The 225,174-nt window shown below is 64.7% G+C and carries 212 protein-coding genes, 5 tRNA genes and 2 pseudogenes (1 of these 219 only partly in view); 136 read left to right on the plus strand and 83 right to left on the minus strand.

Annotated elements, in window-relative coordinates:
* The 3 genes and pseudogenes from I6F28_RS20095 to I6F28_RS20105 all read left to right on the plus strand — a co-directional run.
* A pseudogene (locus I6F28_RS20095) lies at positions 1-352 on the plus strand (hypothetical protein); the annotation flags it as partial.
* A 211-nt stretch (positions 353-563) separates the two neighbouring features.
* Positions 564-1,781, plus strand: coding sequence for an FAD-dependent oxidoreductase (locus tag I6F28_RS20100; RefSeq protein WP_225140661.1), 1,218 nt, complete (start codon positions 564-566; stop codon positions 1,779-1,781).
* 179 nt (positions 1,782-1,960) lie between these two features.
* Positions 1,961-2,728 (plus strand): outer membrane protein, encoded by a 768-nt coding sequence (locus I6F28_RS20105; RefSeq protein ID WP_036022935.1) that lies wholly within the window; start codon positions 1,961-1,963, stop codon positions 2,726-2,728.
* Positions 2,729-2,839: 111 nt separating this feature from the next.
* Here the strand turns inward: I6F28_RS20105 and I6F28_RS20110 are convergent, their stop codons facing one another.
* From I6F28_RS20110 to parE, 4 genes are all read right to left on the minus strand, one after another.
* Positions 2,840-3,610, minus strand: coding sequence for an SDR family NAD(P)-dependent oxidoreductase (locus tag I6F28_RS20110; RefSeq protein WP_035999947.1), 771 nt, complete (start codon positions 3,608-3,610; stop codon positions 2,840-2,842).
* Positions 3,611-3,631: 21 nt separating this feature from the next.
* Entirely contained in the window at positions 3,632-3,817 is a 186-nt protein-coding gene (locus I6F28_RS20115; RefSeq protein ID WP_036000069.1) for a hypothetical protein, read from the minus strand.
* A gap of 193 nt (positions 3,818-4,010) precedes the next feature.
* The gene (locus I6F28_RS20120; protein ID WP_057029089.1) at positions 4,011-4,793 is read right to left on the minus strand and encodes an outer membrane protein; all 783 of its coding nucleotides are present in this window, start codon (positions 4,791-4,793) and stop codon (positions 4,011-4,013) included.
* Between the two features lie 441 nt (positions 4,794-5,234).
* The gene (parE, locus tag I6F28_RS20125; protein ID WP_225140663.1) at positions 5,235-7,277 is read right to left on the minus strand and encodes a DNA topoisomerase IV subunit B; all 2,043 of its coding nucleotides are present in this window, start codon (positions 7,275-7,277) and stop codon (positions 5,235-5,237) included.
* Positions 7,278-7,551: 274 nt separating this feature from the next.
* On the opposite strand from parE, the gene I6F28_RS20130 reads away from it, so the two are divergent.
* Positions 7,552-8,082: a DedA family protein gene (locus tag I6F28_RS20130; protein ID WP_035999932.1), complete on the plus strand. Its 531-nt coding sequence runs from the start codon at positions 7,552-7,554 to the stop codon at positions 8,080-8,082.
* A 53-nt stretch (positions 8,083-8,135) separates the two neighbouring features.
* Here I6F28_RS20130 and I6F28_RS20135 read toward each other — a convergent pair whose 3' ends face one another.
* Complete coding sequence (locus I6F28_RS20135) at positions 8,136-9,137, minus strand: MBL fold metallo-hydrolase (protein ID WP_157285877.1); 1,002 nt, start codon at positions 9,135-9,137, stop codon at positions 8,136-8,138.
* Between the two features lie 391 nt (positions 9,138-9,528).
* Here I6F28_RS20135 and I6F28_RS20140 point away from each other — a divergent pair, with 391 nt between their 5' ends.
* Positions 9,529-10,194 (plus strand): FMN-binding negative transcriptional regulator, encoded by a 666-nt coding sequence (locus tag I6F28_RS20140; RefSeq protein WP_225140665.1) that lies wholly within the window; start codon positions 9,529-9,531, stop codon positions 10,192-10,194.
* Positions 10,191-11,174 carry an N-acetyl-gamma-glutamyl-phosphate reductase gene (gene argC, locus I6F28_RS20145; protein WP_225140667.1) on the plus strand — a complete coding sequence of 328 codons (984 nt, stop codon included), beginning with the start codon at positions 10,191-10,193 and terminating at the stop codon, positions 11,172-11,174. The genes I6F28_RS20140 and argC overlap by 4 nt, the downstream gene beginning before the upstream one ends.
* A 116-nt stretch (positions 11,175-11,290) precedes the next feature.
* Here the strand turns inward: argC and I6F28_RS20150 are convergent, their stop codons facing one another.
* Both I6F28_RS20150 and I6F28_RS20155 read right to left on the minus strand, forming a co-directional pair.
* Positions 11,291-11,689: an MAPEG family protein gene (locus tag I6F28_RS20150; protein WP_035999918.1), complete on the minus strand. Its 399-nt coding sequence runs from the start codon at positions 11,687-11,689 to the stop codon at positions 11,291-11,293.
* 122 nt (positions 11,690-11,811) lie between these two features.
* Complete coding sequence (locus I6F28_RS20155) at positions 11,812-13,620, minus strand: PHA/PHB synthase family protein (RefSeq protein WP_225140669.1); 1,809 nt, start codon at positions 13,618-13,620, stop codon at positions 11,812-11,814.
* Positions 13,621-13,873: 253 nt separating this feature from the next.
* Here I6F28_RS20155 and I6F28_RS20160 point away from each other — a divergent pair, with 253 nt between their 5' ends.
* From I6F28_RS20160 to glpX, 4 genes are all read left to right on the plus strand, one after another.
* Entirely contained in the window at positions 13,874-14,149 is a 276-nt protein-coding gene (locus I6F28_RS20160; protein WP_036033514.1) for a hypothetical protein, read from the plus strand.
* A gap of 228 nt (positions 14,150-14,377) precedes the next feature.
* A complete protein-coding gene (locus I6F28_RS20165; RefSeq protein ID WP_225140671.1) occupies positions 14,378-15,598 on the plus strand; it encodes an LL-diaminopimelate aminotransferase in 1,221 nt (406 codons plus the stop codon).
* Between the two features lie 28 nt (positions 15,599-15,626).
* On the plus strand, positions 15,627-16,943 hold the full coding sequence (locus I6F28_RS20170; RefSeq protein WP_036022941.1) for a homoserine dehydrogenase: 1,317 nt from the start codon (positions 15,627-15,629) through the stop codon (positions 16,941-16,943).
* A 144-nt stretch (positions 16,944-17,087) separates the two neighbouring features.
* The gene (gene glpX / locus I6F28_RS20175) at positions 17,088-18,089 is read left to right on the plus strand and encodes a class II fructose-bisphosphatase (RefSeq protein WP_036022942.1); all 1,002 of its coding nucleotides are present in this window, start codon (positions 17,088-17,090) and stop codon (positions 18,087-18,089) included.
* Between the two features lie 64 nt (positions 18,090-18,153).
* Here glpX and I6F28_RS20180 read toward each other — a convergent pair whose 3' ends face one another.
* Positions 18,154-19,176, minus strand: coding sequence for a hypothetical protein (locus tag I6F28_RS20180; RefSeq protein ID WP_225113557.1), 1,023 nt, complete (start codon positions 19,174-19,176; stop codon positions 18,154-18,156).
* Between the two features lie 338 nt (positions 19,177-19,514).
* Between I6F28_RS20180 and I6F28_RS20185 the strand changes: the two genes are divergently transcribed.
* The 3 genes from I6F28_RS20185 to I6F28_RS20195 are packed head-to-tail and all read left to right on the plus strand — an operon-like array spanning position 19,515 to position 21,162.
* The gene (locus I6F28_RS20185; protein WP_225140673.1) at positions 19,515-20,243 is read left to right on the plus strand and encodes a haloacid dehalogenase type II; all 729 of its coding nucleotides are present in this window, start codon (positions 19,515-19,517) and stop codon (positions 20,241-20,243) included.
* On the plus strand, positions 20,244-20,657 hold the full coding sequence (locus I6F28_RS20190; RefSeq protein ID WP_225125523.1) for an ASCH domain-containing protein: 414 nt from the start codon (positions 20,244-20,246) through the stop codon (positions 20,655-20,657). It abuts the gene before it with no gap.
* Positions 20,638-21,162, plus strand: a complete 525-nt coding sequence (locus I6F28_RS20195; protein ID WP_225125521.1) for a DUF4269 domain-containing protein — start codon at positions 20,638-20,640, stop codon at positions 21,160-21,162. Before I6F28_RS20190 ends, I6F28_RS20195 begins: the two co-directional genes overlap by 20 nt.
* A 62-nt stretch (positions 21,163-21,224) precedes the next feature.
* On the opposite strand, the gene I6F28_RS20200 is transcribed toward I6F28_RS20195, so the two are convergent.
* Together I6F28_RS20200 and I6F28_RS20205 are read right to left on the minus strand one after the other, a co-directional pair.
* Complete coding sequence (locus I6F28_RS20200) at positions 21,225-22,196, minus strand: MBL fold metallo-hydrolase (protein WP_225140675.1); 972 nt, start codon at positions 22,194-22,196, stop codon at positions 21,225-21,227.
* Between the two features lie 218 nt (positions 22,197-22,414).
* Entirely contained in the window at positions 22,415-23,080 is a 666-nt protein-coding gene (locus I6F28_RS20205) for a GntR family transcriptional regulator (RefSeq protein WP_036022947.1), read from the minus strand.
* 117 nt (positions 23,081-23,197) lie between these two features.
* Here I6F28_RS20205 and I6F28_RS20210 point away from each other — a divergent pair, with 117 nt between their 5' ends.
* The 8 genes from I6F28_RS20210 to I6F28_RS20245 all read left to right on the plus strand — a co-directional run bounded on the left by I6F28_RS20210 (position 23,198) and on the right by I6F28_RS20245 (position 31,062).
* Complete coding sequence (locus I6F28_RS20210; RefSeq protein WP_225140677.1) at positions 23,198-23,992, plus strand: enoyl-CoA hydratase/isomerase family protein; 795 nt, start codon at positions 23,198-23,200, stop codon at positions 23,990-23,992.
* 9 nt (positions 23,993-24,001) lie between these two features.
* Positions 24,002-25,261, plus strand: a complete 1,260-nt coding sequence (locus I6F28_RS20215; RefSeq protein WP_225140679.1) for a CaiB/BaiF CoA transferase family protein — start codon at positions 24,002-24,004, stop codon at positions 25,259-25,261.
* A 51-nt stretch (positions 25,262-25,312) separates the two neighbouring features.
* The gene (locus tag I6F28_RS20220; RefSeq protein ID WP_225140681.1) at positions 25,313-26,305 is read left to right on the plus strand and encodes a Bug family tripartite tricarboxylate transporter substrate binding protein; all 993 of its coding nucleotides are present in this window, start codon (positions 25,313-25,315) and stop codon (positions 26,303-26,305) included.
* Positions 26,306-26,482: 177 nt separating this feature from the next.
* Positions 26,483-26,965, plus strand: a complete 483-nt coding sequence (locus I6F28_RS20225) for a tripartite tricarboxylate transporter TctB family protein (protein WP_225125514.1) — start codon at positions 26,483-26,485, stop codon at positions 26,963-26,965.
* A 12-nt stretch (positions 26,966-26,977) separates the two neighbouring features.
* A complete protein-coding gene (locus I6F28_RS20230) occupies positions 26,978-28,516 on the plus strand; it encodes a tripartite tricarboxylate transporter permease (protein WP_057029102.1) in 1,539 nt (512 codons plus the stop codon).
* Positions 28,513-29,517, plus strand: coding sequence for a 4-hydroxythreonine-4-phosphate dehydrogenase PdxA (locus I6F28_RS20235; protein WP_225140683.1), 1,005 nt, complete (start codon positions 28,513-28,515; stop codon positions 29,515-29,517). The genes I6F28_RS20230 and I6F28_RS20235 overlap by 4 nt, the downstream gene beginning before the upstream one ends.
* Before the next feature lie 136 nt (positions 29,518-29,653).
* The gene (locus tag I6F28_RS20240; RefSeq protein ID WP_074447910.1) at positions 29,654-29,869 is read left to right on the plus strand and encodes a hypothetical protein; all 216 of its coding nucleotides are present in this window, start codon (positions 29,654-29,656) and stop codon (positions 29,867-29,869) included.
* A gap of 131 nt (positions 29,870-30,000) precedes the next feature.
* On the plus strand, positions 30,001-31,062 hold the full coding sequence (locus tag I6F28_RS20245; protein WP_225140685.1) for a glycosyltransferase family 4 protein: 1,062 nt from the start codon (positions 30,001-30,003) through the stop codon (positions 31,060-31,062).
* Positions 31,063-31,250: 188 nt separating this feature from the next.
* Here I6F28_RS20245 and I6F28_RS20250 read toward each other — a convergent pair whose 3' ends face one another.
* Positions 31,251-32,327 (minus strand): methyl-accepting chemotaxis protein, encoded by a 1,077-nt coding sequence (locus I6F28_RS20250; protein WP_225113566.1) that lies wholly within the window; start codon positions 32,325-32,327, stop codon positions 31,251-31,253.
* Positions 32,328-32,613: 286 nt separating this feature from the next.
* Here I6F28_RS20250 and recJ point away from each other — a divergent pair, with 286 nt between their 5' ends.
* From recJ to I6F28_RS20265, 3 genes are all read left to right on the plus strand, one after another.
* A complete protein-coding gene (gene recJ / locus I6F28_RS20255; protein ID WP_225140687.1) occupies positions 32,614-34,455 on the plus strand; it encodes a single-stranded-DNA-specific exonuclease RecJ in 1,842 nt (613 codons plus the stop codon).
* An 82-nt stretch (positions 34,456-34,537) separates the two neighbouring features.
* Complete coding sequence (locus tag I6F28_RS20260; protein ID WP_035999850.1) at positions 34,538-35,347, plus strand: SDR family NAD(P)-dependent oxidoreductase; 810 nt, start codon at positions 34,538-34,540, stop codon at positions 35,345-35,347.
* Between the two features lie 97 nt (positions 35,348-35,444).
* Positions 35,445-36,242, plus strand: coding sequence for an aldolase (locus tag I6F28_RS20265; RefSeq protein WP_225113568.1), 798 nt, complete (start codon positions 35,445-35,447; stop codon positions 36,240-36,242).
* A 37-nt stretch (positions 36,243-36,279) separates the two neighbouring features.
* Here the strand turns inward: I6F28_RS20265 and I6F28_RS20270 are convergent, their stop codons facing one another.
* Positions 36,280-37,164 (minus strand): LysR substrate-binding domain-containing protein, encoded by an 885-nt coding sequence (locus I6F28_RS20270; protein WP_225140689.1) that lies wholly within the window; start codon positions 37,162-37,164, stop codon positions 36,280-36,282.
* Between the two features lie 106 nt (positions 37,165-37,270).
* On the opposite strand from I6F28_RS20270, the gene I6F28_RS20275 reads away from it, so the two are divergent.
* Positions 37,271-37,960, plus strand: a complete 690-nt coding sequence (locus I6F28_RS20275) for an FMN-dependent NADH-azoreductase (protein WP_225125503.1) — start codon at positions 37,271-37,273, stop codon at positions 37,958-37,960.
* Positions 37,961-38,010: 50 nt separating this feature from the next.
* Here I6F28_RS20275 and I6F28_RS20280 read toward each other — a convergent pair whose 3' ends face one another.
* Positions 38,011-39,240 carry a lytic murein transglycosylase gene (locus I6F28_RS20280; RefSeq protein WP_225140691.1) on the minus strand — a complete coding sequence of 410 codons (1,230 nt, stop codon included), beginning with the start codon at positions 39,238-39,240 and terminating at the stop codon, positions 38,011-38,013.
* 192 nt (positions 39,241-39,432) lie between these two features.
* Here I6F28_RS20280 and I6F28_RS20285 point away from each other — a divergent pair, with 192 nt between their 5' ends.
* Positions 39,433-39,684: a hypothetical protein gene (locus I6F28_RS20285; RefSeq protein WP_035999836.1), complete on the plus strand. Its 252-nt coding sequence runs from the start codon at positions 39,433-39,435 to the stop codon at positions 39,682-39,684.
* Positions 39,685-39,719: 35 nt separating this feature from the next.
* Here I6F28_RS20285 and I6F28_RS20290 read toward each other — a convergent pair whose 3' ends face one another.
* A complete protein-coding gene (locus I6F28_RS20290; RefSeq protein ID WP_036022956.1) occupies positions 39,720-40,238 on the minus strand; it encodes a MarR family winged helix-turn-helix transcriptional regulator in 519 nt (172 codons plus the stop codon).
* A gap of 54 nt (positions 40,239-40,292) precedes the next feature.
* Between I6F28_RS20290 and I6F28_RS20295 the strand changes: the two genes are divergently transcribed.
* Together I6F28_RS20295 and I6F28_RS20300 are read left to right on the plus strand one after the other, a co-directional pair.
* Positions 40,293-40,772 (plus strand): carboxymuconolactone decarboxylase family protein, encoded by a 480-nt coding sequence (locus I6F28_RS20295; RefSeq protein WP_225140693.1) that lies wholly within the window; start codon positions 40,293-40,295, stop codon positions 40,770-40,772.
* Between the two features lie 21 nt (positions 40,773-40,793).
* Positions 40,794-41,297 (plus strand): cupin domain-containing protein, encoded by a 504-nt coding sequence (locus I6F28_RS20300; RefSeq protein ID WP_225140695.1) that lies wholly within the window; start codon positions 40,794-40,796, stop codon positions 41,295-41,297.
* Between the two features lie 29 nt (positions 41,298-41,326).
* On the opposite strand, the gene I6F28_RS20305 is transcribed toward I6F28_RS20300, so the two are convergent.
* The 3 genes from I6F28_RS20305 to efp form a co-directional block, all read right to left on the minus strand.
* Positions 41,327-42,313 (minus strand): DUF808 domain-containing protein, encoded by a 987-nt coding sequence (locus tag I6F28_RS20305; protein ID WP_035999800.1) that lies wholly within the window; start codon positions 42,311-42,313, stop codon positions 41,327-41,329.
* 80 nt (positions 42,314-42,393) lie between these two features.
* Positions 42,394-43,995, minus strand: coding sequence for a M23 family peptidase (locus tag I6F28_RS20310; protein ID WP_225140703.1), 1,602 nt, complete (start codon positions 43,993-43,995; stop codon positions 42,394-42,396).
* Positions 43,996-44,040: 45 nt separating this feature from the next.
* The gene (gene efp, locus I6F28_RS20315; protein WP_028136595.1) at positions 44,041-44,607 is read right to left on the minus strand and encodes an elongation factor P; all 567 of its coding nucleotides are present in this window, start codon (positions 44,605-44,607) and stop codon (positions 44,041-44,043) included.
* A gap of 162 nt (positions 44,608-44,769) precedes the next feature.
* Here efp and epmA point away from each other — a divergent pair, with 162 nt between their 5' ends.
* The 3 genes from epmA to I6F28_RS20330 all read left to right on the plus strand — a co-directional run bounded on the left by epmA (position 44,770) and on the right by I6F28_RS20330 (position 47,236).
* Positions 44,770-45,822, plus strand: a complete 1,053-nt coding sequence (epmA, locus tag I6F28_RS20320) for an EF-P lysine aminoacylase EpmA (RefSeq protein WP_225140715.1) — start codon at positions 44,770-44,772, stop codon at positions 45,820-45,822.
* A complete protein-coding gene (locus I6F28_RS20325; RefSeq protein WP_035999791.1) occupies positions 45,819-46,913 on the plus strand; it encodes a lysine-2,3-aminomutase-like protein in 1,095 nt (364 codons plus the stop codon). Before epmA ends, I6F28_RS20325 begins: the two co-directional genes overlap by 4 nt.
* A 68-nt stretch (positions 46,914-46,981) precedes the next feature.
* Positions 46,982-47,236, plus strand: a complete 255-nt coding sequence (locus I6F28_RS20330) for a hypothetical protein (protein WP_035999808.1) — start codon at positions 46,982-46,984, stop codon at positions 47,234-47,236.
* Positions 47,237-47,298: 62 nt separating this feature from the next.
* Here the strand turns inward: I6F28_RS20330 and I6F28_RS20335 are convergent, their stop codons facing one another.
* The 6 genes from I6F28_RS20335 to I6F28_RS20360 all read right to left on the minus strand — a co-directional run bounded on the left by I6F28_RS20335 (position 47,299) and on the right by I6F28_RS20360 (position 52,376).
* On the minus strand, positions 47,299-48,384 hold the full coding sequence (locus I6F28_RS20335; RefSeq protein ID WP_225140718.1) for a 3-deoxy-7-phosphoheptulonate synthase: 1,086 nt from the start codon (positions 48,382-48,384) through the stop codon (positions 47,299-47,301).
* A 235-nt stretch (positions 48,385-48,619) separates the two neighbouring features.
* The gene (locus I6F28_RS20340) at positions 48,620-49,198 is read right to left on the minus strand and encodes an HdeD family acid-resistance protein (protein ID WP_225140720.1); all 579 of its coding nucleotides are present in this window, start codon (positions 49,196-49,198) and stop codon (positions 48,620-48,622) included.
* Between the two features lie 70 nt (positions 49,199-49,268).
* Positions 49,269-50,309 (minus strand): PrsW family glutamic-type intramembrane protease, encoded by a 1,041-nt coding sequence (locus I6F28_RS20345; protein ID WP_036022963.1) that lies wholly within the window; start codon positions 50,307-50,309, stop codon positions 49,269-49,271.
* A gap of 294 nt (positions 50,310-50,603) precedes the next feature.
* Positions 50,604-50,846, minus strand: a complete 243-nt coding sequence (locus I6F28_RS20350) for a hypothetical protein (RefSeq protein WP_225140722.1) — start codon at positions 50,844-50,846, stop codon at positions 50,604-50,606.
* A 97-nt stretch (positions 50,847-50,943) separates the two neighbouring features.
* Complete coding sequence (locus I6F28_RS20355; protein ID WP_035999764.1) at positions 50,944-51,570, minus strand: pilus assembly protein PilZ; 627 nt, start codon at positions 51,568-51,570, stop codon at positions 50,944-50,946.
* A gap of 149 nt (positions 51,571-51,719) precedes the next feature.
* A complete protein-coding gene (locus tag I6F28_RS20360) occupies positions 51,720-52,376 on the minus strand; it encodes a hypothetical protein (protein ID WP_036022966.1) in 657 nt (218 codons plus the stop codon).
* A gap of 376 nt (positions 52,377-52,752) precedes the next feature.
* Here I6F28_RS20360 and I6F28_RS20365 point away from each other — a divergent pair, with 376 nt between their 5' ends.
* The gene (locus I6F28_RS20365) at positions 52,753-52,998 is read left to right on the plus strand and encodes a hypothetical protein (RefSeq protein WP_225140723.1); all 246 of its coding nucleotides are present in this window, start codon (positions 52,753-52,755) and stop codon (positions 52,996-52,998) included.
* Between the two features lie 606 nt (positions 52,999-53,604).
* Here I6F28_RS20365 and I6F28_RS20370 read toward each other — a convergent pair.
* Positions 53,605-53,679, minus strand: a tRNA-Glu gene (locus I6F28_RS20370).
* Between the two features lie 225 nt (positions 53,680-53,904).
* Here I6F28_RS20370 and I6F28_RS20375 point away from each other — a divergent pair.
* From I6F28_RS20375 to I6F28_RS20385, 3 genes are read left to right on the plus strand one after another with little or no spacing between them, the layout of a single operon-like run.
* Positions 53,905-54,159 carry a PilZ domain-containing protein gene (locus I6F28_RS20375; protein WP_225140724.1) on the plus strand — a complete coding sequence of 85 codons (255 nt, stop codon included), beginning with the start codon at positions 53,905-53,907 and terminating at the stop codon, positions 54,157-54,159.
* Between the two features lie 14 nt (positions 54,160-54,173).
* The gene (locus I6F28_RS20380; RefSeq protein WP_524536110.1) at positions 54,174-54,458 is read left to right on the plus strand and encodes a hypothetical protein; all 285 of its coding nucleotides are present in this window, start codon (positions 54,174-54,176) and stop codon (positions 54,456-54,458) included.
* A 6-nt stretch (positions 54,459-54,464) separates the two neighbouring features.
* Positions 54,465-54,632, plus strand: a complete 168-nt coding sequence (locus I6F28_RS20385; RefSeq protein WP_042336342.1) for a hypothetical protein — start codon at positions 54,465-54,467, stop codon at positions 54,630-54,632.
* A gap of 128 nt (positions 54,633-54,760) precedes the next feature.
* On the opposite strand, the gene I6F28_RS20390 is transcribed toward I6F28_RS20385, so the two are convergent.
* From I6F28_RS20390 to I6F28_RS20415, 6 genes and pseudogenes are all read right to left on the minus strand, one after another.
* A complete protein-coding gene (locus I6F28_RS20390; protein WP_225140725.1) occupies positions 54,761-55,399 on the minus strand; it encodes a glutathione S-transferase family protein in 639 nt (212 codons plus the stop codon).
* Positions 55,400-55,776: 377 nt separating this feature from the next.
* The gene (locus I6F28_RS20395; protein WP_035703627.1) at positions 55,777-56,229 is read right to left on the minus strand and encodes a VOC family protein; all 453 of its coding nucleotides are present in this window, start codon (positions 56,227-56,229) and stop codon (positions 55,777-55,779) included.
* Positions 56,230-56,349: 120 nt separating this feature from the next.
* Positions 56,350-56,979, minus strand: coding sequence for a hypothetical protein (locus I6F28_RS20400; RefSeq protein WP_225140726.1), 630 nt, complete (start codon positions 56,977-56,979; stop codon positions 56,350-56,352).
* Positions 56,980-57,154: 175 nt separating this feature from the next.
* A complete protein-coding gene (locus I6F28_RS20405; protein ID WP_225140727.1) occupies positions 57,155-57,814 on the minus strand; it encodes an NAD-dependent epimerase/dehydratase family protein in 660 nt (219 codons plus the stop codon).
* Between the two features lie 202 nt (positions 57,815-58,016).
* Positions 58,017-58,303, minus strand: a pseudogene (locus I6F28_RS20410) (type II toxin-antitoxin system RelE/ParE family toxin).
* The gene (locus I6F28_RS20415) at positions 58,300-58,608 is read right to left on the minus strand and encodes a type II toxin-antitoxin system RelB/DinJ family antitoxin (RefSeq protein WP_225113584.1); all 309 of its coding nucleotides are present in this window, start codon (positions 58,606-58,608) and stop codon (positions 58,300-58,302) included. Before I6F28_RS20415 ends, I6F28_RS20410 begins: the two are co-directional and overlap by 4 nt.
* 178 nt (positions 58,609-58,786) lie before the next feature.
* Between I6F28_RS20415 and I6F28_RS20420 the strand changes: the two genes are divergently transcribed.
* Positions 58,787-58,987, plus strand: coding sequence for a hypothetical protein (locus I6F28_RS20420; RefSeq protein WP_036033381.1), 201 nt, complete (start codon positions 58,787-58,789; stop codon positions 58,985-58,987).
* The gene (locus tag I6F28_RS20425; protein ID WP_036033380.1) at positions 58,987-59,250 is read left to right on the plus strand and encodes a hypothetical protein; all 264 of its coding nucleotides are present in this window, start codon (positions 58,987-58,989) and stop codon (positions 59,248-59,250) included. Before I6F28_RS20420 ends, I6F28_RS20425 begins: the two co-directional genes overlap by 1 nt.
* A 4-nt stretch (positions 59,251-59,254) precedes the next feature.
* Here I6F28_RS20425 and I6F28_RS20430 read toward each other — a convergent pair whose 3' ends face one another.
* Both I6F28_RS20430 and I6F28_RS20435 read right to left on the minus strand, forming a co-directional pair.
* Positions 59,255-59,407, minus strand: coding sequence for a hypothetical protein (locus I6F28_RS20430; protein ID WP_156447126.1), 153 nt, complete (start codon positions 59,405-59,407; stop codon positions 59,255-59,257).
* Positions 59,408-59,465: 58 nt separating this feature from the next.
* A complete protein-coding gene (locus tag I6F28_RS20435; RefSeq protein ID WP_035999694.1) occupies positions 59,466-59,657 on the minus strand; it encodes a DUF3072 domain-containing protein in 192 nt (63 codons plus the stop codon).
* Positions 59,658-59,755: 98 nt separating this feature from the next.
* On the opposite strand from I6F28_RS20435, the gene I6F28_RS20440 reads away from it, so the two are divergent.
* The 3 genes from I6F28_RS20440 to I6F28_RS20450 all read left to right on the plus strand — a co-directional run bounded on the left by I6F28_RS20440 (position 59,756) and on the right by I6F28_RS20450 (position 61,124).
* Positions 59,756-59,989, plus strand: coding sequence for a hypothetical protein (locus tag I6F28_RS20440; RefSeq protein WP_036022975.1), 234 nt, complete (start codon positions 59,756-59,758; stop codon positions 59,987-59,989).
* Positions 59,986-60,210, plus strand: a complete 225-nt coding sequence (locus I6F28_RS20445; RefSeq protein WP_085974320.1) for a hypothetical protein — start codon at positions 59,986-59,988, stop codon at positions 60,208-60,210. The genes I6F28_RS20440 and I6F28_RS20445 overlap by 4 nt, the downstream gene beginning before the upstream one ends.
* Positions 60,211-60,917: 707 nt before the next feature.
* Positions 60,918-61,124 (plus strand): hypothetical protein, encoded by a 207-nt coding sequence (locus tag I6F28_RS20450; RefSeq protein WP_036022978.1) that lies wholly within the window; start codon positions 60,918-60,920, stop codon positions 61,122-61,124.
* A gap of 70 nt (positions 61,125-61,194) precedes the next feature.
* Here the strand turns inward: I6F28_RS20450 and I6F28_RS20455 are convergent, their stop codons facing one another.
* Together I6F28_RS20455 and I6F28_RS20460 are read right to left on the minus strand one after the other, a co-directional pair.
* Positions 61,195-61,497, minus strand: coding sequence for a hypothetical protein (locus tag I6F28_RS20455; protein WP_035999680.1), 303 nt, complete (start codon positions 61,495-61,497; stop codon positions 61,195-61,197).
* Positions 61,498-61,620: 123 nt separating this feature from the next.
* Positions 61,621-62,112 carry a hypothetical protein gene (locus I6F28_RS20460; RefSeq protein WP_225140728.1) on the minus strand — a complete coding sequence of 164 codons (492 nt, stop codon included), beginning with the start codon at positions 62,110-62,112 and terminating at the stop codon, positions 61,621-61,623.
* A 282-nt stretch (positions 62,113-62,394) separates the two neighbouring features.
* On the opposite strand from I6F28_RS20460, the gene I6F28_RS20465 reads away from it, so the two are divergent.
* The 3 genes from I6F28_RS20465 (at position 62,395) to I6F28_RS20470 (ending at position 63,954) form a co-directional block, all read left to right on the plus strand.
* Entirely contained in the window at positions 62,395-62,691 is a 297-nt protein-coding gene (locus I6F28_RS20465; protein WP_008558895.1) for an HU family DNA-binding protein, read from the plus strand.
* Positions 62,692-63,184: 493 nt separating this feature from the next.
* Complete coding sequence (locus I6F28_RS37515; RefSeq protein WP_260347228.1) at positions 63,185-63,319, plus strand: hypothetical protein; 135 nt, start codon at positions 63,185-63,187, stop codon at positions 63,317-63,319.
* A 437-nt stretch (positions 63,320-63,756) separates the two neighbouring features.
* Positions 63,757-63,954: a hypothetical protein gene (locus I6F28_RS20470; protein ID WP_036045621.1), complete on the plus strand. Its 198-nt coding sequence runs from the start codon at positions 63,757-63,759 to the stop codon at positions 63,952-63,954.
* A 13-nt stretch (positions 63,955-63,967) separates the two neighbouring features.
* On the opposite strand, the gene I6F28_RS37520 is transcribed toward I6F28_RS20470, so the two are convergent.
* Entirely contained in the window at positions 63,968-64,093 is a 126-nt protein-coding gene (locus tag I6F28_RS37520; RefSeq protein WP_035999737.1) for a hypothetical protein, read from the minus strand.
* A 77-nt stretch (positions 64,094-64,170) separates the two neighbouring features.
* Entirely contained in the window at positions 64,171-64,413 is a 243-nt protein-coding gene (locus I6F28_RS20475) for a hypothetical protein (protein ID WP_225128697.1), read from the minus strand.
* A 270-nt stretch (positions 64,414-64,683) separates the two neighbouring features.
* Between I6F28_RS20475 and I6F28_RS20480 the strand changes: the two genes are divergently transcribed.
* Positions 64,684-64,968 carry a hypothetical protein gene (locus tag I6F28_RS20480; protein ID WP_225140730.1) on the plus strand — a complete coding sequence of 95 codons (285 nt, stop codon included), beginning with the start codon at positions 64,684-64,686 and terminating at the stop codon, positions 64,966-64,968.
* A 98-nt stretch (positions 64,969-65,066) separates the two neighbouring features.
* On the opposite strand, the gene I6F28_RS20485 is transcribed toward I6F28_RS20480, so the two are convergent.
* Entirely contained in the window at positions 65,067-65,231 is a 165-nt protein-coding gene (locus I6F28_RS20485) for a hypothetical protein (protein ID WP_225140731.1), read from the minus strand.
* A gap of 252 nt (positions 65,232-65,483) precedes the next feature.
* On the opposite strand from I6F28_RS20485, the gene I6F28_RS20490 reads away from it, so the two are divergent.
* The 5 genes from I6F28_RS20490 to I6F28_RS20510 all read left to right on the plus strand — a co-directional run bounded on the left by I6F28_RS20490 (position 65,484) and on the right by I6F28_RS20510 (position 68,786).
* Complete coding sequence (locus I6F28_RS20490; protein ID WP_225113587.1) at positions 65,484-66,245, plus strand: SIR2 family NAD-dependent protein deacylase; 762 nt, start codon at positions 65,484-65,486, stop codon at positions 66,243-66,245.
* Between the two features lie 198 nt (positions 66,246-66,443).
* Positions 66,444-67,106, plus strand: a complete 663-nt coding sequence (locus I6F28_RS20495; RefSeq protein WP_225125480.1) for a cold-shock protein — start codon at positions 66,444-66,446, stop codon at positions 67,104-67,106.
* Positions 67,107-67,221: 115 nt separating this feature from the next.
* Entirely contained in the window at positions 67,222-67,707 is a 486-nt protein-coding gene (locus I6F28_RS20500; protein WP_035999663.1) for a DUF192 domain-containing protein, read from the plus strand.
* 92 nt (positions 67,708-67,799) lie between these two features.
* Positions 67,800-67,876: transfer RNA gene (locus tag I6F28_RS20505), tRNA-Pro, on the plus strand.
* 715 nt (positions 67,877-68,591) lie between these two features.
* Positions 68,592-68,786 carry a hypothetical protein gene (locus I6F28_RS20510; protein WP_036027955.1) on the plus strand — a complete coding sequence of 65 codons (195 nt, stop codon included), beginning with the start codon at positions 68,592-68,594 and terminating at the stop codon, positions 68,784-68,786.
* 12 nt (positions 68,787-68,798) lie between these two features.
* Here I6F28_RS20510 and I6F28_RS20515 read toward each other — a convergent pair whose 3' ends face one another.
* The gene (locus I6F28_RS20515) at positions 68,799-69,971 is read right to left on the minus strand and encodes an OpgC domain-containing protein (protein ID WP_036027956.1); all 1,173 of its coding nucleotides are present in this window, start codon (positions 69,969-69,971) and stop codon (positions 68,799-68,801) included.
* 253 nt (positions 69,972-70,224) lie between these two features.
* On the opposite strand from I6F28_RS20515, the gene I6F28_RS20520 reads away from it, so the two are divergent.
* Positions 70,225-70,530 (plus strand): ETC complex I subunit, encoded by a 306-nt coding sequence (locus I6F28_RS20520; RefSeq protein WP_024337795.1) that lies wholly within the window; start codon positions 70,225-70,227, stop codon positions 70,528-70,530.
* 213 nt (positions 70,531-70,743) lie between these two features.
* Complete coding sequence (locus I6F28_RS20525) at positions 70,744-71,238, plus strand: Lrp/AsnC family transcriptional regulator (RefSeq protein ID WP_225140733.1); 495 nt, start codon at positions 70,744-70,746, stop codon at positions 71,236-71,238.
* 45 nt (positions 71,239-71,283) lie between these two features.
* Here I6F28_RS20525 and I6F28_RS20530 read toward each other — a convergent pair whose 3' ends face one another.
* Positions 71,284-72,312, minus strand: a complete 1,029-nt coding sequence (locus I6F28_RS20530; RefSeq protein WP_225125478.1) for an AraC family transcriptional regulator — start codon at positions 72,310-72,312, stop codon at positions 71,284-71,286.
* A gap of 111 nt (positions 72,313-72,423) precedes the next feature.
* On the opposite strand from I6F28_RS20530, the gene I6F28_RS20535 reads away from it, so the two are divergent.
* The 4 genes from I6F28_RS20535 to I6F28_RS20550 are packed head-to-tail and all read left to right on the plus strand — an operon-like array spanning position 72,424 to position 78,146.
* Positions 72,424-73,596, plus strand: coding sequence for an isovaleryl-CoA dehydrogenase (locus I6F28_RS20535; protein WP_035999647.1), 1,173 nt, complete (start codon positions 72,424-72,426; stop codon positions 73,594-73,596).
* A gap of 24 nt (positions 73,597-73,620) precedes the next feature.
* Positions 73,621-75,225 (plus strand): carboxyl transferase domain-containing protein, encoded by a 1,605-nt coding sequence (locus I6F28_RS20540; RefSeq protein ID WP_225140735.1) that lies wholly within the window; start codon positions 73,621-73,623, stop codon positions 75,223-75,225.
* A 4-nt stretch (positions 75,226-75,229) separates the two neighbouring features.
* Positions 75,230-77,233 (plus strand): acetyl/propionyl/methylcrotonyl-CoA carboxylase subunit alpha, encoded by a 2,004-nt coding sequence (locus I6F28_RS20545; RefSeq protein WP_225140737.1) that lies wholly within the window; start codon positions 75,230-75,232, stop codon positions 77,231-77,233.
* A gap of 1 nt (position 77,234) precedes the next feature.
* Positions 77,235-78,146: a hydroxymethylglutaryl-CoA lyase gene (locus tag I6F28_RS20550; protein WP_225140739.1), complete on the plus strand. Its 912-nt coding sequence runs from the start codon at positions 77,235-77,237 to the stop codon at positions 78,144-78,146.
* 105 nt (positions 78,147-78,251) lie between these two features.
* Here I6F28_RS20550 and I6F28_RS20555 read toward each other — a convergent pair whose 3' ends face one another.
* The 4 genes from I6F28_RS20555 to I6F28_RS20570 all read right to left on the minus strand — a co-directional run bounded on the left by I6F28_RS20555 (position 78,252) and on the right by I6F28_RS20570 (position 82,131).
* Positions 78,252-79,178, minus strand: a complete 927-nt coding sequence (locus tag I6F28_RS20555) for a dihydrodipicolinate synthase family protein (protein WP_225140741.1) — start codon at positions 79,176-79,178, stop codon at positions 78,252-78,254.
* A gap of 73 nt (positions 79,179-79,251) precedes the next feature.
* Positions 79,252-80,235, minus strand: coding sequence for a TRAP transporter substrate-binding protein (locus I6F28_RS20560; protein ID WP_225140743.1), 984 nt, complete (start codon positions 80,233-80,235; stop codon positions 79,252-79,254).
* A gap of 22 nt (positions 80,236-80,257) precedes the next feature.
* Positions 80,258-81,523: a TRAP transporter large permease gene (locus I6F28_RS20565; protein WP_225140745.1), complete on the minus strand. Its 1,266-nt coding sequence runs from the start codon at positions 81,521-81,523 to the stop codon at positions 80,258-80,260.
* Complete coding sequence (locus I6F28_RS20570) at positions 81,523-82,131, minus strand: TRAP transporter small permease (RefSeq protein ID WP_225140909.1); 609 nt, start codon at positions 82,129-82,131, stop codon at positions 81,523-81,525. Before I6F28_RS20570 ends, I6F28_RS20565 begins: the two co-directional genes overlap by 1 nt.
* Before the next feature lie 227 nt (positions 82,132-82,358).
* Here I6F28_RS20570 and I6F28_RS20575 point away from each other — a divergent pair, with 227 nt between their 5' ends.
* Positions 82,359-83,042, plus strand: coding sequence for a GntR family transcriptional regulator (locus tag I6F28_RS20575; protein ID WP_225140747.1), 684 nt, complete (start codon positions 82,359-82,361; stop codon positions 83,040-83,042).
* A gap of 103 nt (positions 83,043-83,145) precedes the next feature.
* Here I6F28_RS20575 and I6F28_RS20580 read toward each other — a convergent pair whose 3' ends face one another.
* Genes I6F28_RS20580 through I6F28_RS20590 form a run of 3 tightly spaced genes read right to left on the minus strand, consistent with a single transcriptional unit; the run spans position 83,146 to position 86,074 of the window.
* Positions 83,146-84,504, minus strand: coding sequence for a TRAP transporter large permease (locus I6F28_RS20580; RefSeq protein WP_225140749.1), 1,359 nt, complete (start codon positions 84,502-84,504; stop codon positions 83,146-83,148).
* A complete protein-coding gene (locus I6F28_RS20585) occupies positions 84,501-85,055 on the minus strand; it encodes a TRAP transporter small permease (protein ID WP_057029145.1) in 555 nt (184 codons plus the stop codon). The genes I6F28_RS20580 and I6F28_RS20585 overlap by 4 nt, the downstream gene beginning before the upstream one ends.
* Positions 85,052-86,074 carry a TRAP transporter substrate-binding protein gene (locus I6F28_RS20590; RefSeq protein WP_225140751.1) on the minus strand — a complete coding sequence of 341 codons (1,023 nt, stop codon included), beginning with the start codon at positions 86,072-86,074 and terminating at the stop codon, positions 85,052-85,054. Before I6F28_RS20590 ends, I6F28_RS20585 begins: the two co-directional genes overlap by 4 nt.
* 327 nt (positions 86,075-86,401) lie before the next feature.
* On the opposite strand from I6F28_RS20590, the gene I6F28_RS20595 reads away from it, so the two are divergent.
* Positions 86,402-86,647, plus strand: a complete 246-nt coding sequence (locus I6F28_RS20595; RefSeq protein ID WP_035999609.1) for a pentapeptide MXKDX repeat protein — start codon at positions 86,402-86,404, stop codon at positions 86,645-86,647.
* A gap of 120 nt (positions 86,648-86,767) precedes the next feature.
* On the opposite strand, the gene I6F28_RS20600 is transcribed toward I6F28_RS20595, so the two are convergent.
* A complete protein-coding gene (locus tag I6F28_RS20600; protein ID WP_036027966.1) occupies positions 86,768-87,115 on the minus strand; it encodes a DUF6481 family protein in 348 nt (115 codons plus the stop codon).
* A 264-nt stretch (positions 87,116-87,379) separates the two neighbouring features.
* On the opposite strand from I6F28_RS20600, the gene I6F28_RS20605 reads away from it, so the two are divergent.
* The 3 genes from I6F28_RS20605 (at position 87,380) to I6F28_RS20615 (ending at position 88,863) form a co-directional block, all read left to right on the plus strand.
* A complete protein-coding gene (locus tag I6F28_RS20605; protein WP_225140754.1) occupies positions 87,380-87,616 on the plus strand; it encodes a hypothetical protein in 237 nt (78 codons plus the stop codon).
* Between the two features lie 76 nt (positions 87,617-87,692).
* Complete coding sequence (locus I6F28_RS20610) at positions 87,693-87,929, plus strand: hypothetical protein (protein WP_225112820.1); 237 nt, start codon at positions 87,693-87,695, stop codon at positions 87,927-87,929.
* Between the two features lie 172 nt (positions 87,930-88,101).
* Positions 88,102-88,863, plus strand: coding sequence for a hypothetical protein (locus I6F28_RS20615; RefSeq protein ID WP_225140756.1), 762 nt, complete (start codon positions 88,102-88,104; stop codon positions 88,861-88,863).
* A gap of 284 nt (positions 88,864-89,147) precedes the next feature.
* On the opposite strand, the gene I6F28_RS20620 is transcribed toward I6F28_RS20615, so the two are convergent.
* Complete coding sequence (locus tag I6F28_RS20620) at positions 89,148-89,309, minus strand: hypothetical protein (protein WP_035999590.1); 162 nt, start codon at positions 89,307-89,309, stop codon at positions 89,148-89,150.
* Positions 89,310-89,472: 163 nt separating this feature from the next.
* Here I6F28_RS20620 and I6F28_RS20625 point away from each other — a divergent pair, with 163 nt between their 5' ends.
* Positions 89,473-89,664, plus strand: a complete 192-nt coding sequence (locus tag I6F28_RS20625; protein ID WP_074447952.1) for a hypothetical protein — start codon at positions 89,473-89,475, stop codon at positions 89,662-89,664.
* 282 nt (positions 89,665-89,946) lie between these two features.
* Here I6F28_RS20625 and I6F28_RS20630 read toward each other — a convergent pair whose 3' ends face one another.
* Entirely contained in the window at positions 89,947-90,174 is a 228-nt protein-coding gene (locus tag I6F28_RS20630; RefSeq protein ID WP_025036201.1) for a DUF2171 domain-containing protein, read from the minus strand.
* 114 nt (positions 90,175-90,288) lie between these two features.
* Here I6F28_RS20630 and I6F28_RS20635 point away from each other — a divergent pair, with 114 nt between their 5' ends.
* Positions 90,289-91,572 carry a hypothetical protein gene (locus I6F28_RS20635; RefSeq protein ID WP_225140758.1) on the plus strand — a complete coding sequence of 428 codons (1,284 nt, stop codon included), beginning with the start codon at positions 90,289-90,291 and terminating at the stop codon, positions 91,570-91,572.
* A gap of 124 nt (positions 91,573-91,696) precedes the next feature.
* A complete protein-coding gene (locus I6F28_RS20640; protein WP_225136774.1) occupies positions 91,697-91,873 on the plus strand; it encodes a hypothetical protein in 177 nt (58 codons plus the stop codon).
* 79 nt (positions 91,874-91,952) lie between these two features.
* Here the strand turns inward: I6F28_RS20640 and I6F28_RS20645 are convergent.
* Positions 91,953-92,029 (minus strand) — tRNA-Arg (locus I6F28_RS20645).
* 416 nt (positions 92,030-92,445) lie between these two features.
* On the opposite strand from I6F28_RS20645, the gene I6F28_RS20650 reads away from it, so the two are divergent.
* From I6F28_RS20650 to I6F28_RS20675, 6 genes are all read left to right on the plus strand, one after another.
* Positions 92,446-97,641: an alpha-2-macroglobulin family protein gene (locus tag I6F28_RS20650; RefSeq protein ID WP_225140769.1), complete on the plus strand. Its 5,196-nt coding sequence runs from the start codon at positions 92,446-92,448 to the stop codon at positions 97,639-97,641.
* A 65-nt stretch (positions 97,642-97,706) separates the two neighbouring features.
* On the plus strand, positions 97,707-99,818 hold the full coding sequence (gene pbpC, locus I6F28_RS20655; protein WP_524536111.1) for a penicillin-binding protein 1C: 2,112 nt from the start codon (positions 97,707-97,709) through the stop codon (positions 99,816-99,818).
* A gap of 50 nt (positions 99,819-99,868) precedes the next feature.
* Entirely contained in the window at positions 99,869-101,611 is a 1,743-nt protein-coding gene (locus I6F28_RS20660) for an ArnT family glycosyltransferase (protein WP_225140773.1), read from the plus strand.
* A 1-nt stretch (position 101,612) separates the two neighbouring features.
* Positions 101,613-102,458, plus strand: a complete 846-nt coding sequence (locus tag I6F28_RS20665) for a phosphatase PAP2 family protein (protein WP_036027970.1) — start codon at positions 101,613-101,615, stop codon at positions 102,456-102,458.
* Between the two features lie 77 nt (positions 102,459-102,535).
* A complete protein-coding gene (locus tag I6F28_RS20670) occupies positions 102,536-103,273 on the plus strand; it encodes a glycosyltransferase family 2 protein (RefSeq protein WP_036027971.1) in 738 nt (245 codons plus the stop codon).
* On the plus strand, positions 103,270-103,608 hold the full coding sequence (locus I6F28_RS20675; protein ID WP_025036223.1) for a lipid-A-disaccharide synthase N-terminal domain-containing protein: 339 nt from the start codon (positions 103,270-103,272) through the stop codon (positions 103,606-103,608). Before I6F28_RS20670 ends, I6F28_RS20675 begins: the two co-directional genes overlap by 4 nt.
* Positions 103,609-103,673: 65 nt before the next feature.
* Here I6F28_RS20675 and metC read toward each other — a convergent pair whose 3' ends face one another.
* Positions 103,674-104,858, minus strand: coding sequence for a cystathionine beta-lyase (gene metC / locus I6F28_RS20680; RefSeq protein WP_036039383.1), 1,185 nt, complete (start codon positions 104,856-104,858; stop codon positions 103,674-103,676).
* A 397-nt stretch (positions 104,859-105,255) separates the two neighbouring features.
* Between metC and I6F28_RS20685 the strand changes: the two genes are divergently transcribed.
* From I6F28_RS20685 to I6F28_RS20715, 7 genes are all read left to right on the plus strand, one after another.
* A complete protein-coding gene (locus I6F28_RS20685; RefSeq protein WP_035999559.1) occupies positions 105,256-106,272 on the plus strand; it encodes an amino acid ABC transporter substrate-binding protein in 1,017 nt (338 codons plus the stop codon).
* A gap of 25 nt (positions 106,273-106,297) precedes the next feature.
* A complete protein-coding gene (locus tag I6F28_RS20690) occupies positions 106,298-107,503 on the plus strand; it encodes an amino acid ABC transporter permease (protein ID WP_036027974.1) in 1,206 nt (401 codons plus the stop codon).
* Positions 107,500-109,020, plus strand: a complete 1,521-nt coding sequence (locus I6F28_RS20695; protein ID WP_225140774.1) for an amino acid ABC transporter permease — start codon at positions 107,500-107,502, stop codon at positions 109,018-109,020. Before I6F28_RS20690 ends, I6F28_RS20695 begins: the two co-directional genes overlap by 4 nt.
* Before the next feature lie 11 nt (positions 109,021-109,031).
* On the plus strand, positions 109,032-109,769 hold the full coding sequence (locus I6F28_RS20700) for an amino acid ABC transporter ATP-binding protein (RefSeq protein WP_035999552.1): 738 nt from the start codon (positions 109,032-109,034) through the stop codon (positions 109,767-109,769).
* Positions 109,770-109,862: 93 nt separating this feature from the next.
* Complete coding sequence (locus I6F28_RS20705; protein ID WP_225140777.1) at positions 109,863-112,094, plus strand: O-linked N-acetylglucosamine transferase family protein; 2,232 nt, start codon at positions 109,863-109,865, stop codon at positions 112,092-112,094.
* A gap of 112 nt (positions 112,095-112,206) precedes the next feature.
* Complete coding sequence (locus I6F28_RS20710) at positions 112,207-114,477, plus strand: O-linked N-acetylglucosamine transferase, SPINDLY family protein (protein WP_225140788.1); 2,271 nt, start codon at positions 112,207-112,209, stop codon at positions 114,475-114,477.
* Positions 114,478-114,595: 118 nt separating this feature from the next.
* Positions 114,596-116,833, plus strand: a complete 2,238-nt coding sequence (locus tag I6F28_RS20715) for a tetratricopeptide repeat protein (RefSeq protein WP_225140790.1) — start codon at positions 114,596-114,598, stop codon at positions 116,831-116,833.
* Between the two features lie 61 nt (positions 116,834-116,894).
* On the opposite strand, the gene I6F28_RS20720 is transcribed toward I6F28_RS20715, so the two are convergent.
* Positions 116,895-117,929 carry a cysteine synthase A gene (locus I6F28_RS20720; protein ID WP_035999544.1) on the minus strand — a complete coding sequence of 345 codons (1,035 nt, stop codon included), beginning with the start codon at positions 117,927-117,929 and terminating at the stop codon, positions 116,895-116,897.
* Positions 117,930-118,568: 639 nt separating this feature from the next.
* Here I6F28_RS20720 and I6F28_RS20725 point away from each other — a divergent pair.
* From I6F28_RS20725 to I6F28_RS20755, 7 genes are all read left to right on the plus strand, one after another.
* A complete protein-coding gene (locus I6F28_RS20725) occupies positions 118,569-120,053 on the plus strand; it encodes an efflux transporter outer membrane subunit (RefSeq protein WP_225140792.1) in 1,485 nt (494 codons plus the stop codon).
* On the plus strand, positions 120,043-121,446 hold the full coding sequence (locus tag I6F28_RS20730; protein ID WP_035999538.1) for an efflux RND transporter periplasmic adaptor subunit: 1,404 nt from the start codon (positions 120,043-120,045) through the stop codon (positions 121,444-121,446). The genes I6F28_RS20725 and I6F28_RS20730 overlap by 11 nt, the downstream gene beginning before the upstream one ends.
* 37 nt (positions 121,447-121,483) lie before the next feature.
* Entirely contained in the window at positions 121,484-124,633 is a 3,150-nt protein-coding gene (locus I6F28_RS20735) for an efflux RND transporter permease subunit (protein WP_109143813.1), read from the plus strand.
* Positions 124,633-127,734, plus strand: a complete 3,102-nt coding sequence (locus I6F28_RS20740; RefSeq protein WP_036027981.1) for an efflux RND transporter permease subunit — start codon at positions 124,633-124,635, stop codon at positions 127,732-127,734. Before I6F28_RS20735 ends, I6F28_RS20740 begins: the two co-directional genes overlap by 1 nt.
* A gap of 36 nt (positions 127,735-127,770) precedes the next feature.
* Positions 127,771-128,511 (plus strand): tRNA-uridine aminocarboxypropyltransferase, encoded by a 741-nt coding sequence (locus I6F28_RS20745; RefSeq protein ID WP_225140794.1) that lies wholly within the window; start codon positions 127,771-127,773, stop codon positions 128,509-128,511.
* An 84-nt stretch (positions 128,512-128,595) separates the two neighbouring features.
* A tRNA-Cys gene (locus I6F28_RS20750) sits at positions 128,596-128,669 on the plus strand.
* Between the two features lie 175 nt (positions 128,670-128,844).
* Positions 128,845-128,991 carry a hypothetical protein gene (locus I6F28_RS20755; protein WP_167361661.1) on the plus strand — a complete coding sequence of 49 codons (147 nt, stop codon included), beginning with the start codon at positions 128,845-128,847 and terminating at the stop codon, positions 128,989-128,991.
* Between the two features lie 79 nt (positions 128,992-129,070).
* Here I6F28_RS20755 and I6F28_RS20760 read toward each other — a convergent pair whose 3' ends face one another.
* Positions 129,071-129,280 (minus strand): hypothetical protein, encoded by a 210-nt coding sequence (locus I6F28_RS20760; protein ID WP_036027983.1) that lies wholly within the window; start codon positions 129,278-129,280, stop codon positions 129,071-129,073.
* Positions 129,281-129,544: 264 nt separating this feature from the next.
* Between I6F28_RS20760 and I6F28_RS20765 the strand changes: the two genes are divergently transcribed.
* The 8 genes from I6F28_RS20765 (at position 129,545) to I6F28_RS20800 (ending at position 136,857) form a co-directional block, all read left to right on the plus strand.
* Positions 129,545-129,805: a hypothetical protein gene (locus I6F28_RS20765; RefSeq protein ID WP_025036239.1), complete on the plus strand. Its 261-nt coding sequence runs from the start codon at positions 129,545-129,547 to the stop codon at positions 129,803-129,805.
* Between the two features lie 437 nt (positions 129,806-130,242).
* On the plus strand, positions 130,243-131,406 hold the full coding sequence (locus I6F28_RS20770; protein WP_109143810.1) for a PspA/IM30 family protein: 1,164 nt from the start codon (positions 130,243-130,245) through the stop codon (positions 131,404-131,406).
* A 10-nt stretch (positions 131,407-131,416) separates the two neighbouring features.
* On the plus strand, positions 131,417-132,076 hold the full coding sequence (locus tag I6F28_RS20775) for an OB-fold-containig protein (RefSeq protein ID WP_225140796.1): 660 nt from the start codon (positions 131,417-131,419) through the stop codon (positions 132,074-132,076).
* Positions 132,077-132,099: 23 nt separating this feature from the next.
* Positions 132,100-133,794, plus strand: coding sequence for a flotillin family protein (locus I6F28_RS20780; RefSeq protein ID WP_225140798.1), 1,695 nt, complete (start codon positions 132,100-132,102; stop codon positions 133,792-133,794).
* Between the two features lie 207 nt (positions 133,795-134,001).
* Positions 134,002-134,370, plus strand: coding sequence for a hypothetical protein (locus I6F28_RS20785; RefSeq protein ID WP_036027987.1), 369 nt, complete (start codon positions 134,002-134,004; stop codon positions 134,368-134,370).
* A gap of 137 nt (positions 134,371-134,507) precedes the next feature.
* Positions 134,508-134,582, plus strand: a tRNA-Asn gene (locus tag I6F28_RS20790).
* Positions 134,583-135,298: 716 nt separating this feature from the next.
* Positions 135,299-136,375, plus strand: coding sequence for an AI-2E family transporter (locus I6F28_RS20795; protein ID WP_225140800.1), 1,077 nt, complete (start codon positions 135,299-135,301; stop codon positions 136,373-136,375).
* A gap of 26 nt (positions 136,376-136,401) precedes the next feature.
* On the plus strand, positions 136,402-136,857 hold the full coding sequence (locus tag I6F28_RS20800) for a potassium channel family protein (RefSeq protein WP_225140802.1): 456 nt from the start codon (positions 136,402-136,404) through the stop codon (positions 136,855-136,857).
* Positions 136,858-136,906: 49 nt separating this feature from the next.
* Here I6F28_RS20800 and I6F28_RS20805 read toward each other — a convergent pair whose 3' ends face one another.
* Positions 136,907-137,590, minus strand: coding sequence for a helix-turn-helix domain-containing protein (locus I6F28_RS20805; protein WP_035999457.1), 684 nt, complete (start codon positions 137,588-137,590; stop codon positions 136,907-136,909).
* A 304-nt stretch (positions 137,591-137,894) separates the two neighbouring features.
* Here I6F28_RS20805 and I6F28_RS20810 point away from each other — a divergent pair, with 304 nt between their 5' ends.
* Both I6F28_RS20810 and I6F28_RS20815 read left to right on the plus strand, forming a co-directional pair.
* Positions 137,895-138,518 carry a response regulator transcription factor gene (locus tag I6F28_RS20810; RefSeq protein ID WP_057029165.1) on the plus strand — a complete coding sequence of 208 codons (624 nt, stop codon included), beginning with the start codon at positions 137,895-137,897 and terminating at the stop codon, positions 138,516-138,518.
* Between the two features lie 169 nt (positions 138,519-138,687).
* Complete coding sequence (locus I6F28_RS20815) at positions 138,688-139,056, plus strand: response regulator transcription factor (RefSeq protein ID WP_225140804.1); 369 nt, start codon at positions 138,688-138,690, stop codon at positions 139,054-139,056.
* Positions 139,057-139,070: 14 nt separating this feature from the next.
* Here I6F28_RS20815 and I6F28_RS20820 read toward each other — a convergent pair whose 3' ends face one another.
* Genes I6F28_RS20820 through I6F28_RS20830 form a run of 3 tightly spaced genes read right to left on the minus strand, consistent with a single transcriptional unit; the run spans position 139,071 to position 142,263 of the window.
* Positions 139,071-139,655, minus strand: a complete 585-nt coding sequence (locus tag I6F28_RS20820) for an invasion associated locus B family protein (RefSeq protein ID WP_225140806.1) — start codon at positions 139,653-139,655, stop codon at positions 139,071-139,073.
* Between the two features lie 23 nt (positions 139,656-139,678).
* Positions 139,679-140,563, minus strand: a complete 885-nt coding sequence (locus I6F28_RS20825; protein WP_035999446.1) for an alpha/beta hydrolase family protein — start codon at positions 140,561-140,563, stop codon at positions 139,679-139,681.
* An 11-nt stretch (positions 140,564-140,574) separates the two neighbouring features.
* Complete coding sequence (locus I6F28_RS20830; RefSeq protein WP_035999483.1) at positions 140,575-142,263, minus strand: aspartate:alanine exchanger family transporter; 1,689 nt, start codon at positions 142,261-142,263, stop codon at positions 140,575-140,577.
* Between the two features lie 132 nt (positions 142,264-142,395).
* On the opposite strand from I6F28_RS20830, the gene I6F28_RS20835 reads away from it, so the two are divergent.
* From I6F28_RS20835 to I6F28_RS20850, 4 genes are all read left to right on the plus strand, one after another.
* Positions 142,396-143,076: a YoaK family protein gene (locus I6F28_RS20835; RefSeq protein ID WP_035999481.1), complete on the plus strand. Its 681-nt coding sequence runs from the start codon at positions 142,396-142,398 to the stop codon at positions 143,074-143,076.
* A gap of 173 nt (positions 143,077-143,249) precedes the next feature.
* Positions 143,250-146,003, plus strand: coding sequence for a decarboxylase (locus I6F28_RS20840; protein ID WP_225140808.1), 2,754 nt, complete (start codon positions 143,250-143,252; stop codon positions 146,001-146,003).
* Positions 146,004-146,020: 17 nt separating this feature from the next.
* Positions 146,021-147,721, plus strand: a complete 1,701-nt coding sequence (locus I6F28_RS20845; protein WP_225140810.1) for an aspartate:alanine exchanger family transporter — start codon at positions 146,021-146,023, stop codon at positions 147,719-147,721.
* A 15-nt stretch (positions 147,722-147,736) separates the two neighbouring features.
* Positions 147,737-148,177 (plus strand): hypothetical protein, encoded by a 441-nt coding sequence (locus I6F28_RS20850; RefSeq protein ID WP_035999439.1) that lies wholly within the window; start codon positions 147,737-147,739, stop codon positions 148,175-148,177.
* Positions 148,178-148,340: 163 nt separating this feature from the next.
* Here I6F28_RS20850 and ppk2 read toward each other — a convergent pair whose 3' ends face one another.
* Positions 148,341-149,141 carry a polyphosphate kinase 2 gene (gene ppk2, locus I6F28_RS20855; protein WP_109143802.1) on the minus strand — a complete coding sequence of 267 codons (801 nt, stop codon included), beginning with the start codon at positions 149,139-149,141 and terminating at the stop codon, positions 148,341-148,343.
* Between the two features lie 17 nt (positions 149,142-149,158).
* On the minus strand, positions 149,159-149,611 hold the full coding sequence (locus I6F28_RS20860) for a hypothetical protein (protein ID WP_035999435.1): 453 nt from the start codon (positions 149,609-149,611) through the stop codon (positions 149,159-149,161).
* Between the two features lie 164 nt (positions 149,612-149,775).
* Between I6F28_RS20860 and I6F28_RS20865 the strand changes: the two genes are divergently transcribed.
* The 7 genes from I6F28_RS20865 (at position 149,776) to I6F28_RS20895 (ending at position 157,766) form a co-directional block, all read left to right on the plus strand.
* Positions 149,776-150,201 (plus strand): hypothetical protein, encoded by a 426-nt coding sequence (locus tag I6F28_RS20865; RefSeq protein ID WP_035999432.1) that lies wholly within the window; start codon positions 149,776-149,778, stop codon positions 150,199-150,201.
* Positions 150,194-151,429, plus strand: coding sequence for an HlyD family secretion protein (locus I6F28_RS20870; protein ID WP_036027994.1), 1,236 nt, complete (start codon positions 150,194-150,196; stop codon positions 151,427-151,429). The genes I6F28_RS20865 and I6F28_RS20870 overlap by 8 nt, the downstream gene beginning before the upstream one ends.
* 218 nt (positions 151,430-151,647) lie before the next feature.
* On the plus strand, positions 151,648-153,540 hold the full coding sequence (locus I6F28_RS20875) for an ATP-binding protein (protein ID WP_225140812.1): 1,893 nt from the start codon (positions 151,648-151,650) through the stop codon (positions 153,538-153,540).
* A 92-nt stretch (positions 153,541-153,632) separates the two neighbouring features.
* Positions 153,633-154,613: an ABC transporter substrate-binding protein gene (locus tag I6F28_RS20880; protein ID WP_225140814.1), complete on the plus strand. Its 981-nt coding sequence runs from the start codon at positions 153,633-153,635 to the stop codon at positions 154,611-154,613.
* Positions 154,614-154,724: 111 nt separating this feature from the next.
* A complete protein-coding gene (locus tag I6F28_RS20885) occupies positions 154,725-156,410 on the plus strand; it encodes a DUF3300 domain-containing protein (RefSeq protein ID WP_225140816.1) in 1,686 nt (561 codons plus the stop codon).
* Positions 156,407-157,324, plus strand: coding sequence for a DUF2950 domain-containing protein (locus I6F28_RS20890; protein ID WP_225125430.1), 918 nt, complete (start codon positions 156,407-156,409; stop codon positions 157,322-157,324). Before I6F28_RS20885 ends, I6F28_RS20890 begins: the two co-directional genes overlap by 4 nt.
* A 7-nt stretch (positions 157,325-157,331) precedes the next feature.
* A complete protein-coding gene (locus I6F28_RS20895; protein WP_306469113.1) occupies positions 157,332-157,766 on the plus strand; it encodes a hypothetical protein in 435 nt (144 codons plus the stop codon).
* A gap of 21 nt (positions 157,767-157,787) precedes the next feature.
* On the opposite strand, the gene I6F28_RS20900 is transcribed toward I6F28_RS20895, so the two are convergent.
* Positions 157,788-158,306 (minus strand): GNAT family N-acetyltransferase, encoded by a 519-nt coding sequence (locus tag I6F28_RS20900; protein WP_225140818.1) that lies wholly within the window; start codon positions 158,304-158,306, stop codon positions 157,788-157,790.
* A 153-nt stretch (positions 158,307-158,459) separates the two neighbouring features.
* Between I6F28_RS20900 and I6F28_RS20905 the strand changes: the two genes are divergently transcribed.
* Genes I6F28_RS20905 through fabI form a run of 4 tightly spaced genes read left to right on the plus strand, consistent with a single transcriptional unit; the run spans position 158,460 to position 163,685 of the window.
* On the plus strand, positions 158,460-160,688 hold the full coding sequence (locus I6F28_RS20905; protein ID WP_225140820.1) for a DUF3141 domain-containing protein: 2,229 nt from the start codon (positions 158,460-158,462) through the stop codon (positions 160,686-160,688).
* A 29-nt stretch (positions 160,689-160,717) separates the two neighbouring features.
* A complete protein-coding gene (locus I6F28_RS20910) occupies positions 160,718-161,680 on the plus strand; it encodes a phosphate acetyltransferase (RefSeq protein ID WP_225140822.1) in 963 nt (320 codons plus the stop codon).
* Positions 161,681-161,685: 5 nt separating this feature from the next.
* Complete coding sequence (locus tag I6F28_RS20915) at positions 161,686-162,900, plus strand: acetate/propionate family kinase (RefSeq protein WP_035999405.1); 1,215 nt, start codon at positions 161,686-161,688, stop codon at positions 162,898-162,900.
* Positions 162,897-163,685 (plus strand): enoyl-ACP reductase FabI, encoded by a 789-nt coding sequence (gene fabI / locus I6F28_RS20920; protein WP_025035483.1) that lies wholly within the window; start codon positions 162,897-162,899, stop codon positions 163,683-163,685. Before I6F28_RS20915 ends, fabI begins: the two co-directional genes overlap by 4 nt.
* An 18-nt stretch (positions 163,686-163,703) precedes the next feature.
* On the opposite strand, the gene I6F28_RS20925 is transcribed toward fabI, so the two are convergent.
* The gene (locus tag I6F28_RS20925) at positions 163,704-164,303 is read right to left on the minus strand and encodes a hypothetical protein (RefSeq protein ID WP_225140824.1); all 600 of its coding nucleotides are present in this window, start codon (positions 164,301-164,303) and stop codon (positions 163,704-163,706) included.
* The gene (locus I6F28_RS20930) at positions 164,300-165,226 is read right to left on the minus strand and encodes an alpha/beta fold hydrolase (protein WP_225140826.1); all 927 of its coding nucleotides are present in this window, start codon (positions 165,224-165,226) and stop codon (positions 164,300-164,302) included. Before I6F28_RS20930 ends, I6F28_RS20925 begins: the two co-directional genes overlap by 4 nt.
* Before the next feature lie 132 nt (positions 165,227-165,358).
* On the opposite strand from I6F28_RS20930, the gene I6F28_RS20935 reads away from it, so the two are divergent.
* Both I6F28_RS20935 and I6F28_RS20940 read left to right on the plus strand, forming a co-directional pair.
* Positions 165,359-167,866, plus strand: coding sequence for an alpha/beta hydrolase (locus tag I6F28_RS20935; RefSeq protein ID WP_225140828.1), 2,508 nt, complete (start codon positions 165,359-165,361; stop codon positions 167,864-167,866).
* A gap of 9 nt (positions 167,867-167,875) precedes the next feature.
* Complete coding sequence (locus I6F28_RS20940) at positions 167,876-168,760, plus strand: alpha/beta fold hydrolase (RefSeq protein ID WP_225112860.1); 885 nt, start codon at positions 167,876-167,878, stop codon at positions 168,758-168,760.
* A 198-nt stretch (positions 168,761-168,958) separates the two neighbouring features.
* Here the strand turns inward: I6F28_RS20940 and I6F28_RS20945 are convergent, their stop codons facing one another.
* Genes I6F28_RS20945 through I6F28_RS20955 form a run of 3 tightly spaced genes read right to left on the minus strand, consistent with a single transcriptional unit; the run spans position 168,959 to position 170,732 of the window.
* Positions 168,959-169,417 (minus strand): MaoC family dehydratase, encoded by a 459-nt coding sequence (locus I6F28_RS20945; protein ID WP_036039469.1) that lies wholly within the window; start codon positions 169,415-169,417, stop codon positions 168,959-168,961.
* Between the two features lie 12 nt (positions 169,418-169,429).
* Positions 169,430-170,080 (minus strand): 3-oxoacid CoA-transferase subunit B, encoded by a 651-nt coding sequence (locus tag I6F28_RS20950; protein ID WP_036028009.1) that lies wholly within the window; start codon positions 170,078-170,080, stop codon positions 169,430-169,432.
* Positions 170,081-170,084: 4 nt separating this feature from the next.
* Positions 170,085-170,732 (minus strand): CoA transferase subunit A, encoded by a 648-nt coding sequence (locus I6F28_RS20955; RefSeq protein WP_035999395.1) that lies wholly within the window; start codon positions 170,730-170,732, stop codon positions 170,085-170,087.
* A 458-nt stretch (positions 170,733-171,190) separates the two neighbouring features.
* On the opposite strand from I6F28_RS20955, the gene I6F28_RS20960 reads away from it, so the two are divergent.
* The 5 genes from I6F28_RS20960 to I6F28_RS20980 all read left to right on the plus strand — a co-directional run bounded on the left by I6F28_RS20960 (position 171,191) and on the right by I6F28_RS20980 (position 177,854).
* Positions 171,191-171,370, plus strand: a complete 180-nt coding sequence (locus I6F28_RS20960) for a hypothetical protein (RefSeq protein WP_035999393.1) — start codon at positions 171,191-171,193, stop codon at positions 171,368-171,370.
* A 141-nt stretch (positions 171,371-171,511) separates the two neighbouring features.
* The gene (locus tag I6F28_RS20965; protein WP_036028010.1) at positions 171,512-172,174 is read left to right on the plus strand and encodes a protein-L-isoaspartate O-methyltransferase family protein; all 663 of its coding nucleotides are present in this window, start codon (positions 171,512-171,514) and stop codon (positions 172,172-172,174) included.
* 204 nt (positions 172,175-172,378) lie between these two features.
* On the plus strand, positions 172,379-173,764 hold the full coding sequence (locus tag I6F28_RS20970; RefSeq protein ID WP_035999388.1) for a TolC family outer membrane protein: 1,386 nt from the start codon (positions 172,379-172,381) through the stop codon (positions 173,762-173,764).
* A gap of 303 nt (positions 173,765-174,067) precedes the next feature.
* Positions 174,068-174,826: a PopZ family protein gene (locus I6F28_RS20975; RefSeq protein WP_074447953.1), complete on the plus strand. Its 759-nt coding sequence runs from the start codon at positions 174,068-174,070 to the stop codon at positions 174,824-174,826.
* Between the two features lie 151 nt (positions 174,827-174,977).
* Positions 174,978-177,854 carry a valine--tRNA ligase gene (locus tag I6F28_RS20980; RefSeq protein ID WP_225140839.1) on the plus strand — a complete coding sequence of 959 codons (2,877 nt, stop codon included), beginning with the start codon at positions 174,978-174,980 and terminating at the stop codon, positions 177,852-177,854.
* 92 nt (positions 177,855-177,946) lie between these two features.
* Here I6F28_RS20980 and I6F28_RS20985 read toward each other — a convergent pair whose 3' ends face one another.
* Positions 177,947-178,549 (minus strand): DNA-3-methyladenine glycosylase, encoded by a 603-nt coding sequence (locus I6F28_RS20985; RefSeq protein ID WP_036028025.1) that lies wholly within the window; start codon positions 178,547-178,549, stop codon positions 177,947-177,949.
* A gap of 130 nt (positions 178,550-178,679) precedes the next feature.
* Here I6F28_RS20985 and lipA point away from each other — a divergent pair, with 130 nt between their 5' ends.
* The 3 genes from lipA to I6F28_RS21000 all read left to right on the plus strand — a co-directional run bounded on the left by lipA (position 178,680) and on the right by I6F28_RS21000 (position 181,118).
* Complete coding sequence (lipA, locus tag I6F28_RS20990; RefSeq protein WP_225140842.1) at positions 178,680-179,636, plus strand: lipoyl synthase; 957 nt, start codon at positions 178,680-178,682, stop codon at positions 179,634-179,636.
* A 6-nt stretch (positions 179,637-179,642) separates the two neighbouring features.
* Positions 179,643-180,113 carry a type II toxin-antitoxin system RatA family toxin gene (locus tag I6F28_RS20995; RefSeq protein ID WP_027542754.1) on the plus strand — a complete coding sequence of 157 codons (471 nt, stop codon included), beginning with the start codon at positions 179,643-179,645 and terminating at the stop codon, positions 180,111-180,113.
* A gap of 222 nt (positions 180,114-180,335) precedes the next feature.
* Complete coding sequence (locus tag I6F28_RS21000) at positions 180,336-181,118, plus strand: mechanosensitive ion channel family protein (protein WP_050996038.1); 783 nt, start codon at positions 180,336-180,338, stop codon at positions 181,116-181,118.
* Positions 181,119-181,124: 6 nt separating this feature from the next.
* Here I6F28_RS21000 and I6F28_RS21005 read toward each other — a convergent pair whose 3' ends face one another.
* Positions 181,125-181,733, minus strand: a complete 609-nt coding sequence (locus I6F28_RS21005) for a CinA family protein (RefSeq protein WP_035999375.1) — start codon at positions 181,731-181,733, stop codon at positions 181,125-181,127.
* Positions 181,734-181,736: 3 nt separating this feature from the next.
* Complete coding sequence (locus tag I6F28_RS21010; protein WP_225140844.1) at positions 181,737-182,918, minus strand: bifunctional 2-C-methyl-D-erythritol 4-phosphate cytidylyltransferase/2-C-methyl-D-erythritol 2,4-cyclodiphosphate synthase; 1,182 nt, start codon at positions 182,916-182,918, stop codon at positions 181,737-181,739.
* 276 nt (positions 182,919-183,194) lie between these two features.
* Here I6F28_RS21010 and dusB point away from each other — a divergent pair, with 276 nt between their 5' ends.
* The 3 genes from dusB to ntrC are packed head-to-tail and all read left to right on the plus strand — an operon-like array spanning position 183,195 to position 186,820.
* Entirely contained in the window at positions 183,195-184,196 is a 1,002-nt protein-coding gene (gene dusB, locus I6F28_RS21015; protein ID WP_225140846.1) for a tRNA dihydrouridine synthase DusB, read from the plus strand.
* The gene (locus tag I6F28_RS21020; RefSeq protein WP_035999469.1) at positions 184,193-185,368 is read left to right on the plus strand and encodes a two-component system sensor histidine kinase NtrB; all 1,176 of its coding nucleotides are present in this window, start codon (positions 184,193-184,195) and stop codon (positions 185,366-185,368) included. The genes dusB and I6F28_RS21020 overlap by 4 nt, the downstream gene beginning before the upstream one ends.
* Before the next feature lie 9 nt (positions 185,369-185,377).
* Positions 185,378-186,820, plus strand: a complete 1,443-nt coding sequence (gene ntrC, locus I6F28_RS21025) for a nitrogen regulation protein NR(I) (protein WP_035999368.1) — start codon at positions 185,378-185,380, stop codon at positions 186,818-186,820.
* 189 nt (positions 186,821-187,009) lie between these two features.
* Here the strand turns inward: ntrC and I6F28_RS21030 are convergent, their stop codons facing one another.
* Complete coding sequence (locus I6F28_RS21030; protein WP_167361662.1) at positions 187,010-187,156, minus strand: hypothetical protein; 147 nt, start codon at positions 187,154-187,156, stop codon at positions 187,010-187,012.
* A 173-nt stretch (positions 187,157-187,329) separates the two neighbouring features.
* Here I6F28_RS21030 and I6F28_RS21035 point away from each other — a divergent pair, with 173 nt between their 5' ends.
* The 4 genes from I6F28_RS21035 (at position 187,330) to hflX (ending at position 193,018) form a co-directional block, all read left to right on the plus strand.
* Entirely contained in the window at positions 187,330-189,738 is a 2,409-nt protein-coding gene (locus tag I6F28_RS21035; RefSeq protein WP_225140848.1) for a sensor histidine kinase, read from the plus strand.
* Between the two features lie 17 nt (positions 189,739-189,755).
* The gene (gene ntrX / locus I6F28_RS21040) at positions 189,756-191,126 is read left to right on the plus strand and encodes a nitrogen assimilation response regulator NtrX (RefSeq protein ID WP_035999365.1); all 1,371 of its coding nucleotides are present in this window, start codon (positions 189,756-189,758) and stop codon (positions 191,124-191,126) included.
* A gap of 249 nt (positions 191,127-191,375) precedes the next feature.
* On the plus strand, positions 191,376-191,624 hold the full coding sequence (gene hfq, locus I6F28_RS21045) for an RNA chaperone Hfq (RefSeq protein ID WP_007591126.1): 249 nt from the start codon (positions 191,376-191,378) through the stop codon (positions 191,622-191,624).
* Positions 191,625-191,635: 11 nt separating this feature from the next.
* On the plus strand, positions 191,636-193,018 hold the full coding sequence (gene hflX / locus I6F28_RS21050) for a GTPase HflX (RefSeq protein ID WP_225140850.1): 1,383 nt from the start codon (positions 191,636-191,638) through the stop codon (positions 193,016-193,018).
* 18 nt (positions 193,019-193,036) lie between these two features.
* Here hflX and mazG read toward each other — a convergent pair whose 3' ends face one another.
* Positions 193,037-193,882, minus strand: coding sequence for a nucleoside triphosphate pyrophosphohydrolase (gene mazG, locus I6F28_RS21055; protein WP_225125412.1), 846 nt, complete (start codon positions 193,880-193,882; stop codon positions 193,037-193,039).
* A gap of 127 nt (positions 193,883-194,009) precedes the next feature.
* On the opposite strand from mazG, the gene queC reads away from it, so the two are divergent.
* Positions 194,010-194,723, plus strand: a complete 714-nt coding sequence (queC, locus tag I6F28_RS21060; protein WP_225140852.1) for a 7-cyano-7-deazaguanine synthase QueC — start codon at positions 194,010-194,012, stop codon at positions 194,721-194,723.
* 109 nt (positions 194,724-194,832) lie between these two features.
* Here the strand turns inward: queC and I6F28_RS21065 are convergent, their stop codons facing one another.
* The 3 genes from I6F28_RS21065 to nthA are packed head-to-tail and all read right to left on the minus strand — an operon-like array spanning position 194,833 to position 196,498.
* Entirely contained in the window at positions 194,833-195,210 is a 378-nt protein-coding gene (locus tag I6F28_RS21065) for a nitrile hydratase accessory protein (protein WP_036028031.1), read from the minus strand.
* Positions 195,210-195,869 carry a nitrile hydratase subunit beta gene (gene nthB / locus I6F28_RS21070; RefSeq protein ID WP_057029182.1) on the minus strand — a complete coding sequence of 220 codons (660 nt, stop codon included), beginning with the start codon at positions 195,867-195,869 and terminating at the stop codon, positions 195,210-195,212. Before nthB ends, I6F28_RS21065 begins: the two co-directional genes overlap by 1 nt.
* Entirely contained in the window at positions 195,866-196,498 is a 633-nt protein-coding gene (nthA, locus tag I6F28_RS21075; RefSeq protein ID WP_225140854.1) for a nitrile hydratase subunit alpha, read from the minus strand. The genes nthB and nthA overlap by 4 nt, the downstream gene beginning before the upstream one ends.
* 118 nt (positions 196,499-196,616) lie before the next feature.
* On the opposite strand from nthA, the gene I6F28_RS21080 reads away from it, so the two are divergent.
* From I6F28_RS21080 to I6F28_RS21090, 3 genes are all read left to right on the plus strand, one after another.
* Positions 196,617-197,423, plus strand: coding sequence for an enoyl-CoA hydratase/isomerase family protein (locus tag I6F28_RS21080; RefSeq protein WP_225140911.1), 807 nt, complete (start codon positions 196,617-196,619; stop codon positions 197,421-197,423).
* Between the two features lie 226 nt (positions 197,424-197,649).
* Entirely contained in the window at positions 197,650-198,789 is a 1,140-nt protein-coding gene (locus tag I6F28_RS21085) for a methionine ABC transporter ATP-binding protein (RefSeq protein ID WP_225140856.1), read from the plus strand.
* Positions 198,779-199,444: a methionine ABC transporter permease gene (locus I6F28_RS21090; protein ID WP_057029183.1), complete on the plus strand. Its 666-nt coding sequence runs from the start codon at positions 198,779-198,781 to the stop codon at positions 199,442-199,444. Before I6F28_RS21085 ends, I6F28_RS21090 begins: the two co-directional genes overlap by 11 nt.
* 6 nt (positions 199,445-199,450) lie before the next feature.
* Here I6F28_RS21090 and I6F28_RS21095 read toward each other — a convergent pair whose 3' ends face one another.
* Positions 199,451-200,440 carry a helix-turn-helix domain-containing protein gene (locus I6F28_RS21095; RefSeq protein WP_225140858.1) on the minus strand — a complete coding sequence of 330 codons (990 nt, stop codon included), beginning with the start codon at positions 200,438-200,440 and terminating at the stop codon, positions 199,451-199,453.
* Positions 200,441-200,623: 183 nt separating this feature from the next.
* Here I6F28_RS21095 and I6F28_RS21100 point away from each other — a divergent pair, with 183 nt between their 5' ends.
* From I6F28_RS21100 to I6F28_RS21110, 3 genes are all read left to right on the plus strand, one after another.
* On the plus strand, positions 200,624-201,814 hold the full coding sequence (locus tag I6F28_RS21100) for a serine hydrolase domain-containing protein (RefSeq protein ID WP_225140860.1): 1,191 nt from the start codon (positions 200,624-200,626) through the stop codon (positions 201,812-201,814).
* Between the two features lie 15 nt (positions 201,815-201,829).
* The gene (locus tag I6F28_RS21105) at positions 201,830-203,818 is read left to right on the plus strand and encodes a primary-amine oxidase (RefSeq protein WP_225140861.1); all 1,989 of its coding nucleotides are present in this window, start codon (positions 201,830-201,832) and stop codon (positions 203,816-203,818) included.
* 326 nt (positions 203,819-204,144) lie between these two features.
* Positions 204,145-206,385: a TonB-dependent siderophore receptor gene (locus I6F28_RS21110; RefSeq protein ID WP_225140862.1), complete on the plus strand. Its 2,241-nt coding sequence runs from the start codon at positions 204,145-204,147 to the stop codon at positions 206,383-206,385.
* A gap of 52 nt (positions 206,386-206,437) precedes the next feature.
* On the opposite strand, the gene I6F28_RS21115 is transcribed toward I6F28_RS21110, so the two are convergent.
* From I6F28_RS21115 to I6F28_RS21135, 5 genes are read right to left on the minus strand one after another with little or no spacing between them, the layout of a single operon-like run.
* Positions 206,438-207,889: an aldehyde dehydrogenase gene (locus I6F28_RS21115; RefSeq protein WP_225140863.1), complete on the minus strand. Its 1,452-nt coding sequence runs from the start codon at positions 207,887-207,889 to the stop codon at positions 206,438-206,440.
* 35 nt (positions 207,890-207,924) lie between these two features.
* Positions 207,925-208,656 carry an ABC transporter ATP-binding protein gene (locus tag I6F28_RS21120; protein ID WP_225140864.1) on the minus strand — a complete coding sequence of 244 codons (732 nt, stop codon included), beginning with the start codon at positions 208,654-208,656 and terminating at the stop codon, positions 207,925-207,927.
* Positions 208,649-210,319, minus strand: a complete 1,671-nt coding sequence (locus I6F28_RS21125) for a branched-chain amino acid ABC transporter ATP-binding protein/permease (RefSeq protein ID WP_225140865.1) — start codon at positions 210,317-210,319, stop codon at positions 208,649-208,651. Before I6F28_RS21125 ends, I6F28_RS21120 begins: the two co-directional genes overlap by 8 nt.
* Positions 210,316-211,191, minus strand: a complete 876-nt coding sequence (locus I6F28_RS21130) for a branched-chain amino acid ABC transporter permease (protein WP_225140866.1) — start codon at positions 211,189-211,191, stop codon at positions 210,316-210,318. The genes I6F28_RS21125 and I6F28_RS21130 overlap by 4 nt, the downstream gene beginning before the upstream one ends.
* A gap of 60 nt (positions 211,192-211,251) precedes the next feature.
* Positions 211,252-212,472, minus strand: a complete 1,221-nt coding sequence (locus I6F28_RS21135; protein ID WP_225140867.1) for an amino acid ABC transporter substrate-binding protein — start codon at positions 212,470-212,472, stop codon at positions 211,252-211,254.
* Between the two features lie 255 nt (positions 212,473-212,727).
* Here I6F28_RS21135 and I6F28_RS21140 point away from each other — a divergent pair, with 255 nt between their 5' ends.
* The 4 genes from I6F28_RS21140 (at position 212,728) to I6F28_RS21155 (ending at position 219,414) form a co-directional block, all read left to right on the plus strand.
* Positions 212,728-213,603 (plus strand): helix-turn-helix domain-containing protein, encoded by an 876-nt coding sequence (locus tag I6F28_RS21140; RefSeq protein ID WP_225140868.1) that lies wholly within the window; start codon positions 212,728-212,730, stop codon positions 213,601-213,603.
* Positions 213,604-213,815: 212 nt separating this feature from the next.
* Positions 213,816-215,108, plus strand: a complete 1,293-nt coding sequence (fsrB, locus tag I6F28_RS21145; protein WP_225140869.1) for a siderophore utilization protein FsrB — start codon at positions 213,816-213,818, stop codon at positions 215,106-215,108.
* Positions 215,109-215,194: 86 nt separating this feature from the next.
* Entirely contained in the window at positions 215,195-216,022 is an 828-nt protein-coding gene (locus tag I6F28_RS21150; RefSeq protein ID WP_225140870.1) for a hypothetical protein, read from the plus strand.
* Positions 216,023-216,324: 302 nt separating this feature from the next.
* Positions 216,325-219,414: an ATP-binding protein gene (locus tag I6F28_RS21155; protein WP_225140913.1), complete on the plus strand. Its 3,090-nt coding sequence runs from the start codon at positions 216,325-216,327 to the stop codon at positions 219,412-219,414.
* 27 nt (positions 219,415-219,441) lie between these two features.
* Here I6F28_RS21155 and I6F28_RS21160 read toward each other — a convergent pair whose 3' ends face one another.
* From I6F28_RS21160 to I6F28_RS21175, 4 genes are all read right to left on the minus strand, one after another.
* A complete protein-coding gene (locus I6F28_RS21160; protein ID WP_225140871.1) occupies positions 219,442-223,260 on the minus strand; it encodes a Dyp-type peroxidase in 3,819 nt (1,272 codons plus the stop codon).
* 291 nt (positions 223,261-223,551) lie between these two features.
* Positions 223,552-224,547 carry an FAD:protein FMN transferase gene (locus I6F28_RS21165; RefSeq protein WP_225140873.1) on the minus strand — a complete coding sequence of 332 codons (996 nt, stop codon included), beginning with the start codon at positions 224,545-224,547 and terminating at the stop codon, positions 223,552-223,554.
* Positions 224,544-225,113, minus strand: a complete 570-nt coding sequence (locus tag I6F28_RS21170; protein WP_225140874.1) for a nitrous oxide reductase accessory protein NosL — start codon at positions 225,111-225,113, stop codon at positions 224,544-224,546. The genes I6F28_RS21165 and I6F28_RS21170 overlap by 4 nt, the downstream gene beginning before the upstream one ends.
* On the minus strand, positions 225,110-225,174 hold the final stretch of the coding sequence (locus I6F28_RS21175; protein WP_225140876.1) for an ABC transporter permease subunit. The gene runs 763 nt beyond the window's last position; only the last 65 of its 828 coding nucleotides appear in the window; its start codon lies beyond the right edge, outside the window; it ends in the stop codon at positions 225,110-225,112. The genes I6F28_RS21170 and I6F28_RS21175 overlap by 4 nt, the downstream gene beginning before the upstream one ends.

Here is a 225,174-nt window from a genome sequence, read left to right on the forward strand (position 1 = left end):
TGGTGGTGGCGCAGGCGGCGGTGGCGCAGGTGCGGGTGCCGCGGCAGGCACGGGGACCGGCGGAACCAGCGGCGGATCTGCGGCCTCATCGGGCGCGGGAATTGGAACGTCACCCAGCAGTGCCAATTCCGGGCCGTCGGCTCCCTCCGGCATGGGAACGCAGGGCACCACCACAGGCGCCAACATCAACACCAATAACAGCCCGACCAATCCCAATGTTCAAGCGCCGACTGCCGCCGGCAAGTCGCCAACGGCAGCTCAGGCCGAGCGAAACATGGGTGCCGGGCGTGCTCCGAATGGGGTGCCGATCGGCAGTCCGGGGTCCGGGACCAGCAGCGAGGATCAGAAATAGTCGAACGCGACCGTCACGGAAGGCCCGCACGAAGCGGGCCTTTCATTTGGCGCCGGTCTGCTGCTCCCAACCGGCATTGATCCAACTGCACCCTGCATAATTAGGACTCTCTTTGACCTGAATCGCGCTAGTATCGGCGGACATCTCTTCATCGATACTCACCTCGCGGTTCGCGTCTGCAGTGACACCCAACCCACAATCTGACAGGACCATGAAAGTCCGCTGCTGCGTCGTCGGCGGCGGACCTGCCGGCATGATGCTCGGCTACCTCCTGGGACGCGCCGGCATCGACGTCGTGGTGCTGGAGAAGCATGCGGATTTCTTCCGCGATTTCCGCGGCGATACCGTGCATCCGTCGACGCTTGAAGTGATGGATGAGCTCGGCCTGATCGACGGCTTCCTGAAGCTGCCGCACCAGCGCCTGCAGAAGATGGACGGCCTGTTCGGCGGCACGCCGGTGCGCATTGCCGATCTCAGCCGGCTCCACACCAAATACCCCTTCATCGCCTTCATGCCGCAATGGGACTTCTTGAATTTTCTGCGCGAGGCGGGCAGGCGCTTTGGCTCGCTCGAGGTGATGATGAGCACGGAGGCGATCGATCTGATCCGCCGCGGCGAGACGATCGCCGGCGTGCGGGCGAAGACGCCTGAGGGCATCATCGACATCGAGGCCGATCTCACCATCGCCTGCGACGGCCGGCATTCGACGGTTCGCGAGCGCGCGGGCCTTAGCGTCGAGGAGATCGGCGCGCCGATGGACGTGCTGTGGTTTCGCGCCGGCCGCAAACCCGACGAAACCGAGAACGTGTTCGCGCGGGTCGAACCCGGCAAGATGATGATCACCTTCGACCGCGGCGAATATTGGCAGTGCGCCTATGTCATCGCCAAGGGACAGTACGATGCGGTGAAGGCGAGGGGACTTTCGGCGCTGCTCGACGACGTCGTGCGCATGGCGCCGATCCTCCGCTCCGGCATCGCCGAGGTGAAGAGCTTCGACGACGTCAAGCTGCTCACCGTCGCGATCAACCGTCTGACGCGCTGGACGCAGCCAGGCCTGTTGTGCATCGGCGATGCCGCACATGCGATGTCGCCAATCGGCGGCGTCGGCGTCAATCTCGCCGTGCAGGATGCGGTTGCGACCGCGAACCTCCTGGCGGACAAGCTGCAGCATGGCTGCCCGTCCGAGCACGAGCTCGATGCCATCAGGCGCCGTCGCGCGTTCCCGGTGAAGATGACGCAAGCTATGCAGGTGGTCGTGCAGAACAACATCATCAGTGGCGCCTTGCAGGGCGGCGACCGGCCGCTGAAGGTGCCGCTGGTCGTGCGCCTCATCACCGCGCTGCCATGGCTGCAGGGCATTCCGGCGCGCCTGCTTGCGCTCGGCGTGCGGCCCGAGCACGTGCATTCGCGCGCCGCGCCGCAATCCTAGCGGAGGACTTCGGTAGGGATAACGCGGCGTGAATTCGCGCGCGATGCGTTGCACGCTTGCAACATCGCCATCGGATTCACGGCGCGATGCGGGCCCAACCGCCACGTTAACCGTGTTGATTTCAATTTTAGTAAGAGCCTGTCTGTGACCGTGCGTCCATCAAGGACACGGGGTGTACCATGCGTAATAAGTTGATTGCCGCCTTTGCCTGCACGACGGCTCTGGTTTCGACCGGTGCGGCCTCCGCCGCCGATCTCGGTGCGCGCTACACGAAGGCGCCCGCCTATGTCGAGCCGCTGTTCAACTGGACCGGCTTCTATGTCGGCGGCCACATCGGTGGCGCATGGACCAACCAGCAGTTCATCAACAACGGCACCGGCGCGGCGTTCGGCGATCTGCTGCCGGGAGAGGGCTATCGCCAGCGCAACGCGGGCGTCATGGGCGGCGCGCAGATCGGCTACAATTGGCAGGCCAACAATTACGTGTTCGGCGTGGAAGGCACGATTTCGGGTCTCGACAACAAGGGCTCGTTCACGAACACCGTGTTTGGCGCCGCGGATGACGTGTTCTCCTGGCGTACCAACGTGCTCGCGACCGTGGTCGGGCGCGCCGGCTTCGCCGTGCAGAACAACCTCTTCTACATCAAGGGCGGCTATGCCGGCGCGAACAACCGCCTCTCGGTCACCGACACCGTCGGTGTGGCGACGGGCTCGGGCGGACAAACCCATTGGGCTAACGGCTGGACCGTCGGCGCCGGCTGGGAATACGGCGTCACCCGCAACTGGATCGTCGGCCTCGAATACAATTACGCGGCCTTCACCAGCCAGACCTATCAGCTCGGCGGCACCTCCGGAAACTACACCTTCGATGCCAAGCCGCGCGACATCCAATGGGCCGTGGTGCGCGCGAGCTACAAGTTCGACGCACCCACCATCGCCCGCTACTGAGCACGTCGACGCAACGCGACCAACGATCAAGAAAAGCACTGTCTCAATTCAAAAGCCCCGGCGTCGTCCGGGGCTTCTTTTTTGCGTCGTTGGATGGCGCGCAGACCGACCTCAGGCCATCACCGAGAATCCGCCGTCGACCGGGATCGCCGTACCCGTGACGAAATTCGACGCGGGCGATGCCAGGAACACGGCGATGCCGGCGAAGTCGTCGATGTCGCCCCAGCGCCCCGCAGGCGTGCGCGCCAGCACGCGCTCGTGCAGCCCCGAGACCTGCTGTCGCGCGCCGCGGGTGAGATCGGTGTCGATCCAGCCCGGCAGGATGGCGTTGACCTGGATGTTGTCGGGCGCCCAGGCATTGGCGCAGGCGCGGGTGTACTGCACGATGCCGCCCTTGCTGGCCGCATAGGCGGTCGCGAAGCTTGCGCCGAAGATCGACATCATCGAGCCGATGTTGATCACCTTGCCGTTGCCGGACGCCTTCAGCGCCGGATAGGCCAGCTTCGAGCACACGAAGGCGCTGGTGAGGTTGGTGTCGATCACCTTGTTCCACTCGTCGAGCTCGAGCTCGTGCGGGGGCTTGCGGATGCTCATGCCGGCATTGTTGACGAGGATGTCGATGCGGCCGAGCTCCTTGACGACACGGTCGATCATGGCTGCGACCGCCGCCTTGTCGGTCACGTCGGTGGCGACGGCGATCGCCTTCACGCCGCGCTGCCTGAGATCGGCCACGGCGGCGGCGGACTTGCTCTCGTTGCGTCCGACCACGGCGATGTCGGCGCCGGCATCGGCGAGGCCGCGCGCCATGCCGAGCCCGATGCCGCCATTGCCTCCCGTGACGATCGCGACCTTGCCGCGGAGATCGAACCGGCTGGATGTCATGCTTGAATTCCCTGGTTTCTTCTATTGGTTGCTCTGCCAGATCAGCACCAGCCCGAACCCGGCCATGGCTGCGCCATAGCCGGCCCAGTGCAGCTGGTTGACCATGAAGCTCGATCGCGGCCACGGAACCGTGCCCGTGCCCTGTCCAATCCAGAGCAGCCCGAGAGCGGTTGCAAACAGGCCTGCCACCAGCAGAAATCTGCGCATGCCTTCCTCCCATCGGTCCGCTTCTGTCGCGCTCCACGGCATCAACGACTGCCGCAGCCACGAAAACTTGCCGACAGACTAGCCGTAGCTCTGGTACGGACACAATGGGCCGTGGCCGCAAGGACGCTAGCTAGGCCCAAAACGAAAAAGCCCCGGCGATGCCGGGGCTTTGACGCTTGATCGTGAGATCAGATCAGTACTTCGCGACGACCGGACCGGTCCAGTTGAAGCGGTAGACCAGCGAGGTCGAGATCGTCTGGTTCCAGCTGTTGGCACGGACGCTGTTGATGGTCGGGAGGTCGCCGATGTCGGTGCGGATAGCCTCAGTCTTGGCATTGTAGAAGGCCGAACGGTACTCGGTCTTCATGAACCAGCCGGGCGAGGTGATGCCGAAGATGTTCAGGCTGTTCTCGACGCCGCCGCCGATGAACCAGCCGTGACGATCGTAGCCATTGAGGTGAACACCGGCCGGGGTACCGCCGAGCGTCGTGAAGTTGGTGCGGCCGAAGTGAGCGCCGGAGTAACCGCCGTTGACGTAGGAGAGAACGTTCGGAGCGACCAGCCAGCCGAGGCGCACGCCCGCGGCCCAAGAGGTCTCCAGCTTCTGGTTACCAGTGATGTCGAAGATCGGATCCTGGATGGTGGAGCGGATGCTGCCGAACTGAGCGTCGCCAAACACACCGGCGACCCAGGTGCCGCTGAACTGCCAGTCGTAACCAGCGCCGACCGTACCAAACCAACCGGAACCGCCCTGACGCTGCGTGATGGTCAGCGGGGTACCCGTGGCGGTGTCGACAATCTGCTGGTCAGCATTGGAGAGGCCGCCGCCGCCGCCGCCGAAGACGTAGAAGCCGGTCCAGTTGGCGACGGGCGCCGGCATCGGGGCCTTCGCGTAGGGACGGGCGCCCAAGTCGGCAGCCGAGGCCGTGCCGGTCATCGCCGCAACCGCGGTCAGAGCGAGCAATGTCTTCTTCATTTTAAATCCCCAAACCTTGTCGGCGCGAGCGCACTGAAGTCCGTGTCATCTGATGAGCGGACTATAGACGGTTCTTGCCGAAATGCTGTTGCCGGACAGGCACAGTCGCCGGAAAACGCCGGTGTGGGGGTATTTTGCGGCGGCCTCGCCCAGATCTAGAAAAAGTGTTATGTTTCAAGGTCTTGACCGAATTCTGGCGACTCGATTTTGAGTAAGGTTTCGTTAGCAAATTCGGTTTTGTCCGAGACGGAGGCAATCCTGCTCCCGGCCGCAGCATCCGCTGAGTCGCTGGCCGAGTCGCCGCGAGACGAATCCGGAAAGCAACGAAGATCCCGGCAGCACACAAGGCAAACTGGTCCGAAACGGCGGCCGCTGCCCCAAAGACACAGCCCCGGCTTTGGGCCGGGGCTGTGTTGGCGTGCAGCCGGTTTGGTTGCCGCCTCAAACGTCCAGCAACTCGTCGCTGGCAAACTCGGCCTTGTCCGAGATGAAGGCAAAGCGCGCCTCGGCCTTGGTGCCCATCAGCCGCTCGACCGAATCCGCCGTGGTGTCGCGGTCGTCGGCCAGCAGCACCACCTTGAGCAGCGTCCGCCTGGCCGGGTCCATGGTGGTCTCCTTGAGCTGCGCCGGCATCATCTCGCCGAGCCCTTTGAAGCGGTTCACCTCGACCTTGGCGTTGGCGTTGAACGCGCTCTTGAGCAGCGCCTCCTTGTGCGCGTCGTCGCGGGCGTAGACCGACTTGGAGCCGTGGGTCAGCTTGTAGAGCGGCGGCACCGCGAGGAAGAGATGGCCTTCGTCGATCAGCCGCGGCATCTGGCGATAGAAGAAGGTGATCAGGAGCGAGGCGATGTGGGCGCCGTCGACGTCGGCGTCGGTCATGATGATGATGCGCTGATAGCGCAGATCCTCCTCGCGATATTGCGCGAGCGTGCCGCAGCCGATCGCCTGCACGAGGTCGGAGAGCTGCGCATTCGCCGTCAGCTTGTCCTTGCCGGCGGAGGCGACGTTGAGGATCTTGCCGCGCAGCGGCAGCACGGCCTGGGTCTTGCGGTCGCGCGCCTGCTTGGCGCTGCCGCCAGCCGAGTCGCCCTCGACGATGAACAGCTCCGAGCCCTCGGTGCCGGCATCGGTGCAGTCGGCGAGCTTGCCGGGCAGGCGCAGCTTCTTGCCGGCCGTCTTGCGTGCGGTCTCCTTCTCCTGCCGCCGCCGCAGCCGCTCCTCGGCGCGGTCGATGACGAAGTCGAGCAGCCGGTTGGCCATGTTCGGATTGCCCGACAGCCAATGGTCGAACGGGTCCTTCATCGCCTGCTCGACGATGCGTTGCGCTTCGGGGGTGGCGAGGCGATCCTTGGTCTGGCCCTGGAATTCGGGCTCGCGCACGAACACCGAAAGCATCACGGCGGCGCCCACCATCACGTCTTCCGAGGTGACGGAGGCGGCGCGCTTGCCCTGGCCGACGCGCTCGGCGTGATCCTTCAGCCCGCGCAGCAGCGCGCTGCGCAGGCCGGATTCGTGGGTGCCGCCGTCGGGCGTCGGCACGGTGTTGGTGTAGGAGGAAAGGAAGCCGTCGGCATCCGCGGTCCAGGCCACCGCCCATTCGCAGGCGCCGTGCGCGCCGTTGCGTCCCGACTTGCCGGAGAAGATGTCCGGATGCACCAGCGTGTCGGCGTGGATCGCGGCAGCGAGATAGTCCTTGAGGCCGCCCGGGAAGTGGAACGTCGCTTCCGCCGGCACGTCCTCTACGCCTTTGAGCAGCTCGGGCGCGCAGTTCCAGCGGATCTCGACGCCGCCGAACAGGTAGGCCTTCGAGCGCGTCATCTTGAACAGGCGCTGCGGCTTGAACGCGGCCTTCTGCCCGAAGATGTCGGTGTCGGGCTTGAAGCGCACGCGCGTGCCGCGGCGGTTGTTGACCTTGCCGAGGTCCTCGAGCTTGCCCTTGGGATGGCCGCGCTCGAAGGTCATGCGGTAGAGCTTCTGGCTGCGCGCAACCTCGACCTCGAGACGCGAGGAGAGGGCGTTCACCACGGAGATGCCGACGCCGTGCAGACCGCCCGAGGTCTCGTAGACCTTGCTGTCGAACTTGCCGCCCGAATGCAGCGTGCACATGATGACTTCGAGCGCCGACTTCTTCGGGAATTTCGGATGCGGATCGATCGGGATGCCGCGGCCGTTGTCGGTGACGGTCAGGAAACCGTCCGCACTCAGCTCGACTCCGATGAAGGTCGCATGCCCGGCCAACGCCTCGTCCATCGAGTTGTCGATGACTTCGGCGAACAGATGATGCAGCGCCTTCTCGTCGGTGCCGCCGATATACATGCCGGGCCGGCGCCGCACCGGTTCCAGCCCCTCGAGCACCTCGATGTCGGCTGCCGTGTAATCGGCTTCCCCGCCACTGCGCGGCGCCGCCTTGACGGCTGTGCGGGGCTTCGGCTCGTCACCGCCGAAGAAATCGTCTTTTGCTTTTGGCTTCAACTGCTTGGACATATATCTTGATGGGTTTTGAGGGCCGCAGAAGCGGCGAATCGGTTAAGCCGACTATGCCACTTCTGACTTGGAAAGGTTACCGTAGGGCGGACTGGGCGCTGTGGGTTGGGAGCGAATCCGGGCGATTTTACGCCGCAGCCTCGCCATTTCCCGGCAATTTGACGTGCCGGCTTGGTGATGTCTGGGTTTTGTGACTTGATGTCACACAAGTCCTTGGCTTACCAGTCCTTTTCATCGAGCAGCACCTTGAGACGGGGCGGGAAGGCTATTTTGGATGGAGCAGTTTGCGCACGCCCTCACTGACTTCGTGCGCGTTCACCAGGCTTGGGCAGCGCCAATCGTGTTCGTGCTGGCCTTCGGAGAGTCGCTCGCCTTCATCTCGCTGCTGGTCCCGGCCTGGGGCGCGCTGGTGGCAATCGGTGCGCTGATCGGGGTCAGCGGCATCAACTTTTTTCCGGTCTGGATTGCCGGCGCCCTCGGCGCGGCGCTGGGTGACTGGGTCTCCTACTGGTTCGGCTATCGCTACAAGGAGAAGGTCGCCGAGATGTGGCCGCTCTCGCGCTATCCGGGACTGCTCCCCAGAGGCGAGGCTTTCGTGCGCAGCTGGGGCGTCCCCAGCATCTTCATCGGGCGCTTCTTCGGACCCCTGCGCGCCTCGGTGCCGCTCGCGGCCGGCATCTTCGAGATGCCCTATTGGACCTTCCAGGCTGCAAACTTCGTCTCGGCCCTGATCTGGTCGGCCGTGCTCCTGCTGTTCGGCGACGTGCTCGCCAAGATCATGGAGTGGATCTGGCGGGTGATCTGACCGGGCAACGGGGCCGCCCGGTCAGGGCGTCAGGCCAAGCCTTCTAAGCAAGCCTACAGCGATGCGTTCCAGATCGCGGGGATCCAGCGATAACCGGAGCCGTCCTTTTCCTTCTCGACCCGGACGAGACCGGGGAAGGCGGCGTGGAAGGCCTGGATCGGCATCTTCTCGGCAATCGCCATGTCGTAGAGCTTGCGGCGCGTCTGCTGGGCCAGCGGTTTGTCGACGTCGGATGCGATGTTCCATTCGGGATGCTTCACGAACAGGAACGCTGCGCCCGCGGTGATATCCACCTGCACCAGCACCTTCTCGGCGCCCGAGGCGACGATGAAGGAATTGTGGCCTGGCGTGTGGCCGGGGCTCGCTACCGAGGTGATACCGGGCGCGACCTCCTTGCCGGCCTCATATTGTGTGACCTTGCGGCCCAAGGCATCGAACACACGGCGAATGTTCTTGAAATTGTTCTCGAGGATCGGATTGCCCATCCCCTTGCTCATCTCGCCGTCATCCATCCAGAACTTCCATTCCACCGCCGGAACCATGATCTCGGCATTGGGGAAGGCGGGCTTGTTCTCGGCCGCCAGCAGGCCGTTGATGTGGTCGCCATGGAAATGGGAGATGATGACGGTATCGACCGCCGCGCGGTCGATGCCGGCGGCGGCGAGATTGTTTTGGAATTGGCCGACCTTGCCCTTCGACTGCGTGAACTGGTCGGGACCGAGCCCGGTATCGATGACGACGAGCTTCGGTCCGGTGTTGACCACCACCGGGTTGAAGGTGTGGGTGACCTTGTCGGCCGGCAGGTGGTGCTCGGCGAACACTTTGTTGATGTCATCCTTGCTGGCGCCGGCGGCGTAATTGTCGGTCAGATTGACGGTCGCAACGCCATCGCAGACCACCGTGACCTGGTGGGTGCCGACATTGTAGCGATAGAAGCTCGCATTCTGCTTCTCGGCCAGCGGCGCGGCGGCGCCCGCGGGCGAAATCTTCACGAAAGGCAGGAGCGCCGATGCGGCGGCGCCGGCTAGCGTTGCGCGACGAGTAATCTCGGTCATGGTGATGTCCTGAGGCTGGGTGCGAACGGCTCGGGGCCGGCGAAGAGGTTGTGTCCCGCCGGTCGTTCTCGAAAACCCCTACTTCTAGTGGAAATTCCACGGCGGGCCGATGACATCTGTGCGCGTCCTGCCGTCGCGCGTGCGGCATCCTGCCGTCCCACTGAACCGATTTGCTCTTGACCATGGAACCAGCGGGCATTATAGCCGCGCGCCATGATCAACGCCGCGACCATTCTGTTCGCCCGTCGCCGCCGCCGCAGCTTAGCGGTTTGGGCGGTCGATCGCGTTTGAGATCATCGTCTTTGCCGCTGGACCCGATCCGCGGCATCCTCTCTCCTGTCAGCGCGATCTGATCCGGCGGTCCCCCGAGGAGGCCCAGCAGGAGACCACGATGTACACGCCACCCTTTTTCAAGCAGGACCGCGCCGCGAGCCTGAAATTCGCCGAGGATCGCGGCTTCGGCACGATGTGCGCCTTCGATGGCAAGCGGCCGATCGCCTCGCCGTTGCCGTTCTATTTGACCTATGCCGCAGATGGCACGCCGCAGGCTGCCTTTCATCTCGCCCGTCACAATCCGCTGCTAAAGCTGGCGGGCGGCGAGGCGTCGTGGCTGCTCGCGGTCAACGGCCCGGATGCCTATGTATCGCCGGACTGGTACGTCTCGCCGGATCAGGTTCCGACCTGGCTCTACCAGTCGGTGCATTTGAGCGGGCCGGTTCGGCTGTTGTCGGATGACGAGCTGGCGGTGCAGCTCGAGGTGCTCAGCGCCAAGTTCGAGAGCTGGCTGCTGCCGAAAAAGCCGTGGACGTCGGCCAAGATGACGGCGGGTCGGCTGGCGACGATGAAGAAAGGGATCGTTGGGCTGGTCATGACCGTTGAGGAGGTCGAAGGCAGCTTCAAGCTGAACCAGCACAAGTCGGATGCCGATTATGCGGCGATCGCGAATGCGCTTGACGGCGGCGATGCCGATGCCAAGCGGATCTCACAATTGATGCGGCAGGCAAGGCCGCAGGTTTTCGCAGACGACACGAACATGCTCGAAGGGAGCGCATCATGAGCCTCGCTGACACCACCAAAGCTCCGGCCACCAGCGCGGCAAAGAAGCCGGCCACCGTCTTCGTCGATGGCGGTTCCGGTACCACCGGCCTCGGCATCAATGAGCGGCTGAAGCTCCAAAGCGACGTCGCGGTGAAGACCATTGCCGACGACAAGCGCAAGGATCCCGCGGCCAAGAAGGCGCTGATGGAGGAGGTGGATCTCGTCATCCTCTGCCTTCCCGACGATGCCGCCAAGGAAACCGTTGCCCTGGTCGACGGCATGGGGGCTCACGCGCCCAAGGTGCTGGATGCCTCGACCGCCTACCGGGTCGCGCCGGACTGGGCTTACGGCTTTGCGGAGCTCACGCCTGACCAGGCCGGCAAGATCAAGGCGGCGAAGAAGGTCTCCAATCCCGGCTGCTATCCGACCGGCGCGATCGCGCTGCTGCGGCCGATCGTCGATGCTGGCCTGCTGCCGCCTGATTATCCCGTCACCGTCAACGCGGTGAGCGGCTATTCCGGCGGTGGCAAGTTGATGATCGCAAGCTTCGAGGATGGCAGCGCCCCGTCCTTCGAGCTCTACGGCCTCGGCTTCGAGCACAAGCATCTGCCGGAGATGCAGCTCTATTCGAACCTGACGCGGCGGCCGATCTTCATTCCCTCGGTCGGCAACTACCGGCAGGGCATGCTGGTCTCGGTGCCGCTCCAGCTCGACACGCTGCCGGGCAAGCCCGGCGGCGCCGACCTGCAGGCGGCGATGGCAAAACGTTACGCCGGCTCGAAATACGTCAAGGTGATGCCGCTGCAAAACGAGGCGAGCAAGGGCGGCCGGCTCGAGCCGGAGGCGCTCAACGAGACCAACATGCTCGAGCTCTACGTCTTCGCCAGCGACAAATATCACCAGGCGCTATTGGTCGCCCGGCTCGACAATCTCGGCAAGGGGGCATCCGGCGCAGCCGTGCAGAACATGCGGCTGATGCTCGGCCTGCCGGAGGAGTGAGGCAGGCCTCTATCCTCCGTCATTGCGAGCGAAGCGAAGCAATCCAGAGCTTCCACCGCGGAAATAGTCTGGATTGCTTCGTCGCGAGGGCTCCTCGCAATGACGTGGAAAGTGCTTCAAACCACCCTGAAGATCGCCAGCACCAGCACGGCCTGGGCGAAGAAGCCGACGGTGAAGGCGAGGGTGCGGAACACCGGAATTCCGAGCGCATAGACGATGATGTGCGCGATGCGCGACCAGAAATAGACGGCGCAGGCGAGCACCGTCCATTTCGTGGAATAGTCGATCGCGTTCAGGATCAGCACCAGCGGGGCGAAGATGACGAGGTTCTCGACCGCGTTGTCATGGGCGAACATCAGCCGGTTGGCCCACTCCGCCTGCGGCTTGTCGCCGCGCGAGGGGTTGGCCATGGCACCGCTCAAACCGCGAACCTGGCAGCGGTTGATGATGTAGGGAACCCACAGAACGCCCGTCAGGATCACCGTCAGTGTCAGCCAGAACAATTCGCGTGTCATAGTGCCGGTCCCCTGTGTCGTCGCTGGATTGAGGCTAGAGCATGATCCGGAAAAGTGAGTAGCGGTTTTCCGAAAAGATCATGCTCAAACAATTAGTCTATACGAAAGCGCGCCGGATTCCGCTACGCGCGAACTCTGACATAGCTGCCGGGCGCGTCCTCGATCGGCGGAAATGCGTCGCTGCCGACCACGCGCGCCGGGACTTCCTCGGGGTCGAGCTCGCCCAGCCACTCCCGCCAGTCCGGCCACCATGAGCCCTTGTGCTCGGTGGCGCCCTTCATCCACTGCGCGACGCTGACGTTCTTGATGTTGTCGTTGGTCCAATACTGGTACTTGTTCGCGGCAGGCGGATTGACCACGCCCGCGATGTGGCCCGAGCCGGACAGCACGTATTTCACCGGGCCGCCGAAGAATTGCGAGCCGTAGAGCACCGATTCCGCGGGCGCGATGTGATCCTCGCGGGTGGCGAGATTGTAGACCGGCACCTTCACCTTGGAGAGATCGAGCAGGGTGTTGTCGAGCGCCATCGTGCCGGTGGAGAGCCGGTTCTCCAGGTAGCAATTGCGCAGGTAATAGGAATGGTTGGCCTGGGTCATCCGTGTCGCATCGGAGTTCCAATGCAACAGGTCGAACGCGCTCGGCTGCTGGCCTTTCAGATAGTTGCTGACCACGTAGGACCAGATCAGGTCGTTGGAGCGCAGCATGTTGAAGGCCATGGCCATCTTCGAGCCTTCGAGCACGCCGGCAGTCTTCATGTCCTGCTCGATCGCGGCGATCTGCTCCTCGTCGACGAACACGAGCAGATCGCCGGCATGGGTGAAGTCGACCTGGGCCGCGAAGAACGTCGCGGACGACACGCGCTGGCGGCGCTTCTCGGCGAGCCAGGCCAGCGTGGTCGCGAGCATCGTGCCGCCGACGCAATAGCCGGCGGTGTGCACCTTCATCTCGCCGGTGATCTTCTCGATCACGTCCATCGCCGTGAGCGGGCCTTCCTTCATGTAGTCTTCCCAGCCCTTGTTGCCGAGCCGCTTGTCGGGATTGACCCATGAGATCACGAAGACGGTGATGCCCTGGTCGACGCACCACTTGATGTAGGATTTCTCCGGCTTCAGATCGAGGATGTAGAACTTGTTGATCCAGGGCGGCACGATCAGGAGCGGGGTGCGCAGCACCTTCTCCGTCGTCGGCGAATACTGGATCAGCTGCATCATCTCGTTCTGGTAGACCACCTTGCCCGGCGTCGTCGCCATGTTGACGCCGACGACGAGATTGTCCGGATTGGACTGGCGGATCTTCAGCATGCCCTTGCCGGCGGCGATGTCCTCGGCCAGCATCTTCAGGCCGCGCGCGAGGTTCTCGCCGCTGGACGCCACCGTCTCGCGCAGCACTTCGGGGTTGGTCAGCACGAAGTTCGACGGCGAGAGCGCGTTGGTGACCTGCTGGACGTAGAACTCGGCCTTGCGGCGCGTGTGCGGATCGAGCCCTTCGGCGTCGCGCACCAGCTCCTGCGCCCATTTGGTCGTGAGCAGATAGAGCTGCATGACGAAGTCGAAGAACTGGTTCGACTTCCATTCCGGATCGGCAAAGCGCTTGTCGCGGGGCGAGGGGGCGATCGCGGGCTCGGCGTCCTGACCGGCCATGCGACGCACCGCCGAGCCCCACAGGTCGAGATAGTCCTTGGCAAGCTTGGTCTGGAGATCGGACGAGCGGGACGTGTCCGACAGCCAATATTCGGCGACCGACGTGAACGTCTTGACGACCTCGGCAAGCTCGGCCGGCGGGCGGTCCTGCACCTCGCCGCTCTCGCGCGGCTTGAGATAGGCGGCGAGCGCCTTGCCGCCGCTCTCCATCGCCCGCGCGACGTTCATCGCAAAGGCTTCGGCGTCGAACTTCGTCTCGGGTTTCGGCGTATCGGTCGTGGCCATACTCATGCGCAGAACAGTAACGATTCATTCCGTATTCGTCACCGCGAAGCTCGCAGGTTTGACGTTAAACGCTCTCGAAGATGTGTTGCACTGCGACAAATCTTCTTGGTTCCGTCACAATCGGGCCGCACGGCTCGGTTTGTTGGGCATCGGCTGTTTTCTTGCTCTAACCATTTTGGGCAGCAATGGTTTGAGCTTGGGCACGGTCTTGGGTAAGCTTGCCCGGGCCGTGCTTTGGGACGAGTAGGGGATTTCCCAAGTGTTGGCGTTATGGGACCTGCAAAAGACGCTGCCGATCTGCGGCGCGGTGCTGATGGCGGCGCTCGCCCTGGGCGGGTGTTCGAGTCAACTCGCGGATCTGGCGCCCGCGGATGCGCCGCCGCGCGCCAGGGAGCCCGGGTCCTATCTGCCGGTGCATGATCTGCCGCCGGATCGCGATCAGGCGATCATCCCGCTGGAGCAGCGCGCCAAGATCGAGGCCGAGCTCGCCGCCGCGCGCGATCGCCAGGCCGCTGCCGCCAAGGACGCCAAATAGGCCCGTGGCCGCGAGACTGCCAACGTAATCGCTGGCGCCTCCGCTTTGCCGTGCTAAAAGACCTCGGTTCAGCCTGGAGTCAGGGCGAACGACTTCAATCTTCGTTGCCGACGATTGCTCTAAGTATTTGATTCTGAGTAATTTTCGCGATGGAGCCTGAGTGCTTTCGTGCCGGCCCTCGCGGCCTGTCGATTCTGTCCTGACCGGTTGCCCGGAGCCCAGAGAGCCATGGAAGAATTTTACCGCATTCGCCGCCTTCCGCCTTACGTGTTCGAGCAGGTCAACCGGGCCAAGGCGGCTGCGCGCAATGCCGGCGCCGACATCATTGACCTCGGCATGGGCAATCCGGACCTGCCGGCGCCGGCGCATGTGCTGGACAAGCTGAAGGAGACGCTCGGCAAGCCGCGCACCGACCGCTACTCGGCCTCGCGCGGCATCCCCGGGCTGCGCCGGGCCCAGGCCGCCTATTACGCCCGCCGCTTCGACGTGAAGCTGAACCCCGACACCCAGGTCGTGGCGACGCTGGGCTCGAAGGAAGGTTTCGCCAATGTGGCGCAGGCGATCACCGCGCCGGGCGACGTCATCCTCTGTCCGAACCCGAGCTACCCGATTCACGCCTTCGGTTTCTTGATGGCGGGCGGCGTCATCCGCTCGGTGCCGTCGGAGCCGACGCCGCAGTTCTTCGAGGCGGCGGAGCGGGCGATCGTGCATTCGATCCCCAAGCCGCTCGCGCTCGTCGTCTGCTATCCCTCGAACCCGACCGCCTATGTCGCGAGCCTCGACTTCTACAAGGACCTCGTCGCCTTCGCGAAGAAGCACGAGATCCTGATCCTGTCCGATCTCGCTTATGCCGAGGTCTATTTCGACGAGAGCAACCCGCCGCCCTCGGTGCTGGAGGTGCCGGGCGCGATGGACTGCACCGTCGAGTTCACCTCGATGTCGAAGACCTATTCGATGGCCGGCTGGCGCATGGGCTTTGCAGTCGGCAATGAGCGCGTGATCGCCGCGCTCGCCCGTGTCAAATCCTATCTCGATTACGGCGCCTTCACGCCGGTGCAGGTCGCGGCGACCGCGGCGCTGAACGGTCCGGACGATTGCATCAAGGAGATGCGCGACACCTACCGCAAGCGCCGCGACGCGCTGGTGGAATCGTTCGGCCGGGCGGGGTGGGAAATCCCGGCGCCGGAGGCCTCGATGTTCGCCTGGGTGCCGCTGCCGGAAGCCTTCCGCAGCGTCGGCAGCATGCAGTTCGCGACCCTGTTGGTGGAGAAATCCGGCGTCGCGGTCTCGCCCGGCGTCGGCTTCGGCGAGCATGGTGAAGGATATGTCCGCATCGCCATGGTGGAAAACGAGCAACGGATCAGGCAGGCCGCGCGCGGCGTCCGCCGCTTCCTTGAAAGCGGCATCGAAACGTTGCACAACGTGGTTCCTCTCGCCAATCGGCGGTAATTCTCTTCTGCAGGTTTTCTGAAGTATCATGGTCGCACCGCTGAAAGTGGGCATAGCGGGGCTCGGCACCGTGGGTGCCGAGGTTATCCGTTTGATCGAAACACAGGCGCGCGTGCTCGCAGGGCGCAGCGGCCGGGGCATCCGCGTGGTTGCGGTCACCGCGCGTTCGAAGGCGAAGAAGCGCGGCATCGACCTGCGCGGCTTCGATTGGGCGAAGGACCCGATCGCGCTCGCCACGCATCCGGAGGTCGATTGCTTCGTCGAGCTGATGGGCGGCGCCGGCGATCCCGCGCTGTCGGCGGTGGACGCTGCGCTCGGTGCCGGCAAGTCGGTCGTCACAGCAAACAAGGCGCTGCTCGCCAAGCACGGCCTCAAGCTGGCCAAGGCGGCTGAAAAGCACGGCGGTGCGCTGAATTTCGAGGCAGCGGTCGGCGCCGCGATCCCCGTCATCAAGACGTTGCGCGAAGGGCTTGCCGGAACCGGCGTCAACCGCGTCTACGGCATCCTCAACGGCACCTGCAATTACATCCTGACCCGGATGGAGCAGGAGGGCCTGTCCTTCGCCGAATGCCTCAAGGATGCCCAGCGGCTCGGCTATGCCGAGGCCAATCCGTCCTTCGACGTCGACGGCCACGACACCGCGCAGAAGCTCGCCATTCTCGCCAGCCTCGCTTTCGGCACGAAAGTTGCTCAAAGTGCGGTGTATGTCGAAGGCATCTCATCCATCGCGCCGGAAGATCTTCGCGCCGCCGACGATCTCGGTTATCGGCTCAAACTGCTCGGCGTTGCCGTTCGCACCGCCAAGGGCATCGAGCAGCGCGTGCATCCGACCATGGTGCCGAAATCCTCCTCGATCGCGCAGGTGATGGGTGTCACCAATGCGGTCACGATCGATGGCGAAGGCATTCCGCCGATCACGCTGGTCGGCCCCGGCGCGGGCGGTGCCGCGACCGCATCCGCCGTCGTCGCCGACATCGCCGACGTCGCGCGCGGCATCCGCGCCAATCCGTTCGGCCGGCCGATCGGGCAGCTGCGCGACACCAAGAAGGCGCCGATGGAGCGCCACGAGGGCGGCTATTACATTCGCCTGCTCGCCCGCGATTTCCCCGGCACTGCGGCCGCGATCGCGACGCGGCTTGCCGAGCAGAAGATTTCGATCGAGTCGATCGTGCAGCGTCATCCCAATGGCGGCGCTGCGCCCACTGACGGCAAGGCTGTCCCGGTGCCCGTCATCCTGATCACCTATGCCACGCACGAGGATGCCGTGCGCCGTGCGCTCGCCGCCGTGCAGAAGGACAAGGTGATCAGCGGACGGCCGCAGGTGATCCGGATCGAGAAGAACTAGAGCATGACCTCGGAAAAGTCTGAGCGGTTTTCCGGAAAGGTCATGCTCAAGCCATAAGGCGGTCGTTCGTTCGAACGAACACCGGGCGTTGTGAGTTGATGTGGACGGAGATTTCCGTCCCAAACGTTTCGAAGGAGTAAGCCGATGTCGACCCATATTGAAGTCCCCCCGCACGCCTTGCTCGAGCGCATTCTCACGCTGGAGATCGTGCGGGTGACGGAGCGGGCGGCGGTGTCGTCGGCGCGGTTGCGCGGCCACGGCAACGAGAAGGCGGCCGACCAGGCCGCCGTCGACGCCATGAGGCGCGAGCTCAACAAGCTGCCGATCCAGGGCACCATCGTGATCGGCGAGGGCGAACGCGACGAGGCGCCGATGCTCTATATCGGCGAGCAGGTCGGCCTCAAGGCAGGTCCCGAGGTCGATATCGCGGTCGACCCGCTCGAAGGCACCACGCTGTGCGCCAAGAACATGCCGGGCTCGATCGCCACCATGGCGATGGCTGACGGCGGCACGCTGCTGCACGCCCCCGACGTCTACATGCAGAAGCTCGCGATCGGCCCCGGCTACGACAAGGGCGTCGTCGATCTCGATGCCTCGCCGGCCGACAATGTCCGCCGCCTCGCCAAGGCCAAGGGCGTGAAGCCCGAGGGCATCACCGTTCTCGTGCTCGACCGTCCGCGCCATGCCGACATCATTTCGAGCGTGCGCTCGACCGGTGCGGCCGTACGCCTGATCACCGACGGCGACGTTGCCGGCGTCATCCATTGCGCCGACCCCGACAACACCGGCGTCGACATGTATCTCGGCACCGGCGGTGCACCGGAAGGCGTGCTCGCCGCCGTGGCGCTGCGCTGCATCGGCGGCCAGATGCAGTGCCGCCTCATCCTCGATTCCGAGGAGAAGCGCGAGCGCGCCGCCAAGATGGGCGTCAACGATCCCAAGATGATCTACGGCATCGAGGACATGGCACGCGGCGACTGCCTGTTCGCCGCCACCGGCGTCACCACGGGCTCGCTGCTCTCAGGCGTCAAGTTCCGCAAGGACGGTGTGATCGAGACCGAGACGGTGGTGATGCGCTCCGTCACCGGCACCGTGCGCTACATCAAGGCCGAGCATCGCGAGCTGGCAAAGTTCCATCTGGATTGAGGCCGCGGTCATCCGCGCGCGATTGCTCGGCGCTTTGGTCGCAGACGGATCCGTCGTCTGTCTGCTATGGGCTGCGATGCGGTGCCGGGGCGAACATGTGCAGGTCGCGCAACATCAGAGCCAGCATGACGGCCCCCTGGAGCTGCCCAACCTCATCGGCCCAGGGCTGAAGAATGGACTTCGCGGTCGCCATGTCTCCGCGCGCGAGCGCGCTGCGCGCGTTTATGTCGGCCTCGGCATAGGTGTCAGTTGCAATCATACGGGACAGCGCCTGCGCGAGGCCTTCATCGAAGCTCTCCAGGCGTACTTCGGAGACGTAGTGATCAGGCTTGAGACCGATTTTGTTTCTTGGATGCGCCGGATCGAAATGCCCAACCTTTGCCAGCATGATCAGCAGAGGATGATTTCCGGCGATGGAAGGAGGAATGATCGGATAGGTCCTGATTCTCCCCGATCGATCATCAAGAGATGAGAAGGAGATGACCGGCCCAAGGTTGAAGCGCGACTTGCGATGGAGCACAGCAACGCGATGGTCGATCTCGGAGTCCGGTTTGAACACCTCACCGTTCTTGAAGCTCGCGTCGGGGTCGGCAGCGATGAGAAATGCCGAGAGCTGGGCAACCCGGCCGGTGACGGTGCGTTCGTCAAGCCCGTCCACCTCAAACTCGATCTCTCGTCCAGCGAACGCGGACAATCCGAGCGTATAAGCTCCCAGGGTCTTGCCGGAACGGAAGGGGACGATGTCCATCCACAATCCGAACGGCTGATCTGGATACGCCTCGAACGCGCGGCTTGACTGCTCCAGCCACATCTCGGGGGAACGGCCGATTTTTCCGTCCCAGATGACGGCGACAACATTAGGCAGTGCCGCAACCACGGCACCCACAAAGGCGGTCGTGAGGTACGTATTCTCGGCAAAATCCAGCGCTTTCGTTTCCGTATTGCCTTCGGCAGAGCCCATCGGCGCGACCACGAGGTGCGCACGATGGCGTCGAGCGGCGTGGAAAGCTTCCGGCCACAGCCAGGAAGCCCGCTCCCACAATTGCTGATCGAAAGGTATCGGCGCAGGCATCAGGAGGATCGTCATGAGATGATCTCCTGCGCGGATGAACAGGGGACCGTCAGCACCGTCGCTCGGTGCGAAGGTGCTACGGTTCCAGCGTATGTCGGCATGACGAACGCGTAAGAACTGGATCAAAGCCTCCTCGTCCGGGAGGCGGGCATCCTCGAGCAATATGTATGCGACAGAGACGGTTGTCATGGCCGGTGCGCTTCACCCCGACGAGTTGAGGTAGGCGACCAAACTCGTCCCTCACGTGCTTGATGCGCCGAACTAGCGCTATTGTTGCATGGAACGGATCATGCTTTAAAGCCCTCGATCTCGGCCGGCTAGCCGGGCCAAAACAAATATCAGCGGAGCGAAGCATGACCACACCATCCAATCTCTCCGTCGTCAAAGCCCTCGTCTTCGACGTATTCGGCACGGTCGTGGACTGGCGCACCAGCCTGATCACCGACTTCATGTGGTGGGGAAAGCAGCGCGGCATCAGCGCGGATTGGACCGCGCTGGTCGACGGCTGGCGCGGCATGTACATGGCCTCGATGGACGACGTGCGCCAACATCCCGAGCGCGGCTACGTCATGCTCGATGACCTGCACCGCCGCTCGCTGGAGCAGCTGGTCGATCAATTCGCGATCAGGGGCCTCACCGAGGCCGATCTCGATTACCTCACCAAAGGCTGGCACCGCCTGCATCCCTGGCCCGACAGCGTCACCGGCTTGACGCGGCTGAAATCAAAGTTCGTGATCTCGCCGCTCTCGAACGGCAACGTCGCGCTGCTCACCAACATGGCGAAGTTCGCCGGCCTGCCGTGGGACCTCATTATGTCGGCCGAGCTGTTCGAGCACTACAAGCCCGATCCCGAAACCTATCTCGGCGCAGCAAAGCTGCTCTGCCTCAAGCCGGAAGAGGTGATGATGGTCGCGGCCCACAATGGCGATCTCGCTGCCGCCCAGAAGAACGGATTGAAGACCGCCTTCGTGGCGCGGCCGACCGAATACGGCCCGCTTCAGAAGGTCGATTTCGAAGCAACCGGCAAGTGGGACATCGTCGCGAAGGATTTTGGCGGCATCGCGGATAGGCTCGGCTGTTAGGTGGGCAAGGGGATTCCCGAGCCGTATCAGCATCTGCGAACCTTCGCGTTCGGCGACAGTCCCGCGCTGGCCGACGAACTAGTCGAGCTCGTCGTCAAGGGCATCAAGACCGCGACGTGCAGCACCGAGGACGAGCCGAACACCTCTACGCCCGGTGAGCGCTGGGTCGTGCTCGACGGGCGAGGAGAGCCGCGCTGCGTCATCGAAACCATCGAGGTGACATACCGGCGCTTCAACGAGGTCGATGCAGCCTTTGCACATGACGAGGGAGAAGGCGACCGGAGCCTGGCTCATTGGCGCCGTGCCCATCAATCCTATTTCGGCAGGCTCGGGCGCTATAGCGACGACATGATGCTGATGTGCGAGCGTTTTCGCCTGGTCGAGGTCTTCGGCGATGCCGAGACCGATCGATAGCTACGAAGCCGCAATCGGCAGTTCGGGATTGCTCGACGAGCTGCGGGAGTTCGATCCACGCGTGGTCGGGACGCTGCCCTTGGGGCTCGCGACGACGACGAGCGACATCGATGTCGTCTGCCATGTTCTCGACGCGGCAGCTTTCGCCGAAGTGGTCTGGCGACGATACCGCTCCTGTGACGGGTTTGCGCTCTACCAATGGTGCTCCCGCCGACGGCCGGTGGTCGCCCGCTTCGAGTGGGACGGCTGGCCGTTCGAGCTATTCGGCGATCCCAGGCCGGTCGATCAGCAGGAAGGCTGGCTGCACTTCGAAATCGAGCGGAGATTGCTCGCGCTCGACGACGGGCGTCTGCGCAAAGCCGTGGCCGACCATAGGGCGCGCGGGATGAAGACCGAGCCCGCGTTTGCCGCCGCGCTCGGCATTGCCGGGGACCCGTATTCCGCATTGCTTGCAGTGGGCCGTGAGAGCGACGCCCAGCTGCGGGCCCGCCTGGAGTGCCTGTAAGGTTCGCCGCGTGGGACCGCACAGATCCGGGCGGCTCGCGCCGCCCGGATCTGAACTGACGGCTACAACGTCATCTGCATCGGTTGCGGATAGTAGCGGAAACCATCTCCGGCTTTGGCGACATGGCCATAGCCTGGCCAGGCGAAGTGATAGGACATCACCGGGATCTTGTTGGCGGCCAGCATCGTCAGCAGCTTGACGCGCGACTCCGCCGCCTGCTTCGGGTCGGAATCGTAGGAGAACTCCATCCGTGGCTTCTCCAGCAGCAGCACCGAATGGTGCGAGAGATCGCCGAGGAAGGCGAACGACTTGCCGGCCGACGTCACCATGAAGATGGTGTGGCCGACGGTGTGGCCGGGGGCCGCGATCGCCTGCACGCCGGGCAGGAATTCCTCTCCATCCTTGAAGAATTTGATCCGATCCCGGACCGGCAGCAGGTTCTTGCGGGCGTGGATGACGAAATCCTTGGCCGCGCTGCCGAGCTTGCCTTCGTCGGTCCAGAAGTCGAAATCGCTCTGGGCAATGTAGACTTGCGCGTTGGGGAACAGCGGCTTGCCGCCGTCGTCGACGATGCCGCCGATATGATCGATATGGGCATGCGAGCATACGACGGCATCGATGTCGCCCGGCTTGATGCCGGCCTCCGTCATGCTCTTCTGCTGCCGTCCGGTGCTGGCGCCGAACATCTTCGATGAGCCCATGCCCGTGTCGAACAGGATGAGCTTGTCACCGGTGTTCACGATCGGAGAGTTCTGTTCGAGCACGACATTGTCCGGCGACAGGAAATTGTCGGTCAGCATCTTCTTGACCTCTTCCTTGGGAACGCCGGTGAAGGTCCCGGAGGGATCGCCGAGCGGAAGCGGTCCGTCGGATACGACGGTCACCTCGGCATCGCCGAGAATGAAGCGGTGCCAGTAGGGCGTCTGAGTGCCGAGCTTGGGCGCCCGCGCCATCGCGCTGCTGCCGAGCATGGCGCTGGCGCCGAGACCGGCCCCAAGTGCGAGTAGGGACCGACGCGAGACATCGAGTGTCATTCTTTTCCTCCGCTTTCGTCTTTTGTTTTGCGCAATCGTTGGCGCGGTAAGCGGCCGCCCGATCGGCCACGTGGCCGGAGGGCGGCGGAAAGCATGCTGCGCCGGTTGCGACAAGCTAGCAAGTGGAATTACCCGGTACGGCACGCTGAACGAGAACGATAGCCGGAGCGCGAAAGCGACGTGCAAAGACAGGCTGCGCCAAGACGCGGAATTGCGCTTTACGCAATTCTCAACGTGACGTCATTGCCTTCCGTCTCGGCAAAGCCCGCCTGCAGCACCTCTTCGCGCTTGTGACGCAGATGCGCACGCAGGATGTGGGCGAGCCCGACACCGTCGCGGCGCTGAAGCGCGTTCAGGATTGCCTCGTGCTCCTTCACGGCGAGCGCCCAGCGCTGCGCCGTCATCGGCGTGACATAGCGCGCGCGCCGGATGCGCGCGGTCACCGAGGCGTAAAGCCCGGCGAGCACAGGATTTCCCGCTGCGGTCACGATGGCTTCGTGAATCGCACGGTTGCCGCGGTAGTACTGGATCAGGTCGCGCTCGCGATAGTGCTGCACCATGTCCGCGTGCGCGGCGGCGATCGCATCGATCTCGGCGTCGCTGATGCGCTCGCAGGCGAGTTCGCCCGCGAGAGCCTCCAAGCCTTGGCAGACCTCGAACAGGTCGCGCATGTCCTTGTCGGTCAGCTTTGCTGCCCGCGAGCCGCGATGCGGCAGCAGCTGCACGAGCCCTTCCGCCGCCAGCACCTTGAGCGCCTCGCGCAGCGGCGTCCGCGAGATCTCGAGCCGCTCGCACAGCTCGCGCTCGGGAATCCGCGCGCCCGGCGGGATTTCGCCGTCGAGGAGGATGGCGCGGATGCGGTTGACGACCTCGTCGTGAAGCATGGCTCTGAGCTCAGTTTTGAATGCAAAAATGAACTTATACGCCCATATGGCCAAGTTCCAGCTTGAAAATCCAAAGTTTTGCATTCAAAAATGTAAAAAACAGAAAGGTATGAGGAAATGGATCTGCAAGTGGAGGCAGAAGACCTCGTGTTCGAGCGCGACGGCGGCATCGGGCGGATCACCTTCAACCGCCCGCAGGCCCGCAACGCCTTCACCTTCGCCATGTACGAGCGGCTCGCCGCGATCTGCGAGGAGGCCAATCGCGACCATGACATCAAGGTGCTGGTGCTGCGGGGGGCCGGCGACAAGGCCTTCGCCTCGGGCACCGACATCAATCAGTTTCGCGAATTCAGGACGCCGCAGGACGCCGTCGACTACGAGAACCGCATCGACCGCGTGCTGACCACACTCGAGCAATGCCGGGTCGCCACGATCGCGGCGATCAACGGGTTCTGTACCGGCGGCGGGGCCGGCATTGCCGCGGCCTGCGACCTCCGCATCGGCACAAAAGCTGCGAAGATCGGATTCCCCATCGCCAGGACGCTCGGCAATTGCCTGTCGATGTCCAATGTCAGCCGTCTCACCGCACTGATCGGCGCCGCGCGCGTCAAGGATCTCATCTTCACCGCACGCCTCGTCGATGCCGGGGAGGCCGCAAGCGTCGGGCTGCTCGGCGAGGTCGTCGACGATCTTGCCGCCCTTGAACGACGTGCAGACGAGGTGGCCCGGCTCGTCGCGAGCCATGCGCCGTTGACGCTGAATGCGACCAAGCAGGCTGTCAGCCGTCTGCAGCGCCGGTTGACGCAGGACGAGGGCGAAGACCTCATCCTGATGTGCTACACGAGCCAGGATTTTCGCGAAGGGCTCGATGCTTTCCTCAACAAGCGCGCGCCGCAATGGCGCGGCCAATAGGACGAGCCGATGCAAAGCGATCCATCGCAATCCACCTCCCGCCGTTCCGGACCGCTAGCCGGCCTCAAGGTCATTGATCTCACTCACGTCATGGCGGGACCGACCTGCACCTTGATGCTCGCCGACATGGGCGCCGACGTGATCAAGATCGAGAAATGGCCGAACGGCGACGACACCCGTCATTCGGTGCCGCCGAAGATCGGGGACGAGGCGGCCTCCTTCCTGATGATGAACCGCAACAAGCGCGGCATCGTGCTGGACCTGAAGACCGACGGCGGCAAAGAGGTGCTGCGCCGGCTGATCGCCGATGCCGACGTGCTGGTCGAGAACTTTGCGCCGGGCGCGATGGAGCGCCTCGGCTTCGGCTATGAGGCGCTGCACGCGGAATTCCCGGCGCTGATCTATTGCTCGCTGTCGGGCTTCGGCCGCACCGGCCCCTACAAGCATCGCAGGGGGTTCGATCTCGTCGCGCAAGCCATGAGCGGCATCATGAGTTTTACCGGCGAGCGGCCCGACGGTCCGCCCGTCAAGTGCGGCCCGCCGCTGTCGGACATCACCGCCGGCCTGCTCGCGAGCATGGGCATCCTGGCCGCCTACACCCATCGCCTCAAGACCGGTGAAGGCCAATGGGTCGAGACCTCGCTTTATGAAGCCGCCTTGGTGCAGACCTATTGGCAGTCGACCATCGCGCTCGCCGCGGGCACCGCGCCGCGCGCGATGGGCTCGGCGCATCCGCTCAACGCGCCGTACCAGGCGTTTGAAGCCTCGGACGGCTGGCTCGTGGTCGGCGGCGCCAACAAGAAGCATTGGCTGTTGATGCTGGAAGCGCTCGGCGCGAGCGAGCTCGCCGACGATCCGCGCTTCGTCACCGGTGCCGATCGCATGGCCAACCTGAAGGAGCTCGAAGCCGTCCTCAGCGAACGCTTCCGCAAGCAATCGCGGGCGCATTGGCTCGCGGCGCTGGACGAGAAGGGCGTGCCGTGCGGCCCCGTGCACGACATGCTGGAGGCGCTGAGCGATCCGCAGACGCTGGCGCGCGAGATGGTCGTCGAGGTCGAGCACTCCACGCTCGGGTCCGTCAAGACGATCGGGCTTCCCATCAAGTTTTCGGAGACCCCGGGCAAAGTGCGATCAGGCGCACCGGTCTATGGAGAGCACACGAAAGAGGTTCTGGCCGAGCATGGGTTCGACCAGTCACGAATCGAAGCGCTCGAAAAAGAAGGCGCAATCGTCTCGGCCCGGGAACGACGCGAGGAACGCGTCGCCTGACCGGACGTCGATACGACAAAAACAAAAGATAAAGATCAGCTGGAGGAAATCATGGGTCGGACGTCAACATTTCTGCTCTCCGCAGCCGCAGCCGTGCTCGCCGGCACCATGCCGGCGCTCAGCGCCTGGCAACCGCAAAAGCCGATCGAGTTCGTGGCCACCGCCGGCCCCGGCGGCGGCACCGACAATCTCGCGCGCGCGGTGCAGAACATCATCACCAAGCACAAGCTGATCGAGCAACCGATCGTCGTCGTCAACAAGGGGGGCGGCAGTGGCGCTGAAGGCTATGTCTACGGCAAGGCCTCCGCCGGTGATCCCTACAAGGTGATCTTCGGCACCTCGAATGCCTGGCAGCAGCCGCTCGTCTCCAAGGTCGCCTTCAACTACACCGATCTCACGCCGATCGCGGCGATGGCGCAGGACGAGTTCCTGCTCTGGGTCAAGCAGGACGCGCCGTACAAGACTGCGAGCGATTATCTGAAGGCGGCCGCATCGGGCGAATTCAAGATGGGCGGCGCGCAGTCCAAGGACACCGACGAGGTGCTGACGCGCATGATCGAGAAGGTCGGCAAGGTCAAGCTGACCTATATCCCGTTCAAGAGCGGCGCTGAGACCGCTGTGCAGCTCGCCGGCGGACATCTCGACTCCCACGTCAACAACCCCAGCGAAAGCCTCGGGCAATGGCGCGGCAGCACGCAGCGCCCGCTCTGCGTGTTCAGCCCGAAGCGGCTGCCGCAGGGGCCGAAGGTCACCGCAACGGAAGGCTGGGGCGACGTTCCAACCTGCGTCGAGCAGGGCCTCGACATCAAGCAATATGAGCAGCCGCGTACCGTGTGGCTGCCCGGCAAGGTCTCGCCGGAGCAGGCCGCGTTCTATGTCGACCTCATGAAGAAGGTGCAGGCGACGCCGGAGTGGAAGGACTACATCGAGAAGACCTCCCAGGTCGACACGTTCCTCACCGGTGCCGAGCTCGAAAAATTCATCAAGGAGGACCTCGAGCGCATCAAGCAGGTCGCGGGCGAGCAGGGCTGGCTGGTGAGGTGAGGCCGAGGATGGGTTTCGATCGCGCCGCCAACTGTAGCCCTGGTCCTCATCCTGAGGGCCCGCCGGAGGCGGGCGTCTCGAAGGATGGCCGCGGATGCGATGTCTCCTGGAGCCGTCCTTCGACACGCGCGAAAAAGCGCGCTCCTCAGGACGAGGACTGTTTCGCCGGAGCTGCCCATGATCTCCCGTCGCGCGCTTGAACTTGCGACCGCCGTGCTCACCGGCAGCTTCGGCGTGGCCGTCGTCGTCTCCAGCCTCGACAACGGCATCGGCTGGTCCAGCGCAGGCGTGGACGCCGGCACATTCCCGTTCCTGACCGGGATCATCGTCGTGCTCGGCAGCCTCTACAATCTGGTGCGAGGCGTGGTGCCGGCCGCGACGCTCGCAAACGTTCCCATCGCGATCACGTCGATCGAGCTGCGCCGGCTCGTCGGCCTGTTCGTGCCGGCTGCCATCTTCGTCGCTGCGATCCCGCTCGCCGGGATGTACGTCGCCTCCGCTCTCTATGTCTTCGCGGTGCTGGCGATTCCCCGACACCAATCCGTGCCGCGCGCGCTGGCTATGGCAGGAGCTACGGCGCTCGCGCTCTACCTCGTGTTCGAGCGCATGTTCCAGGTCAGTCTGCCGCGCGGCGCACTGGCTTCCGCGCTCGGGTTCTGAGGGAGCAGCGGGATGGACAATCTCCAGGAGCTCCTGCACGGCTTCACCATCGCGGTCACGGTGCCGCATCTGGTCCTGATGGTGGTCGGCGTGCTGCTCGGCATTCTCGTCGGCGTGCTGCCGGGTCTGGGCGCGCCGAACGGCGTGTCGCTGCTCCTGCCGCTCACCTTCGGCATGCAGCCGGTCTCGGCCATCATCCTGCTCTCCAGCATGTATTGGGGCGCGCTATTCGGGGGATCGGTGACCTCCATCCTGTTCAATATCCCGGGGGAGCCGTCGTCGGTGGCGACCACCTTCGACGGCTATCCGATGGCGCGCGACGGCAGGCCGACCACCGCGCTCGCGACCGCCTTCGGTTCGGCGGCGTTCGGCGCGCTGGTCGGCGTCATCCTGATCACCTTCCTCGCCTCCTGGGTGGCGCAGGCTGCGCTCGCGTTCGGGCCGGCCGAGTATTTTGCCGTCTATTTTCTCGCCTTTGCCAGCTTCGTCGGCATGGGCGGTGCGGCGCCGATCAAGACCGTCGTGGCGCTGGCGCTCGGCTTTGCCATCGCCGCCATCGGCATCGACACAGTCTCCGGCAGCGTGCGCCTCACCATGGGCGTGGACGAACTCGTCAAGGGCGTCAGCTTCGTCGTGGCGGTGATGGGCCTGTTCGGCATTGGCGAACTGCTTGTCGCCGTCGAGGAGGAATTTCACGCGCGCGCCGTCTCGTCCAAGATCGATTGGCGCGAGGTGTTTCGCGCCGTCGGCCGCCTGCCGCGGCACGGCGTCGCCCTGCTGCGCAGCGCCGCGATCGGCTGCTGGATGGGCATCACGCCGGGCGGCCCGACCGCGGCCTCCTTCATGAGCTACGGCATCGCGCGCCGCTTTTCACGGCGCGGCCGACATTTCGGCACGGGCGAGGTCGAAGGCATCGTCTCGCCGGAGACGGCCGATCATGCCGCCGGCACCAGCGCGCTGCTGCCGATGCTCTCGCTCGGCATTCCGGGCTCGGCAACCGCGGCCGTGATGATGGGCGGGTTGATGATCTGGGGCCTCAATCCCGGGCCCATGCTGTTCGTGGACCAAAAGGATTTTGTCTGGGGCCTGATCGCCTCGATGTATGTCGGCAACATTGTCGCCGTCGCCCTGGTGCTGCTGACGGTCCCGGTGTTCGCCGCCCTGATGCGGATTCCCTTCGTGGTGATCGCGCCGCTGATCGTGATCATCTGCGTCGTCGGCGCCTATTCGGTGTCGAACTCCTATCTCGACGTCGTCATGATGCTCGGCTTCGGGGTCGTCGGCTATCTCTTCAAGAAGCTGTTCTATCCGCTGGCGCCGCTCGTGCTCGCGATCGTCATCGGCGACAAGGCCGAGGACGCCTTCCGGCAGTCGATGCTGATCTCCAAGGGATCTCTCGGCATTTTCTTTGCGAACAAGCTGGTGACGTGCCTGATCGTGGGCGGCATCGCGCTGCTGCTGCTTCCGCTTCTGTTGCAGCTGCCGCGGCTCTGGCGCAAACCTGCGTCGCCCGCGACCGATGCGCCAGTCCAGGAAAGGGCAATCATATGACCGCAAAGCCGCTGATTGTGCTGGCCATGGGAGATCCAGCCGGCATCAGCCCGGAGCTGACGGCCAAGCTCGTGGCGCAGGACGACATCCGCGCGCGCTGCCGGCTCGTCGTCATCGGCGACCGCCGCATTTTCGACGAGGGCGCGCGCATTGCCGGCGTCAAGCCGGAGCTGAAGATGCTAGAGCAGGGCGCCGATCTTCGCGCAGCGCAGGAAGATGCGCTGTTCGTCGATCTCCGCCACCTCGACCCCAGAGAGGTCGAGCCGAAGAAAGCGACCCTTGCCGGCGGAAAATTTGCGCTGGCCAATTACAGGCATGCGCTCGAGCTCGGCCGCGACGGCCATGTCGACGCGGTCTGCTTCACCCCCTTTAACAAGCAGGCGATGCGCCTTGCCCGTGCCGAGTACGACGACGAGATCGCGTTCTCCGCCGAGGTCGTCGGTCTCAAGACGCCGGCAAGCGAATTCAACGTGCTGGACCGGCTCTGGAACGCACGGGTCACCTCGCACATCCCGCTCAGGGACGTCGCTGCGAAGCTATCCGGCGAACGCATCCATCGCGCGCTCAGACTAACCGATTCCTGCATGCGCAACGCCGGCTTTGCGCGGCCACGCATCGCGGTCGCAGGCCTCAACCCCCATGCCGGCGACGGCGGCAATTTCGGCCGCGAGGAGATCGACGTGATTGCGCCGGTGGTCGCAGCAAGCCAGAGCGAGGGCATTGCCGCGGAGGGACCGTTTCCGGCCGACACCGTGTTCCTGCGCGCCAAGGCCGGCGCCTTCGATGCCGTGCTGACGATGTATCACGACCAGGGCCAGATCGCGATGAAGCTGATGGGTTTCGATCGCGGCGTGACCTTGCTCGGCGGCTTCCCGTTCCCGATCTGCACGCCCGCGCACGGCACCGCCTACGACATCGCGGGGCAGGGCATCGCCTCGATCGGCGCCAGCCGCGCCGCGTTGCTGCTCGCCGCGGAGATGGCGGCGCGTCGTCTCGGCTGAACTTGCACGCGCGAAGGGAGCGACCGCTGATTGCGCTCGCCTTGCGCGCAGACTTAGACTTTAGGGAAAAACTGGAAACTTCCGCCGTCGCGAGGAGTTGGCGCCCCATGAACATCTTCCACGTCGGAGCTGGAACATGGTCGACGACAGCCCGCTACGAACAGCGGTGGACACCGCTTGGTGCGTGTACCTTGCCCGGCATCGCAGCGTCGATGCAGCGGATGGCCGTCGTTGCCTGCTCGAGCGTCATCTGCAAGGGAGGCGGGAAGCGCGCGAGAGTAACGGTGATGCCCAGGAACTCGCAGCATTCGGGCTTGCCTATCTCGAGCGGCTTTCCGATGACGAATGTTGAGGCTCATCGAGGGCGGTATCTGTCGGCTGGCTAGCGCGAGCGCAAGGCCGGATTGGACCTTGCTCGCGATTTCGAACCTTCTGTCTGCGGCCATCGTGCTGATCGTGCGTTCAGCGATATAGCGAGCTCCAATGCGTATCGCCCAGCTGGCTCCGCTTGCCGAAAGCGTCCCTCCGAAGCTCTACGGCGGCACCGAGCGGGTGGTAGCCTGGCTTGTGGATGAGCTTGTCGAGCTCGGTCACGACGTCACGCTGTTTGCCAGCGGTGACTCCCGAACGAGAGGCAAACTCCACCCGGTATGGCCACGCGCGCTGCGTCTCGGCCGGAAGGGCGCCGATCCGAACGCAGCCTGCGCGATGCTGCTGGAAGCGATCGCGAGACGAGCCAACGACTTCGACGTGATCCACGCCCATATCGACTGGCTTCCGCTGCCGTTGCTCAGTCGCGTTGGCGTACCGTTCCTGACGACCATGCACGGCCGCCTTGACTTGCCTGGCTTGCCTGACGTGGTTCGGCAGTTCCCAGAAGCATGCTTCGTGTCGATCTCGGATCACCAGCGCCTGCCGCTTCCGGATGCGAAATGGATTGGGACGATCCAGCACGGGCTGCCGTCGGAGCTGTTGGACCCATCCTATGAGGAGGGATCCTATCTGGCGTTTCTTGGCCGTCTCACGGAGGACAAGGGTCCGGAGGACGCCATCCGCATCGCGCACGCAGCCCGGATGCCTCTTCGCATCGCCGCGAAGATTCCACGCGCCGAGACTGCCTACTTCAGGAAACACCTTGCGCCCCGGATCGACGGCGAGATGATCCAGCTTATCGGCGAAGTCGACGACGTGAAGAAGCAATCATTCCTTGGCGGAGCAGCCGCTCTGCTATTTCCGATCGCTTGGCCGGAGCCTTTCGGGCTGGTCATGATCGAGGCGATGGCGTGCGGAACGCCCGTGATCGCCTATCGCTCCGGCTCTGTCCCTGAGGTCATCGAGCACGGCCTAACCGGTTTCATCGTCGAGAACGAGGAGCAGGCGGTCAAGGCGGTCGGCGAATTGGGCAAGCTGGATCGAAGGAGAGTGCGCGCCCGCTTCGAGGAACGCTTCACCGCATACCGAATGGCGCGCCAGTACGAAGATCAGTACCGCAAGCTGGCTGCCGCGGCAGCTCGGAAGGTCAACACGCAAATGTCGGAAAGGTGAAGGGAGGCGGCGATGTCGCTGTGCTAGATCGCCGCGCCCAATGAGGTGTCGCCGAGCCGGATTCCTTCTGTTTTGCCCGACGTGTCAAAGAATCTTCGCGCGTGCAAAAACAGCGAGGTAAGACAACCCCTTGGCTACTGTGCATGGGGTTGTTTTCGCGAGTTTTGATCGAGGCGGGCCCGCTCGCCTCACGCGCCGCAGACGATCACGCCGTACCAGCCGAGCCCGCGATAGGTCTCGTAGCCTGGGGTGGCATGGAACGCGACCAGTGTGCCCGTGCGTTCCTGATAGAAGCCGGAGCGCTGGCCGTTCAGCGACAGCGAGATGCGTTCGCTGAGGATGCCCTGGCCGTCGGAGGCCGCGATCACGCGAAAATTGGAATCGACCAGCAGCACGCGCGCCTTGTCGCTGTCGCCGACGCGCACGCCCTGCACGATGGCGCGGGCCTGCGGCTCCCAGTCGAAATGGATGGCGAGCACCCCGATCGGTGCGCCATGAGCCTGGCCGCCGGCGCGGACGCTGGCGCAATAGGTCGCGACCTGCGCATTGCCGAGCAGCGGCTGGTTCTCGACGTCGCCGGCGACATAATCGTCGCCGGAGCGAAGGCCTTTCGCGTCGCGAAACCATCTGGTGTGGGCGACGTTCTGGCCGACGACGCGGAAGCGGTCGGCGCGGCCGTTGGCGATGACGTTGCCGTCGAGGTCGCAGAGCCAGAGATCGAGATAGACGGTGTAGGCCCCGAGGATCACGCCGAGGCGCTGCGAGGCATGGGAGACGGCCGCAGCACTGGGCGAGGCCGCGCAATCGACCACGGCGGAATCGGTCGCCCACCAGCGCACATCGCAGGTGCGTTCGTAGAGATTGCGGTCGATCAGCTCGATCGCGTTGAGCGACAGGTCGACCATGCGCTCGCCGCGGGAGCGCTGGCTCATGCGGTCGATCGAGGCGACGAGATCGCCGGTGCGTTTGGTCAATTGGGTCTCGAGCTCGCGGGCGATGGTCTCGACCTGCTGGCCGACGCCGCGCACCTCCTGCGCCACCACCGCAAAGCCCGCGCCTTGCGCGCCGGCGCGCGAGCTTTCGATCAGCGCGTTCAGCGCCAGCATCTTCATCTGGTTGGTGATCTGCTGGATCGACTTGGTCTTGTCGACCGCGATCTGGTTGACCTCCGCGGTGAGGCGGTTGATCAGCGCGGAGATGTCGGAATCATCGTCCGCGGGCTCGGTGGCGATCGGCTTGGCTTTCAGACCCAGCGCAGCAGACATCGGGGACTTCCCTTGGCAATGAGGTCTGATCTGCAATGAACCCGGAACAACGACTTACAGATCGAATACGATTCTTTTTCGAGGATTCCGCCTAACGCCTGCTTAATTTGCTGTTTGACGGGATGCCTAAATGATAGTCAGTGCGCCCGTCGGGGCGGCCATCCACCGCTTTGTGCGGCCGGACCGTTGCAAATCCGTCCCGGATGCCGACCAATCCCCTGAAGCCAGTGACTCTGCGTTCGCGTGACCGCCTGGCCCTTCGAGTTCCCCAACATCTGCCTCTGTCATGACGCCGCCAGCCACCGCCTTGCCTATCGAAGCGCCCCAGGCCTTCCTGGGCGTGGCGCGCTCGCTCACCGACAAGCTGTGGCGCGACCGGCTTGATGCCCGCGGGGCAGCCCAGGCGCTCGCCATCGTGCAGCGGCACCAATTGCCGGAACTGCTGGCGCGGGTACTGGCGGGCCGCGGTGTCGACATCGACGCGGTGTCCGACTTTCTCGATCCGACCATCCGAAAGCTGCTGCCGGACCCGTTCACGGTGACGGAGATGGAGGCCGCTGCCAAACGCATTGCGGATGCCGCGACCAAGGGCGAGAAGGTTGCGATCTTCGGCGACTACGACGTCGACGGCGCGACCTCGGCGGCGCTGCTGGCCTGGCATCTGCGCCATTGCGGGCTCGATCCGCTGATCCATATTCCCGACCGGATTTTCGAGGGCTATGGCCCCAACACGGAAGCGGTGCGCGCGCTCGCGGCCAAGGGCGCCACGCTGCTGATCACAGTCGATTGCGGCACCACCAGCATAGAGCCGCTCGCCGAGGCGAAGCGCCTCGGCATGTCCGTGGTCGTGATCGACCACCACCAATGCGGCCTCGATCTCCCCGAGGTCGACGCGCTGGTCAATCCGAACCGCCCCGATGACCTCTCCGGCCTCGGTCATCTCGCCGCCGTCGGCCTCGTGCTGGTGACGCTGGTGGCGGTCAACCGCGAGCTGCGCCAGCGCGGCTTCTGGACCAGCGAGATGCCCCAGCCCGATCTCCTGGGCATGCTGCATCACGTCGCGCTCGGCACCGTCGCCGACGTCGCGCCGCTGATCGGTCTTAACCGCGCCTTCGTCGCCAAGGGGCTGATCGCGATGCGGCGGCGCGACCATGTCGGCCACACCGCGCTGATGGACGTGGCGCGGCTCAACGGCCCGCCGGAGGCCTGGCATCTCGGCTTCATGCTGGGCCCGCGCGTCAATGCCGGCGGCCGTATCGGGCGCGCCGATCTCGGCGTGCGGCTGCTGCTCGAAGGCGACAGCGTCGAGGCGGCGCGGATCGCGGCCGAGCTCGACCGTCTCAACAGCGAACGTCGCGTCATCGAGCAGGCGGCGGAAGCCCAGGCCGAAGCCGAGGCGCTGGCCTCGATCGGGTTGGAGGACAAGCTCGCCGTGATCGTCACGGCCTCGGAAGGCTGGCATCCCGGCGTGGTCGGCCTCGTTGCCTCCCGCCTGAAGGAGAAGTTCTCGCGGCCGGCCTTTGCCATTGCGCTGGAGCCGGGCGGCATCGGCACCGGCTCCGGTCGCTCGATCGCCGGCGTCGATCTCGGGAAGGCGGTGCGGCAGGCGGTCGCCGACGGCATCCTGCTCAAGGGCGGCGGCCACGCGATGGCCGCGGGCGTGACGCTGCGCAAGGAGAAGCTCGCCGAATTCCGCGCCTATCTCGAGACCGCGCTGGCGCGCGACGTCGCCGAGGCGCGCCACGTCAACGAGCTCTATATCGACGGCGCGGTCTCGGCGCGTGCGGTGACGCCGGAGCTTGCGGCGACGCTCAATCGCGCCGGTCCCTTCGGCAGCGGCAATCCGGAGCCGGTGCTGGCGCTGCCGGCGCACCAGCTCGTGTTTGCCGACGAGGTCGGCCAGTCGCATCTGCGCCTGCGCTTCAAGGCGGGCGACGGCGCCATCGTCAACGGCATCGCGTTCCGTTCAGTCGGCCAAAAGCTCGGCAATGCGCTGCTCGCCAATCGCGGCCAGCAGATGCATGTCGCGGGCTCGTTGTCGGTCGATCGCTACCAGGGCGCCGAGCGCGTGCAATTCCGTGTCGTCGACGTCGCGCTACCGGACCAGGGGCCATCCGTGATTAGATGACGCATGATCCGGAAAAGTGCGAAGCGGTTTTCCGACAACGATCAAAGACAACGGTTCCAAACAACAAAAAAAGGGAGTGAGCATGGCAGGGCAGGTTGAGGGCAAGGTCGCGCTGGTGACGGGTGGCGCCTCCGGCATAGGCGAGGCCATCGTCGAGCTGTTCGCGCGCGAGGGCGCGACTGTCGTCATCACCGATATCGACGAGCTGCGCGGCCCGGAGCTCGCCAGGCGCGTAACAAACGTGGGCGGCAAGGCGACCTTCCTGGAGCAGGATGTCACGAGCGAAGAGCGCTGGATCGAGATCGTCGCCGAGATCGCAAAGCGATATGGCCGGCTCGACGTGCTCGTCTCAAATGCCGGGATCGGCATCTCCGTGCCTTCGATCGTCGACATGACCCTCGCCGACTGGCGCAAGCAGAACGCGATCAACCTCGACGGCGTGTTCCTCTCGGTCAAGCATTGCCTGCCTTTGATGCGCAAGATCGGGGGCGGCTCGATCGTCATGATGTCCTCGCTGGCGGGACTGCGCGGCTCGCCCGGATTGTCGGCCTATTCGGCGACCAAGGGCGGCGTGCGGCTGTTCGCCAAATCCATTGCGATGGAGTGCGCGGCGGCGGGCGACGGCATCCGGGTCAACTCGGTTCACCCCGGCATCATCGACACCCCGATCTGGGGCAAGATCCCGACGGGGGCGGCCGGCGCCGGCCAGAACGCCCCGATCGATCCGGAGGAGCGCGCCAAGGTGGTGACGCCGCTTGGTCGTGCGGGCCAGGCGGCGGAGATCGCCTCGGGCGTGCTATACTTGGCTTCCGATGCCTCGCGCTACGTCACCGGCAGCGAGCTCGTCATCGACGGCGGCATGAATGCCGGCGGCGTGCCGCGGCGCGCTTGAGCTGCGCAGGGCAGGGTGGCGGCCGCAGGGGCTGACGCGCAGGCGCAGTCCCTGTACAACACTGGGCAGCTCCCGACCGAAAGAGGTGTCCTTCGCCATGGCGCACAGCCTTCACGCTTCTTCACCCGCGCCCGCGCCATTCCGTTCCAACCGGCCGGATCTCGCCACCGACGCGATCCGCACCGCGCGCGAGGATCTCGCCGCCTGCTTCCGCATGGCCGCGCGCAACGGCTTTGAGGAGGGCATCTGCAACCACTTCTCGGCCGTGGTGCCCGGTCATGACGATCTGTTCCTCGTCAATCCCTACGGCTACGCCTTCCGCGAGCTGACCGCGTCGAAGCTGTTGATCTGCGACTTCCACGGCAACGTGCTCGACGGCGAGGGCGTGCCCGAGGCGACCGCGTTCTACATCCATGCCGAGATGCACAGGCTGCTGCCGCGCGCCAAGGTCGCCTTCCACACCCACATGCCCTACGCGACAGCGCTGTCGATGACCGAAGGCGAGCCCCTGATCTGGGCCGGCCAGACCGCGCTGAAATTCTACGGCCGCACCGCGGTCGACCGCGACTACAATGGCCTCGCGCTCGACAGCCGCGAAGGTGCCCGCATCGCCTCCGCCGTCGGCGCTGCCGACATCGTCTTCATGAAGCATCACGGCGTGATGGTGCTGGCGCCGACCATCGCGGAAGCCTGGGACGATCTCTATTATCTCGAGCGCGCCGCCGAGGTGCAGGTGCTGGCGATGTCGACGGGGCGAAAGGTGCTGCCGGTCGATCCCGCCGTTGCGGCGGAGACCTACAGGCAGATGCGCGAGGGCGATTCCGAATCCGCCCGGCTGCATCTCGCCGCGATCCGGCGGCAGCTCGATGCGGAAGAGCCGCAATATCGGCACTGACCACGATGTCATTCCGGGCGCGCTAGAGCTGCGCGTATCAGCGGGCCGCGTCGAACTCTGACTTCAGCCAGTGTCGTACAGCCTCGACCGGCTCGGTGAGCGGCCGGTCGCGGCTGCGGACCAAGTGCAGCGAAGAGCCTTCCAGCTCCGGCCCGAATGGTGCGACCAGCGTTCCCTGCGAAAGTTCGTCGGCGACGAGCACAAGACTGTGCAAAGCGACACCAGCGCCGGCGACGGTTGCCTGGATGGCATGGGTTTCATCGCTGAAACGCACGCCGGCGCGCGCATCAACGTCGTCAATGCCGGCCGTCTTGAACCAGCGCCGCCAGGTCGGATTTCGGGCATCACGACGGTGCCAGTCGAAATGTAGCAGCGTTGCTGAGCGCAGGTCGCTCGGTCTTCGGATGCCCAAGCGCGGACTGACCACCGGTGCGAAACGATCGGCCGTGAGCGGCTCGGCAATCAGATCGGGATAAGGACCGGAACCGTAGCGAAGTGCGAGATCCGCGGTCGAATTGAGATCGGCCACCTCCAAGCTCGCAAGCAATGTGAGATCAATGTCGGCTCTGCTCTTTCGGAGCCCAGCAAGACGCGGCACCAGCCATTTGGCTGTGAAAGCCGGCGTCGCCGAAAGTGTGACCACCGCCCGGCGTCGCTTCCGGCTCAATCCCTCCAGAACACGCGCAAACGCATCAAAGCCGTCGCGCAGGACCGGAAGCAGGACCTGACCTTCCGCGGTGAGCAGAACCTGCCGCGTCCGGCGCTCGAACAGCCTGACCCCGACCGTCTGCTCCAGCTGTCGCACCTGATGGCTGATCGCGGTCGGCGTGACGTGAAGCTCATCGGCGGCGCGCTTGAAGCTGAGGTGACGTGCCGCCGCTTCAAATGCACGCAATCCCGCCAGCGGAGGAAGCCTTCTCATCGCGAACTCAAGGATGAATGCAGTTCATCCATAAGCTGAGCAACTTTCGTTTGTCAACGACGGGGCCTGAACCGATCTATTGAGAACAGATGAGAGGAGTTCTGCAATGCAACTGCTACAAATCGATTCAAGCGCGCGGTTAGAGCCTTCAGATGCAAATCCGCGCGGTTCGCACACCAGGCGTCTGACTCAGCGTTTCGTCCAACGATGGCTACAGTCGCGGCCGGGGGATCGCGTCGTCAGCCGCGACCTCGGTCGCTTCGCACCGAGTCCGGTGACGGACGACTGGGTCAAGGCGGCCTTCGCGAAGCCCGATCGGCGCGAGCCATGGATGAGAGAGGCTTTGGCGGAAAGCGATGCGCTGGTCGACGAGTTGCTCACAGCTGATCTGATCGTCGCGGGCGTGCCAATGTACAACTTCGGTGTGCCAGCGCAGTTCAAGGCATACATAGACAACGTTGTTCGGGTCGGACGCACATTCGGCTTCGACCGATCATGTCCGGACAATCCATATTCGGCGCTGCTTGCGGGCATGGACAAGCGTCTTGTCCTGCTCGGCTCGCGCGGAGACTACGGGTACGATCCGGGCGGGCGCATGGCCGCCGTCAATCATGTCGAAGGAGCCGTCCGGGACGTGTTTGCCTTCATCGGGATCACGGCCTTCCACAGCATCGCAGTCGAGTACGACGAATTCGCCGACGAACGGTTGCAGGCGTCGATTGCCGCGGCCGAGCGTACCGTGGATGACCTCGTCGACGAGCTGCTGAAGCTGACAGAACAGCGAAACGCGGCTTAAGGGTCGGCTGCAGCTGCGGCGAGGCGCCAGCGCCGGCGCTTCCGGCCGTGCTAGTTGGTTTGCCGCAGCTTGGCCAGCACCTTCAGCCCGCCGTAGCCATCGGCTGGCGCGATCCCGACTTTCTGCTGAAACTCCTTGACTGCCTTCATGGTGTCGTTGCCGACGCGGCCGTCGGTGCCGCCGGTGTCGAAGCCGGCCTTGGTCAGGCGCGTCTGCATCTCCTGCACTTCGGCGAGCGTCAACGCACGCTCGGAGCCCGGGAAGGGCTGGATGAAGGCCGGAGCTCCCAGGCAGCGATCCCCGAGATGGCAGATCGCCAGCGCGTAGTTCATGGAAGGGTTGTAGCTCTTCACCGAGTAGAAATTCGGCCCGAGCAGGAAGGTCGGCCCGCCCGCAACCGGCGTCCACATCTGCGCGGATGCGTTGGGCTGCGGAAATGGTTGGCCGTCGGCACGCGTCACGCCGGCCGCCTGCCAGGCCGCATAGGTCCGGCTGCCGCTCATGTTGGCGGGCGCGCGCACCTCGTAGCCCCAGTGCTCGCCGCGATGCCACTTGCCACGATTGACGAGATACTTTGCCGTCGAGCCCAGCGCGTCGTCGGGCTTGCCGAATGGCGAGACCTTGCCGTTGCCGTCATAGTCGATGCCGACATTGAGCCAGACCTCCGGCATCCATTGCGAATGGCCCATCGCGCCGGCCCATGATCCCCGCATGTCCTCAGGCGTGGACCAGCCCTTGTCGACGATGCGCAGTGCATTGATCAGCTCGGTCTCCCAATAGGCCTTGCGGCGCGGCTCGTTCCAGGCGAGCGCGGCGAGCGATGGAAATACCGGCCGCATGTGGTTCTGCTGCACCAGCGGATCGCCATAGGCGGACTCGACGCCCCAAAGCGCCAGCAGCGTGCCGCGCTCGACCCCGAAATCGCGCTCGATGCGGGCGAACAGCGCCTCGTTGTTCTTCAGCGCGATCTTGCCGTTGATGATGCGCCAGTCCGAGACGCGGCGGTTGATGTACTGCCAGACCTGCTCGCGGAATTCGGGCTGGTTGCGCATCTGCGCGAACACGCTCATGTCCGGTTCGACCCGTCCCATCGCTCGCTGCCATGTCGCGGCGGAAATACCTTTTGCCATCGCGCGCGCACGAAAGCTCTCGCGCCATTCGTCGAAGCCGGGAGGCGCGGCGAGAGCGCGGGTGGGAAGCGCGAGCAAAGCGGCTGCACCGAGCGTCGACTGGAGCAGGGCGCGGCGTGTGTGACGGGGCGAGGAATCAGTGTGCTTCATGGGCACATTCTAGCCGGAAACATGGCACGCGTGAGTCGGTTCCGAAACGGCCGCGTGCGGCAACTCGGCCCGACCCCGTCGGTCGTTCCCACCGGAACAAGTGCCGGACTCCCGCATTCCTCCCACGCCAGGAGGAGAAGAGTCGGTCCTGGTACGGCCGGCCTTCCTGGTTCATCGAATCGTCGGGGTGGAATGAAGATACGCACGCATGCCGAAAGCCATATCGTCGAACTCGACGACGGATCGCAATGGAAGATCTTTCCCGGCGACCTCGCGACGACGCTGAGCTGGAAGCCCGAAACCGATCTGCGTCTGGAGCCGAGCGGTGAGCGGGTGAATTCGCACGTGCTGGTCAATCCCGCCGACCAGACCCGCGTGCGGGTGATCGCGGCCGACGAGAGCTGGCCGGACGGCGCAGTCAAGAACGCCTTGAAAGGCGGGTAGCACCAGCGGCCACGACAGCCGCGAATGCCGGCCGCCTAGTCCTCCTTAAGCTCAGCCGCGATTCCGGAAAGCCAACGCCGGATCGTGGTTTCCGCCTTTGAATCCAAATTGCGAGCGAGCCGCTTCTCCAATTCGAGCACACGCTGCCGGCACGCCTTCAAAAGCGTCGCGCCTCGCGGCGTCAGCGTCCATTGCTGGATGCGGCCGTGAACGGGATGAGGCGTCATCGCAATCGCGCCGTCGCGTTCGAGATTGCGGATGATGACGCCGACGGTCTGGGGCGTCAGGAAGGTGAGGCGGGCGACATCGGCTCCCGACAGGCCCGGATAGGCGTTCAGCATCGTCAGCACCGCGAATTGCGGCGAGGTCACGCCGAGATCGGCGAGCGTGCGTTCCATCGTCAGCCGAACGGCGGCGTGGGCTTGGCGCAGCAGGTAACCGAGATAGCCTTGCTCGCCGCGCTTGCCTTCGCCCGGTGCTGGAACGTGCACCGCACCGGCTGCAACGGCCTTGGGTCCCGATTGCGATTTCGTGACATTCGTCTTGCGCGACATATAAGAGCTCTTATAAGATGTCCGTGCTCTTATAATATGCCGAGGTGAATGGCAATGTCACACGCCCGCAGCGAATATGAAGATTTCAAGCGGATCGCGCCCGATGCGTTTGATCTGGTGCTGGCGCTGGGCCAGCTTGCGGCCAAGGCCGGCCTCGACAAGCAACTGCTCGAGCTGGTCAAGCTGCGCGCCTCGCAGATCAACGGCTGCGCGTTCTGCGTGCAACACCACGTCCTGCTGTCGGAACGGATCGGCGTTCCCCTCGACAAGCTTCATCTGCTCGCGGTCTGGCGCGAGGCGCCGATCTTTTCGCCGCGCGAGCGGGCCGCGCTCGCCTGGGCCGAGGCGCTGACCTGTCTGCCCGACGGCGTCAGCGAGGAGGTTTACGCCGAGGCGTCCCGCGAATTCTCCGAGACTGAACTGACGTATCTGACCTCGGCGGTCGCCTCGATCAACGTCTGGAACCGGTTTGGCGCGGCGTTTCGCTGGACGCCTGCACAGCGGCCGGCGGCCGCCGTCGCAGCTTCGTCCTGACGGAGAGAGGGGAGGATCACGATGACAGTCATGAGCCTTTCTGCCGTGCAGTGTCCGGCGCCGTCACGTTCGACAGCGCTTGCGGTCGTCGCGGGATTTGTCTGCGCGCTGGCGATCGGCAAAGCCCTGCCGGTGACGATCGATAGTGTGTCCAGCGCCCTCGCGCCGCTCTGCGCCACGGCGGCGGAGGGCTCGCCGCTCGACAAGGTCGAGCCGATCGGCTCCTACGCACTTCCGAACGTGCCCGGCAAGCGCGTGACCATCGTGCGCGTGTCCTATGGTCCAGGCGGGTTTTCGCGGCCGCATCGTCACTCCGGCTCCGTCACCGCCTACATCACCAAGGGCGAGATCCGCTCGCAGCTCGGCGGCGGCCCGGTCGAGACGTTCGGCGTCGGCCAGTCCTTCTTCGAACCGCCGGGCTCGACGCATCTGGTCTCGGCCAATGCCAGCATGACCGAGCCGGCGGAACTGATCGCGGTGTTCGTGGCGGATGAGGGCGCGCAGCTGACGACGTTCCTGGAATAGGCTGCGCGCGTCATCCGCAATGGCTGCGCTCAGGCCGATCGCGATCGCCTCAACCGCTTCCAGGCCGGCGCGAGTCCGTATTGGACGACCGGAATGGCGACTGCGCCGACGAGCAGTCCAAGCGCACCCGAGATGGCTGCCTCGACCGACCATTCGACGATGCCGGCAACGGATGGAAGGAGATGTGCGGCAGCCTCGGTTATGGCATGGACCGTGTGGCCGATCGCGGGTGGGCCGTATTTCTCGATGCCGTGCAGGATGATGCCACCGCCGACCCAGATCATGGCGGCGGTGCCGATCGTGCTCAGCACCGCCAGGAAAACGGGCATGCCGCGGACGAGCGCGCGCCCAAGCAATCGGATCGCGCCGCCGGCGAGCGAGGCGCCGTCGAACCGCGCGAGGGCGATGCCGGCATCGTCCGCTTTCACGATCAGGGCCACCACGCCATAGACACCAACGGTGATGAAGAGGCCGACCAGCGCCAGCACCAGCGCCTGCGTCCAGATGCTGCCCGCCGGGAGGGCCGCCAGCGTGATCGCCATGATCTCCGCCGACAGGATGAAATCCGTCTTGATGGCGCCAGCGACCTTCTCGTCCTCGACCGACTGGGCATTCAACGCAATCGGCTCGAGCTGAGCTTCGTGCTGGTGCGCATGATGCGGCATCACGGCTTCGAGCACCTTTTCGGCGCCTTCATAGCAGAGAAAGGCGCCGCCCAGCATCAGCAGCGGCGTGACCGCAGCGGGAAGGAAATAGCCGAGCAGCAGGGCAATCGGCAGCAAGATCAGCAGCTTGTTGCGTAGCGATCCGACCGCGATCTTGCCGACGATCGGCAGCTCGCGTTTCGAAGCGAAACCGATGACGTAGTTCGGCGTGACCGCCGCATCGTCGATGACCACGCCAGCCGCCTTTGTGCCTGCCTTGGCTGCCTGGCTAGCGACATCGTCGAGCGAGGCTGCAGCCACCTTTGCGATCCCCGCGATATCGTCGAGAAGACCGATCAGTCCGACACTCATCAACTCATCCTTCTTCGTTCGAGCGGGGGAGTGCGCGACCAGATGCGTCCTGCCCGCTCCAGCAACGAACCAGCACGCTGTCAGTTCTCCTCGCCGCCCGCTCCCTCGCGCAAGTCAGGCTTGAGCACGTCTTCCGGCAGCGCATGGGCCACCGGCTGCGCCGTGACCGCGATCTCCGGGCCGATCTCGCGGCCGCGCGCGCGGATCAGCCGTTCATAGGCCGAGACCAGCGTCGCGTAGGGGCTGACCCAGATCCAGCCATCGCGGGTGAACACCTGGACGTCGAAATGCAGGTGCATCGAGGTGCCGGCGGGACGGTCGAGGTAGTTCGAGATCACGCCGATCTTCTCGCCTTCGGTGACGATGCGGCCGTTGATGACGCCATCGGCGTTCATCGCATGCGGATTCATGTGCATGTAGCGGAAACGGATGTGCTCGGTGCGGCTATTGACCTGAAGCGTTGCGGCCTGGTCCTTGGCGCCACGGATAACGATCGCGTCACGCACGGCGACGACGCCGCGCCGCTTGGAATCGCAGGGCTCGCGGCCTTCGCCGGGCGGCGGGCAGTCGGCGGCGCGGATGTCCTCGCCCTGGTGGCCGTAACCTCCGCCGCATTGCCACACCTCGAAACTACGCGACTCGCAGAAATTGTCGCGCCAGGGATAAGCGGTCGGGCCTTCGCTCTTGTCGCGCTTGCCGAAGGATTGGGAGCGCACGAAGGCGGGCGCCTTCTCCAAGGGAAAGCGGATCTGGGCATAGGCCATGGCGTCGGGATGACCGCCCTGCTTGCGGTAGCCGGTGTTCGGAATGATGTCGCCGCTCGGCCGGTAGCTGAAATCCGGTGAACGCACCGCGGGCCGGTCGATAATGTTGGAGGCAACGTCCGCCAGGGGCCGCATGCGCTGGCCCCCTGCGACGCGCAGTGCCTTCAGGAAGCGCTCGGCGACGGGATAGGCCTCCTTGCAGGCGAGCCGCCGTGGCCTCGCGACACTGTCGAGGCACTGGATCGAGACCACATAGGCGGCGCCGAAGCGGGTGAAGGCGTAGCGCACATAGCCTTCCCGGATGAACCTGCGTAGATCCGGGTAGGTTGAGGCGAGCGGCTTGACTGGCTCGCCCTTGCCCCCGGCCGGATCGGCGATGTCGTAGATCAGCGCCGAGCCCGTGATCTGCACCTCGACGGGCTTTGCGTACACCCGGCTCGGCATGCCGTCACCGGCGCCGGGCTCGAGCGAGAAGGTCGCGCTGTAGCCGGCAGGACCGGCATCGAACATGTCGACGGGATTGAAGTCGGCCTGGTAGCGCGACAGCGCGAGCGTCGCCGGCGCGCCGCTGCGCTGCGCGTCGAGATACGCGGCGGCGTCGAACGGCAGCAGCACGGGGACGGGACTTCGGGTAATGCCGGTGAAGAAGCGCGAGGAGACCGCGTTGAGCTGCACCAGTGCCGGCATCGCGCGCGGATCGTAGCGCGGTACCGAACGGCGCGGTGCGAAGATGAAGTCGCCCGCAATCTGGGGACGGCTGTTGATCTCGCTGCGAAGCTGGTCGAGCGCCGCGCGCCACTCGATGCGCAGGGCCGTCAGCGAGGGGCTGCGGAATTCATCCGCAGCGATCGGTGCAGCAACGAGGAGCGACGGCAACGCCAGGAGAAGCGAGACGAAGCGGAGACTGTTCCTGCCCACTGCTTCGCCCCCCGGCGGTACCTGTTCCGATCCTCAATGGCTCGTTTAGTCCTTAGCACGCTCGGAGTAGGAGCCGTCTTCGGTCATCACCACAATGCGCGTGCCGACCGAGATGTGCGGCGGCACGGTGGTGCGCACGCCGTTGGACAGCACCGCCGGCTTGTAGGAGGAGGAGGCGGTCTGGCCCTTGGTCACCGGCTCGGTCTCCACCACTTCCAGCGTCACGCGCTGCGGCAGTGCGATCGACACCGGATTGGTGTCATGCATCGACAGTTTGACGGTCATGTCCGGCTGAAGATACGCGGCCGCGTCGCCGACGACGTCCTTGGAAACCTGAACCTGGTCGTAGGTCTCGGGGTTCATGAAGTGGTAGCCATCGCCATCTTCGTAAAGGAAGGTGTAGTTGCGCTCTTCGATGGTGGCCTTTTCGACCTGGTCGGTGGTCTTGTAGCGTTCCGAGATCTTTACCCCGTCCGAGATTCGGCGCATTTCGATCTGGCTGACCGGGGTTCCCTTGCCGGGATGGATGTTCTCGGCGCTCACGACGACATAGAGCTTGCCGTCTTGCTCGATCACGTTGCCCTTGCGAATAGAACTGGCGATGACTCTCAAAGCTGTATTTCCTGCTTGCTTGGCCCGGCACCAGCCAGGACGTGGTCGAATTGCTGGGGGACTTGGGGCCTCAAACCGGACCTCGGCACCCGTTTCGGGCCGCAACATACTGATTTTGCCGTTGGATGCCAGCATTTTGCTGCCGGCCGGGGCGGTCGGTTGATGGCTGGGGACAAGCCGATGTCGCCGTCCTGGTCGCCCGCGCGCCACCTCGACCGACGGCCGTTCCTCCAGGCCAGGGGCGCCGTGACCGGAGCTTTGCGGGGTTTTTTCGCCGAACAGGGGTTTGTGGAAGTCGAAACCTCCGTTCTCCAGGTCTCTCCGGGCAACGAGACCCATCTGCACGCCCCCAGGACCGAGATCATGCGGCCCGACGGCAGCCGGGCCAGCCGATACCTGCGCACCTCGCCCGAATTCGCCTGCAAGAAGCTGCTGGCAGCGGGCGAGACGCGGATTTTCGAGTTCGCACGGGTGTTCCGGGACCGCGAGCGCGGCGACCTGCATCTGCCCGAGTTCACCATGCTGGAATGGTACCGGGCGGGAGCGCCCTATGATGCCATCATGGCCGATTGCGTCGTCGTGATCGCCCGAGCGGCGCAGGCGACCGGGATCGAAGCCTTCTCCTTCCGCGGCCGAACCGCCGATCCCTTCGCCGAGCCGGAGCTCCTGACGGTCGCGGGCGCCTTCGCGCAGTTCGCCGGCGTCGACCTGCTGTCGACAATCTCGGGCGGCGAGGGTAACCGTGCGGCGCTCGCCGAGGCGGCAGCCGGGAAGGTCCGTGTCGCCGAGGATGACACCTGGTCCGACATCTTCAGCAAGGTGCTGGTCGAACACGTCGAGCCACATCTGGGGCAGGGGCGTTTGACCATCCTGTTCGAATACCCATCTCCAGAGGCGGCGCTGGCGCGGGTGAAGACGGACGATCCGAGGGTCGCCGAACGTTTCGAGATCTATGCCTGCGGCGTCGAGCTCGCCAACGGCTTTGGAGAGCTGACCGATGCCGGGGAGCAGCGCAAACGCTTCACGGAGTCCATGACGGAGAAGCAGCGCCGCTACGGCGAAGCCTATCCGCTCGACGAGGATTTTCTGACGGCGGTCGCCGCAATGCCGGAGGCGAGCGGTGTCGCGCTCGGCTTCGACCGGCTGGTGATGCTGGCGAGCGGCGCCACACGAATTGATCAGGTGGTGTGGACACCGCCTGCGGATGAGAGATGACAAAGACGAACCTTGCACGCACTCTGCGCGAACCTGCCGAGCTGGTAGCCGAGGGCCTGGTCCCCGCATCGGCGCTGCCGGCGCTCGAACGCGTCGCCGCGCGCTATGCCGTGGCGATCACGCCGGATCTGGTCGGGCTGATCGACGCGACGGATCCCGACGATCCCATCGCGCGGCAGTTCGTTCCTGTTTCGGCCGAGCTCGAGGCGCAGCCGGGCGAGAATGCCGATCCGATCGGCGATCACCCGCATTCGCCGGTGGCGGGAATCGTGCACCGCTATCCCGACCGGGTGTTGTTCAAGCTCGTGCACGTCTGCGCGGTCTATTGCCGCTTCTGCTTCCGCCGCGAGATGGTCGGGCCCGGCAAGGAGAATGCGCTGTCGGAGAGCGCCTATCGCACCGCGATCGACTACATCCGGTCGCATGACGAGATCTGGGAAGTGATCCTGACCGGCGGCGATCCCCTGATGCTGTCGCCCCGGCGGATGAGCGAGATCATGGCTGACCTTGCGGCCATCGATCACGTCAAGATCATCCGTCTCCACACCCGTGTCCCGGTGGCCGAACCAGCGCGCGTCAGCGCGGAGATGGTTGCAGCCCTGAAGGTTGCGGGCGCGGCCACCTGGGTCGCGGTACACGCCAATCACGCGCGCGAACTGACGGGGGCCGCGCGCGATGCCTGCGCGCGGCTCGTCGATGCTGGAATTCCCCTGGTGAGCCAGTCCGTGCTTTTGCGCGGCGTCAATGACGACATCGCCGCTCTCTCGGATTTAATGCGAGCTTTCGTCGAATGCCGGATCAAGCCCTATTATCTGCACCACGGCGATCTCGCCCCGGGAACGGCGCATCTGCGCACGACGTTGGCAGAGGGGCAGGCCTTGATGCGGCAGTTGCGCGGGCGGGTGTCGGGCCTGTGTCAGCCGGACTATGTCATCGACATTCCCGGCGGTGCCGGCAAGTCGCCGGTGGGTCCGAATTACGTGTCGGCGGTGAAAAATACCGCAAACGAGACAAGTGAAGCGGAATCAGAAACGCGCTATCGTATCGTCGATTATTGCGGCGACGTTCATCTCTATCCGCCCGAGGCATGAGTGGCGATGGCATCGACGCTGACTTGAGTGCTGGGCTTGGACGCTGATTTGAGAATGGAGAAATGGACATGACGAAGATCATGCTGGCAGTATCGCTCGTGGTCTTGCTTGGCGGCGCGGCTGTTGCGCAGACCGGCGGCTCCAAGGGATCGACCTCAAGCGGCGCATCGTCCGGGTCGGTGTTGCCGGCGCCGGTCGGTCATCGCCAGCCGCGTGCCAGCGATGTGCCTAGCGAGAAGAATCTGAGCGATCCCAACGATCCGCTCAGCAAGGAAAACCAGGCGCTCGACAAGAAGATCAAGAGCATCTGCCGCGGCTGCTGAGGCTTTCACCTCTCCCCGTCGGGGAGAGGTGAGGAATGAGCCATCCCAAGCTCGGCCATCCGTCAGGCTGATCGCTCGTGCAGTCCGGCGCGCCGGATGTTGCGGCGGATTTCGACCGCGTCGGCGAGCTGCTCGAACGTCTTCGACGTCGTTGCCCAGTCAATGCAACCGTCCGTGATGCTCTGCCCATAAGTGAGCGGCTTGCCCGGTACGACATCCTGCCGGCCGGCGACGAGATTGCTCTCGATCATCACGCCCATGATGCGGCTCTCGCCGCCCGAGATCTGACGGGCGATATCGGCCATCACCAGCGGCTGGTTCTCCGGCTTCTTGCTCGAATTGGCATGGCTGGCATCGACCATTACCAGCGGGGCAACGCCGGATTTGGTCAATTCGTTGCAGGCCGACGCAACGCTTGCCGCGTCGTAGTTCGGCTCAGCTCCGCCGCGCAGGATGATGTGGCAGTCCTCGTTACCGGCGGTCGAGGCGATCGCCGAGCGGCCGAGCTTTGTGACGGCCATGAAATGATGGGGATGCGAGGCTGATTTCACCGCATCGGCCGCGATCCGCACATTGCCGTCGGTGCCGTTCTTGAAGCCGACCGGGCAGGACAGCCCCGACGCCAGCTCGCGATGGATCTGGCTCTCGGTCGTGCGCGCGCCGATCGCGGCCCAGGAGACGAGGTCGGCGATGTATTGCGGCGTGGTCATGTCGAGGAACTCGGTGCCGGCGGGCAGGCCGAGATTGTTCACCGCCGCGAGCACGTTGCGCGCGAGCCGCAGCCCCTTGTTGATGTCGAAGCTGCCGTCGAGGTCGGGATCGTTGATGAGGCCCTTCCACCCGACCGTGGTGCGGGGCTTCTCGAAATAGACCCGCATCACGATCTCGAGCTGATCGGCGAGATCCTCGCGAAGCTTTGCTAGCCGCTCGGCATAGTCGAGCGCCGCCTTGGGATCATGCACCGAGCAGGGGCCGACGACGACGAGAAGGCGGTCGTCCTGATTGCTCAGGATGGCATGGATGGCGTTGCGCGCGGCCATCACCACACGCGTCGCGGTGAGCGTGCGCGGGACTTCCCGCATCACCTCTTCCGGCGTGCTCAGCTCTTTCAGTTCGCGGATACGAAGATCGTCGGTCGTGCTCAGCACGGCGGGCTCCTGTCTGTTTTAGAACCTGCCGGCCAACAAAAAAGCCGCCAGGGTCTGGCGGCTGTTCGGACGTTTGCTGCAATGTTTCAGATTGAGCGCGATCCTCCCGCCGCCAGCGAGCTGTCGTAGCTAAAGTACCAAAAATAGCTGGTGGCGACGGTGATCATGGAAGGCCATATAACGTGCCGCTGGCGCCTTGTCACCCCCCAATCAGAATGTGGAGCGACGAGGCGCCTCAGGTGTTGCCATTGCGTGCCGCCAGCGCCATGCCGATCAGGGTGGCGCCGCCGAACAGCAGGTTGATGCCGACGAGGACGCCAATGGCCCACTCCGCCGAGCTCGGCAGTCCCGTGATCACCATGAACGAGATCGCGATGTCGACGAGGCCCGAGATCAGCAGCCACGACCAGCGGCCGCTGAGCTCACGGCGGTGCTCCAGCGCGTACATGATGGTGGCGACGCCCTCGGCGAGGAAATAGGCGCCGAGCACGATGGTCAGCGTCAGCACGGCCTGCATCGGCCGGGCCAGCAGCAGCAAGCCGGTGAGCACGGCGAGCGCAGCCGAGATCAGCGACCACCAGAAGCCTGGCGTGCTGCGCGCCCAATAGGTCGCGATCAGTCCGCCGATGCCGCCGATCAGGAACATCCAGCCGAGGAAGATCGCGGTCGCAAGACTGGCGAGCGGCGGCATGACGAGCGCGGCAATGCCGAGGACGGCGAGCAGGATCCCTTCGAACAGAAAAGCCTTCCAGTGCGCCTTGACCGCCTGGTTCATCTCGGATTGGAGGCGGGCAAATTCCTCGGGCGATGTCATCGTCTGGCTCCGGAACGAGAGGATTGCGTCCCAATCTAGTGGGCCTGTCGCGCGTTCGCCATGCGTTGGATCAAGTGCCGCCGGGCGCCGACGAAAAGCCTTCCGCGTTGGTGCGAATGCGGTTGCGGCCGAGAATGTAGATAGCCGATGTGACAATCAGAAGCGCAAGGCCGAGCAGGATCGAGACGAAACCGATCGGAATCAGCGCCAGCGTCAGGTTGCGCTCGGGGTTGATCAGCCAGTGATGGATCGAGGTCAGGACGAAGGCGAGCCCGACGAACCCGATGCCGCCGCCGGCGAGCAGCAGCGCCCACATCCGGCGCAGCTGGCTGAGCCGCTCGCGCGCGACATCGGTTCGCGGCGCGTGGTGGCGCGCGACGCGCCGGACCAGGCGGATGGCGAAGGCGATCGAGCCGAAGCCGATCAACAGGCTCGCAGCGCCCAACCACATGCGGAGTGTCGGATCGAGATCGGGCATGCGCTGGAGCGTCAGCAGCGGGAAGTCGAAGGCCGTATGAAGCGCGAGCGGGCCACCGAAGATCAACAGCCGGCTGGAAAGACGGGCCCAATCGCGATGGTGGCGGTTTGCGCCAAGCGCCGTGCCGGCGCGCGCGATGGTCAGGTAGGCGCCGGCGATGATGCCGAGCGCGCCGTGGAACGGCACGGTCAGGACGCTGCGCAGCGCGGCAAGCGAGCGCCACATGTCGGCGTGCTGGACCAGGTAGGCGAGATTCTCGTAGGCGGCGAAGCCGAGGCCGACCGCGGCGCCGTAGACCACGGTGTCCATCGGATTGGCAAAGGTGCGTCGCTTGGTCGAGGAGACCAGCACGATGGCGAGCACCTTGACGGCTTCCTCGGGCAGCGCGACGCCGAAGATCGAATGCATCGCCAGCGCCGCCCAGGGATCGTCGGGGGCGGCGATCATCTTGGCGAAGGGGGCGCGGGCGAGGCCCAGGAGCGAAATGCTCGCCGCCCCTAACAGGAATGCGGTCCAGACCTGGGCCGGCGGCCCCGGGCGTTCCTCGGCAGCGATGACGAGCCAGAGCAACAGCAGCGCCGGGGCGATAGCGGCAGTTCCGATGACGGTGGGGAGCGCTTCGATCAGGTACATTGGCGCCGAAAATAAGTTCCCTTGATCCGCTTATCTACGTTCTCCGATGCGACCATGTGTCATGCGCCGGCTGTCGGCTCCCTGAAGGTGCGCGACAGCTGCCGTTCATCCGGGCTCATTGTGGGGAGTAGAATACGAGCGCAATCAATCGCATGATGGCAGAAGCTCGCCAGTCACCGCAACGATTGCCAGGTGCGCTGCGGATCGAGATTTGCAAGCGAGCTCAAGGAAATGCGCGGGATTCCTCGATTCCTGGCGCATCTGCGCAGCGTGCCGGCTGCTGGCCTTGTCTAGTCAGTGCGTCGTGATCGCGGGCGGCGCGTCGGGTGCGACGTCGAAGGCGCCGAGATGGAATTCCTCGCCGGCGGACTCATGTGACCCGGAACGCTGCGCCAGCAGCGTGAACGCGGCGCGCGGGTATCGTTTCCAGATTTCGAGATCGCTGGCGGTGATGGTGAGCCAGCCGAACGTGTACATGTAGCGTCCGGGCTCGGTGACCCGGCCGACCCTGTCCCAGGTGATCTTGTCGACTGCCATTCGGTCCCCCGATCGCAAGTCTGCAAAATGACGTCCGGCCCGAGGCACAGACCTGCAAAAGCTGATCCGGCATTGGGGCCGCTATAGGGCGGCGAATTCAGGCCGACTTCAGCAAGGGCGTGCGGACGATCAGGCGGACGAGGTCGTCACGGTCCAGCTTTTCGGCGAATTTGACCGCAAAGCCGTGCTCGAACTTGCGGATCACCCGCCCGACACAGGCGCCGACCGCAAGCGGGGTTCCGACCACCGGATCATACTCGGAGGACACCGCGACGCCGGCCGTCGAGACGTCGATGATGAAGCAGGGATGGCAGCTGCCGTCCGCGAGGGTCAGCACGGTGTGCGAGACCTGTGGAACGAAACGCGCGTCACGCCGCAGGTCCCGAACATTGACATCCTTCTGCTTCTTCTCGAGCCATGTCAGCTTTTCCGACATCCAGGCGCGCCGCGCCCGCGTCATCTCGAGCTCCATCAGGAAGCCCGCCTTCAGCGTCGCGCTGATGGTGCCCTGGAATTCGCCGAAATCCTCGAAGTAGGAGGTCAAGCGCTCGCCGACCTTGCCGACCACGGGCACGTCCACGATCATCCGGAACGGCGAGACGCGCTTGGTGCGGCAGGCGAAGCTGCGGAGCTTGCCCTCGCAATCGTACCAGCGGGGCAGCGAGTAGCTGCCGCTGACCGTAACATCCACTGCTCGCTGCCTCAGGAAGTCTGCGACGGACATGAGCGCTGACCGGGGGTTCGGGTGATTGCCGTAGTTCCACGGTAGCGAGCAAATTCTAAGCAAATGATACTGCTGCCTAATAGCTGGGGTGAATTTTCGGTAAATGGCGCGGGTCGGCAGAGCAGCGGGAAGCGCGGCATAAGCGACGGCTAGCGAGGTCCGAACAGCACCAGGATAGCCAATGCGGCAAAGGCGAACTGGATCATCGTCCATATCAGTCCGTTCGGACGGATCTCCCATCGCAGGCGCGGCAATGCGCGCCGCAGCGCGAGCCCGGTCAATGCTTCGACGAGGGCGAGCAGAATGGCAATGCCGGCCAGGGAAGACCATGACTGGGTCGGAGGCAGCCAAGACGCGAGCCAGGCGGGAACCGAGGCTTTCAGGGGGCCGAGCAACGCGAACCATCCGAACCAGAATACAAAGCGCTTGACGAGGTCTTGGCCGATCATTTCGGGCTCGAGGCGGATACCGATGCTTGCCAGCGCGCTTTCGATGCGCTCGCCATCGGTCAGGAAGAGAAAGGCACCGAGGTAGAGCGGAACGCGCGAATGGAAGAGCAGGGCGATGACACCGAACAGCACGATGTAGCCGAAGGCATCGCCGAGAATGTCAGCGACGGCCTGGCCTGACCGCTCCGGCGAGGGCGGCGTCAACGCCGCTTGGCGCTCCGGCAGTGATTGGAGGTGGGCCATGTGCGCCAGCATCTTGGCGCGCCGGTCCGGCGCATGCTGGCGCGGGTGGCGCAGCCATGTGGGAAGCGCCGGCATCTGCGATGCGTCTGCAATGTCGGCTTTGAGCTGCGGCATGGGCCTCGACCGGTTTCGACCTGACATTGGTCGGAGACGAGGGGCGAGGAGGTTCATGCTGCCGCGGCGGCTTGCGCCTCTGGCGCTCCCTAGCGGAATCGAACCGCTCTCTCCACCGTGAAAGAGATGAGAATAGGTCCATGGCCGTCCACCTCCTTAAAAATAGACATCGACAAGGCACAAACGAAGCTCAGGAAGATCCGCGGGCAGTGGCAAAGGAGAAGCCCATCACCCGCGCTGGCATCACGCGGCGCCGCAACGCCGCCAAGCGTCGGCGGCTACGCCTCCGGACACCGTTGGGGCGGCTCGACGCCGACGGCGCGTCGTCAGCGCAGAACAACAACCGGCGCCGTTGTGGCTCGCGATCGAATGGGGATTGGAGCGAGCTCCGAAGGTCGGTCCCGCGCCCAGCGCCGAGCTGTGCGACTACTGCCGGAAGCACGGGATCAACGTCGACTGGATACTCGACGGCGATCTAAGGGGCCTCAAGAGGATGATCGACGAACGCCCAGGGCACCAGAGGGCTGGAGCGAGCCCTTTGGCGAGGTATGCCCAGCTCACGCCTGAGCACCAGCTGATCGTGACGGCCGAGATCAACCGCATCCTGGCGGAGCGCGACTAATGAAGCGCCATTGAGCAGGGCCCGCCGGTTCACGCTGGCGGGCCGTTCGTTTCGGGCATTTCCGCGTGGAACAACCGGCCATTTGCAATGGAACCGGAATTAACATATGATATTTTTATTACAGTTTAGATTATTACAGTTCAGAGTTGTGTTCGTTGAAGCAGATTGCACCCCAGGGGCTCTGTCGGCGCCCCGCTCTCGTCACGCCTGAAATGGTTGCGCTCGCGATCCTCGGGGGTCTGGCCCTGCTTGCTGTGCTTTGGGGGTGGTCGAGCCCACGAGTTGAAACGCCCCAGCACGTGGTCACAAAGCCCAATCCTCCTGATTGCTACTCAATCGGCAACAGGGTAGCCGCTGGCTGCTTCGAAAAAAATAAATGAGCGATGCCAGCGGCTTGCCTCGCGGCGACCGCAGGCTGCACAGGAGGCGCGACCGGCCGCGGCTGATGACGCACCGCCCCGGGCTCAGGCGGTAAGCACGATGGCCCGCCGGTTCACGCTCGCGAAGCGGGGCGGCGATCGAGCCCCACGTCCATGGGTGTTCGCGGGTTTATTGGCCACACGTTGGACACGGCGGCAGAGTGGATCTTTGAGTGATTGATTTTGCTGGCGCTCCCTAGCGGAATCGAACCGCTCTCTCCACCGTGAAAGGGTGGCGTCCTAACCGATAGACGAAGGGAGCAAACGCAGGGCCCTGCCGATTGTCCCGGCACGGCCGCTGGCCGGCCGAACAGGGCCCGGCGACTTGCAGCGGGCGAACGTATAGTGGCCTTTGCGCTCCCGGGCAAGCCGTTCGGGAACGGTCTTTCGGGCCCGGTGGATAGCCCCGGGGGGCGGGATCATTCGGAGGCGATTTCAACGGTTTGTTAGCGTTCCCTGCGTAGCGCTGGACGGGGAGATTTTGCCGATGCCAACGCCGAAGAAGCGCGCAGCCCGCAAGCTGCTGTCGCAGCACGCCTGGATCACGCTGGACGGCGGCTTTGCCGCGCGGCACTGCCTGGTTCAGGACATCTCGGATTCGGGCGCCAGGATCACCCTCGACGAGGACGCGAGCCAGCTTCCCGGCGTGATCAGGATGGCCTTCGCACGCGATGCGCGCACCGGGCGGAGCTGCCAGGTGGTCTGGCGCCGCGGCAAGTCGGCCGGCGTCAGGTTCCTCTAGCCGCGGACGGTCCGATGGCGCGCGGGGCCGGTCCGGGCTACAAGGCGGCGATGCGCACGCCGCTCCTCATCCTGCTCTCCTTGCTGGCCACGTCCGCGACCGCGGCCGAGAGCCTGCGCCTGCCGCCTGCCGAGCCGCCGCAGATCGGCAAGGCGCTGCCGCTGAACGGCAGCACGGCCGGCAAGGTGAGGGCAGGCGCCTGCGCCGCCTATGGCTCGGGCTTCGTGATGGCCGAGGGCACGGGGACCTGCGTCAAGCTCGGCGGCTCGACCAGCGTCGACGCTGGCATCCGGCGCTGAAGGCCCATGCCCGCGGATCTGGTGCGGCTCGACATCATCGTCCCCGTGCTGATGTATTGCGCGCTCTTGTGGTGGGTCGGCCGCGGTCTCAGCTGGACCGCGCGGCTGGCAACGGCCGCGGTGACGCTGCTGCTGATCATCGTCGTGCTGCTGGTCGAGCGCGGCTGGCGCTAAAGCCTGAAACAAAACCGCGAAAACAACCCCATGCACCGTAGCCGTCAAGCGCGGCCGTGACGCCGCGGGAAGCGCGCCTGAACGCGGATTCCCCGCGCGACCGCCGCAGCTTAACCCGCGCGAGGTGCTCACGACATCGGCGGTGCGACGAATTGCGCAAATCCCGGCCGCTTGCCGAGCTCGGCGAGCCAGCGGGTGAGGTGCGGCTGGGCCGGCCGGCTGATGCCCTCGACCCCGAGCCAGCGCCGCGCATAGGACCCGATCGCGATGTCGGCCAGCGTGAACGCATCGCCCTCGATGAAGCGGCGCGTGGCGAGCAGGCGGTCGGCGATGGCCCAGACCTCGGCGGCGGCATCGGCATCGCGCTGCACCTGGATCATGTCGCGCTCGGCGGGCGCGGTGCGCACGATGCCCCAGAACACCGGGCGGTCGACCGGCTGCACCGTCGACAGGGTCCAGTCGAGCCAGCGGTCGACCGAGGCGCGCTGCCTCGGCGCCTCGGGATAGAGCGGCGTTCCGCGGCCATGCGCGAGGCAGAGATAGCGCATGATGGAGTTGGACTCCCACAGCACGAAATCGCCCTCGACCAGCGTCGGGATCCGCGCGTTGGGATTCATCGCCAGATAATCGGCCTCGCGCGTCTTGCCGTATTGCATGCCGGCATCGATGCGCTCGTAGGCGAGGCCAAGCTCGGTGCAGCACCACAGCACCTTCTGCACATTGACCGAATTGGCGCGGCCCCAGATCGTCAGCTTGGTATCGGCCATGAAGCGTCTCCCGCGGCATTGTCCGGTGTCGTAGCCTGGATGGAGCGAAGCGCAATCCAGGGCTGACAGTCCCGGATTACGCTTGCGCTCCATCCGGGCTACAGATCCACCTTTCCCAGCTGATAGCGGAATTCGGCGCGCCGAGCGATGCGCGATTGCATCGTGCCCCTCATGCAAAAAGCTCCGCACGCGGCGGAGCCTTCATTGCAATAGTTCAAGTCTTTCGCTCAGCGGCCGAAGAACAGCCACAACAGAATGATCACCGGGATCGGCACGCCAAGCATCCACAGCAACAGCCCTCTCGCCATCGCATCCTCCTCCAAATCGGTTTCGTGAAAGGAGAACGCCGGGGGAGGGGCCTAGTTCCTGCCTATGGCTTACCAATGGCCGGTGTTGGGCATCGATGCCCACGGCTCCTGCGGCGGCTTCGGATCGCCCTTCTGCAGCAGCTCGATCGAGTGCAGGTCCGGCGAGCGGACAAAGGCCATGTTGCCGTCGCGCGGCGGACGATTGATGGTGACGCCCGCCTTCATCAGCTTCTCGCAGGTGGCGTAGATGTCGTCGACCTCGTAGGCGAGATGGCCGAAGAAGCGGTCCTCGCCATACTTCTCCTCGTCCCAATTGTAGGTGAGCTCCACCAGCGGCGCCCCGCGCGTCGGCGGCTGCTTCTTCAGAGCTTCGAGATCATCCGCCGAGCACAGGAACACCAGCGTGAAGCGCCCCTTGTCGTTCTCGATCCGCCGCACCTCCTTCAAGCCGAAAGCATCGACATAGAATTTCAGCGCGACATCGAGATTGCGCACGCGCAGCATGGTGTGGAGGTATCGCATGGTTGTTGCTCCCTGGAACGGACGGAGGGTTTTGTCTTGGGCCGGGACGGCGGGGTAGGAGATAGCAGGAAAAGGAGAGGAGGGGCAGGGGCGGTGTGAGGGGGACTCTGCCTTGAGATTTCAGTTGTTGGCGATGAAGCCCTCCTCCGTGACGACCTTATCGGCTGTCCTTGCCATCAGTTCTCTCAGTTCGTCGTCAAAGACGGTGTCATCGTTCTGTTTGAAATGCTTCGCAAGTCCATAGGCGAAGGTTCTCAGATCCCATGAGACGCGTCCAAACGATGCAGCCGCCACTTTGAGTTCCTCCCTGTGAAACAAGGTTATCGTCCTAAATTGGGTGTTTGGATTGAAGAGCGCCGGCCGGAGAGCAAATCTACGACCATCCGGCTCGTTCATTGATACGAGCACTTGGAAGTGTGCGAGTTGGTTTCTGCGTTTGCGTCGGTCATCGACAGTTTTCTTGAGGGCGTCCCATGCAGCGAACAATCTTCGCTGCGGATCACCATGACCTTCTCCCATACCGAAAAGTAGTCTGAATCGGACTGCTGAATCGGTCATGGCGATCTTTCCCTCCGGAGCTTGGATCGCAAAGTACGCCGCCTGAGCCGGGACGTTCGAGCGGCGTACTTCATCGGCCTTCGCTATGGCTGTTGCAAAGACCTCATGTAAGGCATCTTCTACGTGCGACCACTGCGCTATGCAGCGCCCGAGATTTTCGTAGAATCCGGATTGTTCTTCATCGGGTGTCATCGCCGCTCCTGCAATGAGAGATCGGAAAGGTATGCATTCAATAACGGTGACGGTGCACTCAAATGAGCCGCGCCAATAGGTCGGGCTGAGTAACTAGGAAATAGCAGGATAAGGAGAGCAGGGGCGGGGGCCGAGGCAAATGTGCGTGAAGGGGGCCGGTTCGGCTCGGACAGCGTCACGCTCGAAGTAGTGCCGCCATCTCCTTCCAGTGATAGATTCGCACCTTCCCGGTTTGATGCCGCGCGGCTTTGGCGATGGCGTGCGCGATGTCGTTGCCGGCGAGCCCGCGATACCGGTCCGCCGGGCCGACGAGCAGCGGATTGAGCACGGCCCATATCGCGGCGATGAGGCGTTCACGCGGGCGATCCTCGTCGCGCGCGCCGAGGATCATCGAGGGGCGGAAAATATGTGTGTGCTCGAAATCGAGCGAGAGAATGTCCCGTTCAACTTCGCCCTTGGTCCTGAGATAGAACACGCTGGAAGCGGCGTTGGCGCCAACAGCCGTGACCAGAAACACCGACCGCGCGCCGTTCGCCCTAGCGATCTCGGCCGCCACCACCGGATAGTCATGATCGATCTTGTAGTACTCGGCCTCGTCAGGGGTGTGGTTGCGTGTCGTCCCCAGCGCGATGAAGATCTCGTCCGCAACCAATTGGGATTTAAGTGCGGGCAGGGACGCGCGATCGCCGATCAGCACCGTGAGCTTCGGATGGCTCACCGCCAGCGGCTTGCGGGCCACCGCCAGAACCCGCGAATAGTCGGGACTGTCCAAGAGGTCGCGCAGCAAATGCGAGCCGATGAAGCCGGACGCGCCGAAGACAAGTGCGGTTTTCATTCAAGCCACCGGTTTGCGTTGAGAGACCAATGCAAGTTGATGAATGCAGATCAGGAGGCCCAAGGCAACTTGGATTAGCTCGTGGGATGGGTAGAGCACTTGCGAAACCCATCATGTTTCGTAACGAGGCGCTCGATGGGTTTCGCTCCATCCTACGCGCTGTCAGTTCATGGAGCCCTGACAGCTTTCCGCAGCCTCAATCTTAGGGAAGCTCATCGGGCCACTTCTGGGCGCCGTGCAGGACGCGCAATCTCCGGATCGAGCTTTCCGTTACGGTATAGGCCGCGACGTAGGGAGTGCCGACAATGACGAGCTCGCGTGTGCCGGCGACACGGCCAGGCGCCCACTTTCGGGAAACTCGACAAGTCGATGCGCAGCGGCAGCGATCCTCTCGTCGAGCGCTATGGCTGCCCGAGGATTTTCAGCGACGATGTGGGTGAAGATGCCGTCGCGGTCCGACAGCGCGAACGCGGACCAGACGAGCTTCACGACTTTGGTTCATCCGCCCTGCGCCGAGCCGCCGCGCGCCGCTTTGCGAAATGCGCTTCAGCCTGTTCGTCGGAGGTATCGGGCCGGGTATCGTTCAGCGCCTCCAGAACCTTCGCGCGAAACCAGGCGTCATGAGCCTTGCCGTTCGTGAGGAGCTCGAGCGGTAGCGCGCCCTCATTGGCAGTCCGGGTGAGCAGGATGCGGACCGCGTCCGACACCGTTAGCCCCATCTCCTCAAGGACGGCCGAGGCGCGATCACGGACTTCGGCGTCGATGCGGGTCTGAACAAGGGCATTTGCGGCCATGTTACTTTCTCCGAAGCGATACGTCCAAGGTAATTCAATTGAATGACGAGTGCAAGGCGCCCGCGGGAGCGCGGCGCGGTAAGCGTGCTGTGTCATCGCCTATCGGCTCGCGTTCGGCCGATCAGCCACCGCGATGACTGCTCGTGAACCCCGCCAGAGCTGGCGCCGACCAAACGCCATGGCCGCACTCGTTGCAGAACTCCTGTTCGATCTCGTCAGAACCCTCGTGGGGAGCTGGCTGAGACAGGCTGCGGTGGCCATCTGTGCGTGGCTCGATACGAAGATTCACGGCCGCGCGGCACGCTTTGTCGTGGGCGGGCTACTCGGGATCGCCGCCTTTTTCCTCATTCCTGTTATCGCTGGCCTGCTGGGTCTTTGATGCCCTGGCTGAGGACATATCTCGTCATCGCATTGGCCGTGGGGGCGCTCGTCTCGACGGTGCTCCTCGTGCTGGAGCCGCTGACCGACTTCGCGTTGCTTTGGCTGGAGTGGCCGGGCATCAGCGCAGCGTATTTTTTCCGGGGAGCGGTCGGAGGCTCCGCCTTCCTCGGCATCGCCATTTCGTGGGTCGTGAATGCGCTGACCTACGGTCTGGGTGCTTTCGTCATTCTCAGCGCCTTGAAGGTGCTGAGGGACGCATGATCCCTCACGCCGTCTCCTCGTCACCCTTGGCGACGATCTCGACTTCGAAATAGCCCATGTCGCGGAGCTCGGCGGCTTTCTTCTCGGCCGCTTCCCTTGTGTCTCTCTTCAAGATGATCTGGCCCGCTCCGTCGCGGGCGCAAACGAAATATGACATTTTCGATTCCCAATTTCGTTTGCATACGCACGGAGCCGGGTTCCCGCAATCGGACGGCTCACTCGTCCAGCCCGGCCTTTTGCCGCATCTTGTCGATCAGCTCCGAGGCCTCGGCCTTGGTCAGCTCGTCCTCGGGCAGGTCCTGGTGCGCCTGCTCGGCGAGGGTCTTGAGATAGGATTCCTGGGCTCCCGTCATCGGATCGTCGCCGGAAACCCAATCCTTCGGGTCCTTCCGGGTGTTGTCGGCCATCGCACATCTCCTATTCCGTTTTCCGTAGAACGTCGGACTCGACTCTTCGTTCCGTTTTTGTTCTGATGGGCCATATCTCGAATTCGCGAGGCGGAACAATGCCGGACCTGGACTTTCTCAGGCGGGAGATCGAACGGATGCGCATCCAGATGGGCAGGCAGAGGAAGGAGATCCTCCAGCTGCAGCGGGCGGGTATCGGCACGGCCTCGGCCGAGGCGCTGCTGTCGCGGATGGAGGCGAAGGTCGAGAGCCTGTGCGCGCAACGCGACGCGCTGAAGGCGGCAGAGCCGCGCCAGACCAAGGGCAGGGTGCTCGGCGGGAGGACGTGGTGAGCAGGCGGTGGTTCGATGACGAGCGAGACCTGTCGCCCTTCCTGACCGCGCTCGAGGACGTTCGCCGCAGAGCGACGCGGGAAGGGTGGTGCTATGCCCACGTCCAGGCCATCATCGTCGCCATCGACCAATACGCGGAAGCGGCGACAGGCAATCGCGAGTATTTCCTCAACAAGCCGGTTTCGATCGGGGATAACCGGAAGGCCGCGGACATTCCGTGAGCGCCCAAGCGGCTCTCGGGACTACGCGGCAATCGTTGCCGATCAGCGCGGTGAGACCGAGGAGGAGGGCGCTGACCTCGTGCGCGCGGGCGAAGCGGTCTTGCTTCGCGGCGAAGCAGCCGCACGGCTCTTGCCGGACTTCGGACCAGCTTTTGGTGTGATCCCGTTCTGCTCGTCGAACTGCTTCAGCCAGGCCGCGATGTATCGCGGGTCGTCGGGACAAAGCCGCTCGAGCAAACGAAGGTTCTGCGCTCTGAATTCCACAAGGGTTTTCGGCATCACGGCTCCTCAAAACCCTGCCCGTCGCAAAAAGTGCGGCCGGACGGCCGCCGGGTCAACGGCAAAGAGCGCTTGAAATCCCGGGCGAGCTGATGCAGCGCCAAAAGCGAAAACCCCGCCCTTTCAGGAGCGGGGTTCTCTGTCGAGGTGAAGCTTAGGGACGCTTCAACTGTAAGACGCGCGAGCGGCAAGAAAGTTCAAAAGAACATGCGCCAGCTTCGCTGGAGTGGGAGGCGCTCGCGCCGGGCCATTACAAATCCGTAAGTCGGTTGAAAATCGACGCCGAAAAACTATCTCTGCGTCAGGCGGCAGCGTAACAAGCCGCCCCTCAACTGACACCCAGCCGCCGCGCTCAGAAAAAGGCGAAGCTGGGTCCTTTGACATTCCCTGCTCAGGTCCCGCCTCATTGGCCTCAGAGGCAAACGTCGATGGCTGCCCGCACCTATAACCACGAACGCTGGTCGGAAGACGACGACCGGCTGCTTCGATCCATGTGCGAAACGGGAAAGAGCCTCACGCTGATGATCGTGAAGCTCAAGCGTCCCATTGCATCGATCAGGTCGCGTGCGATCGAGCTTGGCATCAATCTTCCGGGCACGCGCATCGGTCTGCGACGGAAGCGGCGAACCGCTTGAGCCCGCGCGTCCGGACAAGGCTGCTCATGTCGCCGCGCCGCTCTACGCGAGCGGAGCGGCTGAACGATGCTCAGGCCGCAATCCGCTGTTCGACCGGCGCCGTCAGGAACTTGAGCGCTTCGGCGTGGGCGAGATCCGGAACCGCGATCGCCGTGTGGCTGTACATCGCGTGTGTGCGCGACGTCGCGATCTGGTCCAGGATCCCCTTGCCCTTGACGACGTGGAGGCCCATGCCGTCATCGACGGGGAAGATCGCCAGCACCACATCGTAGGCCGCGATCACGGCTCTGAGCGCCTCGGCCTTGTCTTCGGCGACATCGACAAAAACACGAACATCTGCCGCGAGTTCACGCAGCTCGTTAAAATCCAGCACTTTGAGGATACTCCAACGCAACCAACCTGACAGAAGCTTGGTCGCGTTAGGTTACTGAAGCGTCAACGACGGATCGCTGAGCCACAAGTTTCACGACGAGGTGACGCCAAAGCGCGATGCGATCTAGCGCTTGGCGTCCTCCTTGCGCAGCCTGGCCTCGGCGGCCTCGTCGACGAGAGTCAAGCTGGCCCCGTCATAGCTCAGCTTGAAACCGCGGCCGACGATCCAGATCCAGCCTTCCCGGTCCTTGATGGCGGAGGCGTTGAACTGCTCGGAAATCGATTTGACGGCGGTTTCCTGCGATCCCGGATTGTTCAGCGTCGCATTGACGCGCCAGATCGGATGCGTGGGGTCGGTCTCGTCGCCATCAACGGCGACCTTGGCGCCGTTGATGTCGCACGCCAGCGTGTACGGACCTCGGCTCGGCCGGCAGAGATAGTGGCGTCGCGCGACGAGCTTGTTGGCCTCCTCGAATGTCATCCCGGGCGAGAAGCCGAACATGTCGGACTTTTTCACGAGGGCGAAGGACGCAGGCTTCAAGAAGCTAGGCTGGATGGCGACGAGGGCTGCGACTGCGACCACGATTAAACCTGCGATGACGATAGCGACCTTCATCAGAACCCCATCAGATACCTTTCCTGGCTTATAGCAGCCGCGGCGCTGTGCCGAGAAAATTGCAGGTCCTAAAATTGCAGGTCCTAAAATTGTAGCTCCTGCAACGTCTTGCACAGGAAGTCGGGAACCTCGCGGAGCCCGTGCTTGCGTTTTTGGCCTCGATAGGGTCTAAGCCCGATCGCTTCATGACTTCTGGCATGAATCAGCAGCGCGCACTCGCGGGTCCGGCCGCGTCCCCAGCAGCAGAATTGCTCCGCGCACCCATTCAAAGGAATTCAGACCATGGCGAAGATGACGAAGACCCAATTGATCGATGCAATTGCCGAGGGCACGCAGCTTTCGAAGAACGACGTGAAGTCGGTGATCGAGTACATGGCGACGGTCGGCTACAAGGAGCTCAACGAGTCCGGCGAGTTCGTCATTCCCGGCTTCGTGAAGATGTCGGTCGTGAACAAGCCGGCGACCGAAGCCCGCATGGGCATCAATCCCTTCACCAAGGAGCCGATGCAGTTTGCAGCGAAGCCCGCTAGCAAGTCGGTCAAGGCCTCGCCGCTGAAGGTGGCCAAGGACGCCGTCTGACGTGCCGGCGATGTCGGTGCGGTGGGCTCATTGACGCGCCGGCGCAGCAATCAACGGCCGAGGACCAGGTGGTGCTCGGCCATCGCGATGCCCGAACACAAGACGACCATCAGGGTAAACAGCACGCGGTACTCGCTTCGTCCTGAACGACGAGCTTCGTTTCCTCACCATCCTTATCCGCTTCACAAGAAAAAGCCCCGCGCTTTCGCGCGAGGCTTTTCTGGCTGACGGCGTTGGGATTTCAGCGCCTGGCCGACAGCCATGGCTTTAACCTAAAGTTGAAATCGCAAAAAGCAACAGCGCCGCCACGACGGAGTATGTTCGTCAGGCGGCGCTGCCGTGTAACTGGGCGCTGAAATCCCCAGCTTCCATAGGTGCTTGCCGCGCCGAAAAGGTTCAACGCCGCCCCCACCAAAATTTTACGTCCGGGGCTGGACTTTTTGTTCTCATTTTGTTCTAGTGAGGCGCCTTGATGGACCGTTGGAGGTTGCTCATGACCGTCGAAAAACAGCGCGAAGTGATTAGGCTCTGGAACGAGCTCAGAAAGGTCGAGGGCCCTGCGGCGGAGGAGCTGCGCATCCAGATCCTCGAATGCTTCTCGAAGGAGAAGCCGAAGCGGGCGGCCTGACTTTGTCGACGCCACGCGGCAACGCGTAAGCGCGATCCGCTCCGAGGGGTCACGCTTGATCTCTCGCCGCGCTGCTTGCCGGCGAAGAGTCTTCTCGAAGTTTCGTCGATGAAGGGTCCTGCCGCGTCGATGGTGTGAGCGTGCGCGCTTTCATCGATCGTTAGGAATTGCTCTCCGCGCATTCTTGCGACTCCGATTCGTTCTTCGCGAACGAAACGGAGTCGAAGCTGGAACAAAGCCGGGCGTTCTTGCGCGCTCTCGCCGCGAAGGTGCCGGATGCGTCTGGCTAACGATAGCTTATGCGGATGCCGATAACCCTATTCGGTTAGGTTAAAAGCCCAATCGCGTTGCGCTTGCTGCGCCTTGGGGTAGGTGTTCGGCAAAGACAAGCAAGAAGCGCCTTTGCCGAAAACGATTTGCCCAAGCAGCAATTTGCCATGATGCCTTTTTCAGCTCCGTCCTTTTTCCAAGGCGACCGGCACACCTACCGGCGCGTCGCCGTCGTCGGCACGCTGTTCTGCCTTGCTTTCGTTGTGATCAGCTTCTCGCTGCGGCCGCAGGCCGAGGACACGCGCGTTGCGGTGAAGGCCGACCGTTTGGTGCGTACGGCAGGCCAAGCCGCGCGCGCCAACTAACGACGCGCGCCAATTAACGCTCGTCGCCGCAACGGCGGTCATCGGCCCGCGCCTGCGGGGATCCGGCGCCGCGCGAGGCGAGCGCCACGAAGCCGGCATAGCCGGACAGGTTGAGCAAGACTTCGAGCCAGGCGGGCATATCTCTTTCTCTCCGCTCAGCAGGGAACGGGCTCAACGTCCGCGCGCATTCCTGGTTCCATACTCCCGCGAAGAAACTCAGAGCCGGGTGGACGGGTCGAGCCGGCGGCCGAGGGTCGCGACGGATTCGCTCGACGGCTGCTCCTTGAGGAACTCGGCGATGGCCTGCGCCAGCTCGCGGTCGCTCATCGGCGTCGGGGGCGGGCGCAGCGTGCCGACACCGAAGTTGCGGACGATCTCGTCGTAATGCTCATCCTCGGATTTGGGAACCAATTTGCGGATACGGGCCAGCAAGGCGGATAAGGGCAAACTCTCCTCCATGATTGTCGTCCCCGCTGGCAACCGTCATGGTCTGCTGCCATCTGCTCCCATGAAACTGAAAACCCCGCCAGCACCGCGGAGATGCTGACGGGGTCTTCGTGCTGTCGCCTCGACCCGGATGGCGGAGGCTCCCGCACTTGAGGTGCTAACCGCCGTCTCGCCGTTTCGTTCCCGCTTCATCGACATTTCTCGCCTGCGGGCCGGTTCCATCCATGCGCAACCATCGCAGGCGCTCGCCGTTGTCTCCGCGACACGCGAAGGAGGACAAGCATGAAGAAGACACTGGCAGTTCTGGCCACCATCGCGGCGGTCGGTGTGACCGCGGTCGCGGCGCCCGCGCCGGCTGAGGCGCGTGGCCGCGGCGGTATCGGCCCGGGCCTCGCGTTCGGCCTCGCCGCCGGCGCGATCACCGCGGGCGCAGTCGCGGCTGCTCAGCCTTATGGCTATTACGGTCCCCGCTACCGCTACTACGACGGTCCCGCCTATTACGGACCGGGTCCGTACGCCTATTACGGCGGGCCGTACTACCGTCACCACCACTACCGTCATTGGTAGTCGGCGAATAGCGAAAAGCCCGGAGCGGTGCTCCGGGCTTTTTTCATTCGCAGGTCTTGTTTACTCGCCCATTTTCGCGCTTGCCGGCGCGATGATGCCTACGGCCAGAGCGAGGGCCGCTCGGCCTTGCGGGCATTCTCCAGCGTCGCCACGAAATATTCCTCGCGCTCGCGCTTGAACTTTTCCTGCGTGGCACGGAAGGCGGCGACACGGGCGGCGATTTCTTCGCGTTCGCGCTCTTTGCGTTGTTCGTCTTCGGTCATGTCAAATCCCCTCTACACCTGAGTATGTGCACATCCGAACTCAAGCACTGCCGCCGCAATCACGTTGAGTCGCGTCAACACATCCATTGGCACTTCCGAATGGGGCGTCAATGGGGAGGAGGCATTGCAGGATTGTGATATGCGAAGGTCGGAAGAAATTGCCGAGTGCATTGCATTGGCGCTTGATAAGAGCGTCAACGATCTTGCCGCTTGCGCATGTTGCTGTCAGGCCAAACTATTCGGGAGGCGCGGTTGATCGCATCGGATGTGCAGAGCGGTATCGAACGGCTCGGCGACATGATCGCCGAGGCCAGGACCATCGTGCCGTTCACCGGTGCCGGCATCTCGACCGAATGCGGCATACCCGACTTCCGCTCGCCGGGCGGAATTTGGACGCGTAACCGTCCGATCCCGTTCGACGAGTTCGTCGCGAGCCAGTCAGCGCGGGACGAATCCTGGCGCCGCCGCTTTGCGATGGAGGAGGTCTTCGCCGCAGCGAAGCCCGGCCGCGGCCATCGGGCGCTGGCATCGCTCTACCGCGCCGGCAAGGTTCCCGCCGTCATCACCCAGAACATCGACAATCTGCACCAGGCCTCCGGCTTCGCGCCGGAGCACGTGGTTGAGCTTCACGGAAATACCACCTATGCGCGCTGCATCGGATGTGGGCAGGTTTACCCGCTCGACTGGGTGAAGCGCCGTTTCGATGACGATGGCATCGCGCCCGACTGCACCGCCTGTGACGCGCCGGTGAAGACCGCCACGATTTCCTTCGGGCAGATGATGCCGGACGAGGAGATGCAGCGCGCGACAGCGCTGTCGCAGGCCTGCGATCTCTTCATCGCGATCGGTTCCTCGCTGGTGGTCTGGCCGGCGGCCGGCTTTCCGATCATGGCCAAGCGCGCCGGTGCACGTCTCGTGATCATCAATCGCGAGCCGACCGAGCAGGACGACATCGCCGACCTCGTCATCCACCACGACATCGGCGAGACTCTCGGGCCCTTTGTCGGCAATTGAGGCATCAATTTGATTCGCGGCTGTGCAAGCTGTTCATAGGTTCCGGCGAATCTCTTTTTTGTCTATGCGTCTCAACCGGGAGTGTTATCTTTTGAGTCGAAAGATTCGCGTCGCGTCGAATTGAGAACATTCTCTTAAGGCGCGTGATTCGAGCGCCGCCAATGTGGCGGGTTGCATGGCAGTGTGGGGTCCGGGGTTATGGGGTCGTCGGACGGATTTGAGTCCAAGAAGCTTGGAGTTCCCGGACAGGGCACCTCGCAGGGGCGATTGACGCCGGGCGAGCATGGCGGAGCCGGCCGCGACAATGCGCTCAATCCCTTCACCGGATTGGGCGAACCCAGCGCCAACCTCGTCGAGGTCACCGGCGTCATCAAATGGTTCGACGCCTCCAAAGGTTACGGCTTCATCGTTCCCGACAATGGCTGGCCGGACGTGCTCCTGCACGTTACCGTGCTTAGGCGCGATGGCTTCCAGACGGCTTATGAGGGCGCCCGCATCGTCGTCGAGTGCATCCAGCGCGCCAAGGGCTACCAGGCCTTCCGCGTCGTTTCGATGGACGAGTCGACCGCGATCCACCCGGCGCAGATGCTGCCGCCGCGCACCCATGTCACGGTCACCCCAACCAGCGGGCTGGAACGGGCCCAGGTCAAATGGTTCAACCGGCTGCGCGGATTCGGCTTCCTGACCTGCGGCGAGGGCACGCCCGACATCTTCGTGCACATGGAGACGCTACGCCGCTTCGGCATGACTGAGCTGAGGCCGGGCCAGTATGTGCTGGTCCGCTTCGGGCCCGGCTCCAAGGGCATGATGGCGGCCGAGATCCATCCCGAGACCGGATCGCCGGGATTGCAGTCGCACTAAGGCTATGACTTCCAGCAATTGTGAGCAGAGGCGCGCTGCAAGTCCGGCGCGCCTCTTCCTTTTCCGGCGGTCGCCGCGTAAGGACTGATTGAAGTCCCACGCCGCGAGAGCCCCGATGAATTCTGATCGAAAGGCCGCCTGGTCCGCTCTGAAGGGCTGGCTGGCCGCCATCCTCGTCATCGCCGGCTGGGCCGTCGCCGGCGCGCCGGCCGGCGCCGCGAGCTTCCAGCCGCTCGAGATCGTCACCAAGAACGGCGTGCAGGTGTTCTCGGTCGAGATGGCAACGACCCCGGAGGAGAAGGAGACCGGCCTGATGTACCGCAAGGAATTGGCCGACGGCAAAGGCATGCTGTTCGACTTCAATCCCGAGCAGGAAATCTCGATGTGGATGAAGAACACTTATGTGTCGCTCGACATGATCTTCATCCGCGCCGATGGCCGCATCCTGCGCATTGCGGAGAATACCGAGCCGTTGTCGACGAAGATCATCTCCTCCCGGGGACCCGCCCGGGCCGTGCTGGAGGTGGTGGCGGGGACGGCGCAGAAGTACGGCATCCGCCCCGGTGATCGCGTCGGCCACCCCCTGTTCGGCGGCAAATAGGACGGGCAGGGGCGATTGCGGCCCAGGCCGGCGGCTTTGGAAAGCTTGCTGGCGCTCCGGGAAGCGTGTATCGACGGGGCTCGCCGGACATTCGGGGTATAGCGCAGCCTGGTAGCGCGGCAGTTTTGGGTACTGCAGGTCGTTGGTTCGAATCCAGCTGCCCCGACCAGTCCCGGGCGGCGCTGGCCTAGAGGTCAGCATCCAACCGGCAATGGCCAGGCATCTACGCGTCCGGCCTCCGCTTCGCGCGGAAATCAGCAAAGCCTCATCGAACCTTCGCCCGTCGCGATAGACAAATCCGTGTTGGGGATTTCAGCGCCCAATGTCTAACCGGACGCCGCCAAGCGATGAATATTCCGCTTGCGCGGCGTTGCGTTTTGTCCGCCGCGCTCGTCAGTTCGAGGCGTACCAGCCGGGCGGAAATGGCACGTACGGCCAGGCCATCTGATTGTCGTTGGCGGCTTGCGGCGGCCGTTGCGACGCCATGCTCACGATTGGCGCGGGCGGGATCACGCGCAACGCGAGGCGCAGACGCGCACATTGCAATTTCATCATTGTCGTCCCCCCAGCAATCTACTTGCTTCCAAACGTCCGATCGTCTGCAAAGTTCAGTCTTAAAATCGCCCTGCGCCGAAACGGCGCGCCCGTCCTCAAATCACGGGCATTCTAGAAAAACCGGCGCGGGCTTTCAACCAAACGCGCCGCTCCATCCCAAGAAGTAAGGTTGATCGGCAAGGTTAAAGGCGAGCGGCTGTTGCGGCCGTTTGGCTGGCTGCTATCAGGTCGGTCCCGGCTCGCGATGGGCTGTCCATTCTGTGCCACCACAGATGATTGTTCGTCGCGGCGCGCGGATCAGCCTAAGTTCTGCGCCAGCGAGTTCTGCCATGTCTATTGACCGCAACATCGGGACCATCGGTCCGCAGTCAAACTGGACCGAGATCTGGCACCTCTGGACGGTGATCGTGCCGCGCCGCTCCATCAACGGGCAGTTCGTGCTCGGCAAGGTCTGGCGCCGCCATGACGGCCGAGACTGGATCTACAAGAAGTTCACCGAGTTCGACGGCGAAGAGGCGGCCTAACTGCCGCCTCTCTCAGGCCGCCTTCGCCTCCGCAGCCGGCTTGGCCGGCGGCGGCTTCAGCGGCTTGTCCTGCTTCTTCGACCACGAGATGTAATAAGCCACCGTCGTCATGATCGCGATGCCGGCGACGCTGACGAAGATCTGCGCGAGCAGCGACCCTGAGCTCATCGACAGCTCGAAATGACCGACGAAGGACAGGAACACGCCGACGCAGAACACGGCGAGCGACTGCTGGCCACAGACGATCAAGGGGTCGAACACCTTCCACTCCAGCCCCGGCCACTCCTTCGGCACGAAGCGGATCACCAGGATCACGATCACCACGAAGTGGAGGAAGCGATACGGTGCGAGGTTGGTCTTGTCATTGGGGTTGAAGGCCGAGAACAGCCATTCCGGGAACATGCCGCCGAAGGTGGGGAAACGGCCGGCCATGGTCATGACCAGCGCGAACAGGAGATAACCGAGGCAGACCCACAGCGTAACAGGCGAATTGATCAGCGTTGCCGAGCGCCGCGCGCCCCCCATCGAGCACCAGGCGCCGAACACGAACAGCACCTGCCAGCAATAGGGGTTGAAGTACCACTGGCCGGCCGGATAGGCGTTCAGGTTCCAGCCGTAATGGCGCGCGGCGAGCCACAGCACGATCGACAGTATCATCGTCAAATCGGGCTTGCGCAGCATGAACCACAGCACCGGCGGAAACAGGCCCATCAGCACGATGTAAAGCGGCAGCACGTCGAGGTTGAGCGGCTTGAAGCGCAGGAACAGGCCCTGGCGCAGCGTCTCGGTGGCGTTGTCGACGAGGCCGGCGACGTTGAACTCGTTGATCATCTCGGAATCGCCGAAGCGCAGCGCGAGATAGCTGATTGATGCGATGTAGATCACGAACAGGATGATGTGGGCGACATAGAGCTGCCAGACCCGCTTGGTCAGCCGCGTGGCACCGACGATGAAGCCGCGGTCCAGCATCATCCGTGCATAGACGAAGGAGGCGGTGTAGCCGGAGATGAAGACGAACAGGTCGGCCGCGTCGGAAAAGCCGTAGTTGCGGGTCGTGATCCAGTTCACGACGTTGTCGGGGATATGGTCGAGAAAGATCGCCCAGTTTGCGACACCGCGAAACAGGTCGAGCCGGAGGTCGCGACCCTTGTCGGGAAGTGTGGCGCTGACGTTCAGGAAGGCCATGCGTCGGGAGCTTTCAGAGAGGACAGAAGCACGGAGATCGATGAAACCGGGCCGCCAAACGGGGTCCCAGGATGAAACGCGGGTACGCAATTGTCACGGTGCAGCATAATGACTATACCGTTGGCGAGGGTTGCCGGGCCCGGAATCAGGATCAGTTCCCAACCGGCTTCTCTATACTATCCCCGAGATTTCCACCAACTGCCACCGTGACGCATCGAAATCGAACGGAAAGACCAAGAGGCCCGGACCAGTCATGACCGCACGCATTTTCAAGCCCGCCAAAAACGCGATGCAATCCGGCCGGTCCAAGACCAGGGAATGGCAGCTCGATTACGAGCCGGAGCAGCCGCGCTCGGTCGAGCCGCTGATGGGCTGGACCTCGTCGGCCGACATGAAGCAGCAAATAACGCTGCGCTTCCACAGCAAGGAAGAGGCGATCGCCTATTGCGAGCGCAAGGGCATCGCCTACCAGGTGATCGAGCCCAAGGAGTCGATCCGCCGGCCGGTTGCCTATGCCGACAATTTCTCGTTCCGCCGCGGCGAACCCTGGACGCATTGAGGGGCCATTCTCACCCGAAGCATCCAAAGTGCCGTCATGCCCGGGCTTGTCCCGGGCATCCACATTTTTGGCGGTAGACGAAGAACGTGGATGGCCGGGACGAGCCCGGCCATGAAGAAGGGAGCGGCTGGTCGCCCGCGCCTGAGAACCCTTGGCACCAATTCCGCCCCGTGCTTCGCTGCCTCGCATGACACGACCAGGACGAGGTGGGGGATGGCGGGGCGTGACCAGCTCGACGGCGTCGATCTGAAAATCCTATCCGAACTGCAGCAGGACGGGCGGGTTCGCAACAACGAGCTGGCGCTGCGCGTCGGCGTGTCCGCGCCGAACTGCCTGCGGCGGCTGAAGTCGCTGTTCAGCCGCGGCGTGATCCGGGCGGTTCGCGCCGTGATCGACGAGCGGCTGCTCGGCTATGAGGTGGTGTCGTTCGTCTCGATCCAGCTCGGCAGCCAGGCCCAGCCGGTGCTGGAGGCGTTCGAGAGCTCGATCGCCGCAATCCCGCGCATCCAGCAATGCTGGCGGATTTCCGGCGACACCGACTATCTGCTCAAATGCGTGGCGCCGAGTGTCGAGAGCATGCGGCAGCAGCTCCTGCATTTCGCCGCGATGCCTAGCGTCAAGAACGTGCGCAGCTTCCCCGTGCTCGGGGTTGCCAAGGACGTGCCGCTGCCATTGCAGGAGGTCGCGGTGGCAGAGCCGGCGGGGTAGGGCTCCGAATATTCCACGATCAAGTCTGAATCTCAGAAAAGCGCCTCAGCGATACCGCCCCCGAAACTCGCGCGGGGAGGTGCCGGTCCAGGTTCGGAAGGCCCGCGAAAAGCTCTTCTCGTTGCGGAAGCCGGCGATCTCGGCGATGCGCTTGATCGGCGTGCGGCCGCGCATCAGCTCCTGTTTGGCCAGCTCGAATTTCGTCTCCTCCTTGAGATCGCGCAGCGAGGTGGACTCCTCGCGCAGACGGCGATGCATCGTGCGGGTGGAGAGCGCAAGCTCGCGCGCGACGTCCTCGGCGCCGAGGACCCGTCCGCGCGCTTCTCGCAGCACGCGGCGGACGCGCTCGACCAGCAGGCGGTCGCGCCGGTAGGGCAGCACGGTGAGCCGGAGCGCGCCCTTGAGCATGTTGTCGAGATCGGCCGCGCTGCGCGTCAGCGGCAGCGAAAGATAGTGCTTGTCGAAGACGATGGCCGCGCGGTCCGCGTCGAAGCGGACGCTCCGGCAAAAGATGGTCGGATAGACCGAGACGTGGCCGGGCTCTGAGTAAGGAAACTCAGCCGCGCGGAGCGCGATCTGGGAGTCGACAGCCCAGCATGAGAAGCCGAGCACGTAGCGGAACAGCGTGACGAGGCAGAACTCGCGGAAGGGTCCGAGGTCACGGAGCTGACGGATCGACACGACGGCGGTCTCTTCGCCAACCTCGAGATCGAGCAGCACATCCTCTGTGACCAAGCGGTGATGCCGGCACCAGCGCTTGAGCGCGACCTCCAGCGTCGGTGCGGTGATCGAGGCCCGGCACAGCATGCCGTAGGTGCCCCATGGCAGCCGGCGCGAGAACCAGCCAAGCGCCTCGTCATCGAGCTCGCGCATGGCATGGCCCGCCAGCGCTTCGAACTGGGCCGCGGTCACACGCCCATCAGGAGAATTCACAAGCTCCGGCGCGACCTGACCCCGGCTCAAGGCTTCGGCGGGATCGCGGCCGTAATGCTCGTACGCGGCCACCACGCCGCGGACGAAGGCGGCGGGCGTGACGGCGCGGCGCGGAATCGCGGTGGCGGCTTGAAAAGGCATCGGAATTCCTTTCGGAAATCCTCGCCAAGTTTGGCGGAAAATGCAACCTTTTCGACTGCAAGAGGGCCGGGACCGGGCTAGTTTCGGAGCCCAAAATACGGAGGACTCGCCTTGAACATCCCGAGCATCGATTTCGATCTGGGCGAAGACATCAGCCTGCTGCGCGACACCGTTCGTTCGTTCGTGGAGGCGGAGATCACCCCGCGTGCCGCCGAGATCGAAAAGGCTAATCTTTTCCCCGCAGACCTCTGGAAGCGCTTCGGCGACCTCGGCCTGCTCGGCATGACCGCGCCGGAGCAATATGGCGGCTCCAATATGGGCTATCTCGCCCATATCGTCGCCATGGAGGAAATCTCGCGCGGTTCGGCGGCCGTGGCCCTGTCCTACGGCGCCCATTCCAATCTTTGCGTCAACCAGATCCGCCGCAACGGCAATGACGCGCAGCGGCAGCGTTATCTGCCGAAGCTGATCTCAGGCGAATATGTCGGTGCGCTCGCGATGTCCGAGCCGGGCGCCGGCTCCGACGTGGTCTCGATGAAGCTGCGCGCCGACAAGCGCGGCGACCGCTACGTGCTCAACGGCTCCAAGATGTGGATCACAAACGGCGGCGATGCCGACGTGCTGGTGGTCTATGCCAAGACCGATCCGGAGGCCGGCCCGCGCGGCATGACCGCGTTCCTGATCGAGAAGGGTTTCAAGGGCTTCACGCACGGTCAGCATCTCGACAAGCTCGGCATGCGCGGCTCCAACACCTATCCCTTGTTCTTCGACGATTGCGAGGTGCCGGAGGAGAATGTGATGGGCAAGGTGGGCGAGGGCGTCAAGGTGCTGATGTCCGGCCTCGATTACGAGCGCGCGGTGCTCTCGGGTGGCCCGCTCGGCATCATGGCGGCCTGCATGGACGCAGTGGTGCCCTACATGCACGAGCGCAAGCAGTTCGGCCAGCCGATCGGCGACTTCCAGCTGATGCAGGGCAAGCTCGCCGACATGTATGCGACCTGGCAGGCCACGCGCGCCTATGTCTATGCGGTGGGCCGCGCCTGCGACCGCGCCGACCACGCGCGCACCCTGCGCAAGGACGCGGCTGCTGCGATCCTCTATTCCGCGGAGAAGGCAACGTGGATGGCGGGCGAAGCAATCCAGGCGCTGGGCGGGGTCGGCTATACCTCCGAATTCCCGGTCGGGCGCCTGTGGCGCGATGCAAAGCTCTACGAGATCGGCGCGGGCACCTCGGAGGTGCGCCGCATGCTGATCGGCCGCGAGCTGATGGCCGAGACGGCTTAAGTCCTTCACCCCATTGGAAACACCATGCCGCTTCATTCCAGCATCGATCCGTCGTCATCAGATTTTGCACGCAATTCCGAGGCCATGCGCGGCCTCGTCGCGGACTTGCGTGAGAAACTCAGCGAGGTCGCCGGCGGCGGCGGCGAGGCTTCGCGCAAGCGCCACACCGCGCGCGGCAAGATGCTGGCGCGTGAGCGGGTCGACCTCCTGGTCGATCCCGGCACCTCGTTCCTGGAGCTGTCGCCGCTCGCAGCCTATGGCCTCTATGGCGGTGACGTGCATTCGGCCAGCGTCGTCACTGGCGTTGGGCGCATCTCGGGCCGCGAATGCGTGATCGTCGCCAACGATGCCACCATCAAGGGCGGCACCTACTACCCGATGACGGTGAAGAAGCATCTGCGCGCGCAGGACATTGCGCGGCAGAACAATCTGCCCTGCGTCTACATGGTGGATTCCGGCGGCGCCTTCCTGCCGCTGCAGGACGAGATCTTTCCGGACGAGCGGCACTTCGGCCGCATCTTCTACAATCAGGCGCAGATGTCGTCGCAGGGGATTCCGCAGATCGCGATCGTGATGGGCTCCTGCACCGCCGGCGGTGCCTATGTGCCGGCGATGTCGGACGAGAGCATCATCGTGCGCAACCAGGGCACCATCTTCCTCGGCGGCCCGCCACTGGTGAAGGCCGCGACCGGCGAGGTCGTGAGCGCGGAGGAGCTTGGCGGCGCCGACGTGCATTCGCGGCAATCCGGCGTGACCGATCACTACGCCCAGAACGATGCGCATGCGATCGGCATCGCCCGGCGTATCGTCGGCACGCTCAAGCCTTCCGCGCGGCCCAACCTGAACATTCATCAGCCGCGCGATCCGCTGTTTCCGGCGGAGGAAATCTACGGCGTGGTGCCGGTCGACGGCCGCAAGCCGTTCGACGTGCGCGACATCATCGCCCGCGTGGTGGATGGTTCCGAGTTCGACGAGTTCAAGAAACTCTATGGCACGACGCTGGTGTGCGGCTTCGCCCATATCTGGGGCTATCCGGTCGGCATCATCGCCAACAACGGCATCCTGTTCAGCGAGAGCTCGCTGAAGGGCGCGCATTTCATCGAGCTGTGCTGCCAGCGCGGCATTCCCCTGGTGTTCCTGCAGAACATCACGGGCTTCATGGTCGGCAAGAAATACGAGGCCGGCGGTATCGCGCGCGACGGCGCCAAGTTGGTGACGGCGGTCGCGACCGCCTCGGTGCCGAAGTTCACCGTCGTGATCGGCGGCTCCTACGGCGCCGGCAATTATGGCATGTGCGGCCGCGCCTACTCGCCGCGTTTCCTCTGGATGTGGCCGAACGCGCGCATCTCGGTGATGGGCGGCGAGCAGGCCTCGATGGTGCTGAGCCAGGTCCGGCGCGACAATATCGAAGCCAAGGGCGACAGCTGGTCCAGGGAAGAGGAAGATAAATTCCGCGAGCCCATTCGCGCGCAATATGAGAGCCAGGGCCACCCGTACTACGCGACCGCGCGGCTGTGGGACGACGGTGTGATCGATCCGGCCGACACGCGTCTCGTGCTCGGCCTTGGCCTCTCGGCGGCATCGAATGCGCCGCTCGAGCCGACGAAATTCGGCCTGTTCAGGATGTGATGTGATGGACCGCTCAAAACTCTACCGGCGTTTCCGCACGCTCCTGGTCGCCAACCGCGGCGAGATCGCCTGCCGCGTTATCCGCACCGCCCGTGCGATGGGCCTGCGCACGGTCGCGATCTATTCCGAGGCCGATCGCGAGGCGATGCATGTCGCGCTCGCCGATGAGGCCGTATTGCTCGGGCCCGCCCGCGCCCGCGACAGCTATCTCAATATCGAGCGCTTGATCGAGGCCGCGCGCAAGACCGGAGCGGAGGCCGTGCATCCCGGCTACGGCTTCCTCTCCGAGAATGCCGAGTTCGCGCAGGCTTGTTATGACGCCGGCCTCGTCTTCGTCGGGCCGACCGCCGGGATGATGACGGCAATGGGCTCGAAATCCGGCTCGAAAGAGCTGATGGAGAAGGCCGGCGTGCCGCTGGTATCAGGCTATCACGGCGAGGCCCAGGACGAGGCGACGCTCGCCAAGGCGGCGGACACGATCGGCTTTCCCGTGCTGGTGAAGGCCTCCGCCGGTGGCGGCGGGCGCGGCATGCGCATCGTGCGGTCCGCCGATGAGTTGGCGCCGGCGATCGTCAGCGCCAAGCGCGAGGCCAAGGCCGCCTTCGGCGACGACCGCATGTTGATCGAGAAGTACGTCGACAATCCCCGGCATATCGAGGTGCAGATCATCGGCGACAGCCATGGCAATCTGCTCTCGCTGTTCGAGCGCGAATGCACGCTCCAGCGCCGGCATCAGAAGGTGATCGAGGAGGCGCCATCACCGACGCTCAATGCTGCGCAGCGCGAAACCGTCTGCGCCGCCGCGCGAAAAGCGGCGGGCGCGGTGAACTATGTCGGTGCCGGCACCATCGAGTTCGTCTCCGACGGCAAGGACGTGTTCTTCATCGAGATGAATACGCGCCTGCAGGTCGAGCATCCCGTCACCGAGCTGATCACCGGCATCGACCTGGTGGAGTGGCAGCTGCGCGTTGCCTTCGGCGAGGCGCTGCCGCTCAAGCAGGATGAGATCAGGCTCAACGGCCATGCCGTCGAGGCGCGCGTCTACGCCGAGAACCCGACCAAGAACTTCATGCCGTCGGTCGGCAGGATCTCGACCTGGCGACTGCCGGCCGAGACGGGCGGCCTGCGTATCGACGCTGGCTATCGCGAGGGCGATACGGTCTCGCCGTATTATGACGCCATGCTCGCCAAGGTGATCGCGTGGGCGCCGACGCGGGACGTCGCGATCGAGCGGCTGAACCGCGGGCTGGAGGAATCCGACGTCCGCGGCATCGTCACCAACATCCCGTTCCTGTCGGCGCTGATGACGCATCCGAAGGTGCGGGCGAATGCGATCGATACCGGCTTCATCGAGCGCGAGCTGGCGGTGCTGACCGCCGCGGCGCCGGCGCCCGGAGAGCTCGAGCTCTGCGCCGCAGTTGCCGCCATCGTCAACGAGGAGCGGCAGACCGCGCATGCGGAGGCGAGTTCGCCGTGGCAGACCTTCGGCTGGCAGCCGGTCGGTCGCCGCCAGCGCAGCTTTGCCTTCCGTGTCGGCCATGGTCCGGAGCAGAAGATCGCGCTGAACTATGGCAGCGGACCGTCGACGCTGGTGATCGGCGAGCGCGAGCTGGCGTTCACGATCGCTGCGAAGGATGGCGGCTTCGACCTGACGCTCGACGGCGTCAAATCGTCAGTGGCAGCGGTCATCGATCGCCATGAGCTGTACCTGCGCACGCGCAACGGCCGCTTCGACCTGCATTGGGTCGATCCGTTCGGCGGCGAGAGCGAGGAGCATGTCGGCGAGGACAAGATCGCAGCGCCCTTGCCCGGCACGGTGGTTGCCGTGCTGGCAGAGGAGGGGACCAAGCTGGAGAAGGGCGCGCCGATCCTCACGCTGGAAGTCATGAAGATGGAGCAGACGCTGCGCGCGCCCTATGCCGGCGTGCTGAAATCCATCAAGTGCAAGGTCGGCGATATCGTGCAGGAGGGCGTCGAGCTCGCCTTGGTCGAACCTGCAGGGGAATGAGATGAGCGATCCGGTCCGCATCATCGAAATGGGGCCGCGCGACGGCCTCCAGAACGAGGAGACCGCCGTCAGCGTTGAGGCGCGCATCGCCTTCATCGAGGCGCTCGTGGCGGCCGGGCTGGATACCGTGGAGGTCGGCGCCTTCGTCTCGCCCAAGGCCATCCCGCAGATGGCAAGCTCGGATGCCGTGCTGCGCGGCGTCGCGCATGTGAAGGGCGCCGAATTCCACGTGCTGGTGCCGAACGAGAAAGGCTATGACGCCGCGCGTGCCGCGGGCGCGAAAGTGGTCTCCGTGTTCGCGGCGGCCTCCGAGGGGTTTTCCCGGGCGAACATCAACTGCACGATTGCGGAGTCCATCGAGCGCTTCAAGCCGGTGCTGGCGCGCGCCAGGGAGGATGGCGTCAAGGTGCGCGGCTATATCTCTTGCGTGCTGGGCTGTCCGTTCGATGGCGAGATCAAGCCGAAGGCGGTGGCGGATCTTGCGAGCACGCTGTTCGATCTCGGCTGCTATGAGATCTCGCTCGGCGACACCATCGGTGTCGGCACGCCAGCCAGGGCCAAGGAGATGCTGCGCGCGGTTGCCGCCAACATTCCCGCAGCCAGGCTCGCGATGCATTTCCACGACACTTACGGCCAGGCGCTCGCCAACCTCTATGCAGGGCTGGAGGAGGGCGTCCGCGTCATCGACGCCGCTGCCGGCGGGCTCGGCGGCTGTCCCTATGCGCCGGGCGCGACGGGGAACGTCGCGACCGAGGACGTCGTCTACATGCTGGAGGGTATGGGCGTCAGGACGGGTGTCGATATGGAGAAGCTGCTGGCGGCGACGAACGCGATGAGCGTCGTGCTCGGCAAGCCGCCCGTGAGCCGCGTGGCCTCCGCGCTGAACGCGAAGAAGAAGCGGGCTGTCTCCTAGTTCTCCGTCATTGCGAGCGAAGCGAAGCAATCCAGAGTCTTTCCGCTGAGGCGGTCTGGATTGCTTCGTCGCAAGGGCTCCTCGCAATGACGACCGAGAGAGTTTTCAAGCCGCCTTCAGCCCGACATCCGGCAGGCGCGGGCGGTTCTTCAGCGCCTTGGCCATCAGGGCCTCGACCTCGGCCGTTTCCTGCGGCAGCAGTGCCAGGCGGGGCGGGCGCGTCAGGGCGGTGCCGCGGCCCATGATGTGCTCGCACAGCTTGATGCACTGGACGAGGTCCGGGCGCGCATCGAGGTGCAGGAGCGGCATGAACCATTCGTAGAGCGGCATCGCCTCGGCGAAGCGCCCGGCCTTGGCGAGGCGGAACAGGGTCTCGCCCTCGCGCGGGAAGGCGTTGGACATGCCGGAGACCCAGCCCACAGCGCCCATGGCGACGCTCTCGACGATGACGTCGTCGAGACCTGCGAACAGCACGAAGCGGTCGCCGACCATGTTGCGGGTGTCGATGAAGCGTCGCGTGTCGCCGGAGGAATCCTTGAAGCAGACCACGGTCTCGACGTCGGCGAGCGAGGCCAGGATGTCGGGCGTAACGTCGTTCTTGTAGATCGGCGGGTTGTTGTAGAGCATCACCGGCAGGTCGGTCGCAGAGGCGACAGCGCGAAAATGCGCGGCGGTCTCGTGCGGCTTGGAGGAATAGACCAGCGCCGGCATCACCATGACGCCGTCGATGCCGATTCGTGCTGCTTCCTTCGCGGTCTCCACCGCAAACGCGGTGGTGAATTCGGCGATGCCGCACAGCACGGGCACCCGGCCCTTCGCGACCGACTTCGCCGCTTCCATGATCGCGACCTTCTCCTTGCGCTCAAGCGAGGTGTTCTCGCCGACCGAGCCGCAGACGATCAGGCCGGAGACGCCGTCGCGGATCAATCCGTCCATCACCTTGGCGGTTGCGTCGATGTCGAGCGAGAGATCGTCGTGGAATTGGGTGGTGACGGCCGGGAAGACGCCTTCCCAGGCAACGCGGCGGCTCATGATTTGACTCCAGGTGTAGATGCCGGCGGGGGGCTGGAGCCGCCGGCTCTTGTGAAAGGGATGGGGAACGGGATCAGAGCGTCGCGCCGACCTTGCGCAGCTCGGCGAGGACGGGGGCCTTGGGCAGCCAGATCTTGTCGAACTCGGCAATCACGGCCTCGGTGTCCTTGGCATCGACCTGGCGGATCGGGATCGGTGCTTTCTTGAAGTTCTCGATCAGCGTGGGCTCGTTGCCGGCGAGCTCGTCGATCTGCGCGTCCAGCGTCGTCTTGATCGTTTTCGTGATCAGCTCGCGGTCGCCGGCGGGCAGCGATTGCCAGACGCGGCCGGAGACGACCGCGGCCATCGGCATGAAGACGGCGTTCATCTGCAGGATCACCTTCGACACCTTGTCGAAGCGCTGGTTCCAGGAGAATTCGAGATCGGCCTCTAAGCCGTCGACCTGGCCGTTGGCCATGGCGTCGAACACCTGCGGCGTCGGGATCGGCGTCGGCGCCGCGCCGAGCGAGGAATAGAAGTCGCGATAGACCGGGGTCGGGTTGATGCGCAGCTTCATGCCCTTGATGTCGGCGAGCGTGTTCAGGTCCTTGGAGGAGAACACCGCGCGCATTCCAGTGATGCCCCAGCCGAGCCCGATCGTGCCGGTCTCCTGCGGCAGCACCTCGAACAGCTTCACCGCCGCCGGATGCCGCACGAACTTGGCCACCGCCGGCGTCGAGCGCACGATGTAGGGCGCGTTGATTGCGGCGATGTGCGGCACACGCGAGCCGAGCTCGGCGGCCTGGATGAAGCCCATGTCGAGCGCGCCGGACTGCAATTGCTGCATCATCGCGGTCTCGTTGCCGAGCTGGCCGGCGTGGAAGACGGTCAAGGTCAGGCGGCCGTTGGTGGCGGCCTTGAGCTCGTCACCGAATTTGAGCGCGGCCTTGTTCCAGGAATGGCCGTTCGGCGTGATCAGGCCGAGACGGAATTCCTTGGCCTGGGCGAGCGCCAGCGACGGGGCGAACACCGAGGCGGCGGCACTGGCGGCGAGAAAGCGGCGGCGGGAAAGCGGCATGGTCGGCTCCTTTCGGATGGGTCTATTTGACGAGGATCAGCGAGAGCGAGGGATAGAGCGAGAGCAGCACCAGGAGGATGCAGGCGATGACGAAGAAGGGCAGCGTCACCATGAACATCCTGCCGGGCTTGGCGCCGGTGACGGCGGCCGCGACGAAGAAGCAAAGCCCGACCGGCGGCGACAAAAGGCCGAGCACGAGGTTGATCACCACGACGACGCCGAATTGCCGGGGGTCGATGTGATAGATCTCGGTTGCGACCGGCAGCAGGATCGGCACCGTCATGATCAAGCCGGGAATGCCGTCGATCACCGTGCCGATCAGCAGCAGGATGACGTTGCAGATCAGCATGAAGCTGACCGGATCCTTGGCGACGGTCTGGATCCAGGCGGCGGTCTCCTGCGGCACCTTGCCGAAGATCAGCACCCACGAGAACACGGCCGCGGCCGCGACCAGGAACAGCACGATCGCCGAATAGATCGCGCTGCGCAGCATCATCTGCGGCAGCTGCGAGAACTTGAATTCCTTGGTCCAGAACTTTCCGACCACGGCCGCAGCCACCGCGCCGACGGCCGCGGATTCCGTCGCATTGGCGAGGCCCCCGAGGATGGTGCCGACGATGACGATCGGGATCAGCAGCGTCGGCGAGGTCCGCAGGATGGTCATGACGCGCTGGCGCGGCGTCTGGTAGTCCGCGCGCGGATAGTTGTAGATGTAGCCCATCAGCGCGATGACGAGGCAGAACATCACGGTGAGGATGACGCCCGGGACGATGCCGGCGATCAGCATGTCGCTGACCGAGACCTGCGCCAGCACGCTGTAGACCACGAACATCACCGAGGGTGGGATGATCGGGCCGAGCATGCCGCCATAGGCGGTCAGGCCGGCCGCGAAGGTCTTGTCGTAGCCCTTCTTCTCCATCTCGGGGACCATGATCTGCGCCATGATCGCGACCTGCGCGGTCGCCGATCCCAGGATGGACGAGATGAACATGTTGGCGAGGATGTTGACGTAGGCGAGCCCACCCTTGAGCGAGCCGACGAAGGCCATCGCCATGTCGACGATGCGCCGCGTGATGCCGCCGCCATTCATGATCTCGCCGATCAGGATGAAGAGCGGGATTGCGATCAGGCCGTAGCTGTCGACGCCGCCGAACAGCTGCAGCGGATAGGACTGGAACAGCACCGGGTTGCCCGAGGCAGCGATGTAGACGAGGCCGGCGAGGCAGAGGCAGAGGCCGATCGGCACGCCGACCAGCATGAAGGCCATGAAGGCTGCTGACGTGATCATCAATTGACCCCGTCGAGCTCGGAGAGCTGGAAGCCCTTCGGCGGCGTGCGCGGGACCAGCTCGAGATCTTCCAGCAAGTTGGCGAGACCATGAACGGTCATCGACACCGCGAAGATCGGCAGCGTCAGATAGAGCACCCAGGTCGGCCAGTTCAGCGTCTGCGTGCGCTCGGTGTAGAGGAAGTTGAAGGTCTCGGCGGCGAGCTTACGCCCGTCGAAGCCGACGCGGGCGAGGCCCACCGGGTCCATCCAGAGCACGCAGGTGACGATCAGGGCGACGCCGAACACCACGACGAGGCCGGTCGAGATCACTTTTGCAAATTTCTGGTGCTGAGCGGACAATCGCTCCGTCAGCATCGTCACCGCAAAATCGAGCCGCAGCCGCGTCATCGCGGATGCCCCGATGAAGGTCAGCCAGACCACGCAATAGACGGCGGATTCATCGATCCAGTAGATCGGGAAATGCGAGTAGCGGGTGACGACGTTCACCAGGATCAGACCGGTGAGCAGGTACATCAGGCCCATCAGCGCGAGCCGCTCGCAGGCCAGCAGGGCACTCGACATCCGGACGATCATGCGTCGGAGGCTGAGTGCGCGCGTGGCCGGCATGGTCTGCTCGATCATGAAAGAGGCCCCAACCCCCTGAAGATTTGTCGTGCGATTGCCAAATGTATAATTTATACATTTTGGGAGTCAAACGGAGTTTGCGGTCATTTCGGCGGCAGGGCGCGCGTTTGCTGGGCACTATGCGGCGCCCCGGCTTTTGCCGGGCAGCTCGACATGCAAGACAGGGACCGCGTCGGCCGCGCGAGTCGGGAAGGACATCGGACGATCAGATGAAACAGCCTCTGAAGCATCGCACCCTGTCGGCTGCGATCGTCGACCAGCTCCGCCAGGCGATCCTCGACGGCACCTATCCGGCCGGATCGCAGCTGCGCCAGGACGCGCTGGGCGAAGCCTATGGCGTCAGCCGCATCCCGGTGCGCGAGGCGCTGTTCCAGCTCGAGGCGGAAGGCTTGGTGCGCATCGTGCCGCAGAAGGGCGCCATCGTCTCGGAGCTGTCGTTGGACGAGATCAACGACGTGTTCGACCTCCGCCGTATCCTGGAGCCGCGGCTGCTGGCGCAGTCGGCGCCGCGCTTCACCGCGCAGGATTTCGACGGGCTCGACGACATCCACCGGAGCTTCGAGAAGGCGATCAAGGCGCGCAACGTCAGTGAGTGGGGCCAGCTCAATGCCGACTTCCACATGGCGCTCTACGTCCGCGCCCCGCAGCCGCGCACGCGCGCGATCGTGCTGTCGCTGCTGCAGACCAGCGACCGCTACACGCGGCTACAACTCTCCAACACCAAGTCGATGGGCATTGCCGAGAAGGAGCACGCCCATCTGATCGCGCTCTGTCGTGCGCAGAAAGTAGAGGAGGCCTGCCGCTTCCTGGAGCGGCACATCGAGGCCGTGCGCAAAGACCTGCTGCAGGTGGTGGCGAACGCGCCGAAGTCGCGGCGGAAGGAGAAATCGTAGGGTGGGTTAGCTGAAGGCGTAACCCACCGCTGTTCGTCTCCGCTGCGACAGAAGACGTGGATTACGCCTTCGGCTAATCCACCCTACAGGCCGGCGATCGCTTCTACCTGCTTCCGTCCGGCCCCATCACGAGGTCCGGCAGCCAGGTCGAAATCCCCGGCACCAGGCACAGCAGCAGCACTGCAAGCATCATCAAGAGCACGAAGGGCAGCGTACCCCAGATCACCTCGCGCAGGGGAATATCGGGCGCGACGTTGCGGATGACGAAGATGTTGAGGCCGACCGGCGGATGAATCAGCCCCATCTCCATCACGATGGTCATGACGACGCCGAACCAGATGATGTCGAAATTGGCGGCGCGGAGCGGCGGCAGGATGATCGGTGCCGTCATCAGGATGATCGAGACCGGCGGCAGGAAGAAGCCGAGCACCACGACCATGACGAGGATCGCGAACAGCAGCTCCCAGCGCGGCAGATGCATCGCGACGATGGATTCGGCGACCGATTGCGAGATGTGCAGATAGCTCATCACGTAGGAATAGAGCAGCGACATGCCGATGACCATCATCAGCATGGTCGATTCCCGGATCGTCGACTTCATGATCGGCGCGAGGTCGCTCGGCCGCCATACGCTGTAAATTGCAGCGATCAGCGCCAGCGCGAGGAGGCCGCCGAGGCCCGCGGTCTCCGACGGCGTGGCGTAGCCGCCATAGAGCGCGACCATGACGCCGGTGAGCAGCAGCACGAAGGGGATCACGCGCGGCAGCACGCTGAAGCGTTCGGCGAGCGTGTACTCGTCACGATGCAAGATCGGAGCCTCCGGTTCGCCGTTCTTGTAAGCCACCTCGGCGGCGGCATATTCCTGGCGGAAGCGAACGACGGCATAGGCGCCGAATAGGAAGACCAACAGCAGGCCGGGACCGATGCCGGCGAGGAACAGGCGGCCGAGCGACTTCTCGGCGGCGACCGCGAACAGGATCATCGTGATCGAGGGCGGCAGCAGGATGCCGAGCGTGCCCCCCGCTGCGATGATGCCGGCGGCGAAGCCGCCGGAATAGCCGCGCTTGCGCATCTCGGGGATCCCGGCCGAGCCGATCGCCGAGCAAGTTGCCGGCGAAGACCCCGCCATCGCCGCGAACAGCGCGCAGGCGAACACGTTGGCAACGCCGAGGCCGCCGGGCACGCGGTGCAGCCAGGCATGCAGCGCCAGATAGAGATCCTGGCCGGCGCGGGACTTGCCGATCGCCGCGCCCTTCAGGATGAAGAGCGGGATCGACAACAGCGTGATCGAGGCCATCTCCTCGTAGACGTTCTGCGTCACCGTATCGAGCGAGGCCGAGGGCATGAAGATGGCCATGAACACCACCGCGACCGCGCCGAGCGCGAACGCAATGGGCATGCCCGAGAACATCACGAGCAGCGTCACGATGCCGTAGGCGACGCCGATACCGAAAACGCTCATGGCCGCTTGGCTCCGGCGAAAGGCAGCGCAAGCTGCACGAGGATCTGGATGCAGAGCAGGCTCATCCCCAGCGCCATCAGCGTGTAGGGAATGGCGAGCGGCGGCGACCACATCGAGTTCGAGACCTGGCCGTCGACATAGGCTTCGTGCGCCAGTGTCCACGACTTCCAGGTGAAGAAGGCGCAGAACAGGAACGTGGCGGCATCGACCAGCCAGAGCCGGACCCGGTTCGCGAATGGCGAGAGCAGGCCGACGAAGGCCTCGATGCCGATATGACCGCGGTTCTGCTGCACATAGGCCGCCGTCATGAAGGTCGCGCCGACCAGGAGGAATACGGCGGCCTCGTCCTGCCAGTAATTGGCCGCCTTGTATAAGGCGCGACTGAGCACGCTGTAGCTCAGGATTGCGCAGGCCGCGACCAGTGCGATCGCGGCGAACACGACGATGATGCTGTTGAGGACGGCGAGACCGCGATCGATCGCCGCCGCAGGGCCGGTCCCCGCGGCAACGCTCGTCCGGTCGTCACGATCCGGAAGCGGACCGTGGCTCATGCTGCGACGTCGATGGCGAGCTTGAGCAGGTTTGCGGCGGTCGCGGTCTTGGCGCTGTAGTCCTTCCACGCGGTGTCGCGGGCGATGTCGCGCCATTTTCCGACGGTGGCGGCGTCGAGCGCCGAGACCTTAGCCCCGGCCTTCTCATAGACCTTGGTGACCTCGACGTCGTCATCCTGCGCGCCCTTGCGGCCGAAGGCTTCGAGCTCGGTGCCGACCGCGAGCAGGATGTCCTGATGGTTCTTCGGCAGCTTGTCGAAGATCGCCTTCGACATCATCAGCGGCTCGAGCATGAACCAATAGGAGGCGCCCGCGCCCGAGGTCAGCGACTTCGCGACCTCTTCGAGGCGGAACGAGATCAGGCTCGTCGAGGAGGTGATGCCGGCATCGCAGGCGCCGGTCTGCATCGCCGCGTAGATCTCGTTCGACGGGACCGACAACACCGAGGCGCCGGCGGTCTGCAGCACCATGTCCATCTCGCGCGAGCCGCCGCGCACCTTGAGGCCCTTGGCGTCCTCCGGGGCGACGATCGGCTTGGAACGGCTAGCAACGCCGCCGGCCTGCCAGACCCAGGTGAGCAGGATGATGCCCTTGTCGGCCAGGAAGTCGGTCAGCGCCTTGCCGACGGGCTCCTTCTTCCAGCGCAGACCCTGGTCGTAGTTGGTCACGAGGCCCGGCATCAGGCCGATATTGGTCTCCGGCACTTCGCCGCCGGCATAGGGCATCGGATAGAGGCTGATGTCGAGCGCACCCTTGCGCATGGCGGAGAACTGCGCGTTGGTCTTGATCAGCGAGGAGTTCGGATAGATCTCGGCGGCAATGTCGCCATTGCTGCGCTTATTCACTTCGGCGGCGAACATGCGGCACAGCCGGTCGCGGAAATCGCCCTTGTCGATAGTGCCGCCTGGGAACTGATGCGAGATCTTCAGCGTGGTCGCGGCCTGCGCGGTGCCGGTGCCGAAGCGGAGAATGGCAGGTGCCGCGACGGCGGTCGCGAGCAGATGGCGGCGCGTGAACATGATGTAATCCCCTTGGGCGTTTCTTTGGGCGTTTCTCGGAGTGTTTTTGGCAGAGGTGATTTGAACTGGGTTCTTCGCGACCGCGGGGCCAATCCAAGCCGGTCTCCATCCGATGGTCTTTCATCTGATAGTTCGAGACAGAGTGCCGCGGCAAGTGCCGGTTGTGCTGCGCTGCAGCACATCCGATCCATGCGGGCTCGCCAATCAACGAGGGCGGCTGGCCGCAGAAATTTATCGATGGTCAGCGTAACAACGCCACACGGCTATCCGTCGAGACAGGATAGCGGCGTCCGTCGCTAACAAACAAATCACGAAGGAAGATGAACCATGACCATTCGCACCCGCATCGTGCTCGGCGTCTCGGCTGCCGCTCTCTCGCTAGGCCTCGCGTTTGCGCCGGCCGCCTTTGCTCAGGACAAGATGGGCAAGGATGATGGCATGATGAAAAAGGACACGATGTCCAAGGACGGCATGATGAAGAAGGACCACATGTCCAAGGACGACGGCATGAAGAAGGATCACATGTCGAAGGACGGCATGAAAAAGGACGACGGGATGATGAAGAAGAACTGATCCCGGGTCGTCATCGCGCAACGCCCCTTGGTCGGGCCGCGTCCTCTCGAATTCCGGCGGCATTTGAGGCCGCCGGAATGATGGCTCAGTTCAAGTTCAATTGAACGTGACCAGCGCGTTTTACTTGCGCTTAGCCTTGCGGGCGGCGTAGCGCGCATCGCGCTTGGCCTTCTGCTCGGCCTCGAGCGCAGCCTGCTTCTCGGCGGCTTCCTCGGCTTCCCGCGCGATCCGCGCAGCTTCGGCTGCCTTGGCCTCTTCCTCGAGGCGCTTCTGCTCAGCCTTTTCGGCCTCGCGCGCGGCCTTTGCCTCGGCGCGCTTGGCCGCGAGGGCCTCACGCTCGGCGCGCTTCGCCGCCACCGCGGGATCATCGGGCCCCGGCTGCGACTTGAACTTGTTCAAAAGATTTTTGCGGGCGTCCTGCGCCGCCTTTTGCCGGTCTGCAAAGCCGGGTTCCCTGAATCCACTCATCGACGAGCCTTGTCTTCCTCGCTTTCGATCCTACATCGGTGCCTGTTGGTAAGTCGGCTGGGCATAGCAGGCGCCACGCGACGCAGAAGCGTGTACATCGGCGCGCGTCGCGAAGCCACCCATAATCGCAGCCGATCAGGTCAACGAAAAATCGCCCCCCGACGATCTCTCGTAGCCCGAAAAAACTGCCGAATTGTGATGTCCCTCATAAGGGAGCACATGGGCGACGCCTAGCGTCCGCCCCGTACGAGACGGAGCACGGGCATGACAATCTCAAGACCAAGCCTGAAGGCGCTCGCGATTGCCGTCGCCCTGGCAGGCGTGACCGGCGCCGCGCTGCTGCTGGCTCGTCCGCAGCCGGTTGAAAGTGCGGTCCTGGGAGCGGATTGGGAATGCACCCAGACCGCATTCGTGCTCACGAGTTGCGCACCGCGCGTTCAGGAGGCAATTCCGGCGGTCGAAACCTTGCGCAAGGATGCAATCCAGCAGACCCGGGGCTGAATTGGGCCGGACGATCTGGATGTGACGCGACGCCGCAGAGGTGGTAAAGCCAGCGCGCCATCGTGACCAGGCGGCCATGTCGAAGCCAGAGTCCAGATCCGAACTGGGCGAGGAGCCCCATCCTCGACCGAACCGTCAGCCCAAGCCTCCGTCCGGCGGCGACCGCCGCGGCGCGCTGGCAGGATTGATCATCGCGGTCGTGATCCTCGGCGTCGGCTGGTGGCTTGCCCGGGATCTGACGGCAGCCAGCAAGATGCAGGATTGTCTGATGTCCGGGCGAAGCAATTGCAATGTGATCGAGCCGGCTCGCTAGGCGCGCTCTACAGCATGGCCATGGGGCCGAAAAAATGCCCTGATCTTAATCATTTGTAACGGGACTTAGCCGATCAAGCACGGCAGTGATTTCGGCCGGCATCAGCCCGGCGCGCGGCGATTCGCCGATCGCGCCCGGGATTCACGGCCATGAGAGCAGGGGGCGAGCACGCATGAGTGCGTCCAAACATCTGAAGATCTTCATTCCCTTGGTTTCGGCCACGTCGCTGCTCGCGCTGTCGGCGCAGGCGCAAGAGGCCAGGTCCCGGCAAGAGGTCGTCCAACCGCCGGCCGGGCCGGCAGCAGGCGCGCCGCCACAGGCCAATTCGCCCATGCGCAAGGGCCCTCCGCCGCAGCAAGCGACCAGGCCTGCGCAGCCCGGCGGTCAGCCCCATGCGGGTCACAACGCCGGGGGCCCGCCGCCCGGACGTCACGTCGCGCGCGGTCCTGCTCCCACACGTGATTGGGGTGGGCACACCTATCGCGGCAACCTTGCCTGGGAGGGTGGACGCTGGCGCCACGACGTCCGCCATGGCCGATCCGGCTGGTGGTGGGACGTTGGCGGCGTCTGGTATTATTATCCGCAGCGTATGGCCGGCCCGCCCGCCTACATTTCAGAGGACTATATCGACGACGTGCCGGTGGTCTACGCCCGGCCTCCGGTGGCCTATGCGCCGCCACCTCCGCCGCCGCCACCGCCGGCCGATCCCGGCGCCAGCGCGCTCGGCGGCGCGCTCGTCGGCGGCCTGCTGGGCGGACTGATCTCGGGCAATGCAACCGGGGCCGCCGCAGGCGCGGTTCTTGGCGGCGCGACGGGCGCGATTGCTGGCGCGACCGCAGCGTCCCAGCCCGGCTATTACTGGGCGCAGGGCACCTGCTACTACCGCTATCCGAACGGCCAATATGTGCAGGCCGATCCCCGCGCCTGCTATTGAGTTTTGCAGGCAGGATCGGACCATTGGAGGCGGGCTTCGGGCCCGCCTCATCCTTTTGCACGCCGGCGGTTGCTATGAATTGGCTCTGGTGCTCGTCGCCCCCTCACGTCAATTTCAAAGAAAAATGACGGGATGATTCGCGGGGGATGTGGTGCATGCTGGATGCCATCCAGATCAGCGTGGCGCTCTGGGCCATGATCGTTTGCGGCGGAATTAAACTCTCGCAGGCGTTGCCCTACCTGCTCTAAAACGGCGATCAGCTGGCAGGCCAATGCCTTGGTCGGTCAGGACACGAGCCAATCGAAGAATGCGATCGAGGCCCAGACCAGGCCCGCGATCCAGGCCACCATGACGACGCCGATGGTGCCGAGATAGGCGATGCCGAGCAGGTCCGCGCGATGTCGCTGCCTCGGGACGATGACTTCGGTTGCTGCTTTGCGTGTCATGACCGGACATCACCCATGAAGCCTGGACACGTAGTTTAGCGGAGATGTCGCGGACAGGCTGTGACGTGGTTCACAGACCGGTGCAGGAAGGCTGGTCGTTACCCCGCAATCATACGGACGAAATTGCCACGCACTCGTCCAGATGGCCGGCTAGAGTCTGCGCATGTACACCGAGTACGATCCGCAACATGAGGCCGAGGCCGCTATGAAGCGCGCCGCGGAGGCCGAGGGTGCCGACAGGCAACGGCTGATCCAGCTGGCCCTGGCATGGCACGAGCTCGCCCGCGATCTGCACGATGAGCAAGCCGGCCCCTCGCATCCAGCCGGGCGCAGGCCTTTGGCCCGAGAGCGCTGAGATGAGAAAAACCCCGTGCTCGGGGGACAAGCACGGGGTCCTTCAAAGCCGACCGGGGCTGGCGGGTCGGCACCACTCAGTTCGGTCATCCAACGCGCGGATCGCGCATTCGTTCCCGGTCAATCCGCAGCGCTGAAATCCGATCGCATTGCAGCGACCTTCCGCAGAAAGTCATCGTTAACGAATGCTCCGCGCAATCGAATTGCAGTCGCGATTCGTACTCGCGAACGAAGCGGAGTCGGACCGTGAACAAACAAAAAGCCCCCGCAGGGGCTCAGTGTTTTACGCAGCTTCGGTCTTCGGGACGGCGTCGGCATTCACCGACAGCTTGACCACGTCGCCCTCGACGGCGCCGACATATTTCGTGTCGATGTAGTGATGATGGTCCTTGTGACCTTCCGGGCTGTCCTTGCGCGTCAGCTTGATGCGGTTGCCCTCGAGACGATCGACGGTGCCGACATGTGCGCCGTCCTTGCCGATGATCTTCATGTGCTCTCTGATGTCAGCCATGCTGTCCTCCTTGCATGGCTTCAACTGCGAAGGCGCCGGTTCGTTGCAGCAGGCACGTTGGACCCGTTGGGATTTCCGGACGTTGACGCCTGATTGGATCTGTCAAGAAGCGCGATGGAGACCGTTCGGGCCTATCTGGAACGCAAGCACTGGGAACTCAGGCTGTTGAACGACGGCCTGAGAAACCCGCTCGATTTGGCGTCGCCGCGTTCCGTCGATGACGTCGTCAGGTCCAAATTCCAGATCACTGCCGCGCTCAGGGCGGAGCATGAATTACACGAGTGGAAGGCGACCGAGACCGCCTGGTCGCACACGGCCGATCCCGCCAGCGGGCCGTTCGAGTTCAGTTACGACTACCAGCGGGCCGATCTCACGGTACGCGGTCCGTCGTTCTACGAGCTCGACGGCGGCTGCACGAGCACGGCGATCTACACTGCCTCGGGGATGGCGGCGATCTCCGCGGTGCTGCTCGCCTCCGCGCGGATCGTCGCGAAGGCGGATATCCTGGTGCTGCCAGGCTGCTATGGCGAGACGCTGGAGCTGATCCGAAGCTTCATGCCGCATTTGCGGATCGAACCCTTGCCGCTGCCGCTCGGCGATGCGCTTGCACGGGTGAGCTCGCCGCGGATCCTGCTGCTGGATTCCTGCTCCGTCGCCGGCGCCATCGAGGCAGTGCTGCGCCGTGACGGCTCGGGCCTCGATCTCCTGATTTTCGATACGACGTGCTTCGCCGGCAGGTCGGGCCGCATCAGGCGCGTCGTGGGGTGGGCCAGGCGACACGGAATTGCGCTGGTGCTGGTGCGAAGCCACAACAAGCTCGATTCGCTCGGAGCGGAATATGGCCGCCTCGGCTCGGCCGTCTTCGTGCACGGGCATGAGCGTCCACCGCGGGCAGGGGACGCTGAATGGTCACGTCTCGCTTTCGAAACGCGCAACGCAGTGCGGCTGCTCGGCGGCGCGGCATTGCCGGCCCACTTCCCGCCCTTCGCGGGCAGCGCGGCGTATTGGGCGCTGACGAAGCGGCGCGTGGCGGCGATCTTGCGCAACGGCCGAAGCTCGGCGCGATGCTTTGCCGCCGAGATCCCGGCGCTCTCGGCTCAGCTTCGCTTCGCTCACGGCCTCTACGTGACTCTTCGCGGAAGGCGCGCGCTCGACGAGGCGGCAGCACGGCAGGCTGCCGAGGACATGAGCTGCGAATTGCGCCGCGCGGGCTTTCCCATCCGCCACGCCGGCAGCTTCGGCTTCGACTTCGCCGCGATCGAGTGGTTTCACGACGCGACGACGGACCAGTACAGCGTCCGGGTGGCTATTCCGGACCTGCCGACGGAGGTGTGGGACGATCTCACCGCGGCCATTGCGCGGTGGTGGCGGGGTCATCAGCGGGCAGGCTGTGGATAGACCGGAGGGCGGGCGCGTCGATCAGTCGACCGCCAGGCAATATTCGAGTCGCGGCTTGTCGTGACCGCGGCGCGCCCAGTCCTCAACTGCAAATGCAGGCTGACGTTGTCCCGTTGCGGCGCCAATGATCGAGGCCTGGACCACCTTGATGGGCCTCGTGACCGCATTGGTGCTCACCAAGCCCGCGTCGACCGCCAAATACGAGATCGCAACGACCGCGACCGCAGATGCGATCGCCATTCTCGTCAATTCGGATTGCTGCATTCCCAAACCTATCGGGCGCGTCTCACCCGGCGCTTAGATAGGGCTGATCGGCGCCGTTCAAAGGCCGGCATATGGTTACCCACGCGTTCGTGAACAGCGGCGGCGAGGCAACGAGCTGGCGATCCCGGCAGGACTCGAACCTGCAACCCGCGGAGTAGAAATCCGCTACTCTATCCAGTTGAGCTACGGGACCGTCTTGAGCCGGCCGTCTTGAGCCGCCCGGATTGGGCGGCTGGCCGTTCATGTAGCATGCCAATATGAAAAAACTGGTGTTTCGCCAAGTCTGAACCGAACCGTTTTCCTCAGTGCGGCGACAAAGCGGAACGGTGGGGTGTCAGGGTGCCGGGTTGAGCGGCAGCGGACTGGACGATGGATCACATCGCCGGGAACGCTGAACAGCTTCCGGGGCACGGCCGCCGGTCGACTGGTCAGGTAGTGCTGCGCCATCAGGACGGCGTGCGTGGCGATATCTTGGCCTCCTCTGGGCTTACCTCTGTCATGGCGAAAGCGACGCTTTGCACCTTCTGGTTCCATCGCCTTGAGTCCGTCACCTTTCCGCGCATTTCATTTGCCGCCGCGGCGTTCGTCCGCGCTTTCCGGGAGTCTTCAATGATCGGTCTCGTTCGCGCCGTCACAATCTGCGCCGCGCTAGCGCTCGGCCTTGTCACCGCGCAGGCCGCCGACAAGGCGTTCAAACGCGACGACCTCGCCGATTCCGCGATCAAGCTGGAGGCCCAGATCAAGAGCGAGGCGGGACCGATCGCCAAGACCAATGCGACGCTGAAGACGGACGCCGACGCCGCCTTCCGGCGCAATGATTACCGCACCGGCCTTTCGGTGCTCGGCCAGATCGCCGCGACCACGCCCGAGGATGCCGGCAATTGGCTGCGGCTCGCCAAGGTCATCTTCCAGATCTCGCCGAAGAGCTCGAGCGAGCAGACCTTCCTTTTGGAGCGCGCCTCGACGGCGGCCTATATCGCTTACATGCGCGCCGGCAATCCGGGCGAGGAGGCCGACGCGCTCGCCGTGCTCGGCAAGGCGCTGGCCGACCGCAAGCTGTGGCGGCCGGCACTGGATGCGCTGCGGCTGTCGCTCGACATGCGCGAGGTCGCCGAGGTCCGCGGCCAATATGAGAAGATGCGCGACGAGCACGGCTTCCGGCTGCTCGACTATACCGTCGACTCGGACTCGGCGAGCCCGCGCGCCTGCTTCCAGTTCTCCGAGGAGCTCGCCAAGCGCACCGACTTCGCGCCGTTCCTGGCGCTTGCAGGCCAGGACAAGCCGGCGCTGTCGGCCGAAGGCAAGCAGCTCTGCGTCGACGGGCTGAAGCACGGCGAGCGCTACAACATCAACCTGCGCGCCGGCTTGCCGTCGTCCGTGAAGGAGGGGCTGCCGAAATCGGCCGAGTTCAACATCTATGTGCGCGACCGCAAGCCGTTCGTGCGCTTCACCAGCCGCGCCTATGTGCTGCCGCGGACCGGCCAGCGCGGCATTCCCGTCGTCAGCGTCAACACGCCCTCAGTCAGCATCAACGTGTTCCGGATCGGAGACCGCAACCTGATCAACACGGTCGTGGACAGCGATTTTCAGAGGACGCTGTCGAAGTACCAGCTCAGCGAGCTCGGCGACGAGCGCGGCGTCAAGGTGTGGACCGGCGAGCTTGCGACTGCGACGACGCTGAACCAGGACGTCACCACGGCCTTCCCGGTCGACCAGGCACTCGGCGAGCTCCAGCCCGGTGTCTACGTCATGACGGCCGCGGCGAGGGCCTCGGACGAGGACTACCAGCTCGCCACGCAATGGTTCATCGTCTCCGACCTCGGCATCGCCGCTTATTCCGGCAATGACGGCATTCATGTCTTCGTCAACTCGCTGGCGTCGACCGACCCGGTCGGCAAGGCCGAGGTGCGCCTGGTCGCGCGCAACAACGAGATCCTGGCGACTCGCAAGACCGACGATGCCGGTCACGTGCTGTTCGAGGCCGGCCTTGCGCGCGGCGAGGGCGGATTGTCGCCGGCGATGCTCACGGTGACCGGCGAGAAGGCCGATTATGCCTTCCTGAGCTTGAAGACGTCGGCCTTCGACCTGTCCGACCGCGGCGTTTCGGGGCGCGCGGTGCCCGCCGGCGCCGATGCCTTCGTCTACGCCGAGCGTGGCGTCTACCGCTCCAGCGAGACCGTCTTCCTCACCGCGCTGCTCCGCGACGGGCAGGGCAATGCCGTCACCGGCGGGCCGATGACGCTGGTGGTCGAGCGCCCCGACGGCGTCGAATATCGCCGTGCCGTGCTGGCCGATCAGGGCGCCGGCGGCCGCACGCTGTCCGTGCCGCTCAACTCGGCCGTACCGACCGGCACCTGGCGGGTGCGCGCCTTCACCGATCCGAAGGGAGCTTCGGTCGGCGAGACCACCTTCATGGTCGAGGATTACGTCCCCGATCGGATCGAATTCGACTTGTCCGCCAAGGACAAGCTGATCAAAGCTAACGCTCCAGTGGAGCTTAAGGCCGACGGTCATTTCCTCTATGGCGCACCGGCCTCGGGCCTGCAGCTCGAAGGCGACATGCTGATCGCGCCCGCGGCCGAGCGGCCCGGCTTTGCCGGCTACAAATTCGGCGTCGACGACGAGGAGAGCACCTCGAACGAGCGCACGCCGCTGGAGAACCTGCCCGAGGCCGACGCCCATGGCGTTGCGACCTTCCCGGTGACGCTGGACAAGCAGCCGGCCTCGACGCGCCCGCAGGAGGCGCAGATCTTCGTCCGCATGGTCGAGACCGGCGGCCGCGCCGTCGAGCGCATGATCGTGCTGCCGGTCGCGCCGGCAACGGCGCAGATCGGCATCAAGCCGCTGTTCGGCGACAAGAACGTCACGGAGGGCGACAAGGCCGAGTTCGACGTCGTGTTCGTCTCGCCGGAGGGCGAGAAGCTGCGCCGCGACGGCCTGCGCTATGAGCTCCTGAAGATCGAGTCGCGCTACCAGTGGTACCGCCAGAACAATTACTGGGAGTACGAGCCGGTCAAGTCGACCTCGCGCGTCGCCGACGGCGACGTCACTGTTACGGTCGACAAGCCGACGCGGCTCTCGCTCACGCCGGAGCCCGGCCGCTACCGGCTCGACGTCAAGTCGAACGAGGCCGACGGCCCGGTGACCTCGGTGCAGTTCGACGTCGGCTGGTACTCCGACGGCAGCGCTGACACGCCGGACCTGCTGGAGACCTCGATCGACAAGCCGCAATACGCCTCAGGCGACACCATGACGGTGTCCGTCAACGTCCGCAGCGCCGGCAAGCTCACCATCAACGTGCTCGGCGAGCGGCTGCTGACGACGCAGACCATCGATGTCAAGGAAGGCACCGCGCAGGTCAAGCTCCCGATCGGCAAGGATTGGGGCACCGGCGCCTATGTGGTGGCGACGCTGCGCCGTCCGCTCGATGCCGCCGCCCAGCGCATGCCTGGCCGTGCGATCGGGCTGAAATGGTTCGGCATCGACAAGCAGGCTCGCACCTTGCAGGTCAAGCTGTCGCCGCCTTCGCTGATCCGGCCGAATTCGACGCTGAAGATCCCCGTCAAGCTCGATGGACTCAATCCGGGCGAGGACGCCAAGGTCGTCATCGCCGCGGTCGACGTCGGCATCCTCAATCTCACCAATTACAAGCCGCCGGCGCCGGACGATTACTATCTCGGCCAGCGTCGCCTCAGCGCCGAGATCCGCGACCTCTACGGGCAGCTGATCGACGGCATGTCCGGCACGCGCGGCCAGATCAAGTCCGGCGGCGACGCCGGTGGCGAGCTCCAGGGCTCGCCGCCCACGCAGAAGCCGCTCGCGCTCTATTCCGGCATCGTCACGGTCGCCGCCGACGGCTCGGCCGAAGTGAGCTTCGATGTTCCGGAATTCGCCGGCACCGCGCGCGTGATGGCGGTGGCGTGGACCGCGACCAAGCTCGGCCGCGCCAACACCGACGTCGTGATCCGCGATCCCGTCGTGCTCACGGCGACGCTGCCGCGCTTCCTGCTCAATGGCGACCGCGGCTCGGTCAATCTCGAGATCGACAATGTGGAGGGCCAGGCCGGCGACTACGTCATCAACGTGAAGGCGGGCGGCCCGGTGAAGATGACCGGCAATCCCGCAACCACGGTGAAGCTCGCCGCCAAGCAGCGAAATTCGGTCTCGCTCGCGCTCGATGCGACCGCGGCGGGGCAGGCGACGCTCGACGTCGACATCAAGGGCCCGAATGGCCTCGCGCTGGTGCGTCACTATGCGTTCGACGTCAAGCCGGCGACGCAGGTGCTGGCGCGGCGCTCGATCCGGACGCTGGCGAAGGGCGAGAGCCTGACGCTGACCTCGGACATGTTCTCCGATCTCGTGCCGGGCACCGGCGCTGTCTCAGTTTCGGCCAGCCTGTCGACCGCGCTCGACGCGGCAACGATCCTGAAGGCGCTCGACCGCTATCCCCATGGCTGCTCGGAGCAGATCACGAGCCGGGCGATGCCGCTGCTCTATGTCAACGAGCTCGCGGCCGGCGCGCATCTTGCCATGGACACCGAGGTCGACCAGCGCATCCGCGACGCCATCGAGCGGCTGCTGGCGCGCCAGGGCTCGAACGGCTCGTTCGGCCTGTGGCTGGCCGGCGGCGACGATGCCTGGCTCGATGCCTACGTGACGGACTTCCTCACCCGCGCCCGCGAGAAGGGCTTTGCGGTGCCGGACGTGCTGTTCAAGAACGCGCTGGACCGTATCCGCAACTCCGTCGTCAATGCCAACGAGCCGGAGAAGGACGGCGGCCGCGATCTCGCCTACGGCCTTTATGTGCTCGCCCGCAATGGCGCAGCCCCGATCGGCGATCTCCGCTATCTCGCCGACACCAAGCTCGCCAACCTCGCGACACCCATCGCGAAATCGCAGCTTGCCGCGGCGCTGGCCCTGGTCGGCGACCGCAACCGCGCCGAACGGGTCTATGGCGCGGCGCTCGACAGCCTTGCGCCGAAGCCCGCGCTGGAATTCGGCCGCACCGACTACGGCTCGCAGCTGCGCGATGCCGCAGCATTGGTGTCGCTCGCCAGTGAAGGCAATGCGCCGAGGGCGACGCTGACGCAGGCGGTGTCGCGGGTCGAGACCGCCCGTGGGCTGACGCCCTACACCTCCACGCAGGAGAATGCGTGGCTGGTGCTGGCGGCACGGGCGCTCGCCAAGGAGAACCTCTCGATCGAGGTCGATGGGCAGCCGGTCAAGACTGCGCTGTACCGCAGTTACAAGGCGGACACGCTGGGCGGCAAGCCGCTGAAGATCACCAACACCGGCGAGGCGCCGGTGCAGGCGGTCGTCTCGGTGTCGGGCTCGCCGGTCACGCCGGAGCCGGCGGCGTCCAACGGCTTCAAGATCGAGCGCGGCTACTATACGCTCGACGGCAAGCCCGCGGACATCAGCAAGGTCAAGCAGAACCAGCGCTTTGCGGTGGTGCTGAAGATCACCGAGGCCAAGCCCGAGTACGGCCACATCATGGTGTCCGACTATCTGCCGGCGGGCCTGGAGATCGACAATCCGAACCTGGTGTCGTCCGGCGACAGCGGCACGCTGGACTGGATCGAGGACGGCGAGGAGCCGGAACATACCGAATTCCGCGACGACCGCTTCACCGCGGCCGTCGACCGGGCCTCGGATTCCAAGTCGGTCTTCACGCTCGCCTATGTCGTGCGCGCGGTCTCGCCCGGCAAATACGTGCTGCCGCAGGCCTATGTCGAGGACATGTACAATCCCTCGCGCTATGGCCGGACCGGCACGGGCAGTGTCGAGGTGCGGGCGGCGAAGTGAGTGAGATGAGCGAGGTCGAGCCACATACACGGGCATCCACGGCCGCGCCGGCGGTGGGTGTTGGCGTGGATGGCCGGGTCAAGCCCGGCCATGACGGGCGGAGGGGGCGGATCGCCTTTCGCCTTCTCTCCGCAGCCGCGCTCACCTTTATCCTCGCCATCATCGGCTTCGTTGGCTGGGTCTACTCGCTCGGCCCGCTCCCGCTCGACGAAGCCCGCCAGGTCTCAACCACCATCATCGATCGCAACGGCAAGCTGCTGCGCGCCTATGCGATGGCGGATGGGCGCTGGCGGTTGCCGGTCGATGCCAGGACCAACGTCGATCCGACCTACCTGAAACTGCTGTTCGCCTATGAGGACCAGCGCTTCTACGCCCATGGCGGCATCGATCCGCTCGCCCTGGGACGCGCCGCCTTGCAGCTCGGAACGCGCGGCCACATCGTCTCGGGCGGCTCGACCATCACGATGCAGCTGGCCCGTCTGATGGAGCCGCGGCGGCAGCGCTCGCTTTACGCAAAATTGCGGCAGATCGTGCGTGCCATCGAGATCGAACGCAGCATGAGCAAGGAGCAGATCCTCGATCTCTATCTGGCGCTGGCGCCCTATGGCGGCAATCTCGAAGGCATCCGCGCGGCGTCGATCTCCTATCTCGGCAAGGAGCCGAAGCGGCTGTCGCTGGCGGAGGCCGCGTTGCTGGTCGCGCTGCCGCAATCGCCGGAGACACGCCGGCTCGACCGGTTTCCGGAGGCTGCGCGCAAGGCGCGCGACCGCGTGCTCGACCGCATGGTCGAGGAGCACGTGGTCAGCGCCGACGACGCCAATCAGGCCAAAGCGATGCCGGTGCCGAAACTGCGCAGGCCGATGCCGATCCTGGCGCCGCATGCCTCCGACGCCGCGCAGTCGACGGTCAAGGACGCGCCGATCATCAAGCTGACGCTCGATGCGACCTTGCAGAAGGTGCTGGAGCCGCTGGCGCGCGACCGCGCAATTGCGCTGGGTCCGAACATCTCGGTCGGAATCGTCGTGGTCGACAATGAGAGCGGCGACGTGCTCGCGCGTGTCGGCTCGGCCGATTATTTCGACGAGAGCCGGGCGGGGCAGGTCGATATGACCCGCGCCATCCGCTCACCCGGCTCGACGCTCAAGCCCTTCATCTACGGGCTCGCCTTCGAGGACGGCTTTGTCCATCCCGACAGCTTGATCGACGACCGCCCGGTCCGCTTCGGCTCCTATGCGCCGGAAAATTTCGACATGACTTTCCAGGGCACGGTCCCGGTGAGGAAGGCTCTGCAACTGTCGCTGAACGTGCCGGCCATCGTGCTGCTCGACCGCGTCGGCTCGAGCCGGCTGACCTCGCGGCTGCGGCAGGCCGGCGGCAACCTCGTCCTGCCCAAGGACGAAGCGCCCGGCCTCGCCATGGGGCTCGGCGGCGTCGGCGTGACGCTGCAGGATCTGGCCCAGCTCTATGCCGGCTTTGCCCGCCTTGGGACCACCAAGCCGTTGCGCGAGATCGTCACGGCCAAGGACGAGCGGGAGCCGCTGCGGCTGCTGGATCAGGTCGCAGCCTGGCAGGTCGGCAACGTCCTGCTCGGCACGCCCCCGCCGGAGAACGCCGCCCACAACCGCATCGCCTTCAAGACCGGCACCTCCTACGGCTATCGCGACGCCTGGTCGGTCGGCTTCGACGGTCGCATGACCATCGGCGTCTGGGTTGGCCGTCCGGACGGAGCGCCGGTTCCCGGCCTGATCGGACGCGTCGCCGCCGCGCCCATCCTGTTCGATGCCTTCGCCCGCAGCGGCAAGACGCTGGCCGCCTTGCCGAAGCCGCCCAAGGGAACCCTGGTCGCAAGCAACGCGAAGCTGCCGCTGCCCTTGAAGCGGTTCCGTCCGGTCGGCGAACTGGTGCGAAGCGGGGGCGAGCAGCCGCTGCATATCCAATTTCCGCTGAACGGCTCGCGGATCGACGTCGATCGATCGGGTGGCCGGGAGAGCGCGGCTATGCCGGTCAAGGTCGCCGGCGGCGTGCTGCCCATGACCGTCATGGTTAACGGCACCGCGCTCGGCGAGATCGACGGCCGCCGTCATCGGTTGATCGATCCGCCCGGCCCGGGCTTTGCACGGCTCACCGTGATCGACGCCACGGGCGCCGCGGACACAGTCGTCATTCGAATTCAATGACCCTGCCTTAAGCGGTTGTGGCCATGGCGGTTTCAGCGTAAGCGGAACCAATGGCCGACACCTACCCCAGCCCCCGTTTTGGTGCCCCCCGCGAGTCGAAATCGCCCACAAATCCGGGCAGCGGGCTCGTGCGCATGCTCGACATCGTCACGGCCAGCCACCCGCGCGCGGTCGGCTTCCTGGTGCTGTGTGCGCTGCTGCTGTTCCTGCCGGGCTTCTTCACCATCCCGCCGATCGACCGCGACGAGGCACGGTTTGCCCAGGCCACCAAGCAGATGGTCGAGAGCGGCGATTATGTCGACATCCGCTTTCAGGAGGACGTCCGCTACAAGAAGCCGGTCGGCATCTACTGGTTGCAATCGGCGACCGTCGAAGCCGCCTCGATGCTCAAGCTGCCGAAGGCCGAATTGCGCATCTGGGTCTACCGGCTGCCGTCACTGATGGGCGCGATCGGCGCCGTGCTGATGACGTATTGGGCCGCGCTCGGCTTCGTCACGCGGCGCGCCGCGGTTCTGGCTGCGCTGATGATGTGCGCCTCGGTGCTGCTCGGCGTCGAGGCGCGCCTGGCCAAGACCGACGCCGTGCTGCTGCTCTGCGTGGTTGCCGCGATGGGCGCGATGGCGCGGGCCTATCTGTCCTGGCAGCGCGCCGAGGACGAGACGCATCCGCCCTGGAGCTGGCCCGCGATCTTCTGGACCGCGCTTGCTGCGGGCATCCTGATCAAGGGGCCGCTGATCCTGATGTTCGCAGGCCTGACCATCGTCGCGCTCGCGATCCAGGACCGCGACGCCTCCTGGCTGTGGAAGCTGCGGCCTGTCTGGGGCCTGATGTGGATGCTGGTGCTGGTGCTGCCCTGGTTCGTCGCGATCTTCTGGCGCGCGGGCGAGACCTTCTTCACCACCTCCGTCGGCGGCGACATGCTGAGCAAGCTTGGCGCCCAGGAATCCCACGGCGCACCGCCCGGACTTTACCTGGCGCTGTTCTGGATCACGTTCTGGCCAGGTGCGCCGCTGGCGGCGATGGCGGCGCCCGCGGTGTGGCGGGCCCGCCGCGAGCCCGGTGCGCAGTTCCTGCTGGCCTGGCTGATCCCGTCCTGGATCGTGTTCGAGGCGGTGCTGACCAAGCTGCCGCATTACGTGCTGCCGCTGTATCCCGCGATCGCGATCCTCACCGCCGGCGCGGTGGAGCGGCGCGTGCTGTCGCGCTCCTGGCTGATGCGCGGCTCGGCCTGGTGGTTCGCGATCCCCGCAGCCGCCTCCATCATCGCGGTGGTCGGCTCGGTGATACTGACGCGGCAGCCCGCTTTCGTAGCTTGGCCGTTCATCGCGGCCGCGCTGATCTTCGGTCTGTTCGCCTGGTGGCTGTTCGATACCAACCGCGCCGAGCGCTCGTTTCTCAACGCCCTGGTCGCAGGCCTGATGCTCGCTGTGACGATTTACGGCATCGTGCTGCCGTCGCTGACCCCGCTGTTTCCCAGCATCGAGATCGCGCGCGCGCTTCGCAACGTCACCTGCGTCGGACCGAAGGCGGCTGCGGCCGGTTATCACGAGCCGAGCCTCGTCTTCCTGGCGGGCACCCGGACCTTGCTCACCGACGGCTCCGGTGCGGCGGACTTCCTGCGGCAGGGCAGCTGCCGCTTCGCGCTGATCGAGCAGCGCTCGGAGCGCAGCTTCGTGCAGCGTGCCGAGGCGATCGGGCTGCGCTACAAGGTCGGCGCGCGCATCGACGGCTATAACTTCTCGCAAGGGCGCGCGATCTCGATCTCGATCTTCCGATCGGAAGGTACCGAATAGGATGCGGGCTCTGACCGACGTTGCAGCGCATGCCGGCTATCCTGCGCAATTGCTAGCGGTGTCCTGGCGCGCGCTGGCGCAGCTCGTGCGGTCGCCCTCGCACTCGCGCCGCGCCGAGGCCGCCCGGAAGCTGGCGCGGCATTCGCTGTGGCTTGCCGCGGCGGGTGCAGCGCTCGTCATCGTGCTGATGGTCGCGTTCGATCAGACCGAGATCCTGCTGATGCCGCCGCGCGGCACGCCGAGCCTGTGGCCGATCCGCATCCTCACCGATTTCGGCAAGGACGAGTATATCCTCTCGGTGCTGGGGGCTGCGCTGGTGGTGCTGGCGCTCGTCGCGGCCGGGCTGCGTGGGAGCCGCCGCGCGCTGCTGCTCGGCTTCGGCACGCGGCTGCAATTCCTGTTTCTGTCGGTTGCCGTGTCAGCCTTCGTCGCCGAGATCCTGAAATATGTCATCGGCCGCGGACGTCCGTTCGTCGGGGGCAAGGCCAATCCGTTCAACTTCGTCCCGTTCGAGGGGACGGGGGCTTATGCCAGTCTGCCGTCAGGCCACGCCGTGGCCGCGTTCGCCCTGGCGTTTGCCGTCTCGGCACTGTGGCCGCGTCTGCGCGTCTTCATGTTCACTTACGCAATCGTGATCGTGCTGACGCGCCTGGTGTTGCTGGCGCATCATCCGAGCGACGTGGTCGCCGGCGCTCTGGTCGGAACGGTGGGCGCCATGGCCGTTCATTACTGGTTCGCGGCCCGAAAGCTCGGATTTGCCATCCGCGCCGACGGCACCATCGTGCCGCTTTCAGGGACGTTTTCCGACCGCCTCAAAAGGGTTGCCCACCGGGCATCCGCCCCATAAAAGCGGCTGCCTGCCGGGACCGCCGGTTCCCTTGGGCAGGTCCTTTGGGCAGGTCAATTCCAACCACGAGCCTCGATTTGTCGACGTCCCAGCCTTCGGTGTCCATCGTTGTTCCCGTGCGCAACGAAGCCGACAACATCGCGCCGCTGATCGCGGAGATCGGCGCGGCACTCGATGGCCGCTGGCCCTATGAGATCATCTACGTCAACGACGGCTCGACCGACGCCACCGGCGAGCGGCTTGGCGCCATCATGAAGCAGCAGAGCAATCTGCGTCAGCTTCGCCATGCAAGATCGGGCGGCCAGTCGGCGGCCGTGCGCAGCGGCGTGCGCGCGGCGCGCGGAGAGATCGTGGCGACACTCGATGGCGACGGCCAGAACAATCCGGCCTTCCTGCCCGACCTGATCGCGGCGGTCGAGAAGGGAGCAGGGCGCGTCGGGCTCGCGGCCGGCCAGCGGATCGGGCGCAAGGACACCGGCTTCAAGAAATTCCAGTCGCGCGTCGCCAACGGCATTCGCAACGCCATCCTGAAGGACGGCACGCGCGACACCGGCTGCGGGCTGAAGGCGTTCCGGCGTGACGTTTTCCTGATGCTGCCTTATTTCGACGGGCTGCATCGCTTCCTTCCCGCCCTGGTCCGCCGCGAAGGCTACGACATCGCCTATGTCGACGTAATCGACCGGCCGCGCCATTCGGGCGTGTCCAACTATGGTTTCTTCGACCGGCTGTGGATCGGCATCATGGATCTCGCCGGCGTTTGGTGGCTGATCCGCCGCAAGAAGCCGACGCCAGAAGTGACCGAGGTGGACGCATGATCATTCAATACGGTCAGGCGCTGAGCAATTATCTCTATGACGTCTTCGTCGCCAAGTTCGACTTCTGGCTGGCATTCGGCCTGGTCGCGCAGCTGTTCTTCACGGCGCGCTTCCTGGTGCAGTGGATCGCGAGCGAGCGCGCCGGCAACAGCGTGGTGCCGATGGCGTTCTGGTTCTGCTCGATGGGCGGCGGGCTGATGACGCTGGTCTATGGCGTCGTGAAGCGCGAGCCCGTCATCATCCTCGGACAGTCGCTCGCGACCATCATCTATATCAGAAACATCATGCTGATCTGGAAGAACCGCGGCACCGCCTCGAAGACGCTGGACCGCTGATCCAGCGTTCGGCTCCGCTTGTTGAAGCCTGGCACGTTGCTAGGCGAGATGCCCAATCCTGATGCTCACATGGCCGCTTTGAGGGCAGCGAAGCCGCGGTCGAGATCGGCCTTGAGGTCGTCGGTGCTCTCGAGCCCGATGTGGAGACGCAGCGTCGGGCCGCCGGGCTCCCATTTGGTCGCGGTGCGATAGGCATCGCAATCGAAGGGAATTGCAAGGCTCTCGAACCCGCCCCAGGAAAAGCCCATGCCGAACAGCTTCAGCGTATTGAGCATGGTGTCGACCGCCTGCTGCGGCGCCGGCTTCAGCACGATGCTGAACAGGCCCGAGGCGCCGGTGAAGTCGCGCTTCCAGATCGCATGACCGGGATCGGTCTCCAGCCCGGGATGCAGCACGCGCGCAACCTCAGGCCTTGCCGCCAGCCAGCGCGCCATCTCGAGCCCGGAGCGATGATGTTGCGCCAGCCGCACCGACAGCGTGCGGAGGCCGCGCAGCGCCAGGAAGACGTCGTCGGGGCCGGCACAGACGCCGAGCAAGCGGATGCCTTCGGCAATCATCGGCCAGGCCTTGGCGTTGGCCGAGATGGTGCCGAACATGATGTCGGAATGGCCGCCGATATATTTCGTCGCGGCCTGCATGCTGATGTCGACGCCCTGGTCCAGCGAGCGGTGATAGAGCGGCGTCGCCCAGGTGTTGTCGTCGATGACGAGCGCGCCGCGCCCATGTGCGACTTCGGCGATGGCGCGGATGTCGGGCATCTCGAACGATTGCGAGCCCGGCGCCTCTACCAGAACGGCCCGGGTGTTGGGCTTGAACAGCTTGTCGATGCCCGCGCCGATCATCGGATCGAAATAGGTGGTCTCGACGCCGTAGCGCGTGAGCATGCCGTTGCAGAAATTGCGCGAGGGCCGATAGATGTTGTCGACCACCAGGATGTGGTCGCCGGCTTTGAGCACCGAGAGCAGGGTGGTGGAAATCGCCGACAGCCCCGACGGCACGATACCGACGCCGGCGCATTGCGGACCCTCCAGCGCCATCAGCGTCTCCTGGAACGCCTTGGTGGTCGGGGAACCGTGACGGCCGTAGGTGAACTCGCCGCGATGGGCGTGCAGGTCCTCTGCGGTCGGATAGAGCACGGTCGAGCCGTGGAAGACCGGCGGATTGACGAACCCCTTCTGCGCCTTGGTGTCGCGGCCGGAGGTGACCAGCCGGGTCTCGGCGTGCTGCTCTTGGGGGGACGAAGAATCCATGCGCCTGCTTTCAAAACCGCGTTTCCACCGGACGCATCGCGCCCCTGGGCCGACCGAAAGGCCGCGGTCGTTAATAACAGAACACAGAAGAGTCCCGTCAACCCCTTGACCCGGAACGCCAGTCGTTCTGTGATGCGCAGGTGCTATTCAGTCGCCGCATGTTGAGGGGCCTGCCGCGACCTTCGATCCATTGCCTGACCGGACGTCGCGTCACAGCCAAGAGATGGCGGGCGCCGGCGGCGGGGATGAAGGTATGGGCTCCCGAGATCGGCGAGTGTTCGGCAAGGTTTTCCAGCATGACTCTTGCAAGGCCGGATTCTTGAAGGACCTGGTTTGGCAGAGACGATCCTAAGACAACATTCCTGACCTTGAGACGACCTTGAAAGGCCCAAAGCCCATGAAACGCGTAACCCTGGCTCTCTCCCTTGCTCTCGCCGCCGGCCTCACCGCCCAAGCCGCCGATGCGCAAACGCTCAAGACCGTCAAGGATCGGGGCATGCTGTCCTGCGGCGTCAGCCAGGGCCTGCCGGGCTTCTCCTCGCCCGACGACAAGGGCAACTGGACCGGCATCGACGTCGACGTCTGCCGCGCCATTGCCGGCGCCATCTTCAACGATCCGACCAAGGTCAAGTTCGTGCCGCTGTCGGCCAAGGACCGCTTCACCGCGCTGCAATCCGGCGAGGTCGACGTGCTCTCGCGCAACACCACCTGGACCATCTCGCGCGACACCTCGCTCGGCGCCAATTTCACCGGCGTGACCTATTACGACGGGCAGGGCTTCATGGTGAAGAAGTCGCTCAAGGTGAATTCGGCGCTCGAGCTCAACAGTGCATCGGTCTGCGTGCAGACCGGCACCACCACTGAGCAGAATCTCGCCGACTACTTCAAGGCCAACAACATGAAGTACGAGGTGATCGCGTTCGCCACCAACGACGAGACCGTCAAGGCCTATGAGGCCGGCCGCTGCGACGTCTTCACCACCGACCAGTCGGGCCTGTACGCCAACCGCCTCAAGCTCGCCAGCCCCAACGACCACATGGTGCTGCCCGAGATCATCTCGAAGGAGCCGCTCGGCCCGATGGTGCGGCACGGCGACGACCAGTGGTTCGACATCGTTAAATGGACGCTGTTCGCGATGCTCACCGCCGAAGAGCTCGGCGTGACCTCGAAGAACATCGACGAGAAGGCGAAGCTGGAAAATCCCGAGCTGAAGCGCGTGCTCGGCAGCGACGGCAATTTCGGCGAACAGCTCGGCCTGACCAAGGATTGGGTGGTGCGGATCGTCAAGACCGTCGGCAATTACGGTGAGGTGTTCGATCGCACCGTCGGCGCCGGTTCGCCGCTCGGCATCAATCGCGGTGTCAACAATCTCTGGAACAAGGGCGGTCTTCAGTACGCGCCGCCGATCCGCTGATCAGCCCTGATCGGCCGGCAGCGGCATGAGCACCGAGGCTCGAAAACCGCCGCCCCAGATCGCGCTGAAGATCCGGCGCATTCTGGGCGGCAAGGCAGGCTGGAACGGCGTTGCCGTCCAGTTTGCCTTCGCGGCGATCCTGGGCTGGATCGGCTACGAGATCGTCTCCAACGCGCGGGCCAATCTCGAGAACCAGCACATCGCCGCCGGCTTCGGCTTCCTCAGGAACAATGCCGGCTTCGACGTCAACCAGACCCTGATCTCCTATACCGGCTCGGACACGTTCCTGCGCGTGTTCGTGGTCGGACTGTTGAATACGCTCGTGGTCTCCGTGGTGGGCATTGTCTTCGCCACGGTGATCGGCTTCATCGTCGCGCTGTGCCGGCTGTCGCCCAATTGGCTGCTGTCGCGGGTCGGCGAGATCTATGTCGAGGTCATCCGCAACCTGCCACTGCTGTTCCAGATCCTGTTCTGGTACCTGGCGGTGCTCGCGGCCCTGCCAAATCCGCGGCAGAGCATTTCCCTGTTCGGCATTGCCTTCATCAGCAATCGAGGCCTCGTCATTCCCAGCCCGATCGGTCAGAGCGGTCTCGCGCCGTTCCTGGCGGTGCTGGCGCTCGGCATCGTCGCCTCACTGGCGCTGCGCGTCTACGCAAGGCGAGCGCTGTTTCAGCGCGGGCAGGTGATCCGCATCTGGCCTTCCGTGCTGGCCCTGCTGTTCGGGCTTCCGCTGGCCACGATGCTGGTCTTCGGTCTGCCTTTCACCTTCGAGCTGCCGCAGCTGAGGGGGTTCAACTTCGCCGGCGGCTCACGCATCATCCCGGAATTCGTGGCGCTGACGGTGGCGCTGGCGACCTATACCGCCGCCTTCATCGCCGAGATCGTGCGCGCTGGCATCCTGTCCGTTCACAAGGGGCAGATGGAGGCGGGATCTTCGCTCGGCCTCAGCCGCGGCGCCACGCTCCGCCTCATCGTCGTGCCGCAGGCCATGCGCGTCATCGTGCCGCCGCTAACCAACCAGTACCTCAATCTCACCAAGAACTCGTCGCTGGCGGTCGCGATCGGCTATCCTGACCTGGTGTCGGTGTTTGCCGGCACGTCGCTGAGCCAGACCGGGCAGGCGATCGAGATCATCGCCATGACGATGGGCGTCTATCTCCTGATCTCGCTCCTGACCAGCGCGATCATGAGCGTCTACGGTTGGCGTGTCAGCCGGAGCCTCGGCGCATGAGCGATGTCATCTCGTCCAGCTTCGTCCGCCAGGACCTGCTCGCCGAGCGTCCCGCGCCGGTGAAGACCACGGGCTTCATCGGCCTGATGCGCACGCGCCTGTTCAACTCGCCGACCAACATCCTGCTGACGATCGTCGGCGCCTTGCTGCTCTGGTTCACCATCGTTCCCTCCGTCAAGTTCCTGTTGGTCGATGCGGTCTGGAGCGGTAAGGACCGCACCGCGTGCCTCGCCGAGAACGCCGGCTTTGCGGTCGGCGCCTGCTGGCCCTACATCCAGGCGAAGCTCCCGCAACTCATCTACGGCTTCTATCCCGAGGCCGAGCGTTGGCGGGTGAACTTGACGCTGTTGCTCGCAGTCGTCCTGCTGTTGCCGCTGCTCATTCCGCGGCTGCCGGCCAAGAGCCTGAATGCCGGCTTGTTCTTCGTCGCCTTTCCGGTGGTGGCGTTCTTCCTGCTGCACGGCGGCGGCATCAAGGGCTTCGGGCTGAGCTGGACGGCCGGCCTGCTGCAATTGTTCGACGAGAGCATCGTCGGTGCCGGACAAGCGCTGATCACATCGGGCAGGACCTCCGCGGTCGGTCCGCTGCTGTGGGTGCTCGGGAGCCTCATCGTGCTGCTCGGCACGGTGATCCATTGGCTGATCTTTCCGCTCACCTGGCTGCGCGATTATATCCAGGGCACGGGCCAGCCGGTCTGGGCAGATTTCGCCGTCACGGGCGCGATCGTCTGCCTGATCGCCTTCGTTCTCGGCGGTGGCGTTCGCACCGGCGGGCGGGCTCTGGCCTCGAGCATCGCCACCTTCATTGGCATCGCCATCGTCATCAGGCTGATGGACCTCGACCACGGCGGATTGCCGATCGTGACGACGAATCTGTGGGGCGGCCTCCTGGTGACGCTGGTGGTCTCCGTCACCGGCATCGTCACCTCGCTGCCGATCGGCATCGCGCTCGCGCTCGGCCGCCGCTCGACGATTCCCTTGATCCGGATCTTCTCGATCGCCTTCATCGAGTTCTGGCGCGGCGTGCCGCTGATCACCGTGCTGTTCTTCGCAACCTACATGCTGCCGCTGTTCCTTCCCGGCAATTTCACCGTCGACGGCTTGGTGCGTGCGCTGATCGGCATCGCGCTGTTCACCGGCGCCTATCAGGCCGAGAACGTCCGCGGCGGGCTGGCGGCGATCCCGCGCGGGCAGAGCGAGGCGGCCGCCGCCCTCGGGCTGTCCTGGTGGAAGACGACCTCGCTGATCGTGCTGCCGCAGGGGCTGCGGCACGTCATTCCGAACCTCGTCAACAGCTTCATCTCGCTGTTCAAGGACACCTCGCTGGTCTCGATCGTGGCGCTGTTCGATCTGCTCGGCTCGCTGCGCGCCTCGTTCGCGGATCCGAAATGGTCGACGCCGTCGACGGCGTTCACCGGCTTCGCCTTCGCCGGGATCATCTACTTCCTGTTCTGCTTTGGCATGTCGCGCTATTCCTTGTTCGTCGAGCACCGCCTCAACGCCCACCGCCGCAACTGATCGAGGCCACCATGTCTGAGCCCATCGTCAAGATTTCCGGCCTGAACAAATGGTACGGCGAATTCCACGTCCTGCGTGACGTCGATCTCGCGGTGCAGAAGGGCGAACGCATCGTGATCTGCGGCCCCTCGGGCTCGGGCAAGTCCACGCTGATCCGCTGCATCAATGCGCTGGAGGAATTCCAGGAAGGCGAGATCGTCGTCGACGGCATCGAGCTCGGGCCGAACCTCAAGCACGTCGACGCGGTCCGCCGTGAAGTCGGCATGGTGTTCCAAAGCTTCAACCTGTTCCCGCATCTGACCGTGCTCGACAATTGCACGCTGGCGCCGATCTGGGTCCGCAACATCCCCAAGAAGGACGCCGAGGTGACGGCGATGAAGTTCCTCGAGCGCGTCAAGATCCCGCACCAGGCCAACAAGTTTCCGGGTCAGATGTCCGGCGGCCAGCAGCAGCGTGTCGCGATCGCGCGAGCCCTCACCATGAACCCGAAGGTGATGCTGTTCGACGAGCCGACCTCGGCGCTCGACCCCGAAATGGTCAAGGAGGTGCTCGACACCATGGTCGACCTCGCCGAGGAAGGCATGACCATGCTGGTCGTCACTCACGAGATGGGCTTTGCCCGCGAGGTCGCCAACCGCGTCGTGTTCATGGACGCCGGGCAGATCATCGAGGCCAACACTCCGAACGAGTTCTTCGCCGCCCCGCAGCACGCCCGCACCAAGCTGTTCCTGAGCCAGATTCTGCGCTGAGCCCGGCGACCTGTGGCCTCGCCGGTCTGAGCGCAAGCCTGGCACCATCCGAATCGGCTTGCCTCTTTTCGGACCATCCTCCGGAGAGAGACCTTGCAGAGCAGTGCCGGCGTGCGCGCATACCAGAATGCGCGACTGGAAAAGAAGCTGAAGAAGCAGGCGGACGCCGTTATGGCCTTCGCGATCGAGGCACTCGGGCAGGGCAGGCCTGATGAGGCCGAGATGCTCTGCCGCGAGATCTTGAAGGAGGTGCCGGATCATTTTCATGCCACGCACCTGCTCGGCCTGCGCGCGTTCGACGGCGGGCGGCTCGACGAGGCGGAATTCCTGCTCGAACGTGCGATTGCACTCGAGCCGCGTTCGCCCGATGCGCACGGCAATCTCGGCGCCGTCTATTTCGCGCTGGAGAAATTCGCTGGCGCCCGCGCCTGCCAGGAGAAGGCCATCGCGCTCAAGCCGAATTGTCCGATCACCCTGACCAATCTCGGCAATACGTTGCTGCACATCGGCCTCGGCAACGAGGCGATCGGGCTGCACGAGCGGGCGATCAGGCTGAAGCCGGATTATGCCGATGCGTTTTGCAACCGCGGCATGGCGGAATTGATGACGGGCCAGTTCGAGCGCGCCAAAGCGAGCTTCGACCGTGCCCTGACATTTCAGCCATCTCACGCCGAGGCGATCGCGGGCAGGGGGATGGTCAGCCTCGAGCTCCGGCACTTCGCGCAGGCGGGTGCCGCCTTCGACGCCGCGCTCGCGATCAAGCCGGGTTCGCCGCGGATTCTGTTGCAGCGTGGAAGGCTCAATTTGAGTTTAGCCCGGCTGGAGCAGGCGGCCGCGGACCTCGACGCGGCGCTGGCGCAATCGCCACGGCTCGAGCTCGCGCTGTGCTGGCGGGCGCAGATCGACATTCTCGCGGGCAACACGGCGCGGGCGATGGCAGGCGTCAAGACGCTGCTCGAGGTCAATCCGCAATCCGAGATGGGGTTGGCGCTTTTGGCGGCGTGCCATGTGAACCAGGGAGACATCGCGACCGCGCTCGCGCACCTCGACGCCGCGCTCGAGATCGCGCCGCATTTTCCGGAGGCGATCGGATACAAGATCTTCGTGCTGGACTACCTGCCGGAGGCCGATTTCGCCGCCCAGCAGGCCGCGCGGAAATACTGGTGGGACGCGATCGGCGCGAAGCTGCAGCAAAGGACGCTGGCGCCGCGGCCACTCGATCCTGACCGGCGGATCGTGATCGGATACGTCGCATCCGAATTCAGGAACCACTCGGCGGCATACTCTCTGTTGCCGGTGCTGCGCAATCATGATCACGCCCAGTTCAAGGTCGTCTGCTATTCCTGCTGGCCGGTGCAGGACGAGATGACGGAGAGCTTCACGCCTCTCGCGGATGTCTTCGTCGATGCCGCACAATTGTCCGATGACGAGCTGGCCGACCGCATCCAGGCCGATGGCATCGATATTCTGATCGATGTCTCCGGGCACACGACCGGCAGCAGGCTTCATGTCTTTGCCCGCAAGCCGGCGCCGATCCAGGTCACAGGCTTCGGGCACGCCACGGGGACAGGCCTTCAAACGATGGACTACGTGCTCGCGGACCCGATCTTCATCCCGCAATCGGCGCGCCATCTCCTGGCCGAGAAGGTGCACGACATGCCGTGCCTGATCACGATCGATCCGATCCTGGACATTCCGCCTTCAGAGCCACCCATGCTCCGCAACGGCTACGTCACTTTCGGGGTGTTCAACCGCATCTTCAAGATTTCGGACGAAGCCATCCGGGTGTGGTCGAACGTCATGCATGCGGTGAGGGGATCGAAGATCATCGTCAAGAACGGGCTGCTTGACGATCCATTGCTGCGCGATCGACTGGTCGCGCGGTTCGCGGCAGAAGGGGTCGCCGAAGAGAATGTCATCTGCATGGGCTCGACCTCGCGCCCCGAGCATCTGCGGGCCTTTGCGATGGTCGACATGTCCCTCGACACCTTCCCGCAGAACGGCGGCATCAGCACCTGGGAGTCCCTCTATGCCGGCGTTCCCGTGGTCGCCAAGCTCGGCAGCGGCGCTTCGTCGCGCGCCGGCGGCTCCATCGTTGCCGCCGTCGGCCTGGAGGACTGGGTCGCCGAGGATGACGCGGGCTATGCCGCGATCGCGTGCAAACACGCGGCGCAGCCGGCCTACCTGGCAAAGCTGCGGGCGGATCTGCCGGCTCGGATCGCAGCCTCGCCGGCCGGCGACGTCGAGTTTTACACGCGCGAGGTCGAAGCGGCCTATCGCCGGTTCTGGCGCGATTATTGCGCCGCCGCCTCGGAGGTGGCGTAGGACGATTGCGCTGGGCCCCGGGAAATCCCGGAGGCGGAGCGACTCCGGTGACCGGCTGGCCAGGCTCGCGAATCAGTTAGACTCTGCTGAGGGCATCCTCCGGAGATACACCTTGCAGAAGAGCGGCGGCGCGCGCGCGTTCCAGAATGCGCGATTGCAGAAGAAGTTGATGAAGCAGGCCGACGCCGTCATTGCCGCTGCGGCGAACGCCTATGGCCAGGGCCGATTTGCCGAGACAGAGGCGCTGTGCCGCGAGATCCTGAAAGCCCTTCCGGATCATGTCGATGCCATGCACCTGCTCGGCATGTGCGCCCATGACGGCCGGCGCCTGGAAGAGGCGAGGGAGCTGCTCGAGCGCGTGATCGCGCTCGATCCGCGCCTGCACGATGCCCATAACAACCTCGCGACCGTGCATTTCGACCTCGGCAATTACGAAGAGGCGCGGCGCTGCCAGGAGAGGGCGATCGCGCTGAAGCCGAGTTTCGCCGTCGCATTGACCAATCTCGGCAACACGCTGATGCATATGGGGCTGTACGAACAGGCGCTCGAGATGCACGAGCGCGCCATCAAGATTAAACCGGATTGTGCCGATGCGCTCTGCAATCGCGGCATGGTCGAGATCGTGCTTGGGCAGATCATGCGTGCCAAGGCGAGCTTCGATCGCGCCCTGCTGTTTCAGCCGCGTCACGCCGAGGCCATCGTCGGCAGCGGCATGGTCAGCATGGAGCTGCGGCACCACGATGAGGCCGCAGCCAAGTTCGCTCAGGCCCTCGCAATCAAGCCAGGCGCGCCACGAATTCTGGCCCAGCGCGGACGGCTCAGTTACGAGCTGCAGCACCTGCAGGAGGCGCTGGCGGATTTCGATGCGGCGCTTGCGATTTCGCCCAAGCTCGAGCTGGCCCTTCGGGGCAAGGCGCAGGTCTGCCTCGTCATGGGAAGGACCGCGCAGGCGATGGCGGCCGCAACGACCTTGATCGAGCGAAATCCTCGCTCGGAGATGGGGTTGGCGCTTCTGGGCTTCGCTTATTCGAACCAGGGAGACATGGAATCCGCGATTGAATATCTCGATCGCGCGCTGGCGCTGCGACCGGACTATGGAGACGCGATCAGAGGCAAGATCTTCTTGCTGGACTACCTTGCGGAGGCGGATTTCGCGGTCCAGCAGGCGGTGCGAAAGTCCTGGTGGGATGCAATCGGCTCAAGGATTCCGCAAAGGACGCTGCCGAAGCGGCCGCTGGATCCGGACAAGCAGATTGTGGTCGGATATGTCGCGGCCGAATTCCGACAACACTCGGCGGGACTCACCTTGCTGCCCGTGTTGCGCCATCATGATCACGCCAAGTTCAAGATCGTCTGCTATTACGCCTGGCCGGGGGCGGACGAGTACACCGCCAAGTTCAAGGCGCTGGCGGATGTCTGGGTCGACGCTTGGCAGATGTCGGACGACGAGCTCGCCGATCGTATTCAGGCCGACAATGTCGACATTCTGATCGACGTTTCCGGCCACACGACCGGCAACAGGCTGCAATGCTTCGCGCGGAAGCCGGCTCCGATCCAGGCCACCGGCTTCGGACACGCGACGGGTACGGGCATGCCGACCATGGATTACGTGCTCGCCGATCCCATTTTCATTCCGCCATCGGCCCGGCATCTGTTTCCCGAGAAGATCCACGATCTGCCGTGCCTGATCACGATGGAGCCGGTCACCAATCTAAAGCCCTCCGAGCTCCCGATGCTCCGCAACGGCTACGTCACCTTTGGTGTGTTCAACCGCATCTACAAGATCTCGGATGATGCGATCCGCGTGTGGTCGCGCATCATGCGGGAAGTGCCGGGATCGAAGATCATCCTCAAGCATGGTTTGCTCGACGATGCCCTGCTGCGCGATAGCCTGGTCGCACGCTTCATCGCACAGGGTATTGCGGAGGAGGACATCACTTGCCTCGGCACCACCTCGCGTGACGACCATCTGATGGCCTTCGACAAGATCGATATTTCCCTCGACACGTTCCCGCAGAACGGCGGCATCAGCACCTGGGAATCCCTCTACAAGGGCGTTCCGGTCGTGGCCAAGCTCGGCATTGGAGCCTCCTCGCGTGCTGGCGCCTCCATCGTGGCGGCCGTCGGCCTCGGCGACTGGGTCGCGGAGGATGACGACGGTTATGTCGAGATCGCCCGCAAGTTCGCCTCGCAGCCCGAATATCTGGCAAAGTTGCGCGCGGGCTTGCCGGCCCAGATCGCAGCCTCGCCCGCCGGCAATGTCGAGATCTACACGCGTGAGCTCGAGGCGGGATACCGAAAGTTCTGGCGCGACTATTGTGCCGCTGCCGCTGAACGCGACGACGCTGCGGGCAGCGGGGCGGACGCACCTGGCGGCTCCTGAGCCGCATCCTGCTGGCGAACCCCGGGATATCCCGGACGGATTTCTGCTCCCGCAGCCCGGCCGGGCCGGTGCGCGAATCAGTTAGACTCGGCCTTGGGCCATCTTCCGGAGAGACACCTTGCAGAGCAGCGTCGGCGCGCGCGCATTCCAGAATGCGCGGTTGCAGAAGAAATTGAAGAAGCAGGCCGACGCCGTCATCTCCGCCGCGGCGAGCGCCTATGGTCAAGGCAGATATGCGGAGAGCGAGGCGCTCTGCCGCCAGATCCTGCAAGCCGTTCCGGATCATTTCGACGCCACGCACGTGCTCGGCCTCAGCGTGCAGCAGGGCGGGCGCCTCGACGAGGCGCAACAGCTGCTCGAGCGCGCGATTGCGATCGATCCGCGTTCGCACGAGGCTCAGAGCAATCTCGCGGCCGTCTACTTCGTGCTTCAGAAATTGGAAGCGGCGCGCGCCTGTCAGGAGAAAGCGATCGCGCTGATGCCGAATTTTACGCCGGCCCTGGCCGGTCTCGGCAACACCCTGCTGCAGATGAACCTGCCCGAACAGGCCATCGAGGTCTACGATCGCGCCATCAAGCTGAAGCCCGACTACGCCGACGCGCTTTGCAATCGTGGCGTGGCGCAGCTGGCGCTGTTCCGGTTTGACCGCGCCAGGGAGAGCTTTGATCGCGCGTTGTTGTTTCAGCCGCGCCACGTCGAAGCGCTCATCGGCAAGGGCGTGGTCAGCATCGAACTCAAGCGTTACGATGAGGCGGAAGCTGCACTCGCAGCGGCGTTCGCGATCAAGCCCGATTCGGCGAAGATCCTGGCGCAGCGCGGACGCCTCAACTCGGCGCTGTCGCGGCTGGAACAGGCGGCCGCGGACTTCGATGCGGCCCTTGCACTTTCGCCCCGGTTCGAAATGGCCTTGCGGGGAAAGGCGGAGGTCTCGCTCAGCCTGGGCAACACCGCACAGGCGATCCTGGCCTGCACGACCTTGCTCGAGCAGAATCCACGTTCCACGATCGCATTGGCGTTGCTGAGCTCCTGTTTTGCAAATCAGGGAGAAATCGCGTCCGCAATCGAACATCTCGACGCCGCGCTGGCGATCTCTCCGGATCCAGACTTGATGGCGCGGAAGATCTACTATCTTGACTTTCTCCCCGACGCCGATTTCACGATCCAGCAGGCGACGCGAAGGTCCTGGGGCGAAGCGATCGGTGCCCGCGTGCCGCAGAGGAAGCTCGCCCCCCGGCAGCTCGATCCCGACAGGCGGATCGTGATCGGCTATGTTTCCGCCGAATTCTGGTATCATTCGGCGGCGTTCGGCTTGCTGCCGGTGCTGCGCCATCACGATCACGCCAGCTTCGAGGTCGTCTGCTATTCGTGTTCGCCGACTCAAGATGCGATCACAGCCGAATTCAAGTCGGCGGCCGACGGCTGGGTCGATGCCTGGCAGATGTTCGACGACGAACTGGCCGATCGTATCGAGGCCGACAAGGTCGACATCCTGATCGACGTGTCCGGGCACTCGTCGGGCAACAGGCTTCAGATCTTCGCCCGCAAGCCGGCTCCCATACAGGTCACGGGCTTCGGGCACGCGACCGGTACCGGCCTTCGGACGATGGACTACGTGCTCGCGGACCCTGTCTTCATTCCGCAATCGGCGCGGCATCTGCTGGCCGAAAAGGTCTATGACCTGCCGTGTCTGATCACGATCGATCCTATCCTGGATGTGCCGCCTTCGGAGCTTCCCATGCTTCGCAACGGCTACGTCACCTTCGGCGTGTTCAACCGCGTCAACAAGATCTCGGACGAGGCCATTCGCGTGTGGTCGAACGTGATGCGGGAGGTGGCCGGATCGAAGATCATCATCAAGCATACGCTGCTCGACGATCCCCTGGTGCGCGACGGCCTTCTCGCGCGCTTTGTCGCCCACGGGATTGCCGAGGAGAGGATCACCTGCCTCGGCTCGTCCGAGCGCGCCGATCATCTGCGAGCCTTCGCGCTGGTCGATATTTCGCTCGATCCGTTTCCGCAGAACGGCGGCGTCAGCACCTGGGAATCCCTCTATGCGGGCGTTCCGGTCGTCGCCAAGCTCGGCCACGGCGCATCCTCGCGCGCCGGCGGCTCCATCGTGGCCGCCGTCGGTCTTGACGACTGGGTGGCCGAGGACGACGAGGGCTACGCCACCATCGCGTGCAAATTCGCTGCCCAGCCCGCGCATCTGGCAAAGCTGCGCGCGGAATTGCCGGCCCGGATCGCGGCTTCGGCCGCGGGTAATGTCGAAACCTACACGCGCAGGGTCGAGGAGGGTTACCGCAAGTTCTGGCGCGACTATTGTGCCGCGGCCTCGGAAAGCGGGGAGGTCGCTTAAGCCGGCCGAACCGCGCAGATTTTGTGGATCTGCGCCTTCGGCCCGAGGATGCGCGTGACGATCAGACGAAGGGCGGCTTGATGTTGCTGCGCTTCTCCAGCCATTCCGGCACCGGCAGGTTCTTGGCGCGCATGAAGTCGGCATTGAACAGCTTCGACAGATAGCGGCTGCCGGAATCGCACAGCACGGTGACGATCGTCTTGCCGGGCCCGAGCTGCTTCGCAAGCCGCATCGCGCCGACGACATTGATGCCCGTCGAGCCGCCGAGGCACAGACCTTCATGCTGGAGCAGTTCGTAGATCGCACTGACGGCGTCGGTGTCGGGAATGAGATAGGCATCGTCGACCTTGGCAGTCTCGACGATCGCGGTGGCGCGGTTGAGGCCGATGCCCTCCGTGATCGAGCCGCCCGGCGTCGCCTTGGGATCGCCGGTCCTGAAATATTCGTACATGCCGGCACCGTGCGGATCGGCGCAGGCGATGCGGATGTTCTTGTTCTTCTCCTTCAAATAGCGGCTGACGCCGGCGAGCGTGCCGCCGCTGCCGACCGAGCAGACGAAGCCGTCGACCTTGCCGCCGGTCTGCTCCCAGATCTCAGGCCCCGTGGATTCGTAATGCGCCTTGGCGTTGTCCAGGTTGTTCCATTGGTCGGCGAACAGCACGCCATTGGGCTCGGTCTTGCGCAGCTCGTCGGCGAGCCGCCGGCCAACATGCTGGTAGTTGTTGGGGTTGGCGTAGGGAAGGGCCGGCACCTCGATCAGCTCGGCACCGCAAAGCTTCAGGAAATCCTTCTTCTCCTGGCTCTGCGTCTCCGGGATCACGATCAGGGTGCGGTAGCCGCGCGCGCTCGCAACCACGGCAAGACCGATACCGGTATTGCCGGCGGTCGCTTCCACCACCAGCCCGCCGGGCTTCAGCTCGCCGCGCTTCTCGGCCTCCAGGATCATCCATTTCCCGGCGCGGTCCTTCACCGACTGACCGGGATTCATGAACTCGGCCTTGCCCAGGATGGTGCAGCCGGTCAATTCCGAAGCCTGCTTGAGCTTGATCAGGGGGGTGTTGCCGATGGCTTCGACAACGTCGTTGCGAATGGTCATGTCGGGGAAAATCACTACCAAGGGGTTGATCGGCTTTGGCCCGAACCTAGTGCTTGGGAGGCCAAAGGGGAAGGCTTTTGCGCTGCGGCGAACCCGACCGAAACGCCCGCGGAAACAGTGATATGCCTGCAGTAGGAAATGGCCCGACCCCGGCCCGTGCACGAAACAATTGCGCTCCCGATCAACGTTGTTGCGATCAATTCTTGCCACGGGCGAAACGGGTCGCGACAGGGCGCGTGTCCTGTTCGCGGGGGATTATCTAGAAATGCGGTTGTCCCTCGGTGGTAAGAACCTCAGCCGCCGCAGCGGGAGAGGCGAAGCGAACCCTGCAGCAACGGGTGTGGCCGCGATATCACATGAAATCTTGGTAAGCTTGCTTACGTTTCCCAATGTTTCGCAATGAAGAAAGTCTCTGCGAGACAGGCGCTTTTCGCATTCTTGTCAGTTCGCTCCCGCCTCGTTGGCACGGGCATCTCGCAATTGCGGCACTGTCCCGCCGTTCCGCGCCCGGCTAGTATGAAGCTCAAGTTCCGCAGAAAGCATCATTACTGTGAGCGCGTCGTCCAAAGCCTCCCGACCATCCCGCCGCGAATCGGTTAATCCGGCAGCGTTGCGGCGGCTTGATCTGCCCGGCGGGGGGTGGATGTGACACAGCAAGTTCCAGTGGTCGCCTCGCGGCGGTCTCGCGGTTCTGCACTCCGAACGCTGCGCGCGGCGCGATGGACTGCGGTGCTGTGCCTCGCCGCGGCTTCGGGGGCTTGCGTGCTGACCCAGGATCTTCCCGATCCCGCGCTCGACGTTCCCGCGCACTACAAATATGCCGGCAAGGGCGATGCGCCGCCGTCGCTCGATTGGTGGCGCGGCTTCCGCTCCGCGGAGCTGACGCAACTGATGGAGGAGGCGCAGACCGTCAATCTCGACATTGCCGCAGCCGTGGCGCGCATTGTCCAGGCTGACGCGCAGGCGCGACAGGCCGGCGCGGCGCTGCTGCCGAGTGTCTCGACAGCCGGATCGGAATCCTATTCACGCACATCCGGCTCGAGCGCTTCGGGGCTGTCCATCGGCGGGCGCGAGGTCGTCAATTATTCGGCCTCGCTGAGCGCGAGCTATCAGCTCGATTTCTGGGGCCAGAACCGCGACGCGCTGCAATCGGCAGAGGAGACGGCGAACGCCAACCGTTTCGATCGCGACACGGTCGCGCTGACCACGCTCGCCGCCGTCGCCAACGCCTATTTCCAGGTGCTGGCCTCGCAGGACCGCATCAGGACCTCACAGCGCAACATCGCGAGCGCGCAGCGCATCCTCGATGCGGTCAGGGAGCGCCGCAGGGCCGGCACCGGCACCGATCTCGACGTCGCCCAGCAGGAGAGCGTGCTGGCGAACCAGAAGGCGCTGGTGCCGCCGTTGCGCCAGACGCTGGACCAGAACGTCAACGCGCTCGCCGTGCTGGTGTCGCGACCGCCGGAGAGCGTGCGCGTGCACGGCGGCTCTCTGGACCGGATCGCGATCCCGCGCGTGACGCCCGGCCTGCCTTCGGAGCTCCTGACGCAGCGGCCGGACATCCGCCGACAGGAGGCGCAGCTCGCCTCGGCCACCGCCAACATCGGCAATGCCCGCGCACAGTTCTTTCCGACCATCCAGCTCACCGGCAATGGCGGCTACCAGAGCTCGGCGCTGGTCTCGCTTTTCCAGCCGCATGCGGCCTTCTTCCAGCTCGTCGGCAGCGCGACACAGCCGATCTTCGACGGCGGCAGGATCCTCGGCAATTTCGAGTTGGCCAAGGCGCGGCAGGACGAGCTGCTGCAAACCTATCGCAAGACCATCGTCCAGGCCTTTGCCGACGTCGACAACGCCCTGTTCTCGATCAAGCAGACCACGATCAGGCTGCAATTGCAGCGCGACGTCGTCGCCGCCTCGCGTCGCGCCTTCGATCTTTCCGAGCAGCAATTGCGTGCCGGCACCGCCGACATCGTCACAGTGCTCAACACCCAATTGACCCTGTTCCAGGCGGAAGACGCGTTGTGGCAGGCCCAACTCGCACGGCTTCTGGCCATCGTCAGCCTGTACCAGGCGCTCGGCGGAGGCTGGGAGCCGCGAATGGAGAAACCGGTCAATGCTCTTTAAGCCGGACACCAAGCAAGGCGCGCGAGAGGGGACAGCGAAGCGATCGCGCGGCCGCAGCTTCGTCATGACCCTGATCACGCTCGCGATCCTTGGCGGCCTTGGTTACGTCGGCTGGATTGCAATGCAGCAGCAGCAGGCGAACAACCGCAATCAGCGCCCCGATCTACCGGTGCCGGTGCTGGCGGCGAGCCCGCGCATCCAGGACGTGCCGGTTTATCTCGACGGCGTCGGCGCGATCCGCGCGCTCAACACCGTAACCGTGCGCTCGCAGGTCGACGGCAAGCTGATCGCGGTCAACTTCACGGAAGGCCAGGACGTCAAGAAGGGCGACGTGCTCGGCGAAATCGATCCGGCGATCTATCAGGCTCAGTACGACCAGGCGGTTGCCAAGAAGGCGCAGGATCAGGCCCAGCTCGCCAACCAACGCATCGACCTCGCGCGCTACGAGCAGCTCGCGGCCTCCAACGCCGGCTCCAAGCAGCAGGCCGACACCCAGCGTGCGTTGGTCGCGCAGACCGAGGCGCTGGTCAAGGCCGACCAGGCTGCGATCGACAACGCGGCGGCGACGCTGAGCTACACCAAGATCGTGGCGCCGATCTCGGGTCGCGTTGGCCTGCGCCTGGTCGACCAGGGCAACATCATCCATGCCTCCGACACCACGGGCCTCGTGGTGATCACGCAATTGCAGCCGATCGCGGTGTGGTTCAGCCTGCCGCAACAGCAGATCATGCGCGTCAACGCGGCGGCAGCGAAGGGGCCGCTCGCGGTCGACGTGTTCGGCAATGACGGCATCACGGTGATCGATACTGGCAAGCTCACCGGCATCGACAACCAGGTCGACCAGACCACCGGCACGCTTAAGCTCAAGGCCGAATTCCCCAATGCCAATTACCAGCTCTGGCCGGGCCAGTTCGTCAATGTCCGCCTCAAGGTCGAGACCTTGACGCAGGCGCTGGTGGTGCCGACCTCGGCGGTGCAGCGCGGCCCGATCGGCACTTTCAGCTACGTCATCGGCGCGGACAACATCGTCTCGGCCAAGCCCGTGACGGTGACCCAGCAGAACGAGCATGACGCCGTGATCGCGAGCGGCCTGTCGGCGAGCGAGAGGGTGGTCACCACGGGCTTCGCAAATCTGTCCGACGGGTCCAAGGTGATCGTCGGCCGCGATGACCAGACTCCGTCGGCCGATCTTGCCCCGCGCAAGCGCTCGCGCGCACCGGACGCTCAGAAGAAGGATGGTGCTAACGAAGGCCAGAAGGACGGGCAGAAGGACGGCCAAGCCAAGGACGGCGAGTTGCGCGCCAAGCGCAAGAGCAGTGAAGGCGACCAGAAGGGGCAGACGGGACCGGCGCCGGGGCCGGGGGCATCGGAAAGTGGAGCCAAGCAGCCATGATCCCGACAACAGCCGCTTGAAGCGGCAGGCATAACCCATGGGTGTCTCCGAACCCTTCATCCGCCGGCCGATTGCGACCTCGCTGCTCGGCATCGCGCTTCTGATCGGCGGGCTGCTCGGCTATTTCGCACTCCCGGTCTCGGCGCTGCCGCAGGTCGATTTCCCGACCGTGCAGGTGACGACGCAGCTGCCGGGCGCGAGTCCGGACGTGATCGCCTCGCTGATCACCGCGCCGCTGGAGCGGCAGCTTGGGCAGATCCCGTCGCTCTCGGCGATGAACTCGACGAGCTCGTTCGGCGTCAGCCAGATCTCGCTGCAGTTCGAGCTCAACCGCGACATAGACGGGGCGACGCAGGACGTGCAGGCCGCGATCAATGCCGCCGCGGGCGTGCTGCCGAGGACGCTGCCTTACCCGCCGACCTACGCCAAGGTGAACCCGGCGGATGCGCCGGTGATGACGCTGGCGCTGCGCTCGGACACGATCTCGCTGCGGGTGATGAGCGACATCGCCGACACCATTCTGGCGCAACGTTTGAGCCAGATCTCCGGCGTCGGGCGCGTGTCCGTGCTGGGCGGGTTGAAGCCGGCCGTGCGCATCCAGGCCGATCTGGCGCGCCTTGCAGCCTACGGCATCGCGATGGAAGATCTGCGCACCGCGATTGCCAATGCCAATGTCTCGGGGCCGAAAGGCTCGCTCGACGGCGCGCAGCAATCCTACATCATCGCCGCCAACGACCAGATCGCAGCGGCCGAAGCCTACAAGCCCGTCATCATCGCCTATCGCAACGGCTCGCCGGTGACCATTGCCGACGTCGCCCAGATCGTCGACGGCCTCGAGAACGACCGCACTGGCGGCTGGTACCAGGGCACGCCGGCGGTCATCCTCGACATCCAGCGCCAGCCCGGCGCCAACGTCATCGACGTCGTCAGCCAGATCCGCGCCGAGATCCCGAAACTGCAGCGCGCGATCCCGGCCGGCGTGAATCTCACCATCGTCTCCGATCGCACCGTCACCATCCGCGCCTCGGTGCGCGACGTACAATTCACGCTGGTCCTTGCCGTCGTGCTGGTGACGCTGGTGGTGCTGCTGTTCCTGCGTTCGTTGCGCGCGACCGTGATCGCCGGCGTCGCGCTGCCGCTGTCGCTGATCACGAGCTTCGGCATCATGTATTTTGCCGGCTTCAGTCTCGACAATCTGTCGCTGATGGCGCTCACGATTGGCACCGGATTCGTTGTCGACGATGCCATCGTGATGATCGAGAACATCGTGCGCCACATGGAGAATGGCGACGGCGCGATGGAAGCCTCGCGCAAGGGCGCCAGCGAGATCGGCTTCACCGTGATCTCGCTGACGGTGTCGCTGATTGCGGTCTTCATCCCGCTCCTGTTCATGTCGGGCCTGGTCGGGCGCATGTTCCGCGAATTCGCGCTGACCTTGACGATTGCGGTCGTGACCTCGGCGGTGGTCTCGCTGACGCTGACGCCGATGATGTGCTCGCGGCTGCTCAAGCACGCGCACGAGGAGCTGGCCGTGCCGGGACTGGCCGCGATCAGCCGCTTCATCGACCGCACGGTCGACGCCTATCACGGATCGCTGTTGTGGGTGCTGGAGCGCCAGCGCGCCACGCTGGTCGTGACCTTCGTTACGCTGATCGCGACCCTGGTGCTCTATGTCGTCGCGCCCAAGGGCTTCCTGCCGCTGCAGGACACCGCGTCGATCACGGCGGTGACGGAGGCGGGGCCCGACGTGTCGTTTGCGGAGATGAAGAGGCGGCAGGCCGAGGCGGCCGAGGCCATCAGGGCCGACCCTGATGTGGTCGGCGTGGTCTCGGTGATCGGTGCGGGCTCCGTCAACCCGACCACCAATGTCGGCCGCCTCGTCATGAGCTTGCGGCCGCGCGGCGAGCGCCGCGACGATGTCAGCGTGGTCGTGACCCGGTTGAAGGAGCGGGTCTCCGGCATCCCCGGCATGACCGTCTATTTCCAGCCGGTGCAGGACGTGCAGATCTCGACCCAGTCGAGCCGCTCGCAATACCAGTACACGCTGACCGGCACCGATGCGACGCTGGTCTCGGAATGGGCGCGCAAGCTGGTTGCGGAGATGCGGCGCGATCCCTTGTTCCGGGACGTCTCCTCCGAGGCGCAGGAGGGCGGCCTGCGGGCGCAGCTCGATGTCGACCGCACGCGCGCCGGCCAGCTCGGCGTGAGCCTGCAAGCAATCACCGACACGCTGAACGACGCCTTCGCGCAGCGGCAGATCTCGACCATCTACGGTCAGGCCAACCAGTACCGGGTGGTGCTGGAGGCGCTGCCGATGTATCAGCGCGATCCCTCGATCCTGTCGAAGCTCTATCTGCCGGGTGCCGCGAGCGCCACCGCGGGCGCGCCCAATGCCCAGGTGCCGCTGTCGGCCGTGGCGACGCTGAAGCGGACCACGGCGCCGCTCGCGATCTCGCACCAGGCGCAATTCCCGTCGGTGTCGCTCAGCTTCAACCTGGCGCCCGGCGCGGCGCTCGGCGACGCCGTCGAAGCCGTGAAGGTGATCGAGACCCGCATCGGCGTGCCGGGCAGTATCGTCGGCGTCTATGCCGGCGATGCCGCCGAATTCGCCAAGGCACTCGCCGGCCAGCCCTGGCTGCTGCTCGCCGCCGTCATCACGATCTACATCGTGTTAGGGGTGCTCTACGAGAGCTATATCCATCCGATCACGATCCTGTCGACGCTGCCCTCGGCCGGCGTCGGCGCCATCCTGGCGCTGATGCTGTGCGGACAGGACCTCTCGGTGATCGGCCTGATTGGCATCATCCTCTTGATGGGCATCGTCAAGAAGAACGCGATCATGATGATCGACTTTGCGCTCGAGGCCGAGCGCGGGCGGGGCATGTCGCCCAGTGAAGCCATTGTGCAGGCCTGTCTGTTGCGCTTCCGTCCGATCATGATGACGACGTTGGCGGCGCTGTTCGGGGCGCTGCCGCTCGCGATCGAAAGCGGCACCGGCGCCGAGCTGCGCTTTCCGCTCGGCATCTCCATCATCGGCGGCCTGCTGCTCAGCCAGCTCCTGACACTTTACACGACGCCCGTGATCTATCTGGCGCTCGATCGTATCAACCGTCGCCTCGAGCAGGCGCTGCCGCCGGCTGGATCCGGCGGCCCGCCGGTCGCCGGCGCGACCGAGGGGATGCAGTGATGGCATCGATCTCGGAGCCGTTCATCCGCCGTCCGGTCGCGACCACGCTGCTGTCGATCGGGCTGTTCCTGCTGGGTGTCGTCGCCTACCGGTTCCTGCCGGTCGCCTCGGTCCCGAACGTCGACTTTCCCGCCATCTTCGTCTCCGCCAGCCGGCCCGGCGCCGATCCGTCCGTGATGGCGGCGACGGTGGCGTCGCCACTTGAGCGGCGGTTGGGAGAGATCGCCGGCATCAACCAGATCACCTCGACCTCGAGCCTCGGCACGACCAGCATCCAGCTTCAGTTCGACATCGGCCGCAACATCGACAAGGCCGCGCGCGACGTGCAGGCGGCCATCAACGCCGCGATGGTCGACCTGCCGAGCGACCTGCCCACGCTGCCGCGTTTCCGCAAGGCGAACACGGCCGGCGCACCCATCTTCGTGCTGGCGTTGACCTCCAAGACGATCTCTCCGTCGGCGATCTACGACGTCGCGGATAGCGTGTTGGCGCAACGCATCTCGCAGGTGCCGGGCGTCGGCAACGTGTCGATCTCCGGCGCCGACCAGCCGGCCGTGCGCGTGCAGCTCAACCCGGTTGCGCTGTCCAATGCTGGAATCGCCACTGACGACGTGCGAACCGCGATCATCGCCGCCAACGCGCTCGGCCCCGTCGGCATCTTCGAAGGCGAGCGCCAGAGCGAGACGCTGTCGCTGAACAAGCAGATGCGCACGGCGAAGGAATTCCGCGACATCGTCATCAAGAGCTCGGGCAATAATTTCGTGCGGCTGTCGGATGTCGCCGACATCGAGGATTCCGTCCGCAACGTCCGCTCGATAGCCTGGTTCAACAGGCAACCGGCGGTTCTGATCCAGATCACCAAGCAGGGCGATGCCAACGTCATCGACACCGTCGACCGGGTCAAGGCGCTGATCCCCGAGCTGAAGCAGTGGATCCCGGCCGGTGTCGAGATCTCCACCCTGGTCGATCGGACCGGCACGATCCGCGCCAGCGTGCTGGACATGCAATGGACGCTGCTGGCAACGTCCGTCCTGGTGATGGTCGTCGTGTTCGTGTTCCTGCGGCGGCTGACGCCGACCATCGCGGCCGGCATCTCGGTGCCGCTGGCACTCGCCGGGACTTGCGCCGGCATGTGGGTCGCGGGCTTCTCCATCGACAACCTGTCGCTGATGGCGCTCGCCATCTCCGTCGGCTTCGTTGTCGACGACGCCATCGTCATGATCGAGAACATGTTCCGCAACCTCGAGCAAGGCATGCGGCCGTTCCGGGCGGCGCAGGAGGGCGCCAAGCAGATCGGCTTCACCGTGGTCTCGATCAGCCTGTCGCTGATCGCGGCCTTCACGCCGCTGATCTTCATGGACGGCGTCGTCGGTCGGCTCCTGCGCGAATTTTCGCTGACGCTGACCTTCGCCATCCTGGTCTCGACGCTGGTGTCGCTGACGGTCACGCCGATGATCTGCGCCCATTACATCAGGCAGGCCACCTCCGGCACGGCAACGCTGTTCGACCGCATCATCGAAGGCGCGCTGTCGCGCACCATCGTGTTCTACGCCCGCACCCTGCGCACCGTGCTGGAATTCCCGCTGCTGACGCTGCTGGTGTTCTTCGCCACCATCGCGCTCACGGTGACGCTCTACATCAAGGTCCCCAAAGGCTACTTTCCCACGGACGATTCCGGCTTCATCATCGGCGCGACGCGCGCCTCGGCGGACACCTCGTTCCAGTCGATGCTCGGCCTGCAGCAGCGGCTCGCCGAGATCGTGATGAAGGATCCCGCCGTGGCCGGCATCGGCTCGACGGTCGGCAGCGGGGGCCCGGGGCCGGCGACTTCGAACCGCGGCACCATGTTCATCAGCCTGAAGCCGCCGGAGGAACGTGGCCACGTGTCGACTGAGGTCGTGATCGAACGGCTCAGGCGCGCACTATATCCCGTGCCCGGCATCCGCCTCTTCATGTTCGCTGCCCAGGACGTGCGGGCCGGCGGGCGTCAGAGCGATTCCGACTACCAATATACGCTCACCAGCACCGATCTCGGCCTGTTGCAGAAATGGGCGCCGATCGTGGCCAAGCGCCTGGAGAGCGTGGAGGGCATCACCGACATCTCCAGCGATCGCGATCCCGGCGGGCTGCAGCTGACGCTCGCCATCGACCGCCAGAAGGCGTCCGCGCTCGGCGTCAAGGTCCAGGACATCGACAACGCGCTCAACAACGCTTTCGCACAGCGGCAGATCTCGATCATCTACACCCAGCGCAACCAGTACATGACCGTGCTGGAGATCGATCCGAAGTTCCAGGTCGATCCCAGCAATCTCGATCGCATCTACGTCGCCGGCGCGGGTGATGCGCAGGTGCCGCTGTCGGCCGTGGTGCGCGCGACGCGTGGGCTCGCTGCGCTCGCCGTCTATCATTCGCAGTCGTTCCCATCGACCACGGTGTCCTTCAACCTGATGCCGGACGTGCCGCTTCAGGCGGCGACCCAGAACATCCAGCGCGCGGTCGACGAGTTGCACATGCCCGAGGGCATTCGCGGCAGCTTCGACGGCAATGCCGGCGATTTCGCCAGGACCAGCGGTCGCCAGCCGCTCCTGATCCTCGGCGCGCTGGTCGCGATGTATATCGTGCTCGGGGTGCTCTATGAGAGCCTCGCCCATCCGCTCACGATCATCTCGACACTGCCATCGGCCGGCTTGGGTGCGCTGCTGGCCTTGCAGCTCACCAACACGCCGCTGACGGTGATCGCCTTCGTCGGCATCATCCTCCTGATCGGCATCGTCAAGAAGAACGGCATCATGATGGTGGACTTCGCGCTCGATGCCGAGCGCCAGCGCGGCCTGTCCTCGGCGGAGGCGATCTTCGAGGCCTGCCAGGCGCGCTTCCGCCCGATCCTGATGACGACTATGGCGGCGCTGTTTGCCGGCATTCCGCTGGTGATCGCGACCGGCCCCGGCACGGAGCTGCGCCGCCCACTCGGCATCACCATCATCGGCGGCCTGTTCGTCTCGCAGATCCTGACGCTGTACACGACGCCCGTAATCTACCTCCTGATCGACCGCCTGCGGCGGCGATCCGAGCCGCGTCCGCTGGCGGCCCCGGCGGAATAGGTTGTTGCAGCGCCGCGCGAAGCGTATAGCGGCGCCATGTCCAATCCGCCTGACACTACCGCCGCGCCGGCCGAGCCGATCCCCGAATGCCCGCATTGCCAGAAGCCGATGCCGCTCTGCATTTGCGACAGCGTCACGCCGATCGAGAACCGGCTCTCGCTCCTGATCCTCCAGCATCCGCAGGAGCAGGACAGGGCGCTCGGCACGGCGCGGCTGCTGGCCAGGCATTTTGCCGATGCAACGGTGCGGGTTGGCCTGTCCTGGCCGAGCCTGTCCAAGGCGCTGGGACGGCCGGTCGAGAACGCCTCGCACTGGGCGGTGCTCTATCTCGGCTCGGCACGCGCGGCTGATCTCGATGCCGAAGGTGAGATCGTCGCGCTCAACCGCAAGGGCGAGGTCGCGGAGAACCAGCGCGCGATCCTCGGCAAGCTCGAAGGCGTGGTCCTGCTCGACGGTACCTGGAGCCAGGCCAAGGCGCTGTGGTGGCGCAATCCCTGGATGCTGAAATGCCAGCGCGTGATCCTCAATCCGGCACGTCCCTCTCGCTACGGGCGCTTGCGCAAAGAGCCGCGCCGCGACGGCCTCGCGACCATCGAAGCCGCCGCGACGATCCTCGCCGCCCTCGAGCGGCGCCCTGATATCGCCGAGACGCTTCATGCCAGTTTCGAGCGGATGCTGGCTCGCTACCGCGAGGTCCAGGCCGAGATGCCGGAACTGGCACCCAAGCCTGCGCCCAAGGGCCGCCGGCGCGACTTCCGACGCGGCAAGCGCGCCTGATTTCGGCTGGACATTTCGCTGTGCTACCCGCGGGCCGTGGGGTTGCCTAAGCCATTGATCCCCTATATTGGTCCGCCCTTACGAGGCCACGTGGCGGAGTGGTTACGCAACGGTCTGCAAAACCGTGTACACCAGTTCAATTCTGGTCGTGGCCTCCATCACAAGTCTCTGATTTTCCGCAAAATTTGGACTTATAGGCGGTTCCGCCGAGCCGCAGCTCCAGTGAGCCACCGGGTTTGCCCGGGGGCTTGGCGGAAAGGTGCGATTCAGGTCCTCTGGCATAGACTTCGCATCTGCGAAAAGACGCATCCAAACCCTGGAGCTGGAGAGCACGTGGGCGACGTCGTTCGATTTGTCCCGAAATCCGAGCTGGAGCGGGCCCGCCTCATTGCTGAGGCGCGCGCGATCTATGACAGCATCTTCCCGCCGGCTGCACCCGACCGGGCGCCGCAGCAGGGCGAGGAACGCGTCAAGACTTGATCGGGGCTGCGCCGGTCCCCGGCGCTCGGTCATGCCGAACCGCCCGAAAGGCGGACGCATCGGTTCACTTCAAGTGGCCTCAGCAGGCCGCGTACCAGTCGTCGGGGAAGGGCAGGAGGGGCCAGGCGCCCTCGTTGTCATTGGCAGCCTTGTTATTGGCAGCCTTGGGCGTCGTGTCGAAACTCCACGAGCGGGGCACGTATTGCTCCACCGGCACGGGCGCGAAATCCTCAAAGACCATGGCGTCCCGGACAGCATCCAGCAGCAGATTAAATTCGGCTTCGCTCATCACACCCTCGCAGAACGCGGACGGCGCAATGTCGCAAAGCCGGTTTGTTTCCGGATTGACCCGATCGTTCGCATTTTAACGATGCGGCGATCGGGACCCGAATGGTTAGCGATTCCTGAAAATCCCCGGGGCAACCCTATGTGCCCGCCGCCGCGCAGCGGGCGTGAAGGAGATCACATTCCCCGCGGTTTATTTCTCGTAACCCCTTTTGCACCGTACGGCCAATGCAGGCCGGAGCGGGCAGTGCAGAGCGGGAGACTGGTCATGAAGGCGAGGTTCTTGCGGTTTGCGGGCGTGAAGAGCCGGGCGCGGGGCGCCTCGACGGTCGGGCTGTTCCTGACGCTGTTTGCCTCTGCGGCCCATGCACAGGGAACGGCGGAGCAGCGGCGGGCCTGTACGCCCGACGTCTACCGGCTCTGCGCCGGCGAGATCCCCAACGTCCGCGCCATCACCGCCTGCCTGCGCCGCAACCGCGCCAGCCTCAGCGAGGCCTGCCGATCCGTGTTCGACCAGGCGGGTGGCTAAACGGCCCGGCTTGTGGGCTTGTGCGCAGCAAGTGCCTCGCAGGGGCTCGCGAATCCGTCACAGGCACCCTGTGGATATGCTGTGGATTTGCTGCGGATGCTGGACGTGGATGCTTCGTACCGTCGTCGGATCTTGGTCGGCAATAGTCATATCTCCGTCAAATGAGCGCACCGAATGATTCGGCGATCTGGCAGATCGCTGCGGCGGCCAGAGCTCCTCGCAACGGCGCGTCGAGAGAATGACGGCTTACCGGAACTCCACTGCATTCGTCTCAAATTTCAACCGAAGCGTGCATCAAATCTTGATCGGCCGTCCGCTAGGGATGATCGGCCGCCTTGAACGCAGGCCCTCGTCGTCGCGACTAACCGACAGAGTGCATAGGGATCAGCAGAACGTGACCGAGCTTCCTCTTCCTAAAGCACCAAAATGGTGCTTTAGTGCTTTCCATGAGCCAATCGCCCCGAAACGCGCCGTCCGCACTGCGTTACCGGCTTGCCCCTGACCCGGCCGCCAAGGCCGCCATCGAGGCGACATTCCAGGCCTATGACCGCATGATGGAAATCCTCGACGAGGTGGCGCGGATCCACAATGTGGGTTCCAATGTGGTCCTGCTCCATGCCCATGCCTATGAGCCGATCCGCAAACAGACGGCGCTGCCTTCGCGGCTGGTGACGTTGGGGCTGCGCGACCGCGCGGAGTATCGCGCCGCGCAAGGGCGCCGCCTGCCGCTCGACGACAAGCTCGCGAAGATCAAGGGGCCCGCCACCATTTCGATTGCGACCGTGCAAGGGCGCTTCAGCGTGCCCTTCGACTACGCCGGCTATGCCGAGGGCTGGGGACAGAGCGTGCCGGCGCGCCTCATCCGCACCGACGACGGTTTCGAAGTTCACTACGGCGTCACGCCGAACAGCCTGCCAGAGGAGGAGAACGCCATGGATACCATCGCTGCCGCTCCCGACAATTTCCTGTCCCGAGTCGGGCGCCTGATTGCCGGGATCGCGTACGATGCGATCGAGCAGGCGGAGGGCAAGAACAAGCTGAAGGTGGTCGGACAGGCCATCCGCGAGATCGAGCGCGCCGAGACCGAAGCGCGCGATGCGCTCGCCGCTGCCCGGGCCGAGGAATATCGCCTCAACGCGCGCCGCAGCGAGATCGAGCGGGCGATGACCGATCTGACCGCCAAGATCGAGGCCGCGATCGCAGACGGGCGCGATGATCTCGCCCGCGCCGGCATCGCGCGGCAAATGGACCTGGAGGCGCAGTTCGAGGTGCTCTCTCGCGCCATCGACGAGAACAACGAGAAGATCGAGCAATGCGTCACATCGCTCCGCGCGGTGCTGTCGGCGCTCCAGGATGCCGAGCAGCGCCGCGCCGATCTCGAAAAGAGCGAGGCACAGGCCAGCCCACAGACATCGACGTCGTCGCGGAAATCCGGCGGCACCTCCGCTGCCGCGAAGGCGCTGCGGGCGGGCAGGGCAGTGGCACGGGCCACCGGCGTGCCGCCGGGAATTCCTTATTCGAGCGACATCGACGAGCTGAGCACGCTCCATCGCGACAAGGAAATTGCAGCGAGGCTGGCCCGGTTGAAGTCGGGCGGCTGAGTGCGGTGTCATGAGCGCTCTGCTCGAACACGTCATGGCGCCTGAGGTCAGGCCGTTCGCGATTGCGGCGGCCATGATCGTCATCGTCGGCTCGGTCGAGGTGATCTCGATGCTGATCGGGGCCTCCTTGAGCGAGATGCTGGGCACCAACATCGATTTTGCTCACCCCAGCGACAACGGCGTGCTCAACGCCATCTCCTGGATCAATGTCGGCGGCGTGCCGCTCTTGATCTTCCTGCTGCTGCTGCTCGGCGCCTTCTCCATCACCGGATTCCTGATCCAGGACCTCGCGCGAATGGTTGCGGGTCCCTTACCGGCGACGGTCGCCTCGGTCGGGGCCGTCGTGGTGTCGGTTCCGCTTGTGCGCGCCGCCAGCAGGACCATCGCGCGGGTCATTCCCAAGGACGAAAGCTACGTCGTCGGCCTCGGCGATCTGGTCGGCCGCATCGGGGAGGTCGTCGTTGGCCCGCTCGACCAGGGGCCGCCCGGCCGCGTCAGCGTCGCCGACATCCACGGCAACCGCCATTTCGTCTCGGCGGTCGCGGCGCCGCAATCGGGACCTTTGCCCCAGGGAACCATGGTCCTCCTGGTCGACCGCGATGGCACGCGCTTCGTCGCGGTGAAGGCCGACGATGAACTCAAGCCGTCCAACCCCACTCTAAGCAATTAGCAAGTCCCACAGCGGAGAACGTCATGTTCGACATCGCAGTCCCGGCCGTGATCGGCGTCGCGCTGATCGTCGTCCTGGGGATCGTCTTCACCATTCTCTACAAGCGCGCTACCCGCGACGAGGCCTTCGTGCGCACCGGGCTCGGCGGCAAGAAGATCGTGCTCGACGGCGGCGCCATGATCCTGCCGATCTTCCACTCCTATGCCAGCGTCAATCTGAAGACGCTGCGCCTCACCGTCGAGCGCAAGGAGCGGGAATCCCTCATCACCAAGGATCGCCTGCGCGTCGACATCGTTGCCGAGTTCTACGTCCGCGTCCGTCCCGACGAGGAGAGCATTGCGCTTGCAAGCCAGACGCTGGGCGCGCTGACCAACGATGCCGAGGCGCTGCGCAACCAGGTCGAGGCGAAATTCGTCGACGGCCTGCGCTCGGTCGCCGCGACCATGAGTATCCTGGAGCTCCAGGAGAAGCGCTCGGACTTCGTCAAGCACGTGCAGTCCACGGTCGAGTCTGACGTGAAGTCGAACGGGCTCGAGCTGGAATCGGTGTCGCTGACCAAGCTCGACCAGACCGACGTCAAATTCTTCAACCCGGAGAACTTCTTCGACGCCGAGGGTCTGACCCAGCTCAAGACGGTCACCGAAACCCGCCGCCGCGATCGAAACGCGATCGTGCGCGATAACGAGGTGGCGATCGCGCAAAAGGACCTCGAGGCGCGCCAGCAGACCCTCGGGATCGAGCGGACCAAGAAGGAAGCCGAGCTGTCGCAGGAGCGCGACATCGCCAACAAGACGGCGAGCACCCGCGCCGAGGTCGCGACCGCGACGCAGACGGCGCGTCTGACCGAGGAGAACGCTCGCATCGACACCGATCGTGCGGTTGCCGAGAAGGAGGCGGGTGCCAAGCAGGTCAAGGAAACCGCGGTGATCGAGTCGGAGCTGGCGATCAACAAGCGCAAGACCGACGCCCAGCGCGAGATCCAGATCGCGACGCAGGAGAACGAGATCCAGATCGCGGCGAAGAGCAAGGAGACGTCGGAAGCCGTCGCCGAAGCCAAGACCGCCGAGGCGCTGGCCGTCTCCGCGGAGGAAAAGGTCGTCACCGCGCGCGCCATCGAGGTCGCCGATCGTGCCCGCCTGACCCAGGTGCTGGCCGCACGCACCGAGGCCGAACGCAAATCGACCGAGCTGATCGTCGCGGCCGAGGCCGAGAAGAAGGCCTCGCTCGATCGCGCCGAAGCCGTCAAGACGCTGGCCACCGCCGAAGCCGAATCCAACAAGATCAAGGCGGTCGGCGTTCGCAACATCGGCGAGGCGGAAGCCGCCGTCATCACCATGAAGAACGAGGCGCAGAACAAGCTCGGCAACAACGTCATCGATTTCGAGATCGCCAAGAAGCGGATCGAGACCATGCCGTCCGCGCTGGCGGAGATGGTGAAGCCGATCGCGAATCTCAAGGATGTCCGCATCCTGCACACCGGCGGCGCGTTCGGCGGCAACGGTGCGAGCGGAGGTAATGTCGGCTTCGGCGAAGGTCTGGCCGGCGAGCTGCTCAAGGTCCATGCGCTGCGTCCGATGATCGACGAAATCCTGCGCCAGAGCGGCTTTGCGCCGGACGAGGATCCGGTGAAGGCGCTGGTCGGCGCCGTGACCGGAAAGAGCAACGGCGCGGCCGTGCCGGCGCCGCTGCCGGAGAAAACAAACGCCGCCGAACTATGAATGCCGGTTCATTGCTGCGGAGAATTCGAAGCGATAAACAGGCGGGGCGCGTCTCGCGTCGCGCGAACGTTCCGGAGCGCGGATCGATCGTGTCTTGAATCGGTCGATCTCGCTCCGGACGAGTCTTGAGGCAACGTTTTGTTTGCCACGGCGCCTGCGTCGATCGACATCGGGCGCCGAGACCTGTTTCGATCGGAGAATTTCACAATGAAGCATTTTCTGTCCGGATTGATCGCGATCGCCCTTTCGATCGCCGCCGCGCCGTCGCTTGCGGCCGATGCCCGCAACGTCACCGTGGTCAACGAGACCGGCTATGCCATCAAGTTCCTGGGCTTCAACGCGCCGGATGACGGGCTGGACGAGTGGGAGAACGAGCTCGACAAGGTGTTGCAGAACCAGGCCAGCACTTATGTCGAGTTCGACGACGACGATGAAGGCTGCGTCTGGAACATCCGGGTCGACTGGAAGAACTATGACGAGTCGGTGCTGTGGAAGAACGTCAATCTCTGCAAGCTCACCGCGCTCCGCTTGCGCTACGACCCCGGCACCAAGACCACCTCGTTCCTGGCGGAATAATCCTCGCCCGGTCCCGGCCGGAGGAGCGGCCATTCCAGCTCCCTCCGAGCGCGTTGCGGATGATGACGAATTCGTCCTTTGCAAGCGCAAGCGGCTTTGTTATACGCAGCCGCGCGCGAACGAACGGTTCGCCCTTTTCCTCGGTAGCTCAGCGGTAGAGCATCCGACTGTTAATCGGATGGTCGCTGGTTCGAATCCAGCCCGGGGAGCCATCAGGCTGTTTCCAAGCCTTTCAAAACACTCCAGAACTAAGCAAGCCCTAGGGGTAAGCCACTGAAAAATCAGGGGTTTCAACGTCTCGTTCTGTTCTGCCACTTCCGCCGTGGTCCGGAGCGGCTGGGGATATGGAGGGGGTAGGGGCCTTGTACCCCCAAATTGCCCCTCGGGATCCCCCCAAATTCCGGCGACGGCGTTGGAATAAAGTTCCAAAAGGCACTCTCTGATCGGGTCGTCCTGAGCGCCAAGTCCGAATCGAAGGAATGAAAGCCGGCCGATACCTCCAGAGCCCCTGGCCCTCTTGGTCGTGACCAGAAAGAACAGGCCGCCGGGCGGAGCGGCCGATATAGCTCGGCCGTACCCGCCATTAGCCTCCAGACGGGCACAGCAATCGAGATCATGGGCTTTGCCGTCGGTCGGAGCTATGTCGAGATCAATCCGTTCGTCGGCGTCAACTTCACGACTGCTGGCTCAGGTCCAGCACCGGGGCATTCTCACTCGCGGGCGGTGGACCGCGCAATCTGCGCCGAGACGCAACTGGCTGCGCGCCTGTTGCCGATCTCGTTAGGTGACCGATCGCCTGGCTTGATCTGGATCAAGCCTCCTCGGCGGGCCGCCCCGCTAGCTTTTCAGCAGCGGTCCGTCGGCTTGGAGGCAACGACCCTTGAAAACGCTTCGCCAGCTTCTGTCCGCGGAGGACATTGTCCAACTCGTGATCCGGCTGGGCTTGCTCGGGCTGCTGATCTTTTGGACATTTCTCGTCCTCCGGCCGTTCGTGCCGATCCTGAGCTGGAGCGCCGTGTTGGCGGTGGCATTTCATCCCGTCTTCGCCTGGCTCGCCCAACGCCTCGGTGGCCGTCCCCGGACAGCCTCAGCCGTTCTCACCCTGATCACGCTGGGCATCGTCATCGGTCCCGCCGCGTGGCTCGGCCTCAGTGCAGTCGAAGGAATCCGGGACCTTGCGGCCCAGATCGGCAGTGGCGATCTCGCGCTCCAGGCCGCACCGGAGCAGATCAGGAGCTGGCCGTTGATCGGTCCTCAGCTCTACGCGATCTGGAACGAGGCCTACACGAACATCCGTGCGGCGCTGCGCGAGGTGGCGCCGTACTTGAAACCGCTCGCCGGAGTGATGCTGTCGTTTGCCGGTGACACCGGAATTGGCATGCTCCAATTCCTGCTGTCGGTGATCGTCGCGGGCTTTCTGCTCCCGCACGGCGCGCAGCTCGTCGCCGCGCTGCGCGGCTTCCTGTTGCGCGTCGTGCCCGGCCGGAGCGAGCACTTTCTCGAGCTCGCCGGCGCAACCATACGCGCCGTCGCGCAGGGCATTATCGGCGTCGCTATCCTTCAGGCCTTGCTGGCGGGCATCGGCTTCAAGCTCGCAGAGATCCCAAGCGCGGGACTGCTCGCGGTCGTCGTGCTCTTGCTGTCGATTGTCCAAATCGGCGCCGGCCCCGTTCTTTTCCCCGTGCTGGTCTGGATATGGGTGGACAAGGACGTGACCGTCGCCCTGCTCTTGACTGTCTATCTGGTCGTCGTCGGTCTGCTCGACAACGTGCTGAAGCCGCTCCTCATGGGGCGGGGCCTGACGACGCCGACGCTGGTCATCCTGATCGGGGTCATTGGTGGTACGCTCGCGCATGGAATCATCGGACTGTTCATTGGGCCGATCATCCTGTCGGTGGCCTGGGAGCTCGCGACCGCATGGACAGGAATCGACCGCGCTGCGTCAGCGCGGGTCGATCAGGAAACCGTTGTCGCAAAGGAAACCATCGAGGCACGCTTGGCCTAGGCTAAAATGAGGTGTGTTTCACCCCGATGATGCTCCAATTCCTTGTCGGCACGCTCGTCAGCGTGATCAATATCGGAATCCACGCGCTCGTGACGGTGGTCGCCGTCACGGTGGCCCGCAGTGCCGTCCCGCGCCATACCAAGCGGCCGCGATTGCACCTCATGAGCGTCATGATCACGATCGCCGTCGTGTTGAAGTTCGCCCACATGATCGAAATTCTGATGTGGGCGGCGACCTATCATATCGTGCACGCGGCGACCGCCGACGCGGACATGCTCTACTTCGCGTTCGTCAACTACACCACGCTCGGCTACGGCGACATCACGCCGGTGCCCGAATGGCGGCTGATTGGCCCGCTGACCGCCATGAACGGCGTTCTTCTGTTCGGCTGGTCCGCCGCCATCCTGTTCGAGGTTTTGCTCAGGACGCTCGACCATCTCGGGCTCACGGAAAAACCCGGCGCGGACCTGCCGGGCACCTGAGCCGCGGCGATCGCGACCATCGCGGATCGCGAACCGGCATTTCGCCGGTTCACGGCTGCAGATCGAGGCCTGCGAGCTGGTGCCGGTCGAGGAGCACGATCTGGCGCTGAGTGTTGCCGATGAAGCCGAGGACGCCGAGTTCATGCAGCCGCGACAAAGCCCGCGAGACGGTCTCCAGCGTCAGGCCGAGATAGTCGGCGATGTCGCGTCGGGACATCGGAAGCGCCATGACGCCGGCAGCCGTCAGGCGCTTGTCCATTTCGAGCAGGAATGCGGCGACGCGCTCCAGGGAGGTCTTGCGGCCGAGCAGCAGCATGTGGTCTTCAGCATGCTGGAGGTTGTTCGTGGTCATGCTGAGCAGATTTCTGGCCACCATGGCATCGCTCTCGGCCACCGTTTCCAGGCTTTGGCGTTTGATCAGCCGCACCGTGGTGTCGACGATGGCTTCCGTCGTGAAGCGGTGCTCGCTGCCGTTCTCGAGCCCGAAAATGTCGCCGACGAGGTGAAATGCGCCGATCTGCCTGCGCCCGTCCGACAGCAGCTTGTAGCTACGCACCGCGCCGGATTTGACCTGGTAGACATACTCGGCCGGCTCCTTCTCGCCGTAGATCTCGGAGCCTTTTCGGTAGGAAAATTCGCTTAAATTGACCAGGGCATTTGAATGAGATGCCATGCCGAGGTCGCGGAGGGTATTGGGACGCAGCGTGGAATCCGTCGTGATGCGAACGAACATAGGCCAACTCCTCAGCTTTCCGCCGAATTGGTCTGTCAGACGAAATACTTTGCCGGAAATGCGCCGCGCTATCCCACTCCCGCCGAAGTTGATTTTCGGCCAAGGAAGTATTCTTATCCATTGTCCCAAGGTTCAGTGTACCAAAGGACAGCACTGGTGATTGCTGCGCTGGATGAGAATCCTCCACCGCAGGGAAGATGCGACATATTGCGAAGCAGATATTCCGACCTTCAAACGAGAAAATCGCTTTGAAGAACGACAAGGACGTCGAGCGTCCTGATCAAGTTGGGCGAGAGGTAGGAAGTTGCCAGGCCTTGTTCACGTTGTTGACGACGACGAGTCGTTTCGGACCGCGATCGAGCGCCGGCTAAAGCTCGCGGGATACGAGGTCGCGACCTACGCCTCGGCGCTGGAGCTCCTGGACTCGGCGCCGGATGACGGGCAGGCGGGATGTATCCTGCTCGACGTGCGGATTCCGGGCCTGAGCGGTCCCGACCTGCAGGCGCGGTTGGCTGCGGCGGGGTCGATGCTGCCCATCGTCTTCCTGACCGGTCATGCCGACACGCCGACGACCGTGCGCGCGATCAAGGCAGGTGCGGAAGACTTCCTGACCAAACCGATATCCTCCGAGCAGTTGCTCGATGCGATCGAGCGTGCGCTGGCCAGTCAGCGGACTGCGCGGGCTCAGGCCAGCAGGCTGGATGCGTTTCGTGGCCATTTCGCCACGCTGACCCAGCGCGAGCGACAGGTGTTCGATCTGATCGTGCGCGGCCGGATCAACAAGCAGATCGCGCATGAGCTGGGCACCACCGAGCGCACCGTGAAGGCGCACCGCCATCAAGTGATGGAGAAGATGCAGGTTCGCTCGCTGGCGGAACTCGTTTCGATCGCAGAGCGTCTCGGAATGCTCGATCCGGACGAACGCTGACGGCTCCGGAAAGAGCGAGGTTCCCTCGACGTGCCTGTCCCAAAGGACAATGCCAAGGCGTGTTGACAGTGCGCGACGCGCTATGTGCAATAATGCACATACGCACACGCGAGAGCGCGGAGCTGTCGTATCCGATATCCCACTGTCGTGTTCCGGAAAGGCCATCGCTTTGCTCCTGCGCGAGTCCGTCTTCGTTGTCGATGACGATCCGTCCATGCGTACCAGCATGGACAGGCTGCTGCGAGGATACGGCTTCGCCACAACCCTGTTCGACACGGGAGGGGCCTTGCTCGATCATGGCAGGTTCCATACCGCGATCTGCATCATCCTCGACATCGATCTGGGTGCAAGGTCCGGCATCGAGGTGCGGCGAAGCCTGGCCGAGAAGGGCATCGAAGCACCCGTGATCTATGTCACCGGCAATGACAGCCCGGCAAACCGCTCGGCCGCGATTGCCTCGGGCTGCATCGCCTATCTCATCAAGCCGTTTGCGGCGCAGTCTTTGATCCAATCGGTCCAGCGCGCCCGCGTCTTGTAGCTCCACGACGGCCGTCATTCTTCGACATATTGCTCGAGTATCCTGGTCGGCGCCCCCTTATGGGCGGAACCGAATTGCGCGAGCGGAATCGAAGTCGTCACGGCAAGAAGATTGGAGTCGACGAGTTCGAGCAGAAGCGTTTGACCGTTTTCCATCTCCGAGATGATTTTTGGCGTCACGACGTCCGCCGCGACGCATAAATTGGTGAGACACCAGGTATAAGGAATGCGGAACGCGGCGCCATGGTCGACGGCCAGTTTCGGTGGTTGCTGCAGGTACATTCCGACCGGCACGAAAAGTTGCAGGCGGGCGGTGGGCGCGTCCTCCCGCTCGATCAGATCAATGCGCACGGCTGTTTGCCCGGTCGCGAACCGGCCAGTGATCGAGGTTCGGCAGAGGGTGGGCGCGCCGCCGGCCTTGAAGCACAATTTCTGCCAGCTGCCATAGCTGATGTCGCTGGCGTCGCGCTGGCCGCGTGTTGCGACCTCGGAGGACTTTTCCGCCTGCGCCGCCTTGAGCGAAGCGACAGCCAAGACCGTCGCGACTCCGGCGGCTGCAACCATCAGGAGACCAGAGAGACAATCAAAAGTACGGGCCATCGCTGCAACTCCGAGATCCGGACTCAGTTCTGCGCGTCGAGAAACTTCGCCACCAACGGCGACCAGAGCGGAACCGCGTCCGGCGAACCGAGGAGGAAATGTCCCTCGTTGCCGAACGGGGGCATCAGGTGATATTCGGCCCGGCCGCCGGCGCCGATGAAGGCAGCGTGCATGCGCTTCGATAGGTCGGGACCGAAATACGTGTCATTCCCGGTGTAGATCCACAGCATCGGCACGCGCGATGTACGGCCGAAATCGGCGGTGGCCTCGACCAGTCGGTCGGGCGCGCAATTGTTGTTCGGCTTGCCGTCGACGCGTCCGCCGCGGCCTCCGGCAAAGACGATGATGGCCTTCACCTGTGGCGGGTTCACGCTCGAAAGGGCGATCGAGGCCCAGCCGCCGGCAGACTGGCCGACCACGATCACGTCCTTCGGGATGATCCGCTTCTCGGCGGCCAGATAGTCAATGATCCAGAGATCGACCTGGGCGACCGCGAGGCCGGCATCACGGAAATTGGGATTGGCGCACTTCCCGATTTTCGAGAAGAACGGGCCGAACATTCCGCGTTCGGGGATGTCGATTGCCTGCGCGCCATAACCGCTGCCCACCGGGGCCACCACGAGATAGCCGCGCCTCGCAAACCATTTGGCGGCGTCGCGAAATTCGACCAGAGGGAAAAGGCTGCGCTGGGTCGCGTCGAGCGAGACACCGTGATTCATGATGACGAGCGGGAACGGACCATCGCCGACCGGGCGCACCAGATAGGCGAACATCGGCAGCGGCAGGGGCAGCGCCCAGATTTCCTCCTGGATGCGGACCTCGTCCGCGGCGTGCGTGGGCGATGCGGCCACGAAAAGGCTGAGCAAGGTGATCGCGAAAAAATGGAGCAATGCAGGTCCGCGTCGCATCCGGGCCTCCCTCAACCTGAATAGGTTGCGGCCACGACGATCGGGCCGAGCACCGTGAGGACGACATTGCCGACCGCGTAGGGGACGGCGACGCCGAGCACCGGCGTCTGGCTCTCGGCAACGTCGCAGGCGCCGGTGACGGCGGCATCGACCGTCATGGCGCCGGCGAGCGCACCGCAGGTCACGACCGGATTCATGCGCAGCAGATAATAGGCAACCAGCGTTCCCACCGTCATCGGGACCAGCGTGACGACGATGCCCATGCCGACCAGCAACAGACCGTGCGCCTGGATCGCCGACCAGGCGGCAAGGCCGTTGCCGAGTCCGATCGCCGCGATGAAGCCGCCGAGGCCGATGTCGCTCAGGGTCTGCTGCGCCGCGGGCGGCATTGCGCCGATGCCCGGCCTGCGCGAACGCAACCAACCGCAGACGAGCCCGGCGATCAGCGCGCCGCCGCCGCCACCGAGTGTCAATGCGACAGTGCCGATTTTGAAGCTGGCAAGGCCGGCCAGAAGACCCACTGCGATGCCGGCAGCGAGAAAGGCGATGTCCGTGCGGTCGCTCGTATTCAGAGCGTGTCCCACTGGCGCCGTTGCCCGCGCGATATTGCCGGTGCTGCCGACCAGCGTCATGACGTCGCCGAGATAGACGCGCGTATCGGGACCGAGCGGCACTTCCCGCCCCATGCGCGTCAGCGCACGCAGGAATACACCGCGTGCATTGTCGCCGAGCCGATCAACGATTTCGCGCAGTGAGCGGCCGTGCAGCTGGCGGTTTTCAACGAGCACTTCGATCACATTGCCGGGCAGGTTGCGCAGCAGTTCCCCCGCGTCGATCTCGGCCCCGAGGATCGGCTTGGCCGCGACGATCACGGCGGTCGGACCGGCGATGACGATGTCGTCGCCGGCCTCGAGCACGGCGTCCTGCTGCGGCTTGATGTCGGCCCCGCTGCGCACGATCCGCTCTACGACCGTGCGGCCGCCGATCTCCGCCTCGATAGCACCGATGGTACGACCTGCGCCGGCCGAGACGCGATAGGCGCGGGCCTGGAATTTGCGATAGGACAGGTTTTCCGTCTTTGGCGGCGTACCGCCGGCGAGCTCCGCCTCGAGCTTCTTCGCCTCCGCCTTCAGATCGATCCGCATCAGCCGCGGCGCGACGAATGGCACGAACAGGAGCGTCAGGATGTAGCCGAGCACGTAGGTCACCGCATAGCCCGCCGCGATGTTGGCTTCCTGCTGCTTCAGCACGTCGCTCGGCAGGCCGAGCTGCGCCAGCGCGCCGGATGCGGTGCCGATCACCGAGGATTGCGTCAGCGCTCCTGCCGTCAGTCCTGCCGCTGTCCCCGTATCCAACGTGAAGACACGCGCGAAGATGAGCACGAGCGCGAGCCCCGTGGCGCCGATCACCAACGCCAGCACGACCTGTGCCAAGGTCCGCACGCTCAGCGAGGCGAAGAATTCCGGTCCAGAACGGTAACCGATCGTAAAGACGAACAGGCTGAACAGGATCGCCCGGAGGATCGGCGGGAACGTGAAGCTCCCGAGTTGTCCGATCAGCACGGCGACGATCAGGATGCAGGCGGTGGTTCCGATCGAGAAGCCGCGAATCCTGATGCGGCCGAGGATGGTGCCGATCGCGATCGCGAGCAGCAGGAAAATTTCCGGTGCGGTGGCGATGATCCACCTGACGGTTTCCATGGCATTCCCCCGGCGCTTTGGAGCGATTTGATTGGCGGCGGCCGGATGTTGCTTGATCCAGATCAAGCCTTCGCGGCGACGTGGCGGCGGCTATGACGCGATGGAATGTTCGCGAAAGCCCATATTGCCGTCATGAGTACCCTGAACGTCACAACCGGTGCGATCCGCCGCGACGAGACAGTCGAGATCGTCCTGCTGCTCGCCTTTGTCGGCGGCTATATCGACGCCTATACCTGGATCATCCACGGCGTGTTGGCGAATGCCCAGACCGCCAACCTGATCTTCCTGTGGATTCACGCGATGGCGGGCAACTGGGCGAAGGCGTTGCACTTCGTGCCGCCAATCCTGGCGTTCGCGGTCGGCATCGTGCTCGCAGCCTGGCTGCGCCGCGCAACGGGCGAGCGGGCCAGCGCGGTCAGTACGTTGATCGAGATCCTGCTGTTGATAGCGATCGGCATCTTGCACAATAGGTTGCCCGATTTGGCTGGAACGCTCGGTATTTCCGCCGTGGCAGCGATGCAGGCCGCAATGTTCGTCAAGGTCGAAGGCACAGTGTGCAGCACGGTGATGATCACCAGCAACATGCGTCAGGCCATCGAGAACGTCTTCGCAGTCGCAGCAGGCGGCGCACCACTCGGAACGCTGCGCCGCTCGGGCATTTTCATCGCGTTGTGCGTCGTGTTCGGCTTCGGTGCCGCCGCCGGAGCCTTTGCAACCAAGAGCGTCCCCGATCTCGCGCTGGGCCTGCCGGTCGTCGCGCTGTTGATCGTGCTGCTGCGCTGCGAAGCGCTACGTTCGCAGGAGGGGAGATGAGCGCGCCAATGATCAGGTGAGCGTCGCACAACGAACGGTGATCTTTTCGTGTTGCGCTGCGAACGGCACGGCGTCGGCCCGCAGAATGCACGCGACCGTTGACTTGGATCAATGGAGCGAGCCGCGCCGCACCCACGATCCGCATCACCTTTAGAGGATCGGGAGAGAGAGAGATGTCCAAAGACGCCAAGCCCGCACAGAAGCGTATCGACCAGTTCTTTTCCGGCCCGGGCGCGCGGGCAGACGACTGGCGCGACCTTGTGGAAGCAGCAAAGACCTGGGCGCGCGTCGGCAATCGCACAGCCTATGACGCGGCGTTGGCCGATCTTTCGATCATCGAAGAATTTCACGGCTATCCCGGTCCGCACCTCATGGCGGCGCTGCGGGAAGCAGCGGTCGCCGGCGACGGTGCATCATCGTTCGCCCTTGCGACGAGAATTGCCCAGGCACTGGCGACGCGATCCTTCCGCCAACATGCCGGTGACTGGAGCCCCAAGGACGACGGCAACGGCGATGCGCCCGAGCTGGCGCCGCCGGCCTTTGGCGCGCACAGCGCGCGCAGGCCGTATTTCGAAACCCTGATCGTCACCGGCGTATCTTCCAGCCAATGGCCGGCGCTGGCCGCGGAATGGCGCAAGCTGCGGCGCCCGGTCGACGCGTTCATCTATGAACCTGTGATCGTCGGCAGCCTGGAGGACGCTTTCTGTGCGACGATGCTCAATCCGAACATCGGAGCCGTCATCATCAACGAGGGCTTTGGCCTGCGTTCGCGGCACGATGCACCGGTGTTGCGCTCGATCATGGCCTCGGCCGGTCTCAACGACGAAACCGACGCTTCGGCGCTGCGGCTCGCCCAGATCATCAAGCGCGTCAGGCCCGAGCTCGACCTTTACATGATCTCGAACCGCGACGTGGAGGAGCTCGCCGGCAATCCCGAGGCGGATGTGGTCCGTCGCATCTTCTATTCCGTTGAAGAGCTGCTGGAACTCCACCTATCGATCCTCGAAGGCATCCAAGATCGCTACGACACGCCGTTCTTCGACAATCTCAAGAAATACGCCCAGCGTCCGATCGGCACCTTCCACGCGCTGCCGATCGCCCGCGGCAAGTCGATCTTCAAGTCCGACTGGATCCGGGACATGGGCGAGTTCTACGGCCCGAACCTGTTCCTGGCCGAGAGCAGCGCCACCACCGGCGGTCTCGACAGCATGCTGGAGCCGACCGGCAACATCAAGAAGGCGCAGGAGAAGGCGGCGAGGGCGCTCGGCGCCGACCGCGTCTTCTTTGTTACCAACGGCACATCGACGTCCAACAAGATGGCGGTGCAGGCGCTGCTCGCGCCCGGCGACATCGCGATTGTCGACCGCAATTGCCACAAGTCGCATCACTACGGCATGGTGCTGGCCGGTGCGCAGCCGCTCTACGTCGAAGCCTTCCCGATGACGGAATATTCGATGTACGGCGCGGTGCCGCTGAAGACCATCAAGCAGGCGCTGCTGGGCGCCAAGGCCGATGGCCGGCTCGACCGCGTCAAGATGGTCGACCTCACCAACTGCACGTTCGACGGCCATATCTACAACACACGGCGGGTGATGGAGGAATGCCTCGCCATCAAGCCCGATCTGATCTTCCTGTGGGATGAAGCCTGGTTCGGCTTCGCGCGTTTCTCGCCATTCCTGCGCCGCCGCACCGGACTTGGCGCGGCCAACGAGATCGAGGCATGGATGCGCGATCCCAAGTCGGTCGCGGCCTATGAGAAGCAGCAGGCCGAGCTCGGCAAGAACCCGTCCGACGAGGTGCTGCTCAAGACCCGGCTGATCCCGGACCCCCGACAGATCCGGCTGCGCGTCTACCAGACCAACTCGACCCACAAGTCGATGTCGGCGATCCGCCAGGGCTCGATGCTCTCGGTCAAGGACGTCGAATTCCACACCGTGGAGCAGCAGTTCAAGGAAGCGGTGTTCACCCACGCCTCGACAAGCCCGAACCAGCAGCTGATCGCGAGCCTTGACATCTCACGGCGGCAGATGGAGCTGGAGGGCTATGGCCTCGTCGCCAATGCGATCGAGATCGCGTTCGCGATCCGCCAGGCGGTCAACAACAACCCGCTGATCTCGAAATATTTCCGCATCCTCGGTGCCGACGCCATGGTGCCGGCGCAGTACCGCCAGAGCGGCTTCACCGACTTCCTCGCCCCCGGCGTCAACTGGGCGAACACGCTGAAGAGCCTGGACGAGGACGAGTTCTGCCTCGACCCGACCCGCATGACGCTGGTATGCGGCACGGCCGGCTATGACGGCACGCAGTTCAAGGGCATTCTCGCCAACGAGTACAACATCCAGGTCAACAAGACCTCCCGCAACTCGGTGCTGGTCCAATCCAACATCAACAACACTCGCAGCGACGTCGCGCATCTCGTTCGCGTGCTCGCCGAGATCGCGGGCGAGATCGACCGCGGCCTGGCCCAGGGCGGTGCCAATGCGCGAAAGACCTTCGAGGCACGGGTGACGAGCCTCATGAAGGACGTGCCCGATCTGCCGAACTTCTCGCATTTCCACCCGAGCTTCCGCGGCGATGCTGGCACCAAGACCAACGAGGGCGACATCCGCAGCGGCTTCTACGCGGCCTATGACGTCGCCGGCTGCGAGCACATCCGCCTCAACGATCCCGAGATCGACCGGCGGCTGAAGGCCGGGCCCGAGCTCGTCTCGGCCAACTTCGTGATCCCGTATCCGCCGGGCTTCCCGATCATGGTGCCCGGCCAGGTCATCACCCAGGAGACGATCGACTTCATGCGCAAGCTCGATGTGAAGGAGATCCACGGCTACGACGCCAAGGAAGGGCTGAAACTCGTACGGACGGAAGCCTTGGCCAAGCTCGGCAGGCCAAAGCCCAGCGCCCAGCCGAAGCTCAAGGCCGCGTCATAGGTCGGGAGGGGACGAACATGCAGGCATTTTTCCAGTTCTTGCAGCAGTACCCGTATCTGCTGCTGTTCTTCGTGGTCGGTCTCGCCGTCTATATCGGCCGAGCCAGCATCAAGGGTTATGGCCTCGGCATGGTCGCCGGTGCCATCGTGGTCGGCGCGGGCATCTCGGTCTGGGCATCCAGCTATGGCGTGAAGCTGGAGTTGAACAACTTCGCCAAGAGCCTGTTCTACTATCTCTTCATGTACGGCGTCGGCCTGCGCGTAGGTCCGTCCTTCGTCAACAGCCTGCGGGGCGACGGGATCAAATTCTTGTTCCTCGCGGTGGTGTCGAGTGTGATCGGCCTGACCCTCGTCGTGCTTGGGGCGAAGCTCTTCGCATTGCCGCCCGGTGCGGCTGGCGGAATGCTGGCGGGATCGCAGACCATGTCGGCGGCGATCGGCTCGGCCGAGCAGGCCGTCACGTCGGGAGTCGTGAAACTGCCTGCCGGGATGAAGCCCGAGGATGCCTCCGGCATGATCGCTTTGTCCTACGGTATTACCTACATTTGGGGCACCGTCGGCATCATCCTGATCTGCAAATACCTGCCGCGCTGGTGGGGCGTCGATGCCATGGCCGCCGCCAAGAAGTATGAGCAGGAGTTCGGCGTCAAAGATCTCGAAGGCGGCGCCCTGACCGGCTACCGTCAGTTCGGTCTGCGGGCCTACCGGCTGGAGAATCCTGCGACGATCGGGATGAGCATCGCCAAATTCCGCACGGTCAATCCCGAGTACCGTATCGTCAATGTCGGGCGCAATGGTGAGCCGCAGGGGGCTGATCCCGAGCTCGTGCTGCAGAAGGGCGATATCGTCGCGCTGGGCGGATCGACCGAGCATCTGACTGAGAAGATGGGCCTGATTGGTCCGGAGGTCGCCGATGCCAAGACGCTCGGTATACCCATGGACCAGGCGGAAATCGTCGTCTTCAACAAGGACGTCGTCGGGCGGACCTTCGAGTCCTTCCGCGACACGGCCATCGCCGGCCAGCTGCAGGTGACCAAGGTCGAGCGGGGCGGGGTGCAGATCCCGGCCGGTCTCAAGACCAAGCTGGAGCGCATGGACATCGTCTCGGTGGTCGGCCTGAAGTCGGCGGTCAACGAGCTCGGCGAGATGTGGGGCCGCATCGCGCGCGCCAACACCTCGACCGACTTGCTGACCCTGTCGGTCGGCATGATCATCGGCTTCCTCATCGGCATGATCGAATTCCCCGCCTTCGGTGCCAAGGTCGGTCTCGGCAATGCCGGCGGGCTGTTGCTGTCCGGCGTGATCGTGTCCTCGGTCGTGTCGCGGCTGCGCTTCTTCGGCAATACGCCGAACGCGGCGCGAAACGTGCTTGAGGATCTCGGCCTTGTTGTGTTCGTCGCGATCGTCGGGGTCAATGCCGGCGCCGGCCTGTTGGCTCAGCTCACCGGCGCGGTCGCGCTCAAGATCTTCATCGTCGGCTTCATCGCGTGCACGATCCCGCCGTTCATTGTGTGGGCGATCGGATACCACGTCTTCAAGATCAATCCGGCGGTTCTGATGGGCGGCGTTGCCGGCGCGCGCTCGCATTCCGGCCCGTGCCGCGAGGCCGCGGTCGAGATCCAGAGCTCCGTGCCCTGGATCGGATTCCCGGTCGGCTATGCCGTCTCGGGCATCCTTCTCACCATCTTCGGCTACTTCGCGATGATCCTGGCTCAATAAGGGGAAGAAAACGTCATGAGAAAACTGTCCTTCGGCGCCGTCCTGGTCGCTTCGCTCGCCGCTGTTGCCGGCTTTAGCACGTCCGCGCGTGCCGACACCGGCCAGGTCGCGGTCGTCTTCACCAAGGGTGGCTTCATCGTCGGCGCCGGTGGCGGTGAGGGCGTTCTGGTCTACCGGGGCAAGAAATACCCATTCACGGTGTCTGGCATGAGCGTGGGCCTCACCATCGGAGCGTCGACCACGAAGTTCGTCGGCCGCGCGCTCAATCTAAAGGGGCCGGCGTCGATCGAAGGCTCTTATGCCGTGGGAGGAGCGGGTGGGGCAATCGCCGCAGGTGCCGGCGCCGTTCAGTTGCAAAACAGCAATGGCGTGATCCTCCAGCTCAGCGGCCCGCGGGTCGGCGCGGAAGTATCGGCTGCAGTCGGTGGCGTCACGATCCGCCTGAAATCGAGTTGAAGGGGTCGTATGGCCATTGAGCGATCGACGGCAGCGTCGGGCCCCTAGGGCATGATCCGGAAAAGTGTGTAGCGGTTTTCCGAATAGAACATGCTCAAACAACAACCTAAAGCGCGATGACGATTCATTCCAATCGCATCGCGCTTTAGCGGCCTGACGCTGCTCAATAGCGCTGCGCGACGAAACTCATTTTCTTGAGGCTGGCCTGGTCGTTGTAGCGTCCCTTGTCGGAGCGCTTCGGCAGTTTGATCTTGTCCTTCTTGATGCGCTTGAAGGGGATGGCGCCGAGAAGGTGCGCGATGCAGTTGAGCCGCGCCCTTCGTTTGTCGTCAGAGCGGACGATGTTCCAGGGCGCATCCTTCGTGCTGGTCTTCTTCAGCATCAGGTCGCGCGCGCGCGAATAATCGTACCAGCGACGGAAGGATTCCAGGTCCATCGGACTGAGCTTCCACTGTCGGACCGGGTCGTCGATGCGGGCCTTGAAACGGCGCTCCTGCTCGTCCATGCCGACCTCGAGCCAGATCTTGATCAGGATGATGCCGCCGTCGATGACGTATTTCTCCATCTGCGGGCACAGGTTGAGGAAACGCTCGTGCTCGGCGGGGGTGCAGAAGCCCATGACGTACTCGACACCGGCGCGGTTGTACCAGCTCCGGTCGAAGATCACGATCTCGCCGCCGGCCGGAAATCGCTCCATGTAGCGCTGGAAGAACAATTGTGTCTTCTCGCGGTCGGACGGCGCGGGCAGGGCGACGACCCGGAACACGCGCGGGCTGACCTTCTCGGTGATCGCCTTGATCGTGCCGCCCTTGCCGGCGGCGTCCCGACCCTCGAACAGGACGATGACCCGGAGCTTGTTTTCCCGCACGTAGTCCTGGAGATGGCACAGCTCGACCTGGAGCTTCTCGAGCTCCTTCTCGTAATCCTTCCGCTTCATCCGCTCCGCAGGGCCGTCCTTCGCCATGCCGATCCCACCTGTTGCTAATCGTCCCAGGAAATGGTCACGCCGATGTCGCCGGGCACGCCGCCCGGAAAATCGATGATCTGATAGGCGATGCGATAGCCGCGCGGTTTCAGGTAATCGGTCCAGAGCTGGAAGATCTCCTTGGGAATTCCGGTCAGGGTGTTCTCCCAGCCCTTCTCCATCTGATTGATGGCGCGGCCCTTGTCCGTGCAGAGCGAATTGGGGAAGCGATAGACCAGCACTTCCGTGAGGCCGTTGCGCACCGCGCGCTGGATCACGGTCGAGGCGAGCTTGATCTTCTCCTCCTCGGTCTTGCCCGAGGGCTTGCTCAAGCGCTCGATCAAGGCGCGCTTCTCCGCCTCGGCCGCGGCGGCAAGGCGCACATATTCCTCCGCCTTTTCGGCTTCCTTGAGGGCGGCTTCCTTACGAATCTGGGCTGCGCTGGGGATGAGATCGTCTAGGCCGGGCATGGCGGGCGGCTCCTGATGGTTGTCCAATCAGCATGCGGCTGACGCTAGGGTTGGCCCTGACGTGTTCCCTTGACTCAAATCAAACAAACGCGAACATACCCGAACACAGTGCCGCCCATGGACGTTTTGACCGGGAGAGACGTTTGAGCGAGCAGCTTCATCCGATGGCACCGCATCATCTGCCGTTTTATCTCGCACCGGGGAGCGGGACCGATACGCTGATGGTGGTGATGGGCGTATTCCTGATCGGGGCCGTGCTCTGGGTCGGCACGCTCTACTGGAAACTGCACAGCCTGCCCGAGCGGATGGCGCACAAAACGCATAAACTGCAGTTCGAGTTAGTCGCCGTGCTCGGCCTGATCTCGCTGTTCACGCACATGCACATCTTCTGGATCGCCGGACTGCTCCTCGCAATGATCGATCTTCCGGATTTCGGCACGCCGCTGCGCAGCATTGCCGGGTCCGTCGAGAAGATCGCCGACGCGACGCCGGCCTCCGATGCGGAGGAAGTCCAGGCTGAGGCGGCCGTCGCACCGCCCCCCGCGGACAAGCCGGGACCCGCCAAGGAGAAGGAGCGCAGTCATGCTTGAGCTGCTGATCTGCTCCCTCGTCACGATCCTTCCGGACTACCTGTACCGCCGCTACGCCCAGGGCAAGCGCTTCGGGAAGGAAATCACCTTCTTCTCGGTCTGGTACGAGCTGCGCTGGGGCATCACCGCCTGCCTGATGCTGACGGTGTCGCTCATCACCATGATCTTCTACTTCCATCCGGCGACATCGTCGGCGACGCTGTACTTCCGCACCGTGCCAATTCTGCCCGAAGGCTCGGGCCGTGTTGCCGAGGTCAAAGTCGGCTTCACCGCGCCCGTCAAACAGGGCGATGTGCTGTTCACGCTCGATAGCTCGAAGCAAAAGGCTGCGGTCGAGACCGCCAAGCGGAAGGTGGCAGAAGTCGATGCCGCCATGCAGACGGCGCAGGCCGACGTGGTCAAGGCCGAGGCGCAGCTCGGCGAAGCGAGGGCCAACTACCAGCAGGCCAAAGACGAGCTCGAGGTCAAGACCGAGCTCCAGCGCCGCAATCCCGGCATCGTTCCACAGCGTGACATCGACAAGCTCCAGGTGCTGGTCGATCAGCGACAGTCCGGCATCGACGCCGCGACGGCGGCGAAGCAGTCAGTGTCCTTGCAGGTCTCGGCTCTGCTGCCGGCCCAGAAGGCCAGCGCCGAAGCCGCGCTCGACCAGGCGCAGGTCGATCTCGACAAGACTTTCGTACGCGCCGGCGTCGACGGGCGCGTCGAGCAGTTCCTGGTTCGCCCCGGCGATGTCGTCAACCAGCTGATGCGTCCGGCCGGTGTTCTCGTTCCGGAGGGCGCGGGCCGCAAGGCGCTCCAGGCCGGTTTCGGCCAGATCGAGGCGCAGGTCATGAAGACCGGCATGGTGGCGGAAGCGACCTGCATATCCAAACCCTGGGTCATCATCCCCATGGTGATCACGACGGTGCAGGACTACATCGCGGCCGGGCAGTTTCGCACCGGAGAGCAGCTCATCGACCCGCAGAATGCCGTCCGTCCCGGCACGATCCTGGTTTTCCTGGAGCCGCTCTACAAGGGCGGTCTCGACGGTGTCACGCCGGGCTCGAGCTGCATCGTCAACGCCTACACCAGCAATCACGAGGAGATTTCGGCCAAGGACACCTCGACCAGCCGGAAGATCGCGCTGCACGTCGTCGACGGCGTCGGCCTCGTGCACGCGCTGCTGCTGCGGATCCAGGCGCTGTTGCTGCCGATCCAGACGCTCGTGCTGAGCGGCGGGCATTGAACGAGAGAAGAGGACGGACGAGACGTGGTCTCCGAAAGTCGTCCTCGCCTGCCATTTCGGCCGCCGGCGCCTATTATGCGCCGTCCTGCGCGCAAGTCGTGGGCGCCTATGGCCGCGTCGTCACGCGCTGCTGAGGCCTGCCTCGGGGGCTGTCCGTATGGTGCGATTCCAGCTATTATTGCCTGGAAAGCAGCTGCCGTAAGCTGTGAGGGTGCAGCATGAGCGGGGGCGCGTGCATAGACTGGCTGAAGCCACGGCTCGCGGCTGCGCTCCTCTGTTTCGGCCTGCTCGTGGCCGAGTGCCTCTCGGCCGGGCAAGCCGGTGCGGTCGAGCGGAGCCGGCGCGGCGAGCTCAAACGCGTGCTGTTGCTGCATTCCTTCGGCCGCGAGTTCCGGCCGTGGAGCGAATATGCGCGCGACATCAAGTCCGAGCTCGAGCGGCAATCGCCCTGGCCGCTCGATATCCAGGAGCACGCGCTGCTCACCGCGCGCTTCAACAACCCTGGTCCCGAGGCGCCGTTCGTCGAATATCTACACTCGCTGTACCAAGGTGCGGTGCCGGACATCGTCTTGAGCATCGGCGCGCCTGCCGCCCGCTTTGCGCAGAAATATCGCGCCAGGCTGTTCCCCGATGCACCGTTGATCCTCTCCGCGGTCGAGCATCGGCTGATTAATCGCACCGACCTCTGCGACAACGATGTCGTGGTGGCCGTCCGCAACGATTTTGTCGCGGCCTTCGACAACATTCTTCAGGTCCTGCCCGATACAAAATCGATTGGAATTGTGGTCGGAGCTTCGCCGCTCGAGAGGTTTTGGACGGAGGAGCTGAAGCGGGAGCTGAAACCTTTTGCGGAGCGGATCGAACTCGTTTGGTACTCGGATTTGTCGTTCGAGGAGATCCTGAAGCGCTCATCGAAGCTCCCGTCTCACACCGCGCTGTTCTGGGGGCTGATGTCCGTCGATGCGGCCGGGGTGGTCTATGAGAGCGACTGGGCGCTGCGCAGCCTGCATGCCGTCGCGAACGCCCCGATCTTCTCCTACCAGGAGCCGTTCTTCGGCGAGAGCACGGTCGGGGGACCGATGCACTTGATTGGGGAAACGACGTCGCGGACCGTCAGCGCCGCGATCGGCATTCTTGGCGGCGCGAAACCGGCGAGCATCAATTATGAGCCGATCGCCTTCGCCGCGCCGCGTTACGACTGGCGCGAGCTGCAGCGCTGGGGCATCAGCGAGAGTCGCCTGCCCAAGGGAAGCACCATCCTGTTTCGCGAGCCGAGTATCTGGCAGCGCTATCACTGGCAGATGCTGATGATCTCGGCTGTGTTCCTGGTCCAGACCGGACTCATCAGCGGGCTCCTGCACGAGCGTCGCCGGCGCCGCGTCGCCGAAGTCGAATCGCGTCAGCGGCTGGCGGAACTCGCCCACGTCAACCGCTACTCGGCAGTTGGCGAGCTGACCACATCGATCGCACATGAACTGAACCAGCCACTCGGATCGATTCTGACCAATGCGGAGACTGCAGAGCTCATGCTCAGGGCCGCTCAGCCCGACCTTGTCGAGATTCAGCAGATCCTCGCCGACATCAGAAGGGACGACCAACGGGCGAGCGAGGTGATCCGTAGGCTGCGCAGCGTTCTGAAAAAGACCCCGTTTGAGGTCAAGCACATCGAGCTCAACGATACAGTGCGCGAAGCAATCGATCTGGTGAAGGCCCTCGCTCAGGGACGCCGGATCACGTTGAGCTATTTGCCGGCCCTGGCCGGCCTTCACGTCAAGGGAGATCCGGTCCAGCTTCAGCAGGTCATTCTCAACCTGATCATCAACGCAATGGATGCGATTTCCGATGCGGACGCCGGAAAGCGGGAGGTCAGCGTGTCGACGCTCAGCACCGGCAATCAGGCCGAGATCAGGATCGCCGACACCGGGCCCGGAATACCCGCCTCCGATCTCGCAAGCCTGTTTGATCCGTTCTTCACGACCAAACCGCAAGGCATGGGCATGGGCCTTGCAATCGCCAGAACCATCGTCGAGGCCCATCACGGCACGATCGCTGCTGCGAACCAGCCTGCGGGCGGCGCACTGTTCACGATCAGGCTTCCGACCGCTCGCTGAGCGGGCGGTATCTTGATCTTGATCAAACATCACGGCGCTGAAGCCGTTCTCTCTCGATCGCATGACGAGTACGACAGGCGAGCGTGAGGCGTATGAGACGTCGTGACTTCATGACGCTGGTTGGTGCTGCTGCTGCGTTGCCGGTCCTGGCGAAAGCCCAGGACCGAATGCCCGCCGTCGGCGTGCTGACGGGCAATGTCGCTGGTGATCCCGGCGCGCAAATGCGCGTGGATGCCTTTCAGCAGGGTCTCACCGATCGAGGCTGGATCGCCAACCAGAACTTCCGGCTGGAGGTGCGCTGGCCGGGCCCCGATCCGGCGCGCCAGAAGTTGGAGGCGCTCGAGCTCGTCGCCGCGGCGCCCGACGTTCTGTTCTCGACCAGTACGGGATCGACACGGGCGCTGCGCGATGCAACGCAACGAATTCCGATCGTCTTCGTGGGGCTTTCCGATCCGGTAGGAACGGGCCTCGTCGCCAATCTGGCGCGTCCGGCCGGAAATCTGACCGGCTTTTCGCTCTATGAGCATTCGATGAGCGGGAAGTGGCTCGGCCTATTGAAGGACATGGTGCCGGGAATGAACCATGCGGCCCTGCTGTTCAATCCGGAATCGTCACCCTACGGACCGTTCTATGTTCAAGCGGCGCACCAGATGGAAAGCCGTCTCGGCCTCAAGATCGCCGGTGCGAGCGTTCGCAGCGGTCCGGAGATGGCGGGAGCGATCGAGACGGCGGCGCGCACAGGCGGCGGCCTCGTCGTGCTGCCGGATGGCGGCTTCTTCGGATCCCACAGCGCGATGGCCATTGCATTGCTGGCGCAGCGGCGCGTGCCCGCCATCTTCGCAGTCCGTTTCTACGCGTCGAATGGCGGGCTGATGTCGTATGGTGCAGATCTGACCCAGCAATTTCGTGATGGCGCCGGCTATGTCGACCGTCTCCTGCGCGGTGCCGATATCAGCACTCTTCCGGTGCAATTTGCCACCAGGTTCGAGCTCGTCATCAACATGAAGACGGCCAGGGCCCTCGGCCTGACGGTGCCGAACCGGCTTCTGCTGGATGCCGAGCTGATCGAATGATTATTCGATCTTGCGCTGCAGCAGCCGCGATGACCCGTTTCGTTGATCTCGATCAACAAATGCTTGCGCCCCGGCTTGATCCTCCCGCACTGAAGTCCGAGGGAGGATGTGATGTTTCGTTGCGGCAAGACCCTGATGGCGCTGGCGCTGTTGATGGCGACTTCGGTCGCCGCAATGGCGCAGACCCCAACGACGCCTGCAGCCCCGGCGCCGCAGGCGCAGCCTGCCAGCCCGCCCGCACCGGCGGCCGAGCTCCTGAAGCCCGAGCAGCTCGAGGCCCTCGTCGCGCCGATCGCGCTTTATCCGGACGAGTTGCTCGCCAATGTACTGGCCGCCTCGACCTATCCGCTGGAGGTGGTGCAGGCCGACCGTTGGCTGAAGGAGCGCAAGAGCCTGAAGGGCGATGCGTTGAAGACGGAAGTGGAGAAGCAGGGCTGGGACGACAGCGTCAAGGCATTGGCGAGCACCGCCGATGTCCTCGCGATGATGAGCGAGCAGCTCGACTGGACCAAGAAGCTGGGCGATGCCTTCCTCGCCCAGCAGCCCGACGTGATGGACGCGATCCAGCGTCTGCGCACCAAGGCCTATGACAACAAGAAGCTCGTCACCACCAAGCAGCAGAAGGTCAGCGTCCAGTCTCAGGAAGGCAAGCAGGTCGTCGTGATCCAGCAGGCCGATCCCGCGGCGATGTACGTGCCGTATTACGACCCGGCGACGGTCTACGGCAGCTGGCCCTATGCGGAGTATCCGCCCTATTATTGGGGCTACCCGTCTTATATCGGCGCCGGCGTGGTCGCGGCTGGCATCGCGTTCGGCACCGCCTGGGCGATCGGACGCTGGGGCAATTACTGGGGCGGCGGCTGCAACTGGGGCAACCGCAACGTCTATGTCAACCATCGCACCACGAATATCGGCAATGGCTGGCAGCACAATCCGGCGCATCGCGGCGGTGTGCGCTACAACAACAGCAATGTTCAGCAGCGCTTCGGCAACAACAATCTGAAGGCCGGCGTGTCGGACCGGATGGATTTCCGCGGCCGCGACGGCAACCAGGTGCTGCGCCCCGACCAGGGTGCCGGGGACCGGGCGGGAGATCGTGCGGGTGATCGCGGCGGTCCAGGAGATCGCGCTGGAGATCGCGCAGGTGATCGCGCCGGCAATCGCGGCGACCGTCCGGGCGCGGGCGATCGCCCCAGCGCAGGGACGCGCGACCGGCCCGGCGGCGGAGATCGTGCCGGTGCCGGTGATCGTGCCAAGGGCGCGACCAAGGGCGGCGGCGATCGCGCCAAGGCTGCGAACCGCGCCGGCGGCGGTTCGGCCAATCGCGGCGGCGGCAATCGCGGCGGTGCCATGAACGTCTCCTCCGGCCGCTCGGCTGCCGCGGCATCCGCACGCGGCCGCGCCAGCATGGCGAGCATGCCGCGCGGTGGCGGCGGCGGACCAAGCTTTGCCGGCCGCGGCGGCGGTGGCGGAATGGCGATGCGTGGCGGCGGTGGAGGCGGCTTCCGTGGCGGTGGCGGCGGCGGCCGGCGCTCGGATATCGCGCTCAAGCATGACATCGTCCTGCTCGGGCACCTTTCGAACGGCCTTGGCTATTATCGCTTCAGCTATATCGGCAGCGACAAGGCTTATGTCGGCGTGATGGCGCAGGAGGTCGAGCAGGCGATGCCCGCTGCCGTGACCCGCGGCAGCGACGGCTATCTGCGCGTCCATTACGAAAAACTCGGGCTGGCGTTCCGCACCTATCGCGACTGGCTCGCCGGCGGCGCGAAAATTCCTGCGGAGGTGATGCCATGACCGGCATGAAATCGTTTAGCCGTGCGCTGATACCCGGCGTCCTCGCGCTCGCGCTGCTCGGATCGGCCTCTCTCGCACAGGAATCCTACAAGACACCGGAAGAGGCCGCGTCTGCGCTCGCCGCCGCGGTCAAGAGCGGCCCGAAAGACATCTTGAAAGTGCTCGGCAGGAATGCGGAGGACATCGTGTCGTCCGGCGACGAGATTGCGGACAACGACATTCGGGCGCGTTTCACTGCGATGTACGACGCCAAGCACGGCATCAAGGCGGAGGGCAACAAGACCGCCACCTTGATGCTCGGGCCGGACGATTTTCCGTTTCCAATTCCGCTGGTCAACACCAGGACGGGTTGGGCGTTCGACACCGACGAGGGACGCATTGAGGTGCTGCGCCGTCGCATCGGCCGCAACGAGCTCGACGCGATCCAGACCGCGCTCGCCTTCGTCGACGCGCAAAACGAATATGCGGAAAAGGACCGCGGCGAGGGCGTCGGCGTCTACGCGCAGCGCATCTCCTCCTCGCCCGGCAAGAAGGACGGCCTGTTCTGGCGCGACGACAGCGACCCGAGCCCGCTCGGCGCGCTCGCGGCCGAAGCAACGAAGGAGGGCTATCGCGGCGGTGATGTCGGGCCGACGCCCTATCACGGCTATTACTTCCGGATTCTCAAAGCGCAGGGGCGGGATGCGCGCGGCGGTGCGCTCAACTACGTCGTCAAGGGCAAGATGATCGGCGGCTTCGCCCTGATCGCCTGGCCCGCGGAATACGGCAATTCGGGCGTCATGACCTTCCTGGTCAATCATGACGGCGTCGTCTACCAGAAGGATCTCGGCAAGCGCACCGAGTTCATCGCCCAGCGCACCACGTTGTTCAATCCCGATGAAACCTGGAAGAAAGTCGATGCCGCAAAACCCTGAGCCGCGCATGCGCGCATTTCGCCTGGTCGCGCTGCTCCTGCTCGCGCTCGGGCTGACCCTGCCGGCGGCGCCGTCCTTCGCGCAGGCCACCGGTCAGGTCAGAGTGAAGATCGTCAAGGCGGGCCTCCTGGCCGGCGGTGGCGCCGGCAGCGGCGTGTTGACGTACCGGGGCAAGACCTATCCCTTCAGCGTCAGCGGCGTGAGCTTGGGCATCACGGTCGGTGCAAGTGTCGGTCGCCTCGACGGCTGGGCATCCGGCATTAGGGAGGTCAGAGATTTTGCCGGCAACTACAGCTCCGTCGGCGGCGGCTTTGCGCTGGTCGGCGGTGCCAACGGTGTGCACCTCCGCAACGAAAAGGGCGTCACGATGGTGCTGCAAGGCCCGAAGGCGGGACTCGAGCTGGCGGCCAATATCAGTCGGATCACGATCGCTTTGAGGTGAGGCTCAAGCCGGGCGCGCGGATCAAAGCGTGAGCGACAGGTGCACCGTTCTCGGATCGTCACTCCGCGCGAGCTTGAAGCCCGCCTTCGCAAACATGCTTCGCATGGCCCCGTTGTCGGACAGAACTTCCGCGATGAGCTCTCGTACGCCTTGCTCGCGCGCGATGTCCGTCAGATGCCTCAGCAACAGCGAGCCTATGCCGCGACCCTGCCAGGCATCCACCACGACGAAGGCCATCTCGGCCCGGCCGGGCTCGACGACGACGTACCGGCCGCCGCCGATAATGGCGTATCGACCCTGTTCCTCGGCGAGAGCGGCCAGCGCAACGTGATTGCTGAAATCCACGTCCATGAAGAAGGCACGCTCCTTCTCCGAGAAATGCCGTTTCAAAACGAAGAACCGGCTTTGCAGCGATTGCGGTCTAGTGCGCGCAATGGCAGCGAGCATGTCCGCCTCGTCGCTGGCGCGAAGCGCGCGGATTTCGGTCGGAGTGCCGTCCTTCAGGACGGTTTGCACGCTGTAAGTTGCAGCTTGTGACATGCCGATGTCGCTCTTTCAAAACCGCCCGGCCGGGTCTCATGCCCTATAATGCAGGATAGACGCCTCCGAAGCGTGCAGATCATCTTGACCTAGATCAACGTTCGTCCTCGCTCCAAGCCGTCAATTGGCCGAGGCGACGAAGAGGTCGAGAACATGTCCATGCACAAGATGCAAATTCCGGGCGGTCCCATGTCGGGGCTGGTCGCCTCGGCAGTCGAATACCTCGTCGATGCGGGACAGCGCAGTATCCTGTTCCTGGATATCATGCGCCGGCGCGGGGACCAGTACAGGGAACACCTCGCGCAAACCGCCCCGCATGTTCTGCAATATGCGGCGGAGTTGATCATGGACGGGCGCCAGCTCGCCGAACCCGTCAATTACGCGCTGGTGCGCATCGTTCCGCCCGCCAATGTCGAGATCGACATGAACCGGCGGCCGTTCGTCGTGGTCGATCCGCGTGCGGGCCACGGCCCCGGCATCGGCGGCTTCAAGGCCGACAGCGAGATCGGGGTGGCGATGAAAGCAGGCCATCCCTGCTACTTCATCGGATTCCTGCCGGACCCGATGCCCGGTCAGACCATCGAGCGCATCGCGCGTGCCGAAGCCATCTTCATCGAAAGGGTCATGAGCCTTCACCCGGATGCCGACGGCAAGCCCTGCGTGATCGGCAATTGTCAGGCCGGATGGGCCGTCATGATCCTGGCCTCGCTACGTCCCGAGCTATTCGGCCCGCTGATCATCGCCGGCGCGCCGCTGGCCTATTGGGCCGGCGTGCACGGAAAATATCCGATGCGCTACTCGGGCGGGCTGTTGGGCGGAAGCTGGTTGACGGCCCTGACCTCCGATCTCGGCGCCGGCAAGTTCGATGGTGCTTGGCTGGTGCAGAACTTCGAGAACCAGAACCCGTCGAATACGCTCTGGACCAAGCAATACAACGTCTATTCCAAGGTCGACACCGAGGCGGATCGTTACCTCGAATTCGAGCGTTGGTGGGGCGGCCACGTCAACCTGAACGCCGAGGAGATCCAATTCATCGTCGATGAGCTGTTCGTCGGCAACAACCTCGCGGCCGGCAACATCGAAATGTCCGATGGCCGGAAGGTCGACCTTCGCAACATCAGATCCCCGATCGTGGTGTTCTGCTCGGAGGGCGACAACATCACGCCGCCGCAGCAGGCGCTGCATTGGATCCTCGATTGCTATGCCGATGTCGATGAGATCAGGGCCTATGGCCAGACCATCGTCTACACCGTGCACCAGAACATCGGCCATCTCGGCATCTTCGTCTCCGGCGGCGTCGCCAAGAAGGAGCACGCGGAATTTTCCAGCAACATCGACCTCATCGACGTTCTGCCGCCCGGACTCTATGAAGCGACGTTCGAGGCGAAGGATGAGGAAACCGCAAGTTCGGATCTGGTCGTCGGCCAGTGGGTGATGCGCTGCGAAGCGCGGACGCTCGACGACATCCGCGCCATGGGCGGCAATTCGCCTGAGGACGAGCGACGCTTTGCCACCGCCAAACGAATCTCGGAAATCAACCTGGCGGCCTATCGAAAATTCGTCCAGCCATGGCTCAAGCGCATGGTGACGCCACAGATGGCCGAATGGGCTCACAACATGCATCCGCTGCGGCTGCAATACGAGCTGTTCAGCAGCCAGAATCCTTTCATGGCGACGGTGAAATCATTGGCCGAGAAGGCCGCCGAGAAGCGCAAGCCGGTCGCTGCGGACAATCCGTTCCTGGCGTTCCAGGAGCAGATCTCGAAGCAGGTCGTTCACGCCCTCGACAGCTGGCGCGATTCACAGGAGGCGCTCAGCGAAGCGATGTTCCTCAGCGTCTATGGATCCCCGGCGCTCCAGGCGGCGGTCGGGATCGATCCGACGTCCACGCCGTCGCGTCGGCGTGAGATGTCCGCCGAGCATCGCACCATGCTCGAGAAGCGCATTGCCGAGCTGAAGTCGCGGATCGGTGAGGGCGGCCTCCGTGAAGCGGCGTTGCGCGCTTTGCTCTATGTCGGCTCGGCACGGGGGATGGTGGACGAACGCAGCATCGAGGCTCTGCGCCGGGTCCGCCGGGATCATGGCGGCGCACGCATGTCTCTTGCCGAATTCAAGATGCTGGTACGCGAGCAGTTCTTCATGCTGCTGCTCGACCGGGAAGGGGCGCTCGCTGCAATCCCGAAATTGCTGCCTGACGACATGAACGTTCGCCGCGCAGCATTCGAGGCGATCGAGCAGGTGCTGTCGGCCAGTGCGGATGTCACCGGCGAGCGCGCCAACCGGCTGCGGCAGATCGCCGGCCTGTTTGGCCTCGACACCGCGGAAGGTGCCGAAAGGGCGTCGAACGTTGCCCCTTTCGATCCCAAGGCGAAGGCGTCGTAACGCGAGTTGCAAGGATCGGGAGCGACATCATGTCAGCAGATGCGACGGCCACGCAGTCTCCCAGCAAGTATGATCGCCTGATCGCGGCGGCCAGGGCAATCCCGCCGACGCCGACCGTCGTGGTGCATCCCTGCGATGAGACATCCTTGCGCGGCGCCGTCGACAGCGCGTCTGCCGGCATCATCCGGCCGCTCCTGGTCGGACCGGAGCGGAAGATCCGGGATACGGCTAGCACGTTCGGCCTGGACATCTCGGGTTATGAGATCGTGGATGCCGCGTACAGCGACGAAGCCGCGGCGAGGGGTGTCGAATTGATCCATGCCGCGCGCGGCGAACTGCTCATGAAGGGCAGCCTTCACACCGACGAGCTGATGCGAGCCGTCACGGCCAAAGTCGGGGGATTGCGCACCGATCGGCGCATCAGCCACGTTTTTGTCATGGATGTGCCGGCCTACGCCGAGACGATCTTCGTCACTGACGCCGCAATCAACATCTTCCCCGATCTGGACGCCAAGCGGGACATCATTCAGAACGCGATCGATCTCTACAATCAGGCGGGCTTCGGCAAGTCGCCGCGGGTGGCCATCCTTTCCGCGGTCGAAACCGTCACATCGAAGATTCCATCCACGATCGAGGCCGCGGCGCTCTGCAAAATGGCGGATCGCGGCCAGATCACGGGCGGCGTGCTCGACGGGCCGCTGGCGTTCGACAACGCGATCGACCTCGAATCCGCACGGATCAAGGGCATCAAGTCCGAGGTGGCCGGCCGCGCTCAGATCCTGGTCGTGCCCGATCTCGAAGCGGGCAACATGCTGGCCAAGAACCTCGCCTATTTCGCCAAGGCCGACGGCGCCGGCATTGTGCTCGGCGCGCGCGTCCCCGTCGTCCTGACCTCGCGTGCGGACAGCCCAAGAGCGCGGATGGCGTCCTGCGCGGTTGCTGCACTTTATGCTCACGCGCGGCGCCAGAAGGCGCCGACAGTCGCGGCGTGACCGCCATGGACAGCATACTCGTCGTCAACGCCGGCTCCTCGAGCGTCAAGTTCCAGGTCTTTGCGGTCGAGGGTGAGGGCGTTCTGCGCCGCCTGATCAAGGGGCAGGTGGACGGCATCGGCAGCCGTCCGCGCTTGCGGGCGAGCAGGGCAGGCAATGATCCCATGGCGGACCGGGCCTATCCGATCGAGGCCATTCCGGACGTGCCGGCGGCGATGCAAGTCGCGGGGGAATGGCTGCGGAACGAGGCGCGCATCCATCCATTGGCGGTCGGGCATCGCGTCGTCCATGGCGGGCCGGATCATGAGCGGCCAATTCTCGTCGATCATGGCGTGGTGGCACGGCTGGAACGCTTCGTCACGTTAGCGCCGCTGCATCAGCCGCACAATCTCGCGCCGATCCGCTCGATCCTGGCCAATTTCCCGACGATACCCCAGGTCGCGTGCTTCGACACCGCGTTTCACCGCACGCACGGTCCGCTGGCCGATCATTACGCCATCCCCTACCAGCTTCACGCCGAAGGTGTGCGACGTTACGGCTTTCACGGGCTCTCCTATGAGTACATCTCCAGGACCTTGCCCCAGATTGCGCCAGAGGTCGCAAAGCGCCGGGTGATTGTCGCCCATCTCGGCAGTGGCGCGTCGATGTGCGCGATGAAGAATGGGCTGAGCGTCGAGAGCACGATGGGATTCACCGCGCTCGATGGGCTGCCGATGGGCACGCGCCCGGGCCAGCTCGATCCGGGCGTCGTGCTGTACCTATTGTCCGAGAAGGGGATGACGCCGTCGAAGGTGCAGGATTTTCTCTATCGCGATTGCGGATTGAAGGGGCTTTCCGGGCTCAGCAACGACATGCGCGAGCTGGAGGCGAGCACGGATCCGCAAGCGAAGCTGGCGGTGGACTATTTCGTCTATCGCATCGGCCTCAACGCCGGAATGCTGGCGGCGGCGTTGCAGGGGATCGATGCCTTCGTCTTCACCGCCGGCATCGGCGAGAACTCGAGCGGCATCCGCGCGCGTGTGGCGGAGCAGCTCGGCTGGCTTGGCGTGGCACTCGACCCGGCCGAGAACACGCGCCATTCGCGGCTGATATCGGCAAAGACGAGTCTCGTTCCGGTCTACGTCGTCCCGACGGACGAGGAGCTCATGATTGCGCAGCACACGCTGACGCTGTTGATGAACGGCCAATCGCCCAACCCCAGAAAAGAGAGGGTGTCATGATTCCAGTATTTCCGGACAGCAAGGTCGCACTAAAGGGGAAGAAGGGCCTCGTCGTCGGCATCGCCAATGACCAATCGATCGCCTGGGGCTGCGCCAGGGCGTTTCGCGCGCTCGGAGCCGATCTCGCCGTCACCTATCTGAACGACCGCGCCAAGAAGCACGTCGAGCCGTTGGCGCAGGCCCTGGAAGCGCCGATCTTCCTGCCGCTCGACGTCATGGTCGAAGGCCAGACTGAAGCGGTATTCGAGCGGATCAAGTCGGAGTGGGGGCAGCTCGATTTCCTGCTTCATTCCATCGCCTTTTCGCCGAAGGAAGCATTGCACGGCCGCGTCGTCGATGTCGGCCGCGACGGCTTTCTGAAGACCATGGACGTCTCCTGCTGGTCGTTCCTGCGGATGGCACATCTAGCCGAACCCCTGATGAAGAACGGCGGCACGATGTTCACCATGACCTATTACGGCAGCCAGATGGTGGTGGAGAACTACAACATCATGGGCGTCGCCAAGGCGGCGCTCGAAGCCGCGGTCCGCTATGCCGCTGCCGAGCTCGGTCCGAAGGGCATCCGCGTGCACGCGATCTCGCCAGGGCCGCTCGCCACCCGCGCGGCCTCGGGCATTCCGGAGTTCGATGAGCTAATGGACAAGGCGCAATCCAAGGCGCCCTCGCGCAGCCTCGTCAGCATCGACGATGTCGGCAACGCCACCGCGTTCCTGGCGCTCGACGGCGCTAAGCTGATCACCGGTGGCGTGCTCTATATCGACGGCGGCTATCACATCATCGATTGAGCGCGCAATCGCGCGTTGTCATGCCGGCGGTACGCCGATGCCGATGCACTCGAGTAATTCGCGCCAGAGCTTGCGGACGTCGGCGTGACGCTGCGCGAGCGCCGCACTGACCGCGTCGCGATGCGGCGCAAGGTCTGTGCTCTTCAGAAACAGAATCTGGGCCTGCAACAGCCGGCCACTCTCAAATTCGATCCGGCGTAGCGCCATAACAAAAGGATCCTGCGCATTGGCCTCGATCGGTAGGATCGCAGCCGGCCGTATGCCGGCATGCACGGCGTGGGCAAGCGCTGCGAGGTGAATCATTTGGGCAAGGCGAGGGTCTGCGATCCCTTCGACCGGTGCAGGCAGCCAGGCGGACTCCCAGGAGGCGAGCATGTAACCCAGGGAAGGATCCAGCACCCAGGACGTGGCGCGCAGCAGCAGCGAGACGATCTCGGTCTCGCGATAAAATTGAGCATTCAATTCGGTCTGCCATGCCGCGTCGAGCCTCGCGGGCAGCATGAAAGCGAATTGCCGAGCCAGGGCGCCGTGCGCCGAAATCAGGAATGCTGCGACCTTCGTCTGCTGGTTCGGTGGAATGCGACCGTCCGGCGCGACGGGACCGAGGAAGCCGCTCATGGCAGTGCTCGCTTGACCGGGATGGCACGCAGATGATCGTAGCCGGCAGGAAACGGCGTGAGCTCGCCGCCGGGCTGGTCCGGCGCCACCCAGACCGCTTGATTGCCCTGCCAGCGGCCGGCCAGCACGTCTTCGGCAAAGCGCGCCAGCAGATCGGCGGTCAGTGCCCCTTTCTCCAGCGTGAAGGCGTGATAGGCCCTGGGGATGATCACCAATGAGCTGTTCTGAATCTCGACACGCAATGTTTCGTGGAGAGCCCGCGGCGTCAGGAAATCGAACTCGCCGTTGAGAATCATGGTCGGAACGGCGATCGCGGACAGGCGCGGCGTGAGCGGCTGGAAGTCGAAGAAAGATTCCATCAGGTTTTGCAGCGCGTAGACGTCGTTGACCAGCCAACCTTGCCGCTTCACGCTCTCGAGCTTGTCCAGCAGTGGCTTCAGCCATTGGTCCGAGAGGTTCATGGGCAACAGGAGATCCTGGAGGTAACTCGTGCCACCGAGGATCAGGCCGGTCCGCAGCGCATTGCCAAGCAGCAAGAGTTGCGGCGACAGCTCCGCAAAGCAGCTCATCGGCACCAGCCCGGCCAGCCGCTTGCCATGCTCGATCGCATATCGCAGCGCGATCAGGCCGCCAAAGCTGATCCCGCTCAGAAAGATCGGACCGTCCCCGAGTTCGTCGATGAGGAGGCGCAGTGCAGCGACTTGATCGTCCTGGCTGATGAAGAGCCTCGGCTTGTCGGAGGCGCCCTGGCCGAGAAGATCGAAGGTCGCAACGCGAAAGCCTCGCGCCGACAAGGCCTCGCGATAGGCGCTCCACAGCTCGGAATATTGCGTCAGCCCGTTCACGAGAACATAGGCCGGTGCGCCCGCCGGCCCGTCGAGCTCATAGCGGATCCGATATGAGCCGTGGCTGAGGAAGGGCATCGCGAGGGTACCGCCGGTCTTTTGATGCCCGCGATCCTCGATTCCTCCGAGCGGATTCCATTGAGCTAGATCAAACCTTCCCCGGCCGCCCTGCCTAGCGTTTCAGGAAAATCTTCCAGGGAGGATCGCATCATGGCCGAACGAGATGCGTTGAATCGTTGCCTGTTGAGCCTGATCGTGCTGCTGCTCGGAACGGCGATCGCAACCGCACAGCCTTTCACGCGCCGTTCGTCGCAGGTGCAGCATGACGGGCTGAAGAAGACCTACGAGATCGCCAACTTCCGCCTGGGCGGCAAGTACGACCTGACCGACCCTTCCAAATGGGAGAACGGCGGCGAGGGCGGCGTCACGCTGGAATCGCTCGGGGCCGGCAAGCTGCGCACGGCTTACATCGCCGTCGGCAACGCAAGGCGCAACGCGGCGGGCGAGATCACCAATGCCATCGTGATCAACTCCTATTATTCCGGCGATTCCACCGACATGTACGAACAGTGGGTCAAGGGTGCGGCGTTGTCGGGTGGCGTACCCATCATTGGTCCGGGCCGGCCGATCGATACGGATCGTTACTATGTCATCATGGTCGATCCGCTCGGCACTTGGGGCGCGAGCAAGCCATCCGACGGCCTAGGCATCAAGTTTCCGCAATACAGCTACTACGACATGGTGCAGGCGAACTACCGCCTGCTGCGCGACGAGCTGAAGGTCGCGCGCGTCGCGCTGGTGACCGGCGTCTCCATGGGTGGCACGCAGACCTACGTCTGGGGCGTGATGCATCCGGAATATGTCAGCGCCCTGATGCCGATCGGCGGCACCACGCAATCGGATGGCGACGACCCGGTCGGCAACTGGACTTTCCAGATGATGACAGCCGCGATCCAGGGCGATCCGGTCTGGCAGGCGACCGAGGGCGATTATTACAAGCTCCCGAAGGAAAAGCATCCGGTGCCGGGCGTGGCCTTCGGCTGGTCGATCCTCGGCATGACGGGTTATGACTTTTCCTTCCGTACGACCCAGAACTGGGCGGCGGTACAGCCCGAGATTTTCTATTGGGATCCACCGAACGAGAAGGCCGGCCTCAACGTCACCAATCGCGCCAAGCTCTACGACGCCGTCGATCTCGTCTGGCGCAATCGGGTCGGCGAGACCCATAACGTCAATCCCTATCTCGGTCGCATTCAGGCTCGCACGCTGGTGATGCACATCACCAACGACCTCTGGCTCAACTTCAAGCTGGCGCAGAAGGCTGTCGATCGCGTGCCCGGCGCTGATCTTATCGCACAGGAGAGCCCCGTCGCGCACTACGGCGTGTTCCCGATCATCAACCAGCGCAAGAACGATCCGAAGTTCGTCGCCTTCATGGATGACGTGGCGGCCCTCGATCGCGCCCAGAAATTCGTCGACAAGAATTACCGCGTGCCCGGCGTCGCCCAGACGATTGATCCCAAGAAGTCGTTCTGGAAGGCCTACGTGACCTATCCCTATCCGGTCAAATTCGGCAGTGCCAAGGACAAGAGCGGCAATTCCTGGGAAATCGGCTACATGGACGAGTATGCCGGCACCGACAAGGATCCGAAGGTGCTCGTCATCATCCACGGCAAGGGCGCGTTCGGCGGCCATTACGGCAACATCATGCAGTATGCGCTGCGCAGCGGCCTGCGCGTGATCGTGCCGGACCTACCGCATTACGGCATGTCGGGGCCCGGCAATCTCGACAAGAATCCTGCTCGCACCATGCAGGACATGCGCGAGGTGATCTACGACCTCGTGGTCAACCAGCTCGGAGTCAAGAAGGCGTACTATCTCGGCCACTCGCTCGGCGGCCAGTTCGTCGTGGGCTACGCCCTGACCTGGCCTGATGCGGTGCAGGGCCTCGCCTTGGAGGCGCCGTCCGGCCTCGAGGAATATCCGCGCGAGATCACCATTGCCAAGGACAAGAAGGCGCCTCTGTTCGCCGACGGTCTCGGCCGAGACTTCGACAAGTGGAAGCAGGTCTGGGACCAGACCGGTATTCTCGCTGCGGAAAAGGCGCGGAGCGAGCAGAACGTCCGCGACTTCTTCTACTTCAAGAAACGTGATCCGGACACCGGCGTGGTATCGGCTGCGAAGAGCGGATACTTCTTCAACGACAGCGAATATGCCCGTTTCCATACCGAGCAACGCGCCGGGCTTACCAAGGGCAACCCGAAGGAGCTCGATCAGTGGTGCAACGTCTTCATCTTCGACATCTACACGATCGGTGCTGAGCTCCAGCAGGATGACCCGAAGAACCTCTATGAGCGGGTCACCCAGATCAAAGCGCCGATCTTCCTGGCGTTCGGCGACAAGGAGCCGTTCATTCCGACGCCTGCGTTCAACGGCCTGACGGACCTCGGCCGCGACGTCATCACGCCGTTCATGACGCGTATGACCAATGCCGGCAACCGGCCGATGCTCAAGATCTATCCGGAGACCGGACACTTCATCCACACCGACAATCCAGTGGAATACGCTGCCGATGTCGTGGATTTCGTGACCAACGGGGAGGTGGACACATCATCGCCGCTCGGAACCGATCGCATGATCAAGGGCGCCGTCGTCTCTGCCTTGCCAGTGGCGCCGACACCGCCTGGAGCGGCTCCGACGGCTGGCCTCAACAAGTAGGGCCCGGCGATGCCAAGGGTGCAGGCGGGCGAACTCCGACTCGGCTGGCGGGAGTGGGGAGGAGGCGACGTCACCGTCGTCTTCATCCACGGAAATCTCGCCAGCAAGGACTGGATCGAGCTCGCCGCGCCATTGTTTCCGATCGGGCTCCGTGTGGTTGCAATCGATTGGCGCGGCTGTGGCGACAGCGACCGGCCGAAGCCGTCGGCCGACTATTCCAACTACTCCATGCGGCAGCACGCCGAGGACATGCTGGCGGCGCTCGATACGCTCGGGATCGGCTATTGCCATCTCGCGACACATTCCACCGGCGGCATCATCGCCGCCAGAATGCTGCTCGAGCAGCCGCAGCGCTTCGGCCGTGTGTTCGCGCTCGATCCGGTAACGCCGCTCGGCATGGCCTTCGATGCCGATCAGATCGGATTATTCAGGGCCATGATGTCGAGCAAGGAGCTGACGCGGTCCGTGATGGCTACAGCCGCTTCTTCGCTGTTCGTCCCGGAGAGCATGGGGCCGAACATGGTCCCTCGCTTTCGCGAGGGGCTGGGAGAGATCCAGACGCTGTTCGATCGGATCATTGGGCAGACCTTCGGCGTATCGGAGGGGATCTGGATCGGCACGCCGGTGAACCTGACGCGGGAGAAGGAGAGCCGTGAGCTGGAGCGCCGTATGTCCGAGATCCGGCATCCGCACCTCGTGTTGTGGGGCGAGCGGGACGGTTGGATCGCGCCGGCCGATCTCCGTGCTATGGCCGAAGCGATGCCGGATTGCCGGCTGGTCATCGTGCCAGGCGTAGGGCATTCGATGAACCTCGAATCGCCGGCACTTTATGCAGGCTATTTCGGCGCCTGGTTCGGAGGACGTGCCGCGTCACCATCCACGGCGCCAAGCTGATCCCCGGCGGGGCCTCGACGTCGACGGCGGCCACCACATCGTCGATTGACGCGCTGAGCAGTCCGGCGACCCACGATCGATGGTGACAATATTGCCAGTGTTTTGCCCGACGGAGCAACCGGTTCCGGGCGAACAGGAAACATCAATCAGATCAGCCCCATGTCTACTGTGCATGGGGTTGTTTTTCGACTCTTTGATTCAGCGATAGTGCAGAGCGATCAATTCGGCGACACAGGCCGGCCTTTTGCCGCCCTCGATCTCGATCACGAGGTGGTAGTTGACGCGCAGCCCGTCCGGCGGCACGTCCTCTGCTTCCGCGATCGTGACCCGGCCGCGTAACTTCGAGCCCGCCGGTACCGGCGCGAGATATCGGATGCGGTCAGCACCGTAATTCAGCGTGTTGCGCAGCCCCTTCAGGCCGATGACCGAGCGGATGAACAGCGGGGCAAGGGCAAGCGAGAGCAGGCCATGGGCGATGGTCTTGCCGCCCGGCATCTCCTGCTTGGCGCGCTCCTGGTCGACATGGATCCACTGCTCGTCGCAGGTCGCCTCGGCGAACTGGTTGATGCGGTCCTGCGTGATCTCGATCCAGTCGCTGGCGCCTATCTCGGTGCCGATTGCGGATTTGATCTCGTTGAAGTCGCTGAATATTCGCATGGGTTGACCTGTTCAGAGCTTCATTTCCGGAACATTGTCGGGAATGGCGAGTTCGGCCTCCGTCAAGGCCATGACCTCGCCGATGCTCATGCCGGGTGCTGTTTCCAGCAGCGTCGCCTTGCCATCGGGAAAACCGATCACGGCCATGTCGGTCACGACAAGGTTGACAGGGCGTGCCGAGGTCAGCGGCAGCGAGCATTTCACCACGATCTTCGACTTGCCCTTGGCCGCGTGCTGCATGGCGACGATCACGCGCTTGGCGCCGGTGACGAGGTCCATTGCGCCGCCCATGCCCGGGACCATCTTGCCCGGAATCATCCAGTTCGCGAGATGGCCATGCGCATCGACCTGGAGGCCGCCGAGCACGGTGACATCGACGTGGCCGCCGCGGATCAAGCCGAACGACATCGCGCTGTCGAAGGTGGATGCGCCCGGCAGCGCGCTGATCGGGCGTCCGCCGGCATCGGTGAGCGTCGGATGCGCCATGCCCTGCTCGGGAATCGGCCCGGTGCCGATCAATCCGTTCTCGGACTGGAAGAAGACCTTCAGGTCCGACGGCACGTAATTGGCGACCAGGGTCGGAATGCCGATGCCGAGATTGACGAGATTACCGCTCCTCAGCTCCTTGGCGACACGCCGGGCGATGATGATCTGGGGATCCATGATGTCACCCGTTGGTGATGAGATAGTCGACGAGCGGCGCGGGGGTGACGACGTGATCGGGCGCGATCACGCCGACCGGGACGATATGCTCCGCCGTCACGATGACGGTGTCGGCTGCCATCGCCATGACCGGGTTGAAGTTGCGCGAAGTGAGGGCGTAGGCGAGGTTGCCGAGGTAGTCGGCGAGGAAGGCGTGCACCAATGCGAATTGCGCCCGCAGCGCCGTTTCCAGCAGGAACGGCTTGCCGTCGACTTCGATCTGGCGCTTGCCTTCGGCCACCAGCGTTCCGACCCCGGTCGGCGTCAGCACCCCGCCGAGACCGCACCCGCCGGCGCGGATGCGTTCGACGAAGGTGCCTTGCGGCACGAGGTCGACCGCGATCTGGTTCGCCAGCATCTGCTGCTGCGCCTTCGGATTGAGACCGATATGCGTTGCCGTCAGCTTCGACACCAGTGCCTGATCGAACAGCTTGCCGACGCCCTTGCCGGGCGTGGCCGCGTCATTCGAGATCAAGGTCAGACCCGTCTTCCTCTGACGCACGACTTCGTCGAGCAGCCGCTCCGGCGTTCCAACTCCCATGAAGCCGCCAACCATGACGCTGGCGCCCGCCGGGATCATCGCAACGGCTTCTTCGACGGAAACAGCCTTCATGATCGAAACTCCCGGTCGCCCGACGATGGGCTGAAGGGCGGTAATGTGTGGATGTTGGCGGGCGGGCGACGGGCTCCCTTGATATGGGTCAAGGGCCTCTGGATCATTGCGCGCCGTCAGCGCGTCCCTCTCCAACGTGAACGCTTGGTAGGCCTTGGGAATGATTTGGGAACCTCGACGCTGAGGCGCGCTAAAAGGCTCAAGAGAAACCGACGCTTCCGTAACAAAACCGGATCCAGTCCGGAGAGCCGAATCTTACTAAATTCAAAAGCTTGCCCTTGCATCCTAATGCTGCGTGCTATGTGCTTTGCCTGAAATCTAGAGCGAAGCACCGGGGTGCAGCACGGAATCGCGCTCGAACACCTGTGCGTCGGCGAGGTCCCGCCATTCGGACGGCGCCAAAACGACTCAATTTACGTCGAGCGTGGATCTGCCGGACACTCGCGGAGCTGATTCCCATGCCAGACAACAAGGTCGACCGTTCTGATTTGGCCCCCTCGATTCTGCCGGCCGGCATCCCCGAGCTCAGCGACGATGAATGCCTCGCTTGTCTCGCGCGCGCAGTCGAGGCGCCGGATTCGGCGCGGCTGGACGAGGTCGCTGGCCTCATTGGCCGCCTGGCAGTCGCCATCGAATAGGGCCGGCCCGGCCCTCCATCAGGAGAGGTTGCGGAGCGCGAAACGCGCATCGCCAACCGCTATGTTGCGTTTTGACCGAGCATGCTCCAAAAGATGCCGCGATTTTTCTCCGCGGCATCGTCCGCATTGCAGGGTCCGCAAATGTCCGGTTTTTCGACCGCGCGCCAAAAAATGGTCGATGGCCAGGTGCGCACCAATGACGTCACCGACCGTCGTGTTCTCGATGCCATGCTCACGGTGCCGCGCGAGGCCTTCGTGCCGGCCGGCCGGCAGGCGCTGGCTTACCTCGATCTCGACCTCGACGTCAGCGAGGGCGCCGCCAAGCGGTTCCTGATCAAGCCGGCGCTGACCGGCAAGCTGCTCCAGGCCGCCGAGATCGGCGCGGATGACAACGTGCTGGTCGTGGGCTGCGCCACCGGCTATCTCGCCGCACTGGCCGCCAAGCTCGCGCGTCAGGTCACGGCGACCGAGTGCGATTCGGCTTTGGCGGCCAAGGCCAGCGACGCCTTCGCCGCCCAGGGGCTTGCCAATGTCGCCTGCAAGGCGGCGGCCTGCACCGAGGGGGACCCTGCTGCTGCCCCCTATGATGTGATTCTCCTCAACGGCGCGGCCGAGGTGATGCCGGAAGCGCTGCTCGGGCAGCTGAAGGAGGGTGGGCGCCTGGTGGGGGTGTCGGCCGAATCGAGGCCGCCGCGCGCCACGATCGTGACCCGTACCCACGGCGAATTCGGTCATCGGACCCTGTTCGACGCCGCCGCCCCGGTGCTTCCCGGGCTGGAACGGGCGGCTGCCTTTGTCTTCTGACGGCCCCAAAGCCGCCCCAAATCCCGTTCTGAATCAGAAGTGTGGCCGGGATGCTGCACGCGAAGAGTTTCCACTGAGAACCACCCCCAGGTAGTTCCGTCGCGCTTGACCGCGTCCTATGTTGCGGCGGGGCAACGACTCCATTGGTACGGTACCCCGGCTCGCGGGCACGAGCAGGGCGCTAGAACGAACGGAATTTCACGGATGCATGGGGTGAAGCTCTTCACCGGAGCTGCGGTTTCGGTCCTGCTGCTGGCGCTTGCCGGGCCGACACCTGCCTTGGCGGATACGATCGAGGGCGCGCTGGTGCGCGCCTATCAGAACAACCCGCAGCTCAACGCACAGCGTGCCCAGGTGCGCTCGACTGACGAGGGCGTGCCTCAGGCCTTGTCGGGCTATCGCCCGAGGGTCAATCTGACAGCGACCGGTGGCTATTCATATCAAGATTTGCAGAGTGCCCCGGGGACCAACTCAGTCTACGGAACGAGGGTGCCTCGCAGCATTGGCGTGACGGCGACACAGACGCTCTACAATGGCAACCAGACCGCCAACCGGACCCGCGCGGCGGAGAGCCAGGTGTCCGGTACGCGTGAAGCGCTGCGCGGTATGGATCAGAGCGTACTGCTGAGCGCCGCGACGACCTACATGGACTATCTGCGGGATGCCGCCACGCTCGAAGTCCAGCGCAGCAACGTGCGCGTCCTCGAGCAGACACTGAAGCAGACCCGCGACCGCTTCAATGTCGGCGAAGTGACCCGGACCGACGTCGCCCAATCGGAAGCGCAACTGGCGGCCGGGAGGACCCAGGCGCTCACCGCTGAAGCGAATCTGACGACGACCCGCGCGAACTACCGTCGCATCATCGGCAACGAGCCCACGAATCTTGCGCCCGGCTCGCCTGTCGATCGGTTTCTGCCTCAGACGCTGGCTTCCGCCATCGAGCTCGGCCTGATCGAGCACCCCAACGTGACGGCCGCCATGTACGGCATCGACGTCAATTATCTGCAGGTCAAGATCAATGAAGGAGCGTTGCTGCCGACACTTTCGGTTCAGGCAACGGCCCAGCGGGCCGACGAACAATCCTTGATTCAGATGCGTTCGTACACCGCATCGGCGATCGCGCAGCTCACCGTGCCGATCTATAATGGCGGTGGTGAATATTCGCTGATCCGCCAGTCCAAGGAGAACCTGGCGCAGCAGCGGCTCAACCTCGAAACGACTCGCGACCAGACCCGCGCGACCATTGTGCAATGGTGGGGCTCGCTGCAGGCCACCAAGGCGCAGGTGCAGTCGGCTCAGGCGCAGGTGACGGCGTCCGAGATCGCCCTGAACGGCGTCCGCGAGGAGGCCAAGGCCGGCCAGCGCACCACGCTGGACGTGCTCAATGCGCAGCAGGCGCTGGTGAACGCGCGCGTTGCGTTGGTGACCGCGCAGCACGATCGCGTGGTCGCATCGTATAATGTCCTCGCGGCGGTCGGGCGTCTATCGCCGCAGGTCCTCGGCCTTGCGACTACGACCTACGACCCCAGCGTTCACTATCATCAGGTGCGGGACAGCTGGGCGGGTGTGCGCACGCCTGACGGCCGCTGATTCCCGTAATCATCCGGTCGATCTCGCCAATAGCCGAGGTCGACCGGTGCTTTGCTTGCAATCGTCAAAATCCCTGACATAGCCTTGCCAAGATGATGCGGGTCGATTCGCCCGCGTTGATGTCGTGTGCGTAACGCTTCGACGCCGGGGGCAGGGGCGCACCGCTGCGCGTGGAGCCGTGATCTGGGGACAAGTCGGGCTGCGGCGACGAAAATGGCGGACCCATCGTCGCGGAACCGGCCAATCCTGCCGTGCTTGGTGTAAAACAACGCATGCGAGGGCGTTGATGATGTGGAGTCGGAGATGACGCAGCCTGCAAAGGTCACAGAACCCTCGATGGAGGAGATTCTGGCCTCGATCCGGCGCATCATTGCCGACGACGAGGCAAAGCCCCCGCCGGCTGAGGCCGCCAAGCCCGAGAAGGCTGCTGCGCCCGCTGCGCCGCCGAAGCCGCAGGCGATGAACGACATTCCGCCATCCAAGGTCGCTCCGCCTAAACCCGCCGCCGAGAAGCCGGCACCGCCGCCGGCTGCAAAGCCGGCGCCGCCACCTGCGCCGGCGCCCGCGGCGGACGCATCCAACAGCCAGGACGATATCGACGCGTTGCTGGCGGGTCTCGATGCGGCCACACCTACGCCGGAGGTCCGCGCGCCCGAGCCAGAGCCCGAGCCCGACGTGCTCGAACTGACCGACGACATGGCGATGGACCCGACGCCGCCTCCGCCGCCGCCGACCTTCCGCAAGGTCGAGCCACGCGACGATCTCGAATTCGCCGAGCCGCCGCGTCCCGCCCCGCCGCCGTCCTACGCGCCGGTGGACTTCGACGCGCCGCCGCTGCCCCCGCAGCAGCCGATCCTCGCGCAATCGACGGTCTCCGCGGTCGAATCCGCCTTCAACTCCCTGGCCCATACGGTGCTCAGCAGCAATGCGCGGACGCTGGAGGACCTGGTCAAGGAGATGCTGCGGCCGATGCTGAAGTCCTGGCTCGACGACAACCTGCCCGGCCTCGTTGAACGCATCGTGAAGGCCGAAATCGAGCGGGTCTCGCGCGGCGGCCGCTGAGGGCGGCCGAAGGGCCCTCATAAAGCCCGGCTTGGGCGTCATATTCGGGCCTCGGACCGGGCTGGAAAGCGCTGTTGCCGCCTCGTTTTCCCTGACGTTTTCGTTGACTTTTCGTTGACTTGGCCCCCTCGCGCGGCTTTCTAGCAGCCCCATGATCGAGAAAAATTACCAGCCCGCCGATATCGAAACCCGCATGTCCGTGGTGTGGGAGGACAGCCTTGCGTTCAAGGCTGGCCGGCCCGACCGCCGTGATGCCGTGCCCTTCACCATCGTGATCCCGCCGCCGAACGTGACGGGCTCGCTGCACATGGGTCACGCCCTCAACAACACGCTGCAGGACATCCTTTGCCGGTTCGAGCGCATGCGGGGCCGCGACGTGCTGTGGCAGCCCGGCACCGACCATGCCGGCATCGCCACCCAGATGGTGGTCGAGCGGCAGCTGATGGAGCGCCAGCAGCCCGGTCGCCGCGAGATGGGCCGCGAGAAGTTTCTGGAGCGGGTCTGGCAGTGGAAGGCCGAGAGTGGCGACACCATCATCAACCAGCTCAAGCGCCTCGGTGCGTCCTGCGACTGGTCGCGCGAGCGCTTCACCATGGACGAGGGCCTATCGAAGGCCGTCGTCAAGGTCTTCGTCGAGCTGCACCGTGAGGGCCTGATCTACAAGGACAAGCGGCTGGTGAACTGGGACACCAAGCTGCTCACCGCGATCTCCGATCTCGAAGTGCAGCAGACGGAAGTGAAGGGCCACCTCTGGTATCTGCGCTATCCGATCGAGGGCAAGACGTTCAACCCCGAGGATCCCTCGAGCTTCATCGTGGTCGCCACCACGCGCCCCGAGACCATGCTCGGCGATACCGGCGTGGCCGTCCATCCGGAGGACGATCGCTACCAGAAGCTGATCGGCAAGAATGTCGTCCTGCCGCTGGTCGGCCGCAAGATCAAAATCGTCGCCGACGAGTATTCCGATCCCGAGAAGGGATCGGGCGCTGTGAAGGTGACGCCGGCGCACGACTTCAACGATTTCGAGGTCGGCAATCGCCACGGGCTGCGCCGGATCAGCGTGCTCGACAGGGAAGGCTGTCTCGATCTCCTCGACAACGAGGATTATCTGCGCGACCTGCCCGAAGGCGCTGCGCAATTCGCCGAGGAATTCCACAAGGTCGACCGCTTCGCTGCGCGCAAGCGCATCGTCGAGCGGCTGGAATCGTTCGGCTTCGTCGAACGGATCGAGCCGCACACCCACATGGTGCCGCACGGCGATCGTTCCAACAGCGTGATCGAGCCCTACCTGACCGACCAGTGGTACGTCGACGCCAAGACGCTGGCGAGACCTGCGATCGCGGCGGTGCGTTCGGGCGAAACGACGTTCGTGCCGAAGAACTGGGAAAAGACCTATTACGAGTGGATGGAGAACATCCAGCCCTGGTGCATCTCGCGTCAGCTCTGGTGGGGCCATCAGATCCCGGCCTGGTACGGCCCTGACGGCAAGGTGTTCGTCGCCGAGACCGAGGAGGAGGCCATCAGCCACGCGCTCGGCTATTACGTCGAGCAGGAGGTCATTACGCCCGAGCAGGGCCGCGAGATGGCGCTCGACCGCAACAAGCGGGAAGGCTTCATCACGCGCGATGAGGACGTGCTCGACACCTGGTTCTCCTCGGCGCTGTGGCCGTTCTCGACGCTCGGCTGGCCCGACGAGACGCCCGAGGTGCAGCGCTATTATCCGACCAATGCGCTGGTGACCGGCTTCGACATCATCTTCTTCTGGGTCGCCCGCATGATGATGATGGGCCTGCACTTCATGAAGGAAGTACCGTTCTCGACCATCTACATCCACGCCCTCGTCCGCGACGAGAAGGGCGCCAAGATGTCGAAGTCGAAGGGCAACGTCATCGATCCCCTCCACCTGATCGACGAATACGGCGCCGACGCGCTGCGCTTCACCCTGGCCGCGATGGCGGCGCAGGGGCGCGACATCAAGCTCGCCACCAGCCGCGTCGAAGGCTACCGCAATTTCGCGACCAAGCTCTGGAACGCGTGCCGGTTCGCGGAGATGAACCACTGCGCCGTGCCTGATGGTTTCGAGCCGGCGAAGGCAAAGGAGACGCTGAACCGGTGGATCGCGCATGAGACCGCCCACACCACGCGCGAGGTGACCGAGGCGATCGAAGCTTATCGCTTCAACGATGCAGCCGGCAGCATCTATCGCTTCGTCTGGAACGTCTACTGCGACTGGTATGTCGAGCTCGCCAAGCCCGTGCTGCTCGGTCCGGACGGCCCCGCCAAGGACGAGACCCGCGCCATGGTCGCCTGGGCGCGCGACGAGATCCTGAAGCTGCTGCATCCCTTCATGCCCTTCATCACCGAAGAGCTGTGGGAGGTGACGGCAAAACGCGACGGCCTGCTCGCATTGGCGCCGTGGCCGCTGAAGCCGGTCGAGCCGACGCCGGAGCAGCTCGCGATGCTTGCGGCGACCACGGGACCGACCGATGCGCTCGTCTCGCCGGCCTGGGTGCTGCCGATCTTCGATCATGCCGACTTCACCGATCCGGCTGCCGAAGCCGAGATCGGCTGGGTCATCGACCTCGTCACGCAGATCCGCTCGGTGCGAGCCGAGATGAATATCGCGCCGGCAACGCTGACGGCGCTGGTGCTCGCAGGCGCTTCGGCCGAAACCAAGGAGCGCGCGCCGCGCTGGACCGATGTCATCAAGCGTATGGCGCGGCTGTCGGACATCTCGTTCGCCGACCGCGCGCCTGACGGCGCTGTCCAACTGCTGGTGCGCGGCGAGGTCGCCGCGCTGCCGCTCAAGGGCGTGATCGACGTTGCCGCAGAGCGCACGCGTCTCGACAAGGAGATCGCCAAGGCCGAGGCCGACATCAAGCGCGCCGAGTCGAAGCTGGCGAACGAGAAGTTCGTCGCCAACGCGGCCGAGGAGGTCGTCGAGGAGGAGCGCGAAAAGCGCGAGGCGGCGCTGGCGCGCAAGGCCAAGCTGCTCGAGGCGATGGAGCGGCTGAAGCAGGCGTCTTAGAGCATGATCCGGAAAAGTGTGCAGCGGTTTTCCGGAAAGATCATGCTCAAACAATAACCTAAAGCGCGATGATGATTCATCGCGCTTTAGGCTTATTTCGGAAACGGCTTGCTCAAAAACTTCGAGCCCCTGACGCCGTAGCGCCAGGGCAGCTCGACCGCCTTGGTGATGCCGATGCGGATGCCGGTTGCGACCTCGACATCCTCGGTTCGCGCATGCAGCGCGATGGGAGGCCGGTCCAGCGGCAGGGCGTTGTGCGCGATGGTGATGCCGAGCGCCTCGGTCAGCTTGCCAGGGCCCGAGCACAGCGCACGCACCTCCTGCAGATGCCGGCGTCGGCGCATCGCAGCCAGGCCATGCGTCGGCTCCAGCGCACGGATCAACACGGCGCTGGCCGAGCCTTCCTCCTCGCAGACGAAGTTGACGCACCAATGAATGCCGTAGGAGCGGTAGACATAGGCAAAGCCAGGTGGGCCAAACATGACCTGGTTCCGCTGCGTCGGCCCGCGATAGGAGTGCGCCGCCGGGTCGGTATGGTGATAGGCCTCGACCTCGACGATGATCCCGCCGACGCCGTCGACGAGCATGGTGGCGCCGATCAGGTCGGGCGCGACCTCATGGACGCTGCGTCCGAAGAAGGCGCGCTTCAGGGGCTTGCCGAGCCGCGGTGGTGAAGCGTTCGAGATTGGAGCCATTCGAGGTGAGAATCGCCTGAGAACAGAGCAAGATATTGCCCATATCTGCCATGTTCCCTGAAGCGGGGCGAGCCGGGTTGCGATGCCAGGCCAGACCGACTAGGTAGGACCTGAACAGACCGGACACCCCATGGTCGTTATTGTCGATACCATCTCGAACCCGCTGCGCCCGCGCCACCCCGAAAAGGTGAATCGGCCCGATTCCGCTTCGCCGCCGAAGCCGGACTGGATCCGCGTGCGCGCGCCGAACACCCGCGGCTATGCCGATACCCGCAACATCGTGCGCGCCAACGGCCTGCATACGGTGTGCGAGGAAGCGGGCTGCCCGAACATCGGCGAGTGCTGGGACAAGAAGCACGCGACCTTTATGATCATGGGTGACACCTGCACCCGGGCCTGCGCCTTCTGCAACGTCAAGACCGGCCTGCCCAATGCACTGGACGCGGCCGAGCCGCAGCACGTTGCCGAGGCCGTGGCCAAGCTCGGCCTGGCCCACGTCGTCATCACCTCGGTCGACCGCGACGACCTCACTGACGGCGGTGCCGAGCATTTCGCTCGGACTATCCGCGCGATCAGGGCCGCGTGTCCCTCGACCACGATCGAGATCCTGACGCCGGACTTCCTGCGCAAGGAGGGGGCGCTCGACATCGTCGTGGCGGCGAAGCCCGATGTCTTCAACCACAATCTCGAGACGGTGCCGTCGCGTTATCTCACGGTCCGGCCCGGCGCGCGCTACTTCCATTCGATCCGGCTGCTGCAGCGGGTCAAGGAGCTCGATCCCACCATCTTCACCAAGTCCGGCATCATGGTCGGCCTCGGCGAAGAGCGCCACGAGGTGCAGCAGGTGATGGACGATCTACGCTCGGCCGACGTCGACTTCCTGACCATCGGACAATATCTGCAACCGACCCGCAAGCATCACGCGGTGATGCGCTACGTGCCGCCGGACGAGTTCTCGTCCTTCGAAAAGATCGCCTACACCAAGGGCTTCCTGATGGTGTCGGCAAGCCCGCTCACCCGCTCGTCGCATCATGCCGGCGAGGATTTCGCGAGACTGAAGGCTGCGCGGGCAGCTCACGCCCGCTGACGTACCATGCATCGAGTTTCGAGCAAGCACCGTGTCAACCACAGCGCGTCCGAGATGTTTGATCTGGTCGCCGATGTCGAGCGCTACCCGGAATTCGTGCCGCTGTGCAGCGCGCTGAAGGTGCGCCAGCGCATGGCGAAACCCGACGGCACCGAGGTGCTGGTCGCCGACATGACGGTGTCGTTCAAGCTGGTCAAGGAATCCTTCACCAGCCGCGTGACGCTCGACCGCGCCAATCTGAAGATCCTGGTCGAATATCTGCAAGGTCCGTTCAGGAATCTGGAAAACCGTTGGACGTTCGAGCCCAAGGGCGAGGGCGTCTGCGACGTCGGCTTCTTCCTCGCCTACGAATTCAAGAGCCGCATGCTGGCGATGCTGATGGGCTCGATGTTCGATGCCGCCTTCGCGCGGTTCTCGACGGCGTTCGAGAAACGGGCGGACGCGATCTACGGCCGGCCGAAGCTGGCGTCGACGTAGTCGCGATCAGCACTGCTCTCTCCACCGTCATTGCGAGCGCAGCGAAGCAATCCAGGGTGTCTCCGCGGAGGGATTCTAGATTGCTTCGCTGCGCTCGCAATGACAATGGAGCGGCGGGCGTGCCCTCCCAATCCAACATCGCTCCGTGTTCCCCATCAGCATCCACCGGGATCATTTCGCATCGCGGCGCGTTCTCAACCGACTGACCGGGTTGGAGCCGTCATGACCATCAATTTCGACACGCTGAAAGCTTCGCTTGTCCTGTATGGCCTGAACGCGATCTACGCGGTCCTGCTGCTCGCGGTCGGCTGGTATCTGTCCGGCGCGATGCAACGCTTCGTCACGCGCGTCCTCAGCGTGACGCACCGCGTCGACCCGCTGGTGACGCTGTTCGTAGGCAGCCTTGCGCGCTATGGCGTGCTCGCGGTCGTCGGCATCGCCGTGCTGCAGCTGTTCGGCATCCAGACGGCGAGCCTCGTTGCCGTGCTGGGCGCGACCTCGCTCGCCATTGGTCTTGCCTTGCAGGGCACGCTGTCCAATCTCGCCGCCGGCGTGATGCTGCTCTTGTTCCGGCCATTTCACATCGGCGACGATGTCGAGGTCGCCGGCAAGGCGGGCAAGGTGAGGTCGCTGTCGCTGTTCATGACCGAGCTGGTCGCGCCCGACAACACGCAGATCCTGTTGCCGAACGGACAGGTCTGGGGCGCGGCCATCATCAACCACAGCGCCTATCCTGGCACGGGCGAGATCAAGGTGACGTTTCCGGTCCCCGCCGGCGCCGTTCCGGCGCTGGCCGATCGCATCCTGAAGGAGCTTCGCAAGGATTCCCGCATCGACGATCAGGCGCAACCTGCCGTCTCCGTCAGCAAGGTCCTCGATGTCGCCAATCCCGCCGCGCCGATCCTGGAATTGACGGTTAGCGCCAAGGCGAAACCGTCTGAAGCTGGCGCGGTCAAGCAGTGCGTGCTCGATCATGCGAGCGCGCTGCTTGCCACGGCCGCCTGAGGCGTTCTATCCCCGCGGCGGACGTGGCGGCCTGCGTTTCACCACATGCCGGCGCGGTGAGCGCGTCACACGCGGGCGCAGGCGGCTGGCGGCGGTGCGCTGCGGCTTGGCCGCGACTTGCGGGCCGCGGGCCAGATCCATCAGCATGCGCAGCGCCTCGACCACGGAGCGGGCGCGCACCGCGCTGCGGCCGATGGCGCCGAAGCGGTGCTCGCGGTGGATGATGCGGCCGTCGCGGGCGGCGGCGGCGAAGTGCACGAGACCGACCGGCTTGCCGGGCGTGGCGCCGCCCGGGCCGGCGATGCCGGTGATGGCGACCGCGAGATCGACATCGGCGCGCTCAAGCGCACCGATTGCCATTGCGGTCGCGGTCTCCTTGCTTACGGCGCCGAAATTGGCCAACGTGCTCGCCTCGACGCCAAGCATCGCGCGCTTGGCCTCGTTGGAATAGGTGACGAAGCCGCGGTCGATGACATCGGACGAGCCCGGGATGTCAGTCAGTGCGCCCGCGACGAGACCGCCGGTGCAGGATTCGGCCGTTGCGATCGTCAGCTTGCGCATCCGGCACAGATCGAGCAGCGAGCGGGAGAGGGCGCGTGCGTCGCTGCCGCCCATGGCCTAGACGCCCCAGGGAAGGCGGATGGTGGCGCTCGCGGTCGCCGCGATGCCTTCCTCGCGACCGGTGAAGCCGAGCCGCTCGCTGGTGGTCGCCTTCACTGCGATGCGCGAGATGTCGACGCCGGAGATCTCGGCGATGCGCGCCCGCATGGTGTCGCGCAACGGGCCGATCTTCGGCCGCTCGCAGATCAGCGTCACCTCGAGGTTGGCGACGCGGCCGCCGCGCGCTGCGACGCGCTCGATGGCATATTTCAGGAACTGGTCGGAGGAGGCGCCCTTCCACTTCGCATCGCTCGGCGGGAAGTGCGAGCCGATGTCGCCGTCGGCGAGAGCGCCGAGAATGGCGTCGACCAGCGCATGCAGGCCGACATCGCCGTCGGAATGAGCCAGGAAACCCTTGGTGTGCGGCACGCGCACGCCGCAGATCATGACATGGTCGCCTTCGCCGAAGGCGTGCACGTCGTAGCCGGTGCCGATCCTGATGTCGCCGAGCTGGGCGGCCAGGCGCGCTTCCTCGCGCACGAAATCCTCGGGAGTTGTGAGCTTCATGTTGGCAACATCGCCTTCAAAGGTTGCAACCGTCAATCCCGCCCATTCGGCAATCGCGGCATCGTCGGTGAAATCCGAGCGTCCATCCCTTGCCGCACGACGATGCGCCTCGAGGATGACGTCGAAACGAAAGGATTGCGGCGTCTGTGCGATCCGCAAGGAAGCGCGCTCCGGCGTGGCCTCGACGTTGCCGCTTTCGCCGGTGACCTTGATGGTGTCGGTGACGGCAACGGTGGGGATCGCAGCGCCGGTGCGGCTCGCCGCCTCGATCGCGCGCGAGATCACGCCTTCCGAGACGAAGGGGCGCGCGGCGTCGTGGATCAGCACGATGTCCGGATTGTGCTTGGCCAGCGCTTCGAGGCCGGCGAGCACCGAAGCCTGCCGCGTCGCGCCGCCATTGGTCGGTGGCTCGTGCCTGAGCCCTGCGACCGCTGCGGTGAACATGGCGCTGTCGTCGGGGTTCACCACCGGCTGCACCGCGAACACCTCAGTGTGACCGCTGAAGGCTTCCATGGCGCGGCGGATCACGGGCACGCCGCCGATCTCGCGATATTGCTTCGGCCCGCCGGCGCCGGCGCGCAGTCCACGCCCGGCTGCGACGAGGACGACCGCGGTGCGCTGTGATTTCGCCATAGGACTCAAATACTCAATTGCTAATGAAAGAGCAGGGGTGATTTGCCGGCATGCCTCTAGCACGGCAGGCCCGCAAAAAAAGGGGGTTTCCCCGGATTGTGGGAAACAGCATTTTGCTGCACTGCACTTGAAAGATCTACAGAACTGTCTAAACTGTAGGCATGACGCTTGACTGCACAAGAATTGTGCGCAAGATAGATCATGGCAGGCGCGATGAGGCCCTGCCCAGTCAACGGGACCCCTGTGACCGGCTCGGCAGTATCAGGCTCTAAGCCGTTGAAAATAGGCGATATTGAAGTCGCCACCCCGGTCTTCCTGGCGCCGATGTCGGGTGTGACTGACTCGCCCGTCCGCCGGCTGGCCGCCGGGCTTGGGGCTGGTCTCGTCGTGTCCGAAATGACCGCGAGCGATGAGCTCGCCAATGGCCACCGGATGTCCCGGTTGCGCTGCGAAGCCACCGGCATCGGCCCGCATGTGGTCCAGCTCGCCGGCTGCGAGACGCATTGGATGGCCGAAGGCGCCCGGATCGCCGAAGCGGAAGGCGCCGATATCATCGACATCAACATGGGCTGTCCCGCCCGACACGTCACCGGCGGCCAGTCCGGCTCGGCCTTGATGCGCGACCTCGACCATGCCGTCAGCCTGATCGAAGCGACGATCGCGGCGGTGAAGGTGCCGGTGACGCTGAAGATGCGCCTCGGCTGGGACGATCGCAGCCGCAACGCGCCGGAGCTGGCGCGGCGCGCGGAGGCCGCCGGAATCAAGCTTGTCACCGTGCACGGCCGCACCCGCTGTCAGTTCTACAAGGGCGAGGCCGATTGGGATGCGATCCGCGCCGTGCGCGAGGCCACCTCCCTTCCGCTCGTCGTCAACGGCGACATCACCTCCTACGAGAAGGCGCTGGCGGCATTGGACGCCTCGGGCGCCGACGCCGTGATGATCGGCCGCGGCGCGCAGGGCCAGCCCTGGCTGCCGGGCCAGATCGGCCGGCGTCTGAACGGCGGGGCCGAGGAAGCCGTGCCCTCGCTCCAGACGCAGCTGCATTATGTCCGCACGCTCTATGACGGCGTTTGTGCGCTCTATGGCCTGCGCATCGGACTGAGGCACGCCCGCAAGCATCTGGGCTGGGCGCTCGACGTCGCAGCGCAGGCGAGCCGTGCGCCGGCCGAGAAGCTGAAATCCTGGCGGCAGAAGATCCTGGTCTCGGAGGATCCGCGCCTCGTTCACGATGCACTGCAAGACGCCTTCGACGACTTCGCATGGAGCGCTGCTGCATGAGTTCAGCCGCTGAACATCGTCGGCCGCTTCAGTCCGACAGCGACGCGATCCTGGATGCTTTGCCCAACCCCGTGCTCATGATCGGGCCCGACGGCAAGATCGTCGCCGCCAACATCGCCACCGAGGCCTTCTTCGAGATCTCCACGCAATTCCTGAAGCGGCAGTCGCTAAAGGAGCTGGTGCCGTTCGGCAGCCCGTTGCTGGCGCTGATCGACCAAGTGCGCTCCTCGAACGCGCCGGTCAACGAATACAAGGTCGATCTCGGCACGCCGCGCATGGGCGGCGACCGCCAGGTCGACCTGCACGTGGCTCCACTCACCGAGCGGCCCGGCCATATCGTCGTGATGCTGCAGGAGCGCACCATCGCCGACAAGATGGATCGGCAGCTCACCCATCGCAGCGCAGCGCGCTCGGTGATAGCGCTAGCAGCAATGCTCGCGCATGAAATCAAGAATCCGCTTTCGGGCATTCGCGGCGCAGCGCAGCTGCTCGAGCAGCAGGCCTCGTCCGAGGACCGCATGCTGACGCGGCTGATCTGCGACGAGGCCGACCGCATCGTGACGCTGGTCGACCGCATGGAGGTGTTCGGCGACGAGCGCCCCGTGGTGCGCGGCCCCGTCAACATCCATTCGGTGCTCGATCACGTCAAGCGGCTGGCCCAGTCGGGCTTTGCCCGCAACATCCGCTTCGTCGAGGATTACGATCCCTCGCTGCCGCCGGTGCTGGCGAACCAGGACCAGCTAATCCAGGTGTTCCTCAATCTCGTGAAGAACGCCGCCGAAGCGCTGATCGACGTGCCCGATGCCGAGATCCAGCTCACCACCGCGTTCCGACCCGGTGTGCGCCTGTCAGTCCCCGGTCAAAAATCGCGGGTATCCCTTCCGCTCGAATTCTGTGTGAAGGACAACGGACCCGGCGTGCCCGACGATCTTCTGCCCAACCTGTTCGATCCCTTCGTGACCACCAAGCAGACCGGCTCGGGTCTCGGCCTTGCGCTGGTCGCCAAGATCGTCGGCGATCACGGGGGCATCATCGAATGCGAATCTCAGCCGCGCAAGACCACCTTCCGCGTGCTGATGCCGATGTATTCCACATCGGTCAAACACGCCGATCAAAGCAGTCGCGACGGCTCTGCCGGGAAGTCGTCGCCTGCGTCACAGGGGGCAAAATGAGGATCAACGATGCCCGCAGGTAGCATTCTCGTAGCCGATGACGATACCGCCATCCGCACCGTTCTCAATCAGGCACTGTCCCGCGCCGGTTACGAAGTGCGGCTGACCGGCAATGCCGCAACGCTGTGGCGCTGGGTCAGCCAGGGCGAGGGCGATCTCGTCATCACCGATGTGGTGATGCCGGACGAAAACGCCTTCGACCTGTTGCCGCGGATCAAGAAGATGCGGCCGAACCTGCCCGTCATCGTCATGAGCGCGCAGAACACCTTCATGACGGCGATCCGCGCCTCCGAGCGCGGGGCTTACGAATATCTGCCAAAGCCCTTCGACCTGAAGGAACTGATCGCCATCGTCGGCCGCGCGCTCGCCGAGCCGAAGGAGCGGACCTCGTCGCCGGACGAGGACGCCGAGATGGAGGCGATCCCGCTGGTCGGCCGCTCGCCGGCGATGCAGGAAATCTACCGCGTGCTGGCGCGCCTGATGCAGACCGATCTCACCGTGATGATCACGGGTGAGTCCGGAACCGGCAAGGAACTGGTGGCGCGAGCGCTGCACGATTACGGCAAGCGCCGCAACGGCCCCTTTGTCGCGGTCAACATGGCGGCGATCCCGCGCGATCTCATCGAGTCCGAATTGTTCGGCCACGAGCGCGGTGCCTTTACCGGCGCCAACACCCGCGCCTCCGGCCGGTTCGAGCAGGCCGAGGGCGGCACGCTGTTCCTCGACGAGATCGGCGACATGCCGATGGAGGCGCAGACCCGCCTGCTGCGCGTGCTGCAGCAGGGCGAATACACCACCGTCGGCGGCCGTACCCCGATCAAGACCGACGTGCGCATCGTCGCGGCGTCCAACAAGGACCTGCGCGTGCTGATCCAGCAGGGCCTGTTCCGCGAAGACCTGTTCTTCCGCCTCAACGTCGTCCCGCTGCGGCTGCCGCCCTTGCGCGAGCGCATCGAGGACCTGCCGGATCTCGTGCGGCACTTCTTCACGCTGGCCGAGAAGGACGGTCTGCCGCCGAAGAAGCTCGACACGCTGGCGCTGGAGCGGCTGAAGCAGCACCGCTGGCCCGGCAACGTGCGCGAGTTGGAAAACCTCGCCCGGCGGCTCGCCGCGCTCTATCCGCAGGACGTGATCACGTCCTCCGTCATCGACGGCGAACTCGCGCCGCCCTCGGTCAGCCCGGGGGCTGCGGTCCAGCAGGGGGTCGACAATCTCGGCGGCGCCGTGGAGGCGTATCTGTCCTCGCACTTCCAGGGCTTCCCGAACGGCGTGCCGCCGCCAGGCCTCTATCACCGCATCCTCAAGGAGATCGAGGTGCCGCTGCTCACGGCCGCGCTCGCCGCCACCCGTGGCAACCAGATCCGCGCCGCGGACCTGCTCGGCCTCAACCGCAACACGCTGCGGAAGAAGATCCGGGATCTCGACATCCAGGTGTATCGGAGCGGGGGCTGACTTTCTTGCGACGAACGCCAAACGCGCTAGCGCGGACCGGTGGCTCAGCTCCCCCTACCAAGGCAGAGCTGAGCCTGTCCGGATCGCGCTGGCCGTTGTGGCTGACGCGGTGAGCACAAGTCCTGACGGGACTCTAATGTTCCGCCCGCACATTCAAATTGGTCGTCGGCCGCAGCGCGGCCATTGCGCCTATCTGACCAGTCCGCCGGAGGCTGGCACCACGCTCGCGACATTCAGCGGCGGCTGCTGAAGGCCGAGGCCGTTGACCAGGAGGTCGGCGGCCACGATCAGCAGCAGAACGGCCGAAACCATCGTCGCGAGAAAGATCCTATCCATGCGGATTAAGCCGGGACGGCGGGAATCCGTTCCGCCCAGGCGGCATGTGCCTGTGGATTGCGCGGGTCCGCCAGGGCGAACACGCCGCGGAATTGTCGCAATTCGGCAACAATGTGGTACGAATACATCAGTATCCGCGCGTCCGCGGACCCGTTTTCAGCATCATTGCCGGAATGACCAGCGCAGATACCTCGGCCGCACACTTTGACACGGCCCCAGCGGAAGAGCCCCGGCGCTGGTCGGTGCGACGCTGGCTGGCACCCTTTGCCGTAGCGCTGGCGCTGTTGTCGGCCTTCCTGACCTTCCTGGTCCTGACGGGTCTGAGCACGATCGAGCCGACGCCCGGGGTGGTCCGCACATTCTATCTGATCAATGCCGCCACGATCCTGCTGCTGGTCGGGATCATTATCCGGGAACTCTGGCAGCTGATCCTGGCGCGGCGGCGGGGCAGGGCGGCGGCGCGTCTCCACGTCCAGATCGTCAGCCTGTTCTCGATCGTGGCGGTGCTGCCGGCGGTGCTGGTCGCCGTCGTCGCCAACGTCACCATCGAGCGTGGCCTCGACCGGCTGTTCTCCGGGCCGACCAAGGAGGTGATCCAGAACTCGCTGACGATCGCGCGGGCCTACATGCAGGACCATGCCCAGCTGATCCGCGGCGACATTCTCGGCATGGCCAACGACATCGCCCATGCCCGGCCGCTCTACGACCAGGACCGCCGCTCGTTCCGCGAGATGCTGACGGCGAGCGCCGCGTCGCGCAACCTGCCGGGCGCGATGATCATCGACAAGAACACCAACATCCTGGAATCCGCCGACACCGGCATGCGGCTCGCTTATTCGCCGCCCGCGCCGGACTTTCTCAGCAACGTCAACGAGAACGAGCCCGAGATCGCGGTCCTTCCCGATGCGAGCTTCGTTGCCGCGGTGATCCGCCTGCGCGCCTTCAACGACACCTTCCTCTATGTCGCCAGGCCGCTTGATCCGAATGTCGTCAATCAGCTCAAGCAGACCGAGGTCAGCGTCGCCGAATACGCCCAGATCGAATCGCGCCGGCTCGGTATCCAGGTCGCCTTCGCGCTGATGTTCGCGGTGATCGCGCTGACCATCCTCATGGCTTCGGTGCTGATCGGTCTCAACTTCGCCAACTCGCTGGTCTCGCCGATCCGGCGGCTGATGAACGCGGCACATACAGTTTCGACCGGCGACCTGCACGTCCAGGTGCCGGTGCACCAGTCGGAGGGCGACCTCGCCCAGCTGGGCGAGACCTTCAACAAGATGACGCAGGAATTGCGCAGCCAGCGCGACGAGCTGGTCAATGCCAGCGACCTCATCGACAGCCGCCGCCGCTTCATCGAGGCGGTGCTGTCATCCGCGAGCGCCGGCATCATCGGCGTCGACGCGTCCGGCAGCGTCGGCATCCTCAACCGCTCCGCAGAGAAACTGATCGGGCACTCCGAAGCCGAGACGCTCGGCCATCCGCTCTCCGACGTGCTGCCCGAGCTCGACGAGATGATGAAGACGGCGCGGGAAGGGACCCAGCGCCTGGTGCAGGGCCAGATCACGATCACCCGTGACGGCACCGAGCGCAACCTGTCGGTCCGCGTCAGCGCCGAGAAGAACCAGCCGCACGACAGCTATATCATCACGCTCGACGACATCACCGAGCTGGTCTCGGCGCAGCGTACCTCGGCCTGGGGCGACGTGGCGCGCCGCATCGCGCATGAGATCAAGAACCCGCTGACGCCGATCCAGCTCTCGGCCGAGCGCATCCGCCGCAAGTTCGGCAAGGACATCACCGAGACCAAGGACAAGCAGATCTTCGACCAGTGCACCGATACCATCGTCCGCCAGGTCGACGACATCAGGCGCATGGTCGACGAGTTCTCGCGCTTTGCGCGGATGCCGAAGCCCGTGATGGAAGGCGAGGACGTCGCCGACACGGTGCGCCAGGCCGTGTTCCTGATGAAGGTCGCCCATCCCGAAATCGACATCGAGGCCGAGTTCAGGCAGGATCCGCTGCGCGCCCAGTTCGATCGGCGCCTGATCTCGCAGGCGGTCACCAACATCGTCAAGAACGCCACCGAGGCGATCGAGCAGGTCCCGCCCGAGGAGCTCGGCAAGGGGCGTATCGACGTCGTGGTGTCGCGCGAGGGCGACGACGTGCTGATCGACGTCATCGACAACGGCATCGGCCTGCCCAAGGTCGCGCGCTCGCGCCTGCTCGAGCCCTACGTCACCACGCGCGCCAAGGGCACCGGGCTGGGCCTTGCCATCGTCGGCCGCGTGCTGGAAGACCATGGCGGGCGGATCGAGCTGAAGGACGCCTCCGACTTCCGTCCAGGCCAGCGCGGTGCCTGGATGCGCATGCGCTTTGCCGTGTCAGGACAACCCGCGAAATCCGCGACAACGGAGCAAGGGCCGGCGGTCAACGGTGCGAATGGGATAACCTCCAAGCCCGACATCACGCAAACGGCGACGGAATCCGTCGCGACCCAGGCAACAAAAGAGCCGGCCGCCGGAACCAAAGAGCCGGCTGAAAAGACCAATGATTCAACCAAAATCGAAGCCTCAACAGGCAGCTGACAAGACAGGCGCGATCCATGGCAAGTGAAATTCTGATTGTCGATGACGAAGCCGATATTCGCGATCTCGTTGCAGGCATTCTCGAAGACGAGGGGTTCGTCACCAGGACCGCGCGTGACAGCGACACGGCGCTCGCCGAGATTGCCAATCGTCGGCCGCATCTGGTGTTTCTCGACATCTGGCTGCAAGGCTCCAAGCTCGACGGCCTGCAGCTCTTGGAGCAGGTCAAGAAGGACAATGCCGACCTGCCCGTCGTGATGATCTCCGGCCACGGCAACATCGAGACCGCGGTCGCCGCGATCAAGCGCGGCGCCTACGACTTCATCGAGAAGCCGTTCAAGGCCGACCGCCTCATCCTGGTCGCGACCAGAGCGCTGGAGAACTCGCGGCTGAAGCGCGAGGTCAAGGAGCTGAAGCAGCTCGCCCCGAGCGCCAGCCAGCTCGTCGGCCGCTCGCCCAGCATGAACCAGCTGCGCCAAACCATCGAGCGGGCGGCCAAGGCCAACAGCCGCATCCTGATCGTCGGCCCCGCCGGCGCCGGCAAGGAGCTGACCGCGCGCACGCTGCATATCGCTTCGGGCCGCGCCGACGGTCCGTTCGTCGTCATCAACGCCGCCGCGATCACGCCCGAGCGAATGGAGCATGAGCTGTTTGGCGTCGAGCAGTCCAATGGCGAGCAGCCGCGCAAGCCCGGCGCGCTCGAAGAGGCGCATGGCGGCACGCTGTTCATCGACGAGATCGCGGACATGCCGCGCGAGACCCAGAACAAGATCCTGCGCGTGCTGGTGGAGCAGTCGTTCCAGCGCGTCGGCGGCACCGCCAAGGTGCAGGTCGACGTGCGCATCATCTCATCGACCGCCCGCAATCTCGAGGAGGAGATCGCAGCCGGCCGTTTCCGCGAGGACCTCTACCACCGGCTCTCGGTGGTGCCGATCCGCGTGCCCGCACTGTCGGAGCGGCGCGAGGACATTCCGGAGCTGATCGACTATTTCATGGAGCAGATCTCGGCCGGCAGCGGCCTGCCCAAGCGCCAGATCGGTCAGGACGCGATGGCGGTGCTGCAATCGCATGTCTGGCCCGGCAATGTGCGCCAGCTCCGCAACAACGTTGAAAGAGTCATGATTCTGGCCGCCGGCGGGCCGGAAGTCATCATCACCGCCGACATGCTGCCGCAGGACGTCGGCTCGATGGTGCCGGCGATGCCGACCAGCAACAATGGCGAGCACATCATGGGCCTGCCGCTGCGCGAAGCACGCGAGGTGTTCGAGCGCGACTATTTGATTGCACAGATCAGCCGTTTCTCAGGAAATATTTCTCGAACGGCCGAGTTCGTTGGTATGGAACGTTCGGCCTTGCACCGGAAGTTGAAAGCGCTCGGCGTCGGCTAATGCTGCGACGCTGCGGCGGCATCTCGGGAATAGGCAAAGAAAATCATCGATTTCCGTAATTTTTCGGGGCAATAGGGCCACGCCTGCCGCTTCAAGCGGCTTGCCTAATATCCCGACCTGTCCTCTAATCGAACCGCTGTTCCTTCCGAGGGGGATCTCATGAAGGACGGCAACCGGAGGAAGCCCCGAACTCCACAAAGAGGGCCGCATCCGGCGCAATAAAAAGAAACTCAAAGCGAGAAAAAAACAATGGCGGCAGACCGCGCACAAAACCTACAGGACACCTTCCTTAATCACGTTCGCAAAACCAAGACGCCACTGACGATCTTTCTGGTCAACGGAGTGAAGCTCCAGGGCATCGTGACCTGGTTCGACAATTTCTGTTTGCTGCTTCGGCGCGACGGTCATTCGCAGCTCGTCTACAAGCATGCGATCTCGACCATCATGCCGGGCGCTCCGATTCAGTTGTTCGAAGGCGGCGAGGACCAGCCGGCTTGAGAGTGACCTGATTGGAACCCCGGAATTTCGACGGGGATGCCGACCGTCCGCGGTCGGCAGGGGCTACGCAGACGGGGCGGGTGCTTGTCATCGGCCCCTACTTGCGCGTGCGCGCGGGCAGCGCCGACGTGCAATCGGTGACTCATGCCTTGCGCGATACCGAGGCCCGGCTCGATGAAGCCGCGGGCCTCGCGCGGGCGATTGATCTCGTCATTGCCGATGCCATCATCGCGCCGGTCAGCCAGATCCGCCCCGCGACCTATATCGGCAAGGGCAAGGTCGAGGAGATCGCCGGGCTGATCAAGACCCTCGAGGTCGAGCTCGTGGTGATGGATTGCGCATTGTCGCCGATCCAGCAGCGCAATCTCGAAAAGGAATGGCACGCCAAGGTCCTCGACCGCACCGGGCTCATTCTCGAAATCTTCGGCCGCCGCGCCAAGACCCGGGAAGGCTCGCTGCAGGTCGAGCTTGCGCATCTCAACTACCAGCGTTCGCGCCTGGTGCGCTCCTGGACCCATCTCGAACGCCAGCGCGGCGGTTTCGGCTTCATGGGCGGCCCCGGCGAGACGCAGATCGAGGCCGACCGCCGCCTGATCCAGGAGCGCATCTCCAAGCTGGAGAGCGAGCTGAAAAAGGTGCAGGCGACGCGGCGTCTGCATCGCGCCGGCCGTCAACGCGTGCCGTATCGTGTCGTCGCGCTGGTCGGCTACACCAATGCTGGCAAGTCGACGCTGTTCAATCGCCTGACCCGCGCCGACGTGCAGGCGGCCGACATGCTGTTTGCGACGCTCGATCCCACCTTGCGGGCGCTCAACCTGCCGCATGGCGGCAAGGCGATGCTCTCGGATACCGTCGGCTTCATCTCCAACCTGCCGACGCAGCTCGTCGCCGCCTTCCGCGCCACGCTGGAGGAGGTGCTGGAAGCCGATGTCATCCTGCATGTCCGCGACATCTCGCATGAAGACGCCGAAGCGCAGCAGAGCGACGTCGATGCGGTGCTGCGCCAGCTCGGCATCAACCCTGATGATTCCGGCCGCATCATCGAGGTCTGGAACAAGATCGATCGTTTCGACCCCGAGCAACGCGAAGAGCTGCTCAACATCGCCGCGCGCAGGCCGGAGGATCATCCGGCGATGCTGGTCTCAGCCGTGTCGGGCGAGGGCGTCGATGCTCTGCTCGCCGCGATCGAGCAGCGGCTCGCGGCGAAACGGACCACGCTCGATCTCTCCATCGACGCCGCCGACGGCGCCGGCATCAGCTGGCTGCATCGCAACGCCGAGGTGCTGTCGAAGGAGCTCCACGACGGCCGCTTCGACATGACCGTGCGGGTGGACGAGACCAAGCGGGACATCGTGGTGAACAGGTTCGACGCCGTGCCACATCTGCCGGCGTGAGGCCGGCGCGCATCTGGACTACGCGGTTCGCGTCTCCGAAGTCACCTTCGTCTCCACTTTCGCTGCATTCCACAGCGCGTCCATCTCCGCCAGCGAGGCCTGCTCGAGCGTCCGGCCCTGCGCCTCCAGTGCCCGCTCGATATAGGCAAAGCGCCGCTCGAATTTTGCATTCGTCGCGCGGAGCGCAGCCTCCGGATCGGCATCGACATGGCGGGCGAGGTTGACGAGGGCGAACATGAGGTCGCCGGTCTCTTCCGCAATCTCCTGCTTGTCGTTGCGGTCCAATGCCGCCTCGATCTCGTCGACCTCCTCGCGGATCTTGTGCAGCACCGCGCGCGGGTCGTTCCAGTCGAAGCCGACGGTGGAGGCCTTGCGCTGCAGCTCCATCGCGCGGGTCAAAGCGGGCTGGCCGGCCTTCACGCCCGAGAGCAGCGACTTGTGCGTCGGCGCCTCCTCCGGCGGCCGGCGCGCGGCGCGTTCGGCTTTCTCCTCCGCTTTGATGCGGTCCCAGACTTCCTTGACATGGGAGGAGGCGAGATTGCCGTCCTTGTCGGCGAAGACGTGGGGATGGCGGCGGATCATCTTGCGGGTGATGGCCAGGACCACGTCACCAAAATTGAACGCGTTCTGCTCAGAAGCCATCTGGGCGTGGAACACCACCTGGAGCAGGAGATCGCCAAGCTCCTCTCTGAGATCGTCGAGATCGCCGCGGGTGATGGCGTCGACCACCTCATAGGCTTCCTCGATCGTGTAGGGCGCGATCGTCGAAAAATCCTGCTCGAGGTCCCAGGGGCAGCCGGTCACCGGCGTGCGCAGCGCCGCCATGATCTCGATCAGGCGGGAAATGTCGCGGGAAGGGGTCATTGCCGGGCAGTCTCCTGGGATACAGAGCCTTATGCCAAAAGCGGGCCCCCGATCCCAGCGCAAGGCGGCGGAACTGGCCGATTTCCACCGATTGGCGGGCAAGTCGTGCGATGCTAAAGCGCGGGCCATGAGTGATGCATTTTCCTCACAAACCGCGCTGGTGCTGTTCTCCGGCGGCCAGGATTCCACCACCTGCCTCGCCTGGGCGCTGAGCCGCTTCGCCCGCGTGGAGACGCTGGGGTTCGAGTACGGCCAGCGCCACGCCATCGAGCTTGCCTGCCGCGACCGCCTGCTCGACGGCATCAAGGGCCTGCGCGCCGATTGGGCCGCAAGGCTCGGCGAGAGCCACACGCTGTCGATCCCGACGCTGGCGGCCGTCTCCGAGACGGCGCTGACCCGCGACGTCGCGATCGCGATGGGCGCGGACGGCCTGCCGAACACCTTCGTGCCGGGCCGCAACCTCGTGTTCCTGACCTTTGCGGCGGCGCTGGCCTACCGGCGCGGCATCAGCCACATCGTCGGCGGCATGTGCGAGACCGATTATTCCGGCTATCCCGATTGCCGTGACGAGACCGTCCGCGCCATGCAGGCCGCGCTCTCGCTCGGCATGGCCAAGCAGTTCGAGCTGCACACGCCACTGATGTGGATCGACAAGGCCGCGACCTGGCGGCTCGCGCATGACCTCGGCGGCGACGGCCTCGTCGATCTCATCCGCGAGCACTCCCACACCTGTTATCTCGGCGAACGCGGCGCACGGCACGATTGGGGCTACGGCTGCGGCGAGTGCCCGGCCTGCAGTTTGCGGGCGAAGGGGTGGAACGAGTACGTGGCGGGACGGTAAGCTCGCTCTGTCGTCATTGCCAGGAGCCCTTGCGACGAAGCAATCGAGACTGCCACTGCGGAGGGATTCTGGATTGCTTCGCTGCGCTCGCAATAACGAGAGGCAACAGCTAACCAAAATCCTCCGGCCTGAGCTCGATCGGCTTGCCGTGCGGCGTGCGATCGGCGGCGTGGTCCCACGCATTCCGATAGCGGTGCAGCGTCTCCATCGACGCGACGCCCTTGCGGGCGACGAGGCCCTCCAGCGTGGCGAGCCAGTGCAGATAGTAGGTCTCGCCGGTATCAGGGTCGCCGGCGGCCTGGGCGCGCTTGATCTCGTCTGCGAGTGCTGCGGCCCATTCCGGCCAGGTGAATACGCCGCGCTCGTGCAGGCTCAAGGCCATCGCGAAGGCATGCGCCTCCCAGGGCGCTCGGAACACCGGGCCGTCGTCGTCGCACGGAATGCTCGGGATCGCCGCCGTCGCGGCGGCCGCAAGCGCGCTGCTCATCACGCCGGATCCAGATAGGGCTCGAACGCGTCGATCGAGACCTTCAGCGTGGGATCGCCGTCCTCGCCCCAGAGATCGCGGCCCTCGAACACCACGGTGTAGAGCCATTGCGGGTTCTCCCCGCGCTCCATCGCCGCCGTGTCAGGAAACACGTGACAGCCATGGTTCAGCTCGACCACGCCGACATGGCCACGGACATAGCGCGGCAGCCGCGTGTGCGTGGCTGGATGAATATTCCTGGCGCGGACGCGATCGCCGATGTTGAATTTCGCCGGAGCCGGGGCAGGGCGGCCGAACTTGCCGCGCACCATCACGCGCTCGACATTGGCGCGGTCGAACTTGCCGTGCTTGAGCGCCTTTGCAGGCTGCATCGCATGGCCGGCAGCGACCTCCTCGCGGGTGAGATAGCCCTTGTCGATCAGCATCTCCTCGAGCCCGAGAAACCATTTCTTGTAATAAGAGCTCGAGAGATAGACGTGCGGCGGCAAGGTCTCGCGATAGAAGCGCGAGGTGTCGATGTTGAAGGCGCCGGCCGCGCCCATCGCGCGCACCATGGCCAGCACGCGCGACTCCCATTCCTCGTGAAACATCGGCTCGTTCGGCTCAGGCTCGACCTTGCCGAACCCGTCCATGCCGCCCATGTCGTGCACGCCGTTCACGACGGTGCGCCCGGCGTCTTGGGGAAACCGGTGCCGATCATGGAGTCGCGCGTCACGAGCTCGGCGAGCTGCTCCTCGCTCCAGCCTTCCGTGCCCGCGGGGCGCATCGGCAGCACCAGGAAGCGCGTCTCGGCGGTGGAATCCCACACCCGGATCTCGGTGTCCTTCGGCAGCGCGACGCCGAAATCGGCGAGCACGCCGCGCGGGTCCTTCACCGCGCGCGAGCGGTAGGGCGCGGCCTTGTACCAGACCGGCGGCAGCCCGAGCATTTCCCAGGGGTAGCAGGAGCACAGTGTGCACACGACCATGTTGTGCCGCTCGGGCGTGTTCTCGACCACGACGAGATGATCGCCGACGCGGCTGACATGGCCGAGCGTGCCGATCGCCTTGGAGCCGTCCTGCAGCAGCGCCGTCTTGAACGCCGGATCGGTCCAGGCTTTGGCGACCACGCGCGCGCCATTGTGCGGGCCGATCTTGGTCTCATAGGCCTGGATGATAGCGTCGAGCGCAGCCGGCTCGACATAGCCTTTTTCGGTCAGGATCGTCTCGAGCGCGCGCACGCGCAGCTCGGTCTCGGACAGCTCGAAATGATCGTGATCGTGGTGATGATGGTCGTGATCTTGGCTCATGCCGCGGAAGATAGGCGCAATGGCTAGGGGCTGTCGAGGGCTCGTTGCAGCGCAGTCCTGGCACGTATGCGTGAGGGCATTTGTACGCTAGCATCCCGCAAACAGCGTGGAGATGATGGTGACCGATTACGTGAAGATCGAGAAGGGTCTCGGGCCGGAGGGGCGGATCGCGGTCGTGCGCTTCGACCGCGGCGACGGCATCAACGCGCTCTCGCCGGAGGCGCTGCGCCAACTCACGGCGGCCGCGCGCAGCTTCGAGGACGATGCAGCGACCTCGGTCGTCGTGCTGACCGGCAGCTCGGGCGCCTTCAGCGCCGGCTTCGATCTCAAGGACGCCGAGGGACGCTCGCGCAAGGAGATGGACCTCGGCGCGCTGCGGCGGCACCTCAAGCTCGGGCCGCGTCTGACGCACGCCTGGCAAGAGATGGAGCAGATCACCATCGCCGCGATCGAAGGCTTTTGCGTCGGCGGCGGCGTTGCCCTCGCGGTGGCGCTCGATTTCCGTGTGATGGGGCGCGATGCGCATCTGCGCGTGCCCGAGATCGGGCTCGGCATGAACATGAGTTGGCAGAGCATCCCGCGCATGCTGCATCTGATCGGGCCGGCCCGCACCAAGCAGGCGGTGATCCTGGCCGACCAGCGTATCAGCGCGGACGAGGCCTATGAATGGGGGCTCGTCGAGCAGGTGGCGGATCCCGGCCATGCGCTCGATGCCGCCATGGAGCTTGCCCGCAAGGTTGCCGCGCAGCCGCCGCTGTCCGTCGCCATGACCAAGCTGACCGTCAACCGGCTCGCGCATGCGCTGGACGACCTTGCGAGCCATATGGATGTCGACCAGTTCGCGCTCGCCAGCCTCAGCGAGGACCACAAGGAGGGCGTGGAGGCGTTCCTGACGCGCCGCAAGCCGCGGTTCCGGGGTCGGTGATCACAGCGCCGATATTCGGCGGATAAATCTTCCTCGCCAGGAGACGAGCGGGAAAATTTCGTCCAAGTCCCTCCAAATATCTGAGATTGCAAGGAAGACCAGAAACAGCGAAGGTGCGTGCTGCGGTGCAGCGCGCTCGATTGAGCCCCCATCGCCATTTTCACCCCGTCGCAGACGCGACCGGTTCCCATGTGCCCTGGGCATGCGGGTGACCGAGCTATCGTGCATGAAGGCCATCTCCATGAATGCCCACCAATCGCTCGCGATCGGACGACCGATCGAAACGCTCGAAGCGATTTCACCCGCGCCCGCCGTGCCGGACGCGATGGTCCGTTTCGCCGGCATCTCCAAGACCTATCCGGCCTATCGCGGCAAGCCCGGCGTCAACGCGCTGCAAGACATCGACTTCGCCATTCCGCGCGGCTCCATCACCGGCGTGATCGGCCGCTCCGGCGCCGGCAAGTCGAGCCTGGTCCGGCTGATCAACGGCCTGGAGAAGCCGACCACGGGCCGTGTGATCGTCGACGGCCGCGATATCTCGGCCTTGGCCGGCCGCGAGCTGCGGCTGGCGCAGCGCTCGATCGGCATGATCTTCCAGCATTTCAACCTGCTGTCCTCGCGCACCGCGGCCGACAACATCGCGCTGCCGCTGGAGATCGCCGGTTGGACCAAGACCGACATCAAGGCCCGCGTCGCCGAGCTGCTCGCGCTGGTCGGCATCGCCGACAAGCACGACCGCTATCCTTCCGAACTGTCCGGCGGCCAGAAGCAGCGCGTCGGCATCGCCCGCGCGCTGGCGACGCGGCCGAGCGTGCTGCTGTCGGACGAGGCGACCTCGGCACTCGATCCGCAGACCACGCGCGCGATCCTCGATCTGCTCGCGAACATCAACCGCGAGCTCGGCGTGACCATCGTGCTGATCACGCATGAGATGTCCGTGGTGCGCCAGCTCGCCAAGGACGTGGTGGTGTTAGACGCCGGCCGCGTCGTCGAGAGTGGTCACGTCGCCGACATCTTCACGCATCCAAAACATCCGATCACGCAGTCCTTCCTGGCCGAGGTGATCGGCGACAGCCTGCCGGTCTCGCTGGCAAGCCGGATCGTCTCAGAGTCGCCTGCCGGCGGGCAGACCGTGATCCGCATCCAGGTGCGCGGGGCAGGGGCCGGCGACACCGTGGTGGCACGGCTGGCGCGCGAGCTCAGGCTCGATGTCGCGCTGCTGTCGGCGCGCATCGACGAGATCGGCGGCCAGCATGTGGGCTCGCTGACGCTCGGCATTCCCGGCGGCGAGGACGCAGTGACGCGGACGCTCGCCTGGCTCTCTCAACATCAATTCCCGGCGGAGCGTCTCGGCTATGTCGCCTGAACTCATCAACCTGATCGTCCAGGCTACCTTCGAAAGCCTGTACATGGTCGGCATCGCGGCGCTGCTCGGCACCGCCTTCGGCCTGCCGCTCGGCGTGTTCCTGGCCACCAGCCGCAAAGGCGAGCTGTTCGCAGCGCCCATCGTCAATCGCGTGCTCGGCATCGTCGTCAATGCGACGCGCTCGACGCCCTTCATCATCCTCGTCGTCGCCATCATCCCGTTCACGCGCCTCGTTGCCGGCACCTCGATCGGCTCGACCGCCGCGATCGTGCCGCTGACCATCGCCTCGACGCCGTTCATCGCGCGCCTCGTCGAGGCTGCGATCCGCGAGGTCGACGGTGGCCTGATTGAGACCGCGTCCTCGTTCGGCGCCTCGCCGCTCCAGATCGTGCTCAAGGTCCTGATCCCGGAGGCGCTGCCGGGTCTTTTGCTGGCGCTGACGCTCGCCGTGGTCAGCCTGCTCGGCTATTCCGCGATGGTCGGCGCAGTCGGCGGCGGCGGCCTCGGCGATCTCGGCATCCGCTACGGCTACCAGCGCTTCATGCCCGAGATGATGCTGGCCGTCGTGGTCGTGCTGATCGCCCTTGTGCAGATCGTCCAGAGCGCCGGCGATTATCTGGCGCGCCGGGTCAATCGCCGGCTGCGGCATCGCTGAGTCCGATCAGGCGGCACACCTCGCGCGACGCAGCGTCTGCGAGGGCAGCTCGCCGAAGTGGCGCTTGTAGTCGAGCGAGAACTGGCTGAAGTGCCAGAAGCCGTGCTGCACCGCGACGTCGTATACCGAGGTCTCGTTGCCGCCGGCGCCCTTGAGATCGCGCCGCACGCGGTTCAGCCGCATCGCGCGCCAATAATGCATCGGGCTCGTGCCCAAAACCTCCTGGAAGCAATAGCCGAGCTTGCGCGGGCTGGCCCCGACGGCCTTGCAGACCTCCAGCAGCGAGAGCGAGCGATCGCCCCTGCCATGCATCAGCTCGCGGGCACGATCCACGGTTCGCTTCCGACCCGCCGCGCTGCGGCCGGGATCGCTCGGACGTGCGGTCGGCAGCATGTCCATGATCTCGACGAGGAGGGCGTCTTCCAGGGCCTGCCGCGCCGCCGGATCGTTGAACGTTGCCGGAGCGGTCGTGATCGTCGCTTGAATGGCGGCCAGATGCGCCCGCAGCCGCGCGACCGGCGCTTCCGCCATTTCGATCACCTGCAGCCGGTGCCGGGCGGTGCGCGGCAGCTCGATCTCGAGCCGGGCGGCGAGCTCTGCGACCAACACCGTGCTGGCAACGACGCCGCGCAGCTCGAAGGCCTTCGGGGTACACATGTCGATCTCGGCGTCGATGCTGGCGAGGACGCGGGCGCCGTTGACACCGGTCCCGTTGAAGCTGAGCTCGCCATCGCCGTGCCAGGGCAGGCCGATGCCAAAACTGTCGGCGCCAAGCTGGCCATATTGGCGGACCTGCTGGCTGGTGATCTCGCAGAACACCTCCAGCCGCGGCAAGGAGAGTTGCGTGAAACTGCCCCGGAACGCGCCGGCGCTGATCTGATCGTAGCTCAGCCGCCAGCGGCCGAGGCTTGCGCAATGCTCATCGACATCCGTGCTGTTCGCCTGGAGCAGGCCCGCAGCCGAGTCCTGAATCGGAAGATTTGCCGTTAAGGCCATGGCAGTACGTCGAAAATCCTTGAGCCGAGCAGCGAGCAGGAACCACGCCAGACTGGCACGACCAGAGACGCTGTCCAGCAAAATATTGCTGGATCTCGATAACGCCTGACAGCGCCGCGGTGCAGGCTTCCGTCCTGCCGTTCCGACATCGCTGCCGGGACGGCGCTTCGCGGAGGGATCGAGATGCGACCGACCGATGTCATGCGCGGCAGCCCGCCCGTACCCGAGGCTCAGGTGACGCGCGCCAATTGGCGCAGCTTTCCCGCGATCCGCTGGGGTTTTACCCACACCCGCGAAGTGCTGCCGACCGCAGAGATTCGCCGCTCCGCCCGGCCGACGCCAATGAGAAGCGCCCCGCGCGAACTGGCAAAGCTCGGCTTCACCGGGCCTGATGGCAAAGCGACCACGATCGAATGCGCGCTGCGCGAAACCTTTGCCGACACGCTCCTCGTGATGCATCAGGGCACGCTGATCCATGAATGGTACGGCGACGGCATGAGCGCGACCACGCCGCATCTGATCTGCTCGATCAGCAAGGCGATCGCTGGCACGCTCGGCGGCGTGCTGGCCGCGCGCGGCCTGGTCGATCCGGAGGCGAGGGTGCTGCGCTACGTGCCGGAGCTAGAGACATCGGTCTACGCCGGCTGCACCGTCCGCAACCTGCTCGACATGGCCGTCGCCATCAAGTTCGAGGAGGATTACGAGGACCCCGCCGGCGACCTCGCGCGCTATCGGTTCTCCTCGGGTTGGGACGTGCCGCCGCCGGACGTCGAGCCCAGCCATCAGCGCGCTTATCTGACGACGCTGCGCGGCAGCGGCAAACCGCACGGCAAGGTGTTCCACTACGTCTCGCCCAATACCGAGGTGCTCGGCTGGGTGTATGAACGCGCCTGCGGGATGCCCTACCATCTTATTCTCTCCGAGTTTCTCTGGCAGCCCCTGGGCGCGGAGGAGGACGGCTCTCTCACACTCGATAGCCACGGCATGGGCCGCATTGCCGGCGGCATCTCGGTCACCGCGCGCGATCTCGTCCGCTTCGGCGAGATGATCCGCTGCCGCGGCGTCGTCGAGGGCCGGCAGGTGGTGCCGGGCTGGTGGATCGACGATATCCGCGAGAACGGTGATCCCAAGGCGTGGGCCGATGGCGACCTCGCCGAGTTCTTCCCGGGCGCGCGCTACCGCAGCAAATGGTTCACCATCGATCCTTCGCGCAACGCGCTCACCGCGATCGGCATTCACGGCCAGCACCTCTATGTCGACCTCGACTCCGACACCGTCATCGTCAAGCTCGCAACACAGCCCAAGGCGATGGACGTGTCGATCGACCAGCGCTGGTTTGCTGCCTTCCGCGCCATCACCGCACATCTCGCCTGATATTTGGACGTCCTCATGCTTGAAACCGCCAAAGCCCAACCGCAAGCGCAGACCGCGACACCGCATCCGCTCGATCCGCTGACGGCCGACGAGATCAGCGCGGCTTGCGCTTTGGTGCGGGCCGCGGCCACTTCAGCGGCGAACTGCCGTTTCCCGACGGTGCGGCTGGAGGAGCCGACCAAGCAGGAGCTGGCTTCAGGCGAGGTGGGACGCCGCGCCTTCGCGTTGACGCTCGACGTCGCCACGGGCGAGGCGATCGAGCATATCGTCGACCTCGGCCGCGGCGAGATCGTCGGCCGCAAGGTCGTGCCGAACCGCGAGGCGCCCTATGGGCAGCCGCCGGTGATGCTGGAAGAGTTGTTCAAGTGCGATGCCGTGGTGAAGGCCGATCCCGCTTGGCGGGCGGCGATGGTTCGGCGCGGGCTGACCGACAAGGACATCGAGCTGGTCCAGGTCGACCCGTTCTCCTCCGGATTCTTCGACAAGGCGTTCGAGCGCGGCGCCCGCATTGTCCGGGCCGTCAGCTATTTTCGCGAGCATCTCCAGGACAACGGCTACGCCCATCCGATGGAGGGCGTGGTCGCTGTGGTCGACCTCATCGGGGGCAAGGTCATCGAGCTCACGGATGAAGATCCGATCGTGCCGATTCCGCGCAAGAAACGGAACTACGGCGCGCATGAGGTGCCAAACCCGCGCACCGACATCAAGCCGCTGCATATCGAGCAGCCGGAAGGGCCGAGCTTCAAGGTCGACGGCTGGAAAGTCGACTGGCAGAAATGGAGCTTCCGCGTCGGATTCACGCCGCGCGAGGGTCTCGTGCTGCATCAGCTCGCCTACCAGGACGGCGCGCGTAAGCGGTCGCTGATCCACCGCGCCAGCGTCACCGAGATGGTGGTGCCTTATGCCGATCCGACCGCTAGCCACTTCTGGAAGTCGGCTTTCGATGCCGGCGAATACGGGCTCGGCATGCTCGCCAACGCGCTGGAGCTGGGCTGCGACTGCCTCGGCAACATCCACTATTTCGACGTGCCTGCCGCCGACAACAAGGGCGAGCCCTTCGTCATGCAGAACGCGATCTGCATGCATGAGGAGGATTACGGGATTGCCTGGAAGCACTACGAGTTTCGCAACGGCCTTTTCGAGGTGCGGAGATCCCGACGGCTCGTGATCTCGTTCTTCGCCACCGTCGGCAATTACGATTACGGCTTCTACTGGTATCTCTATCAGGACGGCACGATTCAGCTGGAGACGAAACTCACCGGCATCATCCAGACCGCCGCGGTGCGGCCGGGCGAAAAGTACCGATGGGGCGGCATGGTCGACGATAATCTCGGCGGCCCCACGCACCAGCACTTCTTCAACGTCCGCCTGCATATGGATCTCGACGGCGGCGGTAACACGGTGACGGAGCACGAGTTCGTGCCGCGGCCCTGGGGCGACGACAATCCGCACGGCAACGTGTTCGACACCACCACGCGCGTGCTGTCGCGCGAGCGCGACGCCGCAGCGGTCGCCAATGGCGAGACCGGCCGATTCTGGAAGATCAGTAATCCGAACGAGATCAACTCGGTCGGCGGTGCACCGGCCTACAAGCTCGTCGTCAATCCCAGCCCGCTGATGCTGGCCCAGGAGGGTAGTTACGTGCGCAAGCGCGGCGGCTTCGCCACCAAGCATGTCTGGGTGACTGCATTCGATCCGGCCGAGAAATACGCCAGCGGCGACTATCCCAACGTTCACGCCGGCGGTGACGGCCTGCCGCGCTATGCCGCGCAGAATCGCAATATCGAGAATGCCGACATCGTGGTGTGGCACTCCTTCGGCCACACCCATGTCTGCAAGCCCGAAGACTTTCCGATCATGCCGGTGGAATATGCCGGCTTCGTGTTGAAGCCAACCGGATTCTTTGCGGCGAATGCGGCTGGCGACCTTCCGCCGGACCGCAACAGCCGCAGCGTGCTGGCTGGCGAGAAGAGCACGACCTGTTGTCACGCGGACTGGACGTGACCTTCATCCGCTCGCACCCTTGGCTTTGGTCGCAACACTGATTGCGCGACGCGGCCGTGGCACGCGGTCGGGTCCTGACACACTGACAGAAACATTCTAGAAGCATTCCAATCCCAAAGAAGCAGCGCGCATGAGCGCATCCGTCGCACGTGCTGTGCACACGTCTGGAGAAATTCTAACGCCGTTCCTATCGCACTCCGAAACCGCCTGAGTTAGGGCGGGCCATCAAGATCGATACCGGCAAAGCCGGCAGTGCGTGGGGCTCAACAGACGTGACCGATTTCCAACCTTCTTCGCGTAAGAACACGCGCCGCCGACAAATCCAGATGCTCTTCCTCGGTGCGGCCAGCACACTCGCTCTCGCCGTGCCCTTCGGCTCTGCCCAAGCCCAGACGCAGATTCCCTCTGTCACCGTCGAAGCGCCGACGCAGCGCACCCGTCCAGCGGCGATTGCGTCGTCGCGACGGGCTGCGGCGGCGCGAACCGCACGCGCCAATCGTCGGGGCCCGGCGCAGCAGGCCGCGCCCACTCAGTCGGCAGCATCGAACGGTGCCACGAGCGAACGCGCCAACGGACCGGTACGCGGTTTCGTCGCGACGCGCAGCGGCACCGCCACTAAGACCGATACGCCCTTGATCGAAACGCCGCAGTCGGTGTCGGTCATCACCACCGACCAGATCAGAAACCAGGGCGCGGTCTCGATCGGCGAGGCCTTGCGCTACACCGCCGGCGTCAGCGGCGACGTCAATGGCGGCTCGGACACCCGCTTCGGCGGCCTCCAGATCCGCGGCTTCGACATGACGATGCCGGGCCTCTTCGTCGACGGCTTGCGGATTCCCTCCAGCAACTACGTGCACTTCAATGGCCTCGAGCCCTATGGGGCCGAGCGTATCGAGGTGCTCAAGGGTCCGTCCTCCGCGATGTATGGCGGCAGCGGCACAGGCGGCGTTCTCAACTACGTGACCAAGCTGCCGACGGCGCAGCAGTTCGGCGAGGTCTCGATCTCGGGTGGCAGCTTCAACCGCTATCAGGGCCAGTTCGACATGGGCGGCGCCGCCAACAAGGAACGCACGGTGCTGTGGCGCCTGACCGGCGTCGTGCGCGACGGCGAGACCCAGGTCGATTTCAGCAAGGACAATCGCGTCTTCATCGCGCCCGCCGTCACCTTCAAGCCGAACGAGGACACCACCATCACCCTGCTCGCCAACTATCAGCGGGACCGGGCAGGGTGGGGCCTTCAGTTCCTGCCGGCCTCGGGCACGGTTTGGCCGAACAACGGCCGCACCATCCCGGTCTCGTTCTTCGCGGGCGTGCCGGGCTTCGACGCATTCAACACCGAGATCGCAACCGTCGGCTACCAGCTCGCGCACAATTTCACCGACAACGTCACGTTCCGGCAAAATCTGCGCTACGCCTATCAGCACAACGAGGAGAAGGTGTTTTACGGCGGCGGCTATACCAACGAAGCCGCAGGGCAGCTCGCGCGCTATGGCAGCTACAGCAACTCCTACATCAACTCATTCGCCGTGGACAACCAGCTCCAGGGCAAGTTCACCACCGGCATTCTCAGCCACACCACGCTGGTTGGCGTCGACTATCGCAACACCTCCTTCCGCGACACCGCCTTCGGCGTCACGACCTCGTCCCCCGAGATCAACGTCTTCAACCCGAACTACAGCTACGACTACGCCATCGGCGCCATGTACGACAACACCGGCGTCAAGCAGTCCCAGGTCGGCGTCTATGCGCAGGATCAGATCAAGCTCGGCCGGCTCTCGTTCCAGCTCGGCGGCCGTCAGGATTTCGTGACCACGCAGGTCGATAACGGTATCGCCAATACGACGATAGCGAAGGACGCTTCGGCCTTCACCGGCCGCGCCGCCGTGATGTACAATTTCGACAACGGCATCGCGCCCTATTTCAGCTATTCGGAATCGTTCCTGCCGTTGCTCGCGACCGGCTTCGGCGGACAGATGCTCAATCCTGAGACCGGCGTCCAGTACGAAGTCGGCGTCAAGTACCAGCCGATCGGCTGGAACGCGCTGTTCACCTTCGCCGCGTTCGACCTGACGCGCGACAACGTCGCTGTGTACGTGCCTGCAGCATTCTTTTACGAGCAAATCGGGCAGGTGAAGTCGCGCGGCCTCGAGCTCGAAGGCACGATGTCGCTCGCCGACGGCTGGAACCTGCGCGCGGCCTATGCCTATGTCGACGCCATGGTCACGCAGGATCCGGTGAATGTCGGCAAGGCGCCGACGACGGTGCCGCTCAACCGCGCTTCGCTGTGGAGCGACTACACGCTCCAGAACGGGCCGCTCGCGGGGCTTCAATTTGGCGGTGGCATCCGCTATGTCGGCGCGACCTGGGGCGACGAGGCCAACACGTTCAAGGTGGGATCGTCGACTGTTCTCGACGCGCTGCTGGCCTACAACAGGGACAATTGGCGCCTGGCACTGAACGTCACCAATCTCGCCGACACCCGCTACGTCGCTTCGTGCTACAGCCTGGCGGGCTGCTTCTACGCGGAAGGGCGGAAAGCCATCGCCAGGCTGACCTACCGCTGGTGAGCACCATCCGAGGACGTCCGGCCTTGGAGGCCGGACCTGTTCCTCCCCCCGATCAGAACGGATAGTGCCGCGGCCCCGTCTGAACGGTGATCCAGCGCAGTTCGGTGAACTCGTCGATTGCGGCCTTGCCGCCGAAGCGGCCGTAGCCAGACGCCTTGGTGCCGCCGAACGGCATCTGAGGCTCGTCATGCACGGTCGGGGCGTTGACGTGGCAGATGCCCGCCTCGATTCGCCTGGCAACGCCGAGCGCACGGGCGATGTCGCGGCCGAACACGGCGGAAGAGAGGCCGTATTCGGTGTCGTTGGCCACGCGCACGGCCTCGTCGATCCCGCTCACGCGCACCACGGTCACGACGGGACCAAAGCTCTCCTCACCATAAATCCGCATCGCCGGCGTGACATGATCGACGATGGTGGCGGGCATGATGGTGCCGCTGCCGTGACCGCCGGCAGCGAGCACGGCGCCCTTGGCGACGGCATCGTCGATCAGGCTCCGGACGCGCTCGCAGGCGGCGTCACTGACCAGCGAGCCGAGCACGACATTGCCCTTGCGGGGATCGCCGAAGGGAAGGCTCTTGGCCTTGGCGGCGAACTTGGCGATGAAGGCGTCCGCCACCTTGTCGTCAACGACGATCCGCTCGGTCGACATGCAGATCTGCCCCTGGTTCATGAAGGCGCCGAACGCCGCCGCATTCACGGCGGCGTCGAGGTCGGCATCGTCGAGGATCACGAGCGGGGCCTTGCCGCCGAGCTCCAGCAGTGCGCGCTTCAGGTGCTTTGCGCATGCCAGCGCGATGAGGCGGCCGACGCGCGTCGAGCCGGTGAAGTTGACGCGGCGGATCGCAGGGTGGGCGATCAGCGCCTCGACCACCGCTTGCGCATCCTCGGGCGCGTTGGTCACGACATTGACGACGCCGTCACCGAGGCCGGCCTCCGCCAGGCAGCTTCCGATCAGACGATGCACGCCCGGGCTCATCTCGGACGCCTTCAGCACCACGGTATTGCCGCAGGCGAGCGGCATCGCGACCGATCGCACGCCGAGGATCACGGGAGCGTTCCAGGGCGCGATGCCGAGCACGACGCCGACCGGCTGGCGAAATGCCATGGAGAGATTATCGGGCTTGTCGGTCGGAATGACTTCGCCGGATATCTGCGTCGTCATGGCCGCGGCCTCGCGCAGCATGCCTTCGGCCAGGTGCACGTTGAATCCGGCCCAGCCCGCGGTGGCGCCGGTTTCGGCGACCATCAGCGCGGTGAACTCCGCGGCACGGCGCGCGAGGATGTCGGCGGCCGCATTGAGCCGCTTGCGGCGCTCGGACGGGCCGAGCTGTGACCAGGCCGGGAACGCGGCGGCCGCAGCGTCCGCGGCCCGCATCGCGTCGTCGATCGAGGCCGCCGCCACGATCGTCGCGACGTCGCCGGAGATCGGGTTGTGGCGCTGGAAGGTACGCTGATTGCTGGCCGACTGGTCCTTGCCGCCGATGAGAAGGTCGATCGCGTTCATGATGCACTCCAAAGGTTGCAGGCGGGATTGAGCGATTATGGTGGGGACGGGGCCGCGCGGGCCTTGCCGAGATAGGCGCGCTGGACCTCCGGATCGTTCTTCATCGCACTGGCCGGCCCGCTGCCGGCGTTGCGGCCGGACTCGATCAGGTAGACACGGTCGGCGATGTCGAGGCTCGCCCGCGCATTCTGCTCGACCAGCAACACGCTGAGGCCGCTGCTACGGATCTCCGCCAGTGCACGGAACACTTCGCGGCTGAGCAGGGGCGACAGGCCGAGCGAAGGCTCATCGAGCAGGAGCAGCAGCGGGTTCGACATCAGCGCCCGGCCGATCGCCACCATCTGCTGCTCGCCGCCGCTCATGGTGCGAACGGCCTGGGCCATACGCTCGGCAAGGCGCGGGAACAGTCGCAGGATCCTCGCGAGCCGGTCTGGCTCGCCTGCGCGGGCGCGGGCGGGATAGGCGCCGAGCTGCAGATTCTCGGCAACCGTCAGATCGCCGAACACGCCGCGGCCTTCGGGCACCAGGGCGATGCCGCGCTCCACGATCAGATGGGCGGGCAGTTCGCCAATGTGATGTCCCTCGAACCGGATCGTGGCGCCGGGGGCAGGCTTGACCAGACCGGCGATGCTCTTGAGCAGGGTGGACTTGCCGGCACCGTTGGCGCCGAGGATCGCGACGATCTCGCCTTGCCCAATAGCGAGCGCAATGTCGGCGAGAGCCTGGTGCTTGCCATAGAAGTGGGAGAGGGCGGCGACCTCAAGCATCGTCGCCTCCGAGATAGGCTGCAACGACTTTTGGATCGGACAACACGGCCTCCGGCGCGCCGCGCGCGATCACGCTGCCGGCATTCATGACGATGCAATGGCTGCACAGTGCTCGGATCGCATCCATGACATGCTCGACCATGATGATGGTGAGGCCGCGATCGCGCAATTTCGCGATCAGCGCGATGCCGGTCTCGAGCTCGCTCGGGTTGAGGCCCGCCAGCCATTCGTCGAGCAGCACGAGGCGCGGCTGCAGCGCCAGCGCGCGGGCAAGCTCGAGCCGCTTCTGGTCGATATAGGTCAGCTCGCTCGCGGGCGCTTCCTGCAGCTTGCCGAGCCCGACGAGATCCAGCAGCTCGCTTGCGGTTGCGCCCGAGCCGTTCGTCGTCGAGAACAGCCGCGCCGCCGCAACGTTTTCGGCCACCGTCAGGTCCGGCATCACGCGCACCAGCTGGAACGTGCGCGCAAGGCCAAGGCGCGCGATCTGGTGCGCGCGCATACCGTTGAGGACGATGCCGCCCAGCCGGATCGTGCCCGAGGAGGGCCGCAGCGCCCCGGACAGCGTATTCAGCAGCGTCGTCTTGCCGGATCCGTTCGGGCCGATGATGCCGATGATCTCGCCCGGCGTGACTGTGAAGCTGACACCCTCGACGGCGCGTAGTCCGCTGAACGATTTGCTGACACCGTCGACCGCGAGCAGCGGTGCATCGCCCGCGCGGGCGGGCGCGGCGGCGGGACCGCCGGCCGGAACACGCCAGCGGCCCGCCCCGAACAGGCCGATTACGCCGTTCGGCAGCACCATCACGATGAACACGAAGATGACGCCGAGCACGATGCTGAAATGGTTGGGCAGCGTCGCCGTCAGCACCTCGAACAGCAGGACCAGGGGAATGACGCCCAGCACGGGCCCGAACAGCGAGCCCGCGCCGCCCAGCAGGGCCATGATCACGACCTGGAACGAGATGGTCGGATTGAACGCAATGGCCGGATCGATATAGGTCCAGCGTGGCGCCATGACCGCGCCGGTCACCGCCATGAAGGTCGCGCTCAGAATGAAGACGCCGAGCTTGATCCGCGTGGCATCGATGCCGGAATGGCTCGCCGCGGTCTCGTCGGCGCCGATGGCGCGCAGGGCCAGCCCATAGCGCGAGCGCCCGAGCATCCAGCCCACCAGGAAGACGACCGCGGTCAAGCCCAGCAGCTGCCAGTAGAGAACGTCCTGCGTCACCGCACTGAAGAGATAGCGGCCGACCGACTTGTGGATGTTGACCTCGTACCAGATTACGAGCTGCCGGATCAGCTCGGCCAGGCCGAAGGAGAAGATCACGAAATAGATTCCGGACAGCCGCAGCGTCGAAAGCCCGGTGATTGCGGCGGTGAGTGCGCCCACGCCGGCTGCGGCCAGCAGCACGACCGGCCAGGGCATGGTCTCGCCGAGCACCGCAGCCGTGTAAGCGCCGAGCCCGAAGAACGCGACCGTTGCAAGCGAGATGTAGCGCGTCGGGCCCGAGAACATCGCCCACGCGGTCGCCAGGATCGTGAAATAGAGCACGCTGATGCCGAGCGCGAGATAATAGCCGTTGGCATAGAGCGGATAGGTGACGAGGCATGCGGCGAGGGCGAGGCCGGCGCACCACAGCAGAATGCGGACGGGCCCCGTCATGACGCCGCCCTGCCGAACAGGCCGGTCGGCTTGATCACGAGCACGCCGAGAAACAGCGCGTAGGTCGCAGCCAGCGTCAGACCGGGATCGACCAGCCGCGCCACCGCCGTCTCGACCACACCAAGCAGCAGACCGGCGACCAGCGCACCGATGACGTTGCCGACACCGCCCATGATGACGACGACCAGCGCCTTCATGGTGAAGACCACCCCCATCGCGGCATTGAAGGTGAGGAACATGCTGATCAGCACACCGCCGACGGCGACGAGGCCGCCGCCGAAGGCAAACGCCAGCCCCGACAGGGCCGCGACGTCCATGCCGACGAGACGCGCGGCGTTGGCATCGACTGCGATGGCGCGTACCGCAGTGCCGATCCGGGTGCGGGTGAGGGCGAGATAGACGGCGCCGCCGACCAGCGCCGCGAACAGCAGCGCGACGAGCCGATTGACGGCAAGCGTCGAGCCCATGATCGTCAGCGGAATGGAGAGATAGCTATAGCTGTAGTACTGGCCGCCAAAGGCGACCAGCATGGCGCCCTGGATCACGAACAGAACGCCGAAGGTGACGAGGATGCTGTCGATCTCCTGTGCGCCCCGGTCCTTGCCGCGCCGCATCAGCCGTTCCAGCAGGAAGCGATATAGCAGCCAGTTCAGCACCATCGCGATCGGGACCGCCAGCAGCAGCGCCGCGAGCGGGCTCAGCCCAAGGCCGCCGTAGAGCGAGAACGCGCCGAAGGCGGCCGCGACCAGCGACTCTCCATAGGAGAGGTTCATGATCCGCGCCACGCCATATTGCAGCGTCAGCCCGAGCGCGATCAGCGCGTACATGCCGCCGAGCACGAGGCCCGGCAGGATGATGTCGACAAGCAGCATGAAACGGCGTCCCCTTGAACGGCAGGCAGGCCTCGCGGACGCAAGGCCTGCCAACCAGCCTTACTGCCACTGCGGCTTGGGCACGACCGCGGCGCGCGCGCCCGTCAGCGAGGTTGGCGCGAGGGCGTAGAACTCGCCGTTCTGCCACTGTCCGACGCTCCAGACCTCCTGGAGCAGCCCGTCCTTCAGCTTGACCTTGCCGATGATGGTCTCGAACGTGCCCGCGCGGATTTCCGCCGCGACAGCGGTGCGATCGAGCTTGCCGACCTTTTCGATCGCCTGCTGGAGCACCTGCAGGCTCGCATAGGTGATCGAGCTCGCCCAGCGATCCGGTTCCTTGCCGGTGGCGGCCTTGTGGCGCGCGAGATACTCCTTCAGTTGCGGAGACTCGGCATTCCAGCCGCCGATGCCCATCACGCCGTCGCTGTTGGCAGCAAACTTGCCCTTGTAGAGCGGGAACGCGGTGCCGACGCCGACATAGAAAACCTTCGGGTTGAACTTCAACAGCTGCGCCTGTTCGGTCAGCGCGATCGTGTCCGGCGGATAGCTGAAGGCGACGAACGCATCCGGGTTCGAGGCGATCGCATCCTTCAACAGAGGCTGGAGATCCTGCGTGCCCATCGGATAGGTCTTGTCATAGCCGAGCTTGAAGCCGTGCTTCTTGAAGGCCTCGCGGCCCGCGGCGGACAGCTCGATGCCGAACTGGTCGGCGATGCTGACCATCGCGATGTTCGCCCCGATCTTGCCTTCGCTCTTCAGCTTGCCGAGCAGATCGGCGAGCCCCTCGGATATCTGCGCTGACGTCCCGAGCCAGAACGTCGCGTTCGACCAGCGCTTGGCAAGCTCCGGCGCCTTGTCGGTCACCGACGTGACCGCGAGGTGAGGGTAGCCCAGACGGTTCAGAGTCGGGCCGACCGCGAGGTTGAGGCCCGTGCCCCACGGCGAAAGAATGAAATCGACCTTGTCCTGGTTGGCGAGGCGCTCGATCGCCTTGACGGCTTCTTCCGAGCTGCTGCGGTCGTCATATTCGACCACCTCGATCGGCAGCTTCTTGTCGCCGAGCTTGATGCCGCCGGCGGCATTCACGTCCTTCACCCACAGCTCATAATTGGGCAGGGTGGTGATGCCGGCGCCGCCGGCATAGGGACCGGTCTTGGAAATGGCGTAGCCGATCCGGATCTTCTCCTGCGCATCGGCCGTGGACGGAAAGGTCCAGAGCGTTCCGGCCAGAGCCGCAAGGCCAGCGACGCGCAGCAACGTTCGACGATTCGCTGAAAACATATCGTGTCTCCCTCCTGTTGCACTCAAGCGATGGTCGGCATCGCAGTGAGTGGTCGTTTCCCCTTGGTCCCGACTTTCTCTAGGGCGGCATCATTGAGCCGGCCGCCACCGGGACTTGACCTAGCAAGCATCCCAAGCTTTGCTCGCACAATGGACAAATCCGGTGAAAGATTGGACGGTTCTGGCCTCGATGGCCAAGTGCGTCGAGGCGTCGCGGGCCCAGATCCGGCACCGGCAACCGCCCCGAGTGGGGCTGTGCCTGTGGGCGCCGAGCTGATCGCGGCGCACTACGTCGCGCGGCGATGGACGCTGACCTCGAAAGCGGCCCGTCCGTTCATTCATCTGCTCTGCCTTCCCGGCGGCGGGACCGCTGAGATCGGTCAGGCCGGCAGGACCATGCGGACGGTCGGATCCGCGCTGGTCTGGCTCCCGGCGGGATCCGCCGACTATCTGGAGGTGTCGGCAGGCACGACGGCGCAGCTGCTGCAATTGCGCGCCGGTATCTGGCATCGCTATCTCCCGCCGTCGGCGGAGGCGGCCTATCTCGCGCTCGAGGGGGCGGGCGGCATCCTGGCGTTGCAGGTCGAGGCCGATCTCGCGGCCACGATCGCGCGTTCGATCGCGGCGATCGCCGCCGAGATCGCCTCGCCCGCACGCAGCGGTGCAGCGTCGATCATGTCGGCGGAGCTGACGCTGTGCGTGCTGCGATTCTGGCGCCTGTTCGCTGGCGACGGGAACCGCAACGAGGAGAGCAGCAGCACCGAGATCCTGAGCCGGTTCCGCAGGCTGCTCGAGGAGCGCTATCAACAGCACTTGCGCGTCAGCGATTACGCCAGGCTACTCGGCACCACGCCGGATCGCCTGCACGCGCTGTGCAGCCGCGAGCTGAAGCGCTCGCCGAGCGAGCTGATTCAGCAGCGCCTCGTCAGGGAAGCGGCGACGCGGCTGGAGGCTGGAACCATCGCCGTCAAGCAGATCGCATTTGCGCTGGGCTTCACGGACACCGCCTATTTCAGCCGCTTTTTCCGCAAGCACACCGGCGAGGCACCGGGCGTATGGCGTCGGCGCGTTGCGGCACGCGCGAGAGCGGGGCGATCGAGACCGACGCTGAATTTTGCCGATTGGCCGTAACGCACGCGGCTGCGTCGACACCCGATCACGCATGGACGCTTTGTCGCGCAGCTTATTGGCCAGTCTCGATAAATTCTAATGTCGGACCTCTCGCACTGCAACTGTCCCTGCGTTAGGCCGAAGGCCCACCGGCTGAACTGCCGGCGGCGAGTCCAATCGAAAAGCGGTCCGGCAAATGAGGGGCCGGGCCCAGTGGGAATGAGATCTGAGCGATGAGAGCGATATTCGGCAAACTGCATCGCTGGGCGGGACTGCTGACGGCCGCCTTCCTGTTCTTTTCCGGCATCACCGGCGCGATCATCTCCTGGGATCACGAGCTCGACGACGTCCTGAACAGCCATCTGTTCGATGTCTCGACGAAGGGCCCGGCCATTCCCTCGCTCGAGCTTGCCAAGATGATCGAGCAGCGCGATCCCCGCGCGCGCGTCGTCTACCTCTTCATGACGCCGGAGCAGGGGCACTCGCTGTGGTTCTTCGTCATGCCGCGGATCGATCCCGCGACCGGCAAGCGTTACCCGCTCGACTACAATCAGGTCTTCCTCGATCCCAACACCGGCGCGGAGCTTGGCCGGCGTTATTGGGGCGCGGTCTGGCCCGTCACGCGGGAAAACTTCGTCTCGTTTCTCTACAAGCTGCACTACACGATGCACATCCCGGAATTCTGGGGCAGCGACCGCTGGGGCATGCGCGTGCTCGGCATCATCGCCATCATCTGGACCATCGATTGCTTCGTCGGGTTCTATCTGACGCTGCCCTCGCGCCGGCGCGCCAAGGCCGCGCGGGCGCCTGAGGTCGCGCGCCAGCTCGAGCGCGGCTTCTGGGCGCGCTGGGCGCCGGCCTGGACCATCAAGACCTCGGGCAGCGCCTACCGGATCAATTTCGACATCCACCGTGCCTTCAGCCTGTGGACCTGGGGCGTGCTGTTCATCATCGCCTTCACCGCGTTTTCGCTGAACCTCTATTTCGAGGTGTTCTCGCCGCTGATGAAGATGGTGTCGAATTACACCCCGACACCCTATGAGCAGCGGCCCTATCGCGATCTCGATAATCCGATCGAGCCCAAGATGACGTTTGCCGAGATTGCTGCCCGCGCGGCCGCCGACGGCAAGGCGCGAGGCTGGACCACCCCGGTCGGCGCGCTCAGCTACGGCCCGGCCCATGGCGTCTACGCCGCCGCGTTCTTCCATCCCGGCGACGATCACGGCGCCGGCGGCGTCGGCCCGGCGCAGCTCTATTACGACAGCGAGGACGGCCGCCCCATTGGCGAGCGGCTGCCCTGGGTCGGCACCGCCGCCAACATCTTCGTGCAGGCGCAGTTTCCGCTGCATTCGGGGCGCATCGTCGGACTGTTCGGGCGTATCCTGATCTCGGTGATGGGCCTCGTGGTCGCCGCGCTCTCTGTCACCGGCGTCGTGATCTGGTGGCGCAAGCGCCGCGCCCGCGTTCGCGTGCGGGAGACGGCGGCCGTGCGGCTGAACCGGGAGCAACTGACGCCGGCAGAGTAGGGCACCCGCGTTCCGCCAAGGGATGAACCTTGGCACGCGGCCTCGGCACAAAGATGGAGATCGCTTTCCAGTCTTCCGGAATTGCAATGAGATTGCTTGCCTTGCTCTGCGCGCTCGTCCTGGCCGCGCCCGCCGGGGCGGCCGCGCCCGAGCAGCATTATCTCGACCTGCGTGACCGCTACATCGCAAAATTCTCGAATGCCAAGGAGAGCGACGAGATCTACAAGCAGCACGATGCGGCCCTGAAGGAGCTGGCCGGCGTGCTGCGCGGTCTGATCGGTCCGGTCGCGATCAAGGGACTCCCGGCCGAGGGCAAGTCGAACGTCGATACGCTGTTCAAGGACGACATCGGCTTCGGCCATCTCGACGGGCTGAGCTTCGCATCCGAAGGCGACAAGATGCAGGCTGTGGTGACCACGACCGGGCTGCTCAAGCACTGGCTTGGCGAGCATCGCGCCGACGGCATGCCTCAGGACAGTGGCGCCGCGTTGAAATCCGACCGCTTCTATTATTACGCCATCCAGGACGCCGCCTTCGCGATCTACGCGGAGCTGCCGATCAACAAGCCGGCAAGGGCGAGCGTCGCAGTCGCTGTGCTCGGCGTGCGCGGCAATGGCGGCCTCAAGGGCCCGCCGGACGAAATCGACGTCGTCGCGATCCAGGGCGACAAGGTCTATTTCCTCGCGGCAAGGGAGGCCGTGAAGACCGCCCCGATCCCGACCTGCGAGGAGGTCTGGAAGCAGATGATGGCAAAGCCCGTCGACAAGAAAGACCCGCGCGGCGAGATGGCCCGCGAGGACAAGGCAATGACCGCCTTCACGGCGTGCTTCGCCAAGGAAGCCCCGAGCCAGAGCTGGTATGCGGCCGCCGTCAAGAAGGCGCAGAGCCAGCTGGACCGGCTGCCGCTTCCCTAGGAATGCCAGCTCGATATTCTCCGCCGTGATCCTCCGGCTGTGAACCACCGGCTTTGAACCACGCCTTGGCCTGCGCAGGCGAGGCGGCGCCGCGCCGTCGGCAAACGGAAGACATGAGGTTTTTGAATAGGTTAGGCCAATGCGGTCGTCCTGATCGTCATATTCGCCGGATGCAATCCCCGCGAGCTTCCACTTGCGGGTTGGGCGAGTTACTATGGCCTTTTGCGATACTTGCTGCATCCGGTCTGGCACCCGCTGCAGACCGTTCTTGCGGTTCGTCAACGAGTTGGCTGCGATTGACGATGATTACGCAGACCCGCGACCCAAAAGGTGAACGTCATCGATTGACGGTGCTGTTCTCCGACCTTGTCGGATCAACCGCCCTGGGCCGGGATGTCGAGTCCGAGCACCTTTCCGAACTCCTCAGCCAGTTGCGGCAGATCTGGCATCGCGCGGTGGCGAAGCACGGTGGTCGCATCATCCGAACGCAGGGAGACGGTGCGCTCGCCATTTTCGGCTATCCCCAATCCGGCGAAGATGACGGTCGTCGTGCTGCGGAAGCAGCACTCGATATTCACGAATGGGTCGGAGAGCTGCGCCACGATGGCGTATCGCCGGCGCTGATGCCGCTTCGAATGCATTCGGGTATCCATGCCGGCACCGTCCTCCTGACCCAAGGCGACATCGAGTCCGGCCGGTATGACCTGATCGGCGATGTCGTGAACACGGCAGCGCACCTGTCGCGCCACGCCGGTCCGGATCAGATCCTGGCCAGCCTCGATGCCCTTGGGCCGCATGCCAACTTCTTCGAGCTCGCCGCCCACCTCCCGGCGGCTTCGGGAATGCCGCAGGCGAGGCTGGTGTTGGGTCGAAGCACGGCGACCCGACGCTTCGAAGCAACCTCGCGCCGCGGCCTGACACCCTTCATCGGCCGCAACGAGATATTCGGCTTCCTGACACGCTTTCTGAGCGGAGCACCTGCGCAGGCGCAACGCTGCGCGGTGGTCGTCGGCGGGCCCGGACTCGGCAAGACGCGCCTTCTGGAAGAGGTGCTGGGGCACGTCGGCACCGAGCGCATCAGGCTGCTGCGAGGCAGTTGCGAGAGTTACGTCGGTGCCGAGGTTCTGCAACCATTCCTGCAAATGCTGCGCGCTGCGCTGGGAATTCGAGCGGACGCCTCCCTCGTCGAGGCAAAGGAGACGGCGCGCGCGGCTCTGGAGCCATGGGCGGCCCAGCTCGGTCCGAATGCAGAATCGATCCTGGCACTGGCGTCGGCCGGCGCCGATGCGCGTGGCGGCCGCATCACCGTCGACGGCGTCGTCGGCGATCTGCTCGGGTTCTTCACCGGACTGTCGGCACATGGCCCGCTGGTGCTGGTGATCGACGACTGGCAATGGTCTGATGACGCGAGCCGCCAATTGCTGCAGGCTTTGCTGGAATTGCCCAACGGACCTCGCGTCATCCTCGCCAGCCGGCCGCGCGAGGACGGCAGCGAATGGATTTCCGGCGCACCGCACCTATTTCTCGAACCGTTTCAGGGGCCGGAAACCGACTTTGCCGTACGACGCTGGGTCCCGCAGGCCGATCCCTTCCTCGTAGCCCGCATCCATGCCTATGCGGGCGGGGTGCCGTTGTTCATCGAAGAGCTCTGCCATTCCATCGCCGCCAACGATCCTGCCTCGTTCGAAGCGCGCAGCAAACAGGGCTGGATCGCAACCCTGGTCGCTTCGCGCCTGGCACGCCTGCCGCCCGATGAGGCGAAGGTGGTGCGCGCCGCGGCCGTTATCGGCAACACCGTGCCGCACGGGTTGCTGGTTTCGGCCTGCGGCAGCGAACCCGACCCGGCCATCGTGCGGGCATTGGCGGATGCGGACTTTCTCTTTGCGGATCCAGCGGGCGGCGTCCTTCGCTTCAAGCACGGCATCACGCGCGATGCGGTCTACGACACCATTGGCCTGCACGAGCGTCAGGCATTGCACAAGCGGATCGAAGCCACCCTGCTGGCGCGGTCCGAGCAGGCTGATCGCGAGGATGCGATGGAAGCTCTGGCCTACCATTCGCAAGGCGCAGGTCATTGGGAAAGCGCAGCCCATTATGCTGAACGTGCCGGCGACAAGGCCATGGCTGCATTTGCGCTCGATCGTGCCAGTGCGCAGTACCAGGTCGCGATGCAGGCGCTGGATCGCGTGCCCGATCGCTCGCGCGAGCAATCGCTGCGCTGGTGCCTGCTGGCCAACAAGCTGGCGATGGCCAATATCTTCGACCCGCTGTCGCTGACCGACGACACCTCCGTGTTCGAACGCGCGGTTGCGGTCGCGTCCTCCCTCGGCGACACCGCCGCGATGGCCAGCGCCTATGAATGGCTCGGCTGGATGTGCTACGGGTTCGGCCGCTTCCGGGAGGCCGTGACCCACACGCGGACGGCGCTGGAATTGGCGCGCAAGCTCGAAGACCGCCGCCTGATCGCGCAGATCGAAGCGACGCTCGGGCAGATTCTGGCTGCAAGCTGTCAGTACGACGAAGCCATCGCCTTGATCGACGCTGCCATTTCGACCAAGCAGCAACGCAGCCGGCGTCATGGTGCGATATCCTTCGGGGCGGCCTATGCGCTGTCGTGCAAGGGCGGTGTCTTGGCGGATCGCGGCGATTTCGAGGGCGCCCACGCCTGTTTCAGTGAAGGCATGGCTCTGGTCGAAGGCTCGACTCACCCGGTCGTCAATTCCGTCCGCAACTGGATTGCGGTCGCGCTGATCTGGCAGGGCCGCTGGCAGGAGGCGGAGCAACTCGCCGTGGAAGGGGCGCGCATCGCCGAGAACACGCGCAGCCTGCTGCTTCTGGCGGATTGCCGGGCAGCCTCGGGATTTGCCCGCTGGTCGGCGACCGGCGACGCCGATGGCCTGCTGCAGTTGCGGAACGCCGCCGAATGGATGGAGCGGCGCAATTTTCAATTCTACACGTCGGTTCAATATAGCTGGCTCGTCGAGGCGGCGACCGCCGAAGGCGATGTCGAGACGGCGCGGCGGTATGCCGCCCATGTCCTGCGCCGCGCACGCGAAGGCGAGCGACTGGGCGAGGCGGCGGCATGTCGCTCGCTGGCGAAGCTCGCAGCCCTGCGCCAGGATCTCGGCCTTAGCGAGCGCTGGTTGGGACGGGCTGAAACTTCCGCAGGCTGGCGTGGTTCGCTGCGCGATGCGGCGCTGAACCTCTCCCTGCGCGGCGAGCTTCTCGCAGGGCAGGGCCGGGGCGAGGCGGCCCGCCAGACCATGATGGAAGCCGCCGAGAAGCTGCGCGCGCTCGGCATGCACTGGCATGCGGAGGAGACGATCAGGCTCGTCATTGGCATACCCGTCGGCTACGCCAACGATCAGCTCGCTCGGCATTGTGCCGTCTAACCCCTGCGCACCTTTCCTTACACGGCTCTAGGGTGGAGGTGGGCTCGGTGCGGGAACTCTTCCGTCCATCGTCAGGCTCATTGGAATGGGGCCGGTCCGCAAGGGTAGCTCCGTCTCCACCAGTGCGCTGAAGAAACCCAGCATCACCGCCAGTGCCGGGTCTGCTCCGGGACATGAATGCGTGGGATGCCCCGGGACCCTGCGGTTGCCGCCGAAGGCGTGGTAGATGTCCTGGCGACCTTCGGCGAGACTTTGCTGGGTGGCGGAGACTGCGCCGGCGACGATGACGTCGCCAGGCCTCACCTCGACCCCTCCGATGCTTTGCGAAACGACGGCTGTCCGCCAGATCAATTCGGGCACCGCGCGAAGTTGCATCGCGGGGATGAAGTCGTCTCTTAGCCGGTTGAGGGCGTCCATGTAGTTCTTTGCCTTCGTGCCGGCATAGCGAGCGCGCAACGCCCATAGCGTTCCTTCGCGCAGCCATTCGTTCAGTATCCGCCGCAGGTTGCCGTCGACGGTCGGAATGAATCCCATCATGGCGCCGGCGACCGTGCGGGCCACGAACGGAATGTCGCCGTTGCCCCGTGGCGAGTTATAGACCGCCTTGGTCACTGGCCCGTTTGTCGGCCCGAACTGCGTCAGGAAACCTTCCATCGCACGGCGCGCAGCGTCGCCATGTGCCGCGCCGATCGCCTCCACTGTCGCGTTCGGGTGCGGCTGGAAGATGTAGCGCGAAGGCGACAGGAAAAGGCCGGGATAGCCAGGCGGCTCGCCCGGCGTCCAATCCCAGCGATAGCCGACGCGGCGGAAATGACCCCCGTCCTCGCTCAACCCGAACCACGCTTCGCAGAAGGCGGCGAGCAGCGGATCCACCAATTCGTGCACGTCGACGGTCAGCTCCCAGCTCGCTTCGCCGTCGCTGGCGGCATAGTCGATCGTCTGCTTGACCATGAAGCCCAGCACCTTCTGTGTGACCGCGCGCGCCAGCTCGAATGCGGCGGGTTGGTCGAGGGCCATGATCGCGGCGTTGCAGGCCGCGGATTCCTGCTCGTAGACTTGGTCTGGCTGCCCGGCGTCGCGGCCAAGATAGAGGATGCCGAACGACCGCAGCATGCGGGGAAGATAGCCGGTGATGGTCAGCTTGGTGTCGGAATCGGCGAACACCTTGTAGACCATGTCGCGGTCGGCCACCAAGACCCCGAAGGGCGTGCGAAGTGCGCCGCCGTGGCGCTCGCGGATCGCAGCCCAGATCGAGGCGTTGACGAAATGCGAGGCTGAATCCGGATCTTCGAGCGCTGTCTTCCACGCGGCCATCGCCGCGGCTTCGCCCTGCTGGCGCTCGATCAGGCGCAGACGCGCGATCTCTTTTTCCCCCTGATCCGCGGACCACGTCACGGCCGGTTTGTACCCCTGGCTCGCCGCCCATTGCTTTAGATCGGCAAGCGCCTTCTTCGATGGCGCAAAGAAATATGCTCCCCATTCCAGACGAACGAACGGACGAGGTTCGTCGTGGAGCCGGTCCGAGCCGTCGAGCGCGACGCGAATGGTTTGGCCTTCATGCTCGAAACGGAAATGCCGGAGCCGGCCAGGCTCGGCGAGGCCGAGGAAAGGATCGCTTACCCCCGAGGACGAACCCGCGCTGTTGCCGCCAGAGAGCCAGCTCTGCACCACCTCGAATTGCTCGCCGAGGCTGGCATTGTAGGCCATGAAAACCAGGCCCCGCTCTGCTTGCTGGCCGGATTTGGCGGCTTGCGGGTCGACGGGCGGCCCGTAGGACATGCCGCGCCTGACGATACGTGGGGGCCGCGCGCCGGCATCCGCCTTGGTGATCGACACGCGCGGATTGGCGCGCCGTATGTGCGCGTGAAACGGACACGATTGGGCCTGCGGGTCGGCGTCGTAGTTGAAGTCGTTGTGGCCTTTGTCAGGGGGCGGAGTAGGGGTCAGGGGTTGCCCGGCCTGGGGATGGCCGGTCGGCCAGCGTCCCATCATCTTAGCCATTAGCGTCTCGCGTGTCAGGGCAGGTGCGTCCGGTCCGGCCATCTCGGCTGCCTGTCGCGTCGCGCGGGCGAGCACATCCTCGAGCTGCTCGACGTCCTGTCGCAGCTTGCGCAGCGCCATGAAGCTGCCGTCGCGGAGCATCGCGTGAGCACGATTGGTCGCGTTGCCGAACGGCGCCGCCTCGTCGGCGATGTTCGGATAGCCGCACAAGATTTCGCCGAGATGCACCCGATTGGAATAGTACGTGCCGGCCTCGCACTCACGCAGCACCGGGTTCGAACTGCCGTCGGCGAACCCGAAATGGTCCTGCATGTCGCGGGATCTCTTGTCGCGCTGCCGCTGCATCCATTGGATCGAAAGGGGCCTGATACCCGCATCGACCTCGACCAGGCGCTTCATTTCGGCCATCAACGCATGTCTCGCATCCGCCGTCGTCTGCGCGTCCTTGGGTAGCAACAGGCGGAGTTGAAGGACGGCATGGACCGAGCTCATGCTGATGCGCGGCGCCGGGTCGCCTTCGGGCAGGTCGGGCGCGTCGATCCCGAGCGCCCAATTGCTGGCGGGAAGGCGCCATCGCTGCGGATGATTCCAGCGCACGTCGCCGAGCAGGCCGGCGCGTCTTTCCATGCCCTGCACGAACTCTTCCGGCAGAGTGCGCACCTCTTCGTCCGACAGGCCGGCCTGACGCAGTCCCTCGACCGTGAATGCGATGTTGGTGACGATCTGCCCCGGCGTCAGAACGTCGGCTTCGGAAGTCACCTCGAGGACGTCGAGAAACGCGGCCAGTGCGGCCGGATTGGCGAACTGCAGCAGCAGCAGGCAGCCGTGATCTGAATTGTAGGCGGTCAGAATTCCGCCTTGCACGTTACCGCGATCCTGCAACGGCAGTTCGGCCGGCGGGGCGAGGGGCAGGTTGCGCCGTACCGGCGCCACATCGGGCGGGGCCATCAACCAGCGCAGGGCCTCATCATAGCGCCGGCGGGCGCGCTTGACGCCTTCCGCGTAGGTGGGGTCGTTGATCATGGTGACGAATTCCGGCAGCAGCTCGTGGCCGGCCCGATGCAGAAGCACCCCGTCATGCGTCCCCGGCGGATAGAAGTCGGCCAGACGGTAGAGTCCCGCCAGTGCGCGGATGCCGTGGCGAAACGGAGGCCGGGCGGCAGCTTCGATGCTGAGCGGTTTGCTGAAGCCGGCATTGGTCGGATCGACGCCGACCTGGCCGTCGACCTCGAATATCGAGTGTCGCGCGATGTCTTCCGGCGAGGGAATCCTGATCCGCGTGACGATCTTGTCGGCGCCGGCGCCAGAGGCGCGCCGATAGACCCGCTCCTCCATCCGCAGGAAGCGCGTGTCATCCACGGTCAGGTCGGGGGTGGCATAGAGGAAATAGGCTTCGGTCTGCTTGCTCTTGAGCCAGATACCCCAGTTTTCGTACGTGTTCTCGTATCCGAGCACATAACCATCGGTATTGCAGAAGATGAGGTCGAGCAGCCGGGCGGCCTTCTGCCAGATGACGCGGACATAGGCTTCCCAGGAGCCGTCGAACGTGGCGGTCAGCAGCACATAGTCCACGCCGTCCACGGATTCGTCCTCGGGTTCGAGCACGGCGATGCCCACCGAGTGGATCCGCCCGACGCGGTCAACGGAATCGGTCAGCACGCGGGCGAGCTCGTATTCATACGCGTTGGCGCGTCCGCCATTCAGCGCCCGCAGCACGTATTTGACGCGGGTCTTGTACGTGGTCGCATCCAGGGACGGCACGAATCCCTTCTTGATCGGAGCCATCACCCTGAAATCGGACGTGCCGGCCATGCTGCCGGTCTTGATGGTCAAATCACGACGCATGTTTTTGGCTCCCCTGCTGCGAGCGTCTCTTCGCTGCGCGCTCCCAAAATGTGAAAATTACGGCTTCACTTCCTCAAACGTGCAATCTGGCTCGCAATGTTTCCAATGCGCTCATGGACTTAATGCAGGCCTTTCGGTCGCGAAGTTGGTCGTTGCGGCAGCTCGAGCCAGAGCGGATCAACTCTGCGGCTGCGGCTCTCCAGCTTTTATGAACTGGCCCACAATTCCGAACTTTCTTCGCGGTCGCAAACCGGGAAGTCGCCGGAAGGAAACGAGCGTCGTCGTTGGGTATTATGCCAATAATTCGACCAACTTGCCGGCCGCGTCGATCAAGTGCACGCGGTCGATATCGACACGCCGCAACAGCGATCGAATCTGGTCGTCCGGCATCAGGCTGAACGCCGTCGATAAGGCGTCCGCTGCAGTCGCGCTGCGGGAAACAGTGGTCACGCTGCGATAGCGGTGGGCGCAGCCGCCCGATCGGGGATCGAACAAATGGTTGAAGCGCGCCCCGGAATCGAACTGGCAACCGTAACCGCCTGAGGTGGAGACGGCGCGGTCGACGATCGGCAGCACCGTTTTGGTGTGGCCCGCGCTGTCCGGATCGGCGATACCGACGTCAAAGGGGCGTCCGTCCGGACGCGAGCCGATCGCCCGGGCCTCGCCCATGTCGACCAGGCTGTGCGAGATGCCGTGCGCCCGCAGCAGGTCGACCACCTTGTCCGTAACGTAGCCCTGCGCGATCCCGTTCAGGGTGACGGCCATGCCCTTGGGCATCACGATCCGGTCGCGGCTGACCGACAGCCGGCTGCTGTCGACGCGCGCCAGCGCAGCCTCGATCTCGGCTAGGCGAGGGCCGGCCGGATCGGCGTCAGCTCGCGCGAAATGGCGGGCATAGAGCTCCCACAGCGGCTGCACCGTGACGTCGAACAAACCGCCCGTCAGCGTGGCGTAGCGCTGCGAGGTTGAAAGCAGATCGACCATTTCGGCGGCCGGATCAACCAGGACACCCGTCCGGTTCAGCGCGACCAGGGCGGAATCGTCGAGATAGAGGCTGAACAGCCGTTCGAGCCGGCGCGCCTCGGCGCAGGCCAGCGCGATCAGCCGCTCGGCCCGGCGGCGGTCTTCGTCGTGAATCTCTAGCGCTGCGACCGCGCCCAGCATCGTGCCGCGCCAGGTGACCGGCGCGGCCTCTGCACAAACGGGACGTCCGACGGACAGCGCGCCGAGCCCCGCGGCAGCGGCGCTGATCCGGATGAAGCGTCGGCGGGACAGCATTGGCGTCATGGCGTCCTCCTCGCTCCGTCACCCGGCGCCCCTTCGGACGCTTCGTCCGGCGCCGCGCCGCCGGCATTCGCGGAAGCGAGGACGTAGTCCCGCGGCACCTCGTCGAAGCCGACGATCCTGCCGCCGTTCTCACTTGCGAATCTCTCGGCGGCGGCCCGGTCCGAGAACGGCACGGCCTCGTCGCCGCCCATGCCGCTCTTGACTCGGCTCTCGATCACGAACAGCGCCTTGCGCGCCTCGATCCAATTGTCGGCGCTAGGCTTGTCCCACTCGCGCGCTTTGCCCATGTCGGACACGTAGATCGCCAAAATGTCTTTGGGCTCGTCCGGCAGCATGGTGAAGGCGATCGCATCGCGCACCGACGAGAACCAGACGGGCTGGATCAAGCTCGCGGCGAAGATGTGACCCTTGGGTCCGGGATGCTCGAGCACGTTCATGCCGCAGTAGTGGCCGATGTCCTCCGCGGTCATCCGATGCGGCGGCGGGATATTGGCAGCCTGCTTGTCGTTGCAGCCCGCGAGCGCGAGCGGCAGCAGCAGGGCGAGCAGCAGCGTTCGGCGCCTCATAGCTCCCTCCGCGAGAAGGCGAGCGCGGCCAGGCCCAGCGGCAGCAGCGTCCAGCCGAGCA

Source organism: Bradyrhizobium sp. NBAIM14 (assembly GCF_020193895.1).
Taxonomy (GTDB): Bacteria; Pseudomonadota; Alphaproteobacteria; order Rhizobiales; family Xanthobacteraceae; genus Bradyrhizobium; species Bradyrhizobium yuanmingense.

Excerpts from the sequence above, each read along its gene's own strand:
- I6F28_RS20900 (WP_225140818.1), bottom strand. The coding sequence starts at position 158,306 with ATGTCACAAGCTGCAACTTACAGCGTGCAAACCGTCCTGAAGGACGGC.
- I6F28_RS20130 (WP_035999932.1), top strand. The coding sequence starts at position 7,552 with ATGGAGCAGTTTGCGCACGCCCTCACTGACTTCGTGCGCGTTCACCAG.
- I6F28_RS20845 (WP_225140810.1), top strand. The coding sequence starts at position 146,021 with ATGCAGGCATTTTTCCAGTTCTTGCAGCAGTACCCGTATCTGCTGCTG.
- I6F28_RS20780 (WP_225140798.1), top strand. The coding sequence starts at position 132,100 with ATGTTCGACATCGCAGTCCCGGCCGTGATCGGCGTCGCGCTGATCGTC.
- I6F28_RS20630 (WP_025036201.1), bottom strand. The coding sequence starts at position 90,174 with ATGGCTGACATCAGAGAGCACATGAAGATCATCGGCAAGGACGGCGCA.
- I6F28_RS20545 (WP_225140737.1), top strand. The coding sequence starts at position 75,230 with ATGGACCGCTCAAAACTCTACCGGCGTTTCCGCACGCTCCTGGTCGCC.
- I6F28_RS20895 (WP_306469113.1), top strand. The coding sequence starts at position 157,332 with ATGCGCGCATTTCGCCTGGTCGCGCTGCTCCTGCTCGCGCTCGGGCTG.
- I6F28_RS20775 (WP_225140796.1), top strand. The coding sequence starts at position 131,417 with ATGAGCGCTCTGCTCGAACACGTCATGGCGCCTGAGGTCAGGCCGTTC.
- I6F28_RS20525 (WP_225140733.1), top strand. The coding sequence starts at position 70,744 with ATGGCGGGGCGTGACCAGCTCGACGGCGTCGATCTGAAAATCCTATCC.
- I6F28_RS20565 (WP_225140745.1), bottom strand. The coding sequence starts at position 81,523 with ATGATCACGTCAGCAGCCTTCATGGCCTTCATGCTGGTCGGCGTGCCG.
- I6F28_RS20615 (WP_225140756.1), top strand. The coding sequence starts at position 88,102 with ATGAGTGCGTCCAAACATCTGAAGATCTTCATTCCCTTGGTTTCGGCC.
- fabI (WP_025035483.1), top strand. The coding sequence starts at position 162,897 with ATGATTCCAGTATTTCCGGACAGCAAGGTCGCACTAAAGGGGAAGAAG.
- I6F28_RS20835 (WP_035999481.1), top strand. The coding sequence starts at position 142,396 with ATGAGTACCCTGAACGTCACAACCGGTGCGATCCGCCGCGACGAGACA.
- I6F28_RS20960 (WP_035999393.1), top strand. The coding sequence starts at position 171,191 with ATGCCAGACAACAAGGTCGACCGTTCTGATTTGGCCCCCTCGATTCTG.
- I6F28_RS20640 (WP_225136774.1), top strand. The coding sequence starts at position 91,697 with ATGATCGAGGCCTGGACCACCTTGATGGGCCTCGTGACCGCATTGGTG.
- I6F28_RS20570 (WP_225140909.1), bottom strand. The coding sequence starts at position 82,131 with ATGCCGGCCACGCGCGCACTCAGCCTCCGACGCATGATCGTCCGGATG.
- I6F28_RS20405 (WP_225140727.1), bottom strand. The coding sequence starts at position 57,814 with ATGAAAACCGCACTTGTCTTCGGCGCGTCCGGCTTCATCGGCTCGCAT.
- I6F28_RS20800 (WP_225140802.1), top strand. The coding sequence starts at position 136,402 with ATGATGCTCCAATTCCTTGTCGGCACGCTCGTCAGCGTGATCAATATC.
- I6F28_RS20690 (WP_036027974.1), top strand. The coding sequence starts at position 106,298 with ATGAGCACCGAGGCTCGAAAACCGCCGCCCCAGATCGCGCTGAAGATC.
- hfq (WP_007591126.1), top strand. The coding sequence starts at position 191,376 with ATGGCGGCAGACCGCGCACAAAACCTACAGGACACCTTCCTTAATCAC.
- I6F28_RS21120 (WP_225140864.1), bottom strand. The coding sequence starts at position 208,656 with ATGCTTGAGGTCGCCGCCCTCTCCCACTTCTATGGCAAGCACCAGGCT.
- I6F28_RS20135 (WP_157285877.1), bottom strand. The coding sequence starts at position 9,137 with ATGACCGAGATTACTCGTCGCGCAACGCTAGCCGGCGCCGCCGCATCG.
- I6F28_RS21010 (WP_225140844.1), bottom strand. The coding sequence starts at position 182,918 with ATGGCGAAATCACAGCGCACCGCGGTCGTCCTCGTCGCAGCCGGGCGT.
- queC (WP_225140852.1), top strand. The coding sequence starts at position 194,010 with ATGAGTGATGCATTTTCCTCACAAACCGCGCTGGTGCTGTTCTCCGGC.
- I6F28_RS20760 (WP_036027983.1), bottom strand. The coding sequence starts at position 129,280 with ATGAGCGAAGCCGAATTTAATCTGCTGCTGGATGCTGTCCGGGACGCC.
- I6F28_RS20345 (WP_036022963.1), bottom strand. The coding sequence starts at position 50,309 with ATGTACCTGATCGAAGCGCTCCCCACCGTCATCGGAACTGCCGCTATC.
- I6F28_RS20340 (WP_225140720.1), bottom strand. The coding sequence starts at position 49,198 with ATGACATCGCCCGAGGAATTTGCCCGCCTCCAATCCGAGATGAACCAG.
- I6F28_RS20200 (WP_225140675.1), bottom strand. The coding sequence starts at position 22,196 with ATGACACTCGATGTCTCGCGTCGGTCCCTACTCGCACTTGGGGCCGGT.
- I6F28_RS20590 (WP_225140751.1), bottom strand. The coding sequence starts at position 86,074 with ATGTTCACGCGCCGCCATCTGCTCGCGACCGCCGTCGCGGCACCTGCC.
- I6F28_RS20600 (WP_036027966.1), bottom strand. The coding sequence starts at position 87,115 with ATGAGTGGATTCAGGGAACCCGGCTTTGCAGACCGGCAAAAGGCGGCG.
- I6F28_RS20440 (WP_036022975.1), top strand. The coding sequence starts at position 59,756 with ATGCCGGACCTGGACTTTCTCAGGCGGGAGATCGAACGGATGCGCATC.
- I6F28_RS20390 (WP_225140725.1), bottom strand. The coding sequence starts at position 55,399 with ATGGCCGATACCAAGCTGACGATCTGGGGCCGCGCCAATTCGGTCAAT.
- I6F28_RS21170 (WP_225140874.1), bottom strand. The coding sequence starts at position 225,113 with ATGAGGCGCCGAACGCTGCTGCTCGCCCTGCTGCTGCCGCTCGCGCTC.
- glpX (WP_036022942.1), top strand. The coding sequence starts at position 17,088 with ATGTCGACCCATATTGAAGTCCCCCCGCACGCCTTGCTCGAGCGCATT.
- I6F28_RS20330 (WP_035999808.1), top strand. The coding sequence starts at position 46,982 with ATGACGAAGATCATGCTGGCAGTATCGCTCGTGGTCTTGCTTGGCGGC.
- I6F28_RS20965 (WP_036028010.1), top strand. The coding sequence starts at position 171,512 with ATGTCCGGTTTTTCGACCGCGCGCCAAAAAATGGTCGATGGCCAGGTG.
- I6F28_RS21130 (WP_225140866.1), bottom strand. The coding sequence starts at position 211,191 with ATGCTGCTTGTCGACATCATCCTGCCGGGCCTCGTGCTCGGCGGCATG.
- I6F28_RS20240 (WP_074447910.1), top strand. The coding sequence starts at position 29,654 with ATGGTCGACGACAGCCCGCTACGAACAGCGGTGGACACCGCTTGGTGC.
- I6F28_RS20245 (WP_225140685.1), top strand. The coding sequence starts at position 30,001 with ATGCGTATCGCCCAGCTGGCTCCGCTTGCCGAAAGCGTCCCTCCGAAG.
- I6F28_RS20865 (WP_035999432.1), top strand. The coding sequence starts at position 149,776 with ATGGCACCGCATCATCTGCCGTTTTATCTCGCACCGGGGAGCGGGACC.
- I6F28_RS20805 (WP_035999457.1), bottom strand. The coding sequence starts at position 137,590 with ATGTTCGTTCGCATCACGACGGATTCCACGCTGCGTCCCAATACCCTC.
- I6F28_RS20475 (WP_225128697.1), bottom strand. The coding sequence starts at position 64,413 with ATGGAGGAGAGTTTGCCCTTATCCGCCTTGCTGGCCCGTATCCGCAAA.
- I6F28_RS20975 (WP_074447953.1), top strand. The coding sequence starts at position 174,068 with ATGACGCAGCCTGCAAAGGTCACAGAACCCTCGATGGAGGAGATTCTG.
- lipA (WP_225140842.1), top strand. The coding sequence starts at position 178,680 with ATGGTCGTTATTGTCGATACCATCTCGAACCCGCTGCGCCCGCGCCAC.
- I6F28_RS20450 (WP_036022978.1), top strand. The coding sequence starts at position 60,918 with ATGGCTGCCCGCACCTATAACCACGAACGCTGGTCGGAAGACGACGAC.
- I6F28_RS20885 (WP_225140816.1), top strand. The coding sequence starts at position 154,725 with ATGTTTCGTTGCGGCAAGACCCTGATGGCGCTGGCGCTGTTGATGGCG.
- I6F28_RS20685 (WP_035999559.1), top strand. The coding sequence starts at position 105,256 with ATGAAACGCGTAACCCTGGCTCTCTCCCTTGCTCTCGCCGCCGGCCTC.
- I6F28_RS20675 (WP_025036223.1), top strand. The coding sequence starts at position 103,270 with ATGATCATTCAATACGGTCAGGCGCTGAGCAATTATCTCTATGACGTC.
- I6F28_RS20625 (WP_074447952.1), top strand. The coding sequence starts at position 89,473 with ATGTACACCGAGTACGATCCGCAACATGAGGCCGAGGCCGCTATGAAG.
- I6F28_RS20195 (WP_225125521.1), top strand. The coding sequence starts at position 20,638 with ATGCCGAGACCGATCGATAGCTACGAAGCCGCAATCGGCAGTTCGGGA.
- I6F28_RS20875 (WP_225140812.1), top strand. The coding sequence starts at position 151,648 with ATGAGCGGGGGCGCGTGCATAGACTGGCTGAAGCCACGGCTCGCGGCT.
- I6F28_RS20905 (WP_225140820.1), top strand. The coding sequence starts at position 158,460 with ATGTCCATGCACAAGATGCAAATTCCGGGCGGTCCCATGTCGGGGCTG.
- I6F28_RS20695 (WP_225140774.1), top strand. The coding sequence starts at position 107,500 with ATGAGCGATGTCATCTCGTCCAGCTTCGTCCGCCAGGACCTGCTCGCC.
- I6F28_RS20950 (WP_036028009.1), bottom strand. The coding sequence starts at position 170,080 with ATGGATCCCCAGATCATCATCGCCCGGCGTGTCGCCAAGGAGCTGAGG.
- I6F28_RS20730 (WP_035999538.1), top strand. The coding sequence starts at position 120,043 with ATGCTCTTTAAGCCGGACACCAAGCAAGGCGCGCGAGAGGGGACAGCG.
- I6F28_RS21110 (WP_225140862.1), top strand. The coding sequence starts at position 204,145 with ATGCTCTTCCTCGGTGCGGCCAGCACACTCGCTCTCGCCGTGCCCTTC.
- I6F28_RS20740 (WP_036027981.1), top strand. The coding sequence starts at position 124,633 with ATGGCATCGATCTCGGAGCCGTTCATCCGCCGTCCGGTCGCGACCACG.
- I6F28_RS20500 (WP_035999663.1), top strand. The coding sequence starts at position 67,222 with ATGAATTCTGATCGAAAGGCCGCCTGGTCCGCTCTGAAGGGCTGGCTG.
- I6F28_RS20650 (WP_225140769.1), top strand. The coding sequence starts at position 92,446 with ATGATCGGTCTCGTTCGCGCCGTCACAATCTGCGCCGCGCTAGCGCTC.
- fsrB (WP_225140869.1), top strand. The coding sequence starts at position 213,816 with ATGAGAGCGATATTCGGCAAACTGCATCGCTGGGCGGGACTGCTGACG.
- I6F28_RS20820 (WP_225140806.1), bottom strand. The coding sequence starts at position 139,655 with ATGGCCCGTACTTTTGATTGTCTCTCTGGTCTCCTGATGGTTGCAGCC.
- I6F28_RS21035 (WP_225140848.1), top strand. The coding sequence starts at position 187,330 with ATGACCAGCGCAGATACCTCGGCCGCACACTTTGACACGGCCCCAGCG.
- I6F28_RS20280 (WP_225140691.1), bottom strand. The coding sequence starts at position 39,240 with ATGAAGCACACTGATTCCTCGCCCCGTCACACACGCCGCGCCCTGCTC.
- I6F28_RS20700 (WP_035999552.1), top strand. The coding sequence starts at position 109,032 with ATGTCTGAGCCCATCGTCAAGATTTCCGGCCTGAACAAATGGTACGGC.
- I6F28_RS20300 (WP_225140695.1), top strand. The coding sequence starts at position 40,794 with ATGACAGTCATGAGCCTTTCTGCCGTGCAGTGTCCGGCGCCGTCACGT.
- I6F28_RS20140 (WP_225140665.1), top strand. The coding sequence starts at position 9,529 with ATGTACACGCCACCCTTTTTCAAGCAGGACCGCGCCGCGAGCCTGAAA.
- I6F28_RS20270 (WP_225140689.1), bottom strand. The coding sequence starts at position 37,164 with ATGAGAAGGCTTCCTCCGCTGGCGGGATTGCGTGCATTTGAAGCGGCG.
- I6F28_RS20970 (WP_035999388.1), top strand. The coding sequence starts at position 172,379 with ATGCATGGGGTGAAGCTCTTCACCGGAGCTGCGGTTTCGGTCCTGCTG.
- I6F28_RS20510 (WP_036027955.1), top strand. The coding sequence starts at position 68,592 with ATGTCTATTGACCGCAACATCGGGACCATCGGTCCGCAGTCAAACTGG.
- mazG (WP_225125412.1), bottom strand. The coding sequence starts at position 193,882 with ATGACCCCTTCCCGCGACATTTCCCGCCTGATCGAGATCATGGCGGCG.
- I6F28_RS20220 (WP_225140681.1), top strand. The coding sequence starts at position 25,313 with ATGGGTCGGACGTCAACATTTCTGCTCTCCGCAGCCGCAGCCGTGCTC.
- nthA (WP_225140854.1), bottom strand. The coding sequence starts at position 196,498 with ATGAGCCAAGATCACGACCATCATCACCACGATCACGATCATTTCGAG.
- I6F28_RS21065 (WP_036028031.1), bottom strand. The coding sequence starts at position 195,210 with ATGAGCAGCGCGCTTGCGGCCGCCGCGACGGCGGCGATCCCGAGCATT.
- I6F28_RS37520 (WP_035999737.1), bottom strand. The coding sequence starts at position 64,093 with ATGCCCGCCTGGCTCGAAGTCTTGCTCAACCTGTCCGGCTATGCCGGC.
- I6F28_RS20595 (WP_035999609.1), top strand. The coding sequence starts at position 86,402 with ATGACCATTCGCACCCGCATCGTGCTCGGCGTCTCGGCTGCCGCTCTC.
- I6F28_RS21100 (WP_225140860.1), top strand. The coding sequence starts at position 200,624 with ATGCGACCGACCGATGTCATGCGCGGCAGCCCGCCCGTACCCGAGGCT.
- I6F28_RS20880 (WP_225140814.1), top strand. The coding sequence starts at position 153,633 with ATGAGACGTCGTGACTTCATGACGCTGGTTGGTGCTGCTGCTGCGTTG.
- I6F28_RS21135 (WP_225140867.1), bottom strand. The coding sequence starts at position 212,472 with ATGTTTTCAGCGAATCGTCGAACGTTGCTGCGCGTCGCTGGCCTTGCG.
- I6F28_RS20120 (WP_057029089.1), bottom strand. The coding sequence starts at position 4,793 with ATGAAGAAGACATTGCTCGCTCTGACCGCGGTTGCGGCGATGACCGGC.
- I6F28_RS20225 (WP_225125514.1), top strand. The coding sequence starts at position 26,483 with ATGATCTCCCGTCGCGCGCTTGAACTTGCGACCGCCGTGCTCACCGGC.
- I6F28_RS20550 (WP_225140739.1), top strand. The coding sequence starts at position 77,235 with ATGAGCGATCCGGTCCGCATCATCGAAATGGGGCCGCGCGACGGCCTC.
- I6F28_RS20765 (WP_025036239.1), top strand. The coding sequence starts at position 129,545 with ATGAAGGCGAGGTTCTTGCGGTTTGCGGGCGTGAAGAGCCGGGCGCGG.
- I6F28_RS20955 (WP_035999395.1), bottom strand. The coding sequence starts at position 170,732 with ATGAAGGCTGTTTCCGTCGAAGAAGCCGTTGCGATGATCCCGGCGGGC.
- I6F28_RS21125 (WP_225140865.1), bottom strand. The coding sequence starts at position 210,319 with ATGACGGGGCCCGTCCGCATTCTGCTGTGGTGCGCCGGCCTCGCCCTC.
- I6F28_RS20840 (WP_225140808.1), top strand. The coding sequence starts at position 143,250 with ATGTCCAAAGACGCCAAGCCCGCACAGAAGCGTATCGACCAGTTCTTT.
- I6F28_RS20915 (WP_035999405.1), top strand. The coding sequence starts at position 161,686 with ATGGACAGCATACTCGTCGTCAACGCCGGCTCCTCGAGCGTCAAGTTC.
- epmA (WP_225140715.1), top strand. The coding sequence starts at position 44,770 with ATGGCTGGGGACAAGCCGATGTCGCCGTCCTGGTCGCCCGCGCGCCAC.
- I6F28_RS20575 (WP_225140747.1), top strand. The coding sequence starts at position 82,359 with ATGAAACAGCCTCTGAAGCATCGCACCCTGTCGGCTGCGATCGTCGAC.
- I6F28_RS20850 (WP_035999439.1), top strand. The coding sequence starts at position 147,737 with ATGAGAAAACTGTCCTTCGGCGCCGTCCTGGTCGCTTCGCTCGCCGCT.
- I6F28_RS20155 (WP_225140669.1), bottom strand. The coding sequence starts at position 13,620 with ATGAGTATGGCCACGACCGATACGCCGAAACCCGAGACGAAGTTCGAC.
- I6F28_RS20400 (WP_225140726.1), bottom strand. The coding sequence starts at position 56,979 with ATGACACCCGATGAAGAACAATCCGGATTCTACGAAAATCTCGGGCGC.
- I6F28_RS20350 (WP_225140722.1), bottom strand. The coding sequence starts at position 50,846 with ATGGCAGTCGACAAGATCACCTGGGACAGGGTCGGCCGGGTCACCGAG.
- I6F28_RS20585 (WP_057029145.1), bottom strand. The coding sequence starts at position 85,055 with ATGAGCCACGGTCCGCTTCCGGATCGTGACGACCGGACGAGCGTTGCC.
- I6F28_RS20170 (WP_036022941.1), top strand. The coding sequence starts at position 15,627 with ATGGTCGCACCGCTGAAAGTGGGCATAGCGGGGCTCGGCACCGTGGGT.
- I6F28_RS21030 (WP_167361662.1), bottom strand. The coding sequence starts at position 187,156 with ATGGATAGGATCTTTCTCGCGACGATGGTTTCGGCCGTTCTGCTGCTG.
- I6F28_RS20605 (WP_225140754.1), top strand. The coding sequence starts at position 87,380 with ATGACAATCTCAAGACCAAGCCTGAAGGCGCTCGCGATTGCCGTCGCC.
- I6F28_RS20420 (WP_036033381.1), top strand. The coding sequence starts at position 58,787 with ATGGCCGCACTCGTTGCAGAACTCCTGTTCGATCTCGTCAGAACCCTC.
- argC (WP_225140667.1), top strand. The coding sequence starts at position 10,191 with ATGAGCCTCGCTGACACCACCAAAGCTCCGGCCACCAGCGCGGCAAAG.
- I6F28_RS21095 (WP_225140858.1), bottom strand. The coding sequence starts at position 200,440 with ATGGCCTTAACGGCAAATCTTCCGATTCAGGACTCGGCTGCGGGCCTG.
- I6F28_RS20460 (WP_225140728.1), bottom strand. The coding sequence starts at position 62,112 with ATGAAGGTCGCTATCGTCATCGCAGGTTTAATCGTGGTCGCAGTCGCA.
- I6F28_RS20430 (WP_156447126.1), bottom strand. The coding sequence starts at position 59,407 with ATGTCATATTTCGTTTGCGCCCGCGACGGAGCGGGCCAGATCATCTTG.
- I6F28_RS20470 (WP_036045621.1), top strand. The coding sequence starts at position 63,757 with ATGATGCCTTTTTCAGCTCCGTCCTTTTTCCAAGGCGACCGGCACACC.
- I6F28_RS20230 (WP_057029102.1), top strand. The coding sequence starts at position 26,978 with ATGGACAATCTCCAGGAGCTCCTGCACGGCTTCACCATCGCGGTCACG.
- ntrX (WP_035999365.1), top strand. The coding sequence starts at position 189,756 with ATGGCAAGTGAAATTCTGATTGTCGATGACGAAGCCGATATTCGCGAT.
- ppk2 (WP_109143802.1), bottom strand. The coding sequence starts at position 149,141 with ATGGCGAAGGACGGCCCTGCGGAGCGGATGAAGCGGAAGGATTACGAG.
- I6F28_RS20980 (WP_225140839.1), top strand. The coding sequence starts at position 174,978 with ATGATCGAGAAAAATTACCAGCCCGCCGATATCGAAACCCGCATGTCC.
- parE (WP_225140663.1), bottom strand. The coding sequence starts at position 7,277 with ATGTCCAAGCAGTTGAAGCCAAAAGCAAAAGACGATTTCTTCGGCGGT.
- I6F28_RS20115 (WP_036000069.1), bottom strand. The coding sequence starts at position 3,817 with ATGCGCAGATTTCTGCTGGTGGCAGGCCTGTTTGCAACCGCTCTCGGG.
- I6F28_RS20940 (WP_225112860.1), top strand. The coding sequence starts at position 167,876 with ATGCCAAGGGTGCAGGCGGGCGAACTCCGACTCGGCTGGCGGGAGTGG.
- I6F28_RS20290 (WP_036022956.1), bottom strand. The coding sequence starts at position 40,238 with ATGTCGCGCAAGACGAATGTCACGAAATCGCAATCGGGACCCAAGGCC.
- I6F28_RS21005 (WP_035999375.1), bottom strand. The coding sequence starts at position 181,733 with ATGGGCGGCAGCGACGCACGCGCCCTCTCCCGCTCGCTGCTCGATCTG.
- I6F28_RS20260 (WP_035999850.1), top strand. The coding sequence starts at position 34,538 with ATGGCAGGGCAGGTTGAGGGCAAGGTCGCGCTGGTGACGGGTGGCGCC.
- I6F28_RS20215 (WP_225140679.1), top strand. The coding sequence starts at position 24,002 with ATGCAAAGCGATCCATCGCAATCCACCTCCCGCCGTTCCGGACCGCTA.
- I6F28_RS20540 (WP_225140735.1), top strand. The coding sequence starts at position 73,621 with ATGCCGCTTCATTCCAGCATCGATCCGTCGTCATCAGATTTTGCACGC.
- I6F28_RS20495 (WP_225125480.1), top strand. The coding sequence starts at position 66,444 with ATGGGGTCGTCGGACGGATTTGAGTCCAAGAAGCTTGGAGTTCCCGGA.
- I6F28_RS21155 (WP_225140913.1), top strand. The coding sequence starts at position 216,325 with ATGATTACGCAGACCCGCGACCCAAAAGGTGAACGTCATCGATTGACG.
- I6F28_RS20165 (WP_225140671.1), top strand. The coding sequence starts at position 14,378 with ATGGAAGAATTTTACCGCATTCGCCGCCTTCCGCCTTACGTGTTCGAG.
- ntrC (WP_035999368.1), top strand. The coding sequence starts at position 185,378 with ATGCCCGCAGGTAGCATTCTCGTAGCCGATGACGATACCGCCATCCGC.
- I6F28_RS20360 (WP_036022966.1), bottom strand. The coding sequence starts at position 52,376 with ATGCCGCAGCTCAAAGCCGACATTGCAGACGCATCGCAGATGCCGGCG.
- I6F28_RS20205 (WP_036022947.1), bottom strand. The coding sequence starts at position 23,080 with ATGCTTCACGACGAGGTCGTCAACCGCATCCGCGCCATCCTCCTCGAC.
- I6F28_RS20465 (WP_008558895.1), top strand. The coding sequence starts at position 62,395 with ATGGCGAAGATGACGAAGACCCAATTGATCGATGCAATTGCCGAGGGC.
- I6F28_RS20275 (WP_225125503.1), top strand. The coding sequence starts at position 37,271 with ATGCAACTGCTACAAATCGATTCAAGCGCGCGGTTAGAGCCTTCAGAT.
- I6F28_RS20745 (WP_225140794.1), top strand. The coding sequence starts at position 127,771 with ATGTCCAATCCGCCTGACACTACCGCCGCGCCGGCCGAGCCGATCCCC.
- I6F28_RS20100 (WP_225140661.1), top strand. The coding sequence starts at position 564 with ATGAAAGTCCGCTGCTGCGTCGTCGGCGGCGGACCTGCCGGCATGATG.
- I6F28_RS21160 (WP_225140871.1), bottom strand. The coding sequence starts at position 223,260 with ATGCGTCGTGATTTGACCATCAAGACCGGCAGCATGGCCGGCACGTCC.
- I6F28_RS20210 (WP_225140677.1), top strand. The coding sequence starts at position 23,198 with ATGGATCTGCAAGTGGAGGCAGAAGACCTCGTGTTCGAGCGCGACGGC.
- I6F28_RS21020 (WP_035999469.1), top strand. The coding sequence starts at position 184,193 with ATGAGTTCAGCCGCTGAACATCGTCGGCCGCTTCAGTCCGACAGCGAC.
- I6F28_RS20355 (WP_035999764.1), bottom strand. The coding sequence starts at position 51,570 with ATGTCCGTCGCAGACTTCCTGAGGCAGCGAGCAGTGGATGTTACGGTC.
- I6F28_RS20560 (WP_225140743.1), bottom strand. The coding sequence starts at position 80,235 with ATGCCGCTTTCCCGCCGCCGCTTTCTCGCCGCCAGTGCCGCCGCCTCG.
- I6F28_RS20925 (WP_225140824.1), bottom strand. The coding sequence starts at position 164,303 with ATGAGCGGCTTCCTCGGTCCCGTCGCGCCGGACGGTCGCATTCCACCG.
- I6F28_RS20635 (WP_225140758.1), top strand. The coding sequence starts at position 90,289 with ATGGAGACCGTTCGGGCCTATCTGGAACGCAAGCACTGGGAACTCAGG.
- I6F28_RS20110 (WP_035999947.1), bottom strand. The coding sequence starts at position 3,610 with ATGACATCCAGCCGGTTCGATCTCCGCGGCAAGGTCGCGATCGTCACG.
- I6F28_RS20890 (WP_225125430.1), top strand. The coding sequence starts at position 156,407 with ATGACCGGCATGAAATCGTTTAGCCGTGCGCTGATACCCGGCGTCCTC.
- I6F28_RS21105 (WP_225140861.1), top strand. The coding sequence starts at position 201,830 with ATGCTTGAAACCGCCAAAGCCCAACCGCAAGCGCAGACCGCGACACCG.
- I6F28_RS20425 (WP_036033380.1), top strand. The coding sequence starts at position 58,987 with ATGCCCTGGCTGAGGACATATCTCGTCATCGCATTGGCCGTGGGGGCG.
- I6F28_RS20830 (WP_035999483.1), bottom strand. The coding sequence starts at position 142,263 with ATGGAAACCGTCAGGTGGATCATCGCCACCGCACCGGAAATTTTCCTG.
- I6F28_RS20995 (WP_027542754.1), top strand. The coding sequence starts at position 179,643 with ATGCATCGAGTTTCGAGCAAGCACCGTGTCAACCACAGCGCGTCCGAG.
- I6F28_RS21085 (WP_225140856.1), top strand. The coding sequence starts at position 197,650 with ATGAAGGCCATCTCCATGAATGCCCACCAATCGCTCGCGATCGGACGA.
- I6F28_RS20785 (WP_036027987.1), top strand. The coding sequence starts at position 134,002 with ATGAAGCATTTTCTGTCCGGATTGATCGCGATCGCCCTTTCGATCGCC.
- I6F28_RS20660 (WP_225140773.1), top strand. The coding sequence starts at position 99,869 with ATGGCCGACACCTACCCCAGCCCCCGTTTTGGTGCCCCCCGCGAGTCG.
- I6F28_RS20930 (WP_225140826.1), bottom strand. The coding sequence starts at position 165,226 with ATGCCCTTCCTCAGCCACGGCTCATATCGGATCCGCTATGAGCTCGAC.
- I6F28_RS20620 (WP_035999590.1), bottom strand. The coding sequence starts at position 89,309 with ATGACACGCAAAGCAGCAACCGAAGTCATCGTCCCGAGGCAGCGACAT.
- I6F28_RS20985 (WP_036028025.1), bottom strand. The coding sequence starts at position 178,549 with ATGGCTCCAATCTCGAACGCTTCACCACCGCGGCTCGGCAAGCCCCTG.
- I6F28_RS20945 (WP_036039469.1), bottom strand. The coding sequence starts at position 169,417 with ATGCGAATATTCAGCGACTTCAACGAGATCAAATCCGCAATCGGCACC.
- I6F28_RS20285 (WP_035999836.1), top strand. The coding sequence starts at position 39,433 with ATGAAGATACGCACGCATGCCGAAAGCCATATCGTCGAACTCGACGAC.
- metC (WP_036039383.1), bottom strand. The coding sequence starts at position 104,858 with ATGGATTCTTCGTCCCCCCAAGAGCAGCACGCCGAGACCCGGCTGGTC.
- I6F28_RS21090 (WP_057029183.1), top strand. The coding sequence starts at position 198,779 with ATGTCGCCTGAACTCATCAACCTGATCGTCCAGGCTACCTTCGAAAGC.
- recJ (WP_225140687.1), top strand. The coding sequence starts at position 32,614 with ATGACGCCGCCAGCCACCGCCTTGCCTATCGAAGCGCCCCAGGCCTTC.
- I6F28_RS21165 (WP_225140873.1), bottom strand. The coding sequence starts at position 224,547 with ATGACGCCAATGCTGTCCCGCCGACGCTTCATCCGGATCAGCGCCGCT.
- I6F28_RS20555 (WP_225140741.1), bottom strand. The coding sequence starts at position 79,178 with ATGAGCCGCCGCGTTGCCTGGGAAGGCGTCTTCCCGGCCGTCACCACC.
- I6F28_RS20665 (WP_036027970.1), top strand. The coding sequence starts at position 101,613 with ATGCGGGCTCTGACCGACGTTGCAGCGCATGCCGGCTATCCTGCGCAA.
- I6F28_RS20395 (WP_035703627.1), bottom strand. The coding sequence starts at position 56,229 with ATGCGATACCTCCACACCATGCTGCGCGTGCGCAATCTCGATGTCGCG.
- I6F28_RS20720 (WP_035999544.1), bottom strand. The coding sequence starts at position 117,929 with ATGACCATTCGCAACGACGTTGTCGAAGCCATCGGCAACACCCCCCTG.
- I6F28_RS21115 (WP_225140863.1), bottom strand. The coding sequence starts at position 207,889 with ATGAACGCGATCGACCTTCTCATCGGCGGCAAGGACCAGTCGGCCAGC.
- I6F28_RS20870 (WP_036027994.1), top strand. The coding sequence starts at position 150,194 with ATGCTTGAGCTGCTGATCTGCTCCCTCGTCACGATCCTTCCGGACTAC.
- I6F28_RS20295 (WP_225140693.1), top strand. The coding sequence starts at position 40,293 with ATGTCACACGCCCGCAGCGAATATGAAGATTTCAAGCGGATCGCGCCC.
- I6F28_RS20180 (WP_225113557.1), bottom strand. The coding sequence starts at position 19,176 with ATGACGATCCTCCTGATGCCTGCGCCGATACCTTTCGATCAGCAATTG.
- I6F28_RS20385 (WP_042336342.1), top strand. The coding sequence starts at position 54,465 with ATGCCCGCGGATCTGGTGCGGCTCGACATCATCGTCCCCGTGCTGATG.
- I6F28_RS20380 (WP_524536110.1), top strand. The coding sequence starts at position 54,174 with ATGGCGCGCGGGGCCGGTCCGGGCTACAAGGCGGCGATGCGCACGCCG.
- I6F28_RS20305 (WP_035999800.1), bottom strand. The coding sequence starts at position 42,313 with ATGAGTGTCGGACTGATCGGTCTTCTCGACGATATCGCGGGGATCGCA.
- I6F28_RS20610 (WP_225112820.1), top strand. The coding sequence starts at position 87,693 with ATGTCGAAGCCAGAGTCCAGATCCGAACTGGGCGAGGAGCCCCATCCT.
- I6F28_RS21000 (WP_050996038.1), top strand. The coding sequence starts at position 180,336 with ATGACCATCAATTTCGACACGCTGAAAGCTTCGCTTGTCCTGTATGGC.
- I6F28_RS20265 (WP_225113568.1), top strand. The coding sequence starts at position 35,445 with ATGGCGCACAGCCTTCACGCTTCTTCACCCGCGCCCGCGCCATTCCGT.
- I6F28_RS20520 (WP_024337795.1), top strand. The coding sequence starts at position 70,225 with ATGACCGCACGCATTTTCAAGCCCGCCAAAAACGCGATGCAATCCGGC.
- I6F28_RS20415 (WP_225113584.1), bottom strand. The coding sequence starts at position 58,608 with ATGGCCGCAAATGCCCTTGTTCAGACCCGCATCGACGCCGAAGTCCGT.
- I6F28_RS20580 (WP_225140749.1), bottom strand. The coding sequence starts at position 84,504 with ATGAGCGTTTTCGGTATCGGCGTCGCCTACGGCATCGTGACGCTGCTC.
- I6F28_RS20480 (WP_225140730.1), top strand. The coding sequence starts at position 64,684 with ATGAAGAAGACACTGGCAGTTCTGGCCACCATCGCGGCGGTCGGTGTG.
- I6F28_RS20250 (WP_225113566.1), bottom strand. The coding sequence starts at position 32,327 with ATGTCTGCTGCGCTGGGTCTGAAAGCCAAGCCGATCGCCACCGAGCCC.
- I6F28_RS20935 (WP_225140828.1), top strand. The coding sequence starts at position 165,359 with ATGGCCGAACGAGATGCGTTGAATCGTTGCCTGTTGAGCCTGATCGTG.
- I6F28_RS20825 (WP_035999446.1), bottom strand. The coding sequence starts at position 140,563 with ATGCGACGCGGACCTGCATTGCTCCATTTTTTCGCGATCACCTTGCTC.
- I6F28_RS20515 (WP_036027956.1), bottom strand. The coding sequence starts at position 69,971 with ATGGCCTTCCTGAACGTCAGCGCCACACTTCCCGACAAGGGTCGCGAC.
- I6F28_RS20435 (WP_035999694.1), bottom strand. The coding sequence starts at position 59,657 with ATGGCCGACAACACCCGGAAGGACCCGAAGGATTGGGTTTCCGGCGAC.
- I6F28_RS20485 (WP_225140731.1), bottom strand. The coding sequence starts at position 65,231 with ATGACCGAAGACGAACAACGCAAAGAGCGCGAACGCGAAGAAATCGCC.
- I6F28_RS20325 (WP_035999791.1), top strand. The coding sequence starts at position 45,819 with ATGACAAAGACGAACCTTGCACGCACTCTGCGCGAACCTGCCGAGCTG.
- I6F28_RS21150 (WP_225140870.1), top strand. The coding sequence starts at position 215,195 with ATGAGATTGCTTGCCTTGCTCTGCGCGCTCGTCCTGGCCGCGCCCGCC.
- I6F28_RS20735 (WP_109143813.1), top strand. The coding sequence starts at position 121,484 with ATGGGTGTCTCCGAACCCTTCATCCGCCGGCCGATTGCGACCTCGCTG.
- I6F28_RS20185 (WP_225140673.1), top strand. The coding sequence starts at position 19,515 with ATGACCACACCATCCAATCTCTCCGTCGTCAAAGCCCTCGTCTTCGAC.
- I6F28_RS20150 (WP_035999918.1), bottom strand. The coding sequence starts at position 11,689 with ATGACACGCGAATTGTTCTGGCTGACACTGACGGTGATCCTGACGGGC.
- I6F28_RS20105 (WP_036022935.1), top strand. The coding sequence starts at position 1,961 with ATGCGTAATAAGTTGATTGCCGCCTTTGCCTGCACGACGGCTCTGGTT.
- I6F28_RS20375 (WP_225140724.1), top strand. The coding sequence starts at position 53,905 with ATGCCAACGCCGAAGAAGCGCGCAGCCCGCAAGCTGCTGTCGCAGCAC.
- I6F28_RS37515 (WP_260347228.1), top strand. The coding sequence starts at position 63,185 with ATGACCGTCGAAAAACAGCGCGAAGTGATTAGGCTCTGGAACGAGCTC.
- I6F28_RS20235 (WP_225140683.1), top strand. The coding sequence starts at position 28,513 with ATGACCGCAAAGCCGCTGATTGTGCTGGCCATGGGAGATCCAGCCGGC.
- I6F28_RS20910 (WP_225140822.1), top strand. The coding sequence starts at position 160,718 with ATGTCAGCAGATGCGACGGCCACGCAGTCTCCCAGCAAGTATGATCGC.
- I6F28_RS20530 (WP_225125478.1), bottom strand. The coding sequence starts at position 72,312 with ATGCCTTTTCAAGCCGCCACCGCGATTCCGCGCCGCGCCGTCACGCCC.
- I6F28_RS20860 (WP_035999435.1), bottom strand. The coding sequence starts at position 149,611 with ATGCCCGGCCTAGACGATCTCATCCCCAGCGCAGCCCAGATTCGTAAG.